Origin of the sequence: Streptomyces sp. NBC_00236, from assembly GCF_036195045.1 — a bacterium.
In the GTDB taxonomy this organism is placed as follows: domain Bacteria; phylum Actinomycetota; class Actinomycetes; order Streptomycetales; family Streptomycetaceae; genus Streptomyces.
In genome coordinates this window covers 5592629-5823314 of record NZ_CP108100.1, presented here as the reverse complement: position 1 = coordinate 5823314, position 230686 = coordinate 5592629, and the positions used below count along the sequence as shown (strand labels likewise).

203 protein-coding genes, 3 tRNA genes, 1 pseudogene and 1 riboswitch (2 of these 208 cut by a window edge) are annotated in these 230686 nt (G+C 71.4%); of the genes and pseudogenes, 93 read left to right on the top strand and 114 right to left on the bottom strand.

Annotation, left to right across the window (positions count from 1 at the left end):
* On the bottom strand, positions 1-1007 hold the 5' portion of the coding sequence (gene nrtL / locus OG446_RS26400; protein WP_328896361.1) for an ArgS-related anticodon-binding protein NrtL. It extends 52 nt beyond the left edge of the window; the window shows 1007 of its 1059 coding nt (coding positions 1-1007); it begins with the start codon at positions 1005-1007; its stop codon lies off the left edge, out of view.
* A 55-nt stretch (positions 1008-1062) separates the two neighbouring features.
* On the bottom strand, positions 1063-1476 hold the full coding sequence (locus tag OG446_RS26395) for a response regulator (protein WP_024490816.1): 414 nt from the start codon (positions 1474-1476) through the stop codon (positions 1063-1065).
* Positions 1477-1690: 214 nt separating this feature from the next.
* Between OG446_RS26395 and OG446_RS26390 the strand changes: the two genes are divergently transcribed.
* Positions 1691-1762, top strand: a tRNA-Arg gene (locus OG446_RS26390).
* A 402-nt stretch (positions 1763-2164) separates the two neighbouring features.
* The gene (locus OG446_RS26385) at positions 2165-4279 is read left to right on the top strand and encodes a LamG domain-containing protein (RefSeq protein ID WP_328896360.1); all 2115 of its coding nucleotides are present in this window, start codon (positions 2165-2167) and stop codon (positions 4277-4279) included.
* Between the two features lie 270 nt (positions 4280-4549).
* Here the strand turns inward: OG446_RS26385 and glyA are convergent, their stop codons facing one another.
* Both glyA and OG446_RS26375 read right to left on the bottom strand, forming a co-directional pair.
* The gene (glyA, locus tag OG446_RS26380) at positions 4550-5839 is read right to left on the bottom strand and encodes a serine hydroxymethyltransferase (RefSeq protein WP_328896359.1); all 1290 of its coding nucleotides are present in this window, start codon (positions 5837-5839) and stop codon (positions 4550-4552) included.
* Positions 5840-6096: 257 nt separating this feature from the next.
* On the bottom strand, positions 6097-6858 hold the full coding sequence (locus OG446_RS26375) for an SDR family oxidoreductase (RefSeq protein WP_328896358.1): 762 nt from the start codon (positions 6856-6858) through the stop codon (positions 6097-6099).
* 189 nt (positions 6859-7047) lie between these two features.
* On the opposite strand from OG446_RS26375, the gene OG446_RS26370 reads away from it, so the two are divergent.
* Together OG446_RS26370 and OG446_RS26365 are read left to right on the top strand one after the other, a co-directional pair.
* Positions 7048-7911: a helix-turn-helix transcriptional regulator gene (locus tag OG446_RS26370; RefSeq protein ID WP_328896357.1), complete on the top strand. Its 864-nt coding sequence runs from the start codon at positions 7048-7050 to the stop codon at positions 7909-7911.
* A gap of 409 nt (positions 7912-8320) precedes the next feature.
* A complete protein-coding gene (locus tag OG446_RS26365) occupies positions 8321-10231 on the top strand; it encodes a S53 family peptidase (protein ID WP_328898421.1) in 1911 nt (636 codons plus the stop codon).
* Positions 10232-10300: 69 nt separating this feature from the next.
* Here OG446_RS26365 and ku read toward each other — a convergent pair whose 3' ends face one another.
* Positions 10301-11455: a non-homologous end joining protein Ku gene (ku, locus tag OG446_RS26360; RefSeq protein WP_328896356.1), complete on the bottom strand. Its 1155-nt coding sequence runs from the start codon at positions 11453-11455 to the stop codon at positions 10301-10303.
* 60 nt (positions 11456-11515) lie between these two features.
* Here ku and ligD point away from each other — a divergent pair, with 60 nt between their 5' ends.
* The 8 genes from ligD (at position 11516) to OG446_RS26320 (ending at position 21407) form a co-directional block, all read left to right on the top strand.
* Positions 11516-12412: a non-homologous end-joining DNA ligase gene (gene ligD, locus OG446_RS26355; protein WP_328896355.1), complete on the top strand. Its 897-nt coding sequence runs from the start codon at positions 11516-11518 to the stop codon at positions 12410-12412.
* Positions 12413-12559: 147 nt separating this feature from the next.
* Positions 12560-14692 carry a PBS lyase gene (locus OG446_RS26350; protein WP_328896354.1) on the top strand — a complete coding sequence of 711 codons (2133 nt, stop codon included), beginning with the start codon at positions 12560-12562 and terminating at the stop codon, positions 14690-14692.
* Positions 14689-15024, top strand: coding sequence for a zinc-ribbon domain-containing protein (locus OG446_RS26345; protein ID WP_326657954.1), 336 nt, complete (start codon positions 14689-14691; stop codon positions 15022-15024). The genes OG446_RS26350 and OG446_RS26345 overlap by 4 nt, the downstream gene beginning before the upstream one ends.
* Positions 15025-15121: 97 nt before the next feature.
* Positions 15122-15925: a hypothetical protein gene (locus OG446_RS26340; protein ID WP_328896353.1), complete on the top strand. Its 804-nt coding sequence runs from the start codon at positions 15122-15124 to the stop codon at positions 15923-15925.
* Positions 15922-17301 carry a HAMP domain-containing sensor histidine kinase gene (locus OG446_RS26335; protein WP_328896352.1) on the top strand — a complete coding sequence of 460 codons (1380 nt, stop codon included), beginning with the start codon at positions 15922-15924 and terminating at the stop codon, positions 17299-17301. The genes OG446_RS26340 and OG446_RS26335 overlap by 4 nt, the downstream gene beginning before the upstream one ends.
* Before the next feature lie 82 nt (positions 17302-17383).
* On the top strand, positions 17384-18763 hold the full coding sequence (locus tag OG446_RS26330; RefSeq protein WP_328896351.1) for an FtsW/RodA/SpoVE family cell cycle protein: 1380 nt from the start codon (positions 17384-17386) through the stop codon (positions 18761-18763).
* 34 nt (positions 18764-18797) lie between these two features.
* Positions 18798-20255 carry a peptidoglycan D,D-transpeptidase FtsI family protein gene (locus OG446_RS26325; protein WP_328896350.1) on the top strand — a complete coding sequence of 486 codons (1458 nt, stop codon included), beginning with the start codon at positions 18798-18800 and terminating at the stop codon, positions 20253-20255.
* A gap of 84 nt (positions 20256-20339) precedes the next feature.
* Entirely contained in the window at positions 20340-21407 is a 1068-nt protein-coding gene (locus OG446_RS26320) for an amidase (protein ID WP_328896349.1), read from the top strand.
* 18 nt (positions 21408-21425) lie between these two features.
* On the opposite strand, the gene OG446_RS26315 is transcribed toward OG446_RS26320, so the two are convergent.
* Both OG446_RS26315 and OG446_RS26310 read right to left on the bottom strand, forming a co-directional pair.
* Entirely contained in the window at positions 21426-22319 is an 894-nt protein-coding gene (locus tag OG446_RS26315) for a hypothetical protein (protein WP_328896348.1), read from the bottom strand.
* Positions 22320-22380: 61 nt separating this feature from the next.
* A complete protein-coding gene (locus OG446_RS26310) occupies positions 22381-23271 on the bottom strand; it encodes an ADP-ribosylglycohydrolase family protein (protein WP_328896347.1) in 891 nt (296 codons plus the stop codon).
* An 88-nt stretch (positions 23272-23359) separates the two neighbouring features.
* Here OG446_RS26310 and OG446_RS26305 point away from each other — a divergent pair, with 88 nt between their 5' ends.
* Genes OG446_RS26305 through OG446_RS26295 form a run of 3 tightly spaced genes read left to right on the top strand, consistent with a single transcriptional unit; the run spans position 23360 to position 24846 of the window.
* Positions 23360-23896 (top strand): GNAT family N-acetyltransferase, encoded by a 537-nt coding sequence (locus OG446_RS26305; protein ID WP_328896346.1) that lies wholly within the window; start codon positions 23360-23362, stop codon positions 23894-23896.
* A gap of 12 nt (positions 23897-23908) precedes the next feature.
* Positions 23909-24310 carry a VOC family protein gene (locus tag OG446_RS26300; RefSeq protein ID WP_328896345.1) on the top strand — a complete coding sequence of 134 codons (402 nt, stop codon included), beginning with the start codon at positions 23909-23911 and terminating at the stop codon, positions 24308-24310.
* Positions 24307-24846, top strand: coding sequence for a DinB family protein (locus tag OG446_RS26295; protein WP_328896344.1), 540 nt, complete (start codon positions 24307-24309; stop codon positions 24844-24846). The genes OG446_RS26300 and OG446_RS26295 overlap by 4 nt, the downstream gene beginning before the upstream one ends.
* A 29-nt stretch (positions 24847-24875) precedes the next feature.
* Here OG446_RS26295 and OG446_RS26290 read toward each other — a convergent pair whose 3' ends face one another.
* The gene (locus OG446_RS26290) at positions 24876-25985 is read right to left on the bottom strand and encodes a ferritin-like domain-containing protein (RefSeq protein WP_328896343.1); all 1110 of its coding nucleotides are present in this window, start codon (positions 25983-25985) and stop codon (positions 24876-24878) included.
* 179 nt (positions 25986-26164) lie between these two features.
* Between OG446_RS26290 and OG446_RS26285 the strand changes: the two genes are divergently transcribed.
* From OG446_RS26285 to OG446_RS26265, 5 genes are all read left to right on the top strand, one after another.
* Entirely contained in the window at positions 26165-27100 is a 936-nt protein-coding gene (locus OG446_RS26285; protein ID WP_328896342.1) for an AurF N-oxygenase family protein, read from the top strand.
* Positions 27101-27126: 26 nt separating this feature from the next.
* Positions 27127-27879, top strand: a complete 753-nt coding sequence (locus OG446_RS26280) for a TetR/AcrR family transcriptional regulator (RefSeq protein ID WP_328896341.1) — start codon at positions 27127-27129, stop codon at positions 27877-27879.
* A 17-nt stretch (positions 27880-27896) separates the two neighbouring features.
* Positions 27897-28163, top strand: coding sequence for a hypothetical protein (locus tag OG446_RS26275; RefSeq protein ID WP_306083193.1), 267 nt, complete (start codon positions 27897-27899; stop codon positions 28161-28163).
* A 312-nt stretch (positions 28164-28475) separates the two neighbouring features.
* Positions 28476-31184: an outer membrane protein assembly factor BamB family protein gene (locus OG446_RS26270; RefSeq protein WP_328896340.1), complete on the top strand. Its 2709-nt coding sequence runs from the start codon at positions 28476-28478 to the stop codon at positions 31182-31184.
* 171 nt (positions 31185-31355) lie between these two features.
* The gene (locus OG446_RS26265; RefSeq protein ID WP_328896339.1) at positions 31356-32552 is read left to right on the top strand and encodes a C40 family peptidase; all 1197 of its coding nucleotides are present in this window, start codon (positions 31356-31358) and stop codon (positions 32550-32552) included.
* 240 nt (positions 32553-32792) lie between these two features.
* Here the strand turns inward: OG446_RS26265 and OG446_RS26260 are convergent, their stop codons facing one another.
* The 4 genes from OG446_RS26260 to OG446_RS26245 form a co-directional block, all read right to left on the bottom strand.
* Positions 32793-34031 carry a tyrosine-type recombinase/integrase gene (locus OG446_RS26260; protein WP_328896338.1) on the bottom strand — a complete coding sequence of 413 codons (1239 nt, stop codon included), beginning with the start codon at positions 34029-34031 and terminating at the stop codon, positions 32793-32795.
* Between the two features lie 616 nt (positions 34032-34647).
* A complete protein-coding gene (locus OG446_RS26255) occupies positions 34648-34878 on the bottom strand; it encodes a helix-turn-helix domain-containing protein (RefSeq protein WP_328896337.1) in 231 nt (76 codons plus the stop codon).
* A gap of 139 nt (positions 34879-35017) precedes the next feature.
* Positions 35018-35785: a hypothetical protein gene (locus tag OG446_RS26250; protein WP_328896336.1), complete on the bottom strand. Its 768-nt coding sequence runs from the start codon at positions 35783-35785 to the stop codon at positions 35018-35020.
* Complete coding sequence (locus OG446_RS26245) at positions 35782-36312, bottom strand: hypothetical protein (protein WP_328896335.1); 531 nt, start codon at positions 36310-36312, stop codon at positions 35782-35784. The genes OG446_RS26250 and OG446_RS26245 overlap by 4 nt, the downstream gene beginning before the upstream one ends.
* A gap of 237 nt (positions 36313-36549) precedes the next feature.
* Here OG446_RS26245 and OG446_RS26240 point away from each other — a divergent pair, with 237 nt between their 5' ends.
* Both OG446_RS26240 and OG446_RS26235 read left to right on the top strand, forming a co-directional pair.
* Positions 36550-37308, top strand: a complete 759-nt coding sequence (locus OG446_RS26240; protein ID WP_328896334.1) for a GntR family transcriptional regulator — start codon at positions 36550-36552, stop codon at positions 37306-37308.
* Positions 37278-37862 carry an AAA family ATPase gene (locus OG446_RS26235; RefSeq protein WP_328896333.1) on the top strand — a complete coding sequence of 195 codons (585 nt, stop codon included), beginning with the start codon at positions 37278-37280 and terminating at the stop codon, positions 37860-37862. The genes OG446_RS26240 and OG446_RS26235 overlap by 31 nt, the downstream gene beginning before the upstream one ends.
* Before the next feature lie 1406 nt (positions 37863-39268).
* On the opposite strand, the gene OG446_RS26230 is transcribed toward OG446_RS26235, so the two are convergent.
* The 6 genes from OG446_RS26230 to OG446_RS26205 all read right to left on the bottom strand — a co-directional run bounded on the left by OG446_RS26230 (position 39269) and on the right by OG446_RS26205 (position 45383).
* The gene (locus tag OG446_RS26230) at positions 39269-39487 is read right to left on the bottom strand and encodes a YozE family protein (RefSeq protein WP_328896332.1); all 219 of its coding nucleotides are present in this window, start codon (positions 39485-39487) and stop codon (positions 39269-39271) included.
* Between the two features lie 145 nt (positions 39488-39632).
* A complete protein-coding gene (locus OG446_RS26225; RefSeq protein WP_328896331.1) occupies positions 39633-40868 on the bottom strand; it encodes a styrene monooxygenase/indole monooxygenase family protein in 1236 nt (411 codons plus the stop codon).
* Between the two features lie 22 nt (positions 40869-40890).
* Positions 40891-41541 carry a GTP-binding protein gene (locus OG446_RS26220; protein ID WP_328896330.1) on the bottom strand — a complete coding sequence of 217 codons (651 nt, stop codon included), beginning with the start codon at positions 41539-41541 and terminating at the stop codon, positions 40891-40893.
* The gene (locus OG446_RS26215; protein ID WP_328896329.1) at positions 41522-41938 is read right to left on the bottom strand and encodes a DUF742 domain-containing protein; all 417 of its coding nucleotides are present in this window, start codon (positions 41936-41938) and stop codon (positions 41522-41524) included. The genes OG446_RS26220 and OG446_RS26215 overlap by 20 nt, the downstream gene beginning before the upstream one ends.
* Positions 41935-42414: a roadblock/LC7 domain-containing protein gene (locus OG446_RS26210; protein WP_328896328.1), complete on the bottom strand. Its 480-nt coding sequence runs from the start codon at positions 42412-42414 to the stop codon at positions 41935-41937. The genes OG446_RS26215 and OG446_RS26210 overlap by 4 nt, the downstream gene beginning before the upstream one ends.
* Entirely contained in the window at positions 42411-45383 is a 2973-nt protein-coding gene (locus OG446_RS26205; RefSeq protein ID WP_328896327.1) for a sensor histidine kinase, read from the bottom strand. The genes OG446_RS26210 and OG446_RS26205 overlap by 4 nt, the downstream gene beginning before the upstream one ends.
* 364 nt (positions 45384-45747) lie before the next feature.
* On the opposite strand from OG446_RS26205, the gene OG446_RS26200 reads away from it, so the two are divergent.
* Entirely contained in the window at positions 45748-46530 is a 783-nt protein-coding gene (locus OG446_RS26200) for a protein phosphatase 2C domain-containing protein (protein WP_328896326.1), read from the top strand.
* Positions 46531-46565: 35 nt separating this feature from the next.
* Here the strand turns inward: OG446_RS26200 and OG446_RS26195 are convergent, their stop codons facing one another.
* Complete coding sequence (locus OG446_RS26195; protein WP_389055172.1) at positions 46566-47063, bottom strand: MarR family winged helix-turn-helix transcriptional regulator; 498 nt, start codon at positions 47061-47063, stop codon at positions 46566-46568.
* Between the two features lie 224 nt (positions 47064-47287).
* On the opposite strand from OG446_RS26195, the gene OG446_RS26190 reads away from it, so the two are divergent.
* Both OG446_RS26190 and OG446_RS26185 read left to right on the top strand, forming a co-directional pair.
* Positions 47288-48142, top strand: coding sequence for a lysozyme (locus OG446_RS26190; RefSeq protein WP_328896325.1), 855 nt, complete (start codon positions 47288-47290; stop codon positions 48140-48142).
* Between the two features lie 296 nt (positions 48143-48438).
* A complete protein-coding gene (locus OG446_RS26185; protein WP_328898420.1) occupies positions 48439-49119 on the top strand; it encodes a polysaccharide deacetylase family protein in 681 nt (226 codons plus the stop codon).
* A gap of 101 nt (positions 49120-49220) precedes the next feature.
* On the opposite strand, the gene lon is transcribed toward OG446_RS26185, so the two are convergent.
* Positions 49221-51641 carry an endopeptidase La gene (gene lon / locus OG446_RS26180; protein WP_328896324.1) on the bottom strand — a complete coding sequence of 807 codons (2421 nt, stop codon included), beginning with the start codon at positions 51639-51641 and terminating at the stop codon, positions 49221-49223.
* Positions 51642-51927: 286 nt separating this feature from the next.
* On the opposite strand from lon, the gene OG446_RS26175 reads away from it, so the two are divergent.
* The 11 genes from OG446_RS26175 (at position 51928) to OG446_RS26125 (ending at position 64492) form a co-directional block, all read left to right on the top strand.
* Positions 51928-52521: a cysteine hydrolase family protein gene (locus OG446_RS26175; protein ID WP_328896323.1), complete on the top strand. Its 594-nt coding sequence runs from the start codon at positions 51928-51930 to the stop codon at positions 52519-52521.
* Complete coding sequence (locus OG446_RS26170) at positions 52518-53336, top strand: nucleotidyltransferase domain-containing protein (RefSeq protein WP_328896322.1); 819 nt, start codon at positions 52518-52520, stop codon at positions 53334-53336. Before OG446_RS26175 ends, OG446_RS26170 begins: the two co-directional genes overlap by 4 nt.
* Positions 53337-53394: 58 nt before the next feature.
* Positions 53395-53997 carry an RNA polymerase sigma factor gene (locus tag OG446_RS26165; protein WP_328896321.1) on the top strand — a complete coding sequence of 201 codons (603 nt, stop codon included), beginning with the start codon at positions 53395-53397 and terminating at the stop codon, positions 53995-53997.
* Complete coding sequence (locus OG446_RS26160) at positions 53994-54866, top strand: hypothetical protein (protein WP_328896320.1); 873 nt, start codon at positions 53994-53996, stop codon at positions 54864-54866. The genes OG446_RS26165 and OG446_RS26160 overlap by 4 nt, the downstream gene beginning before the upstream one ends.
* Positions 54867-54876: 10 nt before the next feature.
* Complete coding sequence (locus tag OG446_RS26155) at positions 54877-55653, top strand: ABC transporter ATP-binding protein (RefSeq protein WP_328896319.1); 777 nt, start codon at positions 54877-54879, stop codon at positions 55651-55653.
* On the top strand, positions 55650-56990 hold the full coding sequence (locus tag OG446_RS26150; RefSeq protein WP_328896318.1) for a hypothetical protein: 1341 nt from the start codon (positions 55650-55652) through the stop codon (positions 56988-56990). Before OG446_RS26155 ends, OG446_RS26150 begins: the two co-directional genes overlap by 4 nt.
* Entirely contained in the window at positions 56987-57604 is a 618-nt protein-coding gene (locus OG446_RS26145) for a hypothetical protein (RefSeq protein ID WP_328896317.1), read from the top strand. Before OG446_RS26150 ends, OG446_RS26145 begins: the two co-directional genes overlap by 4 nt.
* Positions 57605-57698: 94 nt before the next feature.
* Positions 57699-58391 carry a spermidine synthase gene (locus tag OG446_RS26140; RefSeq protein WP_328896316.1) on the top strand — a complete coding sequence of 231 codons (693 nt, stop codon included), beginning with the start codon at positions 57699-57701 and terminating at the stop codon, positions 58389-58391.
* A 235-nt stretch (positions 58392-58626) separates the two neighbouring features.
* Positions 58627-59364, top strand: coding sequence for a response regulator transcription factor (locus OG446_RS26135; RefSeq protein WP_148020697.1), 738 nt, complete (start codon positions 58627-58629; stop codon positions 59362-59364).
* Complete coding sequence (locus OG446_RS26130) at positions 59361-60437, top strand: HAMP domain-containing sensor histidine kinase (protein ID WP_328896315.1); 1077 nt, start codon at positions 59361-59363, stop codon at positions 60435-60437. Before OG446_RS26135 ends, OG446_RS26130 begins: the two co-directional genes overlap by 4 nt.
* A 257-nt stretch (positions 60438-60694) precedes the next feature.
* A complete protein-coding gene (locus OG446_RS26125) occupies positions 60695-64492 on the top strand; it encodes a multifunctional oxoglutarate decarboxylase/oxoglutarate dehydrogenase thiamine pyrophosphate-binding subunit/dihydrolipoyllysine-residue succinyltransferase subunit (protein WP_328896314.1) in 3798 nt (1265 codons plus the stop codon).
* Positions 64493-64578: 86 nt separating this feature from the next.
* On the opposite strand, the gene fxsT (OG446_RS26120) is transcribed toward OG446_RS26125, so the two are convergent.
* The 13 genes from fxsT (OG446_RS26120) to OG446_RS26060 form a co-directional block, all read right to left on the bottom strand.
* On the bottom strand, positions 64579-67935 hold the full coding sequence (fxsT, locus tag OG446_RS26120; RefSeq protein WP_328896313.1) for an FxSxx-COOH system tetratricopeptide repeat protein: 3357 nt from the start codon (positions 67933-67935) through the stop codon (positions 64579-64581).
* Positions 67932-69212, bottom strand: a complete 1281-nt coding sequence (locus OG446_RS26115) for a CHAT domain-containing protein (protein WP_328896312.1) — start codon at positions 69210-69212, stop codon at positions 67932-67934. The genes fxsT (OG446_RS26120) and OG446_RS26115 overlap by 4 nt, the downstream gene beginning before the upstream one ends.
* Positions 69205-71118, bottom strand: a complete 1914-nt coding sequence (locus tag OG446_RS26110) for a hypothetical protein (RefSeq protein ID WP_328896311.1) — start codon at positions 71116-71118, stop codon at positions 69205-69207. Before OG446_RS26110 ends, OG446_RS26115 begins: the two co-directional genes overlap by 8 nt.
* Before the next feature lie 7 nt (positions 71119-71125).
* Positions 71126-72061 carry an AAA family ATPase gene (locus OG446_RS26105; protein WP_328896310.1) on the bottom strand — a complete coding sequence of 312 codons (936 nt, stop codon included), beginning with the start codon at positions 72059-72061 and terminating at the stop codon, positions 71126-71128.
* Complete coding sequence (locus OG446_RS26100) at positions 72058-72471, bottom strand: CU044_2847 family protein (RefSeq protein ID WP_328896309.1); 414 nt, start codon at positions 72469-72471, stop codon at positions 72058-72060. The genes OG446_RS26105 and OG446_RS26100 overlap by 4 nt, the downstream gene beginning before the upstream one ends.
* A gap of 68 nt (positions 72472-72539) precedes the next feature.
* The gene (gene fxsT / locus OG446_RS26095) at positions 72540-75533 is read right to left on the bottom strand and encodes an FxSxx-COOH system tetratricopeptide repeat protein (RefSeq protein WP_328896308.1); all 2994 of its coding nucleotides are present in this window, start codon (positions 75531-75533) and stop codon (positions 72540-72542) included.
* 81 nt (positions 75534-75614) lie between these two features.
* The gene (locus OG446_RS26090) at positions 75615-77006 is read right to left on the bottom strand and encodes an aKG-HExxH-type peptide beta-hydroxylase (RefSeq protein ID WP_328896307.1); all 1392 of its coding nucleotides are present in this window, start codon (positions 77004-77006) and stop codon (positions 75615-75617) included.
* Positions 77003-78187, bottom strand: a complete 1185-nt coding sequence (locus OG446_RS26085; RefSeq protein ID WP_328898419.1) for an FxsB family cyclophane-forming radical SAM/SPASM peptide maturase — start codon at positions 78185-78187, stop codon at positions 77003-77005. Before OG446_RS26085 ends, OG446_RS26090 begins: the two co-directional genes overlap by 4 nt.
* Before the next feature lie 286 nt (positions 78188-78473).
* Positions 78474-78665 carry an FxSxx-COOH cyclophane-containing RiPP peptide gene (fxsA, locus tag OG446_RS26080; RefSeq protein WP_328896306.1) on the bottom strand — a complete coding sequence of 64 codons (192 nt, stop codon included), beginning with the start codon at positions 78663-78665 and terminating at the stop codon, positions 78474-78476.
* A 155-nt stretch (positions 78666-78820) separates the two neighbouring features.
* Positions 78821-82309, bottom strand: coding sequence for an SAV_2336 N-terminal domain-related protein (locus OG446_RS26075; protein WP_443050231.1), 3489 nt, complete (start codon positions 82307-82309; stop codon positions 78821-78823).
* A 178-nt stretch (positions 82310-82487) separates the two neighbouring features.
* On the bottom strand, positions 82488-83507 hold the full coding sequence (locus OG446_RS26070; protein WP_328896305.1) for an AAA family ATPase: 1020 nt from the start codon (positions 83505-83507) through the stop codon (positions 82488-82490).
* 127 nt (positions 83508-83634) lie between these two features.
* Positions 83635-85719, bottom strand: a complete 2085-nt coding sequence (locus OG446_RS26065; protein WP_328896304.1) for a VMAP-C domain-containing protein — start codon at positions 85717-85719, stop codon at positions 83635-83637.
* Positions 85716-86264, bottom strand: a complete 549-nt coding sequence (locus tag OG446_RS26060; protein ID WP_328896303.1) for a CU044_2847 family protein — start codon at positions 86262-86264, stop codon at positions 85716-85718. The genes OG446_RS26065 and OG446_RS26060 overlap by 4 nt, the downstream gene beginning before the upstream one ends.
* Positions 86265-86475: 211 nt before the next feature.
* Between OG446_RS26060 and OG446_RS26055 the strand changes: the two genes are divergently transcribed.
* On the top strand, positions 86476-86661 hold the full coding sequence (locus OG446_RS26055) for a DUF6104 family protein (protein WP_046907272.1): 186 nt from the start codon (positions 86476-86478) through the stop codon (positions 86659-86661).
* 14 nt (positions 86662-86675) lie between these two features.
* Here the strand turns inward: OG446_RS26055 and OG446_RS26050 are convergent, their stop codons facing one another.
* Positions 86676-87527, bottom strand: a complete 852-nt coding sequence (locus OG446_RS26050; protein WP_328896302.1) for a hypothetical protein — start codon at positions 87525-87527, stop codon at positions 86676-86678.
* A gap of 165 nt (positions 87528-87692) precedes the next feature.
* On the opposite strand from OG446_RS26050, the gene OG446_RS26045 reads away from it, so the two are divergent.
* Positions 87693-88550, top strand: coding sequence for a DUF4097 family beta strand repeat-containing protein (locus OG446_RS26045; RefSeq protein ID WP_328896301.1), 858 nt, complete (start codon positions 87693-87695; stop codon positions 88548-88550).
* Position 88551: 1 nt separating this feature from the next.
* Complete coding sequence (locus tag OG446_RS26040) at positions 88552-89550, top strand: PadR family transcriptional regulator (RefSeq protein ID WP_328896300.1); 999 nt, start codon at positions 88552-88554, stop codon at positions 89548-89550.
* Between the two features lie 52 nt (positions 89551-89602).
* Here the strand turns inward: OG446_RS26040 and OG446_RS26035 are convergent, their stop codons facing one another.
* From OG446_RS26035 to OG446_RS26020, 4 genes are all read right to left on the bottom strand, one after another.
* Entirely contained in the window at positions 89603-90178 is a 576-nt protein-coding gene (locus OG446_RS26035; RefSeq protein WP_328896299.1) for a Clp protease N-terminal domain-containing protein, read from the bottom strand.
* Positions 90178-90387, bottom strand: coding sequence for a helix-turn-helix domain-containing protein (locus OG446_RS26030; protein ID WP_328896298.1), 210 nt, complete (start codon positions 90385-90387; stop codon positions 90178-90180). The genes OG446_RS26035 and OG446_RS26030 overlap by 1 nt, the downstream gene beginning before the upstream one ends.
* A 32-nt stretch (positions 90388-90419) precedes the next feature.
* A complete protein-coding gene (locus OG446_RS26025; protein ID WP_328896297.1) occupies positions 90420-91391 on the bottom strand; it encodes a zinc-binding dehydrogenase in 972 nt (323 codons plus the stop codon).
* Positions 91392-91591: 200 nt separating this feature from the next.
* Positions 91592-92803, bottom strand: coding sequence for an NAD(P)-dependent malic enzyme (locus OG446_RS26020; protein ID WP_328896296.1), 1212 nt, complete (start codon positions 92801-92803; stop codon positions 91592-91594).
* 522 nt (positions 92804-93325) lie between these two features.
* Between OG446_RS26020 and OG446_RS26015 the strand changes: the two genes are divergently transcribed.
* The 3 genes from OG446_RS26015 to OG446_RS26005 are packed head-to-tail and all read left to right on the top strand — an operon-like array spanning position 93326 to position 96037.
* Positions 93326-94300, top strand: coding sequence for an ABC transporter substrate-binding protein (locus tag OG446_RS26015; RefSeq protein WP_328896295.1), 975 nt, complete (start codon positions 93326-93328; stop codon positions 94298-94300).
* A gap of 28 nt (positions 94301-94328) precedes the next feature.
* Entirely contained in the window at positions 94329-95279 is a 951-nt protein-coding gene (locus tag OG446_RS26010) for an amino acid ABC transporter permease (RefSeq protein ID WP_328896294.1), read from the top strand.
* Positions 95276-96037, top strand: a complete 762-nt coding sequence (locus OG446_RS26005) for an amino acid ABC transporter ATP-binding protein (protein WP_306071637.1) — start codon at positions 95276-95278, stop codon at positions 96035-96037. The genes OG446_RS26010 and OG446_RS26005 overlap by 4 nt, the downstream gene beginning before the upstream one ends.
* Positions 96038-96132: 95 nt before the next feature.
* On the opposite strand, the gene OG446_RS26000 is transcribed toward OG446_RS26005, so the two are convergent.
* The 3 genes from OG446_RS26000 to OG446_RS25990 all read right to left on the bottom strand — a co-directional run bounded on the left by OG446_RS26000 (position 96133) and on the right by OG446_RS25990 (position 98307).
* Positions 96133-96897, bottom strand: a complete 765-nt coding sequence (locus OG446_RS26000) for a hypothetical protein (RefSeq protein WP_328896293.1) — start codon at positions 96895-96897, stop codon at positions 96133-96135.
* A complete protein-coding gene (locus OG446_RS25995) occupies positions 96894-97382 on the bottom strand; it encodes a SigE family RNA polymerase sigma factor (RefSeq protein ID WP_328896292.1) in 489 nt (162 codons plus the stop codon). Before OG446_RS25995 ends, OG446_RS26000 begins: the two co-directional genes overlap by 4 nt.
* A gap of 148 nt (positions 97383-97530) precedes the next feature.
* Positions 97531-98307, bottom strand: a complete 777-nt coding sequence (locus OG446_RS25990) for a class I SAM-dependent methyltransferase (protein WP_328896291.1) — start codon at positions 98305-98307, stop codon at positions 97531-97533.
* Between the two features lie 75 nt (positions 98308-98382).
* Here OG446_RS25990 and OG446_RS25985 point away from each other — a divergent pair, with 75 nt between their 5' ends.
* Positions 98383-99012 (top strand): CGNR zinc finger domain-containing protein, encoded by a 630-nt coding sequence (locus OG446_RS25985; RefSeq protein WP_328896290.1) that lies wholly within the window; start codon positions 98383-98385, stop codon positions 99010-99012.
* Here the strand turns inward: OG446_RS25985 and sodX are convergent.
* Positions 98916-99374 (bottom strand): nickel-type superoxide dismutase maturation protease, encoded by a 459-nt coding sequence (gene sodX / locus OG446_RS25980; RefSeq protein ID WP_328896289.1) that lies wholly within the window; start codon positions 99372-99374, stop codon positions 98916-98918. The two genes, OG446_RS25985 and sodX, sit on opposite strands and share 97 nt — an antisense overlap.
* A gap of 180 nt (positions 99375-99554) precedes the next feature.
* Between sodX and sodN the strand changes: the two genes are divergently transcribed.
* Positions 99555-99950, top strand: coding sequence for a superoxide dismutase, Ni (gene sodN / locus OG446_RS25975; protein WP_219567071.1), 396 nt, complete (start codon positions 99555-99557; stop codon positions 99948-99950).
* Between the two features lie 268 nt (positions 99951-100218).
* Here sodN and OG446_RS25970 read toward each other — a convergent pair whose 3' ends face one another.
* From OG446_RS25970 to OG446_RS25960, 3 genes are all read right to left on the bottom strand, one after another.
* Positions 100219-100593 (bottom strand): hypothetical protein, encoded by a 375-nt coding sequence (locus OG446_RS25970; protein ID WP_328896288.1) that lies wholly within the window; start codon positions 100591-100593, stop codon positions 100219-100221.
* 481 nt (positions 100594-101074) lie between these two features.
* A complete protein-coding gene (locus OG446_RS25965; protein WP_328896287.1) occupies positions 101075-102181 on the bottom strand; it encodes a hypothetical protein in 1107 nt (368 codons plus the stop codon).
* 188 nt (positions 102182-102369) lie between these two features.
* Positions 102370-102879: a DinB family protein gene (locus OG446_RS25960; protein ID WP_328896286.1), complete on the bottom strand. Its 510-nt coding sequence runs from the start codon at positions 102877-102879 to the stop codon at positions 102370-102372.
* A gap of 129 nt (positions 102880-103008) precedes the next feature.
* Between OG446_RS25960 and OG446_RS25955 the strand changes: the two genes are divergently transcribed.
* Positions 103009-103359: a hypothetical protein gene (locus tag OG446_RS25955; protein ID WP_328896285.1), complete on the top strand. Its 351-nt coding sequence runs from the start codon at positions 103009-103011 to the stop codon at positions 103357-103359.
* Positions 103360-103482: 123 nt separating this feature from the next.
* On the opposite strand, the gene OG446_RS25950 is transcribed toward OG446_RS25955, so the two are convergent.
* Positions 103483-104940, bottom strand: coding sequence for an MFS transporter (locus OG446_RS25950; RefSeq protein ID WP_328896284.1), 1458 nt, complete (start codon positions 104938-104940; stop codon positions 103483-103485).
* Between the two features lie 101 nt (positions 104941-105041).
* On the opposite strand from OG446_RS25950, the gene OG446_RS25945 reads away from it, so the two are divergent.
* Positions 105042-105662 (top strand): TetR/AcrR family transcriptional regulator, encoded by a 621-nt coding sequence (locus OG446_RS25945; RefSeq protein ID WP_328896283.1) that lies wholly within the window; start codon positions 105042-105044, stop codon positions 105660-105662.
* 82 nt (positions 105663-105744) lie between these two features.
* Here OG446_RS25945 and OG446_RS25940 read toward each other — a convergent pair whose 3' ends face one another.
* The 6 genes from OG446_RS25940 to OG446_RS25915 all read right to left on the bottom strand — a co-directional run bounded on the left by OG446_RS25940 (position 105745) and on the right by OG446_RS25915 (position 111361).
* Positions 105745-106359: a nucleotidyltransferase domain-containing protein gene (locus OG446_RS25940; RefSeq protein WP_328896282.1), complete on the bottom strand. Its 615-nt coding sequence runs from the start codon at positions 106357-106359 to the stop codon at positions 105745-105747.
* 30 nt (positions 106360-106389) lie between these two features.
* Complete coding sequence (locus OG446_RS25935) at positions 106390-107325, bottom strand: SDR family oxidoreductase (protein ID WP_328896281.1); 936 nt, start codon at positions 107323-107325, stop codon at positions 106390-106392.
* Complete coding sequence (locus tag OG446_RS25930; RefSeq protein ID WP_328896280.1) at positions 107322-107666, bottom strand: DUF952 domain-containing protein; 345 nt, start codon at positions 107664-107666, stop codon at positions 107322-107324. Before OG446_RS25930 ends, OG446_RS25935 begins: the two co-directional genes overlap by 4 nt.
* Before the next feature lie 113 nt (positions 107667-107779).
* On the bottom strand, positions 107780-109147 hold the full coding sequence (locus OG446_RS25925) for a choice-of-anchor A family protein (protein WP_328896279.1): 1368 nt from the start codon (positions 109145-109147) through the stop codon (positions 107780-107782).
* Positions 109148-109299: 152 nt separating this feature from the next.
* A complete protein-coding gene (locus tag OG446_RS25920) occupies positions 109300-110313 on the bottom strand; it encodes an NAD-dependent epimerase/dehydratase family protein (RefSeq protein WP_328896278.1) in 1014 nt (337 codons plus the stop codon).
* 97 nt (positions 110314-110410) lie between these two features.
* Positions 110411-111361: a LysR family transcriptional regulator gene (locus tag OG446_RS25915; RefSeq protein WP_328896277.1), complete on the bottom strand. Its 951-nt coding sequence runs from the start codon at positions 111359-111361 to the stop codon at positions 110411-110413.
* A 256-nt stretch (positions 111362-111617) separates the two neighbouring features.
* Between OG446_RS25915 and snpA the strand changes: the two genes are divergently transcribed.
* Positions 111618-112298 (top strand): snapalysin, encoded by a 681-nt coding sequence (snpA, locus tag OG446_RS25910; RefSeq protein ID WP_328896276.1) that lies wholly within the window; start codon positions 111618-111620, stop codon positions 112296-112298.
* 145 nt (positions 112299-112443) lie between these two features.
* On the opposite strand, the gene OG446_RS25905 is transcribed toward snpA, so the two are convergent.
* The 5 genes from OG446_RS25905 to OG446_RS25885 all read right to left on the bottom strand — a co-directional run bounded on the left by OG446_RS25905 (position 112444) and on the right by OG446_RS25885 (position 117589).
* Complete coding sequence (locus OG446_RS25905) at positions 112444-112803, bottom strand: GntR family transcriptional regulator (protein WP_328896275.1); 360 nt, start codon at positions 112801-112803, stop codon at positions 112444-112446.
* A 2-nt stretch (positions 112804-112805) separates the two neighbouring features.
* Complete coding sequence (locus OG446_RS25900) at positions 112806-113801, bottom strand: DUF1648 domain-containing protein (protein ID WP_328896274.1); 996 nt, start codon at positions 113799-113801, stop codon at positions 112806-112808.
* 198 nt (positions 113802-113999) lie between these two features.
* The gene (locus tag OG446_RS25895; RefSeq protein WP_328896273.1) at positions 114000-114668 is read right to left on the bottom strand and encodes a DUF6304 family protein; all 669 of its coding nucleotides are present in this window, start codon (positions 114666-114668) and stop codon (positions 114000-114002) included.
* Positions 114669-114993: 325 nt separating this feature from the next.
* Positions 114994-116040, bottom strand: a complete 1047-nt coding sequence (locus tag OG446_RS25890; protein ID WP_328896272.1) for a family 2 encapsulin nanocompartment cargo protein polyprenyl transferase — start codon at positions 116038-116040, stop codon at positions 114994-114996.
* Positions 116041-116182: 142 nt separating this feature from the next.
* The gene (locus OG446_RS25885) at positions 116183-117589 is read right to left on the bottom strand and encodes a family 2B encapsulin nanocompartment shell protein (protein ID WP_328896271.1); all 1407 of its coding nucleotides are present in this window, start codon (positions 117587-117589) and stop codon (positions 116183-116185) included.
* A 179-nt stretch (positions 117590-117768) separates the two neighbouring features.
* On the opposite strand from OG446_RS25885, the gene OG446_RS25880 reads away from it, so the two are divergent.
* The 4 genes from OG446_RS25880 (at position 117769) to OG446_RS25865 (ending at position 121261) form a co-directional block, all read left to right on the top strand.
* Positions 117769-118218 (top strand): RrF2 family transcriptional regulator, encoded by a 450-nt coding sequence (locus tag OG446_RS25880; protein WP_328896270.1) that lies wholly within the window; start codon positions 117769-117771, stop codon positions 118216-118218.
* 93 nt (positions 118219-118311) lie between these two features.
* Complete coding sequence (locus tag OG446_RS25875) at positions 118312-119508, top strand: globin domain-containing protein (protein ID WP_328896269.1); 1197 nt, start codon at positions 118312-118314, stop codon at positions 119506-119508.
* A gap of 161 nt (positions 119509-119669) precedes the next feature.
* On the top strand, positions 119670-120248 hold the full coding sequence (locus tag OG446_RS25870) for an N-acetylmuramoyl-L-alanine amidase (RefSeq protein ID WP_328898417.1): 579 nt from the start codon (positions 119670-119672) through the stop codon (positions 120246-120248).
* Between the two features lie 41 nt (positions 120249-120289).
* Positions 120290-121261: a 1-aminocyclopropane-1-carboxylate deaminase/D-cysteine desulfhydrase gene (locus tag OG446_RS25865; RefSeq protein ID WP_328896268.1), complete on the top strand. Its 972-nt coding sequence runs from the start codon at positions 120290-120292 to the stop codon at positions 121259-121261.
* Here OG446_RS25865 and OG446_RS25860 read toward each other — a convergent pair.
* Positions 121237-122838, bottom strand: coding sequence for a Na+/H+ antiporter (locus tag OG446_RS25860; protein WP_328896267.1), 1602 nt, complete (start codon positions 122836-122838; stop codon positions 121237-121239). The two genes, OG446_RS25865 and OG446_RS25860, sit on opposite strands and share 25 nt — an antisense overlap.
* A 35-nt stretch (positions 122839-122873) precedes the next feature.
* On the opposite strand from OG446_RS25860, the gene OG446_RS25855 reads away from it, so the two are divergent.
* From OG446_RS25855 to OG446_RS25845, 3 genes are all read left to right on the top strand, one after another.
* A complete protein-coding gene (locus OG446_RS25855) occupies positions 122874-123134 on the top strand; it encodes a UBP-type zinc finger domain-containing protein (protein ID WP_326658031.1) in 261 nt (86 codons plus the stop codon).
* Positions 123135-123365: 231 nt separating this feature from the next.
* Entirely contained in the window at positions 123366-123779 is a 414-nt protein-coding gene (locus OG446_RS25850; RefSeq protein ID WP_067163834.1) for an anti-sigma regulatory factor, read from the top strand.
* 50 nt (positions 123780-123829) lie between these two features.
* Positions 123830-124756, top strand: coding sequence for an RNA polymerase sigma factor SigF (locus tag OG446_RS25845; protein ID WP_389262063.1), 927 nt, complete (start codon positions 123830-123832; stop codon positions 124754-124756).
* A gap of 61 nt (positions 124757-124817) precedes the next feature.
* Here OG446_RS25845 and OG446_RS25840 read toward each other — a convergent pair whose 3' ends face one another.
* Positions 124818-125210, bottom strand: coding sequence for a hypothetical protein (locus tag OG446_RS25840; RefSeq protein WP_328898415.1), 393 nt, complete (start codon positions 125208-125210; stop codon positions 124818-124820).
* Positions 125211-125453: 243 nt separating this feature from the next.
* Here OG446_RS25840 and OG446_RS25835 point away from each other — a divergent pair, with 243 nt between their 5' ends.
* The gene (locus OG446_RS25835) at positions 125454-126422 is read left to right on the top strand and encodes a diacylglycerol/lipid kinase family protein (RefSeq protein WP_328896266.1); all 969 of its coding nucleotides are present in this window, start codon (positions 125454-125456) and stop codon (positions 126420-126422) included.
* 318 nt (positions 126423-126740) lie between these two features.
* Positions 126741-126998 (top strand): WhiB family transcriptional regulator, encoded by a 258-nt coding sequence (locus tag OG446_RS25830; RefSeq protein WP_003953983.1) that lies wholly within the window; start codon positions 126741-126743, stop codon positions 126996-126998.
* Between the two features lie 210 nt (positions 126999-127208).
* On the opposite strand, the gene OG446_RS25825 is transcribed toward OG446_RS25830, so the two are convergent.
* Both OG446_RS25825 and OG446_RS25820 read right to left on the bottom strand, forming a co-directional pair.
* A complete protein-coding gene (locus OG446_RS25825; protein WP_328898414.1) occupies positions 127209-128675 on the bottom strand; it encodes a sensor histidine kinase in 1467 nt (488 codons plus the stop codon).
* 363 nt (positions 128676-129038) lie between these two features.
* Entirely contained in the window at positions 129039-130109 is a 1071-nt protein-coding gene (locus OG446_RS25820) for an SIS domain-containing protein (protein ID WP_328896265.1), read from the bottom strand.
* 219 nt (positions 130110-130328) lie between these two features.
* Between OG446_RS25820 and nagB the strand changes: the two genes are divergently transcribed.
* Entirely contained in the window at positions 130329-131114 is a 786-nt protein-coding gene (gene nagB / locus OG446_RS25815; RefSeq protein WP_328896264.1) for a glucosamine-6-phosphate deaminase, read from the top strand.
* Positions 131115-131352: 238 nt separating this feature from the next.
* On the opposite strand, the gene OG446_RS25810 is transcribed toward nagB, so the two are convergent.
* From OG446_RS25810 to OG446_RS25795, 4 genes are all read right to left on the bottom strand, one after another.
* Positions 131353-132897, bottom strand: a complete 1545-nt coding sequence (locus OG446_RS25810) for a glycoside hydrolase family 3 protein (RefSeq protein WP_328896263.1) — start codon at positions 132895-132897, stop codon at positions 131353-131355.
* 7 nt (positions 132898-132904) lie between these two features.
* Positions 132905-133762: a carbohydrate ABC transporter permease gene (locus tag OG446_RS25805; protein ID WP_328896262.1), complete on the bottom strand. Its 858-nt coding sequence runs from the start codon at positions 133760-133762 to the stop codon at positions 132905-132907.
* Positions 133759-134754: a carbohydrate ABC transporter permease gene (locus tag OG446_RS25800; protein WP_328896261.1), complete on the bottom strand. Its 996-nt coding sequence runs from the start codon at positions 134752-134754 to the stop codon at positions 133759-133761. Before OG446_RS25800 ends, OG446_RS25805 begins: the two co-directional genes overlap by 4 nt.
* A 132-nt stretch (positions 134755-134886) precedes the next feature.
* Positions 134887-136188 carry a sugar ABC transporter substrate-binding protein gene (locus OG446_RS25795; protein WP_328896260.1) on the bottom strand — a complete coding sequence of 434 codons (1302 nt, stop codon included), beginning with the start codon at positions 136186-136188 and terminating at the stop codon, positions 134887-134889.
* A gap of 281 nt (positions 136189-136469) precedes the next feature.
* Here OG446_RS25795 and OG446_RS25790 point away from each other — a divergent pair, with 281 nt between their 5' ends.
* The 6 genes from OG446_RS25790 to OG446_RS25765 all read left to right on the top strand — a co-directional run bounded on the left by OG446_RS25790 (position 136470) and on the right by OG446_RS25765 (position 143714).
* A complete protein-coding gene (locus OG446_RS25790; protein WP_328898413.1) occupies positions 136470-137240 on the top strand; it encodes a GntR family transcriptional regulator in 771 nt (256 codons plus the stop codon).
* Positions 137241-137487: 247 nt separating this feature from the next.
* Positions 137488-137742, top strand: a complete 255-nt coding sequence (locus OG446_RS25785; RefSeq protein WP_328896259.1) for a DUF3311 domain-containing protein — start codon at positions 137488-137490, stop codon at positions 137740-137742.
* A complete protein-coding gene (gene mctP, locus OG446_RS25780) occupies positions 137739-139373 on the top strand; it encodes a monocarboxylate uptake permease MctP (protein ID WP_328896258.1) in 1635 nt (544 codons plus the stop codon). Before OG446_RS25785 ends, mctP begins: the two co-directional genes overlap by 4 nt.
* 116 nt (positions 139374-139489) lie before the next feature.
* Positions 139490-140002, top strand: coding sequence for a GNAT family N-acetyltransferase (locus OG446_RS25775; RefSeq protein WP_328896257.1), 513 nt, complete (start codon positions 139490-139492; stop codon positions 140000-140002).
* A 67-nt stretch (positions 140003-140069) separates the two neighbouring features.
* Positions 140070-140168, top strand: a riboswitch (adenosylcobalamin-variant (AdoCbl-variant) riboswitch).
* Between the two features lie 151 nt (positions 140169-140319).
* Positions 140320-142698 carry a ribonucleoside-diphosphate reductase subunit alpha gene (locus tag OG446_RS25770; protein WP_328896256.1) on the top strand — a complete coding sequence of 793 codons (2379 nt, stop codon included), beginning with the start codon at positions 140320-140322 and terminating at the stop codon, positions 142696-142698.
* Positions 142698-143714, top strand: coding sequence for a ribonucleotide-diphosphate reductase subunit beta (locus OG446_RS25765; RefSeq protein WP_328896255.1), 1017 nt, complete (start codon positions 142698-142700; stop codon positions 143712-143714). Before OG446_RS25770 ends, OG446_RS25765 begins: the two co-directional genes overlap by 1 nt.
* Positions 143715-143718: 4 nt before the next feature.
* Here OG446_RS25765 and OG446_RS25760 read toward each other — a convergent pair whose 3' ends face one another.
* Positions 143719-143931, bottom strand: coding sequence for a hypothetical protein (locus OG446_RS25760; RefSeq protein WP_328896254.1), 213 nt, complete (start codon positions 143929-143931; stop codon positions 143719-143721).
* A gap of 82 nt (positions 143932-144013) precedes the next feature.
* Here OG446_RS25760 and OG446_RS25755 point away from each other — a divergent pair, with 82 nt between their 5' ends.
* Positions 144014-144988, top strand: coding sequence for a helix-turn-helix domain-containing protein (locus OG446_RS25755; protein WP_328896253.1), 975 nt, complete (start codon positions 144014-144016; stop codon positions 144986-144988).
* A gap of 104 nt (positions 144989-145092) precedes the next feature.
* The gene (locus OG446_RS25750) at positions 145093-146997 is read left to right on the top strand and encodes a family 20 glycosylhydrolase (RefSeq protein ID WP_328896252.1); all 1905 of its coding nucleotides are present in this window, start codon (positions 145093-145095) and stop codon (positions 146995-146997) included.
* Between the two features lie 45 nt (positions 146998-147042).
* Here the strand turns inward: OG446_RS25750 and OG446_RS25745 are convergent, their stop codons facing one another.
* From OG446_RS25745 to OG446_RS25705, 9 genes are all read right to left on the bottom strand, one after another.
* Entirely contained in the window at positions 147043-147774 is a 732-nt protein-coding gene (locus OG446_RS25745; RefSeq protein WP_328896251.1) for a D-Ala-D-Ala carboxypeptidase family metallohydrolase, read from the bottom strand.
* A 161-nt stretch (positions 147775-147935) separates the two neighbouring features.
* Positions 147936-148574: a peptide deformylase gene (def, locus tag OG446_RS25740; protein ID WP_328896250.1), complete on the bottom strand. Its 639-nt coding sequence runs from the start codon at positions 148572-148574 to the stop codon at positions 147936-147938.
* A gap of 127 nt (positions 148575-148701) precedes the next feature.
* Positions 148702-149694 carry a tetratricopeptide repeat protein gene (locus OG446_RS25735; protein ID WP_219567555.1) on the bottom strand — a complete coding sequence of 331 codons (993 nt, stop codon included), beginning with the start codon at positions 149692-149694 and terminating at the stop codon, positions 148702-148704.
* Between the two features lie 90 nt (positions 149695-149784).
* Complete coding sequence (locus OG446_RS25730) at positions 149785-151077, bottom strand: HD-GYP domain-containing protein (RefSeq protein ID WP_328896249.1); 1293 nt, start codon at positions 151075-151077, stop codon at positions 149785-149787.
* Complete coding sequence (locus OG446_RS25725) at positions 151074-152501, bottom strand: HD-GYP domain-containing protein (RefSeq protein WP_328896248.1); 1428 nt, start codon at positions 152499-152501, stop codon at positions 151074-151076. The genes OG446_RS25730 and OG446_RS25725 overlap by 4 nt, the downstream gene beginning before the upstream one ends.
* Before the next feature lie 104 nt (positions 152502-152605).
* Entirely contained in the window at positions 152606-152926 is a 321-nt protein-coding gene (rsrA, locus tag OG446_RS25720) for a mycothiol system anti-sigma-R factor (protein ID WP_328896247.1), read from the bottom strand.
* On the bottom strand, positions 152923-153579 hold the full coding sequence (locus OG446_RS25715) for a sigma-70 family RNA polymerase sigma factor (RefSeq protein ID WP_018105559.1): 657 nt from the start codon (positions 153577-153579) through the stop codon (positions 152923-152925). The genes rsrA and OG446_RS25715 overlap by 4 nt, the downstream gene beginning before the upstream one ends.
* Before the next feature lie 285 nt (positions 153580-153864).
* A complete protein-coding gene (locus OG446_RS25710; RefSeq protein ID WP_328896246.1) occupies positions 153865-154515 on the bottom strand; it encodes an alpha/beta hydrolase family protein in 651 nt (216 codons plus the stop codon).
* 81 nt (positions 154516-154596) lie between these two features.
* A complete protein-coding gene (locus OG446_RS25705; RefSeq protein ID WP_219567559.1) occupies positions 154597-155412 on the bottom strand; it encodes an SOS response-associated peptidase in 816 nt (271 codons plus the stop codon).
* Between the two features lie 81 nt (positions 155413-155493).
* Between OG446_RS25705 and OG446_RS25700 the strand changes: the two genes are divergently transcribed.
* The 4 genes from OG446_RS25700 to OG446_RS25685 all read left to right on the top strand — a co-directional run bounded on the left by OG446_RS25700 (position 155494) and on the right by OG446_RS25685 (position 159093).
* A complete protein-coding gene (locus OG446_RS25700) occupies positions 155494-156207 on the top strand; it encodes a M50 family metallopeptidase (RefSeq protein WP_328896245.1) in 714 nt (237 codons plus the stop codon).
* Between the two features lie 52 nt (positions 156208-156259).
* Complete coding sequence (gene aroA / locus OG446_RS25695; protein ID WP_328896244.1) at positions 156260-157600, top strand: 3-phosphoshikimate 1-carboxyvinyltransferase; 1341 nt, start codon at positions 156260-156262, stop codon at positions 157598-157600.
* Between the two features lie 3 nt (positions 157601-157603).
* Entirely contained in the window at positions 157604-158620 is a 1017-nt protein-coding gene (rsgA, locus tag OG446_RS25690; protein ID WP_328896243.1) for a ribosome small subunit-dependent GTPase A, read from the top strand.
* 149 nt (positions 158621-158769) lie between these two features.
* Positions 158770-159093 carry a DMT family transporter gene (locus OG446_RS25685; RefSeq protein ID WP_124716491.1) on the top strand — a complete coding sequence of 108 codons (324 nt, stop codon included), beginning with the start codon at positions 158770-158772 and terminating at the stop codon, positions 159091-159093.
* A 13-nt stretch (positions 159094-159106) separates the two neighbouring features.
* Here OG446_RS25685 and OG446_RS25680 read toward each other — a convergent pair whose 3' ends face one another.
* Positions 159107-159721, bottom strand: coding sequence for a TetR/AcrR family transcriptional regulator (locus OG446_RS25680; protein ID WP_328896242.1), 615 nt, complete (start codon positions 159719-159721; stop codon positions 159107-159109).
* Between the two features lie 153 nt (positions 159722-159874).
* On the opposite strand from OG446_RS25680, the gene hisN reads away from it, so the two are divergent.
* Complete coding sequence (hisN, locus tag OG446_RS25675) at positions 159875-160675, top strand: histidinol-phosphatase (RefSeq protein ID WP_148020630.1); 801 nt, start codon at positions 159875-159877, stop codon at positions 160673-160675.
* A 215-nt stretch (positions 160676-160890) separates the two neighbouring features.
* The gene (locus tag OG446_RS25670; protein ID WP_326658058.1) at positions 160891-161292 is read left to right on the top strand and encodes a CBS domain-containing protein; all 402 of its coding nucleotides are present in this window, start codon (positions 160891-160893) and stop codon (positions 161290-161292) included.
* Positions 161293-161353: 61 nt separating this feature from the next.
* On the opposite strand, the gene OG446_RS25665 is transcribed toward OG446_RS25670, so the two are convergent.
* Positions 161354-162805 (bottom strand): catalase, encoded by a 1452-nt coding sequence (locus tag OG446_RS25665; RefSeq protein WP_328896241.1) that lies wholly within the window; start codon positions 162803-162805, stop codon positions 161354-161356.
* Positions 162806-162980: 175 nt separating this feature from the next.
* Here OG446_RS25665 and OG446_RS25660 point away from each other — a divergent pair, with 175 nt between their 5' ends.
* The 4 genes from OG446_RS25660 to OG446_RS25645 all read left to right on the top strand — a co-directional run bounded on the left by OG446_RS25660 (position 162981) and on the right by OG446_RS25645 (position 166469).
* On the top strand, positions 162981-163400 hold the full coding sequence (locus tag OG446_RS25660) for a Fur family transcriptional regulator (protein ID WP_328896240.1): 420 nt from the start codon (positions 162981-162983) through the stop codon (positions 163398-163400).
* Between the two features lie 203 nt (positions 163401-163603).
* Positions 163604-164422, top strand: a complete 819-nt coding sequence (locus OG446_RS25655) for an ABC transporter ATP-binding protein (RefSeq protein WP_328896239.1) — start codon at positions 163604-163606, stop codon at positions 164420-164422.
* Complete coding sequence (locus OG446_RS25650) at positions 164419-165291, top strand: ABC transporter permease (protein WP_328896238.1); 873 nt, start codon at positions 164419-164421, stop codon at positions 165289-165291. The genes OG446_RS25655 and OG446_RS25650 overlap by 4 nt, the downstream gene beginning before the upstream one ends.
* Positions 165292-165362: 71 nt before the next feature.
* The gene (locus tag OG446_RS25645; RefSeq protein ID WP_328896237.1) at positions 165363-166469 is read left to right on the top strand and encodes an ABC transporter substrate-binding protein; all 1107 of its coding nucleotides are present in this window, start codon (positions 165363-165365) and stop codon (positions 166467-166469) included.
* Positions 166470-166531: 62 nt separating this feature from the next.
* Here the strand turns inward: OG446_RS25645 and OG446_RS25640 are convergent.
* From OG446_RS25640 to OG446_RS25625, 4 genes are all read right to left on the bottom strand, one after another.
* Positions 166532-166605: transfer RNA gene (locus OG446_RS25640), tRNA-Met, on the bottom strand.
* 96 nt (positions 166606-166701) lie between these two features.
* Positions 166702-168759 carry a tetratricopeptide repeat protein gene (locus OG446_RS25635; RefSeq protein ID WP_328896236.1) on the bottom strand — a complete coding sequence of 686 codons (2058 nt, stop codon included), beginning with the start codon at positions 168757-168759 and terminating at the stop codon, positions 166702-166704.
* A gap of 213 nt (positions 168760-168972) precedes the next feature.
* Positions 168973-169046 (bottom strand) — tRNA-Met (locus OG446_RS25630).
* 52 nt (positions 169047-169098) lie between these two features.
* Complete coding sequence (locus tag OG446_RS25625; RefSeq protein ID WP_328898412.1) at positions 169099-172032, bottom strand: UPF0182 family membrane protein; 2934 nt, start codon at positions 172030-172032, stop codon at positions 169099-169101.
* A gap of 127 nt (positions 172033-172159) precedes the next feature.
* Between OG446_RS25625 and OG446_RS25620 the strand changes: the two genes are divergently transcribed.
* On the top strand, positions 172160-172726 hold the full coding sequence (locus tag OG446_RS25620) for a PPA1309 family protein (protein ID WP_261991700.1): 567 nt from the start codon (positions 172160-172162) through the stop codon (positions 172724-172726).
* 30 nt (positions 172727-172756) lie between these two features.
* On the opposite strand, the gene OG446_RS25615 is transcribed toward OG446_RS25620, so the two are convergent.
* From OG446_RS25615 to OG446_RS25600, 4 genes are all read right to left on the bottom strand, one after another.
* Positions 172757-173845 (bottom strand): YlbL family protein, encoded by a 1089-nt coding sequence (locus tag OG446_RS25615; RefSeq protein ID WP_328896235.1) that lies wholly within the window; start codon positions 173843-173845, stop codon positions 172757-172759.
* Between the two features lie 145 nt (positions 173846-173990).
* Positions 173991-174179 (bottom strand): hypothetical protein, encoded by a 189-nt coding sequence (locus tag OG446_RS25610; protein WP_148020620.1) that lies wholly within the window; start codon positions 174177-174179, stop codon positions 173991-173993.
* 138 nt (positions 174180-174317) lie between these two features.
* Positions 174318-174779 (bottom strand): molybdenum cofactor biosynthesis protein MoaE, encoded by a 462-nt coding sequence (locus OG446_RS25605; protein WP_328896234.1) that lies wholly within the window; start codon positions 174777-174779, stop codon positions 174318-174320.
* A gap of 249 nt (positions 174780-175028) precedes the next feature.
* The gene (locus tag OG446_RS25600) at positions 175029-176231 is read right to left on the bottom strand and encodes an SDR family oxidoreductase (RefSeq protein ID WP_328896233.1); all 1203 of its coding nucleotides are present in this window, start codon (positions 176229-176231) and stop codon (positions 175029-175031) included.
* A 190-nt stretch (positions 176232-176421) separates the two neighbouring features.
* Between OG446_RS25600 and OG446_RS25595 the strand changes: the two genes are divergently transcribed.
* Entirely contained in the window at positions 176422-177879 is a 1458-nt protein-coding gene (locus OG446_RS25595; RefSeq protein WP_328896232.1) for a zinc-dependent metalloprotease, read from the top strand.
* Positions 177876-178424, top strand: a complete 549-nt coding sequence (locus OG446_RS25590; RefSeq protein WP_328896231.1) for an NUDIX hydrolase — start codon at positions 177876-177878, stop codon at positions 178422-178424. The genes OG446_RS25595 and OG446_RS25590 overlap by 4 nt, the downstream gene beginning before the upstream one ends.
* A gap of 110 nt (positions 178425-178534) precedes the next feature.
* Here the strand turns inward: OG446_RS25590 and OG446_RS25585 are convergent, their stop codons facing one another.
* The 4 genes from OG446_RS25585 to OG446_RS25570 form a co-directional block, all read right to left on the bottom strand.
* Positions 178535-179290, bottom strand: coding sequence for an AIM24 family protein (locus OG446_RS25585; protein ID WP_328896230.1), 756 nt, complete (start codon positions 179288-179290; stop codon positions 178535-178537).
* A 19-nt stretch (positions 179291-179309) separates the two neighbouring features.
* Positions 179310-179990 carry an AIM24 family protein gene (locus OG446_RS25580; RefSeq protein WP_148020615.1) on the bottom strand — a complete coding sequence of 227 codons (681 nt, stop codon included), beginning with the start codon at positions 179988-179990 and terminating at the stop codon, positions 179310-179312.
* A gap of 11 nt (positions 179991-180001) precedes the next feature.
* Positions 180002-181627 (bottom strand): TerD family protein, encoded by a 1626-nt coding sequence (locus OG446_RS25575; protein WP_328896229.1) that lies wholly within the window; start codon positions 181625-181627, stop codon positions 180002-180004.
* Between the two features lie 152 nt (positions 181628-181779).
* Positions 181780-182403 (bottom strand): M48 metallopeptidase family protein, encoded by a 624-nt coding sequence (locus tag OG446_RS25570; RefSeq protein ID WP_328896228.1) that lies wholly within the window; start codon positions 182401-182403, stop codon positions 181780-181782.
* A 187-nt stretch (positions 182404-182590) separates the two neighbouring features.
* On the opposite strand from OG446_RS25570, the gene OG446_RS25565 reads away from it, so the two are divergent.
* Positions 182591-183736: a ThiF family adenylyltransferase gene (locus tag OG446_RS25565; protein ID WP_328896227.1), complete on the top strand. Its 1146-nt coding sequence runs from the start codon at positions 182591-182593 to the stop codon at positions 183734-183736.
* Between the two features lie 41 nt (positions 183737-183777).
* Entirely contained in the window at positions 183778-185301 is a 1524-nt protein-coding gene (locus OG446_RS25560) for an ABC1 kinase family protein (RefSeq protein WP_328896226.1), read from the top strand.
* A 52-nt stretch (positions 185302-185353) separates the two neighbouring features.
* Here the strand turns inward: OG446_RS25560 and OG446_RS25555 are convergent, their stop codons facing one another.
* From OG446_RS25555 to OG446_RS25535, 5 genes are all read right to left on the bottom strand, one after another.
* Positions 185354-185557 carry a hypothetical protein gene (locus OG446_RS25555; RefSeq protein WP_328896225.1) on the bottom strand — a complete coding sequence of 68 codons (204 nt, stop codon included), beginning with the start codon at positions 185555-185557 and terminating at the stop codon, positions 185354-185356.
* Positions 185558-185768: 211 nt separating this feature from the next.
* Entirely contained in the window at positions 185769-186092 is a 324-nt protein-coding gene (locus OG446_RS25550) for a hypothetical protein (protein WP_328898411.1), read from the bottom strand.
* A 32-nt stretch (positions 186093-186124) separates the two neighbouring features.
* Positions 186125-186493 carry a WhiB family transcriptional regulator gene (locus tag OG446_RS25545; protein WP_093549938.1) on the bottom strand — a complete coding sequence of 123 codons (369 nt, stop codon included), beginning with the start codon at positions 186491-186493 and terminating at the stop codon, positions 186125-186127.
* Positions 186494-186666: 173 nt separating this feature from the next.
* Positions 186667-186999, bottom strand: a complete 333-nt coding sequence (locus tag OG446_RS25540) for a hypothetical protein (RefSeq protein ID WP_328896224.1) — start codon at positions 186997-186999, stop codon at positions 186667-186669.
* Positions 187000-187164: 165 nt separating this feature from the next.
* Positions 187165-189354: an ATP-dependent DNA helicase UvrD2 gene (locus OG446_RS25535; RefSeq protein ID WP_328896223.1), complete on the bottom strand. Its 2190-nt coding sequence runs from the start codon at positions 189352-189354 to the stop codon at positions 187165-187167.
* A gap of 230 nt (positions 189355-189584) precedes the next feature.
* Here OG446_RS25535 and OG446_RS25530 point away from each other — a divergent pair, with 230 nt between their 5' ends.
* The gene (locus OG446_RS25530) at positions 189585-189827 is read left to right on the top strand and encodes a mycoredoxin (RefSeq protein ID WP_148020608.1); all 243 of its coding nucleotides are present in this window, start codon (positions 189585-189587) and stop codon (positions 189825-189827) included.
* A 107-nt stretch (positions 189828-189934) separates the two neighbouring features.
* Positions 189935-190318, top strand: a pseudogene (locus tag OG446_RS25525) (aminoglycoside phosphotransferase family protein); the annotation flags it as partial.
* 18 nt (positions 190319-190336) lie between these two features.
* Here OG446_RS25525 and nudC read toward each other — a convergent pair.
* The 3 genes from nudC to OG446_RS25510 are packed head-to-tail and all read right to left on the bottom strand — an operon-like array spanning position 190337 to position 196201.
* On the bottom strand, positions 190337-191281 hold the full coding sequence (gene nudC, locus OG446_RS25520; RefSeq protein ID WP_148020607.1) for an NAD(+) diphosphatase: 945 nt from the start codon (positions 191279-191281) through the stop codon (positions 190337-190339).
* A 44-nt stretch (positions 191282-191325) separates the two neighbouring features.
* Positions 191326-192720 (bottom strand): dipeptidase, encoded by a 1395-nt coding sequence (locus OG446_RS25515; protein ID WP_328896222.1) that lies wholly within the window; start codon positions 192718-192720, stop codon positions 191326-191328.
* A 10-nt stretch (positions 192721-192730) separates the two neighbouring features.
* Positions 192731-196201: an ATP-dependent DNA helicase gene (locus OG446_RS25510; RefSeq protein ID WP_328896221.1), complete on the bottom strand. Its 3471-nt coding sequence runs from the start codon at positions 196199-196201 to the stop codon at positions 192731-192733.
* A 197-nt stretch (positions 196202-196398) separates the two neighbouring features.
* On the opposite strand from OG446_RS25510, the gene OG446_RS25505 reads away from it, so the two are divergent.
* Complete coding sequence (locus tag OG446_RS25505) at positions 196399-197304, top strand: SAM-dependent methyltransferase (protein ID WP_328896220.1); 906 nt, start codon at positions 196399-196401, stop codon at positions 197302-197304.
* A gap of 22 nt (positions 197305-197326) precedes the next feature.
* Here the strand turns inward: OG446_RS25505 and OG446_RS25500 are convergent, their stop codons facing one another.
* Complete coding sequence (locus OG446_RS25500; protein ID WP_443050230.1) at positions 197327-200929, bottom strand: ATP-dependent helicase; 3603 nt, start codon at positions 200927-200929, stop codon at positions 197327-197329.
* Positions 200930-201284: 355 nt separating this feature from the next.
* Entirely contained in the window at positions 201285-201692 is a 408-nt protein-coding gene (locus OG446_RS25495; protein ID WP_328896218.1) for an MGMT family protein, read from the bottom strand.
* Between the two features lie 221 nt (positions 201693-201913).
* Between OG446_RS25495 and OG446_RS25490 the strand changes: the two genes are divergently transcribed.
* The 3 genes from OG446_RS25490 (at position 201914) to OG446_RS25480 (ending at position 207951) form a co-directional block, all read left to right on the top strand.
* Complete coding sequence (locus OG446_RS25490; protein ID WP_328896217.1) at positions 201914-204643, top strand: lysylphosphatidylglycerol synthase domain-containing protein; 2730 nt, start codon at positions 201914-201916, stop codon at positions 204641-204643.
* A gap of 77 nt (positions 204644-204720) precedes the next feature.
* Positions 204721-206307: an alpha/beta hydrolase gene (locus OG446_RS25485; protein ID WP_328896216.1), complete on the top strand. Its 1587-nt coding sequence runs from the start codon at positions 204721-204723 to the stop codon at positions 206305-206307.
* A 69-nt stretch (positions 206308-206376) separates the two neighbouring features.
* Complete coding sequence (locus tag OG446_RS25480) at positions 206377-207951, top strand: alpha/beta hydrolase (RefSeq protein WP_328896215.1); 1575 nt, start codon at positions 206377-206379, stop codon at positions 207949-207951.
* 69 nt (positions 207952-208020) lie between these two features.
* On the opposite strand, the gene moeZ is transcribed toward OG446_RS25480, so the two are convergent.
* The 12 genes from moeZ to OG446_RS25420 form a co-directional block, all read right to left on the bottom strand.
* Positions 208021-209199 carry an adenylyltransferase/sulfurtransferase MoeZ gene (gene moeZ / locus OG446_RS25475; RefSeq protein ID WP_328896214.1) on the bottom strand — a complete coding sequence of 393 codons (1179 nt, stop codon included), beginning with the start codon at positions 209197-209199 and terminating at the stop codon, positions 208021-208023.
* 85 nt (positions 209200-209284) lie between these two features.
* Entirely contained in the window at positions 209285-210127 is an 843-nt protein-coding gene (locus OG446_RS25470) for a spherulation-specific family 4 protein (RefSeq protein WP_328896213.1), read from the bottom strand.
* Positions 210115-211080, bottom strand: a complete 966-nt coding sequence (locus OG446_RS25465; protein ID WP_328896212.1) for an NAD-dependent epimerase/dehydratase family protein — start codon at positions 211078-211080, stop codon at positions 210115-210117. The genes OG446_RS25470 and OG446_RS25465 overlap by 13 nt, the downstream gene beginning before the upstream one ends.
* Before the next feature lie 136 nt (positions 211081-211216).
* Entirely contained in the window at positions 211217-212476 is a 1260-nt protein-coding gene (locus tag OG446_RS25460) for a hypothetical protein (protein WP_443050285.1), read from the bottom strand.
* A gap of 499 nt (positions 212477-212975) precedes the next feature.
* On the bottom strand, positions 212976-214775 hold the full coding sequence (locus OG446_RS25455; protein WP_328898409.1) for a glycosyltransferase: 1800 nt from the start codon (positions 214773-214775) through the stop codon (positions 212976-212978).
* A gap of 190 nt (positions 214776-214965) precedes the next feature.
* Positions 214966-216549 carry an ABC transporter ATP-binding protein gene (locus tag OG446_RS25450; protein WP_328896211.1) on the bottom strand — a complete coding sequence of 528 codons (1584 nt, stop codon included), beginning with the start codon at positions 216547-216549 and terminating at the stop codon, positions 214966-214968.
* Positions 216546-217535 (bottom strand): ABC transporter permease, encoded by a 990-nt coding sequence (locus OG446_RS25445; protein ID WP_328896210.1) that lies wholly within the window; start codon positions 217533-217535, stop codon positions 216546-216548. Before OG446_RS25445 ends, OG446_RS25450 begins: the two co-directional genes overlap by 4 nt.
* Positions 217532-218515, bottom strand: coding sequence for an ABC transporter permease (locus OG446_RS25440; RefSeq protein ID WP_328896209.1), 984 nt, complete (start codon positions 218513-218515; stop codon positions 217532-217534). Before OG446_RS25440 ends, OG446_RS25445 begins: the two co-directional genes overlap by 4 nt.
* 2 nt (positions 218516-218517) lie before the next feature.
* Positions 218518-220245 (bottom strand): ABC transporter substrate-binding protein, encoded by a 1728-nt coding sequence (locus OG446_RS25435; protein WP_328896208.1) that lies wholly within the window; start codon positions 220243-220245, stop codon positions 218518-218520.
* A gap of 226 nt (positions 220246-220471) precedes the next feature.
* Complete coding sequence (locus OG446_RS25430) at positions 220472-220567, bottom strand: Ms4533A family Cys-rich leader peptide (RefSeq protein WP_315986320.1); 96 nt, start codon at positions 220565-220567, stop codon at positions 220472-220474.
* 146 nt (positions 220568-220713) lie between these two features.
* The gene (locus OG446_RS25425; RefSeq protein WP_328896207.1) at positions 220714-222132 is read right to left on the bottom strand and encodes a DUF3152 domain-containing protein; all 1419 of its coding nucleotides are present in this window, start codon (positions 222130-222132) and stop codon (positions 220714-220716) included.
* Entirely contained in the window at positions 222117-223082 is a 966-nt protein-coding gene (locus OG446_RS25420; RefSeq protein WP_326658090.1) for an alpha/beta fold hydrolase, read from the bottom strand. Before OG446_RS25420 ends, OG446_RS25425 begins: the two co-directional genes overlap by 16 nt.
* A 109-nt stretch (positions 223083-223191) precedes the next feature.
* On the opposite strand from OG446_RS25420, the gene OG446_RS25415 reads away from it, so the two are divergent.
* The 4 genes from OG446_RS25415 to OG446_RS25400 all read left to right on the top strand — a co-directional run bounded on the left by OG446_RS25415 (position 223192) and on the right by OG446_RS25400 (position 225084).
* Positions 223192-223407: a hypothetical protein gene (locus tag OG446_RS25415; protein WP_328896206.1), complete on the top strand. Its 216-nt coding sequence runs from the start codon at positions 223192-223194 to the stop codon at positions 223405-223407.
* Positions 223408-223575: 168 nt separating this feature from the next.
* Positions 223576-224217 (top strand): TetR/AcrR family transcriptional regulator, encoded by a 642-nt coding sequence (locus OG446_RS25410; RefSeq protein WP_328896205.1) that lies wholly within the window; start codon positions 223576-223578, stop codon positions 224215-224217.
* Between the two features lie 132 nt (positions 224218-224349).
* Positions 224350-224577: a DUF3107 domain-containing protein gene (locus OG446_RS25405; RefSeq protein ID WP_024490505.1), complete on the top strand. Its 228-nt coding sequence runs from the start codon at positions 224350-224352 to the stop codon at positions 224575-224577.
* Positions 224578-224814: 237 nt separating this feature from the next.
* The gene (locus tag OG446_RS25400; protein WP_328896204.1) at positions 224815-225084 is read left to right on the top strand and encodes a hypothetical protein; all 270 of its coding nucleotides are present in this window, start codon (positions 224815-224817) and stop codon (positions 225082-225084) included.
* Between the two features lie 15 nt (positions 225085-225099).
* On the opposite strand, the gene OG446_RS25395 is transcribed toward OG446_RS25400, so the two are convergent.
* Positions 225100-225834 (bottom strand): ferritin-like fold-containing protein, encoded by a 735-nt coding sequence (locus tag OG446_RS25395; RefSeq protein ID WP_219572781.1) that lies wholly within the window; start codon positions 225832-225834, stop codon positions 225100-225102.
* 451 nt (positions 225835-226285) lie between these two features.
* Here OG446_RS25395 and OG446_RS25390 point away from each other — a divergent pair, with 451 nt between their 5' ends.
* Both OG446_RS25390 and OG446_RS25385 read left to right on the top strand, forming a co-directional pair.
* On the top strand, positions 226286-228238 hold the full coding sequence (locus tag OG446_RS25390; protein ID WP_328896203.1) for a DEAD/DEAH box helicase: 1953 nt from the start codon (positions 226286-226288) through the stop codon (positions 228236-228238).
* Between the two features lie 102 nt (positions 228239-228340).
* Positions 228341-229186, top strand: coding sequence for an alpha/beta fold hydrolase (locus tag OG446_RS25385; RefSeq protein ID WP_328896202.1), 846 nt, complete (start codon positions 228341-228343; stop codon positions 229184-229186).
* Between the two features lie 42 nt (positions 229187-229228).
* On the opposite strand, the gene OG446_RS25380 is transcribed toward OG446_RS25385, so the two are convergent.
* Positions 229229-230116 carry an NYN domain-containing protein gene (locus OG446_RS25380; RefSeq protein ID WP_219572778.1) on the bottom strand — a complete coding sequence of 296 codons (888 nt, stop codon included), beginning with the start codon at positions 230114-230116 and terminating at the stop codon, positions 229229-229231.
* Between the two features lie 223 nt (positions 230117-230339).
* On the opposite strand from OG446_RS25380, the gene OG446_RS25375 reads away from it, so the two are divergent.
* Positions 230340-230492: a hypothetical protein gene (locus OG446_RS25375; protein WP_177328023.1), complete on the top strand. Its 153-nt coding sequence runs from the start codon at positions 230340-230342 to the stop codon at positions 230490-230492.
* 94 nt (positions 230493-230586) lie between these two features.
* On the opposite strand, the gene OG446_RS25370 is transcribed toward OG446_RS25375, so the two are convergent.
* On the bottom strand, positions 230587-230686 hold the end of the coding sequence (locus OG446_RS25370) for a MarC family protein (RefSeq protein ID WP_219572776.1). Its footprint extends 506 nt past the window's final position; 100 of the gene's 606 nt are visible here — the last part of the coding sequence; its start codon lies beyond the right edge, outside the window — the gene reads right to left on this strand; the stop codon is at positions 230587-230589.

Here is a 230686-nt window from a genome sequence, read left to right as displayed (position 1 = left end):
ACCGTCCCGGCGGCCTCGGCAAGGGCGAGCCGGGAACGGTGGGCGGCCGAGGGTTTCTCGTCCCCGACGGGAAGCGGTGAGACGGCGTCGTGGAAGTCGAGGAGGGCGCGCGCGACCGCTTCGAGGTGCCGGGCGATCCGGTCCGGAGCGCGGTGGCGTGCGGCGGCGAGCAGCGCGGCCGGGTGGTCGGCGAGGAGGGCGAGCAGTGCGTCCGCCCCCGTACCGGTGGGCGCCCGGCCGGGGGCGCTCGCGAAACCGAGGAGTGCGGCACCGTGGGTCAGCGCGTGGACGCGCGAGTGTGCGTAGCGGACCAGGAACAGCGCGTTGGCCTCGCCCTGGACGAGGAGGTCGTCGCCGAGGGGCGCCCGGTCGTGCCCGGCGGGCCGCAGCAGCCCCCAGCGGGTCGCGTCGGGCCCGAGCCGGCGAAGCAGCTCCCCCGCGGTGGCGCCTGCGGGGACCGGCCGTATCTCCGCGGGGAGGGGGTCCCCGGCCTCCACGGTGACGCCCAGCCGCGCCCAGTCCGGGTCGGGTGCCCCGTCGCAGCCGATGTGCACCCGCGCGCCCTGCGCCCGTGCGAGCCTGCCCACCGCGTCGGCGGTGACCGCGGCCCGGACCTCGTGCGCGTGGCTGAATCGCAGCGGGTCCCCGGCGAGTGCGTCGCCGTGCCCGTACCGCAGCCCCTGCTCGCGCACCCGGGACAGCAGCGCCCCGTACGCGTCGGCGGAGGCGTCGAGCGTGAAGTTCAGGAATCCGGGCCCGGTGATCTCGACCCGCCCGATACCGGGCGCCCCGGCGACCCGTTCCCGCAGGATCTCGGCCACTTCCCGCGCGGACAGGGCGGCGGGCCCGGCCAGCTGGAGCGCGACGGCGCTGGCGTAGTCACCGCGTCCCCCGGGCCGTGTCCTCTCCACTCGCACGCGCGCGGGCACGGGCGCGCGCAAAGCGTTCTCGTCGACCGCGCGGCGCACGGCGCGCAGCACGGTCATGGAGAGATCGGCGGGGGTCACGGGTCAAGCGTATGGGAGAAAGGGGGGCCTTTCGCCAACGCGTTTCGCCATCCGGTCACCCGGCGGCGCTCTCCGCCCGTCCGGCCCCCTGCCTGCCGTCGAGCACCGGCGGCCGCCCGCGCTCCATCAACTGCCGTACGACCCGCACCAGCTCGCTCGGCTCGAAGGGCTTCGCCAGGAAGGCGTCGACGCCCGCCGCGACCCCGTTGTCCACCTCGTACGGCGTGCACGCGCTGATGATCGCCACGGGCAGATGCCGGGTGCGCGGGTCGGAGCGCAGCCTGGTGGCCGTCTGCAGTCCGTCCAGCCGGGGCATCACGACGTCGAGCGTGATCACGTCGGGACTGACCCGATGCACCAGATCCAGACACTCGACACCATCGGCCGCGGTCACGACCTCGAAGCCCTCCAGCTCGAGATTGACCCTGATCAACTGCCGGATGACCTTGTTGTCGTCGACAACAAGCACGCGGCCGCATGCCCCTGACACCCTTCGAGAGTAGGCGGGGCGGAGTGGCTGCGTCCGGGTTTTGCCCACTTCCGCCCCCGGACGGGTGGCCGGATATGCGTGCGAGGGCCGGGGCGGGGTGTCGCCACCCCGGCGACGACGCGGAAATACCTGTTCACGGGCACCCGGCGGAAGCTGGTAGTGTTTCACTCGTCGCAGAGCAGCACAGCGACACGCCCCCGTAGCTCAGGGGATAGAGCATCGGCCTCCGGAGCCGGGTGCGCAGGTTCGAATCCTGCCGGGGGCACTTCCGCCGGACAGCGTGATCAAGTCGCTGAACAGGCGAAGTGCCAGACTTCAAGAGCCGGACCCAGTGTCACTGGGTCCGGCTCTTTGTCTTTGTCCGCCACTGATCGCGAGTGAGTGGCGAGTGGGCCGGTCCCTCATGACCTCCGAGCGCCCACTGGGCGGTCCCCGCACCCCATCCCCCGCGGCCTCCTCCATCATGGCGCAACGGCCTGACCTCCTGCCGTACCCGCCCGTGGCCGTCGAGCCGAGGGGTCTCCCCCACGCTCGCTCCAGGAGAAATCCTCGTCCGCGTTGTCGGACGTCTCTGTTAGCTTCATGCGGCTCGGTGCGGTCCACGAGCTCAAACGCTTACAGGGGAGGGACATTGACCAGGTTCGGAAGGACGGTCAGATACAGACGGATGGTGGTGGGGAGCTGCGCGGCGGCGCTGCTCGCCACGTCTGCCGGTACGGCGTACGCGGTGGACAACCTGCCGCCGAAGCAACCTCTGATCCAGGACCTCCAGTCGGAGGGCAAGGCCTGCGCCACCGGCGACGACACGCCGTACGTCCCGGAGCCACCCAGACTCAGTGCCACGCTGTACGACCCGGAAGAGGACAACCAGCCCTCCGAATCCAGCCCGGTCAAGGGCGAGTTCGAAGCCTGGTGGACGGACGCGGCAGGGGTTGAGCAGCGTCGCACCCACACCACCATCACCGTGTCGTCGGGGACGCAGTTCTACTGGACGATGCCGGACGACGTCCCGGCGAACACGGTCGTTTCCTGGCACGTCCGCGCGAACGACGGCGAGGCGGCCTCCGCGTGGAGCGACGAGGGCGACGGCTCGGTCTGTTCCTTCGTGTACGACGACGTCAGTCCCGAGAAGGCGGCGATCAGCTCCCCCGAATACCCGAATCCGGAGGACGTCTTCTGGGTGGACGGGGTGGGCGTCTACGGCCACTTCACCATGGACTCACCCTCGGACGACGTGGTGGCGTACACGTACAACTTCATGGGTGGCCCTTACGGAACCGTCTCCGCCGAGCGGCCGGGCGCGGCTGTGACCGTTCCGTACCTGCCGCTCACCGCAGGTCCCAAGAGGCTGACGGTCCGCGCGCTCGACCGGGCAGGCCGAAGCAGCGGTAGTTCGTCGTACGACTTCAACGTGCAGGACGGGCGTGCCCCTGTCGCCCGGTGGAAGCTGGACGACCCGGCGGGCTCCCGCACGGCCTCTGCCGAGACGGGCGCCGTCGCCCGTGCCGGCACAGGCGTGACCTTCGGCGGCCCGGCGCCCGCGGGCACCGGAACCACCGCCACAGCCGGACTCGACGGCAGTGGCCACGGCTTCCTCACCACGGACGCCCCGGCCACCGACATCCGCAGGTCCTTCGCCGTCAGCGCCTGGGCGCGGCCCGCCGAAACCGGCCGGTCCATGACCGTCGCCAGCCAGGACGCGGCCGGGAAGCCCGGCTTCGGCCTCGGACTGCGCAACCGGGGCCCCGGCCCTGAATGGTCGTTCGCGATCGGGGGCGCACGGGTGTCCGGGGGTACGCCCGAGACGGGCGAGTGGGCCCATCTGCTGGGGCTGTACGACGCGGAGACAGGTCGCGCGCAGCTGTACGTCAACGGCCACGAGGTCGGCACCGCGGCGGAGGCGACTCCCGCGGAGGCGGCCGGCGCGTTCCAGATCGGACGAGCCCGTGGCGCTACCGGCTACCGCGACCGATGGCACGGTGACATCGGCGACGTACGGGTCCACGACCGGGTCGTGGTACCGGGCGAGGCCTCCGAACTGGCACTGCGCAAGCCGGAGCTGCTCGGTCACTGGTCGATGGACGACGCGACGGACGGCACGAGCCCCGAGCAGTCGGACGGCGCGCCGCTGCGGCTCAGCACGGGAGCCTCGATCTACCGGGGCTCCGACAACTCCTGCATCCCGGAGATCGACCCCGACTGCACCTACGTGCCGCCGCCGCTCGTCGATGACGGGCATCTGCGCCTGGACGGCGAGGCCGGGTACGCCGCTACCGACGGGCCGGTCGTGGACACCGGCGACAGCTTCACCCTCGGCATCGTCGTGCGCCTCGCGGACTCCGCGCCGGCCCACCCCATGACCGTGCTCTCGCAGGCAGGTGAGCACACCGACGCGTTCAAGGTGCGCTACGAGCCGTCCACGTACACCTGGCAACTCGTGATGCCGGAGAAGGACGAGGCCGGATCTCCCGAAAGGGTGGTCTCCCACATCGTGGGCGCGGACGGCGGCGAGGGCCAGGGTCATCGTCTCGCCGTGGTCTACGACGACGGGACCGACACGATCAAGCTCTACCTCGACGGCTACACCAACGCCGGAGCGACCGCCACCCTCCCCAACGGCCGGCACAGTACCGGTGCCCTCCAGATCGGCCGGGCCGAAGCCGGCGAGGGGTGGGGCGAGTACCTCCACGGTGATGTGGACGAATTGCAGGCCTACTCCGGTGCGCTGCGGGACAAGGACGTATCCGGCCTGGGCCGGGGTACGAATCCATGCCTGTGCTGATCCGTCCGTTCTGATCCGTCCCTTCTGAATTCGAGGGATCGAGGCTCGACGGCCCGGCAGCTTGCGCGCCGAAACGACGATGGACCCGGACAACATGTCCGGGTCCATCGTCGTTGCAGCTCAGCCCCCGACGCCCGCCGGGGCGCCGCCGCATCTCTCACACCAGTCGGCGCACGGCCTCGGTGACGGCCCTGCGCCCCGCTCCGGATCCGGTCGACCCTGGCTCCGGCGATCCCGTGGCAGACGATCACCTCCGGCCCCGACGGCGGGTCAGCCGACCGGCAGCCCCGGTGCCGGATACCCGTCCATCAGCGCCTTCACCTCGGCGCGGACCGTCGTGACGGCGGACTCGTCCCCGGTGCGGGCGGCGTCGACCACGCGGTCGATCCAGGCCGCGACGGTGGCCATCTCCGATGCGGGGATGCCCCGTGAGGTCAGGGCCGGGGTGCCGATCCTGATGCCCGAGGGGTCGAAGGGCTTGCGGGGGTCGTAGGGGACGGTGTTGTAGTTCACGACGATGCCGGCGCGGTCCAGGGCCTTGGCCGCCGTCTTGCCGGGGACGTCCTTGTTCGTGAGGTCGATCAGGAGGAGGTGGTTGTCCGTGCCTCCCGAGACGAGGTCGAAGCCGCGGGCCGCCAGTTCCTCGCCCAGGGTGCGGGCGTTGGTCACCACGTCGTGGGCGTAGGTGCGGAAGTCCGGTGCGGCGGCTTCGCGCAGGGCTACGCCGATGGCGGCCGTGGTCTGGTTGTGCGGGCCGCCCTGGAGGCCGGGGAAGACGGCGCGGTCGAGGGCGCGGGCGTGTTCGGCCCGGCTCAGCAGCATCGCGCCGCGCGGGCCGCGCAGGGTCTTGTGGGTGGTGGTGGAGACCACGTCCACGTGCGGGGCCGGCGAGGGGTGGGCGCCACCGGCGATCAGGCCCGCGATGTGGGCGATGTCCGCGACCAGGACCGCGCCCACCTCGCGGGCGATCTCGGCGAAGCCGGCGAAGTCGATCTCGCGGGGGACGGCCGTGCCACCGCAGAAGATCAGCTTGGGGCGTTCGGCGAGGGCCAGGTCGCGGACCTCGTCCAGGTCGACCCGGCCGGTGTCGCGCCGCACCCCGTACTGGACGCCGTTGAACCAGGTGCCGGTGGCCGAGACGCCCCAGCCGTGGGTGAGGTGGCCGCCCATGGGGAGCGACATGCCGAGCACGGTGTCGCCGGGCTTGAGGAAGGCCAGGTAGACGGCGAGGTTGGCCGGGGAGCCGGAGTAGGGCTGGACGTTGGCGTGATCCATGTCGAAGAGCGCCTTGGCCCGTTCGACGGTGAGCGTCTCGACCTGGTCGATGATCTGCTGGCCCTCGTAGTACCGCTTGCCCGGGTAGCCCTCGGAGTACTTGTTCTGGAGCACGGTGCCGGACGCTTCGAGCACGGCCGCGGAGACGTAGTTCTCGCTGGGGATCAGGCGGAGGGTGTCGGCCTGGAGCTGCTCCTCGGCCGCCACCAGCGCGGCGAGGTCCGGATCGGCTGCCGCCAGGGCGGGGTGGCGGGGGTGCGAGGGCACGGATGCGGATACGGTCACGGGGTCCTCCCGGGTCGGCCGCGTTGCTGCGGCGTGGACCCGGATGCCCAGGCGGACGGCTCTCCGGAGTTGACGCCCCGGGCGGGCCCGGGGTGTGCCGCTCCCTCGTGGTCGATTCCACTGAGCACCCAGGGGGTGCGCGCCAGTCGCAGCGCTTCGTACCTTACCGGGCGGGCGGTTTCGGGGCCCGGCGTTCCTCCACGGGGCCGGCAGCGCAGGTACGGGCGAGGAGCCGGGCGGCCGGAGAAGGCCGGGAGTCAGCCTTCGCGGCCGGGCAGCATGCTCAGGGCCCGGGAGCGCTGCGCGACGAGGTCGTCGTAGGTGCCGTCGCGCTCGGCCCAGCGGTGCACGAGGGCTGCCTTCACGACGATCTCGCGGGGGGTGGGGTCCGTCGAGAGCAGTCGCATGACCTCGGTGGCGAAGCCGTCGAGCGGCAGCGCGTGCGGGTTCACCTTTTCCTGGCCCGCTGTGGCGACGGCCGGGGGGACGAGTTCGACCACGCCGACACCGGTGCCGTCGAGCTGAGCGCGCAGCGCCTCGGAGTAGGCGTGCACTGCGGCCTTCGAGGCGGCGTAGGTGGGCATGGGCGGGAAGGGCAGGAAGGCGATGCCGGAGGTGACGGTGATGAACGTGCCGGTGCCCCGCCGGACCAGGTGCGGGGTGAAGGCGTCGATGACCCGGATCGTGCCCACCAGGTTGGTGTCGATCGTCCTCTCCGCCGCCTCGAAGTGCGCGGGGTCGCGCAGGTCTTCCATGAGCATGACGCCCGGCATCGTCACCACGGTGTCCAGCTCGGGATACCGGTCGAGCACGGCGTCGCGGGCAGAGGTGACGGAGGCGCTGTCGGTGACGTCGATGCCGACGGTGCCGAAGCCCTCTCCGGCGAGTTCCGAGAGTGCCTCCGTGTTGCGGCCGCCGACGGCCACGGTGCTGCCCGCCGCGGCGAACCGGCGGGCCAGCTCTCGCCCGATGCCCGAGGTCCCGCCGACGACGAGAACGGTGCGGTTGGAGAGGTCCATGGGGTCTTCCCTTTGGTCCGGGGCGCCGGCGGCATTCGGGCTGCGGCGCCTTCGGTGATGTTCCGCGGTCCTCCGCAGAACGCTGTACCCGCAGTCTTGACGGAATCAGCCGGGCCTGGCAGAGTCCCCGTCTTCCCTGGTCCTGCCAGGGCCCCCTCTGCGACGCGCACACCGCATTACGGTGGGCCCATGAAGGATGAGGATTCCGGCAACCGGCTCGGCAGCTACCTGCGCGCCCGGCGTGAGCTGGTCTCCCCGGCGCAGGCAGGGATCCCGCCGGGCGGCAACCGCCGCGTTCCGGGGCTGCGCCGCGAGGAAGTGGCCCTGCTCGCCGGCATCAGCCCCGACTACTACCTGCGCCTGGAACGTGGCCGCGACAGGAATCCTTCGCCCCAGATCCTCGAATCACTCGCACGGGTCCTGCTTCTCGACGATGTCGAGCGGACGTATCTGCTCGGCCTCACGGCGGTACGTCCCAGGTCATCGCGGCGCAAGCGGCCCGAGCACGTCCCCGCACGGGTGCACCAGCTCCTCGCCCACCTTCAGGTGCCCGCGTTCGTCGAAGGGCGCGCTTTCGACGTCCTGGCTTCCAACCCCATGGCCGTCGCGCTCTCCCCGCGCCTGCGGCCCGGTCAGAACCGGCTTCGTTCGCTGTTCCTCGACCCCGAGGAGCAGGCCTTCCACCAGGACTGGGCGAAGGCCGCGGCCGACTTCGTCGCCGCGCTGCGCACCACCATCGGGGACGACACCGACAACCCCCGGTTCGTGGAACTCGTCGGGGAGCTCGCACTGTCCAGTCAGCGGTTCCGCGAGCTGTGGGCCCGCCACGACGTCCGCAACCTCGACGGAGGGTCCGCCACCGTCCACCATCCCGTCGTCGGTGCACTACGGCTCCACCGCGACAAGCTCCCCATCGACGACGTCATCCTCGTCGTCTACTACCCCGACAAGGGCAGCGACAGCGACGAGAAGCTGCACCTTCTCGCCGCACTCTCACCGACCGGACCCACCGACGCGGCACACAGCGGGTCGGCGGACGCCCCGCACCCGTAGACGTCGTGACGAACGCCGGCCGGGGGAAGGCGCAGGCACAAGCGGCGTGCTCACCACCGGCCCGGGTTCGCGCCCCGGTTGACGAGCGTGCGGCGCGCGGACGGGTTCATGCCGGACCCGCGGACACCCACGGGTACACGATCACGATCTGACACGGGTGCCCCGCAGCCCGCGACACCGGGTCATACCTGGGGAAAGAGCCAGATACTCGGCGGTCCGGTGCGAACTCCCCTCGCCGACTTACCCCTTGGCCGATTCTTGGTCATTGCATGCCCCCTACATGAGGTGTTCCTCGCCAGAGTGGCGCATTGCATGTGCACAACATTCGGCACATGCGCCGCACGCGAGACCCACATCGCAGGGGGTTGTTTTGAGAATCAGCCGCACCCGACGACGCGCCGCGCTGAGCATGGCGGCGACGCTGCCACTGCTCGCCGGTGCGCTCGCCCTCGGGATACCGAACGCCAGCGCGGACTCGACGCCGGGCGCCCGGGACGCACTGCAGGGGACCAAGCCGGCCTGGGCCACCGCCACGGCCGATCAGGGGGCCACGGCCGACAGCGGAAAGGTCGCCGTCCGGGTCCACCTCGCCGGACGAGACGCGAAGGGGCTCGCCGCGTACGCGGCCGCCGTCTCCGACCCGCAGTCGCCGTCGTACGGGAAGTACCTGAGCGCCGCACAGGCGCAGGCGCGGTTCGGGGCCACCCAGGACCAGATCGACCGGGTCAGCCAGTGGCTGCGGTCCAGCGGGCTGACCGTCACCGGTGCCAACCAGCACTACGTCTCCGCCACCGGTGAAGTCGCCTCGGCCGAGAAGGCGTTCGGGACGCAACTGCGTAACTACCGCAAGGGAAGCCGCACCTACCGCGCCCCCGCCTCCACCGCCTCCGTTCCCGCCGCGCTGAGCGACGCCGTGCTCGCCGTCTCGGGTCTGGACAACGCGCCGCACAAGTCGAGTCACGACGAGGTGCTGCCACCCCCGGACGCGGTGTTCCGCAACTCCGGTCCGTTCTCCTCGTACTTCGGCTCGAAGACGGCCTCCACCCTGCCGAGCGCCTACGGGACCAAGGTGCCGTACGCCGTCAAGGGCTACACCGGCAGGCAGCTGCGCGCCGCGTACGGGGCCGGCGGCTACACCGGCAAGGGGGTCACCGTCGCGATCACGGACGCGTACGCCTCCCCCACCATCGCGAAGGACGCCGCCGAGTACGCCAGGCGCAACGGCGACGCGCCCTACCGGCGCGGGCAGTTCAGCCAGGTGCTGCCGGACGACTACACGAAGACCGAGGAGTGCGGCGCCTCCGGCTGGTACGGCGAGGAGACCCTCGACGTGGAGGCCGTGCACGCCGTCGCGCCCGCTGCGGACATCGTGTACGTGGGCGGCGCGTCCTGCTACGACAACGACCTGCTGGACTCGCTGAACAAGGTCGTCGACCACCGGCTCGCGGACATCGTCTCCAACTCCTGGGGCGACATCGAGGCCAATCAGACGCCCGACCTGGCGCTCGCCTACGACCAGGTGTTCAAGATGGGCGCGGTCGAGGGCATCGGCTTCTACTTCTCCTCGGGCGACGACGGCGACAACGTCGCGTCGACGGGCACCAAGCAGATCGACGTCCCGTCCAACTCCGCCTGGGTGACCTCCGTCGGCGGTACGTCACTGGCGGTCGGCAAGCACGACACATACCAGTGGGAGACCGGCTGGGGCACGCTGAACGCTCCGCTTGCGGCGGACGGCAGGAGCTGGACCGGCTTCCCCGGGGCGTACACCTCGGGTGCGGGCGGCGGTACCAGTTCCACGGTGAAGCAGCCGTCCTACCAGCGCGGCATCGTGCCGGACTCGCTGGCGAAGGCCAACGGGACGACCCGGATGCGGACGGCCCCGGACATCGCGGCCGTCGCCGACCCGAACACCGGCTTCCTGGTGGGCCAGACGCAGACGCTGCCGGACGGATCGCTGGGCTACGACGAGTACCGCATCGGCGGTACGTCACTGGCGGCGCCGGTCATCGCCGGTGTCCAGGCCCTGGCACAGCAGGCGCGGCACGGGCGGCCGATCGGCTTCGCCAACCCGGCGATCTACGCCCGCTACCACTCGAAGGCGTACCACGACGTGACGGACCACCCGCTGGGTGCCGGCCGTGATCTCGCGGTCGCCCGGGTGGACTTCACCAACGGCTACGACGCCGCGGACGGCCTGCGGACCTCGGTGCGCAGCCTCGGCAAGGACGCCTCGCTCTCGGCGGTGCGGGGCTACGACGACGTGACGGGTGTCGGCACGCCGTCCTCCGGCTATGTGAGCTCGTACCGCAGGCGCTGAGTCTGCGGTACGGACGGGATGTGCGAGCCGGCCGTCGCGGGGGATGGAGCCCCGTGACGGCCGGCTTCGTCATGCGGAGGCCCGTTTGCGGGAGGCCGTCTTCGTGGCGCTCTGCTTCTTGGCCGCCGTCTTCTTGGACGTGGCGCTCTTGGACGTGGAGCTCTTGGACGCGCCGGTCTTGGAGGCGGCCTTCTTCGCACCGGAACGGCTGCCGGACGCGGTCTTCTTCGCCGCCGGTTCGTCCGTACTCGCCGTGGACTTCTTCGCTCCCGAGGACTTGGGCGAGGAGGCGGACTTCCGGGAGCCGCCACCGGAGGACGAGCTGCGCGACACCGACTTGCCCGTGGGCGTCCTGCGCGTGGTGGAGGCCGACGGCTTGCGGTCCGCGAGGGAGGTGACCGACGCCTTCTCCTCGTCCCCGCCCTCGGCCGACCCGCTCCCCTCGCCGCGGGCCTCCTTCGCCGCCCGGACACTGCTCTCCAGGGCCGCGAGGAGGTCGATGACCTTGCCGCCACCGGAGCCGCCGGACTCGGGCTGTTCCAGGACCTCGCCGGAGGCCTTGGCCGCGATGAGCTCCTCGACCGCCTCGCGGTAGTCGTCGTGCAGCGACTCCATGTCGACCTCGCCGAGCGTGTCCATCAGCGCGTCCGCCAGATCGAGCTCGGCGTCCCGGACCGACACGTCGCTCTCCGGAGCGACCCCTTCGGGGGCGCGGATCTCGTCCGGCCAGAGCAGTCCGTGCATCGCGATCACGTCGTCGACCACCCGCAGCATCCCCAGGCGCTCCCGCCCGCGCAGCGCGTACTTGGCGAGGGCCACCTTCTGGCTCCGTTTGAGCGCCTCGCGCAGCAGCGTGTAGGGCTTGGCGGCCGGTACCCCGTTGGCGGACAGGTAGTACGCCGCGTCCATCTGGAGCGGGTCGATGGAGTCGGCCGGCACGAAGGCGACGATCTCGATCGTCTTGGCGGTGGGCAGCGGGAGCGAGCCGAGGTCCTCGTCGGTGATCGGGATCATCGAGCCGTCCGCGTCCTCGTACGCCTTGCCGATGTCGGAGGCGGTCACCTCCTCGCCGTCCAGCTCGCACACCTTGCGGTAGCGGATGCGGCCGCCGTCGGCGACGTGGATCTGACGGAAGGAGATCGAGTGGTTCTCGGTGGCGTTGACCAGCTTGATCGGGATGCTGACCAGCCCGAAGGAGATGGCGCCGTTCCAGATGGACCTCACCGGTCACCCCTTACGTGCGTTACATCCGTATAGATCCTTGTTTCATGTGATTCTTATCGTATGACGCCGATCACCGTGGTGGAGGGGCGGCGGGTGCCGCTCAGCAACCTGGACAAGGTCCTGTACCCGGCCACCGGCACCACCAAGGGCGAGGTGCTGCACTACTACGCGGCCACGGCGGCCGAGGTCCTGCTGGCCCATCTGCGGGACCGGCCCCTGTCCTTCCTGCGCTATCCGGACGGGCCGGACGGGCAGCTGTTCTTCACCAAGAACCCGCCGCCCGGTACGCCGTCCTGGGTACACACCGCCCCGGTGCCGCACCACGAGAAGGAGCAGGCCCGGCAGGTCGTCGTCCAGGACCTCGCCTCGCTGATGTGGGCGGCCAATCTGGTGGTGGAGTTCCACACCCCGCAGTGGCGGGCCGAGGCGCCCGGGACGGCCGACCGGATGGTGTTCGATCTGGACCCGGGAGCGCCCGCGACGGTCGTGGAGTGCTGCACGGTCGCCCTCTGGCTGCGGGAGCGGCTGGCAGCGGACGGGCTGGAGGCGTACGGGAAGACGTCCGGGTCCAAGGGGCTGCATCTGCTCGTACCGCTGGAGCCCACCGCCTCCGAGCGGGTGTCGGCGTACGCGAAGACGCTCGCCGTCCAGGCGGAGAAGGAGCTTCCGGATCTGGTGGTGCACCGGATGAGGCGGGCGCTGAGGCCGGGCAAGGTGTTCGTCGACTTCAGCCAGAACGCGGCGGCGAAGACGACGGCCGCCCCGTACACACTGCGGGCTCGGGCCGAGCCGGCCGTCTCCGCGCCGGTCACCTGGGCGGAGATCGAGGCGTGCCGCAGCCCCGGGGCGCTGGTCTTCCTGGCCGGCGCCATGGCGGAGCGGCTGGACCGGTACGGCGATCTGCTCGCGCCGCTCACCGAGCCGGACCGGGGACGGCCGATTCCGGACACTCCGTAGGGTTCCGATGGCCGGGACATACCGCATCGGCGCAGGTGTTGTCATGTTCAAGGGCAAAAGGCGGCATGGGGCGGGTGGATTGTCCGAGCGGTGGTGCACACTCTGCGCAAGACACTGCTTCGTGGGAAACCGTGGGGAGGCGATGGCGTGTTCGCGGGGATCGACGAGGTCGACTGGGCCTCGATGGAGCATGCCTACGGGCCTGCCGACGACGTGCCGGCCCTGCTCCGTGGTCTGGCGTCCGCCGACCCGTCGGAGCGCGAGGCCGCACTGGACGGCATGTACGGGGCGGTCCACCACCAGGGTGACGTCTACGCCTGCACGCTCGCCTGCATCCCCTTCCTCTTCGAGCTCGTCGTCGATCCGCTGGTCCCGGACCGCGGGGGCATCGTCGAGCTGCTGACCAGCATCGGCGGCATCGACATCGACGAGGAGGACATCGACGAGGCCGAGGCCGAGGACGACGCGGAGGGTGCGGCCAACTACGCGATGGCGGCGGCGGCCGTCAGCGCGGGCGCCGGGGTCTTCTTCGCGCTGATGGCCGACGAGGATCCGGGGGTGCGGGTCTCCGCCCCGCTGGCGCTGGCCACGCTGCACGGCAGTCCGTCCCGGGTCCTGACCCTGCTGTGCGAGCGGCTGACGCTGGAACCGGACGACGAGGTGCGGCTCGCCCTGGTGGAGGCCGCGGGGCGCGTCGCGCTGCGCCACGGACCGCTGGCCGGCCGGATCGCCGACTGGCTGAGCCGGCTGGCCGCCGAGGCGAATCCGCCGGGGCTGCGGCTGGCGGCCCTGGCCCAGCTGGCGCGGTGCGCGCCCGAGGCGCTGCCGGGCGATGTGGTGCGGATGGTGGCGGGTCTGCTGCGGCAGCTGCGCTCGGCCCCCGGGGCGCCGGAGGTCTCCGACGCGGGGTCCCGGGCTCTCGGGGCAGCGGCGGACCCCGCCTGTGCCGAGGCCGCTCCGATGACCCTGGTGGGGCAGTTGCGGGCGCCGGCGGCCGAGGACGGGGCCGGGCGCGCGGCGCCCTGGACGGCCGCTCTGCTGCGCACGCTGCACGTCGGACTCGACGACCGGGTCGCCGACCGCACGGCGCTGCTGACCGATCAGCTGTGCAGCCCCGACCCGGGGCAGCGCATCGACGCCGTCCGGATGAGCAGCGGACTGATCAGGGCCTGGCGCGGTTCCTACGGGGAGCTCGTCCGGCTCGTGGGCGATCAGCTCGTCTCGGACGAGCCGAAACTGGCCGAGGCCGCCTCGCACGTCCTGGAGGAGCTCTTCGGCCTGGCCGCGCCCGCGGGCGACGCGCTGGCGGCCCGGGTCGCGGCCGATCCGGACGCCTGGGTGAAGGAGTGGGCGAGCGGGCCGCCGGGGCTCGGCAGTGCGGTGAAGGCACTGGCGCGGCTGGGCGACGTGCGCGCGGTGCCCGCGCTGGCGGCGGCGCTGGAGCGGCCCGAGGTGCCGCACGACGTGGGGTTCGCCATCGGGTATCTGGGGCCGGCCGCCGCGCCGCTGGCCGGTGTGCTGCGCCGCCGGCTGAGCGAGGTCGGGCTGGACGAGGAGGCGTACGACCGGGCGAGCCCGCTGCTGGCCGGGCTGACCGCGCTCCGGGCGGGCGAGGCGGCGCCCGAGGTGTTGCGGATCCTGCGCGGCGCGCCGGAGTACCGGGGCGAGTGGCTGCGTACGGCGGCGCTGCGGGCGCTCGCCTCGTTCGGGCCCGCGGCGCACTGCGCGGTCCCGGAGCTGCGGGCGCTGATACGGCGCGCCGGGACGGCGGGGGCCACGGAGGCGGCCGAGGCGCTCTGGGCCGTCGACGGGGACGCCGGGGCGGTGCTGCCGGTCCTGATCGAGGGGCTCCAGGCGGAGCACGCGCGCGAGCGGCGGGCGGCGGCGAGCGCGCTGGGCCGGCTCGGCGCGCACGCGGCGGTGGCCGCACCGCGGCTGCGGGCGCTGCTGCTGCACGAGGAGCTGTGGCTGCGGGTGGACGCGGCGATCGCGCTGTGGGAGGTTTCGGGACGGGCCGAGGAGTCCGTTCCGGTACTTCTCGCGGCCTGGGAGAGGAACCGTCACGTCAGGGTTCGGGTGGCCGAGTGCCTGGCGCGGGCGGGGGCTGTCGGTGCAGGGTCGGAGGCGGCGCACGTGCTCCGCGCCGAACTCGCCTCCGTGCGCCGTCACAACGCGATGGACGGCGGGTACGGCAGCCATGACACGTACGAGGACGAAAAGCTGCTGGCGCTCTGCCGCCGGGCGCTCCTGGGGAATTCGGGGAAGGGACCCACGACATGATCATTTTCGGTACGCGAGGCTATCTCTACCAGCTGGCGGTCCTGACGCTGGTCTGCGGCTGGTGCGGGAATCCGGCGGCACACACGCTGCGCAAGCGGGTGACGAAGTTCACGCTGTTCTTCGTGCCGCTGTTCCCCTTCTCGACGAAGTACGCGACGCAGTGCACGTTCTGCGGCGGCGAGCAGCAGATCCCCAAGGAGCAGGCCGATCAGCTGCTGGCGCAGCACGTGGCGGCTCAGGGCGGTAACCCCTTCGGCCAGTCCCCGCAGCAGCCGGGTTACGCTCCGGGCTCGCAGGGCCAGGCGCAGGGCCAGAACCCCTATCAGCAGTAAATACGCATAAGGGACTTCCTTCCGAATAAGGTCTACGGAACCGGGGCCGCGCGCGATCACGCGTGGTCCGGCCCGGCCGTCGGAACGGGAGGAAGACATGCGTCCGCAGCACCGGACGGGGCGAGGCGCGGCTGCCGCCGTCGCGGCGCTCACGGGCGCCGTCCTGCTGGCCGGATGCGGCACCGGCGGGGAGCTGAAGAGCGCCGGACGGCCTCCGGCCGCCATCGGCCCCGCCCGCCTCTGGCCGGAGCTGCCACCCGCCTCCGCCGCCCCGTACGACTACGGCGAGGGCGAGACCGCCCATATCCCCGGGATCACCGTCCCGGGCGGCGATGTGCGCCGGCTGGACCCGGTGGCGGTGGTGCAGGCGGGGCTGAACGCCCGGCCGGACCGGTCCAGCGGCACGGACGCGCTCCCGGCCGCGGCCGTACGGCGGATCAACGCCTGCCGGACCGCGCCCGACTCCTGCCCGGTGCTGAAGCCGTACTACCGCGATCTGACGGGCGACGGCCGGGACGAGATGATCCTCGGCATCCAGCTGGCCGCCCGCCAGCTCTCCGTACGCGTCTACATGCCGGAGCCGAGCGGACTCACCCGGATCATGTCGACCTCCGACGCCGTGATCAGCGTGGAGCTGGCGGGCCGGGCCCTGATCATGCGGGCGCCCTCGGCCATCACCGGGTACGAGTACCGCACCGCCTGGTCCTGGGACGACCGGCAGCGCGCCATGCTGCCGACCCAGGAGGAGATCCTGCGGATGGCCGGGCGGGCCGATCCGGACCGGCGCCGCACCCCGAGCGCCCGGCCCTCCCCCCTGCCGACCTCCGGTGCGACGCTGAGCCCCGGCACGGCGGCACCCACCTCGGCACCCTCGCCGGCCGTGACCGCGGAGCGCCGGTGAGTGGCCCGCGGACGGGCGCGAGCAGGGTCCGCCGTCCCGGGCGGCGGCCGCGGCTGCCCGCCTGGACCGCGACGCTCACCTGGAAGTCCGCCGTCTTCATCACCGTGATGTGCTGCGTCCTCGCCGCCCTGCTGGGCGTGCTGGTGCACACCGCGGTCACCCGGCAGACGGTCGGCCATGCCCGGGAGAAGGCGCTCGCCCGGCTGGAGACCGCCACCGCCGCCTACGAGACGGGCGGGGCGCTGCCGCCGCGCTCCGGGCTCGATCCGCCGGGGCTGCCCGCGTCGTTGCGCGCCCTGGCCGTGGAGGACGGGAAGCGGGGCACCACGGTCGCCGACCGTCTCGGCCGCCCCACGATGTGGGCGGCCGCCCCGGCGGACGGGCGCGCCCTCGCGACGCAGGTCGACTACAGCCAGAGCGCCCGCACGATCAACGGCCTGGACGGGGCGATCCTCGGCTCCTCGCTGCTGGCGATCGGTGCCACGCTGCTCGTCGGCGCCTTCGCCGTCACCCGGGTCACCCGGCGGCTGCACCAGACCGCGCAGGTGGCCCGGCGGATCGGCGCGGGCGATCTGGACGCCCGCGTCAACGACCCGCGCACGGCGGACCCCTCGCGCCGGCCGGACGAGGTCGCGATCGTCGCCGGAGCGCTGGACACCATGGCCTCGGCGCTCCAGCGCAAGCTGGTGGCCGAACAGCGCTTCACCGCCGATGTCGCGCACGAGCTGCGCACCCCGCTGACCGGTCTGTCGGCCGCCGCCGAGCTGCTGCCGCCGGGCCGCCCTTCGGAGCTGGTGCAGGACCGGGTCCGGGCGATGCGCGCACTGACGGAGGACCTGCTGGAGATCTCCCGGCTCGACGCCCGTACCGAACACGTCGACCTCGATGTGCACGAACTGGCGCCGCTCGCCGAGCGGGTGGTCCGCGCCTCGGGCGGCGGCACCGAGGTCATGGTCGTCCGGGACGGACCACCGGTGCGGGTCGAGACGGACCGGCGGCGCCTGGAGCGGGTGCTCGGCAATCTGATCGGCAACGCGCACCGGCACGGCCGCCCGCCGGTGGTACTGACGGTCGACGGGCCGGTGGTGACCGTGCGCGACCACGGCGGGGGCTTCCCGGACTACCTGATCGCGGACGGACCGCAGCGCTTCCGTACGGAGGGCGACACCAAGGGCCACGGCCTCGGTCTGACCATCGCCGTCGGGCAGGCGGAGGTGATGGGCGCCGAGCTGGTCCTGGAGAACGCGCCGGACGGCGGAGCACTGGCCCGTCTGACGCTGCCGGAGTACGTGCGCCTGGACGACGGCGACGAGGACCCGCCGCGCTCCCCCGCCGGCACCCGAGGCCCGGACAGCACGCCCGGACGCGGCGACTGACGGCCGGACAGCACCCGGACCCCACGCACCTTCCGTGAGGACATAAGGGAAATAACACCCACCTCTTGCTACGTTGCGTGGCATGACCGCAACGACGGCGGACGCACCCCCGCCCGAGCTGCGCCTGCCCAAGCGGCGCGGCGTAGAACTCTCGCTCCTCATCGGGGCCGTCCTCATCTCCGTCTACGGCTACGCCGCCGTCGGTCTGGCCCACGACGACGCGGTCCCGCCCGACGTCGCCGGATACGGCGGCGGACTCGGGCTGCTCGCCCTGCTCGCCCATCTCGCCGTCCGCCTCCGCGCCCCGTACGCCGATCCGCTGCTGCTGCCCATCGCCGTGCTGCTCAACGGCATGGGGCTGGTGCTGATCTACCGGCTCGACCTGGAGACACCGAAGGACCAGGCGGCACCCACCCAGCTGATCTGGTCCACGCTCGGCGTCGCTTTCTTCATCGCGGTGGTGGTGTTCCTGCGCGACCACCGGGTCCTCCAGCGCTACGCGTACCTCTCGGTCGCCGCCGCCCTCGTCCTGATGATCGTGCCGATCTTCTTCCCCGCGGTGAACGGCGCCAAGATCTGGATCAGGGTCGGCGGATTCTCCTTCCAGCCGGGCGAGTTCGCCAAGATCCTGCTCGCCGTGTTCTTCGCCGCCTACCTCGCGGCGAACCACAACGCCCTCGCGTACACCGGCCGCAGGATCTGGAAGCTCCAGCTCCCCACCGGCCGGGTGCTCGGTCCGATCGTGGCGATCTGGCTGATCAGCGTCGGCGTCCTGGTCCTGGAGCGCGATCTGGGCACCTCGCTGCTGTTCTTCGGCCTGTTCGTGATCCTGCTGTACGTGGCGACAGGCCGGACCGGGTGGATCGCGGTCGGGCTGCTGCTGGCCGCCGTCGGCGCGTTCGCCGTCGGCTCCTTCGAACCGCATGTGCACAGCCGGGTGCAGGACTGGCTCGACCCGTTCGCCTCCATCGACGCCGGCCGGGGCCCCGGGCAGCTCGCCCAGTCGCTGTTCGCCTTCGCCGCGGGCGGGATGCTCGGCACCGGTCTCGGGCTCGGCCACTCCATCCTCATCGGCTTCGCCGCCAAGTCCGACTTCATCCTGGCGACGGCGGGCGAGGAGCTCGGCCTGACCGGGCTGACCGCGCTCTTCATGCTGTACGCGCTGCTGGTGGCGCGCGGCTACCGGGCCGGGCTCGCCCTGCGCGACGCGTTCGGGCGGCTGCTGGCGATCGGCCTCGCCTCGATCCTGGCGCTCCAGGTGTTCGTGATCGCGGGCGGGGTGATGGGGCTGATCCCGCTGACCGGTATGGCGATGCCGTTCCTCGCGCAGGGCGGCTCGTCCGTGGTCACCAACTGGATCATCGTGGCACTGCTGATCCGGGTCAGCGACGTGGCCCGGACACCCCACCCCGACGAGGTGGAGACCGGAGTCGTCGCACCGGTCCCGGAGAACGAACGGTGATCCCGCACCCGCCGACCGCCCTGGGGGCCCGGACATGATCCGCTACATCCGCCGCGCCGCCGCGTTCTGTCTGCTGCTGCTCGTGGCACTCCTGGTGAACGCCGCCCGTGTCCAGGTCTTCGAGGCCGACGCGCTCGACGACAACCCCGCCAACCGCCGTACCACCATCGACCGTTACGACCGGCCCCGCGGCAACATCCTGGTCGGCGGCCGGTCCGTCACCGGCTCGAAGGACACCGGCGAGCAGCTCGCGTACGAACGCACCTACCGCGACGGCCCGCTGTACGCGCCGGTGACGGGGTACGCCTCGCAGACGTACGGCACCACCCTGATCGAGAACGCCGAGGACGCGATCCTCTCCGGCACCGACCCCATGCTCGCGCCGCTCCCCTTCTGGAACGAGATCACCCGCGACCGGCAGCCGGGCGGTGATGTCGTCACCACGATCAAGGACTCGATGCAGCGCGCCGCGTACGAGGGACTCGGCGGCCGGCGGGGCGCGGTCGCGGCCGTCGAGCCGACGACCGGCAAGATCCTGGCCCTGGTCTCGACACCGTCGTACGACCCCGGGCGGCTCTCCGGCACCGGTTCGTCCGTCACCGACGCCTGGCGCGAACTCAATGCCTCCAGAAGCCAGCCGATGCTCAACCGGGCGATCCGGCAGACGTATCCGCCCGGCTCCACGTTCAAGATCGTGACGGCCGCGGCGGCACTGGACGCGGAGGTCGTCACCGATCCGGACGCCGGGACCGACACCCCGTCCCCCTACGTCCTGCCGAACACCTCGACCACGCTGCCCAACGAGGCCCGGGGCTGCGAGAAGGCGTCGCTGGCCGAGGCGATCCGGGTCTCCTGCAACACCGTGATGGCGCACCTCGGGGTGGAGGTCGGGCTCGACGGCATGGTGGAGGCGGTCGGGAGGTTCGGCTTCAACGACTCCGGGCTGAAGATCCCCTCCGGAGTGGCGAAGAGCAACTTCGACACGGACATGAGCGACGACCAGCTGGCGCTGTCCTCCATCGGCCAGTTCGACACGACGGCCACCCCGCTCCAGATGGCGATGGTGGCCTCGGCCGTGGCCAACGGCGGCGACCTCATGTATCCGCACCTGGTGGACCGTACGACCACGCACAGCGGCTCCACCGTCCGCACCACCGGGTCGCGTTCGTACCACCGGGCGATGAACCCGATGACGGCGATGCGGTTGCGGCAGATGATGATCGACGTGGTGCGGGACGGCACGGGCACCAACGCGGCCATCGACGGGGTGACCGTCGGCGGCAAGACCGGCACGGCGCAGCACGGCATCGACAACTCGGGCACGCCGTACGCCTGGTTCATCTCCTGGGCCCAGGCGGAGGACTCCGGGCGGCCGGCGGTCGCCGTCGCCGTGGTCGTCGAGGACGCCTCCGCCGACCGGGCCGACATCAGCGGCGGCGGCAGTGCCGCGCCGATCGCCCGTTCCGTGATGGAGGCGGCCCTGGAGGACTGAGCCGCTGACGGGTATCGGGGAAGGCGTCCTGAGAGACTGCTCCGGTGTTGGTTCTCGGGGAAGCCGCCCTGGGAGACTGGTCCGATGACGGCTTTCCGGGAGGTCTCCGAGACGCTGGCCGCGATCGAGCGGGAGGACCCGCGGCTCTGCGCGTTCCTCGACGTGTGGCGCGACGAGGCGCTCGCCCGGCTGCCCGAGGCCGCCCGGCTCCCCCTGGCCGGGCTGCCGTTCGCGGTGAAGGGCCCGACCGGGATCCGGTCGTACGCCGCGCGGCGGCTGATCGCGGCCGGTGGCGTCCCGGTCGGCTCGACGTCCGTGCCGGGCCCCGGCACGTACTGGAAGACCTGGGGGCTCGGCACCCACGGGCGCACCGTCAACCCGTGGCGGCCGGACCGGACGCCGGGCGGCTCGTCGGCGGGCTCGGCGGTGGCGGTCGCGGCGGGTTTGGTGCCCCTGGCGACCGGCAGCGACGGGGCGGGGTCGGTGCGCATCCCGGCCGCGTGGTGCGGGGTCTTCGGGCTGAAGACGACCAACGGGCTGCTGCCTTCCCCCGACCGGTCCGGCCTCGCCTCCGCCGGGGTCCTGACCCGGACGGCCGCGGAGGCGCAGACGTACCTGGCCCACGTCCTGGACGGCTACGAACCGGCCGCGGCCGAACTGCCCCTGACCGCCGCCCACAGCCCCGACCTGGGGTTCGCGGACGTCGACCCGCAGGTGGCGGCGGTGGTGCGGGGCGCGGTGCGGCGGCTGGCCGCGGCGGGCGTGGTGCGGCTCACGGACGGCGGCTGCGCGCTGCTGGACCCGGGGACGACGTGGCAGGCGGTACGGCACGGTGAGGTGGCGCCGGACCTCGCGGAGCTCCGGCGCGAGAACGACCGCAGGCTGGGCGCCTTCTTCGCGGACGCGCCCCTGCTGCTCACGCCCGTCACCCCCAACCGCCCACACGGCCACGACGGTCCGGGCGCGCTCTTTTCCACCTCGCTGACCTGGGCGTTCAACCTGAGCGGGCATCCGGCGGCGAGCGTGCCCGCCGGATTCACCCCGGACGGCTGCCCGGTCGGGCTCCAACTGGTGGCGCGGCGCGGCGCGGACGCGCAACTGCTCGCCATGGCCCGCGCGGTGGAGGAGGCGCTGGGTCCCGTGCGTCGGTGAGGGGCCACCGGGGCCGGGTCAGCCGGCTTCGGCCGCGGCTATCGGCTTGCGCGACTCGGCCCTGACCTTGGCGGTGTCCAGGGCGGCCCTGTCGAGGTCGACCTCTTCCGGGTCCTGGAGCGCGGTCTCGGCGGTGATGACGGCGACGAAGGACGCGGTGTTGTCGTCACCCCAGGCGCACATCGGGAGGGTGCTGCTGACGCCGCCCTCCTTCGACCGGACGACCTGGCAGGACACCGTGATCCCGTATCCCGCGGGGGTGAACTCCCTGGCGGGCACGGCGATGGTCATGCCCTCGTTCTGCACCGCCCCCTCCAGGATCTTGTCCCGGGTGAACTCGGGTCCCTTGATCCGCCCCCACATCCCGGAGATGACCAGGGTGCCGCCGCTCCCGGAGGTGTACTGGGTGACGACGGCCTTCGCGTCACGGATGGTCGGGTCGTACGTTCCCTCGATGTCCTTCCCGTCGGTCGACGAGGAGTCCTTCTGCAACGTGTACTCGCCGTCCAGTAGTTTCTTCGGCACGGTCAGCCGGTACTCGGCCGCCGGGAAGTCCCCGGTCGACGGGATGCCGCCGGCCTTGTCCACCTCGTCCACCAGTCGCGAGACGCCGAAGGCGAGGCCACCGGCCACCACGACGGCGCCGAGGGTGATGCCCACGATCAGCCCGGTCCTGTTCCGCTTCGGCGGCGGCATCCCGGGCCAACCGGGTGCGCCGGGGGCCGGAGCGCCCCACGGCTGGGGCGCCTGCGGATACCCGTGGGGCTGCTGCGGATACCCGAATGGCTGCTGCTGCCCCGGCACCGGCTGCTGGGCGTACGGATGGTTCTGCTGGGGCTGCTGCGGGGGGCCGTACGGGCCCTGCGGCGCTCCGTACGGGCCCTGCGGGGGCGGGGGCGGCGGCGTGGTCATGGCGCCAAAGTTACGCCATATGGGAACACCCTTTCGTGCCCCGGAGCGGGCGGCCCCGGCGTCAGCTCAGTGGTTCGCGGCGGCGCAGCCACTCGTCCGGCACCCCGTCGACGCCGGTGACCGCGCCGACGACCCCGCCGGTGATGGCGCACGTGGTGTCGACGTCCCCGAGCCCCTCGGCGGTGGCCCAGAGTGCCGCCTCCAGGTCCTCGGGGTGCCGGGCCGCGGTCCACAGGGCGAACGGCACGGTGTCGTCGGAGCGGATGCGCTGCCCGTTGCCGAGGAGGTCGGCGGCCTTCCAGGGTTCGGTGGCGAACGGTACGTCCACGGCCCGGAGAAGACCGTCCCGCACCGTCCCCGCGGGGGTCCGCCCGGCGACCCGGGAGAGCGTGAACTCACCCCGTACCGTCAGCGCCGCGGCCACCGCGACGGCCACCGCACCCGCGATCCCCTCCGGGTGGGCGTGGGTGATCTCGGCCTGCAGCACGGCCTGTCCGGTCACGTGGTCGAGGTCCCGGTGGAACCGCGCGCCGAGCGGGGCGACCCGCATCGCGGCGCCGTTGCCGAGGCTTCCGCCCTCGAACAGCTCGGGGGCCAGCGTCCGCCAGTCGGCCGGGGAGGCCAGTAGCCGGGGCAGCAGCAGGTGCATGCCGTGGCCGTAGCCGCGCGCCTGGTCGGCGTCGAAGGCGAGCGCGAAGTACAGCGCGAGCCGGTCCTGCTCGACGTGCCCGTGGTCGTCGAGCACCCGATGGAGCGCGCGGGCCAGCGCGGTGTCGTCGGTCCAGTGCCAGACGGGCTCGTGCGGGGTGCGGCGCGCCCTGATCTCGTTGAACGCCTTCCGGGGTTCCCGGAAGAGCGGGAACCACCTTTCCCCGAACGCGTCGCCGAGCGCGAGACCTTCGAGACTGCGGCGGGCGGCGGCCAGGTCGGGGGAGACATCGGTGGCGGTCATGGAGGCATCGTCCCGCCGCCGGCCCGGGACCGTACACCGCTTTTCGGCCGTGTTCGGGTCCGCCGGGGCGCCGTGTGACCCTGGTGCCATGAACGATCGACGTGGCCTCGCCGTCGTACGGCCTCCGGCAGGATCCCTCGCCACCGTGCACGGGCTGCCGACGCTGCTGGCCGACTACCACCTGCGGACCGAGGCGGAGAAGGGCAGGCCCGTCACGGACGCGGCGGCGCTGCCCGCCGCGTACCGCGCGGAGGTGGAGGATCCGGACGGCGCGTTCGCCGGTGCCGCCGTGCTCGTCGCGCGCGACGGGGACACCGCGGTGGGCTGTGTCGTGGTCACCGCGCCCGCGGACGGCCGGGCGGAGATCAAGCGGCTCTGGACGGACCCCGCCTGCCGGGGCCGGGGCGTGGCTTCCGCTCTGCTCGATGCCGCGCTCGCGCACGCCGCGCGGAGCGGGGTCCGCACCGTGCGGCTTTCGGTGTGGCGGTGGCGGACGGGAGCGGTCTCCCTCTACGAGCGGCTCGGCTTCTCCGTCACCGCGTCGTGGGACGAACGCGAGGAACTGGTCTGCATGGAGCGGGCAGTGGGGGAACCGAACCCCTGTGCAGAGCAGGGCCGTTCGTAGATCGTTACTGCTGTGACAGAGACGAACGGTACGACGGACTGGCCCGGCAGCATCAGCGCCCTCACCCTCTTCACCGAGGACCTGGAGGAGACCAAGCGGTTCTACCGGGAGGTCTTCGGACTGCCGGTCACCTACGAGGACGACGACTCGGCCGTGTTCACCTTCGGCAACACGCTCATCAACCTGCTGCGGACCACCGCCGCCCACGGGCTGATCGAACCGGCGGACGTCGCCGGCCCGGCCGACGGTGCCCGGATGCAGCTCACGCTGACCGTGGACGACGTGGACGCCGTGTGCAAGGTGCTGGCCGACCGCGGTGTGACGCTGCTGAACGGGCCGATGGACCGGCCCTGGGGTATCCGGACCGCCAGCTTCCGCGACCCGGGCGGGCACATCTGGGAGATCGCACGGTGACCGCCGCCGCCGCAGCCGGCCAGGGAGCCGGGAACATCGCCCCCGACCCCGAGATCCGTGCGCTCCTGTCGTCCCTGAACGGCCAGCGCCGCCATGTCCTCGGCATCCTCGAAGGACTCGACGCCGAGGCGCTCCGGCTGCCCGTGCTGCCGTCCGGGTGGAGCTGCCTGGGGCTCGTCCAGCATCTGGCGCTCGATGTCGAACGGTTCTGGTTCCGTGCCGTGTTCACGGGCGACCCGGCCGTGATCGCCGCCCTGGACGACATCGACGACGCCTGGCAGGTGGACCCCGGGGCCGACGCCGCCGAGGTCATCGGCCGCTACCGCGAGGAGACGGCGCTCGCCGACGCCGTCATCACCTCGGCCGTGGCCAACGCACCCCTGGCCCGGTGGCCCCACGACCAGTTCGGCGCACCGCATCTGCACACGCTGCGGGACGTCCTGCTGCACGTCATCACCGAGACCGCGTGCCACGCCGGTCATCTCGACGCGGCACGCGAACTCCTCGACGGCCGGCGGTGGCTCGTGCTGACGTAGGACCTGGGCCCGGCCGGCCCGGCGCCGCCCTACTCGCTCTCCCCGCCCTCCGCGATCGCTTCCGCGACCTCCGCCACCCGCTCCTGCTCCTCCGCCTCGAAGCGCTCCCGGTCCAGTTGCTCGGCTATCTCCTCGTCCTGGGCCATCAGCAGGTCCAGGTTCGAGTCGCCAAGGTCGAAGACGCCCATGTCGACGTACGCCTTCTGCAGGCGCTCGCCCCACAGGCCGATGTCCTTGACGCACGGGACGATGCGGCTGAACAGCAGCTTGCGGAAGAGCTGGAGGAACTCCGAGTGCTCGGAGAGGTCCTTCGCCTCCTGCTTGGCGATGCCGAAGTTCTCCAGCACCTCCACCCCGCTGAGCCGGTCGCGCATCAGGTAGCAGCCCTCGATGACGAACTCCTCGCGTTCGCGCAGTTCGGCATCGCTCAGCTGCTTGTAGTAGTCGCGCAGCGCCATCCGGCCGAAGGCGACATGGCGGGCCTCGTCCTGCATGACGTACGCGAGGATCTGCTTGGGCAGGGGCTGGGTCGTGGTGTCGCGGATCATGCCGAACGCGGCCAGGGCCAGGCCCTCGATGAGGACCTGCATACCGAGGTAGGGCATGTCCCAGCGCGAGTCGCGCAGGGTGTCGCCGAGCAGCCCCTGGAGGTTGTCGTTGATCGGGTACAGCATCCCGACCTTCTCGTGCAGGAACCGGCCGTAGATCTCCGCGTGCCGGGCCTCGTCCATGGTCTGGGTCGCCGAGTAGAACTTCGCGTCCAGGTCGGGGACGGACTCCACGATCCGGGCCGCGCACACCATGGCACCCTGCTCGCCGTGGAGGAACTGGCTGAACTGCCAGGAGGTGTAGTGCCGGCGCAGATCGCCCCGGTCCTTCTCGGTCATCTTCGCCCAGTGCGGCGTGCCGTACAGGGTGAGGGCTTCGTCGGGGGTGCCGAGGGGGTCGGCGGGGTCGACCTCGATGCTCCAGTCGATGCGCTTGTTGCCGTCCCACTGCTTGTCCTTGCCCTTCTGGTACAGGGCGAGAAGGCGCTCACGGCCGTCGTCGTAGTCCCAGCTGAACCGGGCGGCACCCGAGGCGGGCACCGTCCACAGCGGCTGCTCGGGGGCGGTGGTGTAGAGGTCGTGTGTCGACACGGACGGCTCCTTCGCCTCTCAGGGCCTGGGTAAGTCACCCGACGTGCGGCTCAGTTGGCAGGTTCACACGTTGGTAGACGCCGGGTCAACAAGTCGTGCGCAAGGGATTGACGGCCTTGCTGACAAGCAGTCTCATAATGGGTGACCGTCGGTAACCCATGGGAGAGGCCCGTCCAGCCATGACGACCGTGACCGAACGCGATGTGCAGATGCTCCGCGATGCACTCGGCCCGCTCCGCGACCGCGAGCAGATCGCCGAACGGCTCCTGGAGGCCTCGGCCAAGCACTCCTTCGACCCGGACAAGGAGCTCGACTGGGACGCGCCGGCCGAGGACGGCAAGTGGTTCTGGCCGCCGGAGCTGATCTCCCTCTACGACACCCCGATGTGGAAGCGGATGTCGCAGGAGCAGCGGCAGGAACTCGCCCGGCACGAGGCCGCCTCGCTCGCCTCGCTCGGCATCTGGTTCGAGATCATCCTGATGCAGCTGCTGGTCCGGCACATCTACGACAAGCCGGTGGTCAGCAACCACGTCCGCTACGCGCTCACCGAGATCGCCGACGAGTGCCGGCACTCGATGATGTTCGGCCGGATGATCACCTGGGGCGGCGCGCCCTGCTACCCGGTGCCGCGCCGCTACCACAATCTGGCCCGCGTCCTGAAGACCGTCTCCACGACGCCCGGTTCGTTCGCGGCGACGCTGCTCGGCGAGGAGATCCTCGACTGGATGCAGCGCCTGACCTTCCCCGACGAGCGCGTCCAGACCCTGGTGCGCGGGGTGACCCGCATCCATGTGGTCGAGGAGGCCCGGCACGTCAGGTACGCCCGCGAGGAGCTGCGCCGCCAGATGGTGACCGCTCCGCGCTGGGAGCGCGAGCTCACCCGGGTGAGCTGCGGGGAGGCGGCCCGCGTCTTCTCCGTCTGCTTCGTCAACCCGCAGGTGTACGAGAACGCCGGCCTGGACCGGCAGGAGGCCGTGGCCCAGGTGAAGGCCAGCGGCCACCGGGCCGAGGTCATGCAGTCCGGCGCCAAGCGGCTGACGGACTTCTTCGACGACATCGGGGTTCTCAACGGGGTGGGACGCAGACTGTGGAAGAGCTCGGGCCTGCTGGCCTGACGGCATCAGCGCTTAGGCTGCCTCGTATGACCCCTGCCGCAGCCGCGCCGCCCAGCCGTGCGTACCGAAGGCTCAGCGTCGAGGAGCGCCGCACCCAGCTCCTCGGTGCGGCACTCACGCTCTTCGCGCACCGGGCCCCCGACGAGGTCTCGCTCGACGAGGTGGCGACGGTGGCCGGGGTGTCGCGCCCGCTGGTCTACCGCTACTTCCCCGGCGGGCGTCAGCAGCTGTACGAAGCGGCGCTCAGGTCCGCCTCGGAGCAGCTGATCCTGTGCTTCGCCGAACCGGCCGTGGGCCCGCCCACGGAACGGGTGACGCGCGTGCTCGACCGCTACCTCGCCTTCGTCGACGAGCACGACGCCGGCTTCAGCGCCCTGCTGCGTGGCGGCAGCGTCGCCGAGACGTCCCGTACGAGCACCATCGTCGACGAGGTACGGCGGGCGGCGGCCGACCAGATCCTCGTGCACCTGGGCCGGGGCACCGGCAGCGAACCCGCGCCGCGGCTGCGGATGATGGTGCGCACCTGGATCGCCGCCGTCGAGGCGGCGTCGCTGATCTGGCTGGACGAGGGCAAGCAGCCGGACGCGTCCGACCTGCGCGACTGGCTGGTCGACCAGTTCATCGGGCTCCTCGCCGTCACCGCGGCCACCGACCCGGAGACCGCGTCCGCGGTGGCCGAACTGCTGCCGCTGGAGACCGCCGCGGGCCCGGCCGGCCGGCTGGCGGACCGGCTGGCTCCACTGATCGGCGCGGCGGCGCATCTGCTGCCGCCGGACTGATCGGTCAGACTGGGGCGGTGAGAAGCGAGAACGTCCCCTTCACCGGCGGCCCGCTGGACGGGCGGGTGCTGCCCGTCCTGGTCGGCGCGACCGGCCACCCGCCCAAGTGGTACGAGGTCCCGGTCCCGGCCGCCGACGGCGGACCGGCCACCGTGCACGCGTACCTGCGGGTCCCGGCCGGATACACCAGGCGGCTGCGGATCCAGCGTGGCTGGGTGTACGAGTACGCCCCGGCCGGCCGCGAACGCCACCGTCCCAAGTGGCCCTGGTCGAAGTCGGGGTAGGACGTCCGGGCGGAATGGGGGGGGTGGCCGGGCGGTCTGAGACCGACCGGCACATGGGGGGCGGGTGAAGGAGCGGGGCTGGGTGCGTGCGGCTGCAAGGCGGAGGATTGAGGCAACACGAAGGGGGTCCCCCATGCCTTCAGGGCTATGGGGGAGTTATTGAGTGACGACAACGCCGGAGGGGCCCCTCCCGGCTCCAGCGAAGCCGGGAGTTGGGGGAGTGCGTGCCCGGCCCCGCGACGCCACCCCCCTTTTGCCGGTCGGTCTAAGATCGACGCTCTGGTCCGAGGGACGGTCACAAGGGGGTGCGCCATGGAGGCGCTGCGTCAGGACGATCCACGCCGATTCGGCCCGTACACGGCGCTGGCGCGGTTCCGTGAGACGGCCGCCGCGGTCCAGTACCTCGCACACGGCAAGGATCCGGACGGCCTCGTCGTCGTCACCGCGGCCCGGCCGGAGCTGGCCGCACTGCCCGCGTTCCGGCGACGGTTCCACGCGGAGGCCCGTACCGCCGACCGGCTGGCCGGCGGCTGGGTGGAGGCGCGGCCGGCCGCTTCTGCCGACGGGGACGAGGACGAGGACCTGCTGTGGACGGCCTCGGCATACGTGCCGGCGCTGACCCTCGCCGAGGCGGTCGACCTGGCCGGGCCGCTGCCCGAGCGTGCGGTGCGGATACTGGGCGCGGGCATCGCCGAAACGCTCTCCCGGGTCCATGCGACGGGGGCCGTACTCCAGGGCCTCGCCCCCAGGACCGTGCTGCTCGCCGAGGACGGGCCCCGGCTCACCGCGTTCGGGCCGCTGGGAGCGGCAGCCGACGCCGAGGCCCGGCCGGGCGGCCAGCTTTCCGTGCGGCTCGGCTACCTGACTCCGGAGCAGGTCGCCGGCCAGGAGGCGGGACCGGCCTCCGACCTCTTCGTGCTGGGCCTGCTGCTCGCGTACGCGGCAACGGGCAGCACCCCCCTGGCGGACGGCCCGGCCGCCGAGGCCGCGGAACGGATCGCGCACACCGACCCCCGGCTGGACGAGGTACCGGACGCGTTGCGGGAGCTGGTCGCCCGCTGTCTGGCGAAGGACCCGGCCGACCGTCCCACCGCGGGCACGGTGGCGGCGGAGCTGGCGCTGGAGGGTGCGGCCGGACTGGCGAAGGGCGGCTGGCTGCCGGGGCTGCTGGCGGCCGCCGTGGCCGAGCAGAAGGCCCGGGCGCGGAAGACGGCCGCCGCGGCAGCCGCCGACGAGGCCGGGACGGACGTGAACGGGCCGGCCAAGGCCGGGGCAGGCGTGCCGGACGTGGACGTGCCGGCCAAGGCCGCGGTGGCCCGGGCGGACGTGAACGTGCAGGCCAAGGGCGCGCCGGACGTCCCCGACGTCCTCGACGTGCAGGACGCCGTCCCCGTCACCTCCGAGGACACCCCGCGGGACCCCGCGTCCCCGCCCGCATCCCTCACGCCCCACCGCGACACCAGAACCGCGCAGTTGGGGGTCATCGACCACCGGGCCCCGCGGCCGGACCGGGCGACGGCCCAGCTCTCGATGCCGGCCGAACTGCCCGCGCCACCCGGGCAGTCCGCTCAGATTCCCGGGCAGGGTCAGCCGGCCGCCATCCCCGCCGCGCCTCTGGCTCCGCTCCCCCGGGCCCTGCTCGCCGCCGGGCCGGCGGAGCCCCTGACCGCCGCCGCTCCCCCGGCTCCCACCGGACGCGCGGCCGTCGACCGCCGGACCTTGCTGGTCGGAGCGGCCGCCGGAGCCGCCGGCCTCCTGGTCGGGGGCGGCGCCGTGCTCGCGTTCGGCTCCGGTGACGACGCCGAGCCGACGGTCGACGCCAAGCCCGCACCGAGCCCCAGCCGTCCCGTCGTCGCCGGGCTGCCTCCTCAGCCGCGCTGGATCTACACCCACCCGGCCTCCGAACCCGCCCCCCTCACCGCCGCGCTCTGGAACGAGCGGCTGCTGGTGCTGACCGGCGACACCCACGCGTCGGCCGTCGACCTGAACACGGGGCGCCGGATCTGGGAGAGCCCGGACGCCGCCAAGGGCCAGGCGGCCCTGGCCGCCGGCAAGGAACTCTGCTTCGTCGCGGGACCGTCCGAGTTCCTGTGGCTGTCCGCGAAGGACGGCCGGGTGGCCCATCGGGTGGCGTACGCCGACGGGTTCGAGGGCGCTCCGCACCTGTCCGTGCGCGGCCTCGTCGGATCGGCCGGCCCACAGCTCTGGTTCACCGGTTCGCACCAGGTCACCGTGAAGGCTCCGAAGCCGAAGAAGGGCAAGAAGCCCGGCAAGGACCGGCAGGTCGTCAAGTCGTACCTGTTCGGGTACGACATCGAGCAGCGCAAGGAGCTGTGGCGGACGCCCGTGCCCACCGGCCGCGGCCCGGCCGCTCCCGTGTACCGACTCGTGGCGATCCGGCCGGACGCCGTCGTCGTACGGCAGGACCGCCTGACGCTCACCCCCGCCGATGTGAAGGCGGCCAGGGGCAAGGCGCTCTTCCGCAGCTTCGACCGGAAGACGGGGAAGCAGCAGTGGGCCAAGGTCTTCGGCACGGCCCCGGACGCGGCGGTCACGGGAGACGCGGACGGGCTGCTGTACGTGGCGTTCGGCGACGACCTGCGGGCTCTGGAGACCCCCGGCGGCCGTCCGAAGTGGACACTGAACGGAACAGCGGGTTCCTCCTTCGGGACCTCCGTCGAGGCCGGTGCGCTCCTGTACACCACCGGCAGCAACCAGGAAGTGGGCGTGGCCGACCGGGAGACCGGACGGCTGCGCTGGCGGCGGTCCACGGAGGCGGTGGCAGGCGGATCGGCTCCCACCGTCACGGTCAGCGGCTCGGGCGGCACCCTGCTCGCGGCGGACCCCGGGCAGGTCACCGCGTTCGCGGCGGCCGACGGGCGGCGGCTCTGGAAGTTCCAGGACATCGGGGCCCAGGACCCGAAGGGGGCGACCGTCACCGCCCGGTACCAGGTGCTGGCCTACGGAAAGACCGCGCTCGTCCGGCGCGACCGCGTGGTCTACGCGTTCCCGGTCGCCTGACCACAAGGCGGCGGACCCTTCGACGGGCCCGGTCCGCCGCCTTCCGGGGGAATCGGGCCGCCGCCACGCCCGGAGGTTCTTGCATCACCTGACCATGAGTGAGCGTATGGGAGGAATTGCGCTCACTCATGGGGTAGTCGCACGATTCACCCCGTTTCCGGAGGTGGTGTCGTGTCAGGCAGACTTCTGCGCTCCCTCGGAACGGCGGCGCTGGCCGCCGCCGTCGTGACCTCACCGGCCGCAGCCGTCGCGGACCCGTCGCCGTCACCCTCGTCCGCCCCTTCGCCGGGCGCCGAGGACGCCGCCGCCCCGGCCGCCGGTCCGGAAGCGGCGGCCGGCAGCGTCACCGGACTGCTGAACCAACTCCAGCGGCTGTACCAGCAGACCGAGGAGGCCACCGAGACCTACAACGGGACGGCGGCCGAGCTGAAGAAGAAGGCCGCGGAGGCGAAGAAGCTGGACTCCGCGCTCGCCGCCTCCCGGCTCCAGCTGTCCCGCAGCCGTGACGCCGCCGGCCGGCTGGCCCGTGAGCAGTACCAGGGCCGCTCCGACCTCTCCGCCTATCTGCGGCTGCTCCTGATGCGCGATCCCGAGTACGCGCTGGACCAGGGCCAGGTCGTCCAGCGGCTGGCCGCCGGCCGGGTGGCGACCATGAAGCGCCTGGGTGGTGCCGAGAAGCGCGCCGCCGAGCTGGCGAAGCAGTCCCGCAAGGTCCTGGACCGGCAACGGGCCCTGGCGGCTCGGCAGAAGAAGGAACGCGACGCGGTCCAGGCGCGGCTGAAGCAGGTCGAGGGGCTGCTCGCCACCCTCTCCACCGACCAGCTCGCCGAGCTCGCCCGCCTCGAACAGGAGGGCACGGACAAGGCGCAGGACGCGCTGGTCGCCTCGGGCGCCCTGTCCTCGGCCCGGCCCGCGACCGCACAGGGCGGCGAGGCGGTCCGGTACGCGATCGAACAGATCGGCAAGCCGTACGTGTGGGGCGCGGAGGGGCCGGACTCGTTCGACTGCTCGGGACTCACCTCGCAGGCCTGGGCGAGCGCCGGCCGCACCCTTCCGCGTACCTCGCAGGAGCAGTGGCGGCAGCTGCGGAAGGTGCCGGTGAACGCCCTGCGGCCGGGCGACCTGGTGGTCTACTTCCCGAAGGCCACGCACGTGGCGCTGTACATCGGCAACGGCCTGGTGGTGCAGGCTCCTCGGCCCGGTTCCCGGGTCAAGGTCTCTCCCGTGGCGTCGAATCCGCTGCTGGGCGCTGTCCGGCCCGATCCGGAGAGCGCGCCGCTGACCACGTACACGGCGCCGGAGCTTCCCGAGGGGGCCACCGACGGCTCCGACGAGGGGTACGGCGAGGCGTCGGCACCCGACGCGTAGCGCTCGCGCCGAACGCATCGGCCGGGCCGGGCCCGCCGGAGGAATCTGCGGCGGTGCCCGGCCCGGCCGGTGCGTTCAGGACGTACGGGGCACTCAGGCGGCCGGACCCGCGACCGAGGCGAGGTACGCGTTCGTCTTCTCGGGCTCGGAGAAGCAGCTTATCAACGGCGAAGGTCCCCTGACCTGCCAACTCCCGGCAGATCAGGGGACCTAGACGACGCTGGGGCCGTCTGTGGGCCGTCAGGCCCGGCGCGGGGCCCGGTCGTAGGCCACGGCGATGGCCTTGCGGGTGCGCTCCTGACTGCTCGGCATCAGGTGCGCGTAGACCCGCAGTGTCAGCGCGGGGTCGCTGTGCCCCAGGTACTCGCTGACCGCCTTGATGTTCTCCCCGCCGTCCAGCAGCGCCGACGCGTAGAAGTGCCGCAGGGCGTGCATTCCGTGCTCGCGTGCGGCGGCGTAGGCGTCCTCCTCGGTCTCCGGCTTCGGGATGACCCCGGCGGCCACCAGAGCGGGCTTCCAGGCGCCGTCATTGAGTGACGTGCGCCAGACGTGGCCGCCCCGGGGAGCACTCAGGATCAGGCGCTTGGTCACCTTCGGTCCGTTGGCCCGGCGCCACGGCAACGTGATCTCAACCGGCGGCCAGCGCTTCATATGCGCCCGCAGAGCAGCGGCCACCGGGCCCGGCAACGGAACCCTTCGCACTTTCCCGCCCTTGGGCAGAGCGAAGACGGGCTTGCTGCTGCTCAACTTGAGCTGCTGCACCACGTGAAGGGTGTCCTCCTCGAAGTCGATGGCGTCGACTGCAATGCCCAGAATCTCGCCCTGCCGCATCCCGCATCCCGCCCCCAGGTCGACCATCGCCTGATAGCGCTCCGGCAAGGCGTCCTGCACGGCGAATACGCGCTCCGTGGACCACGGGACGACCTTCTTGGGCTCAACCGTCGGCTGCTTGACCGAGCGAACCGAGCACGGGTTCCGGCTGAGGTATCCGTCGTCCACGGCCGCGCTGAGAACCGCCCGGATGTTGGCGTAGATCGCGCGGCCGTACGATCCCGGAACGCCGCGCTCCTCCATCGTCGCCACCCACTCCCGGATGTGCTCGGGCTGGAAGGACCCGAGCGGCCGGGACCCGATGTACGGGAAGGCATGCAGGGTGAGCTGAGACCGCACGGAGTCCACCGTGCTCGGTTCGGAGCCCAACGACTTGAGCCACTTCTCGGCGTACTGCCGGAAGGTCAGTCGGCCGGCGCGCGGGTCAACGTACTGCCCGCGCGTCATGTCCGCCTCGATCTGAGACAGCCAGCCGTCGGCGAGTCGCTTCTGCCCGTCGGGGAAGCTCTTGGACTTCTCAGTCCCGTCGGGGCCGATGTAGCGGGCCCGGTAGCGGAGGCCCGAGCCGTGGCGGTCGGTCTTGACGCGGGTGGTCTTGCCATCGGTGGTCTTGGTCTTGTACCAGCGGTCTTGGATATGGCCAGCCATGGGGCTGACTCCTCTCAGTGGTTCAGGGAGGCGGCATGGGGGTGCCGTAGGAGGGCTCTGGAGGGGGTTTTGCGGGTGGCGGGAGGGTTGCCTCCCTGCCTCCCTGCGGGGTGTTCTGCCTGATCAGGCAGAGGGAGGCGGGTCAGGGAGGCGGTTAGGGAGTTCTCCCTGCCTCCCTCGGTCGGCGGGGCCTGCCTCCCTGTCCGCCGTGGGGGTGTGCTGAACGTTCGGGGGAGGCAGCCGCAGGGGCCCGGGGTGGCTTCTGCGGGGCGGTTCCGGTGGGGTAGGGGGGGGCTCCCCAGCCTCCCCACGCTCCCCAATTGGGGTGTAGCCGCTGATCAGGGTGGGTGGGGCGGGTTGGGGAGGCGGTTGGGGAGAACTCCCCAGGATGTGCGCGACTCCCCAACTCCCTCCCCCGGGTTGAGCGGTATTTCGAGGAGCGGGCCGCGACCCCCTTACCGCCCTTACCTCGCAGGTGGGAGGCCCTTACCTACCCCTCTACCGGGGTAAAGGGCCCCCTTTACCGGCGAGGGGCGGTGGAGCCCCGGCGGCGCCTCGGTGGGCGGGCCGCCGGGAGCTCCCGGGTAGAGGGGGTGGGCTTTACCCCCGGGGTGGGTCAGGCGGTGTCGCGGTCGGTCTGCTGGTCGATCCAGTCGCGGACTGCGGCGGGGTCGTAGCGGACGTGTCGGCCGACGCGGAAGCCGGGTGGGCCGATGCGGCGCTTGCGCCAGTGGTAGACGGTCTCGATCGGTACGGCGAGCATCACGGCGATGTCTTCGGGGGTCAGGTAGCGGTCCGGGAGTCCAGCTCTGAGCGTTGCGCGGGGGTCGATCGGGGGCTTGGTCACGCCGCCGTTCCTTCCGTCTGGTCCAGCTCGGGCGGGTCGATCGGTCGAGGGTGTGACGGGGGTGTGACGCGGGCCGTCACGCAGGTCAGGGCCCGACCGATGGGGGTCGGCTGTGCGTGGTCGGGCGCGGGTCGATTGGTCACCACTGCGCGCACAGCGGGCGGGCCCAGCGGTTGCCGGGGCCCGGCGGCGGGGCGGCGCCGATCCGGTACGTGCCGTCATCGGTCCGTACGACCAGGGGCAGGGGCACGGGGACGTTGCTGCGGATGAGGTCGAAGCAGCGCCGGGCGCGCTGCCGGTCGGGCAGGAGACGGCGGTACAGCCATGCCCCGCTGTCGCCGGGGTCGGGGACGCGGGCCAGGTCGGCGCTCACCGCGCAGCCGAGTTGCACCAGAGCAGCCGCGGGAAGGCGGGCCGCGCCTTCGCGGACCTGGCGCGCGAGGGTGCGCGGGTCGAGTCGGCCGGCGCCGGGGGTTCGGGCGTATCCGGACAGGGCAAGGGCGGCGGCGGCTTCACCGGCGGTCATCGGCCGCGACCGGGCACCCTCGTACCAGAACGACAGGGCCAGCCGGTAGGCGTACCAGCGGCAGTCCCCCACTTCGGGAAACTCCACCGAGTCCAGCCCGGAGAACGTGTCGGTGCTCTCCACCAGTCCGGCCGGTCCCAGCTCAGCTACGCCCGTGCCGAGCAGGGCGTACAGGGTGTCCGTGGTGATGCCGGGCAGAGCGTGTTCGTCGCTGTAGACCTCGAACAGCGCGGCGGCCGTCTCCTCGCGGCACAGCTCCATGCCCGCCACGGGCACCGACAGCCACCCCGCCCCGCCCGCACGGCGCACCAGGACACCATGCGGGCGGGCGGTGGACACGTGAGCGAACAGTGCGCGCACCTGCTCCGTTGCGGTACTCATGCGCGCGCCATCCGGCGGATCGCGTCCTGCGCGTGAACCGGGCACATCCTGGCCAGCGAGTCGCAGCCCTCTTCGAGGTTCATCCGGATGCGACGGGTGCCCCGGCACGGGCAGTCGCCATCGACCTCGGCGACGTGGTTGCGGAGCCGGGTCTCCTCGCTCATGCGGTCGCCGTAGACGCTGTTTGCCGCCTGCTGGTCAGCCGCGACCAAGCGCCCCGTCTTCGGGAACCGCTGCTCGTGCCGCTGCTGGATCTGAACGGTCACCAGCCCGCTCAGGTCCAGCAAGCGGTACCCCCGAAAGAAGGCGCCCCATCGGGCAGTCTCCTCACGGCCGAGCCGCTCAACGCCCTGCGCGATCCAGGCCCGGACCTGCTCGTCCGAGTGGCGACGACGTCCAGACGGCATGTCGGACACGTACAGGGCCACAGCCCGCTCGGCGCCAGTCAGGCCCATGACGATGTCCAGGGTCGTAACGTCCATCGGCTGCGGAGCGATACGCGTGGTGGTGGCGGTTTCAGGCATCATGGAATTGCCCCTTCGTGGGTCGGGGAGCGGCTATCTGCTTGGCGGTAGGGGCCGCCCCCGGGGAGAGAGTCCTGGCCTTTGGCCAGGACTTTCTTTCAATCAGCGCTAGGCACGGCGCTGTTGTCCTTCCGGCGATTGGACCGACCGGCGGGCACATCCCTAAGGTTCCCTAGGGCACCCTACGGTGTCAAGCGGTACGCTAGGGAACGCATCGATTGAGACGAAGGAGCTGACGTGGTGTCGGAGCAGGTCGGTAATCGGGCCCCGTACGCACGGATCGCCGCCCACTACACAGAATTGATCAGCTCGGGGCGGCTGCAGCCCGGGGAGCTGCTGCCCAGCATCAAGACGCTGGCGCAGGAGTGGGGGGTCAGTACGGCGACTGCCGAGAAGGCCTTGAGGCAGCTCCGCACTGAAGGGCTCGTACGGGGCATCCACGGCATCGGCACCGAGGTCGTTGACCGTCCCACCCCCATGTCCTCGGGAGCTCAGCGGCAGGATCGGGGACGTCGCAGCGGTTCGAGCTGGGGGGCAGGCGAGCGGTCCGACTCCCACGAAGCGTCCGTGGTCTCGGCGCCGGCCGACGTGGCGGAGGCGCTGGACATCGCTCCGGGGGCGGACGTGATCCGCCGCAGGCGCGTCTACCGCGATCGGCGCGGCATCGTCGCGCACTCCACATCCTGGATTCCGATTGAGCACGGAAGGCTCGTGCCTCAGTTGGCTGAGAGCCAGCGCCTGACCGGTGGCACGTCGTTGCAGCTCATCGCCCAGGCCACAGGGCGGCCGATCACTCGTCGCATTGACGCAGCGTCAGCGCGTCTACTGACTGCGGAAGATGCGGAGCTTCTGGAACTGAACTCCACGAACCCGCCCAGTGAACCCGTGGTCGTCATGACCGCAAAGTTCATCGACAGCACTGACCGCGTTGTTGAATACGGTGTGGACCTCGGCGGCCCAGGCAGGACATGGCTCACGGAGTCAGAGGTCACTCGCTGATGGCAGATCCGACCCGTGGGCCCTTCTGTGTCCTGATGGCGGGCCTCCCTGGCTCAGGCAAAACCACGCTCTCCCGTGCTCTCACGGCGCGCGGGTTCGTCCGGTTGTGCCCAGACGAGGAGATGTTCCGTCGGCATGGTGTGTACGGGGTCGACTTTCCCCGAGGTACCTTCCCGACGTTGGAGCGCCCGGTGCTCGAAGACATCGAATTGGAGCTCAGCGCGCAACTTCGGGCGGGACGCAACGTGGTGGTGGATCACGGCTTCTGGACCCCGCAGGACCGCGCGCACTGGCAGTCGGTGGCCGTAGACGCAGGCGCACTGTCGGTGCTCGTCTATCTAGAGGCGAATCACGAAGAACTCTGGACGCGGGTGTCCAGGCGGAATTCTCAGCACGAAGCGGATCCCAACTCGATCTACTTCTCAGAGAGCGACCTGGCCCGTTACCGAACCAGGTTTGTCCCGCCTCAGGCTGATGAGCCTCACGTCCTCTACACCGGTGACCCTGGCTCGGTGCTCAAGGCACTTGAAGGCACTGGATTGCAGGGGTGCTAGTCGCTCCCAGCCCTGCCCCCTCCCTGTCAGGTCCGCTACCTCCGCTACCGCCGCTACCGTGCAGGTCAGGGGCATGATCGAGGTAGCGGATGGGGTAGCGGTAGCGGATAGCTCCCGCTACCCGCCCCCTTCTCCCTGAGGGGCCGCTACATCCGCTACGCCGCTACATCGCAGGTCAGGGGCATGATTTCTGTAGCGGACCGGTGGCGTGTAGCGGACAGGTCCCGCTACACGAGTGAGCGCGCAGACCGCTGTCCCGTGCTGGCCGACGAGTGGCGCTGTGGGCCTCTTAATGGAGGGGCGGGAGCCGCGCCTGTCCGAGGTTCGGATTTCTGCGTCACAGCGTCACAGCGTCATTCGGGTCTCTGACCTGCGGCTTTGCGTGACGCAGCGGTTGGGACTGCGTCATCGGTGCGTCACCTGCGTCACGGCGTGACGCAGGTGACGCAGGATGACGCAGAGAATTCCGTCTGCGTCACGCCCGTAACCGCAGGTCAGAAGCCGTTTTTTCCGCCCGCGTGACGCTGTGACGCAGAGCTTCCCTACTTAGGAAAAAAATAGGGGCAGTTTCCTGTAGTACGCCGGTGCCCTTGCACCGTGAGAAGGAGCCGCTGCGCGGCGCGACCAGGGGCGGCGGCGAGCCGCCGAACAGCAAGAGGAGCACCCTGCCCGGTGCGGCGTGGTGCTCCTCTTGCTTGTCCGGGCAGCCACGGCGGAACGCCACGGCCGTAGGTTCGCTTCCGGGGCCGGCGGCAGGCGTCCTGTGCTTAAGAGCGTGGTTCAACGGCGACGGGCCAGCACGCGGCGACGGCCGGTCCACCTCCCCCTGAAAAGCCTCGGTGCGACAGCACGCAGAGGGCGGGGCCGGACGTCCTCAGCCTCCGATGCCCTCTGCCGATCATCCCAACCACTGATGGCTTTTCAGGGGGCGGCAGCTTCTCGGTGCCAAGGACCCCGTGCCCCTGCGCGTGGCGTCCCTGGCAGGGTCTACGGACCGCCTGTCCGTCCCTGCCCTATGCGGAGACTCCACGGGCCTTCCAAGGGGGAGAGGCGCGTCTCTTGGAAGGCTGCTGACAACTCCCCTTCCGCAGTCGCCCGACGCCGATGGGAGCTCCCACGCTGGGCGCCCGAGAGTCGTCCGCCCGGCAGGGCGGTCCTTTCAGCCCTTTGCGCTTCTCCCGCAGTCGTCGTGTAGCGGGACCTGTCCGCTACACGCCACCGGTCCGCTACAGAAATCATGCCTCTGACCTGCGATGTAGCGGCGTAGCGGATGTAGCGGCCCCTCAGGGAGAAGGGGCGGGTAGCGGGAGCTATCCGCTACCGCTACCCCATCCGCTACCTCGATCATGCCCCTGACCTGCACGGTAGCGGCGGTAGCGGAGGTAGCGGACCTGACAGGAAGGGGGTCAGCTAGCCCGGTCGCGGTACAGCGCCCAAGCTCGCTCCAGTGTGCTCACGGCTGCGGGCATCGCTCCCCGGGCTCGCAGGTACTCACACTGGCCCTTGAGCTGCTTGCCGCTCGGCCAGTCAGGATCTGCGGATACGTCGCGGGCCAGGTCGCCTACGGCGGTGTCTGCCTTGACGTGAGTCTTCAACCACGCAGTGAAGCTTTGGGATTGAGGCATGAAGGCATCTTTCCACGGCACCAATGGTTCACCGCAGGGGCCGGAAGGCTGCTTTCGGCTGGGCCGTCTGTGGGCCGTCCGAGGACGGCCCACAGCCACCAACGCTCACCAACGCCAACCAGCGCTTCGCAGGCCAGGCGGTAGATCAGGCCCCGGACACCGAGGCGAGGTACGCGTTCGTCTTCTCGGGCTCGTAGAAGAAGTTCTCGAAGTCCGCCGGGTTGTTGAACCCGTTGGCGAAGCGGTCCGCGACGGGCTGGAGCTGGCCGGCGGCGCCGATCAGGTTCAGCACGTGCTCCGGCGGAACCCCGAGCATGGCGTTCGTCCACTTCGTGACGTGCTGGGCGGTCTCCCAGTAGCGGTCGAACGTGGCCTGCATCCACTCCGCGTCGAACGCGCGGTCGCCGTGCTCGATGATCGAGTCCAGGTAGGCGTTCGCACACTTGGAGGCCGAGTTCGAGCCCTGACCGGTGATCGGGTCGTTGGCGACGACGACGTCCGCGACCCCGAGCACCAGGCCGCCGCCGGGGAGCCGGCCGATCGGCTTGCGGACGGTCGGGGCGTAACGGCCCGCCAGGGTGCCGTTGGCGTCGGTCAGTTCGACCTTGGTGGCGCGCGCGTACTCCCACGGGGTGAACTTCTCCATGAGCTCCAGCGTCTTGGCGAGGTGCTCCGAGGGGTCCTTGATGCCCTGGAAGGCGTCGAGCGGTCCGCCCGGCACGCCCTCCCAGAACAGGATGTCGGCGCGGCCGGACGTGGTCAGGGTCGGCATCACGAAGAGCTCGCCGACGCCCGGTACGAGGTTGCAGCGGACCGCGTCGAACTCGGGGTGCTCGGGGCGCGGGCCCATGCCGTGGACGTACGCGACGGCCAGGGCGCGCTGCGGGGCGTCGTACGGCGAACGGGAGGCGTCCCGGCCGAACATGGAGACGAGCTCGCCCTTGCCGGCCGAGACCATCACCAGGTCGTAGGTGCGGGAGAAGTAGTCCAGGTCCGAGACGGCCGCACCGTGGATGACGAGCTGTCCGCCGCGCTGGGCGAAGGTGTCCATCCAGCCGGCCATCTTCACGCGCTGGTCCACGGACTGGGCGAACCCGTCCAGCTTGCCGACCCAGTCGACGGCGCGCGAGGAGTCGGGCGCGGCCACCGAGACGCCGAGGCCCTCGATGCGCGGGGCCTGGGACTCCCAGAAGTTGAGCTGGTAGTCCCGCTCGTGCTGGAGCGCGGTGTGGAACATGCACTGCGTCGACATGACCCGGCCGGAGCGGATCTCGTCGGCCGTGCGGTTGGACATGAGGGTGACTTCGTAGCCTCTGGACTGCAGTCCGAGGGCGAGCTGGAGCCCGGACTGGCCGGCTCCGACTATGAGTATCTTCCGCATCGCGGTTCTCCGTTGTGTGTGGCTATGCCGGGGTGTTGTCGAGAGCGTGGCCCACCAGGGCCAGCAGCGACTCGACGACGGTGATCCTGTTACGCGCGTCCATGATCACAACAGGCACGTGCGGAGGGACGGTCAGGGCCTCCCGGACGTCTTCGGCCTCGAACCCGGGTGTTCCCTCGAAGTGGTTGACGGCCACGATGTACGGCAGCCCGCAGCTCTCGAAGTAGTCGAGGGCGGGGAAGCAGTCGGCGAGGCGGCGGGTGTCGGCCATCACGACCGCGCCGATCGCGCCGCGTACGAGGTCGTCCCACATGAACCAGAAGCGCTGCTGACCCGGTGAGCCGAAGACGTACAGCACGAGGTCGTCGTCGAGCGTGAGGCGGCCGAAGTCCATCGCGACGGTCGTGGTGACCTTGTCGGGCGTGGCGCTGAGGTCGTCGGTCTCCTCGCTGGCCTGGGTCATCATCGCTTCGGTCTTCAGCGGGGTGATCTCGGAGACCGAGCCCACGAAGGTGGTCTTGCCCACGCCGAAGCCGCCCGCGACCACTATCTTCGTGGCGGTCGGGGCCCTGGTGCGGTCGAGCTGCCAGGCCTGGAGCGATTCCTCGGCCTGGTCCTTCGGCCCCGGCTGGCGCGGGGCGAACAGCGGCGACTCAGAGACGACGGAGTCCATTGAGCACCCTTTCGAGCAGTGCGCGGTCGGGCTGGCCGGTGCCGTGACCGGTCCCGTACACGCGGATCTTTCCCTGGTCGGCCAAGTCGCTGAGCAGCACCCTGACCACACCGAGCGGCATCTTCAGCAGGGCGGAGATCTCCGCGACGGTACGCATCCGGCGGCAGATCTCGACGATGGCCTGGAGCTCCGGCATGACGCGCGAGGCCAGGTTGCCGTTCGTCAGTTCGCGGCGCTCGTCGGGGGCGTCGAGCGCCGCGACGAAGGTCTCGACGAGCAGCACGTGGCCGAAGCGGGTACGGCCGCCGGTGAGCGAGTACGGGCGCACCCGCGCGGGCCGTTTGTCGGCCCCGCGCACGGGGAGCCTGCGGGCGGGTTCAGCAGCAGCGTGGGTCACTGGGCGCTCTCCATCGATTTGCGCAGCTCACTGCGGAGTTCGGGGGTGAGTACGTGTCCGGCACGGCCGACGAAGAGCGCCATGTGATAGGCGATGACGCTCATGTCGCAGTCGGGGGTGGCGTGCACACCCAGCAGCGAGCCGTCGCTGATCGACATGACGAAGACGCTGCCCTCGTCCATGGCGACCATGGTCTGCTTGACGCCGCCGCCGTCCATCAGCTTCGCGGCGCCGACGGTGAGGCTGCCGATGCCGGAGACGATGGTCGCCAGATCGGCGCTGGAGCCCCGGGGGCCGTCCTGCCGTCCTGCCACCGGGGCGACCTGGTGGCCGGGGTCGGAGGAGAGCAGCATGAGTCCGTCGGACGAGACGACGGTGACCGAGTGGACCCCTGGCACCTCCTCCACCAGATTGCTCAGCAACCAGTGAAGGTTCCGGGCCTCGGTACTCAGCCCGAATGTGCTGGGCGCAGTCAACTGCGTGCCTCCTCGACTGTGTCCCCCGTCTCTCCGGATCGGCCATCGGTTCGGCCGGCCTGCTCAGTGTGCTCGGTACGTGTGGTGACTCCGGCCGGTCCGGTGGCCTCGGCGATCTCCGCCTCGACGTCCCGGCGGCCGTCCTTCGCGCCCTGGTGGAAGCCGCCGAGCCGACGGCGCAGGGCCTCCTTGTCGACGCTGCCGGTGCGCTCGGGCGTGGGGGCCGACGCGGGCCTGACGACCTTGGGGGTGCGCTTGGGCAGCCCCTTGTCGGTGATCCGTCCGGCCTGCGGCTCGGCCTGCGGCTCCGGCTCGGGGTGGCGCGGCCCCGGGAGCGCGTCGGCCACCGGTGCGGACCGGGGGGCCGGAGCGGACTCGGGGGCCGGCTGCGGCCTGACGCTCTCGTCGGCGGTGCGCTCGTGGCGGTCGGGGCCGATGGCGTACGGGCCGGCGGCCGCGGTCTCCGGGCCGTCCCCGAAGGCGGGGGCGTGCGTGAACTCGGGGACGTCCTCGAATTCGGGCACCCGAGGGAGCCGGACCTGCATCGTGGTCTCGGCCTCGGACTCCGACGGCAGCGGGGGCTCGGGCTCCGGTGCGGGCTGCGCCGCCTGCGGGCTCTCGGGCTCGGCGGCGACCGGGGGCTCGTGGTCGGGGGCGGCCAGGCTCCCGTCCTCCGGGCCGGGTACGGGAACGGCGGCCGGGCCGGCCTCGGCGATCGTCTGCTCGGCGGCCGCGATCAGCGGGTCACCGGGCAGGGCGAGGGTGCGGCGCGGCAGCGCGTTGGAGTTGGCCTCGGCGACCGATCCGGGGAGGTTCAGCGTGGGCGCGTCCCCGAGGGCCGTGACCGGCGGCGGGGTCGCGGCCGGGGGCGCCTTCGGGAGCAGGGCCTGGGGCAGCACGACGACCGCGGTCACCCCGCTGCCCTTCTGTTCGCGCAGCTGGACCCGTACACCGTGGCGCGCGGCCAGCAGCGAGGTCACCTGGAGACCGAGACCGGCACCGTCCGCGCTCTGCTCACCCGCCTCGAAGAGCGACGGGTCGCCGAGGCGGGTGTTGAGCTCACCCATCCGTACGGACGACATACCGATGCCCTCGTCCTGCACGGAGAGCATCACCTCGCCGGTCTCCAGCAGCCAGCCGGAGAGCTGGACATGGGAGTCCGGCGGGGAGAACGAGGTGGCGTTCTCCAGGAGTTCGGCGAGGAGGTGGCTGAGGTCGTCGGCGGCGAACCCGGCGATCTGGGCGTGCGGCGGCAGGGACTGGATGGTGACCCGCTCGTACCGCTCGATCTCGCTGACCGCGGCGCGCGCCACGTCGACCAGCGGGATCGGCCCGGGGTGCCCGTGTCCGTGCTCGGCGCCCGCGAGGACCAGCATGTTCTCGCTGTGGCGGCGCATGACGGTGGCCATGTGGTCGAGCTTGAACAGCGTGCCGAGCCGCTCCGGGTCCTGTTCGCGCTCCTCCAGGGACTCGATGACTCCGAGCTGGCGCTCGACGAGGCCGAGCGTGCGCAGCGACAGGTTGACGAAGGTGTGGTGGACGGTGTTCCTCAGCTTCTCCAGCTGCGCCGTCAGGTCCGCTGTGTGGACCTGGAGTTCGGCGCGCTGGAGGGTGAGGGCCTCGCGGCCGGCGATCAGTTCGCCGCGCTCGGCCTCCAGCTTCTCGAACCGTCCGTTGAACTCGTGGAGCAGTCCGTGCAGCCGGCCGTGCAGGGCGTTGATGGAGCGGACGACCTGGGCGAACTCGTCGTTGCGGCCGGTGTAGCGGACCGGTTCGGCCGTCTCGGGCTCCGCGGCCAGGCGGCCGGCGCCGATCCGCAGGACGGCGAGCGGCTGGGTGAGGGTGCGGGCCACGGCGGTGGAGACGCCGACGGCGATGAGCAGACAGCCGCCGAGGAGCGCGATCCGCAGTTCCAGCGCCGTGACGTCGTCGTCGCGCAGTTCCCCGAGCCGCTGCACCTGGGCGGTGCCGAGGGCGGACTCGACGCCGCGCATCCGGTCGATCCGGGCGGAGAGGGCGGCCTGGAGCTTCTTGGTGCTGACCTTCTGGTCGGACTCGGAGAGCTCGGGGCGGTCGGTGAGCCCGGCGAGGTACTTCTCCGCGTTGTTGACCTCGGGGCCGGTGACCGTGGTGGACAGCTTGTCGCGGGCGGTGGCGCCGGCGGCCTGGTCGAAGTCGGCGAGGGCGGAGAGTTCACCGACCCGGGACTGCTGGGCGGCGCCGCTCAGCTCGTCGCGGGTGCGGTCCTCCTTGGTCTCGCCCTCGTCCTGGGTCTGGACGGGCAGGCCGGTGAAGGGGTCGATCTGCGGCTCGGCCGGCTCCTTGCGGGGGACGGCGAGCGCGGCGAGCAGCAGCCCGCGGGTGGCGGAGGCCTGTTCGGTGGCCCGGCCGAGCGCGAGGGGGGCGCGGACCGCCTCGGCGGCGCGCGGGGAGGTGTTGTCCGCGAGTTCCTCGGCGAGGTCGTGGAGCTTCGAGATGACCTCGGTGTACGCCTGGTGGGCCTCAAGCGCCGTGCCCTTGCCGCTGATGGCGTCGCGGCGCAGGGAGGGGATGGTGGAGAGGTCGCGGCGCAGGACTGCGGAGGCCGCGTCCCGGATCTCGTCCACCTGCTGGTCGACGCGGGCGCTGCGGCTGCCCGCGGAACCGCTCGTCGCACCGGGCTTGCCCTCCCGGCCGGCGGCGATGAACGCGGTGACCTCGTCGCGCTCGTCGGCGAGGGAGTGCGCCAGCGCGATGGCCTGCTGGTTCAGCTCCGCGAGGGTGACCAGGCGCTGCGATTCCGTCAGGTCGGAGGAGGCGCTCAGGGCCGCGGGCGCTCCCGCGGCTATGACGGTGATCCCGACGACGGCGACGCCCGCGACGAGCCGGCTGCGCACGCGCACGGTGCGCCCGCTCTCAGCCGGCGCCGACGACGCCACCTCGGAACCGCTGTGCTTGCTGCCCTTGCTCCGAGGCCGCTTCTTCTGCACCGGTGCTCGCAATCTCGACTCGTCCGCCCTTGAAGCAGAGGTGACGCTCGGTCACGTGATCGAACGCCCCGACCCCTGGTACGGCTTCCGACCATTCCAGTGCTTTTGAGAGGGGGGCGCGCATCAACCGCTCCGCCACTCGAACGAGTGAACCGCACTCCGGAGTTGGCGAACAAGTCTCCCCCCGGGGCCCTCAGGGCACACCCGCACGTCCGGCTGGATCTTCGGGGCAGGCTTTGGCAGGATGCCCGCCCGCACACTTCCCGGAGTGATTCCTTCCGCCCCACTCGCCCTTCTGACCTGCTGGTACGGGCCAATCCCCGGTCGGTGCAGGCCCCGTGAAGGCATCGTGCAGACTGGCGGCATGCGCATCGAACTCGCCACCGCCGCCGGCGCCGCCGGGCGTCCGAACGAGGACTGGGCGGCCACGGTCCTGCCCGCCTCCGGCCAGGGTGGAGGGCTCGTCCTGCTCGACGGGGTGACTCCGCCGCGAGGTGACGACGGTTGTGCGCACTCGGTCCCGTGGTTCACCGCGCGACTCGGTGGCGCCCTGGTCGAACTGTCGGGTTCGCGGCGGGATCTGCCGCTGCAAGAGATCCTCGCGGAGTCCATCCGGCGCACCGCCGACACGCACCGTTCCCTGTGTGACCTTTCTCACGTACGGACGCCGCAGGCAACGGTCGTGATGGTGCGTTGGGACGAGGCGGTGATCGAACACCTGGTGCTGTCCGACTCGGTGCTGCTGTTCGAGTCGCCGGGCGGCGCCGTCCGCGCCGTGCTGGACGACCGGCTCGACCGGCTGCCGCCGGGGTCGCTCGCCTCCGAGGCGGCCGCCGACGCGCTGCGGAACAAGGAGGGCGGCTTCTTCACCGCCGCCGCCGACCCGGCCGTCGCGGACCGCGCGGTCACCGGCCGGACGCCGCGCGCCGAGGTGCGGGCGGTTGCCGCGATGACGGACGGGGCGAGCCGCTGGACGGAGATGTTCGGCGAGGGCGACTGGGCGGCCTGCCTGGGAGTGCTCCACAAGGAGGGTCCCCAGGGGCTGATCGACCGGGTCCGGGCCCTGGAGGAAGCGGACACGGACCGTACGCACCTGCGGCGGAGCAAGCGCCACGACGACGCGACGGCGGTCTACGCGCAGCTCTGAACCATCCCGCGCGACGCCGAGCGGGATGGCCCTCCTCAGCTCTCGGCGCGGGCGTTCAACTGGTGCAGCAGCCGGGCCAGCTCCGCCACCTCGGTGCGGTCCCAGTCGGCGAGCTTGCGCACATAGCGGTCGCGGCGCGCGTCCCGGACGCTGCGGAAACGGGCCAGGCCCTCGTCTGTGAGGTGGACGAGGAAGGCCCGCCCATCGGCCGGGTCGGGCTCGCGGGCCACCAGGCCGAGGTCCTCCAGGGCGCGCAGTTGACGGCTCATCGTGGCTTTGCCGACGCCGAAGTAGGAGGCGAGGTCGGTGGCCCGCTGACGGCCGGCCGATTCCAGGCGTACGAAGAGTCCGTAGGCCGCCGCCTCCAGTTCGGGGTGCACCTCGCGCGCCATTTCACCGGAGTTGGCCCGGGCACGGCGCAGGAAGACCGCCAACTCCAGCTCCAGGGCGAGGAACTCGTGGTCCACACCACTTCCCCCGGTTGCGCCGGGTTCACTCCCGCGTTCGCTCCCGTGCACGTCAACACCCCTCATGAGCTTTCCCGCCACTGAAAGTTTCTTTCGCCGCCGGTCATCGCCGCAGCTCCACCAGTATTTCGCAGGAGTAGACCAACGGCACCGCCCAGGCCCTCTTCCGCCACCCGGGTCTACGTGCGTAGCGTCATGCATGGCATGTTCACACCATGGCATGCCGCAAGGGGTGCGTCCGCCGTGCCCCGGATCAGTAGATCCCCCCACTGAGGCCTCGGAGGCACGCAATGCCCGTGCACAGATCCGGCTCCACGACCGCCCGTCGCTCGCGCTTCGCCGCGGCGGGAACTCTGCTCGCAGCTCTCTCCCTCCTCATCGCCCTGCCCGGCGCCGCCGGCGCGTCCCCCACCGCCGGCGGCGCCGCGAAGCCCGCCCGGGGCACGGCCACGATGGGCATGGGCGTCATCGCCCACGACGGCCAGGGCAACCTGGGCGGCTCGGCCACCACCCTCGCCGCCCAGACCGAAGGCGTGGACGTGAGCAGCCACCAGGGCAACGTCGCCTGGTCGACGCTCTGGAACAGTGGTGTGAAGTGGGCCTACACCAAGGCCACCGAGGGCACGTACTACACGAACCCGTACTTCGCGCAGCAGTACAACGGCTCGTACAACGTGGGGATGATCCGCGGCGCGTACCACTTCGCCACCCCGGACACCACGAGCGGCGCCACCCAGGCCAACTACTTCGTGGACCACGGCGGCGGCTGGTCCAGGGACGGCAAGACACTGCCCGGCGTGCTCGACATCGAGTGGAACCCGTACGGCGCGCAGTGCTACGGCAAGACCGCGGCCGGGATGGTCTCCTGGATCCGCGACTTCGTGAACACCTACAAGGCGCGCACCGGGCGTGACGCGGTCATCTACACCGCGACGAGCTGGTGGCAGTCCTGCACGGGCAACAGCGCCGCCTTCGGTGCCACCAACCCGCTCTGGGTGGCCCGTTACAACACCACGGTCGGAACGCTCCCGGCCGGCTGGGGTTTCTACACGATGTGGCAGTACACCTCGTCCGGCCCGACGGTCGGCGACCACAACCACTTCAACGGCGCCCTCGACCGCGTACAGGCGCTGGCCAACGGCTAGCCACCCCGCGCCTCTTCTCCACGGAGCCCGGTGACGCACCCCGTCACCGGGCTCCGCTCCGTTCGCACGCACGTCTCCGACCAGGCATGAAGGCCCTCCACCGGCCTCGTGCCCTCACACCCGACCCCCTATACACCGCATGTATACGCGCTATGTATAGTCGTTGCAGTCCGCACATAAGTGCGACGTAAGCAATGAGGGAGTGACCCGCCTTGCCCAGTAGGACGAAGTCGATCGGTACGGGGTTGGCCGTCGCTCTTGTGACGGCGCTCACGCTGACGCTGAGCGGCTGTTCGATGGAGACCACGGCCCCCGGATCCGCCCGCGGTGACGCCGGATCGGACGCGAAGGGCTCGTTCGGGCCGGTCGACTGCCGCAAGGCGAAGTGCATAGCCCTGACCTTCGACGCGGGGCCGGCCGAGGACACCCCCCACCTGCTGGACATCCTCAAGAAGGAGAAGGTCCACGCGACGTTCTTCCTGCTGGGCAAGAACCATGTGAAGAAGCACCCCGAGACCGTCCGCCGGATCGAGGCGGAGGGCCACGAGGTCGCCAACCACACCTGGTCGCACGAGATCCTGACGGACAAGAAGCCCGCGGAGATACGCGCCGAGCTGAAGAAGACGCAGGACGCGATCGAGGCCATCACCGGCAAGAAGCCCCGGCTGATGCGTCCGCCGCAGGGCCGCACCGACGACACGGTCTCCGGGATCAGCAAGGACCTCGGGCTCTCCCAGATCCTGTGGAACGCCACCGCCAAGGACTACTCGACGACGGACTCCGCGCTCATCAAGAAGCGGATCCTCGACCAGGCGACCAAGGACGGCATCATCCTGCTGCACGACATCTACAAGGGCACGGTGCCCGCGGTGCCCGGCATCATCGAGGAACTGAAGAAGCGCGGCTACACCTTCGTCACCGTCCCTGAACTGATGGCCCCGGCCGAGCCGGTCCCGGGCACCATCTACCGCCCCTGAGCCACCGCCGCTCACGCGGAACGGCCCGCCTCCCCGCGAGGGGGAGACGGGCCGCCCGTACCGGCCGTGTCCGTGGTGCCACGCCCGTCACGCCGTGACACCTACGCCGCGGCCGGGATCCTCCGCTCCGCCGGGGCCGAGGCCGGGGCGAGGGCGATCTCCAGGACCTGGCGGACGTCCGTGACCGGGTGGACCTCCAGCGTGTCCAGCACCTCGGCGGGGACGTCGTCCAGGTCGGCCTCGTTGCGCTGCGGGATCACCACGGTGGTGATGCCCGCGCGGTGGGCGGCGAGCAGCTTCTGCTTCAGGCCGCCGATCGGCAGGACGCGTCCGGTCAGCGACACCTCACCGGTCATCGCCACATCCGTACGGACCAGCCGTCCGGAGAGCAGCGAGGCCAGCGCGGTCGTCAGGGTGATGCCGGCGCTCGGGCCGTCCTTGGGGACCGCGCCCGCCGGGAAGTGGATGTGCACGCCCCGGTCCTTGAGGTCGGCGACCGGCAGTTCCAGCTCCGCGCCGTGCGAGCGCAGGAAGCTCAGCGCGATCTGCGCGGACTCCTTCATGACGTCGCCGAGCTGACCGGTGAGGGTCAGTCCGGACGCCCCGGTCTCCGGGTCGGCGAGCGACGCCTCCACGAAGAGCACGTCACCCCCGGCCCCGGTCACCGCGAGCCCGGTGGCCACGCCCGGCACCGCGGTACGGCGCTCCGCCGGGTCCTGGGCGGACTCGGGGACGTGGTGCGGCCGGCCGATGAGCCCGCGCAGCTCCTGGTCGGTCACCGTGAACGGCAGCTCCCGGTCGCCGAGCTCGTGCTGGGCCGCGACCTTGCGCAGCAGCCGGGCGACGGCCCGCTCCAGGTTCCGGACCCCGGCCTCCCTCGTGTACTCGCCGGCCAGCTTCCGCAGCGCCGACTCGTCGAGGGCGACCTCGTCCTTCTCCAGACCGGCCCGCTCCAGCTGGCGCGGGAGCAGGTGGTCGCGGGCGATGACGACCTTCTCGTCCTCGGTGTAGCCGTCGAGCCTGACCAGCTCCATCCGGTCGAGCAGCGCCTCCGGAATGGCTTCGAGCACATTCGCCGTGGCCAGGAAGACGACATCGCTGAGGTCGAGTTCGACCTCCAGGTAGTGGTCGCGGAAGGTGTGGTTCTGGGCCGGGTCGAGCACTTCGAGGAGCGCCGCCGCCGGGTCGCCCCGGAAGTCGGAGCCGACCTTGTCGATCTCGTCGAGCAGGACCACCGGGTTCATCGAGCCGGCCTCCTTGATGGCGCGGACGATGCGGCCGGGCAGCGCGCCGACGTACGTACGGCGGTGGCCCCGGATCTCCGCCTCGTCCCGGACACCACCGAGGGCGACGCGGACGAACTTGCGCCCCATGGCGTGCGCCACGGACTCGCCGAGCGAGGTCTTCCCGACCCCGGGCGGCCCGACCAGGGCCAGCACCGCACCGCCGCGCCGGCCGCCGACCACACCCAGACCACGGTCGGCACGGCGCTTGCGCACCGCGAGGTACTCGGTGATGCGCTCCTTCACGTCCTGCAGGCCCGCGTGTTCGGCGTCGAGGATCTCCCGGGCGCCCTTGATGTCGTAGGCGTCCTCGGTCCGCTCGCTCCACGGCAGTTCCAGGACGGTGTCGAGCCAGGTCCTGATCCAGGAGCCCTCGGGGCTCTGGTCCGAGGCACGCTCCAGCTTGTCGACCTCCTTGAGCGCGGCCTCGCGGACGTGCTCGGGAAGGTCGGCGGCCTCGACGCGTGCCCGGTAGTCGTCGGACTCGTCCTCCGGGTCCCCGTTGAGTTCGGAGAGCTCCTTGCGTACGGCGTCGAGCTGGCGCCGCAGCAGGAACTCGCGCTGCTGCTTGTCGACGCCCTCCTGGACGTCCTTGGCGATGGACTCGGCGACGTCCTGCTCGGCGAGGTGTTCGCCGAGCCACTGGATGGCGAGCTTCAGCCGGGCGACCGGGTCGGCGGTCTCCAGGAGCTGCACCTTCTGGGTGGTGGTCAGGAAGGGGGAGTATCCGGAGTTGTCGGCGAGGGCGGAGACGTCCTCGATCTGCTGGACCCGGTCCACGACCTGCCAGGCGCCGCGCGTCTTCAGCCAGCTGGTGGCGAGGGCCTTGTACTCCTTGACCAGTTCGGCGACGGCTCCGGGGAGGGGTTCGGGGACGGTGCCGTCGACCCGGGTCCCCTCCACCCAGAGCGCGGCACCGGGCCCGCTGGTCCCGGCCCCGATCCGTACGCGTCCGCGACCACGGATGAGGGCACCCGGGTCGCCGTCCGAGAGCCGTCCGACCTGCTCGACGGTCCCGATGACACCGATCCCGGTGTAGGTCCCGTCGATGCGCGGAACGAGCAGCACCTCGGGCTTGCCGCCGCCCTCACGGGCTGCGGCCTGCGCGGCCTCCACGGCGGCACGCACCTCGCTGTCGGACAGGTCCAGAGGCACCACCATCCCGGGCAGCACGACTTCGTCATCGAGCGGCAGCACGGGCAGGGTCAGCGGTGTGACGGCGTTGGACTCAGTAGCCATGATCTCCCCTTCGGCACTCAAGTTGAGCTATGTGGACTCAATGCTTGTGAGCCGCTCAATGTTCCCGGGGCGTGTTCGCTGTGAGCGATCACGTGCGACTGCCGCGTCCTGCCCTGGTCCAACGCCGGGCCCGGGCGCCTTAGTCCCTCCGCCCGCGGACCGGGGCGCTCGACGTCCCGGTGCCACTCGACATCCCGGGGCCGCGCAACGTCCCGGGGCCGCGCGAAATCCCGAGGCCGCGCGAAATCCCGTGGAACACGAAGTCGCCGCCGGACACGATGGCCCCATGACCGATACCGCTCCCCCGTGCCAGGCCCTGCTCGTCGTGGACGTCCAGAAGGCCGGGGTGACCGGGGGCAGGGCCGTGCCCGGTGCGGCCGGACTGCTGGAGCGGACGGCGGACCTGATCGCCCGCGCACGCCGGAGCGGCGCGCTCGTCGTGCATCTGCAGAACGACGGCGCCCCCGGCTCGGGCGACGAGCCGCACACCCCCGGCTGGGCGCTCCACCTGCCGGTCCGGACGGGCCCCACGGAGTCCGTGATCCGCAAGACGCGGGACGACGGCTTCGCGGGGACGTCGCTGGGCTCCGTCCTGAGCGCGGCGGGCGTCGGGGCGGTCGCGGTCTGCGGCGTGATGTCGGAGATGTGCGTCCAGGCCACGGCCCGCACGGCGCTGGCGCTGGGCTACCGGGTCGTCCTCCCCCACGACGCACACGCCACGCAGGACATCCCGGCCGCCCCCGGAATCAGCGAGGCGGTCCCGGCGGCCGTGGTCTCACGCGTCGCGGCCTGGGCGATCAGTGGGGACGCCCATGTCACGGCGCGGGCCGCGGAGGTGACGTTCGCGGCGCCGCGGCCGCTCGGCAGAATGTCGTCATGAACGAGGAGCGGGGACTGAACCGGGACGGCACGATCGCCCGGGAGGGCTCGCTCGGCCGGGTGCGGCCCGCGTTCGCGCCGGTCGTGGCCGCGGCCCGTTCCCGTGTCACCGAGGTCTTCGGTCCCGCCCGGCTGGACAGCGCCTACGTCTACGGCAGCATCCCGCGCGGCACGGCCACGCCCGGGGTCTCCGACCTGGACCTGCTGCTCGCCCTGCGCGAGGAGCCCACCGGGCCGGACCGCGCCGACGCCGATGCCGTCGAGACCGCCCTGGACGCGGCGTTCGACGGGATCGACGGCGTCGGCATCCTGCTCTTCGGCGCGGACACGCTGCTCAGCCCACTCGAACGCCACGACATGGGCTTCTTCGTCGCATGCCTGTGCACTCCGCTGCTCGGCGACGACCTCGCCGCCCGGCTGCCGCGCTACCGGCCGACCTCGCTGCTCGCCCGCGAGACCAACGGAGACCTGTGCCTGGCGCTCCCGCGCTGGCGCGAGCGGGCCGCCGAGGCCACCACGGACGCCGCGCGACGCACCCTGAGCCGGGGAGTCGCCCGCCGGATCGTCCGTACCGGCTTCACCCTGGTCATGCCGCAGTGGGGCGGCTGGACCAGCGACCTGGCCGAGTCGGCCGAGCTGTTCGCCCGCTACCACCCGCACCTTCCCGAACGGGCCGAACAGATGCGGCTGGCCGCGCGGACGGGCCGCACCCCGAGCGCCGACCCGGCCGTCCTGTCCCTGCTCGTCGACGACCTCGCGCCCTGGCTGGCGGCCGAGCACATCGCGGTGCACGGCGAGAAGGCGCCACGCCCCTGACCGCATCCGGACGCGCGGTACGTGAACCGCCCGGGCTCCCGGCTCCGATAGAGGAAGTGTGAGCCACGTGCACCCCGCAGGGGACGACCGGAACGACGAGGCGCTGCTGCGTGCCGTCGCGCAGGGGGACACGGCCGCCCTGGCCGCGCTCTACGACCGGCACTCCGGCTGGCTGCTGGCCCGGCTGAAGCGCCGGTGCGCGGACGCCGAGACCGTGCGGGAGGTACTGCAGGACACCTTCGTCACGGCCTGGCGCTCCGCCGGTTCGCACCGCGGTGCCGAGGCCGGCGGCTGGCTCTGGGTGATCGCCGCCCGCCGGCTGGTCGACGCGCAGCGGAGCCGGGCCAGGACGGAACGCGTGGCCAAGGCCGAGCACGCCGACGGTGCGCAGTGGGCGGCCGCCGTGCCGTCCGCCGAGGACCGGGTCCTGGCCGGTCTGGAGTACGGCGACGTGGGCGCCGCGCTCGACCGGATATCGCCGGAACTCCGGGAGGTCCTGCGGGCGACGGTCATCGACGGGCTGACGACCCGGGAGGCAGCCCGGCTGCTCGGCATACCGGAGGGGACGGTCAAGACCCGTGCGTCGCGGGCCCGGCGCGAACTGCGGGCCGCGCTGGAGCTGCTGGTCGTGGAGAACGGACCGCTGGGAGGCACGGCATGACTGCCTGGCACGTGGGAGACGAACTGGCCGGACGGTACGCGGAGGGGGCCGCGGCCGAGACCGACGCGTGGTCGCTGGAGAAGCACGTCGAGTCGTGCTCGCGCTGCGCGGACCGGGTGTCGGCGGCGGTACGCGGCCGGGGGGCCGCGGCACCGCTGCTGGCGGAGGTCCGCAGCGCGGTGCTCGCGGCCGCGGAGAGGGAACCGGCGCGGGAAGCCCTGCGGTTGCCGGGGCCCGCCTCCCGGCTCGGGCGGATCCTGTGGGCCGCCGGCCCCGCGCTCCGGGGGGCGTGGGCGGGAGCGCTGCTGCTCGTGGCGCTCGGGGCGCTCGCCCTGGCGTACGTCGGCGGACTCGGCGGCGCGGTCCGCCCGCTGCTCCTCGTCGTCGCGCCGGTACTGCCGCTGGCCGGGGTCGGCGTCTCGTACGGGCGTTCCGCCGACCCGATGCACGAGATCGTCACCACGACCCCGGGCGGCGGGCTCCGCCTGCTGCTGGTCAGGACCGCTGCGGTACTCGCGGTGGCCGTCCCGGTGCTCACGCTCGCCGGGGCGGCGCTGCCCTCGTCCGCGGGCGGACCGGGGGCGGTGGCCTGGCTGCTGCCCGGGCTCGCCATGACGCTCGGGGCGCTGACGCTCGGCTCGTACGTCGGCTGCCGCACGGGTGCCTCGTCCGTGGCCGCATGCTGGGCCGCCGCCGTCCTGCTGCCGGCCTTCGGTACGTCACCGTCGCGGATCCTCGACGCGGCCGAGCCGGCCACCCGGTACCTCGCGGGTGCCGCCGCGCAGAGCTGCTGGGCGGCGGCGGCCGTGCTCTGCGCCGGGCTGCTGGCCCTGCGCCGCCGATCATTCGACCATCTGGAGAAGTCATGAGCGTGATCGCATGAGCAGCACCGTCAAGGTCACCGGGCTGACGGTCCGGCACCGCCGGACGACTGCCCTGGACGGCGTGGACCTGGACTTCACCCCAGGTGTGCACGGACTCCTCGGGCCCAACGGGGCGGGCAAGACGTCGCTGATCAGAGTGGTCTCCACGGCCGCCGCGCCCACCTCCGGGCGGATCGAACTGCTGGGCAGCGAGGTGGGCGCGGAGGCGGATCACCGCAGCCGCGCGGCGGTCCGGCGCCGGCTGGGCTATCTGCCGCAGGAGTTCGGCTACTACCCGGGCTTCACGGTCCGCGAGTTCGTCGCCTATGTGGCATGGCTCAAGGAGATGGACGGCGCCCTGATCGCGGGCGCCGTGGAACGGGCCGTGGAACGGGTGGGCCTGACGGACCGGATCGACGCCCGGATGAAGACCCTGTCCGGCGGTATGGTGCGGCGCGTCGGCATCGCCCAGGCGATCGTCAACGAACCGGATCTGCTGCTGCTCGACGAGCCGACCGCGGGCCTGGACCCGGAGCAGCGGGTCGAGTTCCGCACCCTGATGCGGGAGCTCGGCGACCGGGCCACGGTGATCCTCTCCACGCACCTGGTCGAGGACGTGGCCACGGCCTGCTCCGATGTCACGCTGGTCGAGGCGGGCCGGATCGCGTACCGGGGAACGACGGCCGAACTGGCGGCCCTGGGCGGCGACGGGGACGCGCTCGACGGCAGCCCCATCGAGCGCGGCTACACCGCCGCCCTGCACACCCACCGTGCGAAGGCGGGTGTCCGATGACGACGACCGATGCCCCCGCCGACGAGCGACAGCACTCCCCCGGCCCCGCGTCCACCCGTTCACGCGCTGCTCACCGTTCGACGCTCCTCGCGCTGCGCACCGAACTGCGCCGTGGCATCGCCCCGTGGACCGGCGCCTGTACGGCGGTCATCCTCGCCGTCACCATGGCGGCCAAGGCCGATACGTGGCAGGGGAGCTGGGGTGAGACCCAGGCGCTGCTCCATTCCACCGCGACGCTGCTCGCCGGTCCGCTGGTGGCTGCCGCCTCCTGCTGGCAGGGCGCCCGCGACCACCGGCGTTCGACCGACGAGCTCTGGAGCTCCACCCCGCGCGCCCGGTCGGCGCGGGTGCTGGTGGCCGCCCTGCCGGTCACGTTGTGGGCGGTCATCGGATATCTCGCCGCGCTGGCCGCCGCGCTGCTCGCCACCTGGCCGTACGCCGCGGGCGGGAGTCCGTTCCCGTCGTTCGCCGTGGTGGACAGTGCCTTCCTGGTGGCCGTCGGCCTGGTGGGGTTCGTCGTCGGCCAGCGGTGCCGGTGGCGGCTGGCACCGCCCGCCCTTGCCATGGTGCTGTACCTCGTCCTCGGTGTGCCGCTCTACTCCGAAATGCCGTGGCGGTATCTCGACCCCGCCGAGCAGTACATGCTCGACGGAATGCTGCCCGTGTGGTGGTTCGCCCCGGTCATGGTGGCGTGGACCTGCGGTCTCGCCGTGGCCGCGCTGGTCGCCCATGCGGTTCGGCGCAGGCTCCTCGCCGTCGTACCGCTCGCCCTGGCCGCCGCCGTCGCACCACTCCTCCTGCACACCGGCGAGGACCTGGTGCGGCACGACCCGGCTGCCGCGCGACGCGTCTGCACGGACGGTGTCCCCCGAATCTGCCTGACCGAGTACGGCCGGGCCGTGCTGCCGCAGGTCTCGCAAGCGCTGGCCGGACTGTTCGGGCGGCTGGACGGAGTGCCGGGCGCACCGGCCCGCTATGTGGACCAGGAGCCCTCGCGCGCTTCCGGTGAGGCCCGCGTGCCCACGCCGAACATCGGCTGGTACGTCGTGCGCGGGCGGCTGCGGCACGCGGAGGATTTCGCCCTGCAGGTGTCCTACGGCGTGGTGCCGCCGCGGAATTGCCGATCCGCCGAGTCCGCGGACACGCTACGGGTGGTGTACACCGACGACGCCGTCAGGAGCTGGCTCGCCGGCCCCGGCGCCCTGGCTGTCCACGCGGAGAAGACCCCGCAGCAGCGCCGCCTCGAAGCCCTGCCGGCCGCCGAGCGCCGGGCCTGGCTCGGCCGCTTCCTCGCTACGCGCGAAAGCTGCGTCCCGTCCGAGGTGCCGACCCTGTGAACCGCGTACCCGGCACCGTTCCCGTCCTCTATCTGCGCTCCCGAACCGTCCCCCGTACCGTTGCCGCTCTGGCCTGCATCGTGCTCGTCGCCGCCTGGGCCGCCGACTGGCTGGTAAGCCGGACCTACTTCAACCACAGCGCCCGGGTCCCCGTCCTCGTACTCGCCCCACTGCTGGTGTCGGCAGCCATCGGCACCAGCCTGTACGCCCCCGCCGACGAGCTCGACCGCACGGCCGTGCGCCGCTGGTGGCCCCGGCGGCTGCTGCATCTGCTCGCGCTCACCGTCCCGGCCGCCGCCGCCCTCGCGCTGGCCGTCCCCGGGCATCCCGAGTCGTTCGGCGCCCCCGGCATGATCCGCAACGTGCTCGGTGCCACCGGGGTGGCGGCCGCCTCCGCCGCCCTGATCGGCGCCCGGCTGAGCTGGCTGCCGATGACCGTCTACGGCGGCGCGGTGTACCTGGCGGCCCCCCGCACTCCGGGCGGCGCGGCCTCCGTGTGGGCCTGGCTGATGCAGCCGGGGCCGCAGACCGGGGCGTGGGTGGTGGCCTCGGTGGCCTACGCGACGGGGGCGGTGCTGTTCGCCGTACGCGGGCCGCGCCGCGAACGCGGCTGAACCCGCCCCCGTTCGGGGAAACCGCTGGCCCGGCCGCTGCGGCAGGCGACAGGATGGCGGGAACAGCGACCACCATCCACCGGAGACCAGCGCCATGCCCCTCACCTTCGGCCCCGACGCCCTCGCCCCCGTCACTCTGGACCGCCGCGAGGGACCGTACGGGGAGGTCGTCCTGCGCAGGCGGGGCGACGACTTCGAGATCATCGCGAACGGGTGCTTCCTGATGGACACCTCGGACGGGCGCTCCGAGCGGCTGCTGGTCGACGCCGCGCTCGACGCGCTGCCCGCGGGCCGGACCGCCCCGGCGGTGCTCATCGGCGGGCTGGGCGTCGGGTTCTCGCTCGCCCGGGCCGCCGCCGAACCGAGGTGGGGGCGGATCGCGGTGGCCGAGCGGGAGCAGGCCATCGTCGACTGGCACCGGGAGGGGCCGCTGGCCGGGATCTCGGGGGCGGCGCTGGCCGATCCGCGGACCGTGGTCCTGACGACGGACCTCGTCGCCCACCTCCGTACGACTACGGACCGTTACGACGCACTGTGTCTGGACATCGACAACGGACCGGACTGGACCGTCACCGACGACAACGGAAATCTGTACTCGCCCGCCGGGCTCGCCGACTGCCACGCGCGGCTCACCCCGGGCGGGGTGCTCGCGGTGTGGTCCGCACAGCCGTCCAAGGAGTTCGAACAGGCCTTGCGGAATGCCGGATTCCGTGGAGTAAGGACGGAAGAAGTAGGCGTTGCCCGAGGTGTGCCCGACGTGGTCCATCTCGCAATTCGAGCAGCCTGACAACCCCCCGCCGGGTATGCGGGCCCCCGGGACGCCCAGGGGCCAAGCGCCACAAGCGCGACACTCCGCCTCCACTGTTCGCCCGGCCCGCCCCCGTCGGCTTGCACCCTGCGTAGCCGGGAGCCCTCCGCTGCCTTTACGCTGCTGACCGATAGCGGGATCACCCACGAAATTCACGAGCGAGAACCGTACGTCCGGGGGAATGGCCTCCGTGAGAACGGGCAGGGGCGGGGCGATGGAACAGACACACACCACCCACACAGGTGTCGCGGCCACCCCGGGCGCGCAGCGCCGCGTGCTGGTGGTCGAGGACGACGCCACGATCGTCGATGCCATTGCCGCCCGGCTGCGGGCCGAGGGCTTCCTGGTGCAGACCGCACTCGACGGCCCCGCGGCCGTGGACGCGGCCGAGGCCTGGCAGCCGGATCTGATGGTGCTCGACATCATGCTTCCCGGCTTCGACGGCCTGGAGGTCTGCCGGCGCGTGCAGGCCCAGCGCCCGGTGCCGGTACTGATGCTGACCGCGCGCGACGACGAGACCGACATGCTGGTCGGCCTCGGCGTCGGCGCGGACGACTACATGACCAAGCCGTTCTCCATGCGTGAGCTGGCTGCCCGGGTCCATGTCCTGCTGCGCCGGGTGGAGCGGGCCGCGCTGGCCGCCGTGACCCCCCGCAGCGGGATACTGCGCCTCGGAGAGCTGGAGATCGACCACGCGCAGCGCCGGGTGCGGGTCCGCGCCGATGACGTGCACCTGACGCCCACCGAGTTCGACCTGCTGGTCTGCCTGGCCAACACCCCGCGCGCGGTGCTCTCCCGGGAGCAGCTGCTGGCGGAGGTCTGGGACTGGGCGGACGCCTCGGGCACCCGTACCGTCGACAGCCACATCAAGGCGCTGCGCCGGAAGATCGGCGCGGAGCGGATCCGTACCGTGCACGGTGTCGGCTACGCGTTGGAGACCCCGGCGCCATGACCGCGCCGGGACCGGGGCTTCGGCCGTTCTCGATCAAGGCGAAGCTGGGCACGCTGGTCGTGGTCTCGGTGTTCATCACGACCGGGCTGATCATGGTGGCGATGCGCACGCGCACCGAGCTCCGTTTCATCACGGTGTTCTCGGTGATCGCGACGCTGCTGATCACCCAGTTCGTGGCGCACGGTCTGACCGCGCCGCTGGACGAGATGAGAGCCGTCGCCCGGTCGATCTCGCACGGCGACTACACCAGACGGGTGAGCGGCGCCGACCGGCGCGACGAGCTCGGCGACCTGGCGCAGACGATCAACCTGATGGCCGACGACCTGGCGGCCGTGGACCGGCACCGCAAGGAGCTGGTGGCGAATGTCTCACATGAGCTGCGCACGCCCATCGCGGCACTGAGAGCCGTGCTGGAGAACGTCGTGGACGGGGTGTCCGCGGCCGATCCGGAGACGATGCGCACGGCCCTGAAACAGACGGAACGGCTCGGCAGGCTGGTCGAGACGCTGCTGGACCTGTCCCGGCTGGACAACGGCGTGGTCACGCTGAAGGCCGGCCGCTTCGAGGTGTGGCCGTATCTGTCGGGGGTCCTCAAGGAGGCGAACCTCGCCGCCGCGCACCGCCGGCTGTCCTCGGGCTCCGGCAACCACTCCCGTACGGACGTGCATCTGCACCTGGACGTGTCGCCACCGGAGCTGACCGCGCACGCGGACGCCGAGCGGCTGCACCAGGTGGTGGCCAACCTGATCGACAACGCCGTGAAGCACAGCCCGCCGCACGGCCGGGTCACCGTGCGCGCCCGGCGCGGCGGGCAGCCCGAGTCGCTGCACCTGGAGGTCATGGACGAGGGCCCCGGCATCCCGGAGTCCGAGCGCCACCGGGTCTTCGAGCGGTTCAACCGGGGCGAGGTGCCCTCTCCGCACGGTCCGGGGAGCGACGGCGGTACGGGACTGGGCCTGGCGATCGCCCGCTGGGCGGTGGATCTGCACGGCGGCCGGATCGGTGTGGCCGAATCGGCTCGCGGCTGCCGCATACGCGTCACTCTTCCGGGGATCCGTCAGCCGCGAGGTTGACATAGGGTTCGAACCGGAAGGGCGCGTTCTACGTGTTCTGTTCAAGGGGTACGGTCGAAGGGGCCGTAACTGCGGTCTCGCGTACCCGGAGTGAAGCGGAACCAAGCTTGTTTCCCGCCATTTCCTGCCCCGAAACCCGACTTTCGATGTGACTTGCACGACGAAGACCGGCCCGGCCTGCATGGAACGGCCGGGGAGGCGTAGCCTTGATTTCCGCTGTCCATCACCTTGTGAAGCGGAAGAGGGCGGTTGCCGCCGTGTCGTCTCAGTCCCCCAGTAACTCGAGCATCTCCACCGACCAAGCCAGCCCGGGTACGAACCCGGCTGCGGCTTTTGGCCCCAATGAGTGGCTCGTCGACGAGATCTACCAGCAGTACCTCCAGGATCCCAATTCGGTCGATCGCGCCTGGTGGGACTTCTTCGCCGACTACAAGCCGGGTACGTCCGGCACGGCGGACAAGCCCGTTCCCGGCGCCGCAGCCGCGGGGGCTGCGGTGCCCGCGGCTCCGGCCGCCACCGCACCGGCTCCGGCCGCGCCTGCCGCACCCGCGGCCAAGGCTCCGGCCGCACCCGTCGCTCCGGCGCCCGCACCGGCCGCGCCCGCACCTGCCGCCCCGGCGGCTCCGGTGAAGGCCGCACCGGCTCCGGCCGCGAAGGCTCCCGCCGCCCCGGCCACCGAGGCCCCGGCAGGTCCGGAGTACGTGACGCTGCGCGGCCCGTCCGCCGCAGTCGCGAAGAACATGAACGCCTCGCTGGAACTGCCGACGGCCACGTCCGTCCGTGCCGTCCCGGTGAAGCTGCTCTTCGACAACCGCATCGTCATCAACAACCACCTCAAGCGCGCCCGCGGCGGGAAGATCTCCTTCACGCACCTCATCGGGTACGCGATGGTGCAGGCCCTCAAGGCCATGCCGGCGATGAACTACTCCTTCGCCCAGAAGGACGGCAAGCCGACCCTGGTGAAGCCGGAGCACGTCAACCTCGGCCTCGCCATCGACCTGGTGAAGCCGAACGGCGACCGCCAGCTGGTCGTCGCGGCCATCAAGAAGGCCGAGACACTCAACTTCTTCGAGTTCTGGCAGGCCTACGAGGACATCGTCCGCCGGGCCCGCAACGGCAAGCTCGGCATGGACGACTTCACCGGCGTCACCGCCTCGCTGACCAACCCCGGCGGCATCGGCACCGTTCACTCGGTGCCCCGCCTGATGCCCGGACAGGGCCTCATCATGGGCGTCGGCGCGATGGACTACCCCGCGGAGTTCCAGGGCACGTCGCAGGACACCCTGAACAAGCTGGGCATCTCCAAGGTCATGACGCTGACCTCGACGTACGACCACCGGGTCATCCAGGGCGCCGCCTCCGGCGAGTTCCTGCGGATCCTCTCCCAGCTGCTGCTCGGTGAGAACGAGTTCTACGACGAGATCTTCAAGGCGCTGCGCATCCCCTACGAGCCGGTCCGCTGGCTCAAGGACATCGACGCCTCGCACGACGACGACGTCACCAAGGCCGCACGGGTCTTCGAGCTGATCCACTCCTACCGGGTCCGCGGCCACGTCATGGCCGACACCGACCCGCTGGAGTACCACCAGCGCAAGCACCCCGACCTGGACATCACCGAGCACGGCCTCACCCTGTGGGACCTGGAGCGGGACTTCGCGGTCGGCGGTTTCGCCGGCAAGACGATGATGAAGCTCCGCGACATCCTCGGTGTGCTGCGTGAGTCGTACTGCCGCACCACCGGCATCGAGTTCATGCACATCCAGGACCCGAAGCAGCGCAAGTGGCTCCAGGACCGGGTGGAGCGTCCCCGCCCGAAGCCGGAGCGCGAGGAGCAGCTGCGGATCCTGCGCCGCCTCAACGCCGCCGAGGCGTTCGAGACGTTCCTGCAGACGAAGTACGTCGGCCAGAAGCGGTTCTCGCTGGAGGGCGGCGAGTCCGTCATCCCGCTGCTCGACGCGGTCATCGACTCCGCCGCCGAGGCCCGCCTCGACGAGGTCGTCATCGGCATGGCCCACCGCGGCCGGCTGAACGTGCTGGCGAACATCGTCGGCAAGTCGTACGCGCAGATCTTCCGGGAGTTCGAGGGCAACCTCGACCCGAAGTCGATGCACGGCTCCGGCGACGTCAAGTACCACCTGGGCGCCGAGGGCACCTTCACCGGTCTGGACGGCGAGCAGATCAAGGTCTCGCTGGCCGCCAACCCCTCGCACCTGGAGGCGGTCGACCCGGTCCTGGAGGGCATCGCCCGCGCCAAGCAGGACATCATCAACAAGGGCGGCACGGACTTCACCGTCCTGCCCGTCGCGCTCCACGGCGACGCGGCCTTCGCGGGCCAGGGCGTCGTCGCCGAGACGCTCAACATGTCGCAGCTGCGCGGCTACCGCACCGGCGGCACCGTCCACGTGGTGATCAACAACCAGGTCGGCTTCACCGCCGCCCCGGAGTCCTCGCGCTCCTCGATGTACGCCACCGACGTGGCGCGCATGATCGAGGCGCCGATCATCCACGTCAACGGTGACGACCCCGAGGCCGTCGTCCGGGTCGCACGGCTGGCCTTCGAGTTCCGTCAGGCGTTCAACAAGGACGTCGTGATCGACCTCATCTGCTACCGCCGCCGCGGTCACAACGAGGGCGACAACCCGCAGTTCACCAACCCGCAGATGTACACCCTGATCGACAAGAAGCGCTCGGTGCGCAAGCTGTACACCGAGTCCCTCATCGGTCGCGGCGACATCACGCTGGAAGAGGCGGAGCAGGCGCTCCAGGACTTCCAGGGTCAGCTGGAGAAGGTGTTCGCGGAGGTCCGCGAGGCCACGTCGCACCCGGCGCAGCCGCATGTGTCCGACCCCCAGGCCGAGTTCCCGGTGGCCGTGACCACCGCGGTCTCCCAGGAGGTCGTCAAGCGGATCGCCGAGTCGCAGGTCAACATCCCGGACCACATCACCGTCCACCCGCGCCTGATGCCGCAGATGCAGCGTCGTGCGGCCTCGGTGGAGGACGGCACGATCGACTGGGGCATGGGCGAGACCCTGGCCATCGGTTCGCTGCTGATGGAGGGCACCCCGGTCCGGCTCGCCGGCCAGGACACCCGCCGCGGCACGTTCGGCCAGCGTCACGCGGTGCTCGTCGACCAGGTGACCGGCGAGGACTACACCCCGCTGCTCTACCTCTCCGACGAGCAGGCCCGTTACAACGTCTACGACTCGCTGCTCAGCGAGTACGCGGCGATGGGCTTCGAGTACGGCTACTCGCTGGCCCGTCCGGAGTCGCTGGTCATCTGGGAGGCCCAGTTCGGTGACTTCGTCAACGGCGCGCAGACCGTCGTCGACGAGTTCATCTCCTCGGCCGAGCAGAAGTGGGGCCAGACCTCCGGCGTCACGCTGCTGCTGCCGCACGGCTACGAGGGCCAGGGCCCGGACCACTCGTCCGCCCGCCCGGAGCGCTTCCTCCAGATGTGCGCGCAGGACAACATGACGGTCGCGATGCCGACCCTGCCGTCGAACTACTTCCACCTTCTGCGGTGGCAGGTCCACAACCCGCACCACAAGCCGCTGATCGTCTTCACCCCGAAGTCGATGCTCCGCCTCAAGGCGGCGGCGTCGAAGGCGGAGGAGTTCACCACCGGCGGCTTCCGCCCGGTGATCGGCGACGACTCGGTCGACCCGAGCGCGGTCCGCAAGGTCGTCTTCTGCGCCGGCAAGGTCTACTACGACCTGGAGGCCGAGCGCCAGAAGCGCGGCGACACGGAGACCGCGATCATCCGTCTGGAGCGCCTGTACCCGCTGCCGGGTGCGGAGCTCCAGGCCGAGATCGCCAAGTACCCGAACGCGGCGAAGTACCTGTGGGCCCAGGAGGAGCCGGCCAACCAGGGTGCGTGGCCGTTCATCGCCCTGAACCTGATCGACCACCTGGACCTGGCCGTCGGCGCCGACGTCCCGCACGGTGAGCGCCTGCGCCGCATCTCGCGGCCGCGCGGCTCGTCCCCGGCGGTCGGCTCGGCCAAGCGCCACCAGGCCGAGCAGGCTCAGCTGGTCGCGGAGGTCTTCGAGGCCTGACCGGCGCATGTACGAACCGAGGGCCCGGCTCCGCGAGATGATCGCGGGGCCGGGCCTTCGGCGTGGACGGCCGGGTGCGGCGGCGCTCAGGTGATGAGCGGTTCGAACGGCCAGAAGAACTCCGCGTCGGTGTCCGTCGGAACGGTCGCGATCGCCCGGTAGCAGGCGGCGGACAGCGGGTGCCGGGAGCCGAGCGTCTCGTTGGCCCGCTCGCAGCTCGCCCGCCCGAGCTCGCGTGCGGCACCCGGCCGGCCCGTCCGGGTGCGCATCAGCACCGCGTTCAGTGCACACCCGATGGCCCAGGGGTGGTCCTCGCCGACCGCCCCCGCCATCAGGGTGCGGGCCCGCTCGGTCTCGTAGTGTGCCGCCTCCCGGTCGCCGAGGACCCACCGCATCACCGCCGCGTTGCCCTGGACGCCGATCGTGTACGGGTGCCGGTCGCCCAGCATCCGCCGGTAGCCGGCCACCACCTGTTCGTGCAGGTCCAGGGCCTGCTGGGGTTCACCGGCCTCCCTCTCCGCCGTGGCGGCGGCCATGGTGATCAGGAGGGTGAGGGGGTCGTGCTCGCCCAGGAGGCGCAGCGCGCTCCGCCTGGTCGCGGCGAGTGCCGGAAGCGCGGACACGGCTCCCTCCAGCGCGTACTGACAGAGCGTCAGGTGATACTGGGCGCGCAGTGTCTGCGGGTTGTTGCTGCCCATCCTGCGCAGATGACGGCCGACCGTCTCGCGCAGGGCGAGTTCGGCCTCCCGGTGCCGGCCGAGGAGCCGCAGGTCCATGGCGAGGTTGATCTCCGAATAGAGGGTCGGCGGTGCGTTCGGCGCCAGGACGGACCGGCGCAGGGCCAGGGTGCGCTCGTCCTGTTCCCGCGCCTCCTCGTACCGGCCGAGCAGCCGCAGCGATACGGCGAGGTTGTTCTCCGCGTTGAGCGTGCGGGGGTCCTCGGGGCCGAGCAGCCGCCGGTCACGTTCGAGGATCGAGGCGGAGAGATCCAGTGCCTCCTGGTAGCGGCCGAGACCCCGCAGATCGGCGGCGAGACCGCCGGCGGCGCGCAGGTGGTCGAGGTCCATCTCTCCGCGCTCGGCGGCCAGGAAGTCGGCGGTGGCGCGTTCGACGCTCTCGCTGCCCCTGTAGTCGCCGAGGGCCCGCAGGAGGTTGGCGTAGTGGTGGCGCAGGGCCCAGATCCGGGGGTCGGCGGGCCCGAGCAGCCGTTCCCAGGCCTCCGTCGCGGGCTGGGCGAACCGGATGCCGCTGCCGTACTCCCCCGAGAGGTACATGTACCGGAGGCAGTTGAGGATCAGCTGGTGCACCTGCGGGTCCGCACTGTCCAGGACCCCCGCCCATTCGAGGTGAGAGGTGAGTGCGGCGTAGGCGGGCCAGTGACGGATCTCCGACGGGTCACCCGGGTCGGCGGCGGCAAGAGCACGACTGGCGACGTCGGCGCAGTGCTGCCGTTCGTCTTCCGGCATGTCCTTGCGGACGATCTGGTGGACCATGCGGTGCAGATGGATCGACTCCCCGCCGGACGCGTCCGTCTCCACGCGCACCATCGAGTAGCGGCGCAGCTGGCCGATCGCCCGTTCCCAGGTCTGCGGATCATTCAGCGGGCCCGCTGCCTGCCCCGGCCGTTCCCCGCGCGGAACGGTTCTCAGCAGCCGTACGGGGATGGAGCCGGGTGCGAAGAAGCTGCACAGGCGCAGCAGGTCGAGGGACTCGGGAACGGTGTCGCGGAGTTTGTTGAGCAGTATCGACCAGGCGGTCTGGAAGGCCAGGGGGAAGTCCGCGGAGACCCTGATGACGTCCTGGTCGATGCCACCGCCGAGGAGGTCGATGTACTCCTCGACCGACATGTCCGCATCGTTGAGCCACCCCGCCGACTGGTCGAGCAGCACCGGCAGGTCCTCCAGTGCCTCGGCCAGGCGGCCTGCCTCGGAGGGCGTCAGCCGTGGGGCGCGGCGGCGGATGAAGGCGATCGACTCCCCGCGCTCATAGACAGGCACCTCGACCAGGTTGCTGTCGTGCTCGCCCCATTCGGGGTTGCGGGAAGTGATCAGGACGTGTCCGGGGCCGGTCGGCACCAGGTCCCGGATCTGGTCGGGTTCGTCCGCGCCGTCCAGGATCAGCAGCCACCGGGAGTACGGGTCGCCGCGGCGCAGGGAGTCCCGGACCGCGCGCAGCCGCTCGCCGTACTCCGCCCCGGTGGACAGGCCCAGCTCGGGTGCGAGTTCGGCGAGCTTCTGCCGGTAGAGCGCGCGCCGGTCGCCGGGCACCCACCACACCACGTCGTACTCGGAACCGAACCGGTACACGTATTCGGCGGCAAGCTGCGTCTTGCCGACGCCCGGCAGTCCGTGCAGGGTGACGACGGCGGCGTCGGCCCGAGCGTTCTCCAGCGTGTCGAACACGACGGAGAACAGTTCCTCGCGCCCGGTGAAGCGGACGTTGCGGCGTGGGACCCCGCCCCACACCTGCGGCATCTCGGCCGGGAAGCGGGAACCCATCCGCGCCTCGGCCTCATCGGGCAGGGGGGTCGTGGGCAGACCCAGCCGCTCCAGCAGCCGCCGCTCCCCCTCGTCCGCACCGACACCCGTGAGGTCCGCCGCATTCAGGAGCGAGGCAGCGCCGGGCAGTGGCGCGGTGGTGACCGACACCGCGGCGAACCGGTCCGGGTCGGGGGCGACGACCTCGCGCAGCGCCCGGTCCCACTCCCCGTGGCTGCGCGGGCCCAGCTGGAAGTACCGCTCGCTGAGCAGGAGCAGAACCCGGCCCGGGGAGAGCGTGAGGTCCCGGAGGGCATCCGCCAGCGGCAGCTCGGCCGGCGGGTTCCAGCGCTGGTGGCTCACGTTCACCCCGCGCCGCTCCAGCCGGTCCGCGATCCACGCCACCCAAGCCCGGTTGGACCCGGCGAAACTGACGGTGACGCAGGAGTCGAGCGCGTCGGCGGTGGCACCGGAGCCGAGCGGGCCGGGATGCGGACCGGACGGGCCGAAGTCCTCGGTCCGGCCGGGCGGGCCGGTTCTCCCCGGCAGGTCGGCGAAGCGATCGGCCGGAGCCGGGGGCGGTGCCGACTCCGTGATGGAGCACGGCAGTTCTGCCTTGCGTATCGCAGCGCCCCACTGGTTGAAGACGGTCAGCCTCAGCACACCGTCGCCGGGCGAGGAGCCCGCGGTGACGAGGAACATCGCCGGACCGTACGTCCCTCCGAAGCGGTGCATGATGACGTCCGGGTCGTCGAGCACCTCGCAGACGAAGTGGGGTGCTCCGTCCAGGGTGACGCTGAAGGCCAGTTCCTCCTCGTCGTACGGCCACGCGTCGCCGTCCGCCTCCCCCCGGTCGTCGAGCGGTCCGCGCAGGTCGATGCTGACGGCCTGGACGAGGCCGGGTTCGACCTCGGGCAGCCAGCCCGCGACGGGTTCGATCAGCAAGGGGCGTTCGTCCCGGGTCACGACGCGTTCGCCTCGGCCGGGTCCGTGCCGTCGAGGGAGCGCCCGGTGAGGCGCACGGTGCTGAACGGGTGCCCGTAGTACTGGAACATCAGGCTGTACAGCAGCCGCAGCACGTTCCGCTGCCCCACGACGTCGAACGTGCCGTCGTCCCCGACCATCATCGGCACACCACCTCCGGCGGTGAACCTCTCGTGGACCTCGGCCCGGAACGCCCGCAGCGCACGGGCCACCGGCCGTTCGGGGTCTTCGGTCACGGTGTCGACGATCTGGCGGATCATGACCCGGGCCTCGGCGTCACCCACCTCGCCGGCCGAGACGATGCAGCCGCCGGCGCCCTTGTCGAGGAAGATCTGGGTGAAGCCCCGCAGTCCCTGCATGCCGTCCCCGCTGTAGTCGAGGAAGCGCCCCGAGTGGCAGGCGTTGAGGCAGACCAGTGAGGCGTCCTGACGCAGGCGGCGCATACCGAGCCGCTGATAGTCCGCCCACGTCGCACCGGCCAGGGTGAGCTTGCTGAGCTGGTCGTCGAACGTCCCGTGACAGCCCATGTACACCAGGCCGGTCCGCTGTGCTTCGCCGTCGTCGAGGTTGCGGAGGAAGGCCCCGATACCGAAGTGCGGGCGGTGGTCGTAGCCCTGGAAGAACTCCTGGTCACCGGCCATGTCGGCGTGGAAGAAGCCCAGCACCGCGCCCCTCGGCGCAACCGCTCGGTCCGGGAATCCGCCCAGCCAGCGCGCCACGTCGACGAGCGCGCCCAGAGGCCCGTCACGGAGCCCGGCGTCCGGGTCCGCAGGCAGTACGAGCGCCTCCCACGGCAGATCGAAACCGGTCTGGTCGAGGACGACGATCTGCAGGGCGTCACCATGGGCACGCCGGCAGCGGTTGATCCACTCCGTCAGCAGGTTCTGGTATCCCGACCAGCGTTCGATGGATTTGAAGAGTTCGGACGGAGGGGCACCGCCCTGCCGGGCCCGGCCGAGGTTGACATCGACAGGGCGCAGGAAGCCGTTGCCCGTGGTGTACGGCAGCGTTTCCACGCCGTCGCACCATGCCCGGACCCCGAATGCCTCCGGATCGCCCGGGTCGTCCCTGCGGTGGCGCACCACGAGGATGCGCGCGTACGTGGTGTCCGGCGCCCGGCCGGCGTGAGCGGGGGCGGGGCCGAGCCGCTGTGGCTCCGCCGTGCGCGCCCTGCCCGGCAGCGGGGTCCGCTGCCCGGGCAGCGCCTGAGCGGCCGACGCGACCATGCTGCGGATCAACCGCAGGCGGTCTTCACCCATGGCCGGCCACCTGCGGATCCCGGTCCTCCCGGCCCGCGACGACGCCGCAGCCGAGGGCCTCCGCCAGCGTGGCCGGCAGCCGGGTGCGCGGATGCCCGCCCGGGTCGACGACCACGCAGTGCAGCCGGCTCCGGCCCAGGGCGCGGATGCGCGCGGCCACGGCCAGGGCGTCGTCGACGCCTGCCCGTTGGACCGGGCCCCGGCCACGCAGGCCGGAGCGGCTCACGGACAGCGGTACGTTGCCGCGGCCGTCGGTGACCACGACCAGTAACGCCTCGACGAGCCCGGCGCGGTGGTGACGGAAGGTGCGCCGCAGCGCGTGTGCGGCCCGGTCGAGGCCGTGCGCGAGCGGAGTGGCCCGGCCGGGCGGGCGGGCCAGCGCGGCCGCGATCCGGGGGTCCCGGGTGGAGCGGGCGGTGAACGCGCCGGCCCGCAGCTCGTTCGTCTCCCCCTCGCCGCCGACCTCGACGACCTGGACGGATGCCCGGGTGACGTAGGCCCATTGCAGGAACGGTTCGAGCGTGGTGTGCCAGTCCCAGCCCCCGCGGCAGGTGTGGTCGAGCACCAGGGTGAGCATCCGCGCCGGTTCGGGCGCCCGGACATAGCCGCGCAGGTCCTGCGGGACGATCACCAGCGGTCCCCCGCCGCCCCGGACCGCCCGGTATTTCGCGGCCTCCATCGCGGTACGTACCGGGGCCAGGTCCCACAGGTCGCGGGCGCGCCGTACCCCGACGACCGGGCCCCGCGAGGCGCGGGCGCCCGCCGAGCGCCGGGCGGGTGTCCGGAGCGTGCCGCCCTCCGGTCCCGGACCCGCGGTGTCCTCCGGGTACGGGGACGCGGAAGCCGGCCGCTCCCCGCCCATCGGGGCGGGGCCGAGCGGTACTTCCGCTTCCGGGTCGTGTACCGCAACGCCGGTGTCGGTGCCCGGTTCCGGGGTGCGACGCGACTCGGGCCGGGGCGGGTTCCGGCCGGACTCGGGGAACACTGGCGTCTCCTGGTCCAAAGGCGCTTCGGGTGGTGCGTCCGGACGGTGGACGGTACGCAGGCGGATCAGCCGGGCGGCCCGGCCGACATGGTCGGCGGTGGCCGTGAGCGGGCCGCCGGAGGGCACACCGTCGGCGGCCCCCGCCTGCCCGGCACCGTCCAGCAGGGCCAGCGCACGGGCGATGCGGGCCAGGGCGAGCGCCCGGCGGTGTCCGGCGTTCTCCCGGTCCTCCAGGTGTTCCAGCACCGTCGGGGCGAACTCTTCGGAGAGCGTGACGCGGGGGCGCTGCGTCGCCGGGTCGAGGGCCGTGGCCCAGGCGTCGGGGAGCGCTCCGAGCGGGTCGGCGCCCCCTTGCGGCCGCAGTCCCGGGGTGGCGAGGCGGACGGGGAAGCGGTCCAGCAGGTGCGGGGAGAGCAGTTCCACGTCCTCGGCCCGGCAGCAGGCCAGCCATCGGGCGCGGGGCCGCCAGTGGTGCCGGATGCCGGAGTGTTCCAGGGTGGCGGTGTCCGCGCCGAGCAGTTGAACGGCCGCCCGCATGCCCGGGACACTGAGCCGGGCCAGATCGGGCACGACGACGAGCCGGGGGTCGTTGCCCGTCTCGGCCAGCGGCCCGGGGCCGAAGGAGAACTCGACGCCTCTCGGTCCGCGGTGCACCCGGGGCCGTATCCACAGGTCCTCGTCGACCGTAGCCGCGTCGAGCACCGTCCGTGACACGGTGCGGCCCGCGCCATGCCCGGCGGCCCGGCCGAGTACCTGGGCGAACACCCCGGTGACGGCGGACAGATGCTCGGGAGGGAGGTCGAAGAGCAGGACGCCGCCGAGGGACGGTTCGAGGGCGGAGCAGACGAGAGCGGCCAGCAGCCGGCGGGAGACGTCGTCCGGCTCCCGGGGATCCTCGGCCTGCTCAGGACGGGCTGACATCCGCGGCTCAGCCGAACAGCTCGTCGAGAACGGCTTCCTCGTCCGGTCCCCAGCTCAGTTCCGAACCGTGAACGGAATCGGGCCTGCGGTGGCGCAGTGCGAACGGCAGGGCCCTGCGCACGTGCCGGGGCTCGACCCGCGGTGCCCCCTCCTTGGCAGCCAGTGCCCGGGCGGCCTTGGCGACCAGCAGGTCGCCGCGCTGTCCGACGGCCCCGGTCCGGGCAGCGGCCTCGGCACAGAGCCTGCTGACGTCCGTCCCGAGCCGGACGGTGGTCAGCCGGCCGCGGGCGGCCAGCAGGCCCTCACGCTGTTGCCGGTTCTCCTCCTCGGCGGTGCGCAGCCAATCGGAACCGGGGTCGGTCCGCTCCTCCTCGAAGGTGAGCACGGTGGTGATCATCCGGTGGCGTTCCTCCGTGTCCAGCTCGCTGGTCGTCACCATCAGGCCGAAGCGGTCCAGCAGTTGGGCCCGGAGGCTGCCCTCCTCCGGATTCATCGTGCCGACGAGCCCGAACGACACATGGGTCTCGGTGTCGATGCCTTCGCGCTGGACGGAGAGGACGCCGGTGGAGACGACATCGAGGATGATGTTGACGATGTGGTCATCGAGAAGGTTGACCTCGTCGATGTAGAGCATCCCCTTCTCGTGGGCCTCTTCGAGCAGTCCGGTCTGCCGCTTCGCCTCGCCTCGCATCAGCGCGTCCAGTTCCCAGCCGCCGAGCACCCGGTCGTCGGTCGCGTTGATCGGCAGGGTGACGGGCAGCCGGCCGCCGGTCATCAGCGCGAAGGCCCGCACCACGGTGGACTTGGCCGTGCCGCGCTGTCCCGCGATCAGGACGCCGCCGATGCCCGGAGCGATGAAGTTCAGCTCCAGGGCCAGCTTCAGATCGTCCTGCCCGACGACACGGCTGTACGGGAGGATCGCCTCCGCGGCCGCACCGCTCACGACGGGGCCACCACGGCGGTCGCCTGCTCCTCGCGCCCCGGCTGCCAGCGGAACGTGACCTGGATCTGCGCCTCCGCACCGGCCTTCACCACCGCGGCCATGCCCGCCTCGAAGGTGATGCCGACCTGGAGCTCGACCTCGTCGGGCCGCAGCCCGTCCCCGAGGTCACCCAGCCGGCGCATGGCCTGGGAGGCGCAGCGCCGGGCGAGGTCGAGGCCGTCGCCGTACAGATCGCCCGCCGCCCCCAGCACGCGCCGCGCGGCGCCGGCGCCGTCCCGGGTGTCCACGCTCCCGTACAACGAGTCGGCGTCACTGACGGGCGACTGGGTCGTGGTGTACGCCTCGGCGTCCACCACGACCGGTATCGGACCGTCCTCGCCGGGTGACACCGAACCCACCACGACCGTCATGCGCCCCCCTGGGTGCTCAACTCCCTTGTTCAATAAGGATACTGACGTTGCATCAATGAATCCATGGATCAGATCATCTGCGGTTCGAAGTCCCAATAGGGCCGGACCCGGGACCGCGCAGACACGGTGTGGACGTGTTGGTCCCCCAGTGTCTTCTTCAGGTCGTCCAGCGCCTCCGACTCGACCTTGTCCGCATGTCGCAGGTCACGAAGGCCGCGCAGGTCCGCGGCGTGCGCGATGCGCGCGGAGAGCGTCAGGGGGTGGGTGCGGCCGAGCACCTCGATGGCGCGGGTGCTGATCGCGTCCGTCAGCGCGGCGGCGGACTCCGGGTCACCCACGAGATTCCGCAAGGCAGAGGCGTTGATCGCACAGCCCAGGGTCCAGGGGTGGCTTTCGCCCACGGCCCGGCCCATCTCGGTGAGCGCTTCCTCCAGCAGGTGGTGCGCCTGGTCCCGCTCGCCGACGTTGCGCAGGATCAGAGCATGATTGGCACGCGTGCCCGCGACATACGGGTGCTCCTCACCGAGCATGTCGACATATCCACTCACGACCTTCTCGCTTATGGCCCTGGCCTGGTCGATGTCGGCATGCTCCCGGGCGAAGAAGCTCTGGCTGGCCGCGAACATCATGGTCAGCGGGTCGGTCTCGCCCAGGACCCGCTCGCCCCGTTCCAGCACCCGGGTGAAGAGCTCCGCTGCCTCGCTCCGCTTGCCCGAGCGGTACAGGCACAGGGCAAGGTTGTGCTCGGCGCGCAGGGTCTGCGGGTTGTCCTGGTTCATCACGGTGCGGTGCACTCGGGCGCTCTGGGCCTGGAGCGATTCGGCCTCGGTGTACCGGCCGAGCAGACGCAGGTCGGTGGCGTAGTTGATCTCCGAGTAGAGCGTCCAGCTGTGGCGCGGGCGGAGCAACTGCCGACGCGCGTCCAGGGTGCGCCGGTTGAGTTCCAGTGCCTCTTTGTACCGGCCGAGGAGACGCAGGGACGTGCCCAGATTGTTCTGCGCGTTCAGCGTCCGCGAATCCTGGTCCCCCAGCAGCTCCCGGTAGGCACCCAGGATCCACTCGGACATCTCATGGGCCTCTTCGTACCGCCCCAGCCCCCGCAGATCGGCCGCCAGACCGCCCGCCGCACGCAGGTGCTCCAGGTCCTGCGCGCCCCGCTCGGCCCGGAGATGGTCGACGGCGGCCCGCTCGATGGCCTCCGTTCCGGCGTAGTCACCGACGGCCCGCAGCAGGTTCGCGTAGTGGTAGCTGAGGTCCCACACGCGCGGGTGGTTCTCGCCGAGCAGCTCCCGCCAGGCGTCCATGGCGCGCGCGCCCAGCTTGATGCCCGCCCGGTACTCCCCGGAGAGGTACATGTAGCGCAGGCAGTTGAGCACCAGGTTCTGTACCGCGGGATCCGTGCTGCGCAGGACGTCGGCCCACTTCAGGTGCGGGGTGATCTCCGCGTACGTGGGCCACAGCCGGGTGTCCGTCGGGCGGCCGGGGTCGGCCGCAGCCAGGGCGCGGCGTACGACGTCGATGAACTCCCGGCGGTCCTGGTCGGGCATGTCCTTGCGGACGATCTGGTGGACCATGCGGTGCAGGTAGATCGACTCGCCGGAGGACGCGTCGTCGATGATCGAGTCGTGCGACTCCAGGCGGACCACGGAGTACTGGCGCAGCTGACCGATCGCCTTGTTCCACAGCAGCGGATCGTTCATCAGGCCCGAGAGCTGTTCGGGCAGTTCCCCGGACGGCATTTCCTTCAGCAGCCGTACGGGGATGGAGCCGGGCGCGAAGAAGCTGCACAGGCGCAGCAGGTCGACGGACTCGGGGACGGTGTCGCGGAGTTTGTTGAGCAGTATCGACCAGGCGGTCTGGAAGGCGAGAGGGAAGTCCGCGGAGACCTTGACGACGTCCTGGTCGATGCCGCCGCCGAGGAGGTCGATGTACTCCTCGACCGACATGTCGGAGTCGTTCAGCCATCCCGCCGTCTGGTCGAGCAGCAGCGGGAGGTCCTCCAGCGCCTCGGCCAGCCGGTCGGCCTCGGTGTGCGTGAGGCGCGGGGCCCTGCGGCGGATGAAGGCGATCGACTCCTCGCGCTCGTAGACCGGGACCTCGACGAGGTTGCTGTTGTGTTCGCTCCACTCCGGGTTGCGTGAGGTGATCAGGACGTGCCCGGGGCCGGTCGGGACCAGGTCCCAGATCTGGTCGGGTTCGTCCGCGCCGTCCAGGATCAGCAGCCAGTGGCCGTGCGGGTCGCCGCGGCGCAGTGAGTCCCGGACCGCGCGCAGGCGTTCGCCGTACTCGGCGCCGGTGGACAGGCCCAGTTCCGGGGCGAGTTCGGCGAGCTTCTGCCGGTACAGCGCGCGCCGGTCCGCCGGCACCCACCACACCACGTCGTACTCGGAACCGAACCGGTACACGTACTCGGCGGCCAACTGCGTCTTGCCGACGCCGGACATGCCGTGCAGCGTGACCACACCGGCGCCCGTCCCGGCGTCCTGGAGTGCCTGGTAGGCCTTGCTGAGCAGTTCCTCGCGGCCGGTGAAGCGGGTGTTGCGCCGCGGGACCCCGCCCCACACCTCGGGGGTGTCGAACGGGAAGCGGGGCCCGGTGCGGGTCTCGGTGCCCTCGGGCTGGGCGGTCGTCGGCAGGCCCAGGCGTACGAGAAGCCGTCGTTCGGCCTCTACCGAGCCGACGTTGGTGAGGTCGGCGGCGCCGAACACGGAGGTGGCGCCGGGCAGCGCCGAGGTCGTGATGGAGACGGCGGCGAACCGGTCGGGGTCGGGGGCGACAACCTCGCGCAGGGCCCGGTTCCACTCCTCGTGGCTGCGCGGGCCCAGCTGGAAGTACCAGTCGCTGAGCAGGACCAGGACCCGGCCGCGGGAGAGCGTCAGATCCTGCAGCGCGTCCTCCAGCGGGACCTCCACCTGGGGGTCCCAGCGCTGCTGGACGACCGTCACTCCGCGGCGCTCCAGGCGGTCCGCGATCCATGCCGCCCAGGCCCGGTTGAACCCGGCGAAACTGAGGGTGACGGTCTGCGCCCCGATTGCTCCAACTTGCTTACGCGTACCGGGCATTCAACCGTCTCCCTGACATCGTTGCGAGCCTTTTCAAGATACACCGGGGCGTGCTCGCTCCGGCCGGAATCACCTGGCTGCTCAGGTCCTGGGTGATCCGTTCCTCTGCTGCCATATCACCCTCGTGGTGTTCACGTACGCGTCCGCGCGCGCCAGGTGACCCGTGGGTGGCGGCGAATCCTCCAGACGGTGGTAGAGCGTGATCATCTCGTTGACGAGCACGCGTCCCTCGGTGGTCAGCCGGGCCGATCCGGCCAGGACGGGCAGGACGGCCCCGACCTGCTGGCGGCAGCGGGCGTGTTCGGCCCAGGCCAGGTCGCGATGGGTGACGCGGCCGGCGCCGAGTGCGAAGCGCTGCCAGTAGTCGGCGAGCGCGAGGTGCGAGTAGGCGCCCTGGAACAGCCCGTCGAAGGGCCTGGGGTCGGCGCGCCACGGGGCGAAGTGGCGGGGCGTGGCGTCCTCGTGGTGCAGCGGGACGAGTGCGCCGAGGGCGGCGAGCTTGGTGTGCTGGAGCTCGTGGACGAGCGTCGAGGCGAAGTAGGCAGGGGTGGCGGGTTTGCTGCTGAGGACCGCGCCGAAGGCCTCGCGCCGGGTGCCGCTGCAGTGGGCCGCGGCCTCCCCGGTGGGTCCCGAGCCGGGCGGCGGGCCGAGCGGGACGAGGCAGCGCAGCAGCACGGCCGCTTCGGTGAGCCGGTGTTCGCCGCCGAGCCGTAGCAGCGGTTCGACTCCGGCCCAGGACGCCGTCCAGGCCTTGCGTTCCTGGTCGTCGACGTGGGTGGCCGCGCTCAGTCCGTGCCGTTCGAGGCCCGTTCCGCGCGTGCGGTACGGGTCGACGTCGTCCAGGGGCACGGGGCCGGTGCCGGGCAGCACGGGGTGCAGCATGAGCACCGGGAGCCAGCGGGGATCGGCGGAGGTCAGGGTGCCGTCCGGCTGGGCTCGGACGGTCAGGGCCGGTCCGCCGGCCGGACGGACGGTCATCTCGCCTTCCTCGAAGGCGATGTCGGCCGGGCCGTCCTGGGCGCGTACCGCCCCGAGTGTGGGCAGGGAGAGCTGTCCGCCGCGGGCCGTGAGCCGGGTGGTGACGGGCATCCCGGCGCGGATCGCGGCCGCTGCGGCGAGGGCGGTCAGATGGGCCAGGGCGGCGAGGAGGTCGGGGCCCGCCGCGGTCTGCGTGGTGAGGCCGGCCAGGAGGCCTTCCGCCCAGGGGCCCGTCATGGGGTGGAACAGCACGGCGCGCACCGCGGCCCGGTCGGTGCGCTCGGCGGATTCGAGGAGCGCCCAGTCCGTGTGCAGCCGGTCGAGCAGTGGGGGCGGGCACACGGCCACCGGCGCTGCGGCTGCCGCGTCGAGCAGGGCCCGGAGGAGGACGAGACGGCGGGTGTCCTGGTCGCGTACGAGCAGGCCGAGGGTGTCGGCGGTGCCTTCGGTGCGGCCGAGTTCGCGCAGGGCGCGGTCGGGGACGACGGAGCTCATGGGGGGTCTCCTGCGGTTGCGTCGGCGAGCCGGTCCGCGACGTGGCGGACCAGCCGGTCGAGGTCGGCGCAGTAGACGGACGGATTGACGAAGCCGTTCTCTGCGCGGTAGCGGTGGGCGTAGTGGCCGCCGCCGCAGACGTTCAGCAGCGGGCAGGCGCGGCAGACCGCGGCGAGTGCGCCGGCCCCTGCCTGGCGTGCGGCGACGCCCGGGTGGCGCAGGGCGTCGTCGAAGGTGTGGCGGAAGACGTCGAGTCCGGTGGCGGCCGCGGTGTCGTAGGCGGACTTGAGGGAGTCGACCTGTTCGATCGATCCGTCCGTCTCGATCACGACCGCGTTGACGGGGTCGAGCCCGAGGGACTCGGTGGCGGCGGGCAGCCCGAGGAGCAGGGCGATGCACTCCTCGAAGAGCCTGATCCGGGTCTCCCGGCGGGCGGCCGGCCACCAGCGGTCGAAGACGGTGCACAGCCAGTCGCCGTACGGGGTGGCGCGGCCCGGTCGTGGTCCGGTGGGCGGACCGGCCCGGTCCGCCAGGCCGGGCGGCGGACTGGTCCAGTTGCCGTGCGGCAGCAGGAGGTCCAGGGCCGGCGGACGCAGGGCGAGCAGTGACTCGTACATCTCCAGGGGGTCGGTGCGCGGGTCGACGACGGTGAGGATGCCCGCGTACGCCTCCGGGTGGCGGTCGGCGAGCAGCCGGGCGCCGCGCGAGGCCGCGGGCCAGGAGGGTCGGCCCGCGTGGTCGGTGCGCAGGGTGTTGTGTGCGGCCAGGCCGCCGTCCAGGCTGATGCCGATGCGTATGCCGTGCCGGGCGAGGGTGGTGACGCCGGCGTCGGTGAGCAGGGTGGCGTTGGTCTGCACGGTGGCGTGGACGGTGCAGTGGCCGGGCACGCGCTCACGCAGCCGGTCGGCGAGGGCGGCCAGCCGGTCGGGGCCTGCGAGGAGGGGTTCGCCGCCGTGCAGGACGAGAGCGACATGGCGGAGCCGGTGGGTGGCCGCGTGTTCGGCGATCCGGTCCGCGGTGCGGTCGAGGACGGCGGGCGGGGCGGCGGCGGGGCGGGTCCGCCAGGTCGCGTCGGGGCCCTCGTAGAGGTAGCAGTAGCGGCACGCGAGGTTGCAGCGGCCGTGCACCTTCACGATGAACTGCCCGAAGGGCACGGGGGCCGCGTCCGAGGGGACCGGCACCGGTGCCGGGTCCGGGCGCGCCGCCCCCTTCGCGCGCCGCGGCGTCGTCGGTCGAGCCACTCGGGCACCCCCGTGCTGTACGTCTGCCGGGACGGAGCCCGGAACCGGAAGCGGCTGCCCGGGCCGGTCGGCCCCCGCGCCGTGAGGCGGGCACCGGTCGGCCCCCGCGTCGTACGACAAGGGCCGGACGATCCCCGCGCCGGACGGCGAGGGCCGGTCGGTCCCGGGCGGTGAAGTCGTGGTCGTCGGCGCCCCGGACCGCGTGACTGCGGGGCGGCGCCCCGCCTCAGAAGGCGTTGTTGAATCCCCAGAGCATCTCCCGCGGCTGTTCGACGCGGCCTCGCAGATCCGCGACCACCTCGGACAGCACGGGGTGGTCCATGGTCCGCAGGGACTCCAGATCGAGGCCCAGCAGATCCGGAAGCTCGCCGGCGGCACCGGTCGCCCCCGTCCCGTCCTTACGTGTCGACTCGCTCATCACGCCTCCCCGTAGTGCAGCACCGGGACCGCCGCGCCGCGCTCGCCGTTGAGCGCACACCGCCGGTCCCGCGTCCCTGACCCGCCTCGGGCCCTTCGTGTGGATCACACCGGGCGTCACCGGTCACGCAACGCCCCGCGCTCGTCGTTGAGCACTCAGCGCTCCAGTTCGGCCAGCCGCCCGGCGGTCGACTCCCCCGCCGCGCCGCCGCCGTCCGGCAGCTTCCGCCACTCCTGACGGGCCGCCCGGTACGCGTCCCGCGCGGCCCGGGGGCGTCCCGCACTCTCATAGGTCTTACCCCGCCAGTGGTTGGCTGTAGCACCCAACTCCACAGCCTCTTGAAGCTGTTGTGGACTCATCTGCTCCGCTTCCGCCTCCGCTGCGGACTCGGCGGCCGACCGGAAGGCCTCGGCGGCGTCGTCCCGCCGGGCCGGACGGTCCAGTACGTCGGCGGCCTCCAGGCAGGCCCGGCCCAGCTCCAGCCAGCAACGGGCCGCCGTCAGCGGAGCCGCCGCCTCCTGCGCCGCCAGCCTGAGCAGATGCTCGGCCTCCCGCAGGTCGACCCGGTCCGCGGCGGCCCGGTGCCGCAGCATCAGGGCCCGGCCGAGCATGAGCAGCCGCTCGGACTGGTGCGCGCCGCCCGCGGGCGTCTCGGACCGGCAGTCGCGCAGCACCCGCACGGCCGCGCCCACGTACGCACCGCCGTCCGGCAGCTCGGCGCGTCGCAGCAGCGTGGCCCCCCACTCGGCGAGCAGGTCGGTGTGGGCCCGCGAGTCGCGCGGGGTGCCGCGGGCGGCGCGGGCGAACCAGTCGGCGGCGGCGACGAGTTCGGCCGGGTCGCCGGTGTGCTCGTAGCGGGCCGCCCGGACCCTTCCCGCCCTGGTCTGCAACTGGGCGCGCTGCCGCCCTTCGCGTACGGTCTCCAGCGCCTGGCCGGTCAGGAGCGCGGCCTCGTCCGGCTCCTCGCCCGAGGCGAGCAGGGCGTCCACCAGATCCAGCACGATGCGGTTCTCGGTACCCGTGGTGTGTCCGCCGCCCTGGGCGAACGCCGTGCGGAGCGAGCGGGCGGACTGCCGTGCGTACTCCCGGGACTGCTCCGGGTCCTCGGTGGCACCGGCCAGTTTCAGCAGCGTCCTGCCGTGCTGCAGCGGCAGTGCGGACGGGCGGTTCTCCTGGTCGGGCCAGGAGTCGGCGAAGGCCTCCAGCATCCCGCAGGCGCTCTGGAGCAGGGCGCTGTCACCGTCGAGCCGCCACTGCGCCTCCAGGGCCCGCACCCGCTCCAGGGTGAGCCGGAGGGCTTCGGCGGGCTCCATTCCGGGGGCCGCACAGGCGAGGATGTACTCGCGCTCGGCGCGCCGCAGGAGGTCCAGGGCGCCGCGCCGGTCCCCGCGCCGCCGCGCGTCGTCCGCCGCCGCGTGCAGCACCTGGGCCAGCACCGCGCGTTCGCGTACGGCGCCGGGGTGGGCCACGGCCCGTTCGGCTGCCCTTCTGGCCTCGCCGAGGAGTTCCTCGCCGCCCCGCACCTCCCAGAGCCTCAGCACGCACCGCGCGTACTCGGCCCGGAGCTCCGGGCCCGCGGGTGACTGCGGGACATTCCCGGCGGCTCCTCTCAGCAGTTGCACGGCATCGATCAGGCGCTGCACCATCTTGTCCGCCTCGAACTGCCGTACCAGCTCGCGGGCCTGTTCCACGGCGGGGCTCGTGCCGGCTTCCGGGAGGTCAGTCCCGTCGGCGGGCTCCTGGATCACGAACCCGGGCGGTACGGGCATGAAGCGCTCCAGCACGCGGGCCGCGACCTCGGCGAACGCGTGCGGAACGCCCCGGCCGTCGCCCGGCTCGTCCTCCTCGCCCTCGACCCCGTCCGGCTCACCGCCACCGCTCTCGTCGCTCTCCACGGTGCCCCGTGCCCCGTCACCGGGCCGGGTCCGGGTGGGGGCGCCGGGCCGTGCACCGCGCAGCGTGCCGTCCCCGAGCTGGGCGAAGGCCAGGGCAGGGAAGTTCGGGCCGCCCTTGCCGAACCGCTGCTCGATGTACTGCGAACAGTGCTTCAGCACGAGCAGGGCCTCGTCACGGCCGAGCGGCCCGAGAAGTGCGTCCTGGACGCCGGGCTCGAACGCGTACCACTGCCCGCGGCCGCCACCGCCGTCGGCGCGGGTGAGCAGTCCGCTGAGCAGCACCTCCGCCAGCTCGGACGGTCCCGAGTGGGGCAGCATCGTGCGCTGCACGAGCTGCATCACCGGGAGGTAGAGGGGAGCAGCCGCCAGATGGACGGCCAGCTGGCCGGCGGCCGGTGAGGCCACCGAACGGAAGCGGCTGACGAGCTGGAGCGAGGAGAGCGATCCGCCGGGCCGCTGGGCCGCCGCCGCGGGCTGGTCGGCCCGCACCCAGCCGACCGCACCGGCGATCCGGGCCGCACCGGTCCCGGAGAGCAGCCGGGCCCAGGCCCCGAGCGCGTCCGCCGTCGGCGGGAGGACGGGGACGGCCAGGGCCCCGGGGTGCACGGCGGGGCCGGCCCCGGCGTCCTCGGCGACCTTCAGCTGCGCCGCTCCGGCCGGGCCGTCGCCCCGCGACAGGGAGCCGAAGGTGACGGGCAGCCTGGTCCGGCTCCACATGCGCTGCGGCAGCGGTTGCAGGACCGCGACCGGGGACTGGCAGGCCAGTTGGTGCAGCAGCCGGTGGGCGCGCCCGCTGTGCCAGAGCGGTCCGGCGCAGTCGCTGATCACGACGGTGACCCGGCGCCCGGTCGGATCGCTGAGCCGGTCCGCGGAGTGCAGGGGCCCCGCGCCCGGGTCGGAGCTGCGGCTGACCGCGCATCCGCCGTCGGGACCCTGGTGCAGATAACGCACCTGGACATCCCGGAAAGCGCCCAACTGGGCGAAGATGCGCTGGAGTTCATGGAACATCCGGTCCCACACCAGCATGGAGGAGGAAGCGTCCATGACGCACTGGAGGATGGCGTCGCCCCGGCGGATGCCACGGAACACCGGCATGATCATGCCGCCTGCCCGGGCGCTGCGTTCGGCGGTCGCCGTCTCGTCCAGGGCGCGCCGCAGCGGTGCGGAGGCCGGGTGGTAGCGCTGTAACGGGCGCAGGGCGCGGGTGAGTTCGAGGGGGGCGGGCAGCACGGGGGCGGCGGGCACGCCGAAGGTGAGCGCGGTGCCGGGGGCGCCCGCCGGAGGCCGCCGGCCGGATCCGTGGTCGTCGTCGCGGGGCGCGTGCGCCCGGCCCGGGAGGGGGTACAGGGAGATCTTCCCGTCGCCCCTCGGCCCGCGCGGCCCCTCGGGCGGGGCCTCCTCGTCCACGTCGGGGGCGTCGCTCTCCGGCGGAGGGCCCGTCGCGGTACGGGTGGGGGCCCCGCGCTCATCGGGGAACGGCGCCGACGGCACCCCGCCCTGCCCCTCGGACCTTTCCCGGTCCGTCGCGGGCTCATCGGTGCTGCGGGTCCACCGGGCCAGCCAGAGCGCGTCGCACAACTGCTCCACGTCGGGGTCGAGCCCGGCTCCACGCAGCCGCGCGACCAGCGTCGCCAACTGCCCCTCACCGGGCGCCGACCCGTCCGAGGTCGCTCCGTCCGGGGCTGCTCCGTCCGGGGCTGCTCCGGATGCCGCACCGTCCGGGCCCTCCCCGAGTGCCACGCCGCTCACGCCCGCCCCGGGCGCCGACCCGTCCGAACCCGCCCCGGAAGCCGACCCGTCCGGGCCCGCCCCGGGCGCCGACCCGCTCACGCCCACACCGGGCGCCGGGCCGTCCGGGTCGGGTGCCCCGTCCGGCTCCCGGCCCGCTGGGGCCCCGGGCGTCCCGTCCGCCGCACGCATCAGCGCGTCACCTCGGCCGGTCGAGTCGCTGGATGAGCAGGTCGGCGAGCCGGTCGCGACCGGTCGGGGCCGCCGCCTGGGTCAGGTAGATCGCGTTCAGCAACTGGTCGGTGGCCAGGAGTTCGCTGCGTGAGCGCTCCAGGAAGAGCGTGATGAGGTCCTCGCTGGACCGGGCGGCCTCCTCGCCCAGGTGCGCCTTGACGAACGCGGCCAGCCGCTTGTGATCGGGGCGCCCCAGCTCCAGGTGAATACAGCGGCGCATCAGCGGGGCGGGGAAGTCCCGCTCCCCGTTGCTGGTGAGCACCACGAACGGGAAGGCCCGGCACTGCACCCGGCCGCCCTTGATCCGCACCTTGTTGCCGTCGTGGTCGAGCACGTCCGCCTCGCCGTCGGGCAGCCGGTCCGCGATCCGTTCCAGCTCGGGGATGGCGAACTCGCCCTCCTCCAGCACGTTGAGCAGGTCGTTCGGCAGGTCGATGTCGCTCTTGTCGAGCTCGTCGATGAGCAGCACCCGCGGCCGGTCCGAGGGCAGCAGCGCGGTGCCCAGTGGGCCCAGACGGATGTAACTGCCCACGCTCTGGGCCGAGTCGGCGCCGGTCCCGCCGCCGGCGGAGGCGTGCGAGGCGATCTGCACATCCTGCAGCCGGGCGATGGCGTCGTAGTGGTAGAGGCCGTCCAGGAGTGTGGTGCGGCTGACGACCGGCCAGCGCAGCACCTTGCCGAACTCCAGCTCCCGCGCGACGGAGTGGGCCAGCGTGCTCTTCCCCGCGCCCGGGTCGCCGGTGACCAGCAGCGGACGCCGCAAGTACAGGGCGGCGTTGATCATTTCGAGTTCCTCGGCCCCGGGCCGGTGCTCATCGGCGATGCGTCCGGGAATGCCGAGGCGGCGGTCGGCCGACTCGGCCCCGTCCGCTCCGCCGGACGCACCGGCGAAATCGCGCCAGGGCGGAGGCGGCGGCAACTGCGCCACCTCGTCGTGCGGTTCGCCGATGCCTCGGTAGATGAGCCACTCGCTGGGTTCACTCATAGCGTGTTCCTCGTTGTCACTCGCCTGCTGGCGGCGGCCGTCGAACCAGCCTTACCGTATCGATCCGGAGTAACCCCCGTAAGGGGCAGACCTGTTGACCTCCGGGTGCGAGGCGGGAATCTTCGCGTCACGGCGCCTCCAGGAACGCGTCGGAATCCGGCAGTGCACGGTTCGGGTCCTCGCAGAGCAGGGCGACCCCGTCGGACCAGAACATGTCCGCACGTCCCGCCCCCACTCCTCTTCTCAGCTCATGGATCTTCCACGGCAGCCGGTCCCGGGCCCCGGCGTCCGACACGGCCTCGGCCACCCGACGGTGGAACTCCCTGCAGACCGTGTCGGCCTCCGCGGCCCTTCGCTGCAGCAGCACGGCCCCGAAGCCGGCGTCGATCAGCCGCACCACCCCGGCGGTCGTGTCGGAGTCCGGCCGGCTGCCGTAGCGGCAGAGGACCGGAACGGTGTCGTGCGCCAGGGTTCGCAGCCGCGTCACATCCGGTACACGTACCCTCAGATCGTCCTCGCAGTCGACCGCTTCGGCATGGATCCCCGGCACCGGCCCGGTGTCCCAGCGCGCCCGTCGCTCCTCGGCCGGCCCCTGGTACGAACTGCGCAGCACCACCGGACGTACGGCCCCGAGCGGCAGCCCGGCCGACGGAAGCACCCAGTCGTCGACCGGAAGCCCGAAGAGCGCGGGCGCCACGACGACCTGGAGCATCGCCGGACTGCCCGGCTCGTCGCACCGCCGGAAGGCCTCGGCGAGCGCGGCGGCGAGCCGGTCGGGAACGGTGCCGAGCGGGGCGCCGCGGCTGTCCTCGTCGATGGGCTCCGCCCCCGAGGCCTGCCGGTCGACGGCGACCCGCCAGTCGTACTGGTCTCGGGCCCAGCCCTGAAGGTCGACGTTCAGCACGACTCCGTCGCGGTCCCCGTACAGGACGGGTTCGCTCACGGACGGGCGCACGGCCTGCTGACGGTTCTGTTCCAGGCGCAGCCGGATGGACGCCCACTCCATGTCGAGCTGCCCGCGCAGATCCCGGGACAGTTCGACGTCGGCGATGCGCTTCACCCACCCCCACAGCGCCTTGGCGTTCGTGACGGAGAGCTGTCCGCAGGGCCGGTCCGTCGCGAGGACGCCCATGCAGTAGCGCACGATCAGTTCGAAGCGGGCCTGCCGGTCGCGGGCGCGGGTCTCGTACAGCACCCCCAGACCGTCCCGCCAGCCGCGCGGGGCCGGCCGGTGGTCACGGGAGTGGACGCCGGGCAGACGGTCGAGGAGGGTGAGCAGACTGCGGGTGCTGGCCGGTGGCGGGAGTTCGGCGAGCCGGCCGAGCAGATCCGCGCGCAGTCGGGGGCCGAGGACGCCGGCGGAAGGTCCCGGCAGCTCGCCCTGCACGTCGGTCCAGGTCCGCTCGGTGGCGACCGCGACGTTGTGCCGGTCCGCGTGGTAGCGGTCGTGGGCGTGGAACACGGACTGGTACGTGTCGTCGGTCTCGGTCTCGATGGGTGTGGACGGCACCTCCAGGGTGCGCAGCCGCTCGATCCCTACGGCCGTGCCGCCCTGCTGCCTGTCCAGCCGCGACTTGACCACCCCGACCACCTCGCCCCGGGCGAAGTCGATCACGGGCCCGCCGGACATGCCCGGCTCCAGCCAGCCCTCGTCGAGGAGGACGACCTGCTCCACGTCGTCGGCGGCACCGTAGGAACCGTTCACCCGGTAGGTGCCGTTGCGCAGCTTCAGGCCGCCGCCGGGCGAGTTGACCCATCCCACGCAGCGGATGTCCCTGCCGTGGAGCAGGGCCCCGGAGCGCTCGGCGACGTACACGCAGGCGTGGTCGACGGGCCGGCGGAGCTGGATGAGCGCCAGGTCGGGGGCGGGCCAGGCGGCGGTCCCCGGCGGCCGGGTGCCGGGCATCGCGACGACGACCTTGCCGGGGACCTCGGCGAGCTCGCCGCTGTACCGGTCCCCCTTGAACACCACGTTCACCATGCCCCCCTCCCCCCGCATGGCCACGTGGGCGCACGTCAGGATCCAGCTCGGAGCGATGAAGAACCCGCTCCCCAGGAACTCCCCTCCCGGGTCCTGGCCGCCCGGTCCGTCAGGGGCATACCCGGACGCCGGTCGATGGATGCGTACGGTCGCGTCCTCCACGAGGCCCAGAAGAGCAGCGTCCGACTGTCCCTGGCCGCCCTCTGCGCCCCCGTCGGGGTCCGAGGTCATGCCCCGCCGCCGTCGGTGTCGCCCGCGCCGTCGGGGTGTGCCGGTGCGCCGGGGGCTGCCCCGGCGTGCGGCGACGGGGGCACGGGCGCCGGTGGCGCCGGGGGCGCGAACGGAGCGGGCGGCATCGCGGGGGCCGGTGCCTGAGCGGGTACGGGCACGGGTGCCGGTGGGGGCGGATCGACCGGTGGCCCGCCGCCGTTCCAGGTGAGCGTGACCTTGATCGCGCCCTTGGCCTCGCCGTCCGCGAGCAGTCCGACGACCTTGCCGGACTTGGCGGTGAGTTCGATCCCGAACTCGACGCTGACCTCGTCCGGCCGCACCGCACGCAGCGGCACGGCGAGCGAGCGCGCGACGCTGGTCACCACGGAGTGCAGGCTCTCGACCCGGGCCTGCACCTGGTCGCCGAGGTTCCCGAATCCGGTGTCCTTGAACGTCAGCCCACCGGGCTCCGGACGGTCCAGCTCCTCGGCTCCGGAGATCCGCGCCCAGACCGGTGTGCCGTCCGGCATCTCGATGCGTGCAATACGGGTCCCGCTGTCGTCCATGAAGCCCCCCGTTCCCCAACTACCCGCAGGTTAACGGCCGTAGGCGGCCGATGCGAGGTACATGGACCATGACGCGGGCGCGTACCGGCCCGGTTCTCGGCCGGACCGCACGGCCTCGGCCGGACCGTCGTCCGCTCGGGACGGGGCCGCCACCAGGGCCGACGGCCTCACCCGTGGGAGGGGAGCGGGGCGGGTCGGTAAACTTTGCGCCATGTACTTCACCGACCGCGGTATCGAGGAGCTGGAGAAGCGGCGAGGCGAGGAAGAGGTCACTTTCGAGTGGCTCGCCGAGCAGCTGCGTACGTTCGTCGATCTCAATCCCGACTTCGAGGTGCCGGTCGAGCGCCTCGCCACCTGGCTGGCCCGGCTGGACGACGAGGACGACGACGAGGACTGACCGGCCCAGGACGTTCAGCGCCGGCCGGGTTCCTCGTCCCTGATCCGGTCGTACGCGAGGCCGAGCGCCCCGTGCGCCATCAGCAAAGCCCCCGCGAAGGCCCATCCGCCCCGGCGCCGGCCCGCTCCCCAGAGGGCCATCGGGAGTCCCGCCGCCAGCTGGGCGCCGGCCAGGGCGCGGGCCCGGGGACCACGCATCCAGGGCCCCAGGCGACTGCTCTCGACGGCTTCGAGTTCGACCCTGACCGCGTCCCTCCAGCCGGTCCACACGATCTTCTCGGTCTCCGGCCCAAGACCGGCCCCCACGGCCAGCCGGCCGGAGGGCTCACCGGGGTCCAGGCCCGCCGGGAGTTCCAGACCGATGCGGGTGAGCACGGCGAGCAGTCCCCGGATCCGGGCCCGGGCGTCCGTCTCCGGATCGGGGCGGGTCAGGGCTTCGAGGGCCTGGACGTCCAGCACGGGATCGAGGCCGAGCCGTTCGGCGAACGTGCGCATCGCCTCGTCCTCACCGGCGGGGGTCCCGTCGGCGAGCCAGACGTAGCCGACCGGTCGGCGGAATCCCGCGGCGAGCGTGTATCCGGCCCGGTCGCCGTCCCACCACAGCGCCAGGACCGGCCAGGTGGAGCCGACCGCGAGTGCGGTGGCCCAGCCCCCGAGCACCCGGTCGACGGGCTCGGTGGTCTCCCCCTCCGCCGGCTGCCCGGCGTTCCCGCCCCGCCAGGGCGTTCCCTCCGGCACGAGGACGCTCCAGCCCTCCCCGGAGGGCGCGAGCAGCATCCGCTCGCGCAGCAGATGGGCGACCGGCCGCACGATGTCCGGTTCGGCCCGGCACAGCAGCAGTGCCCCCACGGGTGATGTCGCGTCCATGCCCCACACCGTAGGACAGATTGCCCGGTTTTGATGCATTTCGTACCGTCAACCACCCCGCCCGCCCCCTCGACATCGGCCTTGACTTCCCTCATCCGCGATATATCGTGTTCTGCAAGAGACGCGATATGTTGCGTCATCCGCGCTCCCCAGGAGGTCAGATCCATGCCTGTGTCGACGTGGGCCATCGCCGAGCCTCGCAAGCTCACCTTCGACGAACCCGTGACCGCACTGAGCGTGCGCATCGTCAACGGGACGGTCAACGTCGTCGGGACCGACGAGCCGACCGCCAGGCTGGAGGTCTCCGACATCGAGGGACCACCGCTGATCGTCACGCAGCAGGACGGCGTCCTGACCGTCTCGTACGAGGACCTGACCTGGCAGAGCATGCTCAAGTGGCTCGACCGCAAGGGCTGGCACCGCCGCGCGGTGGTCTCCCTCGCGGTCCCGGCCGGGTCGGCGGTGGAGGTCGGCGTGGTCGGCGCGGGCGCGTTCGTCTCCGGAGTCCGCGGTCGCACCGACGTGCGCGGCGTCACCGGCGACACCACGCTCGTCGGGCTCGCCGGGCCGGTCGGCGCGGAGACCGTGTCCGGCAACGTGGAGGCCCAGGCGGTCACCGGCGATCTGCGCTTCCACTCGGTCTCCGGCGACCTGACGGTCGTCGAGGGCGCCGGAGCCTCCGTGAAGGCGGAGTCCGTCAGCGGCAGCATGGTGCTCGACCTCGACGCGACCGGGAGCCCCACCGACGTCCGGCTGGCCACCGTCTCCGGCGAGCTGGCCATCCGGCTGCCGCACCCGGCCGACGCCAGGGTCGAGGCGAACACCGCGAGCGGCTCCGTGTCCAACGGCTTCGAGGACCTCCGGGTCAGCGGCCAGTGGGGTGCGAAGAAGATCACCGGCACCCTGGGCTCCGGAACGGGGACACTGAGGGCGACGACGATCTCGGGATCGATCGCCCTGCTGCGCCGCCCACCGGCCGAGGACGAACCGCACGACGCCGAGCCGACCGGAAAGGTGCTCTGACATGCCCCCCGTTTTCGCCCACGGCCGCCTGCGCCTCTACCTGCTGAAGCTGCTCGACGAGGCCCCCCGCCACGGCTACGAGGTGATCAGGCTCCTGGAGGAACGCTTCCAGGGTCTGTACGCCCCCTCCGCGGGCACCGTCTACCCGCGCCTGGCCAAGCTGGAGGCGGAGGGACTGGTCACGCACGCCACCGAGGGCGGCCGCAAGGTCTACTCGATCACCGACGCCGGGCGCGCCGAACTGGCGGGCCGCACCGGCGAGCTCGCCGATCTGGAGCTGGAGATCAGGGAGTCGGTCTCCGAACTGGCCGCCGAGATCCGCGACGACGTCCGGGGCGCGGCGGGCAAGCTGCGCAGCGAGATGCGCGCCGCGGCCGACGAGTCGCGGCACACGGGCTCCTCCCGGCCGGGCGGAAGGACCGCCAAGGAGCAGCCCTTCGGCGGCTTCGGCGACCTCGGGGACTTCGGCGACAAGGAGGCCTGGCGCACCGCCAAGGAGGAGCTGCGCAAGGCGAAGCAGGAGTGGAAGGAGCAGGCCCGCCGGGCGAAGGACGAGTCCCGCCGGGCCCGCGAGGAGGCCCAGCAGGCCCGCCGTCAGGCCAAGGAGGCCCAGGACAGGGCGCGTGAGCAGATGCAGAACGCCGCCCGCCAGGTCCAGGACCACTTCGCCCGGGGCGACTGGCCGGCAGGCGTACGGGAAGGACTGGCCGAGATCACCGGCCAGTTGGGCGGCTTCGCCCGCACCGGCAACTGGCCGCCCTACGTGAAGCCGGACGCCGCCGGACCGGACCCCGAGTGGGGCAAGGACACGGGCGGCACCGGTGACCCGGCGCGCGACCTGGACCGCCTGCTCGACCGCTTCCGCGACGACATCCGGGATGCGGCCAGGGACCGGGGGGTGACGGAGGAGCAGCTCGCGGAGGCCCGCCGTCATCTGTCGACGGCGGCGGCCCACATCGGGGCGCTGCTGCGGAAGGACACCGACGGCCCCGCGAAGTAGGAGCAGAGGGAAGTGGGGCGGCCCGGGGAACACTCCCCGGGCCGCCCGTCGTTCAGCCCGCCGCGCGGTCCCGGCCCGCTTCGCCGTCCCCGTACAGCGCACGGCTGACCGTCTCGTACGTGGCGCCGTGCTCGGTGAGCACATCGGCGACGACTCCGGGGGACGCGGTGAGGGCCAGCAGGAGGTGCTCCTCACCGATGAAGCGGTCACCGCGGCCGAGTGCGATCCGCAGTGACTTCTCCAGGATCTTCTTGGCCCCCTTGGTGAACGGGCGATGGCCCGTCCACCAGCGGCGGTCCGTGCGGTCACCTCGCAGCGCTCCCTCGCCGTGCGCCTCCTCGATGCGGGAGACGATCGCGGTGAGATCGATGCCGATGTCCGCGAGGGCGTCGGCATCGGCCCTGGTCATGCCGCCGCGTCTGCGCGCATCGGCGAGGGCGGCCTCCACCGAGGCCCTGCGGTCCGTGAGGCCCAGCGCCGTGACGGCGAACGACGCCCGACCGCCCTGCTGGTCCAGCAGGGAGAGCAGCAGATGCTCCTCGGTGACGGACCCGGCATCGGCCCGTTCGGCGTGGGACACGGCGCCGGTGACGGTGGCGCGGGCGCCCTTGGTGAATCGCTCGAACATCAATGCCTCCCGTACTTCTTGTGCACGGCCTGCCGGCTGACGCCCAGTTCGGCCGCGATCTCCTGCCACGACGAGCCCTGCGCCCGGGCGCTTCCGACTTGTACGGCTTCCAGTTGCTCCAGCAGCCGCCGCAACGCGGCGACCGACCGCAGCCCCACGCGGGGGTCACGGTCGCCGGCACGCTCGGCGAGATCCGTTGCTTCGGTCATGGTGTCAACTTACGTTGACACCATGACGCATGTCAACCCTGGTTGACAGTCAGCACGATCTTCCCGAACTGGTCACCCGAGGCGAGCCGCTCGAACCCCTCGCGGGCGCGCTCCAACGGCAGCACCTCGTCGATGACGGGCCGCACCCCCGTGGTCGCACAGAAGGCGAGAAGGTCCTCCAGCTCGTCCTTGGACCCCATGGTCGAGCCGACGACCTTCAGTTCCAGGAAGAAGATCCGGGTCAGTTCGGCGTGCGAGGGCCGGTCGCCGCTGGTGGCCCCGGAGATGACCAGCGTGCCGCCGGGGCGCAGGGACTTGACGGAGTGCGACCAGGTGGCGGCGCCGACCGTCTCGATGACGGCGTCGACCCGGTGGGGCAGCCGCGCGCCGGGCTCGTACGCCTCGATCGCGCCGAGTTCGACGGCCCGCTCGCGTTTGGCCTCGTCACGGCTGGTGGCGTAGATCCGCAGGCCGGCGGCCCGGCCGAGCACGATCGCGGCGGTCGCGACACCGCCACCGGCACCCTGGACGAGGACCGAGTCACCGGGCCGCACCCCGGCGTTGGTGAAGAGCATGCGGTACGCGGTCAGCCAGGCGGTGGGCAGACAGGCGGCCTGCTCGAAGGTGAGCTCCTTCGGCTTCGGCAGCACGTTCCAGCTGGGGACGGTCACCTGCTCGGCGAACGTGCCCTGGTAGCGCTCGGTGAGGATGGAGCGGGGCTCGTCGGGGCCGACCCCGTGTCCGGTCTGGCCGATGACGGAGTGCAGGACGACCTCGTTGCCGTCCTGGTCGGTGCCCGCGGCGTCGCAGCCGAGGATCATCGGCAGCTTGTCCTCGGTGATCCCGACACCGCGCAGGGACCAGAGGTCGTGGTGGTTGAGGGAGGCGGCCCGGACGTTGACGGTGGTCCACCCGGGACGCGCCTCGGGAGCCGGGCGTTCGCCCAGCTCAAGGCCGTTGAGGGGGTGGTCGCGGTCGAGGCGGGATGCGTAGGCGGCGAACATGGGCCCGACGATAGGCGGGGCCGTGGCCGGGCGTAACCGGCTGCGGGTGTGACACGCGCCGCGCGTCTCAGTGACCGGCCTCGGCCCGGTTCATTCGAGCGCCGGGGGCAAAATCCAGCCCCTCCGGCGATTGAGAAGCGGGGGTCCGGGGGCAGCGCCCCCGAAGAGGCACCGCGCCCGGACCCCCGCACTCACTCACCTCAACGCCGGGCGACACCCTCCGCCCGCGCGGCCGCGGCCACCGCGGCCGTCACCGCCGGGGCGACGCGCTCGTCGAACGGCGACGGGATCACGTAGTCGGCGGCCAGCTCGTCGCCCACCACGTCGGCCAGCGCGTTCGCCGCGGCGATCTTCATGCCCTCGGTGATCCGCGACGCCCGCACCTGGAGCGCACCCGCGAAGATGCCGGGGAACGCCAGCACGTTGTTGATCTGATTCGGGTAGTCCGACCGGCCTGTCGCCACGACCGCCGCGTACTTGTGCGCGATGTCGGGGTGCACCTCGGGATTCGGGTTCGCCATGGCGAAGACGAAGGCTCCGGGTGCCATCGAGGCGACGGCCGGCTCCGGGACCGTACCGCCGGAGACACCGATGAAGATGTCCGCACCGGCCAGCGCGTCCGCCAGGGATCCCGAGATCCCGGCCTTGTTGGTGAGCTCGGCAAGCTCCCGCTTGACGTCGGTCAGGTCATCGCGGTCCCGGCTGACGATGCCCTTGCGGTCGGCGACGGCCACGTCGCCGAGCCCCGCCTCCAGCAGGAACTTGGCGATCGCGACCCCGGCCGCACCCGCGCCCGAGATGACGCCGCGCAGCTCGCCCAGGCTGCGCCCGGACAGCTTCGCCGCGTTGCGCAGGGCGGCGAGCGTGACCACGGCCGTGCCGTGCTGGTCGTCGTGGAAGACGGGAATGTCGAGCCGCTCCTGGAGCTTGCGCTCGATCTCGAAGCAGCGCGGCGCCGAGATGTCCTCCAGGTTCACACCGCCGAAGGACGGGGCGAGCCGGACGACGGTCTCCACGATCTCGTCCGCGTCGGTGGTCGCGAGCGCGATCGGCACCGCGTCCACGCCGCCGAACTGCTTGAACAGGATCGCCTTGCCCTCCATCACGGGGAGGGAGGCCTCGGGGCCGATGTCGCCGAGACCGAGCACCGCGGTGCCGTCCGTCACGACGGCGACGACCTGCGACTTCCAGGTGTAGTCGTGGACGAGCTCCGGATTCTCGGCGATCGCGCTGCACACCTTCGCCACGCCGGGCGTGTACGCGAGGGACAGGTCGTCCTTGTCCCGGATCGGGACGGTGGCCTGCACGGCCATCTTCCCGCCCCGGTGGAGCGCGAAGGCCGGATCGAACGGCTCGTCGGTGGTGCTGTCCGTATTGCTGTCGCTGCGAGGATTGACGATCTCCGCTGCCATGGTGTTGACCCCTTAAGTCTTCATCGTTCGAGGGTGGCCACTCCTGGTTGAGGAGGGGTGGGTGGGCACCGCGTACGTTCCCCGCACTGGCGATTGGTCCGCCTCGGCAGGGAGGGATTCATACGCGCGGGCGCGCCGCACACGCGCCCTGAGCCCCGGATGAGGGGTGTAAACGTCCTTCTTACCGGACAGGCCGCACCGCGGACGAGTCGGTATCCCCACGGTGACGCGTCTCATAGTGGGACATACACACAAGTCGGCCAGGCGACACGAAATCCGCCCAGAGCAGGTCCAGGGCGATGGATCTTCCGGCAGGAAGAAGCGATTCCAGGGAAAGGTCCGGCCTTGATGTGCCGGCCCACTGGGTTCGGGGGTGTCCCGTTACCCGATTTTGACATGCGGTGCCCCCTGATTGGGCTAGTCCGAATGGCAAGATGCCGTAATCACACAAGGCGGCGACACTCGACGCCGTGTGCCATACCGCCTGGCGACACCCCCTTCACCTGCCGGAGGAACCCCACCATGACCGCACGTACCACCCGTCGCATGACCGCGAAGTCCCGGATTGCCGCGGTCGGCGCCATCGCGGTCGCCGGCACCATGCTGCTGACCGCCTGTGGCGACCAGACGAAGAACAACGCCGACGACTCGGCCTCCGCCAAGACCAGCGACGGCGCGTCCGCCGCGGCCTCCTCCCCCGCCGACCTCCTCCCCGCGGACATCAAGTCCAAGGGCGTCATCAAGGTCGGTTCGGACATCGCGTACCCGCCGGTCGAGTTCAAGGACGGTTCCGGCAAGACGGTCGGCATCGACCCGGACCTGGCCGCCGCGCTGGGCAAGGAGCTGGGCGTGGAGTTCCAGTTCGAGAACGGCACCTTCGACACCCTGGTCACCGGTCTGCGCGCCAAGCGCTACGACGTGGCGATGTCGGCCATGACGGACACCAAGGACCGTCAGGAGGGCATCGACCCCGAGACGAAGAAGAAGGTGGGCGAGGGCGTCGACTTCATCGACTACTTCACCGCCGGTGTCTCGATCTACACCAAGAAGGGCGACGACCAGGGGATCAAGACCTGGGCCGACCTCTGCGGCAAGAAGATCGCCGTCCAGCGCAACACCGTCTCCAACGACCTGGCCAAGGCCGAGTCCAAGAAGTGCACCGGCGGCAAGAAGATCGCCATCGAGTCGTACGACAACGACCTCCAGGCCCAGACCCGGCTGCGCTCCGGCGGCGCCGACGCCGGCTCCTCCGACTTCCCGGTCGCCGCGTACGCGGTGAAGACCTCGGGCGGCGGCAAGGACTTCCAGATCGTCGGCGAGCAGGTCGAGGCGGCCCCGTACGGCATCGCCGTCGCCAAGGGCAACGACCAGCTCACCAAGGCCATCCAGGCGGCCCTGGAGGCGATCATCAAGAACGGCGAGTACGAGAAGATCATCGCCAAGTGGGGCGTGGAGGCCGGCGCGGTCACCGAGGCCAAGCTGAACGGCGGATCCTGACCGGATCCGGCGCTGAAAGGCATCAGCCGTGACTGACATCGAGAAGACGGGCCCGGCCGACCGGTCGCCCGCACCCCCCACACCGCCGGCCGGTCCGGAGGCGATCAAGGCCATCCCGGTCCGGCACTACGGCCGGTACGTCTCGGCGGTCATCGCCATCGCCGCGCTCTTCGCCATCATCTACGCCTTCAGCCAGGGCAAGATCAACTGGGGCGCGGTCCCGGACTACTTCTTCGACGACCGGATCATCAAGGGCGTCGGCCAGACGCTGCTGCTGACCGTCCTGTCGATGGTGATCGGCGTGGTCGGCGGCATCCTGCTGGCCGTGATGCGCCTGTCGAAGAACCCGGTGACCTCGTCGATCGCGTGGTCGTACATCTGGTTCTTCCGCGGTACGCCGGTCCTGGTCCAGCTCTTCGTCTGGTTCAACCTCGGTCTGGTCTTCGAGTACATCAACCTCGGGCCGATCTACAAGGACTACTGGTCGAGCTTCATGACGCCGCTGCTGACGGCGCTGCTCGGCCTCGGCCTCAACGAGGCCGCGTACATGGCGGAGATCTGCCGTGCCGGTCTGCTCTCGGTCGACGAGGGCCAGACGGAGGCCTCGCACGCGCTCGGCATGAGCCACAGCAAGACGCTGCGCCGGGTCGTGATCCCCCAGGCGATGCGGGTGATCGTGCCTCCCACGGGCAACGAGGTCATCAACATGCTGAAGACCACGTCGCTGGTGGCCGCCGTCCAGTTCTACGAACTCTTCAAGTACGCCCAGGACATCGGGCAGGCGTCCGGGGCCCCGGTGGAGATGTACTTCCTCGCCGCTGCCTGGTATCTGGTCATGACCTCGGTGCTGAGCATCGGGCAGTACTACCTGGAGCGTTACTACGCCCGTGGCTCCAGCCGCAGTCTGCCGCCCACACCGATGCAGAAGATCCGGGCCAATCTGCTGTCGCTGGGCCGCCCGAAGGGAGGCATGGCATGACCGCCATGGTGAAGGCCGAGGGCGTCCACAAGTCCTTCGGCGCCGCGCACATCCTCAAGGGCATCGACCTGGAGGTCGCCCCGCGCGAGGTCTTCTGTCTGATCGGCCCGTCCGGTTCCGGCAAGTCGACCTTCCTGCGGTGCATCAACCACCTGGAGCAGATCAGTGCCGGCCGGCTGTCCGTCGACGGCGAGCTGGTGGGCTACCGCCAGAAGGGCGACAAGCTCTACGAGCTCAAGGACAGCGAAGTCGCCCTGAAGCGCCGTGACATCGGCATGGTCTTCCAGCGCTTCAACCTGTTCCCCCACATGACGGCGATCGAGAACGTCATGGAGGCCCCCGTCCAGGTCAAGGGCGAGTCCCGGGCGGTCGCCCGGGCCCGCGCCGAACGCCTCCTGGACCGCGTCGGTCTGTCCGACAAGGCGAAGAACTACCCCTCGCAGCTCTCCGGCGGACAGCAGCAGCGGGTGGCCATCGCCCGGGCGCTGGCCATGGAGCCGAAGCTGATGCTCTTCGACGAGCCCACCTCGGCGCTCGACCCGGAGCTGGTGGGCGACGTGCTCGACGTCATGCGCGGTCTCGCCGAGGACGGCATGACGATGATCGTCGTGACCCACGAGATGGGCTTCGCCCGTGAGGTCGGCGACGCACTGGTCTTCATGGACGACGGCGTGGTCGTCGAGTCGGGCCACCCGCGCGACGTCCTGACCAACCCGCAGCACGACCGGACGAAGTCGTTCCTGTCGAAGGTGCTGTAACTGCCGCGTACGCGCGTGAGGGCGGTACGGACCATGCCGGTCCGTACCGCCCTCTTGCGCACGTACGCGGACCGCCCTGCCGTCCGCAGGTGCGGCTACTTCGGCAGCACTTCCGGCCTGAGCATCAGGTCCCGCAGCTGCGCCCGCGTGAGCGGCGGGGTCTTGAGCAGCGGCCCCAGCGCGGTGTCGGCCTCGAAGCCGGTGCTGTCCCGTACGGCGAGCTGCCCGCCGTCCTTGAGCGTGATCCGGGCAGCCAGTTCCGGCCCCCATTGCGGGGTGCCGTCGCCGTAGTCCATCGCGTCGCTCCAGATGGTCAGCACCCGCCCGTCCGGCAGTTCCTCGCGGACACAGTCCGTACGCTGCGGCTCTCCGGGACCGGCCTGGCACGGATTCGTGTCCGCGGGCCGGCCCCCGAGCTTCTTCTCCAGCATCTTCGCGTTCATGACGTTGACCGTGAGGTAGCCGACGCCGCCGTCCCTGCGGACCGCGTAATGCCCGTCCAACGGCCCGGCCGAGTGCTCCTCGGCCTGCTCCACCGTCGCGTGCTTGATGATGACGGCGAGCGAGACCTGCTCGACGGCCCCCACGTCCGCGGGCAGCAGCTTGACGAGCTGCTGGGCCCGTCCGCTGTTGCCGACCAGTTCGGTGGGGGCGGCCACCGAGGCCTTCTGCGGGGACTGCCCCGAGAGCCCGGGCACGACGAACGCGCCCGCGGCCACCGCGCACACCGCCGCGGCCGACACCGCCACCCGTCGGCGGGTGCGCACCCAGGCCGCCCTCGCGTAGACCCCCTCCGTACTGATGACCGGCTGTCCCGCGTCCTCGGCGGCCCGCCCCAGCAGCTCATGCACGTCGTTCATACCAATTCCTCCGCCATCTCGGCGCGCAGCGCCGCCAACCCCCGAGCCGTGTGGCTCTTGACCGTGTTCTCCCGCATCCCGAGCACCTGGGCCGTGGCCTCGACGCTCAGGTCCTCCCAGAAGCGCAGCACCAGAACGGCCCGCTGCCTGGGCGTGAGCCGGGCGAGTGCCGCCCGTACCGCGAGGCCGGTGTCCGTGTCGGGCGCGTGGACCGCCCGTTCGGGCAGTTCGCCGTACGAGTGCTCGCGCCGCCAGAACCGGCGGCGGGACGCGATGAAGGTATTGACCAGCGTCTTGCGCGCGTACGCCTCGATGTTGTCGAGCCGCCCGTGCCGCCGTCCGCCGAGCACCACCTTGACCAGCGTCGCCTGGACCAGGTCCTCGGCCTCGTGCCGGTCGCCGCAGAGCAGATACGCGCTGCGAAACAGCGCGGTGCGTCTGCTCTCGACGAAGGCGTGCAGCGCGTCGTCGTCATCGCTCCGCATCGTCAGGGTCCCTCCCCCGGTCCGCGGGCGCGGACCGTCTCACCCTTCCAGTGCGGTGGGACGCAGGGCGGGTTGCAGTGGCCGGTCACAAAAAGTTGGCGGGGCGGTCCGGACCGTCGTCCGTACCGCCCCGCCCCGCATGGTGCCGCTACTTCACCGCGAGCACCAGACTGTCCGAGGGCGAGGACCAGACGGACCGCGCCTCGGCGAACCCCGCGGCGCGCAGGGTGTCCGCATGCCATGCCGCAGAGGGGGTGTCGCCGTCGGCGTGCTCGCCGTAGATCGCGAACCGCTCGGCGGTGGGCCCGGCGAGCACCGGGTCCTTCGCGGCCAGCGCCCACCACTGCGCCCAGTCCAGGACCCCGGCTGCCTTGGCCCGGTCCATACCGGCGTGCCGGTGGGCGCGTTCGGCGGCGTTGATCCGGGGAGTACCCGTCTCGATCATGCGGTCGGCGTTCATGAACACACCGCCGTCCCGGACGAGGCCGCCGATCTGCCCGTACAGCGCCGTGAGCGGCTCACTGTGCAGCCAGTGCAGGGCCGTGGCGGTGAGGACGGCGTCGTACGAGTCGTGGGGCAGCCGCTCCGTCCACCGCGGGTCCTTGAGGTCGGCGGTCACGAAGCTGACGCGCTCGTCGCCGGCGAAGGTGCCGCGGGCGATGGCGAGCAGCGCCGGGTCGAGGTCGACGCCGGTGCTGGTGGCGTTCGGGAACCGCCGCAGCAGCCTGTCCGTAATACTTCCCGTACCGCACGCGAGGTCGAGCACCCGCGGTTCCGGGCCGGTGAAGGCCTCGACCATGTCGAGCATGACCCGGAAGCGCTCCTCGCGGTCGGGCAGGTACCACTCCTGCTGCCGGTCCCAGCTTTCCTGCCAGGCCTGCCAGTCGGTGCCCGTAGCTGTCTCCGTCACCCGAAACCCTCCCATGTAATACCCTGGACCCCTAGAAGCCCATTACTTCATCACCGCATCGACCCTAGACCGACGCCGTAAGGACTGCAAGTGGAACTGGCCTATTACTCGGACTACGCCGTGCGTCTGGTCAACACCGAGGAGCCGGCTCGCAACAAGGACGCCCTCACCTCGGTCGACGCGGTGCGCGAGCTCTTCGGCGCCAACGGACAGGCCGCACGGCGGGCGACTGACGCGGACGTGACCCGCTTCCGGTCCGTACGGGCCCGGATGCGCGCGGTCTTCGAAGCGGCCGACGGCGGCGACGAGACGCTCGCGGTCGACCTGCTCAACTCGCTCCTGCTGGAGTTCCCCGTCAGCCCGCAGATCTCCGGGCACGACATCCGGGACGCGGACGGCAAGCCGGACTGGCACATGCACCTGACCGACCACCCGTCCAACGCCACGGCGGGCTACGCCGCGATCGCGGCGATGGGCCTCGCCTTCCACCTCACGTCGTACGGCGTGGACCGGCTCGGCCTGTGCGAGGCGGCACCGTGCCGCAACGCCTACCTCGACACCTCGACCAACCGCTCCCGCCGCTACTGCTCGGACCGCTGCGCGACGCGCGCCAACGTGGCCGCCTACCGGGCCCGGAAGCGCCTGGAGACGGAACGGGCCGCGGAGACCGGCCGCAACGCGGACACGGCCCAGCCCGCCACCCCGCGCACCGAGCGCTGATCCTTCGTCAGCGGCCGGTACCGGGCCCGGACCCTGGCCAGGACGAGCTCCTCGGGCACGGTCCCGTAGTCCGTGCTGTCCCCGCCCGCGAACCGGTTGTCCCCCAGTACCCACCAGCCCCCGGCCCGCCGCTCCACGGCCCTCTTCACGACCAGCAGGTCCTGCTGGAACGGATGCCGCAGAATCACCACGTCACCGGGGCGCACCTGCGCCCCGTACTGCACGAGCAGCCAGTCCCCGTGGTGGAGCGTGGGCACCATCGAGGGCCCCGTCACCTCCACCACCTGGAACGGCACTCTCGCCGCCAGCCCCCTTCGTGGCTGGTCATCGGTCAGTTCCGGCACCTCCGGCACCTCCCGCATCTCTCCGGCACCTCCCCGGTCCGTCCAGTACACCGTCCCTCACAGGGTTCCGTAAATTCGGCCACTGGTCTCATCCTCACCCTGGACTTTTGGCCTAAGCCCATGGGGGCACCCGCAAAAACACGCTTCTCACGGAGTAATGTCCCACCTGAGAAGACGATCACGAGGAAGGACAGCCCCATGCTTTCCCGCCTGTTTGCCCCCAAGGTGAAGGTCAGCGCCCACTGCGACCTCCCCTGCGGCGTGTACGACCCGGCCCAGGCCCGCATCGAGGCGGAGTCCGTCAAGGCCGTCCAGGAGAAGTACCAGGCCAACGAGGACCCGCACTTCCGGGCCCGCGCGGTGGTCATCAAGGAGCAGCGCGCCGAGCTCGCCAAGCACCACGTCTCGGTGCTGTGGAGCGACTACTTCAAGCCCCCGCACTTCGAGAAGTACCCGGAGCTGCACCAGCTGGTCAACGACGCCCTCAAGGCGCTGTCGGCCGCGAAGGGCTCCACGGACCCGGCCACGGGCCAGAAGGCGCTCGACCTGATCGCCGAGATCGACAAGATCTTCTGGGAGACCAAGAAGGCCTGATCTCCGGTTGGGCCGCCTGATCTGCGATATCGCAGGTCGCGTCCCTCGTACCTGACCGCACCCGGTCCGCGGGGCGCCGATGACGGCGTCCGTCGCGGACCGGGTGCGGTCTTTTTCTCCCGGCCGCAGATGGGCGTGGATCCGCAGGGTGATGACGGCGGAAGCGCGGCCGGCGACCAGCTGAACTCGCTTGACGCTCGCTCCGTCGGCGACGAGGGCGGGGGCGTGGAAGCGCCCCGGGTGGTGCGTCCTGCTCAGCGGACCGGCTTCAGTCCTGGCAACTGGTCGCGGAACCGTCGGCCGTGGACGATACGGCTACGCGGTAGCCGGCTCCGGAGCTGAACTCGGGCCCAGTCCTGCGCTCTTCCGCATCGAGGATCTCCTCGGTCAGGAAGTAGACGTCCACCATCGTCGCGTCGTCCGCCTTGCCGAGGGTGAAGCACAGGTTCCCGGGCTGATCCTCCTTCGCGGACTGCTGGGTGGCCCGAGACGGCTTCCAGCCTTCGCGCTCCGCTGCGGCCCGGTAGTACCGGGTCACGTCGGCCTTGTCGCCGGGAAAGACGTAGGTCCGCTCGGCATACAACGACGCTTCGCCGCTGTCCTCCCAGCAGCCGGCCTCGAGATCCTCGAAGCCTTGGGGCACGATCGTCCCCGGAGGCCGGGAGTCGAGAATGCCGTACGCCTTCAACGCGCCAACCCGGCTCTCGGTACCCTCACAGCCCGCGGCGGAAGCCGCATCCGCAAGAGTCTGGCACCCGGTGAGAACGCCGGTCACCCATGCGGCGGCCAGCAGGAGAGCGGGGCACCGGCCGGTTCCCTTACGAGGTGCCACGCCGACTCCTACAGGTGACGTACCAAGACAGCAACTTCGCTACCTGGCACCAAATTTGCGCGGTTTGTGACATTACCATCTCTTCCGCCAACCGCTGCGGGGGCACAACTCCCGTTGCCCTTGGGGGTTGTTCAAAGGATCGGGGCACGTCGGGTCCTGACCGCCGTCAGTTCGGCCGTGCTCGGCGGCGGAGTGATGGACATGTCGAAGCAGAAGCAGAGGTCCCGGAAGACCCCGCGTCCTCCCGACATCGGATCCGAGACGTCGGGCCGTCGGGCCACAGACGCGCCCCCTAGAGGAGCAGGGTCGAGGTGCCGTGCGTGAGGTGATCGAGGATCGCGCCCATCCATGGGCTGCGCACGGCCGGCAGCCGGACCAGAGTGTTCTGGAACGTTGCCCGATCAGGCCGGAAGAGCTGGTTGGGGAGCAGTGGGAGCGGGTCGTCGCGGAGGACGTCCTGGGGCATGCGGCCCGACACGGGGACCGGCAAGTACGGCTGTGGTGAGACCAGCCACAGCCACACTCCCAACGGCAGGGGCACCAGGTACGCCGACGCCGCCGGATCCTCGGGGCCCCAGGCCCGGCCCGTCTGCGGATGGAGCGGTACGAGGAGGATGTCCGCATCCGCGTCGGGGGAAGGATGTCCCGGTCCGGCCAGGACGGCACGCCGCTTCGGGGTGTCTGAGGGCAGAAGCGTGTCGAGCGCGCGCTGGAACACGTCCGCGGCCGCGCCGTCGGGCACCTTCACCGACTGCCCCCGGGAGGCCACCAGCAGGTGGGCGAGCGCATGGCCGGCTGCGGCCTCCCACCGCGGACTCCACGACCAGTAGTGGCTGGGCCCCAACGGTCCTCCCCACGTGGAGATCGGCTCGAACAAGGGCGTTTCCTCCCCCTGTTCCGCCAGCTCCGCCCAGGAGAGGGGCACAGGGCGGGGGCCGTCGACGGGGATGCGGTGCACGGTGTCCGCACTGAGCCGTACCGCCTGCCAGAGCGAGCAGTCGTCGACCCTGGTCGCCGCGGGCAGATCGCAGGCCTCGCAGGCCAGGTTGGGCCCGTCGGCTCCATCGAGGCCACAGCAGGCACCACCGAGTTGCTCAGGAATCAGCCGGGTTCCACGGATGTCACCGGGCGCGATGACACTCGCACCCGGCGTGCCGTCGGACAGAGCGCGGACCGGCGCACAGATCCCACGTGCCTCTGCCCCGTCCGGATCGATCTCGTCCCACATCCGCCACGGCCCGCCCCAGGGGTCCGGGTCCACAGCGAACGTTCCTGCCTGCATGAGCACCGGGAGCTGGGCACCGTTGCCGTACTTCTGGCGGGCGTGAACCGGCAGCGCGACCTGGGACAGCGGGGTGGTCAACCGGGCACCGCATCCCGCACACGTGAATACGAACAAGTCCCCTCCACCTTGGGAAACAGGCGCATCTTCGCAGCTCGACGTCAGCCGGCCAACCCGTTTACCCGTAGGGCGGGATGCGGGCGGTAGCCGCTGCGCTGGGTGGCGGAGTCCACCCGGAACCTCGCGGTGCCGCGGGTGAATCTCCGGAACGGATCAGCATGCGGAGGTCAATCGCTCCCGTGGACTCAGGCGCCCACGGTCCCGTCGACACCTTCCCGCAGAAAGTCCGCGTGCCCGTTGTGGCGGCCGTACTCCAGAAGCACGTGCACCATCACCATCCGCAGCGACACCTCTTCGCCCCACCGGGGCTGATACCCGGCCCGGTCCAAGGACTCGGCCTCCCGCTCGATGCGGCGCGAGTTCTCCACCTCGGCATCCCAGGCCATGAACGCCTCGTCCCTGGTCGACGCACTCGCGTCGTAGGCTGCCTGGAAGTCGATCTCTTCGGACCAGACCATGGGCGCGCCGTTGTCCTCGAACACTCGACGGAACCAAGCACGCTCCACCTCCGCCATGTGGCGCACCAGACCGAGCAGCGAAAGCGTGGACGGCGGCATCGACTGCTGCCGCAGCTCCTCGTCGGTGAGCCCCTCGCACTTCATGGCGAGGGTTGCGCGGTGGTAGTCGAGGAAAGCCCGCAGCGTGTCGCGTTCGCTGCCGATACTGGGCGGTCCTATGCGGTTGTCGCTGGTCATCGGTCGTGCTCCTCGTCCGTGTCTGCGTTGAGCCGTCGGCGTCCGCGTTGGGCGCCACCGGGCTCCTGGGTGGCAGGCCGCCGCCCGAGGGTGTGGTGTTTCCGGAGTCCGCACAGTAGAACTGGGGCCATGTCCAACCAGCAGCCGGGCCCTCACCCGGCCCGGGTGCCCGGTGCGTACAGCAGGTACGCGCCACCGCAGGCCCGGCCGGTCAGCGCCGCCTACCGGCGGTGGGCGGGTCTTCTCGTCTCGCTCGCCGTCATCATCGCTGCCCTCATGTTGGTGGCGTTCGTGATGAGCCTTGTCCTCCTGGCGGAGGCGGACGCGAACTCGGCGAAGGGTGCCCACGGTTACGGCGCCATCTTCCTCTGGTTCGGGATCGCCGCCGTGACCCCGGTCCTGGCCGCGGTCGCCGTCCCCGGTGTGGTCATGATGCGGCGTGTGCGGCAGCAGCGGCAGACGGGGACCACGCCCTCGTAAGGCGTCGGCTCAAGGCTCCGACCACCCCGTGCCGGGTCGCGGACGACCGGAGACGCGGGGCCCCCGTGGCCCCGCGTCTCCGGTCGGTGGTCGTCTGCGTACAGTGCGCGCTCCGCACCGTTGCTAGCGCGCCTCGCGCCGCGGCGCGAGGAAGGCTCCGGCCAGCAGGGCTCCCGCCAGGACGAGGGCGGAGTTGATCAGGATCGCGAGCGAGACCCCGGACAGGACGGTCTGCGGGTCGCCGTCGCCGAGGCCGGACATCCGGGCCGTGGCGATGGCGCTCATGATCGGGATGCCCATGGTGATGCCGACCTGCTGGGTCATCGTGGCGAGGCCCGTGGCCAGGCCCTGTTCGTCGTCGGGGAGGCCGGAGGTCGCGGTGACCATGAAGCCGACGATCATCAGCATGTTGCCGATGCCACCGATGAACGTGGCGGCCAGCAGGAGCCAGATCCAGGACCCGGAGGTGCCGAGTGCCACCAGGGTGAGCGTGGCCACGGCCTGGATGATGCCCCCGGCGACGATGGTCGTCCGGTTGCCGAAGCGGCCGACGGCCCGGCCGCCGAGCGTGCCGCCGATCACCGTGCCGATGCCCAGGACACCGAAGGCGAGACCCGTCGCCAGCGGCGAGTAGCCGAGGACTTCCTGGAGGTAGAGGGTCAGCAGGAAGACCAGCGAGGTCTCGGTGACGAACGCGATCAGACCTGTGGCGTTGCCCCAGATGACGCTGCGGCGCTTCAGGATGCGTACGGGGACGAGCGGTGCGGCGGACCTCTTCTCGACGAACCAGAAGGCGATGAGCAGCGCGGCGCCGGCGAGCAGGGCGGTCAGGGTGGTGGGCGCGGTCCAGCCGGCCGCGCCGGCCTGGGTCAGTCCGTAGACCAGGAGCAGCAGTCCACCGGTGACGGTCGCGGCGCCCGGGATGTCGAGCCGGGGGCGGGCCGCCGGGCGTGAGTCGGTGAGGACGGACGGGGCGAGCGCGACGACGAGGGCGGCGACGGGGACGTTGACGAAGAAGGCCCAGCGCCAGGAGAGCAGGTCGGTGAGGAGTCCGCCGAGGATCGCGCCCGCGGTGAAGCCCGCGGACATCAGGGCGCCGTTGAGGCCGAGGGCGCGTTCGCGCAGCGGGCCCTCCTTGAACGCGGTGGTCAGCAGGGCGAGTCCGGCCGGGGTGACGGCCGCCGTGGCGAGGCCCTGGAGGACCCGGGCCGTGAGCAGGACCTCGGGGGAGGTCGCCAGTCCGCCGAGCGCCGAGGAGGCGCCGAGGACGACCATGCCGCCCACGAAGAGACGCTTGCGGCCCACGAGGTCGGCGATGCGGCCGAACAGGAGGGTGAATCCGGCGGCGGCCAGGGCGAAGGAGGTGGCGATCCACTGAAGGTTCGGGAGCGAGAAGCCGAGTCCTTCGCCGACGACGGGCAGTGCGACGTTCAGGATCGAGAAGTCCACGGCGATCATGAACTGGGCGCCGAGGAGGAGGGTGAGGACGAGCTTTTGCCGCCCGGTCATGCGGGGAGTCGCCGGCGGGGCCACGGCGGGAGCGGTCGCGCCGCGTTGCTGGATCTGGCTGGGTGCGGACATGGTCGTCCTTCCTCGGACGGGAGTTTTAACGGGTCTGGAGTTCCGTTAAGATGGGATGACCGTAGCAGAGGAACGGCCATTAATGGAACTGGAGACCCGTTATGACTTCCGAGAGTGCGGAGAACGTGGAGCCCGGCACGGTCCGGCCCGGCGGGCGTACCGCCCGGGTCCGTGAATCCGTCCTGCGCGCGGCAGGTGACGCCCTGGCGGAGCACGGCTTCGACCGGCTCGATCTCGCCGATGTCGCACGCCGCGCCGAGGTCGGCAAGACGACCGTCTACCGGCGCTGGTCCACCACGACCGGTCTGATCGCCGACCTGCTCGACGACATGGCCGAGCAGTCCTCGCCGCGGACCCGCACCGGCTCACTGGCCGAGGACCTCAGGGCCAATGCCCGCCTCGTACTGTCGACGCTCACCGACCCACGCCAGGGCGCCCTGTTCCGGTCCGTGATCGCCGCGGCGACCTGCGACGCCCGCACGGCCCAGGCCCTGCACCGGTTCTACGCGGTCCGCATCAAGGAGTGGGCCGGGTGCGTCACCGAGGCCGTCGAGCGCGGCGAGCTTCCCGCCGGCACCGATCCCGACGAGGTGATCCGCGCCGTGTCGGCCCCCCTCTACTACCGCCTGCTGGCCAGCGGCGACCCGCTCGACGAGGCGGCCGCCGACCGCGCAGCCGATGCCGCGGCCGTGGCGGCGAAGGCCGGTGCGTACGTGAAGTGAGTGCGGTACGTACGTAAGCTGAGGTGCGTGCGGGACGTACATGAGTTGAGGTGCGTGCAGGACGGTACGTGACTGAGTGCGGTCACTTCGTCCGCAGGCGGGCCGCCCAGGGATGGCCCGCGCCCTCGGCCAGGGTGATCGTCTCCGTCAGCCAGGCGCGCCCGTCCTCGCCGAGAACGGGCAGTACGGCCTCGAAGTCCTGGTCGTCCTTGGGCCGTCGGGACCTGGCCTTGTAGAGGAGCTGGACCTCCGGCGCGAGGTAGGGCACGCCGTCGTCGGAGACCCTGCCGAGCCGCTCCAACGGGAGGCGGATCCGCGGGTCGCGGCGGAACACCCAGTCACCGTCCTCCGCCTCGTCGAGCATGAACTGCACCCGCCACGGTTCGCCCGTGCCCGGCCGGCACCAGATGTCGTGGACCTGCGGCGGGAGGATCTCGCCGGGGAGCCAGGGCCGCAGCGTGCCGGGCGGATCGGCGGCCCACCACTGCCCGTCCGGCAGGAGCCGCTGGACGGCGAGCTGATCGCGGCGCAGCAGCAGTACGTCGATGTCACCGTGGTCCCGGAAGGCGCGGCCCACGGCCAGTTCGACCGCGTACCCGCCCGCGATCCACCACGGCGTGCGCAGCGGGGCGAGCAGGTGTACGGCGTCGGCCAGGGACATCGGCTCCCAGGGGCCCCAGGGTGTTTCCGTGCGCATCGGGTCCCCTCGGATCGTCCTCCCGGCCGCTCAGTTGCCGGTCAGGAGGTGGCGGTAGCTGTCCGGGTGCTCGCGGAGGTACGTGGCCAGGCTCATGGGCGGCCGGCCCGTCAGGGTGGCCACGGCATCGGAGACGGTGGCCATCTCCCCGGCCGCGATGGCTTCGTACGAGGTCACCCAGCCGGCCACCTCCCAGTCCGGCGCCCCGTAGCCGGACCGTGAGGCGTAGGCCTCCTCCCGGGTCTCCGGCACGTAGGTGATGGTCCGTCCGGTGACCCGGCCCAGTTCCTCGGCGGCCTCGGCGAGGGTGAACGCCTCGGGCCCGGTGAGGTCGTACGTCTCCCCGTCGTGCGTCGGGCCCGAGGGGTCGGTGCCGGACAGGAGGACGGCGGTCGCCGCGTCGGCGATGTCCTCGTGGGCCACCGCGGCGACTCTTCCGTCGCCGGCCGGTCCGCGCAGGACACCGTCGGCGCCGGTCATCGCCGGGAGACCGGCCAGATACCAGCTGTCGCGCAGGAAGGTGTGCCGGACACCGGAGACCCGGATATGGGCCTCGGTGTCCCAGTGGTCCCGGGCGAAGGTGAACGTCGCGTCCGGTGCGGCGCCGAGGAAGGAGACGTACACGATCCGTTCGACGCCCGCCGCGACCGCCGCGTCCACGGCCGTGGTGTGCTCGTGCACGCGGTCCGGGCTCTCGTGCGCCGAGACGAGGAACAGGGTGTGCGCCCCGGCCAGCGCGCGGCGCATGGCCTCGCCGTCCCCGTACGGGGCCGGCGGCGCGGTGTCGGCGCCGGGGAATTCGGGCAGCCGGGACGGGTCGCGGCCGAGGAGCCGTACGGGGACGCCCGCCCGGGCCAGCCGCTTCGCGACCCGGCCGCCGAGCGCGCCGCTCGCTCCGGTGACGGCGGTGAGGGGGCCGCCGAACGCGGCGTCTTCGGCATCCTGCGTGGGGCCTGTGGGACTCATGAGGGGTTGCCTTTCTTGTACGGCCAGGGGCGAACCTCCACGACCGCCTCGGCCGGGACCGGTCCGTAGATGTGCGGGAACTCCTCGCCACCGGGACTCAGCGACTCGTAGCGCACGGGCACGGGAAGCCGGTCGGTGTCGATGACGAGCACCACCAGGTCCTGGTCACCCGCTCCGGACCCGTACAGCAACTCGGCCACACCGGCGAGCTGGTGAGGCAGTGAGCAGTGGATGAAGCCCTCTTCGTGCAGGGTGCGGCCGCGGGTGGACATCTCGTACGTCCCGGTCCCGCGGGCCGCCTCCCACAACGGGCGTTCGGTCAGGTGCAGCAGTTCGGCCATGGGCCAAAGCTAGTGCCGTGACCGGCAGGGTTCGCCCCATGAGGAGCGTCGTCCGACGCGGCGAGCGTGCGTGCGGGAAGACGCGACGGGGGCGAAGCCTGCCGGGAGAGGCACTAGCCGCGCCGGCGCGTCCTGCGGGCGATGAGCGTGGCCGCCGAACCGGCGACGAGCAGGGCGGCCGCGATTCCGCCGATCACCCATTCACCGCCGCGCGCACCCGTGTCCGGGAGCTGTCCGCCGTCGTGGGGCGGTCCGGGCCACCCGCTGTCCGTGGGGGTGGGGTGAGGGGCGGGCGTCGACTCCGAGGGGGACGGCCCGGGGCTGTCGGAGGGGTTGGGCGTCGGCGTGGGCGAATCCGTCGGCGTCGGTGACGGGGAGTCCGTCGGGGTGGGTGACGGGGAGTCCGTCGGGGTCGGTGTCGGGGAGTCCGTCGGCGTCGGTGACGGTGACGGCTCCTCTCCGCAGTCCGGCAGATCACCGTCGAACGGGTAGGCGTGCAGCTCCTGGCCGCCCGACTCCCCCTCTGACGTGTGGGTCAGCGAACCCGCGCTGTAGAAGCGCCCGTTGGTTCCGCTCATCGCGAGAGTCGCCACGCTGGACTGCTGTCCGATCAGCACGCTGCCCTGGAACTGGCCGGTGCCCTTCAGCCCGATCTCGGTGGCGTCCGGGAAGTTCCACATGAGGTGTTCGCGGAGACCGGACTGCGGCAACGAGTCCATGTACGTACTGATGTTGCGCATGCCGCCATAGACGTTGACCAGCACGGTCGCACCGTCCGGAACGGCGTTGAAGACGATGCCCTGCTGGCCGCCCGCGGCCGTGGTCAGGTCCGCGTCCACCGCGAAGACCTGGAGGGCGGAAATGCCGTCGCCGGTGAAGACGGTCTCGGCGCCACTGTTCCGCACCGTCCCGGTCGTCGGACGGCGGTGCTCCTCGTTGTCGTCGTACGCGTAGCAGTGGCTGGCCGCCGTCAGCTGGTCGCGGAGCGCGGTGTACGGATCGGTGGCGTCGGCATCGTGGACCGGGTCGGGGATGACCGTCCCGGCCAGGGTCCGGGCGTAGCGCACGACCCCGTAGTTGGGCCCCTCCTCGGCGAGGAGCCGCTTACCGGTCTGGATGCTGAGGTCACCGCCCACCGTCAGGTAGTCGGAGCCGTTGGGCGGCGGCACCCGCGAACCCCCGCCGGCGACACCGACGTTGTAGATCTGGGACACGCCGTCCCGCTTCGTCATGTCGAACTTTCCGAGGGTGACGATCTTGCCCTCGGCCTCTGCCGCCGCCTCCCTGACCAGGTAGTCGCCGCCGACGAAGATGTTGATGTTGCTGTCGTGGTAGATGACGTCGTCGCTGTTCGGATCCGGCCACGTGACGGGACAGTCGCTCCCGAGGCACGGGCCGAGGCCACCGGGCAGCGAGTCGGCAGCGGCCGTGGGGGCGAAGGCGCCCACCACGGCGGCCGCTGCCGCCACTGTCACCGCCACGCGGCGCCTTTGACCGTTTCTGCGCTCTTTTGCTCCCATACAGCGCAATATGCAGCTTTTTAGACTACGCATCGGACATGCCACGCCGGACGAACGGCCCCGATCCGCCGACTGCCGTCGGCCGTGGGTCACCCGTACGGCGACAGCCGCCGTCAGTCGGCCAGTAGTTTCGCCTCGATCGCCGGGTCGACGCCCTTCAGCGGACGGTCGGCACGCTGCGGCGCCGTACCACCGATGGCGCACAGCCAGGCCCAGGTGTCGGCAACGGTCTCCTCGACCGGCCGGCAGCGCAGGCCCGTTGCGTACGCCCTGCTGACATCGCCCTGGTGGAGCGTGTCGTACAGCTCCCCCGGCGGCAGCCAGACCGGCAGGTCCGTCCAGGGCTCGACGCCCGCCGCGAGGATCCGCTCGGTGTCGGTCCAGCGCAGCTCGGCGTCGGAACCGGTGGTCCGCACACAGGCGTTCAGCAGCCCGCCCATCGTGGTGTGACCGGGACGGCTGACCAGGTTGTACGGACCGTGCAGGCGCTTCCCGGCGGCGTCCAGCAGCCATTCCGCGAGGTCGCGGACGTCGATGTACTGGAGGTCGAGGTCCGGTGTACCGGGCGCGAGCACAGGGCCGCCGCGGGCGATCCGCGTCAGCCACCACGGCAGCCTGCCGACGTTCTCCCAGGGGCCGATGATCAGCCCCGCGCGTGCCAGCAGTGCCCGGTCACCGAAGGCGTCCTGCACGGCCAGTTCACCGCCGAGCTTGGCCTGCGCATACGGGACGTCGCCACCGGCGTCCGGCGAGGCGCCCGCCACCAGCGGACCGCCCTCGGGCAGGCCCGCCGGTGCCGGGTAGTCGTACACCGACCGGCTGGAGACGTACGCGTAGTGCGCGGCGCGGCCGGACAGCAGCCGGGCCGCGTCCCGCACGGCCGAGGGAGCACCGCTCCACGTGTCGACGACCAGGTCCCAGGTGTACGTCCCGTCGCCCGGCTCGGCCACCGCGGCGAGCGCCGCGAGGCCGTCCTTCTCGGTGCGGTCGCCGAGCAGTTGGGCCACTCCGGGCGGTGGTGCGTGGCGTCCACGATGGAACACCGTGATCTCCCAGCCGCGTGCGAGCGCGGCCTCCGTGACGGCCCTGCCGACAAATTCCGTACCACCCAGGATCAGAAGCCTCATGCCCCGACTCTGCCCGCCCGCGCCCCGGTCCGGAACGGTCCTCGCTCTCGGCGGAATCGCTGTCGGCTGAATCGCGCAGCGTGTCGCCGCCCCGCGCTCAGGAGAGGGCGAGCGGGCTGCGGTGACGCAGCAGCCACTGGTGATAGCCGGCCGCCCGCTGTGCCGCCTCCCGGTACGCGGCCTCCAGTTCCCCGTACACCACCGTCATATCGGCGCCCGGCCGGGAGACCAGGAGCAGCCGGACGGCGAGCGGGTCGTCGCGCAGCGGGCGGATGGCCATGTCGTCCCGCGGGCCCGAAGTGGGCTGGCACGGCGCCACCGCCTCTCCGAGGACGACGAGCGACGCGGCGGTGAGGTAGTCGCCGTGCAGCACGGTCGGCGCGACTCCGGCGGCGCCGAACACCCGGCGCAGGCCGTCCCATTCGCCGTCCACCGTGGGGTCGACCATCCACCGGTCGGCGGCCAGGTCGGCCAGGTCGACGACGGGCAGGGCAGCCGCCGGGTGGTCGCGGGACATGGAGATGAACTGCGGTTCGCGGTCCAGCAGAACACGCTGCTCCAGTCCCTCGGGAACGGACAGCGGGCAGCCCTCCACCTCGTGCACGAAGGCGACGTCGAGCCGGCCCGCCCCGACCGCGCGCAGCAGTGCGCGGGCCGACACGTCGACCCGCAGCGAGATGTCCGTGCCGGGCAGCCGGATCCGCAGTCTGCGCAGCCAGCCGCCGATGACCCGGCTCGCGGTGCAGCCGATCCGCAGCCGCGGACCACCGGCCCCGGCGGCGTCCACCTCCGCCTTCGCGTCGGTGACCAGTGCGCTCATCCCGTCGAGGAGGGGGCGTGCCCGGCCGATGACCGCGCGGCCGAGCAGCGTGGGGCGGCAGCCGGTGCGTTCGCGGCTGAACAGCTCCGCGCCCAGCGTGTTCTCGATGCGGCGCAGCTGGGTGGTGAGCGAGGGCTGGCTGACGCCCAGTCTGCGGGCCGCCCGGTGCAGGCTGCCGGTGTCGGCGATGGCGCAGAGCGCCCTGAGGTGCCTCACCTCAAGCTCCATGCAGCCGAGAGTAAGGCGGCGGAGTCGTACCGCACCAGACGCCGTAACCCGATCAAACGACGGCAATTCAACAGCTGTTGGTGTGATCGGCATCGTGTGGTCTTCCGCGGGGCCCTGACGGGCGATAGGGCGGCGCTATCGCCGGTTGGCATCATCCGCACGGCGCCCCGTTTCCCCGACACTCGCTGCGTACCGCCCCCGTTCGCGTCCGATGACCGGACGGGCCCCCGGCAGGTAACCCGTAGGAGAACCCCCCATGAGACACCCCAGGACCCTCATGTCCGCCGTGATCGGCCTCGGCTTCGGCCTCGCCGCCGCGCTGGGCACCGCCCCCGCGATCGCCTCCACCGCCCCGGCGCCCGCCGCTCCGCCCACGTCCGCCTCCGCCGATCACGTCGCGTACACCTCCCACTCCGGATCGCACGAGAGCGCCGCCGCCAACAAGGCGTTCTTCGAGGCCGTGGCGAAGTCGGTGGCCGAGAAGCGCGCCGCGCAGCCGGGCGTCCAGGCCGTCACCATCGTCTACAGCGCCGCCAACGCACCGAGCTTCCGTTCGCAGATAGCCAGCAGCGCGCAGATCTGGAACAGCTCCGTCTCCAACGTCCGGCTTCAGGAGGGGTCCAACGCCGACTTCTCGTACTACGAGGGCAACGACCCGAGCGGCTCCTACGCGAGCACGGACGGTCACGGCAACGGGTACATCTTCCTCGACTACGCGCAGAACCGGCAGTACAACTCCACCCGGGTGACGGCCCACGAGACCGGGCACGTCCTCGGCCTGCCGGACCACTACTCGGGTCCGTGCAGCGAGCTGATGTCAGGCGGGGGCCCCGGCCCCTCGTGCACCAACCCGTATCCGAACTCCAATGAGCGCGGCCGGGTGAACTACCTCTGGCAGTACGGCTTCGCGGCCGCGCTCGCAGGCAGCGGTTCCTGACCCCGCTCCCCGCCGCGAAGGGCCACCTCGCAGGACGGGGTGGCCCTTCGCGGGCAGCCGGGCGGCACAGTCGCGTGGGCAGTCGGCGCGCCCGTTCGCGGGCAACCGGTGCGCCCGTTCGCGGACAGTCGGCGCGCGGAGGCTGTCATCCGGCGGCGAGTTCGCTCCGGACCAGGGACAACAGCTCGTCCTCCGTCATCCCGAGCCGTCGCGCGTCGCCGACCACCTCGCGCACGCGCTCCAGCAGCCTGGCACGGTGTGGGGAGGCGCCGTCCGCGACGACCGCGCCCCGGCCGCGCCGCAGTTCGATCAGCCCTTCCTCGCGCAGCCGCTGGTAGCCGCGCAGGGCCGTGTGCACATTCACTCCGAGCGATTCGGCGAGCGCCCGGGCGGCGGGCAGGCGTTCGCCCGGGGTCACGGCCCCGTCGGCGACGGCGCGGCGCACACAGGCCGCGATCTGGTCGCCGAGCGGCACGGTGGAGGTGGGGTCGACCCTGAAGAGCATGGTCAGTGTTCCGTTCGGCGCTGGTCGATCAGGGTGTTGAGGAGCGCGGCAGCCGTCGCCGAGTCGTCGACCGTGACCGCGAAGTCCCGGCCGTCGGCCAACCGTGCCACGATCCCCTCGCCGGAACGAATCATGACGCCGGTGCGCCCAGGCCGGATCCGGTAGCCCCAGCCCCCGTACTCGGTGAGCGGCTTGATGTCCCGGCTGGCCGCCGCCTCGATCCGGTCGAGCGGTACCCGGACGCGCGGCCACGGCAGCATCCCGGAGACGGTGATCCCCCGCCGGTCCACGGCCACGTTCGGGCGGGCGAAGGTCACGAGGAGCAGCCCGAGCACGAGGAGCGGAACCGCTGCGATCCAGCCCAGGGTGTACAGCAGCACGACTCCTCCCGCACAGGTCAGGGCAGCCGCCGGAAGCAGCCACCGGCTCCCGGCGCTGCGCGCCCAGCCCGCGACCTCCCCGGCGGCCAGCGTGATCCGTTCCCCGCCCGCCGTCGCCCCGTCCGCCTGTCCGTCCATCGACGGCTCCTCCGGTACGGCAACGACTGCGGCCAGCAGCAGCCCCAGCCCGAAGGCGAGCGCGGCCACCCCCAGCGCGGCGGCCAGCTGCCACATCGGGAACGAGACGTCCTGGGCTCGGCCCTGCCCGTCCTCGGCGGCGTCCACATTGACGAGCAGGACCACCGCCATCAGGTACCCCAGGAAGCCGGCGACCGCATAGCCGGAGGCGACCGCTCCCCGGTACGCCCGGCCGTGGAACCCTCCCCGGGCGGTCATCAGGGCCCACAGCGCACCGGTACCGACGAGCAGCACCGTGGTGATGACGACGTACGAGGTCCGGCCCGCGTAGTCGTCCGCCCTGCCGTTGCCCACGAAGTGGCTGGCCAGCTGGGCGGGCAGGCGGTCACGGCGTGTGGCGAAAAGGATCAGGTCGGCGGCGAGGGCCAGCAGGAACGGCAGCGTGGCGAGAGCCGCGCGGCCGGTGTTCTTCCGGTTCATCAATACCTCCATTGTTCGCATGCTAGTAGAACAATGAAGGTGCGGCAACCTTCCGCTGAGGGCGCGGCGACCCGGGTACGGCCGGAACGACGAACCGGCCCGACGGCGTCGAGCCGTCAGGCCGGTTGAGGGCAGGCCGGTTGAGGGGGTGTCATGTCGCGTGTCACGCGGGCCGCAGGTGGAAGCCCGCCGCTGCGGTCAGGCCGTTTCGAGCGGGAACGCGCCGCGGTGGCCGGTGCCCGCACCCGTCTCCGGGCGGGGCTCGAACTCGCGGCAGCTCCAGACCTCCTGGACGAATCCGCTGCGCCGGTCCCACAGGTCCAGCACGTCGTCCTCGCCCGCCGCCCCGCGGTAGGCCTCCTTGGCGCCCCGGAAGCAGGCGAGGCCGCCGGAGAGCCCTCGGCCGGGTGCCGGGAAGTAGTCCGAGAAGGCGCACGCGATGCACGTCCGGAGCCGGATCCCGGGCGGCAGGGAGCGCTGGATGGTGGCAAGCGCGGCCCCGAAGTCGCTCTCGGCACGGTGGGACCGGAAGGCCGCACCGCCGTAGCGCAGCTCCAGATAGAGATACGGGTCGGGCCTGCGCAGCGACAACAGGCAGCTCAGCGTGGCCTGATGGAGCTCGCCGTCCGCCGTGACGGGGAACGGCAGGTCCCATTCCAGGACGCAGTCGTTGAGCATCCCGTCGGCGAGGGCAAACATCCCGCTCTCCGGCGGCATGCCCGCCACCGGGCACAGGGCATCGAAGCTCTCGCCCTCGAAATCGACGCCCCTGATACGAAGCCGGAGTTGCTGCCCGTCGGTGGTGAGGATGACGGCATCGGAGCCCTGTCGGTCCCGGTACCACCCTGCCCACGACTCATCTGTCATGGGCAGGGACTGTAGCCCCTGGCTCGGACACTCCCCGTGCCGCCCTCCACTTCGCCGCCCGACCCCTGTGACCTCGGCCGATCTTCGGTCGGCCGCCGTTCCGTGCGTCGGCCTCCGTTCAGTGCGTCCGGCCCCGTTCCGTGTGCCCGGCTCCGTTCCCTTCGTCCGCCTCCGTTCCGCGCGTCGGCCTCCGTTCAGCGCGTCCGGCCCCTTCCGTGCGGTCGCCCCCGTTCAGTGCGTCCGGCCCCTTCCGTGCGCCCGGCTCCCTTCCGTGCGTCCGCCTCCGTTCCGTACCTCCGCCCCCGTTCCGTACCTCCGCCCCCGTTCAGTGCGTCCGGCGGGTGACGAACTCCGCCAGGGCCAGGAGATCGCCCGCCGCCGACAGATCGGGCACGGCCCGGGACAGGTGGTGCACCGCGCGTGCCATGCGGTCCGCGGCGCAGACCTGGGCCCAGTCGCGCCCGCCCGCCCGGTCGACGGCGTCGGACGCACGACTGATCTCACCGGCCGTGTTCATCGGGCCCCGGTAGAGCGCGGCGAGCTCCGCCGCCGCCGGAGTGCCCGAGGTCAGCGCGGCGACCACGGGCAGCGACTTCTTGTGGGCGGCGAGGTCGGCCCCGACCGGCTTCCCGGTCTGCGCGGGGTCACCCCAGATGCCGATCAGGTCGTCGATGAGCTGGAAGGCGAGCCCGGCCTCCCGGCCGAAGCCGTCCATCGCTCCGACCGCACGCTCGTCCACGCCCGCGTAGAGCGCGCCCAGTGCGCAGGCGCAGCCCAGCAGCGCTCCCGTCTTCGCCGTCGCCATGGTGAGGCACTCGTCCAACGTGACCTCGTCCGGACCGCGTTCCTCGAAGGCGCAGTCCGCCTGCTGGCCCGCGCACAGCTCGATGACGCAGGTGGAGAGCCGGGCCGATGCGCGGCCCGACACGGCGCGCGCGTCCTCGGCCAGGAGCCGCTGCGCGAGGGCGAGCATGGCGTCGCCCGCGATGACGGCGTCGGGGATTCCGAAGACGGTCCAGGCCGTGGCCCGGTGGCGGCGGGTGCGGTCCTCATCGATGACGTCGTCGTGCAGCAGGGTGAAGTTGTGGGCCAGTTCCACGGCGACGGCGGCCCGCACGGCATCTCTGGGATCACCGCCGAGCGCACGGGTGGCGGCCAGGACGAGTGCGGGTCTGATCGCCTTGCCGGCACCGCCCGCGGCGGGGCTGCCGTCGGCGTGCTCCCAGCCGAAGTGGTACATCGCCACGCGCCGGATCGATCCCGGCAGTGAGGCGACCGCTGCCCGCAGATGCGGGTCGACGAGGGTCCGGGTGTACTCCAGGAGCGCCGCGGCCTCGTTGCCCTCGGTGGCGGCGGCGTCGGTACGGGTCATGGTCAATCGGTCACCCCGGTCGTTGCCGTCGCCGGCCCCCGATGGCTTTCGCCCCGGGGACCGGCGACGTGGGTGGTTGCTGTGGGTGCGTCGGCTGCGGCCGACGGGGTCCCGGCCCCGGCGGGCCCGGGACCCCGCGGACTCACCGCCAGCGGCTGACCTCGACGTTCTCCAGGACACCGAGGGCGTCCGGGACCAGGACGGCCGCGGAGTAGTAGGCCGTCACGAGGTAGGAGATGATCGCCTGCTCGTCGATCCCCATGAAACGGACCGACAGGCTGGGCTCGATCTCGTCCGGGATGCCCGTCTGCTGGAGGCCGATGACGCCCTGTTCGGCCTCGCCGGTCCTCATGCAGATGATCGACGTGGTGCGGGCGTCCGTGACCGGGATCTTGTTGGACGGGAAGATCGGAACCCCGCGCCAGGCCGGCACGTGGTGTCCGCCGACGTCCACGCTCTCCGGCACCAGACCGCGCTTGTTGCACTCGCGGCCGAAGGCGGCGATGGCCCGGGGGTGCGCGAGGAAGAGCTTCGATCCGCGGCGTCGCGACAGCAGTTCGTCCATGTCGTCGGGTGTGGGCGCCCCGTCGTGCGGCTGGAGCCGCTGCCCGTAGTCGCAGTTGTTGAGCAGGCCGAACTCCCGGTTGTTGATCAGCTCGTGCTCCTGGCGCTCGCGGAGCGCCTCGACCGTGAGCCGCAACTGCTGCTCGGTCTGGTTCATCGGCTGGTTGTAGAGGTCGGCGACCCTGCTGTGGACCTTCAGGACGGTCTGGGCCACGCTCAGTTCGTACTCGCGGGGCGCGGACTCGTAGTCCACGTAGGTGTGCGGGACGACGGCCTCGCCGACATGCCCGGCGGAGAGGTCGATCTCCGCCTCGCCGTACTTGTTGGTGCGCTGGTGCGGGATGGCCAGCAACGCGGCGAGATGGGTGCTCAGCGATTCGGCCCGCTCGGCGAGATTGAGCACATCGGCCCGCGTCAGGGTCAGGACCGTGCACGCCGTGACGGCGCGGGCCGTGTACTCCCAGAGGGCGTCGCCCTCGATCAGGGAGTGGTCTCCGAAGTAGGCGCCGTCCGCATGGACTCCGAGGACCGTCTCGTCCCCGTAGGGCCCGGTACCGATCTTCTCGACCTTTCCGTGCGCCAGCAGGAAGACCCGGTCCGCCGCCTCGCCCGCCGTCGCCAGGAGCTGTCCGGCGGGAACGTCGCGCTGCTCGCACCGCCTGGCCAGTTCGGCGAGCACCTCCTCGTCCCCGAAGTCCCGCAGAGCCGGCAGTTCACCGAGCTCGGCGGGGATCACGGAGACCCTGTCCCCTGTCTGTACGAAGGTCACCCTGCCGTCTCCGACCGAGTAGCTCAGCCGGCGGTTCACCCGGTACGTGCCGCCCTGCACCTGAACCCACGGAAGCATCTTCAGCAGCCACCGTGAGGTGATCTCCTGCATCTGCGGAGCGGACTTGGTGGTCGTCGCGAGGTTCCGCGCGGCTGCCGTGCCCAGACTCTGCTGCGGCGGCACCTGCGCGTTCTGAACCTCTTCACCAACGGACATCTGTCGTCCTCTCGATTCATCAGCTGACCTGCGAGAAGAACCTTTCAGCATGCAGACTCGCCACGCCATTACACAAAAGAGTGTGACTAATCGGGCTTTGGGCTGGGCACAACGCTGCGCGATGCCCGCCGGCCCGGTTAATTTGCATACGGAATGCACATTCACCTACCGTGACCGCCATGCGACTGACGAGATTCACCGACGTGGCACTGCGCGTGCTGATGCGTCTGGCCGTCGTGGCGAACGAGGACCCGCCGACCACCCGGGAGGTGGCGGCGACCATGCAGGTGCCGTACTCCCACGCCGCGAAGGTCGTGGCCCGCCTCCAGCACCTCGGCCTGGTCGAGGCACGACGGGGCCGCGGGGGCGGACTCGCCCTCACCCCGGCCGGCCGCTCCGCCTCCATCGGCGGGCTCGTCCGCGAGCTCGAAGGCCCGGGCGACGTCGTCGAGTGCGAGGGCTCCACCCCGTGCCCCCTGCGGTCGGACTGCCGGCTGCGCCACGCCCTGCGTGCGGCCTCGGAGGCCTTCTACGCCTCGCTCGACCCGCTCACCGTCACCGAACTGGTCTCCTCGCCGACCGGCCCGCTGCTGATCGGCATCAGCAGCAGACCGCCCGCGGACGCCTGAACCACCCCCCGCCGGACCGGCCCCACGGCCCGGTTCCTACACTGATTTTAAATGCGCATCTGAGATGCCAATTCTGAATCCGAGGAGTTAACGATGCTCTCCGAGCCGTCGACCGCCACCGTCCGTGCCACGCTTCCCGCCGTGGGCGCGGCCATCGGGGACATCGCCGATCTCTTCTACCGCAAGCTGTTCGACGCCCACCCCGAGCTGCTGCGCGACCTGTTCAACCGCGGCAACCAGGCCTCCGGCGCCCAGCGTCAGGCGCTCGCCGGCTCCATTGCCGCGTTCGCGACCCAACTGGTCGAACACCCCGGAACCCGTCCCGACGTGATGCTCGACCGCATCGCGCACAAGCACGCCTCGCTCGGCGTCACGGCCGCCCAGTACGACGTCGTGCACACCCACCTGTTCGCGGCCATCGCCGAAGTGCTCGGTGACGCGGTGACCCCCGAGGTCGCCGCCGCCTGGGACGAGGTCTACTGGCTGATGGCCAACGCCCTGATCGCCATCGAGGAACGCCTGTACGCACAGCAGGGCGTCGTCGCCGGCGACGTCTGGCGCGACTCGGAGGTGGTCTCGCGCACCGAGGAGACCGCGGACGTCGCCACGTTCCAGCTCCGTCCGGCCGACGGCGCCCCCGCCCCCGCCTTCCGCCCCGGCCAGTACGTGTCCGTGCAGGTCGAACTCCCCGACGGGGCCCGCCAGATACGCCAGTACAGCCTCTCCTGCGCCCCCGGTTCGGCCCTCCGCTCGTTCACCGTCAAGCGGATGCACGGCGACGGCGCCCCCGACGGCGAGGTCTCGCAGCAGCTGCACGCCCACGTTCGCGCCGGTGACCGGCTCCGCGTCTCCGCCCCGTACGGCGACCTCGTACTGAAGTCCACCGACGCCCCGCTCCTGCTCGCCTCCGCGGGCATCGGCTGCACCCCGATGCTGTCGATGCTGGAGCACCTCGCGGACTCCGGCCACCGCGCCCCGGTGACCGTGGTGCACGGCGACCGCTCCCCCGCCGACCACGCGCTGCGCTCCGACCACGCCCTGTTCACCGCCAAACTCCCCGACGCCGCAGCCCACTTCTGGTACGAGAACCCCGAGCAGGGCCACCCGGCGGACCGCACCGGCCTCGTCGACCTGACCGGCGTGGCGATCGCGTCCGGCACCCACGCCTACCTCTGCGGCCCGCTGCCCTTCATGCGGGCGGTGCGCACCCAACTGCTCGCCAAGGGCGTCCCGGCGGCCGACATCCACTACGAGGTGTTCGGCCCCGACCTGTGGCTCGCCCAGGGCTGAGCGGCCGCCGGTGCTCGCGGAATTGACCGGATCGGCTCGCACACCGTCCGAACAGGGCCCCGAAATCTCCCCGTGACTGGTCCGGGACCCCGTCCGTCGGGTACAAGCGCTGTACGGACACACTCCCCCCACGCACGAAGGAGTCGGTCATGTCCTCACCCATGTCCGCGAGCACCTTTCTCGCCGCGCTGAAGAACGAAGGGCTCACCGTCGTCCAGGTCGGCGACTGGCGCACCCACAACCGCAACCACAAGGGCCCCTGGGGGCCGGTCAACGGCGTGATGATCCATCACACGGTCACCAAGGGCACCGCCGCCACCGTCCGGATCTGCCGCGACGGCTACACCGCGCTGCCGGGTCCGCTGTGCCACGGCGTCATCGCCAAGGACGGCCGGATCCACCTGGTCGGCTACGGACGGGCCAACCACGCCGGGCTCGGCGACGACGACGTCCTGCGCGCCGTCATCGCCGAGAAGGGCCTGCCGTCGGACAACGAGGCCAACACCGACGGGAACCGGCACTTCTACGGCTTCGAGTGCGAGAACCTCGGCGACGGCAAGGACCCCTGGCCCGCCGTCCAGCTCGAAGCCATCGAGAAGGCGGCGGCCGCGGTCTGCCGCCACCACGGCTGGAACTCCCGGTCGGTCATCGGACACCGGGAGTGGCAGCCCGGCAAGGTCGACCCGCGCGGCTTCTCGATGACCTCCATGCGGGCGCGGATCCACGACCGCCTGAAGTAGCCCGGGGCCCGCTCCGGCCGGGGCGCGGCGACAATGGGGCCATGCCCTCCACGCCCTCCGACGCGCCGGGTCCTGCCGGGTACTCCGGCCAGGACCCCGGCCTCTCCCGGCTGCGGCCGGTGCTCCCGTCACCGCTGCAGCCGGCCGTGGACGAGCGCTTCGCCCGCCACGGCGTGACGCTCCTCCTGAAGCGCGACGACCTGATCCACGCGGACCTGCCGGGCAACAAGTGGCGCAAACTCGCCCCGAACCTCCGCGCGGCCGCCGGCCGTCCCGTGCTGACCTTCGGCGGCGCCTACTCCAACCACCTGCGGGCCACGGCCGCCGCGGGCCGGCTGCTGGGCTTCCGGACCATCGGCGTCGTCCGGGGCGACGAACTCGCCCACCGTCCGCTCAACCCCTCGCTGGCCCGGTGCGCGGCCGACGGCATGCTGCTGCACTTCGTGGACCGCCGGACGTACCGCGCCAAGGGCGATCCGCAGGTCCTGGCGGGCCTGCTGAGCGCCTACGGGGAGTGCGAGGTCATCCCGGAGGGCGGCAGCAACGCCCTGGCCGCACAGGCCTGCACAGAGCTCGGCCGCGAGCTGCGCAGGACGGCCGGCGTGGCGGCGGTGGCCTGCGGCACCGGAGGCACCCTCGCCGGGCTGGCCGCGGGACTGGCACCCGGACAGCGCGCCCTCGGCGTCCCGGTCCTGCGGGGCGGCTTCCTGGGGGACGCGGTCCGGGACCTCCAGCGGGAGGCGTTCGGCGGACCGGCCGGCACATGGTCCCTGGACGAACGTTTCCACTTCGGCGGGTACGCCCGCACCACACCCGCCCTGCACGCGTTCGCCGACGACTTCGAGGACCGGCACGGGCTGCCGGTCGAGCGGCTCTATGTGGCCAAACTCCTGTACGCGCTCACCGTGCTGGCCGGTGAGGGCGCGTTCCCCGCCGGATGCGCGGTCGCGGCCGTCATCACGGGGCGTCCTGACGCGCCCCAGGAGGATCAGTCGTCCGACTCCTCCCGGTAGGCCGCGGCCTCCTCCAGGTCGAGGCGCCTGAGCAGCGTCCGCATCATCTCGTCGTCGATGCTGCGCTCGTCCCGCAGCCGTACGAAGACCTCGCGCTCGGCCTCGATCATCTCGCCGGCCAGCCGCCTGTAGGTGTCGTCCGCCGACTCCCCCGTCACCGGATTGGCCGCGCCCAGGCGCTCCCAGACGGCGTTGCGGCGGCGCTCCAGAACGGTGCGCAGCCGGTCGGTGAGCGGCTGCGGCAGGCAGTTGCGCTTGTCCGTGAGGAGTTCCTCCAGGCGGGCCTCCGCGGCCGTGGACGCCTCGCTCTGGGCCTGCGCCTCGGCGAGCGTCTCGGCCTGCCGGTCGCGCCCGGGCAGCTTCAGGACCCGTACCAGGAGCGGCAGCGTGAGCCCCTGGATGACCAGGGTGCCGATGACCGTGGTGAACGTCAGGAAGAGCACCAGGTTGCGGGCCGGGAATTCCTCGCCGTCCGACGTGAGCATCGGGATGGAGAAGGCGATGGCGAGCGAGACGACGCCGCGCATCCCGGCCCAGCCGACGATCAGCGGTGAGGTCCAGTTGGTCTCGGGTTCGCGTTCCCTGATGCGTTTCGACAGCAGGCGGGGCACATAGGTCGCCGGATAGACCCAGACGAACCGGACGACGACGACCGCCAGGAACACCGCCACCCCGTACCAGAGTGCCTCGGTGACGGCGTACGTACCGAGCCCCTTCAGTACGAAGGGCAGCTGAAGGCCGATCAGGGCGAAGACGGCGGACTCCAGGATGAACGCGACCATCTTCCAGACGGCGGCCTCCTGGAGCCTGGTGGCGAAGTCGACCTGCCAGGAGCGGTGCCCCAGGTAGAGCGCGACGACGACGACCGCGAGCACTCCGGAGGCGTGCACGCGTTCGGCGGCCGCGTACGCCACGAACGGGATCAGGAGCGACAGGGTGTTCTGGAGCAGGGGCTCCCTGAGGTGCGTGCGGAGCCAGTGCAGCGGGACCATGAGGACCAGTCCGACGCCGACCCCGCCGACCGAGGCCAGCAGGAATTCGCCGATCCCGCCGCCCCAGCTCATGCCCTCGCCCACGGCCGCCGCGAGCGCCACCTTGTAGGCGGTGATCGCGGTGGCGTCGTTCACCAGGGATTCGCCCTGGAGGATGGTCGTGACCCGGGCGGGCAGGCCGACCCGGCGCGCGATGGCCGCGGCGGTGACGGCGTCCGGCGGGGCGATGACGGCTCCCAGCACCAGCGCGGCCGTGAGCGGCAGGTCGGGCACCAGCCGGTACGCCAGCCAGCCCACCGCGACGGTGGCGAACAGCACGTAGCCGACGGAGAGCAGCGCGACCGGGCGGATGTTGGCCCGCAGGTCCAGGTACGAGCTGTCCACGGCCGCCGTGTAGAGCAACGGTGGCAGCAGGAGCGGCAGCACGATGTGCGCGTCCAGCGTGTACTCCGGCACCCCGGGAACGTACGAGCCGATCAGCCCGAGGGCCACCAGCAGCAGGGGGGCCGGCACCGGCGTCCGGCGGGCGAGACCGGCCGTCGCCGCACTCGCCGCGACCAGTGCCACCAGTGGCAATGCGTCCATCTCACGGTCCTCGCATCCGTCGTAACCTGGCCATCATGAGCGAGTGCCCGCATGTACCGGACCTGCCGCGCCCCGAGCCCGCAGCCCTCTCCGAGACCTGTCTCGAATGCCGGGCGGCGGGCACCCACCCCGTGCAACTGCGACTCTGCCTGATCTGCGGGCATGTCGGCTGCTGCGATTCGTCACCCCACCAGCACGCCACGGGGCACTTCAAGGAGACCGGTCACCCGGTGATGCGGAGCTTCGAGGCCGGCGAGAGCTGGCGCTGGTGCTTCGAGGACGGTTCGATCGTCTGACGTCTGGGTACGTCAAACCGGCGCCTGTTGTTCGTAATTGACCGCCGCAGACCCCTAGCCACTGTGTGTACTCATGGGCTTACCATGAGTGACAGTCATGGGATGGGGTCTCGGCGACACGGCATCATGGATCGCGATAGCGTCGCCGGACCAAGAACCGAAGACGTACCGCATGGCTCCGGGCGACCCTTCCCGGATCCTCGAAGAGTTTGTGCCACCTTGGAGGTGAGGGTGTCCCAGATCGCAGGCGAGCCCGGGAATCAGGACTTCGTAGAGGTCCGGCTGCCCGCTGCGGGTGCCTACCTGTCGGTGCTGCGTACGGCCACGGCCGGTCTCGCAGCGCGTTTGGACTTCACTCTCGACGAGATCGAGGATCTTCGCATCGCGGTCGACGAGGCCTGCGCGATTCTGCTCCAGCAGGCCGTGCCGGGTTCCGTCCTCAGCTGCGTGTTCCGGCTCGTCGACGATTCTCTCGAGGTGACGGTTTCGGCCCCGACGACGGACGGCCGGGCCCCGGAGCGCGACACGTTCGCCTGGACGGTGCTCTCCGCACTGGCCGGAAAGGTCGACTCCTCGGTCGCCGATGACCGTACGGTCAGCATCAGCCTGTACAAACAGCGCGGCGCGGGACCCGGGCCGGCGTGAGCAACGGGAACGGGGACGGTCCTGTGCGGGACGAGACGATCCGACCGGGGGTGGTGCGCCCAGCAGGCATCCCGGAGCAGCAGGCCCTGCCTCATCCGGTGGACGGGGCGGAGCTGCCCCGTGCGGTGGACGGGGCGCAGGGGCCCGCCGGCATTACGGTCGCGGTGGAGAAGTCGCAGGCGGAGCGGGCGGGCCAGATGAGCGAGCACGGGCACCACGATCCACACGACCGCAGCGGGGCGCGGGCGCTGTTCATCGAGCTGGGCAAGCTCCCGGACGGGTCACCCGAGAAGGCGGAGCTGCGCAACCGGCTGGTGCGTATGCACCTGCCGCTGGTGGAGCACCTGGCGCGGCGCTTCCGCAACCGCGGCGAACCGCTGGACGATCTGACCCAGGTCGCCACGATCGGTCTGATCAAGTCGGTGGACCGGTTCGACCCGGAGCGCGGCGTCGAGTTCTCGACGTACGCGACCCCCACGGTCGTCGGCGAGATCAAGCGGCACTTCCGCGACAAGGGCTGGGCGGTGCGGGTGCCGCGCCGGCTCCAGGAGCTTCGGCTGTCGCTGACCACGGCGACCGCGGAACTCTCCCAGCAGCACGGCCGCTCGCCCACGGTGCACGAGCTGGCGGAGCGGCTCGGCATCTCCGAGGAAGAGGTCCTGGAGGGCCTGGAATCGGCCAATGCGTACAGCACGCTCTCGCTGGACGTGCCGGACACGGACGACGAGTCCCCCGCGGTCGCGGACACGCTCGGCTCCGAGGACGAGGCACTGGAGGGTGTCGAGTACCGGGAGTCGCTCAAGCCGCTGCTGGAGGACCTGCCGCCGCGCGAGAAGCGGATTCTGCTGCTTCGTTTCTTCGGCAACATGACCCAGTCGCAGATCGCTCAGGAGGTCGGCATCTCGCAGATGCACGTCTCCCGGCTGCTGGCCCGCACCCTGGCCCAGTTGCGCGAGCGGCTGCTCGTCGAGGAGTAGGCGGGCGCGGGGGCGGCCGGACGGCACCCGTCCGGCCGGCCCGAGGCTGCCGTAGCGCGCCTCAGGCGTCGGCGCTGTCCGTGTCGGGCGCCGCGCCCGGCCTGCGGATGCCGAGCGCCTCGATGGTCGCCGGGCGGGCCAGTTGGTACAGCGCGGTCAGCGCCACCGCTGCGAGCACGATGCCGGCCGGGATCAGCGCCCCCTGGGACCGCAGCAGCGTCCAGGCCACCGGCAGCGCGATGATCTGCGTGATGAGTGCGGGGCCGCGGCTCCAGCTCCGCCGCTGAAGCAGTCCGCGGGCGGCGAAGAGCGGGATCAGCCCCAGGGCGATCAGCGTCAGGCCGCCCATTTCGGCCTGCTGCGGGCTGTCGGGGCGGCCGAGCAGCCCCATCACCAGCATGGCGACACCGCCGATGACGAGGGCCGCTCCTTCGAGGGCGCTGAGGCCGGCCACGAGCGTGAGCCTGGCCGGCTTCGGCGGTTCGGCCGAGGGCGTCGGCGAGGGCGCGTTCTGCTGAGTACTCACCCTTGCAGGTTGGCATCCCCGGCACACGAAAGTGAAGCCGGGGTCGTCACGCCTTCCGCCGGGAGGTGCACCCGGGCACGGACCGGCCCATCGCGCCCGCACGGTCACTCAGCGTGAAGGCATCCGGGCAGGACTTCAGGCCGATACCTCGCGGTAGGTAGTCTGGCGGTCATGCGCGCACTTCTTGTGGTCAATCCAGCTGCTACCACCACCAGTGCGCGGACCCGTGACGTGCTGATTCATGCACTGGCCAGCGAAATGAAGCTGGAGGCCGTGTCCACGGAGTACCGCGGGCACGCACGTGACCTGGGACGACGGGCCGCCGACAGCGACGACATCGATCTCGTGGTCGCGCTCGGCGGTGACGGCACGGTCAACGAGGTCGTGAACGGCCTGCTCCACAAGGGCCCCGACATCGACAACCTGCCGAAACTCGCCGTGGTCCCCGGCGGCTCGACCAATGTCTTCGCCCGCGCCCTCGGTCTCCCGAACGACGCGGTGGAGGCGACCGGCGCCATCCTGGACGCGCTGGCCAACCGCACCGAACGGACGGTCGGCCTCGGTCTGGCGGCCGGCACCCCGGGCACGGAGGACGAATCGGTCCCGGAGCGTTGGTTCACGTTCTGCGCCGGCCTCGGATTCGACGCCGGTGTGATCGGCCGCGTCGAACAGCAGCGCGAGCGTGGCAAGCGTTCGACCCATGCGCTGTACGTACGCCAGGTGATGCGCCAGTTCCTCGAGGAGCCGCACCGACGGCAGGGAATCATCACGCTGGAAGTGCCCGGCCAGGACCCGGTCACCGACCTCGCGCTCTCCATAATCTGCAACACGGCTCCCTGGACCTACCTGGGGAACCGGCCGATCTACGCCTCCCCGAAGGCGTCGTTCGACACCGGCCTGGACGTCCTCGGCCTGCAGCGACTGTCCACCCCTGCCGTCACGCGGTACGCCACGCAGCTGCTCACTTCGAGCCCGGAAAAGGGCCCGCGCGGCAAGCACGCGGTTTCACTCCATGACCTCACGGACTTCACCTTGCATTCAAAGGCCCCACTGCCCCTTCAGATGGACGGTGACCACCTGGGGCTGCGTACAAGTGTGACGTTCACAGGCGTACGCCGTGCACTGCGTGTGATTGTGTGAGTGGAAGGGACCAAAGTCCTTTAACTCGAACGTTTGGACTGGGCTCCACCCTCTAGAAGTACGGCTGTGACCTAGCCGACACCGAGGAATCAAAAAAAACTTTCCAGAAGGGGTTGTATCCGTCGCCGAGGTTTGCGAATCTCTACATGGCGATCGGGACGGCCCGCAACAACGGCCTCCACTGAGAGCCAGAACCCCTCCTCACTGCACAGGACCACAACCAGTTCATCTGGGCGTCGGCCCGACACTTGCGGGGGGATTCGTGAAAGCGTTCACATTCACAAGCCACAGTACGTATACCAAGGAGAGGTAGCAGCCATGGACTGGCGTCACAACGCCGTTTGTCGTGAGGAAGACCCGGAGCTGTTCTTCCCCATCGGCAACACCGGTCCTGCGCTGCTGCAGATCGAGGAAGCCAAGGCCGTCTGCCGTCGCTGCCCCGTCATGGAGCAGTGCCTGCAGTGGGCGCTCGAGTCCGGCCAGGACTCCGGCGTCTGGGGTGGCCTCAGCGAGGACGAGCGCCGCGCAATGAAGCGCCGCGCCGCTCGCAACCGGGCGCGTAACGCCAGCGCCTGACCGACGCCACCGCTACGAACCTCAGCCAGGCGGCGCGTACAGAGCGTGCGCATCACCCCGCCCCCCGAGTCGCAGCGCGCAGTACCCCACGAAGCGCATGCTTGACCAGAGAGCCCGGACCGTTCACCAACGGTCCGGGCTCTCTGCTGTGTGTGCGTACTTCTGTGCGTGGATACTGCTGGGCGTACGCGCTGCTTGCGTCCGTACGCGTTACTTGTCGGCGCTGACCGGGATGTCGAGGACGACCTGGGTGCCGCGTTCGGGGGCCGGCACCATGCCGAACGAGCCGCTCAGCTCGCCCTCCACCAGCGTCCGCACGATCTGGAGCCCCAGATTCCCGGCGCGCTGCGGGTCGAATCCCTCGGGCAGGCCGCAACCGTCGTCCTGAACGGTGATCAGCAGCCGCCCCTCCGTGGGCGAACCGCCGCGCACCGCGGAGACCTCGACCGTGCCGGACTCGGCCACGCCGAACGCGTGCTCCAGGGCGTTCTGCAGTACCTCGGTGAGGACCATCGCCAGCGGGGTGGCCACTTCGGCGTCGAGGACGCCGAACCGTCCGGTGCGCCGGCAGGTGACCTTGCCCGGGGAGATCTCGGCGACCATGGCGATGACCCGGTCGGCGATCTCGTCGAACTCCACCCGCTCGTCCAGATTCTGGGACAGCGTCTCATGGACGATGGCGATCGAACCGACGCGCCGCACCGCCTCGTTGAGCGCCTCACGGCCCTGCGGGGAGTCCATCCGGCGGGCCTGCAGGCGCAACAGGGCGGCCACCGTCTGGAGGTTGTTCTTCACCCGGTGGTGGATCTCCCGGATGGTGGCGTCCTTGGTGATCAACTCGCGCTCACGGCGGCGCAGTTCGGTGACGTCACGCAGCAGGACCAGCGAGCCGATGCGGACACCCTTGGGCTTGAGGGGGATCGCCCGGAGCTGGATCACGCCGCCCGCGCACTCGACCTCGAACTCCCGGGGCGCGTAGCCGCTGGCCAGTTTGACCAGCGCCTCGTCCACCGGGCCGCGGGAGGGCGCGAGTTCGGCGGTGATCCCGCCGAGGTGCTGTCCGACCAGGTCGGAGGCGAGGCCCAGACGGTGGTAGGCGGAGAGGCCGTTGGGGCTGGCGTACTGGACGACGCCGTCGGCGTCGAGCCGGACCAGCCCGTCGCCGACCCGCGGTGAGGCGTCCATGTCGACCTGCTGGCCGGGGAACGGGAAGGAGCCGGCGGCGATCATCTGCGCCAGGTCGGAGGCGGACTGGAGGTAGGTGAGCTCCAGCCGGGACGGAGTGCGGACCGTGAGCAGGTTGGTGTTGCGAGCGATGACACCCAGGACCCGTCCCTCCCTGCGCACGGGGATCGACTCGACCCGTACGGGGACCTCCTCCCGCCACTCCGGGTCGCCCTCGCGCACGATCCGGCCCTCGTCCAGCGCCGCGTCCAGCAGCGGACGGCGGCCGCGCGGGACGAGATGGCCGACCATGTCGTCCTGGTACGAGGTGGGGCCGGTGTTGGGCCGCATCTGGGCGACGGACACGTAGCGCGTACCGTCACGCGTGGGGACCCAGAGCACGAGGTCGGCGAAGGACAGGTCGGAGAGCAGTTGCCACTCCGAGACCAGCAGATGGAGCCACTCGAGGTCGGTGTCACTCAGGGCGGTGTGCTGGCGGACGAGGTCGTTCATGGAGGGCACGTGTGCGAGCGTACCTGTGGATACGGACAGGTTCCGAACCGGACGGCCCGGCCGTACGTGCAAGAGGAAGGGCCGGAATTCGCCGTGCCCCGTGGATGGACAGCACGAGTGGTCTAGTCCACAATGCTGAAGACAGAGCCTCCGCTCTCCCCGCACAGGAGAGCGGAACGAGGTACCCGCGCTCTCTGCCCTGACTGCGCCGGGTGCCTCCCCCCGGCCGGGGGCACCGCACACCGCCGGCCGAGCCGACCGCCCATAACGGGCGGTCCTACTCCGGGCTGCGGTGCTGGTCGGGCTGAGGGTCCCGGCCCGGCGCCGCGGCCCGCGGGTTTGTCCGGAGGCGGTTTCGGCGGGTCAGCGGGTTTCCGTGACCTTCGCGAGCGCGCGCGGCGCGTCCGGGTCCTGACCGCGGGCGATCGTCACCTCGTAGGCCAGCATCTGCAGCGGCAGGATCTCCAGGATCGGCTGGACCTCCTCGGCGACCCCGGCCGTGGGCAGCACGAAGCCCGCGGAGGCCGCTTCCACCTGGGCCTTCGGGCCGACCACGAAAAGGTCCGCACCACGGCCGCGCAGCCGGTCCAGCACCGGCTGGAGCGCCTCGCCGCCCCGGCCGTCGGTGACCACGGCGATCACCGGGGAGATGTTGTCGACCATGGCGAGCGGACCGTGCAGCAGATCGGCGCCGGAGTAGGACAGCGCGGGGATGTAGCTCGTCTCCATCAGCTTCAGCGCGGCCTCCTTGGCCGTGGGGTAGCCGTAACCGCGCGAGGTGATGACCATGCGCTCGGCGAAGCGGTAGCGGGACGCCAGGGCCTTCACCTCGTCCCTGCGGGCCAGGATCGCCTCGGCCAGCTCCGGCAGGATCGCCGCCGCCGCGCCGTCGCCGCCGCGCAGCCCTTCCACGAAGAGGTACAGGGACAGCAGTGAGGCGGTGTACGTCTTGGTGGCGGGCAGGGCCTTCTCCGGCCCCGCCAGGATGTCGATGTGGTACTCGGAGACCGCGGCGAGCGGCGAGTCCGGGCTGTTGGTCACCGCCAGCGTGACCGCGCCGGCCTCCCGGGCCGCCTTCGTCGACGCCACCAGGTCGGGCGATCCGCCTGACTGGCTCACGGTGATGACCAGGACGTCCCTGAGGTCCGGCTTGGCGCCGTACGCGGTGGTCGTGGACATCGAGGCCAGGCCGCAGGGCAGACCGAGCGTGATCTCCAGCAGGTACTTCGCGTAGAGCGCGGCGTTGTCCGACGTGCCGCGGGCGGTGAGCAGGACGAAGCGTGGCTTCCGGCCGGCGATCTCGGCGGCGACCGCCCGGATGGCGGGTGCCCCTCGGTCGAGGATGCGCCGCAGCATCTCGGGCTGCTCGGCCATCTCGCCGGACATGATCCGGCCGGGCTGCTCGCCCTCGTCGGCCGGGTACGTGGCGGACATGTCTGGTGCCTCCCGGAGTGTCGCGGTGCGTCGGTCAAGTCAACACGGGGCACGGTGGGTCCGCCAGCGGACGACCCCGGCAGGGACGCGCCCGCGCGCGCCCGGAAACGCAGGACCGGGGGACACCGGGGGGCCGTGTCCGGGAACGGGAGTTCTGCTAGATTAGGACTTAGATTGGTCTATACCACATATCTTCAACTCTAGATCGGCAGGCCCCGCGTGGAAGTTGTCATCGTCCCGGACGCCAAGGCAGGCGGCGAACTGATCGCGGGGGCCATCGGCGCCCTGCTCGGCCGTAAGCCCGACGCCCTTCTCGGCGTTGCCACCGGATCGACCCCGCTGCCCATCTACCGAGCGCTGGCCGAGAAGGTCCGCTCCGGCGCGGTGGACGCGTCGCGTGCCCGCATCTGCCAGCTCGACGAGTACGTGGGGCTGCCGACGGGCCACCCCGAGTCGTACCGCTCCGTGGTGCTGCGCGAGGTCGTCGAGCCGCTCGGGCTCTCCGAGGCGTCGTTCATGGGCCCCGACGGCTCCGCCGAGGACGTCCAGGCCGCCTGTGAGGCGTACGACCAGGCGCTCGCCGACGCCGGCGGGGTGGACCTCCAGTTGCTCGGCATCGGCACGGACGGGCACATCGGTTTCAACGAGCCGTGCTCCTCCCTCGCCTCGCGCACCCGGATCAAGACGCTGACCGAACAGACGCGGATCGACAACGCGCGCTTCTTCGACGACGACATCGAACAGGTGCCGCACCACGTCATCACCCAGGGCATCGGCACGATCCTGGAGTCCCGCCACCCGATCCTGCTCGCGACGGGCGAGGGCAAGGCGGACGCCGTGGCACAGACGGTCGAGGGGCCGGTCGCGGCGATCGTGCCGGCGTCGGCGCTGCAGCTGCACCCGCACGCGACGGTCGTGGTCGACGAGGCGGCGGCGTCCAAGCTGAAGCTGGCGGACTACTTCCGCGCCACGTATGCGGCGAAGCCGCTGTGGCAGGGCATTTAGTTCTGGCGGTACGCGGGAGGGCCGGGGCACCGTGTGGTGTCCCGGCCCTCTTGCGTGCGGGGCGTTTCGCGTGGGCGTTCTGCCCTCAAACGCCGGACGGGCTTGATACTGCCGTCCCCGCCCGTCCGGCTCGGGCTTTGTCCTCAATCGCCGGACGGGCTTGATTTTTGCCGGGCTGGGCTTGATCGTGCCCGGAGGGGCTTGATACTGCCGGGCTGGGCTTGATCAGGCTCTGGTTCTACGTCGGCGACACGATCGCTTCCGCCGCTGCCAGGCCGCAGACCCTGGCCGCGCCGTGGGTGGCCACGTGCAGGGCTCCCCTGGGGTCGGCCTGGGGAACGCCCATCTCGACAACGATCGTGTCCGGGCGCGCCGCGAGCACCGTGTCGAGGGCCTCGGTCATCCATGGGTGGCGGTGCGCGTCGCGGACGACCGCGACGATGCGCCGCTCCCCCGCGGCCCGCAGCACATCGGCCCCGGGTGCGGTGTCATGGGGACCGCCGCTGTAGGCGCCGGTCTCGGTGCCCGGCAGCAGCCTGGTCAGTTCGGCGGCGATGCCCCAGGGGGTCTCGGCGCCGACCGCGATGTTGGCGACCGGGGTGAACGCGGCGACGTACGGAGGCTCGGTGAGCGGTGCGGCCGTGCCGGTCACCTTCACCGCGCGGCGGGCGGCGACCAGGCCGATGTCCGTACCGATGCCCGTGCTGTGTCCGGTGCCGGGCGCGGTCCCCTCCTGCACTGCCGCGCCCGGCTCCGAGACAGCCCCCCTGGCCCGCCGCGTCCAGGACGCGAGGGCCCGTACCCGGGCGGCGGCGTCGGCCAGCCGCTCCTCGGGCAGTTCACCGGCACGGACCGCCGCGACCAGCGCGTCGCGCAGCCGCAGGACCGTGCTGTCGTCGTCGAGGCCGCCGCCGACGCAGAGCGCGTCGGCACCCGCCGCGACCGCGAGGACCGAGCCGCGCTCGATCCCGTACGTCGAGGCGATGGCCTGCATCTCCACGGCGTCGGTGACGATCAGGCCGTCGTAGCCCAGCTCCTCGCGCAGCAGACCGGTCAGGATCTGCGGGCTCAGGGTCGCCGGGCGGTGCGGGTCGAGCGCGGGAAGCAGGATGTGCGCACTCATCACCGACTTGGAACCCGCTGCGATGGCCGCCCGGAACGGCACCAGTTCACGGGCGTGCAGGGTCTCCAGGTCGACGTCGATGCGGGGCAGCGCGTGGTGCGAGTCGACCGCGGTGTCGCCGTGTCCCGGGAAGTGCTTGGTGCAGGCGGCGACGCCGGCGGCCTGGAGGCCCTCGACGTAGGCGGCGGTGTGCCGGGCGACCAGGTGGGGGTCGGCACCGAAGGACCGCACCCCGATGACCGGGTTGCCGGGGTTGGAGTTGACGTCCGCGGAGGGCGCCCAGTTGAGGTTGACGCCGCAGTCGGCGAGCCGCCGGCCCAGCTCCTGGGCGACGGCACGGGTCAGGGCGACGTCGTCGACGGAGCCGAGCGCCAGGTTGCCCGGGAAGGACGAGCCGTGCCGCACCTCCAGACGGGTGACGTCGCCGCCCTCCTCGTCGATCGCGACGAGCACGTCGTCACGCTCGGCGCGGAGCTGGGCGGTGAGCGCGGAGAGCTGCTCGGGCGACTCGATGTTGCGGCCGAACAGCCCGACGGAGGAGAGACCTTCGCCGACCCGGCGCAGCAGCCAGTCCGGCGCCGTGGTGCCGGTGAAACCCGGCTGCAGGACGGCGAGGGCGTCGCGGGTGACGGTGTCCGTGGTGGATGTGAGGGTGGTCATGGCGGCGTTATCCCTTCACGGCGCCGGAGGTGAGGCCGGTTGCCATGTACTTCTGCACCAGCAGGAAGAAGGCCACGACCGGGATGGCGATCAGTGTCGAGGCGGCCATCAGCGCGCCGTAGTCGATGCCTCGGGAGGTCGTGAAGTTCATCAGCCACACGTTGAGGGTGTACTTGTCGTTGTCCTGAAGGACGACGTAGGCGAGCAGGTATTCGTTCCACGCCGTGATGAGCGAGAAGATCGAGGCAGCTGCGAGGCCGGGGGCCAGCAGCGGGAAGGTGACCCGCCAGAAGGCGCCCATCCGGCTGCAGCCGTCGACCATGGCCGACTCCTCCAGCTCCGGCGGGATGTTGATCACGAAGCCGCGGATCATCCAGGTGGCGAACGGCAGGGTGGACACGAGGTAGATGACGATGACGCCCCAGTACTCGTTCAGCCCGCCGAGGTCGTTCAGCTGAATGTAGATGGGGATGAGCATCGCCGTCGGAGGCAGCAGCTGGACGACGAGCAGCACGATCATGAAGAACTTGCGGCCGCGGAACCGGAAGCGGCCGATGGCGAACGCGGCGATCGTCGCCAGCAGCATGCCGCCCAGGACGGCCACGCCGCAGACGATCAGGCTGGACTCGATGGCGGTGCCGAAGTTCGGCTGCTTCATGGCGCGGGAGAAGTTGTCGAAGGTGATCGACGACGGCCAGAGCGTCTGGTCATAGCTACGGATCTCGGCGTTGGGCCGCAGTGAGCTGATGACCAGCCAGTAGACCGGAAAGGCCATCAGTACGAAGGCGACCAGGCCGGCGATGTTGTAGCCGATGCGGTTCTTCTTGCGGTCCGGGCGGAGGACCTGGGGGGTGGAGGTGCTCACTCGACCTCTCCGATCTTGAGCAGCTGGCGCAGGTAGTACACGGCGACGCCGGACAGCAGCAGGACCGTGATGAGCGAGATGGCAGCGCCCTGGCTGAACGAGTTGGACTCGAATGCCTTCTCGAACGAGTAGATGCCCAGCACGGAGTACTCCGGCTCGGGCTTGTTGCCACGCATGAGGAAGATCTGGCCGAAGACGTTGAAGTCCCACAGCACGGAGAGGGTGGCGACCATCTGGAAGACGGGCTTGATGACCGGCCATGTGACGTAGCGGAAGATGCCGGCCGTTCCGGCGCCGTCCAGCGACGCAGCCTCCTCCAGCTCCTTGGGGACCTGGGTCAGCGCGGCGTAGAGCGTCACGGAGACGAAGGGGATGGCACCCCAGACGACGACCGCCCCGATGATGACGAAGCCCTGCTTGGGGTCGAGGAACCAGTTGTGGCCCTGGGCGTCGATCCCGAGGTACTTGGTGAGCACCATGTTGATGACGCCGTAGTCGGAGTCGGCGAACCACCGGAAGATGGAGGTGGCGACCAGCAGCGGCATCGACCAGGCGGCGACCAGCGCGGCGGTCAGCAAGAGCCGGACCCAGGTGGACATCCGCTGCATGAGCATGGACAGGGCAAGTCCGACCGCCATGGTCACGAAGACGCAGACCGCCATGAAGATGACGGTGCGCCAGACGACGTCCCAGAACTCGGCGTCCCCGAGGATGTTCGTGAACTGGTCGAAGCCGACCCAGGGGGCGGCCGATCCGGACCACAGCTCGCGTCGGCCCACGTCCTGGAAGGACATGATGACCGTCTTGATGAAGGGCCAGACGAAGACTGCGGCGATGGCGACGAACGCCGGTGCTATGAGGAGGTACGGCAGCAGAGCGCCGGCCTTCCGCGGTTTACGGTTCACGTTCTTCGCGAGCTGAGGATCCGCGCCCTCAGGGGCCCGCGGGACGGACACCGGCGGGTCGGCTGCTTTCATGTCGGCGGCACTCATTGTGCTTGCCTTCCGTTTCGGACCGGGTACCGGAGGGCGGGGGTGGCAGACCCTTCCGGGCCCGCCACCCCCGCAGATGATCAGATGAACCGGTTCACGAGCTCACCGGCTCGGGTTCCGTGAGCGCGGGGCTCAGGACTCCTTGTTGATCATCGAGTCGATCTCCGCGTCGGCCGCCTTGGTGGCCTCCTCGACCGACTTGCCCTTGATGATGTCGAGCAGCATGATCTCGAGCGTTTCCTTCTTCTCGATCGCCGTCCAGCCCGGGGCGATCGGAGTGAACCAGGCGTCCGGCACGGCGTTGGCGATGGCCGCGGTCTCGGGCTTGGCCTTCAGCGGCTCGAGCTGCTTGGTGTTGTTCGGAAGGATGTTCTTCGAGGCGAGGACCGCCTCCGACTTCTCGGAGGTGAACATCGAGATCCACTCTTCGCCGAGGTCCTGGACCTTCGACTTGGAGATGGTGGCCAGGTCGGAACCGCCGATGAAGGACGGGAGAGCCTTGCCGTTCGGTCCGGGCATGCCCGCGGTGGCGATCTTGTCCGTCAGCTTCGCGTTGCCGTTCGCCTTCGGGTCGACGACGCTTCCGGCCTCCCAGCCGTTGCCGTAGAGAAGAGCGGTCTTCTCGTTGGCCATGACGTTGGCGTGGTCCGCCTCGTCCTTCGTCTTGTCACCGTGGTTGTACTTCTTGACCAGCTCGACGAAGTCCGTGATGCCCTTCTGGGCCTCCGGGGTCGACAGAGTGGACTTCCACTCCTGCTTGCCCTCGTCGTACTTGGCGATCTGGCCACCCTCGGCTGCGACGTAGGACATCGCGGCGTACCAGTAACGGCCCGGCAGGTACAGGGGCGAGAACGCCTTGTCCTTGCCGTACTTCTCACCGATCTTGTCCAGCGCGGCGGTCAGCTCGTCCTGGGTGGCGGGGATGCTGTCCTTGCCGGTGCCGGCCTTGAACATGTCCTTGTTGTAGATCGCGACACGGGCGCCCGCGTAGTAAGGCACGCAGTACTGCTTGCCCTCGAAGGCGCAGGTGTCCTTGAGACCCTTGATCCAGGTGTCCGAGTTCTCGTACTTCTTCGGGTCGATCTCACCGAGAGCCCCGTTGAGGATGTACGTCATGGTCTCGGTGTTGCCGAGCTCCACCACGTCCGGGAACTTCTCGCCGGCCAGAGCGGCGTCGAGCTTCTTGGCCTTGTCGGCCCAGGTCTGGTACTGAACGTTGACCTTGACGTTGGGGTACTTCGCCTTGAACTGGCCGTTGACATCCTTGACCAGTTCAGGCCACGTGCTCTGCGCGTCCGACATGAGCCAGACGGTGAGCGTTTCCTTGCGGTCCTTCGGGGCCTTCGACGACGCACCGTCGTCGTCCGAACCACACGCCGCCATGCCGAACACCATGCCCGCGACGCCGATCGCCGCGATGAGCTTGCGCTTCACGCCACCCTCCTCAGGGATGCTGCAACCCCCCGCCCACCGCGCAAAATCGTCGACGAGTACTACTGGGGCTGGAACCTGGTCTTTAATGGTTTAGACCAGTACCGGGAGCTTGGCCTAGACCTTTAGGGGTGTCAAGGGTGTATAAGAAGTGCACTCGCGTCCGTTATAGGACCGACACCTGAGGGAGGGCGACGAGCCGTGACCGGACCGTGCCACCATGTGAGCCGCGACAGACGGAGGAGCCGGTGACGGCAGCAACGCAGCAGTCGGGAAGGCGGGCCATGGGTGCCGACGGGGGCAGTGCGGAGAACGAGACGGGCGCGGGCGCGGGCACGCGTACCGCGCGCGTCCCGAAGTACTACCGACTGAAGCGACATCTGCTCGACATGACGGACACGATGCCGCCGGGCACCCCCGTGCCCCCCGAGCGGACCCTGGCCGCCGAGTTCGACACCTCGCGCACCACCGTGCGCCAGGCACTCCAGGAACTGGTCGTCGAGGGGCGACTTGAGCGCATCCAGGGCAAGGGCACCTTCGTCGCCAAGCCGAAGGTCTCGCAGGCCCTGCAGCTCACCTCGTACACCGAGGACATGCGCGCCCAGGGGCTGGAACCGACGTCCCAGCTACTGGACATCGGCTATGTGACGGCCGATGACACGCTCGCCGGGCTGCTCGACATCACCGCGGGCGGCCGTGTGCTGCGGATCGAACGGCTGCGCCTGGCGAGCGGTGAGCCGATGGCCATCGAGACCACGCACCTCTCGGCCAAACGCTTTCCCGCGCTGCGGCGTTCACTGGTCAAGTACACGTCCCTGTACACGGCCCTGGCCGAGGTGTACGACGTGCGGCTGGCCGAGGCCGAGGAGACCATCGAGACCTCCCTCGCCACCCCGCGCGAGGCCGGCCTGCTCGGTACGGACGTGGGCCTGCCGATGCTCATGCTGTCCCGGCACTCACTGGACGGACAGGGCGAGCCGGTCGAATGGGTCCGCTCGGTCTACCGCGGCGACCGCTACAAGTTCGTGGCCCGCCTGAAGCGTCCGCTGGACTGACACCGCCCTCACCCCGAACAGCCCCCGTGGAAGCGTTCCCACGGGGGCTGTTCGCCGTCTCGCGAGCCCCCACCCCTGATTGGCCTGGACCAACACCCCGACGTTTGGTGGCATTTCGGCCAGACGTCCGAGGCCGGACGACCGTTGCCGGACCGCAATGCGGACAGGGGGTGACGCTGGCCGGAACCCTCGCCTAGATTTCCTGCCCATTACAACTGGTGATCAGCGAGGGGACGGAGTCGCCGCCATGGCGGAAGAACCAGAAGGAAAACCACCCACCGTCACACCCGTGCGGGTGGTCATCGCCCTGTGTCTCATCGCGCCGTTCGTGGCGATGCTCTGGGTGAGTTCGTACGCCAAGGTCGACCCGACCTTCATCGGGATCCCCTTCTTCTACTGGTACCAGATGCTCTGGGTGCTGGTCTCGACGGCGCTCACGATGGTCGCGTACAAGCTGTGGCAGCGTGACCAGCGCGCCCGCAAGGGGGGTGCGTCAGCATGAAGGACGGCGTGAACGGCGTCGCGCTCGGCGTCTTCATCTTCTTCTTCCTGGCCGTCACGGTCGTCGGCTTCATGGCCGCCCGTTGGCGCAAGGCCGAGAACGAGGCCAGTCTCGACGAATGGGGGCTGGGCGGCAGGTCGTTCGGCACCTGGGTCACCTGGTTCCTGCTCGGCGGCGACCTCTACACCGCGTACACCTTCGTCGCCGTTCCCGCGGCGATCTACGCGGCGGGCGCGGCCGGCTTCTTCGCGGTGCCCTACACCATCCTGGTGTACCCGCTGATCTTCACGTTCCTGCCGCGCCTGTGGTCGGTGTCGCACAAGCACGGCTACGTCACCACCTCGGACTTCGTCCGCGGCCGCTTCGGCTCGAAGGGGCTGTCGCTGGCGGTCGCCGTCACCGGCATCCTCGCCACGATGCCGTACATCGCCCTCCAACTCGTCGGCATCCAGGCGGTGCTGGACGTGATGGGCGTCGGCGGCGGCGAGAACACGCACTGGTTCATCAAGGACCTGCCGCTGCTGATCGCGTTCGCGGTGCTCGCCGCGTACACGTACTCCTCCGGGCTGCGCGCCCCCGCACTGATCGCGTTCGTCAAGGACGGGCTGATCTACCTCGTCATCGCGGTGGCGATCATCTACATCCCGATCAAGCTCGGCGGCTTCGACGACATCTTCGCCAAGGCGGGCGAGGCCTTCTCCGCGAAGAACGAGGCGGCCGGAAAACCCGTGGCCGGACTCGCTCCCGGTGAGGCGGGCCAGTGGGGTTACGCCACCCTGGCCCTCGGCTCGGCGCTGGCGCTCTTCATGTATCCGCACTCGATCACGGCGACGCTCTCCAGCCGCAGCCGTGACGTGATCCGCCGCAACACGACGATCCTGCCGCTGTACTCGCTGATGCTGGGTCTGCTCGCGCTGCTCGGCTTCATGGCGATCGCCGCCGGCGTCAAGGTGGACAACGGCCAGCTGGCGATCCCGCAGCTGTTCGAGAACATGTTCCCCGACTGGTTCGCGGGCGTGGCCTTCGCCGCCATCGGTATCGGCGCCCTGGTGCCCGCCGCGATCATGTCGATCGCCGCGGCGAACCTGTTCACCCGCAACATCTACAAGGACTTCCTGAAACCCGACGCCACACCCGCGCAGGAGACCAAGGTCTCCAAGCTGGTGTCGCTGCTGGTGAAGGTCGGCGCGCTCGCCTTCGTCCTCACCATGGACAAGACGGTCGCGATCAACTTCCAGCTGCTCGGCGGGATCTGGATCCTCCAGACGATGCCGGCCCTGGTCGGCGGGCTGTTCACCCGGTGGTTCCACCGCTGGGCGCTGCTCGCGGGCTGGGCGGTCGGCATGCTGTACGGCACGATTGCCGCGTACGGGGTCGCCAGCCCGACCCAGAAGCACTTCGGCGGGTCCTCCAAGGAGATCCCCGGTATCGGCGAGATCGGCTACATCGGCCTGACGGCCTTCATACTGAACGTCGTGGTCGTCGTCGTCCTCACCTTCGTCCTGAACGCCGTGAAGGCGCCCGCCGGGGTCGACGAGACCTCCCCGGGCGACTACACCGCGGACGCGGGCGACCCGGGTGTGAAGACGGAACTCCCGCCGGCCACCGCCGGTGCTCCGGGCGGTCACTGACCACCTGCTGCCTGCACGGGCCGCCGCATCCCTCCCCGGAGAGATGCGGCGGCCCGTTCGCACCTCCCGCACAAATCGCTTGCGGCCACGGGCCGCCCGTGCGGCAGACTTCCCCCATGGACATAACGATCCGGCCGATCGAGCCCGCCGAGCACGCACTTCTCGGCGAGATCACCGCCGAGGCCTACCTCGGCGACGGCCTCCTGGAGTTCGGCGACGGCGATCCGTACCTGGCGCAGCTGCGCGACGTCCCCCGCCGGGCGGCCGAGGCCGAGGTGCTGGTGGCCGCCGACGCGACGGGCCGCGTCCTGGGCGGGGTCACCTACGCGCCCCCGGGGAATCCGTGGGCCGATATCGCGACGGCGGACGAGGCGGAATTCCGGACGCTGGCGGTCTCCCGCGAGGCCCGGGGCGCAGGAGCCGGGGAGGCGCTCGTACGGGCCTGTATCGACCGCGCACGGGGTACCGCGGGGGTCACGGGGATCGTCCTGTCGACGCAGCCGGCAATGCACGGGGCCCACCGGATCTACCGGCGGCTCGGCTTCGTCCGCACCCCCGAGAGGGACTGGAGCCCCGTCGCCGATCTGACACTGCTGACGTTCCGTCTAGAGCTGCGCCCTCCGGCGTGAGAGCGAGCACGACACAACATGTGGGGGCTGCCGCATCCTGCAGCCCCCACATGTATGCTCATGCCTGCTGTCGCCGCAGGGAAATCCGGTGCGAATCCGGAACTGTCCCGCAACGGTGTGTTCGGTGTGCTTTTGCGCACCCCCTAGTCCGAGGTCCTGCCGACAGCGCATCCGGCTCGACCGATCCGGATGCCCAGACGTCCGGGCCTCGTGGATGGGCCGGTGGACGCCGTACGGAGCGCTGCCCTGCCGGGTCCCGCCCCGTCCGGCTGCCCCCGCTCCCCGAAGGCCCCGAGCCGAGCGAGGGAGAGCACCACGTGACCATCGCGCCAGCCGATCCGGTTTCAGCGGCCGAATCAACGGGATCCACGAGCGACGGACCGGGAACCGCACTGCTGCGGACCCTGACCGACCTCACCGCCGATCTGCCCGACACCGACCCCGGACGCGTCGCCGCAGCGGCGCTGCGCGGCCGCAACGCCCGGTCGGACGAGGCCGAGCTGCGCTCGCTGGCCACCGAGGCCGCCGCGGGCCTGATCTCCGAGGACCCCGCCTACTCCCGGCTCGCCGCCCGCCTCCTCACCCGCACCATCGCGGACGAGGCGGCAGGGCAGGGCGCGACGTCGTTCTCCGCATCGGTCGCCGTCGGGCACCGCGAGGGCCTGATCGCGGACCGCACCGCCGAGTTCGTGACGCTCCACGCGGCCGCCCTGGACGCACTGGTCGGGCAGTCCCTCGCCGACGGCGCCGACGACCGCTTCGGCTACTTCGGCCTGCGCACCCTGCACAGCCGCTACCTGCTGCGTCACCCGACCACCCGCCAGGTCATCGAGACCCCGCAGCACTTCATGCTGCGCGTCGCCGCCGGGCTCGCCGAGGACACCTCGGAGCGCGCCATGGACGAGGTCGCCGCGCTGTACGGGCTGATGAGCCGGCTGGACTACCTGCCCTCCTCCCCCACGCTCTTCAACTCCGGCACCCGCCACCCGCAGATGTCCTCCTGCTACCTGCTGGACTCGCCGCTGGACGAGCTGGACTCGATCTACGACCGCTACCACCAGGTGGCGCGCCTGTCCAAGCACGCGGGCGGCATCGGCCTCTCGTACTCCCGTATCCGTGCACGCGGTTCGCTGATCCGCGGCACCAACGGGCACTCCAACGGCATCGTGCCGTTCCTGAAGACGCTCGACGCCTCCGTCGCCGCCGTCAACCAGGGCGGCCGGCGCAAGGGTGCCGCCGCCGTCTACCTGGAGACGTGGCACGCGGACATCGAGGAGTTCCTGGAGCTGCGCGACAACACGGGCGAGGACCAGCGGCGTACGCACAACCTCAACCTGGCGCACTGGATCCCCGACGAGTTCATGCGCCGGGTCGACGCGGACGGGACCTGGTCGCTGTTCTCCCCGGCCGACGTGCCCGAGCTGGTCGACCTGTGGGGCGATGAGTTCGACGCCGCGTACCGGGCCGCGGAGGCCAAGGGGCTGGCCCGCAAGACCATGCCGGCCCGTGAGCTCTACGGCCGGATGATGCGGACCCTCGCGCAGACCGGCCAGGGCTGGATGACGTTCAAGGACGCCTCCAACCGGACCGCGAACCAGACCGCCGAGCCGGGCCGGGTCGTGCACTCCTCGAACCTGTGCACCGAGATCCTCGAAGTCACCGACGACGGCGAGACGGCCGTCTGCAACCTCGGCTCGGTCAACCTCGGCGCGTTCGTCGAGGGCGGCACGATCGACTGGGAGCGCCTCGACGCCACCGTGCGTACCGCCGTGACGTTCCTCGACCGGGTCGTGGACATCAACTTCTACCCGACCGAGCAGGCCGGCCGCTCCAACGCCCGCTGGCGTCCGGTGGGTCTGGGCGCGATGGGTCTCCAGGACGTCTTCTTCCAGCTGCGGCTGCCGTTCGACTCCCCCGAGGCCCGCGCCCTGTCGACGAAGATCTCCGAGCGCATCATGCTCGCGGCGTACGAGGCGTCCTGCGACCTCGCGGAGCGCTCGGGCCCGTTGCCCGCCTGGTCCGAGACGCGTGCCGCCCGCGGTGTGCTGCACCCGGACCACTACGACACCGAGCTGAACTGGCCGGAGCGCTGGGACGCGCTGCGCGCCCGTATCGCGAAGACCGGGATGCGCAACTCCCTGCTCCTGGCCATCGCGCCGACGGCGACGATCGCCTCGATCGCGGGCGTGTACGAGTGCATCGAGCCGCAGGTCTCCAACCTCTTCAAGCGCGAGACCCTCAGCGGTGAGTTCCTCCAGGTCAACGCCTATCTGGTGGCCGAGCTGAAGAAGCTCGGCGTGTGGGACGCGCGGACCCGTGAGGCGCTGCGCGAGGCGAGCGGCTCGGTCCAGGGCTTCGCGTGGATCCCCGAGGAGGTGCGGGCGCTGTACCGCACCGCGTGGGAGATCCCGCAGCGCGGACTGATCGACATGGCGGCGGCCCGTACGCCGTTCCTCGACCAGAGCCAGTCGCTGAACCTGTTCCTGGAGACGCCGACGATCGGCAAACTCTCCTCGATGTACGCGTACGCCTGGAAGCAGGGGTTGAAGACGACGTACTACCTGCGCTCCCGCCCGGCGACGCGGATCGCCCGCGCGGCGTCCGCCGCCACGGTCCCGGAGCAGGCACCCGCGCCCGACGCGGACGCGATCGCCTGTTCCCTCGAAAACCCCGAGTCCTGCGAGGCCTGCCAGTAATGAGCTCCAACGACGACAAGAACCTGCTGGACCCGGGCTTCGAACTGACCCTGCGGCCGATGCGCTACCCGGACTTCTACGAGCGCTACCGGGACGCGATCAAGAACACCTGGCACGTGGAGGAGGTCGATCTCCATTCCGACGTGGCGGACCTCGCCAAGATGTCGCCCGCCGAGCAGCATCTGATCGGCCGGCTGGTGGCGTTCTTCGCGACCGGGGACTCGATCGTCTCGAACAACCTCGTGCTGACGCTGTACAAGCACATCAACTCCCCCGAGGCGCGGCTGTACCTGTCGCGGCAGCTCTTCGAGGAGGCCGTGCACGTCCAGTTCTATCTGACGCTGCTGGACACGTATCTGCCCGATCCGGACGACCGGGCGGCCGCGTTCGACGCGGTCGAGGAGATCCCGTCGATCCGCGAGAAGGCGCAGTTCTGCTTCCGGTGGATGGACTCGGTCGAGAAGATCGACCGGCTGGAGACGAAGGCCGACCGCCGCCGTTTCCTGCTGAACCTGATCTGCTTCGCGGCGTGCATCGAGGGACTTTTCTTCTACGGCGCCTTCGCGTACGTGTACTGGTTCCGCTCCCGCGGGCTGCTGCACGGCCTCGCCACGGGCACCAACTGGGTGTTCCGTGACGAGACGATGCACATGAACTTCGCGTTCGAGGTCGTGGACACCGTCCGCAAGGAGGAGCCCGACCTCTTCGACGACGCCCTCCAGCAGCAGGTCACCGACATGCTGAAGGAGGCCGTCGAGGCGGAGCTGCAGTTCGGCCGCGACCTGTGCGGCGAGGGCCTGCCCGGGATGAACACCGAGTCGATGCGCCAGTACCTGGAGTGCGTCGCCGACCAGCGGCTCACCCGGCTGGGCTTCCCCGCGGTGTACGGCTCGGAGAACCCGTTCTCGTTCATGGAGCTCCAGGGCGTCCAGGAGCTGACGAACTTCTTCGAGCGCCGCCCGTCCGCGTACCAGGTGGCCGTCGAGGGCACCGTCGGCTTCGACGACGACTTCTGATTCCTCAGATCCTCGCCCAACTCCTCACGTACGGACGCCGTGCGGCCCTCACCGGCCGTGCGGCGTCCGCCGTTTGCGGGGGTTCGCCGCTCCGGGCCCGTTCCGCCTCCCGCAACTGGCGGTCGATGCGGCGTTCGCGGGCGATGCCGACCAGCGTCGGCGCCAGGAAGAGTACGAAAACGAACGATATGCCCAGGTAGTTCAGGAATGTGTTCATGTCTCTACTGTCGCCGGTTCCGGCCGAACCCGGCAGTGGCAGGACTGTCATGCAGCATCGAATTACTGCCACACTGGGGGGCATGCTGAAGAATGTCGCCGCCCTGCTCCTCGATGAGGTCCATCCCTTCGAACTCGGCGTCCTGTGCGAGGTCTTCGGACTCGACCGCAGCGACGAGGGCCTGGCCGTACAGGATTTCGCCGTGGTTTCCGCCGAGGGCCCGACGCTCAGGACCCATGCCGGCTTCACCCTCACCACCCCCCACGGCCTCGACCGCCTGGAGGAGGCCGACCTCATCGCCATCCCGGCCGGCAGCCGCTTCGGCGACCGGGAGTTCCCCGAGGAGGCCCTGGACGCACTGCGCCGGGCCGTGGACCGCGGGGCCAGGGTGCTGAGCGTCTGTTCGGGGGCGTACATGCTCGGCGCGGCCGGTCTGCTGGACGGCCGGCGATGCACCACCCACTGGCGGCACGCCGACGAGCTGGCCCGCCGTTACCCGCGGGCGATCGTCGAGCCGGACGTGCTGTACGTGGACGACGGCTCCGTCATCACCTCGGCGGGCACGGCCGCGGGGATCGACGCCTGTCTGCACCTGGTCCGCCAGGCCTACGGGCCCGCCGCCGCCAACACCATCGCCCGGCGCATGGTGGTACCTCCGCACCGCGACGGCGGGCAGGCGCAGTACATCCAGCGTCCGCTGCCGCGCACCCGCTGCGACACCGTCGGCTCCACGCTGGCCTGGATGGAGCAGCACCTCGACCAGGAGATGACCGTCGAACAGCTCGCCACCCAGGCACACATGTCACCGCGCACGTTCGCCCGCCGCTTCCAGCAGGAGACGGGCACGACGCCGTACCGCTGGCTGCTGCGCCAGCGGGTGCTCCTGGCGCAGCACCTCCTGGAGACATCCGATGAAACGATGGATACGATCGCCGGCCAGACCGGCTTCGGCAACGCCGCGGCACTCCGCCATCAGTTCGTACGATCCCTGGGAACCACACCGAATGCCTATCGCCGGACCTTCCGCGGCCCGACCGCATTGACCGAAGTCGCCTGATCTTTTACGGATATGACCTCCGACCATTCGTCCAATCGATTCCCTCACATGTCCATGGACCGAACCCCTGTCGGCGGTCCATGGTCGGGCGCATGGACATCCGGATGGCTAAACGAAGGACCATCGGGGCCGTGGTGACCGCGCTCGCCGCCACTCTGCTGCCCTTGCAGAGCGCCTCGGCCGAGGACGGAGCGGCCGACGCCGCGCCGCCCGAGGTGCTGCCCTCGCTGCGGCAGTGGCAGCCCGGTGAAGGGGAGTTCACGCTCACGGACCGGGCGAGGATCGTGCTGGACGGGGTGCGCGAGCAGCGCACGGCGGTCGATGCGGCGCGGTTCGCGGGCGAGTTGGCGGGGAAGGCCCCGGTCTCGCGCGGCACGGCCCGCGCCGGTGACATCGTGCTGCGCCAGGACGCCACCCTGAAGGACTCGCTGGGCGCGGAGGGCTACCGCCTCGACATCGGCGACCGGCTCACGGTCACCGCCGCGACGTCGGCGGGCGTGTTCTACGGTTCGCGTACGGTGCTCCAGCTGCTGAACGACGACGGGCGGGCCGCGCGAGGTTCGGCGACCGACCTGCCCGCGTACCGCGAGCGCGGAGTCGGCGTGTGCGCCTGTTACATCAACGTCTCGCTGCCCTGGTTCGAGCGGCTGATGAAGGACATGGCCTCGCAGAAGCTCAACCAGCTCTGGATCGAGGCGAAGGTCAGGAGCGACGTCGACCCCGCGTCGGCGTTCTGGGGCTACTACACGAAGCCGCAGGTCCGTGCCCTGGTCGCGATGGCGAAGAGGTACCACATCGACCTGGTCCCGGAGATCAACTCCCCCGGCCACATGGACACGTACCTGGAGAACCACCCGGAGCTCCAGCTCAGGGACAAGGACGGCGTCGCCTCCCCGCCCCGGCTGGACATCTCACGCCCCGAGGCACTGGCGTACTACACCTCGATGGTCGACGAGGCCCTGGAGGTGTGGGACACCCGCACCTGGCACATGGGCGCCGACGAGTACATGATCGGCTCGTCCTACCCGAACTATCCGCAGCTTCAGACGGCCGCGACCGCGAAGTTCGGCGCATCGGCCACCCCCGACGACCTCTTCGCCGACTTCATCAACCAGGTCAACGCCCATGTGAAGGCCGACGGCCGGTCGCTGCGGATCTGGAACGACGGCCTGATGGGCCGCAACGGCGTCGTCCCCCTCGACCGTGACATCACCGTCGAGCACTGGCTGGGCGGCGGCGCGATCCAGCAGCCGTCCGCACTGCTGGCCGAGGGCCGGCCGGTGATGAACTCCGCGTACGCGCTCTACCTGGTGCGCGGCGGGTACACGATGCAGACCCAGAAGCTGTACGAGAGCGACTGGACGCCCCTGCGCTTCGAGGGCCAGACGCTGCCGGCCACGGCGGCGAACCTGACCGGTGCGAAGATCAGCCTGTGGCCGGACAACGCGGCGGCCGAGACCGAGAACGAGGTCGAGGCGAAGGCCTTCATGCCGCTGCGCTTCATCGCGCAGGCGACCTGGGGCGGTCCGAAGCCCACTGCGACGTACGCCGGTTTCGAGGCGCTCGCCCGGCGGATCGGGCACGCCCCCGGCTGGGACAACACCGGCCGCACCCCGCTGGCCGACGGTACGTACCGGCTGACGGAGGGCGCGAAGGCACTGGCGCCCGGTGCTGACGCCGGGGTGTCACTGAGCCGGGACGCGAAGGCGGCCTGGACGCTGACGGCGACCGCCGACGGGTACTACACCGTGAAGTCCGCCGACAGCGGACTGTGCCTGGACGCGGCGCGCGGGAAGAAGTACCTGGGCGCCCCGCTGGAGGTGGGGGCCGAACTGTCGCTCGGGTCCTGCGCGGCGGGCGCGCGCACGCAGCGCTGGCAGCTGGACGCCGGAGCCGGGGCCCTGGTCCTGCGCAACGCGGTCTCGCAGCTCCGGCTGACGGAGCGGGCCACGGACGGTGCCGCGGTGCAGACGACGGGCGGGACGCGCCTGACCGCGAGGTCCGCCTGACCGCAGCTGTGGGGCCCGCCGGTACCGGCGGGCCCCACAGGCGTGTCAGATGCCGCAGCTGGGCGCCGACCAGTAGTGGCTGGGGCCCTGGTTCACGTGGACGTGGTCGTCGTGGCCCGGGTAGCCCGGGCCGAGGATTCCGTTGAACCCGTGGTTGCGGGCCTGCTGGGCCAGGGTGCAGAAGGAGATCCCGCCCAGGTCGGCCGCGTCGCCGTACAGGTGACGGCTGTTGGACGCGCCGCCGACCGCGCTGTTGCAGGAGTAGGAGCGGAAGCCGCTGTTGACCGTGATGGGCCGGTCACCGAGTGCGTGGCGCAGCGCCTCCAGCTTCCACATGGTGCTCAGCGCGTTGGCCTTGGCCGTGCCCGCCGCCACGGCGCCACCCGCCCAGGTGCTGTTGCAGTGGTTGAGCTCGCCGTACGTGAAGTGGGCGGGCGTGCAGTCGCCGTCCTGGAGGGCGTAGAGCTTGGACTGGGTGGCCGGGCCGGCGACGCCGTCGGCGGCCAGTCCGTAGGCGGCCTGGAAGCGTTTGACGGCCGCGGTGGTGGCGGGCCCGTAGGAGCCGTCGATGGCGAGTACGGAGTTGTATCCGGGGTATCCGGCCACCCTGATCTGGAGCTGGACGACATCGTTGCCGGTGGCGCCCGAGGAGAGGGTGCGGGTCCAGGTGTAGCAGTCGTCGGCCTGTGCGGTACCGGCGGTCACCACCGCCCCGCCCAAGGCGAATGCCATGGTCATGACAAGGCCGAGCAGGAGTCGTGCGGAACGTCTGAGCATGGGGGCTCCCTACCACGAGAAGGTGTGGAGTGTGAGCCTGGCGGACGAGTCGACGCGCGTCAACTATGCGTGGAAGAACGCAAGTTGACTGTGCGAAAACGCGTGAGGGCCCCGTCCCGGCGTACCGGTACGGGGCCCCTCACGCCTGTGCGCCGGGCGGATCAGTCGTTCGGGACGACCTCGTAGCGCGGGGTGTTCTCCGCCATCTGACGCAGCGCGTCCTTGCGGTCGCGCTTGGAGAGGCGGTCGATGTACAGGTAGCCGTACAGGTGGTCCGTCTCGTGCTGGAGGCAGCGGGCGAAGTAGCCGTCGCCCCGCACCTTGACCGGGTTGCCCTTGGCGTCCTGGCCGCGCACCACCGCGTAGTCCGGGCGGGCCAGCGAGGCGTACGCCGTCGGGACGGAGAGGCAGCCCTCGTTGGAGTCGTCCAGGACACGCTCCTCGGGCGCCAGCTCCTCGAGCACGGGGTTGCAGATGGCGCCCGTGTGCCGGACCCCGTCGTCGTCCGGGCAGTCGTAGACGAAGACCTTGAGGTCGACCCCGATCTGGTTGGCGGCCAGGCCCACGCCCTCCGCCGTCCGCTGGCTGGCGAACATGTCGTCGATCAGCTGGGCCAGCTCGTCGTCGAACGCGGTGACGTCCTTGCACTCCTTGTGCAGGACCGGGTTGCCCACGACCGTGATCGGGCGCGAGGTGCCGCGCTCGCGGTGTGCCGCCTCACGCGCCTCGCAGTCCTCGGTGTCGATGAGGAAACCTTCCTCGTCGACGCTGATCTGCTCGTCCGTCTCCTGCTGCGCCATGTCCGCCGTACGCCTTCCTCACAACCTGAAACCCGGGATCCGCGGCTCGCGAGAACCCGGGTGCCCGAGCACCGGAATCGGTGCGCGTACAGCCTACGGGCACCCGTGGGCCGACTTCTTCGAGACGTCAGCAGACTTCTTCGAGATCCCGCCACTCGCGGCTGTCCGGACTGTCAGCCACCCAGCCGTCGAGCAGCCCGCGCACCAGCCCCGCGGGCGCCGCGAGACCGCACTCGCGCTCGGGCACCCACAGCTCTCCGGCGGTGCGGTGGCCCAGCGGACCGGGATGGCCCGGCTCGCTGTGGTCGTGCGGGTCGAGATGCTCGCCGTCGCCCTCGTCGCTCTCCATCCGGCTCTCCGAACAGGCCCGGCACAGCAGCCGCACGGACGAGGACCAGTCCTCGGCGGCGAACCCGGCGTCGGACGCCAGCTGCTCCAGCGCGTCCCGGTCCGCCTCGGTGGCCGCTTCGAGGAGCACCACCCAGGTGGGGACGGGGGACGGGGCCCAGAGCTCGATCTCGTCGAACACCGGGTACGAGGGCCCGGCCGCGGTGATCCGCTCACCGTGCGGCACCCCGTCGTGCAGGACGACCTCGCCCCAGCGCCGCCCGGACGACGGCAGCGGGATCGACAGCACCTCGATCCGTGCCGGATCCAGCCTGCGGCCCCAGACGACCTCGGCCTCGCCCTCCGGCGACAGCCGCACGGCCGCACTGCCCAGCTCCATGCCGACCGGCTCACTGCCCGCCGCCGGAGTCTGCTGCCCGCCGCCGGGCACCTTCAGCCCGTACGCCTGCCAGGCCCGGCGGGCCAGCGGCCAGTCCTGGAGTGCGGTGGCGGCGATCCCGACGTTCCACCAGTCGGGGGCGCCGGACTCCTTGTCGAGCAGCGCGACGGCCCGCAGGCCCGCGGCTCTCGCCTGTTCCCAGTCGTGCCGGAACTTGTGCAGCAGCGCCAGGTTGAACCATGACTCGGAGAGCCAGGGTTCCAGGTCCGCCGCCCGCGTCAGCAGCGCGCCCGCGTCCTCGTACCGGCCGTCGCCGATCAGCGTGAACGCGCGGTCCGTGGCCTGCCGCCAAGAGGCGGAGGGCCGATGCCGTACCTTCCCGAAGATCCTCACGATTCCCGCCTGTCCCGACTGGACACCCTCGTTTTCCGCTCTCTTCGCATCCAACCATGCCCGGCCGGACGCCCGCTCATTACCCATGGGTTACCCAGGTGGGACGGGGGTCAGACCGTCCCTGGCCAGAACCCTGGCGAGCGATTCCACCACCTGGGGCTGGTAATCACGGCCGGTCCCGAGCCTGAGCTGTTCCAGGGCGCCGAGCGGCCCGCCGATCCCTTCCCCGCACAGGTCGTCGTATGCGTTGACCGCACGGACGATCCTGGCGGACAGCGGCTGCTCGCGGTAGGGGTCCGCCTGCCGTTCCACCACGACGGCGACCTCGGTGTCCACCCCGGTCTGGCGGACCACGGCCCCGCCCAGCAGGGCGATCCGGCGCTGCTCGGCGGCCGGCAAGGAGGCGGTCGCCCCGTCCGGTACCGGGTCGACGAGCGAGAGCTGGCCGATGTCGTGCATCAGCGCCGCGTACTCCAGGACGGTGAGGTCGGGCCCGGAGAGGCCCATCTCGCGTCCGACGGCCGTGCAGAGCACCGACACCCTGCGGGCGTGACCGTGCGGGGTGTACCCGGCGATCTCGGTGGACCGGGCGAGCGAGGCGATGGTCTGCCGGTAGGTGGTGCGCACCGCCGCGAACCGGCGGAAGGACACGTGGGTGAGGAGCAGCGGTACGCACAGGACGGGCAGCGCCCACAGCCCGGCGACGGCGACCCCGAGCGCCATCACCGCGCCGGTCGCGCAGACCGCCGACCCGATGCCGCCCAGCGCCCGCAGCTCGTCGCGGAGCAGCGGCCCGTACGGGACGGGGGTCAGCCCGGCCGCCCGGAGGCTGCGGGGCAGGGTGCGGGCGCGCAGCAGCAGGGCGCTGAGCACGGCGTCGCACAGGGCGGTGAGGCCGAGCAGCACGAGGAGGAAGGCCGCGTAGTACGGGCCGTCGCCGAACCAGTCCGCGGACCGGCCGGAGTTGTACAGCGGCTGGAAGCAGACGGCCGCGAAGGTGACGGTCAGGACGCGGCGGGCCACCTGGTCGGGGCCGGGTCCGCTGCCGCGCGCGACATGGGGCACGGAGGCGACGAGCTGCGCGGCGACGAGCACGGCGATCACCTGGAGCACCCCGTGGCTGGTCGGCTGCCCGCCGCTGCTCCCGAGCAGGGCGTACGCGAGCGCCCCGGCCGCGCCGAGCGGTGCGGGCTCCCGTTCGCCCGGCTGGGCACCCCAGCGGGCCAGCTCACCGATGGTGATGAGCAGCCCGAAGGCGAGGGCGTGGCCGGGGTCGTGGACGCCGCGCCAGAGCGTGTGGACCAGCCCGGCGGCGGCGAGCGCGAGGACGGCACCCCGGACGGCCAGGACGACGGGCGGCAGCCGTACCCACCGGGGGCTCACCGGGGGAGGCCCGAATCGAGCCCGTCCGGCGATTGAGGACGAACCGGCCCCCGGACGGCCCCGGCGCCGACGTCCCCGCCCTCGTCCCCGGCCGCGCCCCGCGGTACCGGAACCCGCACCTCGTCCGCCGTCCCTGCCGTCACGGCTCCCGACCACCCGTGCCGTTCCAGGCCCCGCGCAAGCGCCCGGACCATCTGCGGGTCGAACTGGGTGCCCGCACACCGCTTGAGCTCCTCCACGGCGACCGGAACCGGGCGCCCCGGCCGGTAGGAGCGGGTCGAGGTCATCGCGTCGAAGGCATCGGCGACGGCGACGACGCGGGCGAACTCGGGGATCCGGCGGCCGCTCAGCCCGTACGGGTACCCGCTGCCGTCGAGCCGTTCGTGGTGGTGCAGGATCGCGGCCCGGGCCTCGCCGAGGAAGCCGATGCCGCGGACGATCTCGTGGCCGTACTCCGGGTGCAGCTCGATCACCCGGCGTTCCTCCGGCGTCAGGGGCCCGTCCTTGCGCAGCACCCTCGTCGGCACCCCGAGCTTCCCCACGTCGTGCAGGATCCCCGCGAACCGGAGCACCTCGATGCGCTCCCGCGCCATGCCCAGCTCCTGCGCGATGAGCACGGACGCGCGCCCCACCCGTTCGCTGTGCCCCCGGGTGTAGGCGTCCTTGATGTCGACGGCCTGCACGAGGGCCCTGATCGTGGCGCGGTGCGCGGCGTGCTCACGGTGGTACTGGGCGAAGACCCAGCAGGAGATGTACATCGGCAGCAGGACGAAGAGCGCGGCCAGCGGCCCGTACGAGCTGTACCACAGGATCGCCATCATCAGCCCGGCGAGACCGTGCACCAGGTGCGGCCCCAGCGAGCGGGGCAGCAGGCCGCTCCAGGCGCGCCGCAGGGGCAGTTGTTCCGCCGCGGCGAGGATGGAGCCGTCCAGGGCGGTCAGGACGAGGCTGAAGACCAGCGCGGCGGCGCAGGCGGGCAGCAGGGCGTACGGGAGGTCGGGGAGCCGGTCAGGCCCCGGGCCGCCGAGCGCTGCGGGGCCACCGAGCAGGGTGTGAACCGACGAGGCCGCCCAGACGGTGACGGCCAGCTGGCCGGCCCGCCAGATGCGGCGGGCCGCGGCGGGCGGCTTCTCCACCCGCCCGACGAGCGAGCCCGGGATCGCGACCAGCGCGGCCGCCGGAGGCGGCAGCAGGAACGCCGCGGCGAGCAGCAGGGGAAAGAACGATCCGGCACTGATGGGCACGGAACTGCCGAAGAAGGGACAGCGGCCGGGCAGTTCACAGACGAGATAGAGCCCGGCGAGCAGAACGAGGGTGGTCCACGGGGTACCCACGCCGGGACGCAGCGCGGGCAGGACGCACAGGACGGCGCCGAGTGCGACGGTCAGGATGTACGCCCGCGCCGCGCCGCGTGTGGCTCTCACCCGTTTCGCCCGCCCCCCAGCATCGCCAATGGAGGCGCCAGGCTAGCGAGTTGGGCGTCCCGGCTGAGTGCCGACGACTGCGATTAGCACGTTCGGGTGATGCGTCATTCGTTGGCGGCGGCCGGCAGCTCGGTGTCGGAGACCGTGAGGTCCTGTTCCGGTACCGCCTGCCCGGACCGGATCAGGTCGATCCGGCCCATCACCTTCGAGCGCAGGTCGGCCGGGACGTCGTCCTGACCGCAGCAGCGCTTGACCAGCTTCTTCACGGCCTGCTCCAGGCCGTACTTCTCCAGGCACGGGGAGCACTCGCCGAAGTGCACCTCGAACTTGTTGCAGTCGCTGTCGGGCATCTCCCGGTCGAGGAACTCGTAGAGGTGATCGAGGACCTCAGCGCACTCCGTCTCGTGCGGCTCTCCGCAGCTCATGAGCCCGAGCCTTTCCGATCGTCCGACTCACCGGCGCCCGCCGGGACGAGCCCGCGGTCACGGGCGTAGTCCTCCAGCATGCCGCGCAGTTGACGGCGGCCCCGGTGCAGTCGGGACATCACCGTACCGATGGGAGTCCCCATGATGTCCGCGATCTCCTTGTAGGCAAAGCCCTCTACATCGGCGAGATAGACGGCGATGCGGAACTCTTCGGGGATGGCCTGCAGCGCAGACTTCACATCGGAGTCGGGCAGGTGGTCAAGAGCCTGGGACTCGGCGGAGCGCAGACCGGTCGACATGTGCGACTCGGCACGGGCCAGCTGCCAGTCCTCGATCTCCTCGGCCGCACTGCGCTGGGGTTCGCGCTGCTTCTTGCGGTACGAGTTGATGAAGGTGTTGGTGAGGATGCGGTACATCCACGCCTTGAGGTTGGTGCCCTCACGGAACTGATGGAAGGAGCCGTACGCCTTGGCGTACGTCTCCTGGACCAGGTCCTCGGCGTCCGCGGGGTTGCGCGTCATGCGCAGCGCGGCCGAGTACATCTGGTCGAGGAAACCGAGGGCATCGCGCTCGAAGCGCGCGTTGCGCTCGGCGGTCGTCTCCTGCGGGCGGCCGTCGTCGGTCCCTGTGTCGGTCCCAGTGACCGGACCCACCTCCTCCAACGCTGTGGCGGAGCCGAAACCGGACCCGCTCGAATCGGAGAATAGTCGACCTTGGTCCGACGCGGGCTGTCGATCCGATCCGCTCAGTGCCCGCTCGGGAGTGGTCTTGGCCGCATGCAGCACCGTCCACTCCAGGTCAGCGGCGTTCGAGCGACGCGGGCAGATGGTCGAACCCATGCGACGGACTCCCTCTCCACATACGACGTTGGTGTACCGACGTCCCGAACAACAGCGGCCCCCCGTTCAACATTCCCGGGGTCCGGGACCGGCCCCGGATCACACGATTCCGGCCAGCCAGCCGGTCACGGACGTGGTGAGGATCTCCATCGCCTGATCCTCGGTCAGCCCCGAACGCTTGGGGACGGCGAAGCCGTGGTCCCCGTGCGGCACCTCGGCCATCCGGTACTCCCCCGGGGGGAATTCGGCGGGCTTGCCGAACGGGTCGTTGCCGCCCTGGACGACGAGCGTGGGCAGGCCGGAGCCCAGGAGCTCGTCCGCGCGGGACTTCTCCGGGCGGCCCGGAGGGTGCAGCGGGAAGCTGAGCGCCAGGACCGCCCGGGCACCGAGCTCCGCCGCGGTCCGGCAGGCGACCCTGGCCCCGGCGCTGCGCCCTCCGGCGACGACCGGGAGCCCCGGGGCCGCCAGGACCGGCCACAGGCCGCGCCAGCCGGTGTCCAGGGTCTTCGGGGCGGGCGCGAGCTTCTTCCCGGCGACCCGCCAGGGCTGCTCCACCAGAGCGACGCTCACCCCGTGGGCGGGCAGCGCGGCGGCAAGGGCCTTGAGGTCCCGGGCCTCGATGCCGCCGCCCGCGCCGTGTCCGAGCGCGAGCAGGAGGCGGGGCTTCTTCGCGGGCAGCCAGGTGATCCGGGCCGTACCGGCCTCGGTGTCGGCCGTCTCGGTGCGGGGTTCCTTCGCGGTGGCGTTCACGCCCCCATCCAACCAACCCGTGGCGGGCCGCCCGGGTACGGCGCGTCCCTCAGAAGCAGGTGCTCACCTCGGGCGCGTCCCTCAGAAGAGGGTGCTCACCTCGGGCGCGGCCAGCTCGTCCAGCAGCTCGGGGCCGTTGTTGCGCACGTTGCTCACGGCGGTGGCCACGGGGTAGGCCCGCATGAGCCCGCCGGGCGGGGGCGCGAGCAGCCCGCGCAGCTCCTCGACGTCGGTACGGGAGGGGTCGAGCCAGTCGTCCCAGCGGTCCGGGGTCAGCATCAGCGGCATCCGGGGGTGGATGTCGGCCAGCGCGGACGGGCCTTCGGCGGGTGCGACGGCCAGCGGGGCCGTCTCCGCCTCCGTCGTGATCACCGAGCAGGTCACCCACCAGGCCTGGGGGTGGTCGTCCGGCAGGGTCCGGTCCCGCCAGAACTCGTAGAGACCGGCCATGGCGAAGACGGATCCGTCGGCGGGAGTCACGAAGTACGGCTGTTTGCGGGGCCGCTTCTTCCGGCCCTTCTCCTCCAGCTGCCGCTCCTCGCTGCCGGTCACCCATTCGTAATAGCCGTCGGCAGGCAGGATGCAGCGCCGGGAGACGAAGGGGCGGCGGAAGGACGGCTTCTCGTGGACGGTCTCGGCGCGGGCGTTGATCATCCGGGCGCCGCCCTCCGGGGATTTGGCCCAGGAGGGTACGAGTCCCCACTTCAGGGCACGCAGCTGGCGAACCGGACGCTGGTCGTCGGCGTCCTTCACAGGACGCTCCAGTACGGCGTAGACCTCCTTGGTCGGCGCCACGTTGTAATCGGGTTCCAGCGTCTCGGCCGGTTCCCACTTCTCCACCTGAAAGAGTCCGGTCAGATCCTCGGGCCGCCGACTCGCTGCATACCGTCCGCACATAGGTGCCAGACTGCCACGACCGTCATCCCGACCGGACGCGAGACGGCAATCACGCCAATACAGCAAGGAGCCGCCCACCCCATGGACACCACCGATCTCGGCAATCTGTGGGACCGCGTCTTCGGCACCCAGCCCGCCCCCGAGCAGTGGCTGGTGGTCGTGACCGCCACGGCCGCGCTCATCGCCGTCGTACCGAACTTCATATGGCGGCTGTCGCGCAACGCGATCACCATCGCCCACGAGGGCGGCCACGGGCTGATCGCCCTGTGCACCGGACGGCAGCTCTCGGGCATCCGGCTGCACTCGGACACCAGCGGGCTGACGGTGAGCCGGGGCAAGCCGACCGGGATCGGCATGGTCCTGACCGCGGCGGCCGGCTACACCGCTCCGCCACTGCTGGGCCTGGGCGGTGCCTGGCTGCTGGTGAACGGCCGGATCACGCTGCTGCTGTGGCTGGCCACGGCGCTGCTCGCGGTGATGCTGGTGATGATCCGCAACGTGTACGGGGCGCTGACGGTGATCCTCACCGGTTCGCTCTTCCTGCTGGTGTCATGGCTGGCCTCGCCCGCCTGGCAGTCCCTGTTCGCCTACAGCGCGGTGTGGTTCCTGCTGCTGGGCGGCGTGCGTCCGGCGTTCGAGCTGCAGTCCAAGCGGCGGCACGGCGGAGCACCTGACTCGGACGCGGACCAGTTGTCCCGGCTGACGGACGTTCCGGCCGCGCTGTGGCTGTTCCTGTTCCACGCGGTGTCGCTCTGCTCGCTCATCGGCGGCGGCCGCTGGCTGCTGGGGCTGTGAGCCCGGCCCCGCGCCGCGACGCCCCATTTGCCGGACGCTCTAAAGTGACCTCATGACCGAAAGTGCCGTGCACCCCGCCCTCTGGCCCGCCCCTCACGCGAGCGGAGCCGTCGACGCCACCGTCACGGTGCCCGGATCGAAGTCGGTCACCAACCGCGCGCTGGTGCTCGCCGCGCTCTCCTCGGAGCCCGGGTGGCTGCGCCGCCCGCTGCGCTCCCGCGACACCCTGCTCATGGCCGAGGCGTTGCGCGCGATGGGCGTCGGCATCGAGGAGACGGTGTCCTCCAGCTCTTCCGTCGCCGGCGGCCCGGACGGTTCGGGCGAGGCCTGGCGGGTCATCCCGGCCGGTCTGCACGGCCCGGTCACCGTCGACGTCGGCAACGCCGGTACGGTCATGCGCTTCCTGCCCCCCGTGGCGACCCTGGCCAACGGGCCGGTCCGCTTCGACGGCGACCCCCGTTCCTACGAGCGCCCGCTGACGGGCGTGATCGACGCCCTGCGCGTACTCGGCGCCCGGATCGACGACGACGGCCGCGGCTCCCTGCCGATGACCGTGCACGGCAGCGGCGCGCTGGACGGCGGACCGGTGGCGATCGACGCCTCCTCGTCCTCCCAGTTCGTCTCGGCGCTGCTGCTGTCGGCGCCGCGTTTCAACCAGGGCGTGGAGGTACGTCACACCGGCGCCCGGCTGCCCTCGATGCCGCACATCCGGATGACCGTCGACATGCTGCGGGCCGTCGGCGCCCAGGTGGACGAGCCGGAGACGGGCGGCGAGCCGAACGTCTGGCGGGTCTCCCCCTCGGCGCTCCTGGGCCGCGACCTGACCGTGGAGCCGGACCTGTCCAACGCCCAGCCCTTCCTGGCCGCCGCCCTGGTCACCGGTGGCCGGGTCACCATTCCGGACTGGCCGCTGCGCACCACGCAGCCCGGTGACGCGCTGCGCGAGATCTTCACCGCGATGGGCGGCAGCTGCGAGCTGACCGAGCACGGGCTGACCTTCACCGGCTCGGGCCGGATCCACGGCATCGACGTCGACCTCGGCGAGGTCGGCGAGCTGACCCCGGGCATCGCGGCCGTCGCGGCCCTGGCCGACTCCCCCTCCACCCTGAGCGGCGTCGCCCACCTGCGGCTGCACGAGACGGACCGGCTGGCCGCGCTCACCAAGGAGATCAACGAGCTGGGCGGCGACGTCACCGAGACCGCCGACGGCCTCCACATCCGGCCCCGGCCGCTGCACGGCGGTACCTTCCATACGTACGACGACCACCGCATGGCCACCGCGGGGTCGATCATCGGCCTTGCCGTCCCCGGAGTGGAGATCGAGAACGTGGCGACGACCGCCAAGACCCTGCCCGACTTCCCGCAGATGTGGACCGGAATGCTCGGGGCCTGAGACATGCGCCGCTATGGCAAGAACCCCGACGAGGACGACATCCGGGTCCGCCCCAACCGCAAGGGCAACCGGCCTCGTACGCACATCCGGCCCAAGCACGAGGACGCCGAGGAGGGCATGGTCCTCACCGTGGACCGCGGCCGCCTCACCTGTCTCGTCGAGGGCCGTACGGTCGTCGCGATGAAGGCCCGTGAGCTGGGCCGCAAGGCCGCGGTGGTGGGCGACACCGTCTCCATCGTCGGCGATCTGTCCGGCGAGAAGGACACCCTCGCCCGGATCGTCCGGATCGGTGAGCGCCGGACGGTGCTGCGCCGGACGGCGGACGACGACGACCCGTTCGAGCGGGTGGTGGTGGCCAACGCGGACCAGCTGGCGATCGTCACCGCGCTGGCCGATCCGGAACCCCGCCCACGCATGATCGACCGCTGTCTGGTCGCCGCGTACGACGGCGGGCTCTCCCCCCTCCTGGTGCTGACCAAGTCGGACCTGGCCTCCCCGGACAAGCTGCTGGAGGCGTACACCCCGCTGGGGGTCCCGTTCATCGTCACCAGCCGCGAGGAACTGGAGAACGGCGACGCGGCCGACCGGGTCCGCGAGCAGCTGCACGACCGGGTCACCGCCTTCGTCGGCCACTCCGGTGTCGGCAAGACCACCCTGGTCAACGCCCTCGTCCCCAAGGACAGGCGGCGCACCACCGGGGTCGTCAACGCGGTCACCGGCCGCGGCCGGCACACCACCACGTCGGCGCTGGCGCTCCCGCTGCCGGACTACCGGGGCTGGGTGGTCGACACCCCCGGCGTCCGCTCCTTCGGGCTGCACCACATCGACCCGTCCCGGGTCATCAACGCCTTCCCCGACCTCCAGCCCGGCACCGAGGAGTGCCCGCGTGGCTGCACCCACGACAGCCAGCAACCGGAATGCGCGCTGGACGCCTGGGTGGCGGCGGGGCACGCCGATCCGGCACGGCTGGACTCGCTGCGCCGGCTGCTGTCGACCCGGGAGCGGCGCGAGGGCGACTGACGCCGTCCGCCGGAGAGGCACGGGGGTGCCGGGCAGGGGGCAACGCGAAGGCGACCGGTCCCGCCACGTTTGCGATCACCTGCCATTGGTAAGTGCATAATCACACCCAGCGGTACAAGGCGGTCACCTACGCGGGAGGGGCACTGACGATGGCGTGGCTGCTGGTCGTGGTCGCGGGACTTCTGGAGACCGGCTTCGCGGTCTGCCTCAAGCTGTCGCACGGCTTCACCCGGCTCTGGCCGACCATCGCCTTCTGCATCTTCGCCCTCGGCAGTTTCGGCCTGTTGACCATGTCGCTGAAGAAGCTCGACGTGGGCCCCGCCTACGCGGTGTGGACCGGCATCGGGGCCGCGGGCACCGCGATCTACGGCATGGTCTTCCTGGACGACGTGGTGTCCACGCTCAAGCTGGTCTCGATCTCGCTGGTGATCCTCGGCGTGATCGGCCTTCAGCTGTCCGGCTCCTCGCACTGACGGACCGCCCCGGTCAGGCGGCCGCGTCCGGCAGCCGTTCCACGACGTCCCGTACCAGCGGGACCCCATCTCCCGCACCGCCCCCGGGCACCAGCGCGTAGGACAGGGCGAGCCGCAGCGCGAGCTCGCAGGTCATGGCCAGGGCAGCCGGATCGTGCGGCGGGCGCCCCTCGTCCAGCGCGGCCACCGCCCGGTCCCTGACCTGTCCGAGGAGTTCGGCGGGGGTCGGTGGTCCGGCATCGGCCCTGCGCTGGGCGGGCACGGCGGAGGCAGGACGGCGCGGGGCGGCGACGGGGCGGGGTAACCACTCGCCCCAGCAGCCCGTGAGCAGCCCCCTGACCAGGGCGTTCGCCCGTGTGGCGCGGACCGTCCAGGCGGCGGTGGCGGCGAGCCTGTCGCCCGTGCCGCCGGCGGATCCCAGGGCGCGTTCGACCCCGGCGAGATAGCTGTCGGCGGCGCGCCGGACCAGGGCGCGGGCCAGTCCGTCCTTGCTGCCGAACTCGTTGTAGAGCGTCTGCCGGGACACCCCGGCGGCCGCCGCGACGTCGACCATCCGCACGGTGGCCCAGGGCCGTGCGGCGAGCGCCGCGTGGGCGGCGTCCAGCAGTGCTTCCCGCGCTGTCGGCATCGTCGCCTCCCACGCCAGGGCCGTGTCCGGTACTCCGGGCAGGGACCAGGGGCTCTGCGTTTCAGAGTTGAGGCGCTCCCCCGCACTGTCAAGGCTTCACGCAGCCTCCGGGGCCCTGTGGCTCCGTTCACCCGCGGTGGATACTGTGACGGCATGCCCGACTACCACGATGATCTGCGCCTTGCCCACGTGCTGGCGGACGCCGCCGACGCGACGACGATGGACCGGTTCAAGGCTCTGGACCTGAAGGTCGAGACCAAGCCGGACATGACGCCGGTGAGCGAGGCCGACAAGGCCGCCGAAGAGCTGATCCGCGGCCACCTCCATCGGGCACGGCCGCGCGACGCGATCCTGGGCGAGGAGTACGGGATCGAGGGGACCGGTCCGCGCCGCTGGGTGATCGACCCGATCGACGGCACCAAGAACTATGTGCGCGGCGTGCCGGTCTGGGCGACGCTGATCTCCCTGATGGAGGCCGGCGAGGACGGCTTCCAGCCGGTCGTCGGCGTGGTGTCGGCACCGGCGCTGCAGCGGCGGTGGTGGGCGGCGAAGGGTGCGGGTGCGTTCTCCGGCCGCAGCCTGACCTCAGCGACCAGGCTCAACGTCTCGAAGGTGGAGCGCATCGCGGACGCCTCGTTCGCGTACTCCTCGCTGACCGGGTGGGAGGAGCAGGGCCGGCTCGACGGTTTCATGGACCTGACCAGGGCCTGCTGGCGTACCCGTGGGTACGGTGACTTCTGGCCGTACATGATGGTCGCCGAGGGTTCGGTCGACATCTGCGCGGAGCCGGAGCTCTCGCTCTGGGACATGGCCGCGAACGCGATCATCGTCCAGGAGGCGGGGGGCCGGTTCACCAGCCTGGACGGAGTCAGCGGACCGGGCGGCGGTAATGCGGCGGCCTCGAACGGGACGCTCCACCACGAACTCCTGGGTTACCTGAACCAGCGTTACTGACCGCGCCTGCCGGGCCGCACGGCCCTGAGCAGCGCAGGAAACCGACGAGGGGCGTGCCGCACCACCGCACGCCCCTCGAACGATCTTCGCTCCCCCTCGTTGCCGCTCGCTCCCCCTTGTTGCCGCCCCCTATCGGTGCAACTCTGAGAGTCCCCCCACTTGTGAACTTGTGAATCGGCTCACAGAGTCGCTACACGAAGGAGGTGGCTCCCTTCATGCTCGTCCGTGACGCCATGAGCACGATGGTCCTCACCATCGGCCCGACCCACACCCTCCGCCAGGCCGCCCGGCTGATGTCGGCGCGCCGGATCGGAGCAGCCGTCGTCCACGACCCGGACACCTGCGGGCTCGGCATCATCACCGAGCGCGACATCCTCAACGCGGTGGGATCGGGGCAGGACCCCGATACGGAGACCGCCTCCACCCACACGACGACCGACGTGGTCTTCGCCGCCCCCACCTGGACCCTGGAGGAGGCAGCCGAGGCCATGACGCACGGGGGCTTCCGCCATCTGATCGTGCTGGACGACGACGGGCCGGTCGGCATCGTCTCGGTGCGCGACATCATCCGCTGCTGGACACCGGCCAGACGTCATCCGGTGGAGCTGGTGGGCTGAGGCGCCGGACGCACGACCGGCCGGTCCCCACGCGGGGCGCCGGCCGGTCTCGCGAGAGGCGCTAGGCGCGCAGTGCCTGGACGGCCGCTTCCAGCCGCTTGCCGAAGTCCCCGTCGGCCTGGCGGAAGTTGTTGATCGCACGCTCGGCGATGTCATCGCGCGAGACCTTCGCGATGAACCCGGCGAGGTTGTCGATCAGCCGGCTCTTCTCGTCCTCGGAGTAGAGCCGGTAGAGGTTCCCGGCCTGCACGAAGTCGTTGTCCTCGGCGTGGCTCGGCGCCTCGTGGGTTCCGGTGCCGCCCGCGACCTGGGTGGGCTCCCACAGGGGGCGGTCGGTCTGGGCCGGTCCGCCGAAGCTGTTCGGCTCGTAGTTCTTCGCACCCTTGTGGCGGCCGTCGTACAGGTACCCGTCGCGGCTGTTGGTACGCGCCTCCGTGGCGTGCGGGCGGTTGACCGGCAGGTGGTCGGCGTTGATGCCGACGCGGTAGCGGTGCGCGTCGCCGTACGCGAAGAGGCGGCCCTGAAGCATCTTGTCCGGGGAGGGGCCGATGCCGGGCACGAAGTGTGCGGGGCTGAAGATCGACTGCTCGGTCTCGGCGAAGATGTTCTCGGGGTTCCGGTTGAGCTCCAGCTTGCCGATCTCGACCGCCGGGTAGTCCGCGTGCGGCCACACCTTGGTGAGGTCGAACGGGTTGAAGCGGTACGCCGCGGCCTCGGCCGCCGGCATGATCTGGACCTGCACGGTCCAGGACGGGAAGTCACCGCGCTCGATGGACTCGCGCAGATCACGCTGGTGACTGTCCGGGTCCTCGCCGGCGAGCTTGTTGGCCTCGTCCTGGGTGAGGTTCTTGATGCCCTGGTCGGTCTTGAAGTGGTACTTGACCCAGAAGACCTCGCCGGCCTCGTTGTTCCACTGGTAGGTGTGCGAGCCGTACCCGTTCATGTGGCGCAGCGTGGCGGGTATGCCCCGGTCGCCGAAGAGCCAGGTCACCTGGTGGGTGGACTCGGGCGACAGACCCCAGAAGTCCCAGACGTTGTCCGCCTCCTGCGAGCCGGTGTAGGGGTCGCGCTTCTGGGTGTGGATGAAGTCGGGGAACTTGATGGCGTCCTTGATGAAGAACACCGGGGTGTTGTTGCCGACGAGGTCGTAGTTGCCGTCCTCGGTGTAGAACTTGAGCGCGAAACCGCGCGGGTCCCGCACCGCGTCGGCGGAGCCGAGGTTGCCCGCGACCGTGGAGAAGCGCAGGAAGGTCTCGGTCCGCTTTCCGACCTCGGAGAGGAACTTCGCCCGCGTCCACTGCGAGACGTCACGGGTCAGCGTGAACGTGCCGTACGCACCGGCGCCACGGGCGTGCACGATGCGCTCCGGAATGCGCTCACGGTTGAAGTGCGCGAGCTTCTCCAGCAGCGACTGGTCCTGCACCAGCACCGGACCACCGACGCCCGCGGTCTGGCTGTTCTGGTTGTCGGCGACCGGTGCGCCGGCCTCCGTGGTGAGCGGTCCCTGTGTCACGTGCGCCTCCTGCGTCGTTCCTGCGTATACGCCACGTCGTCGTGCCGTCATGGCGAGCACAGCCTGTCCCTGGCCTATCTCGATTTGATCCTACAATGGACTAAGTCCAAGTCAATGCAGCATCCATATTCACACCGATTCAGGACCTGGCCTCCGCCACTGCTAGGCTTGCGCCATGAGTGACCTGCTGGAACGACTCCGTGAACGCGGCTGGCGCATGACCGCACAGCGACGCGTCGTGGCCGAGGTCCTCGACGGGGACCACGTGCACCTGACGGCCGACGAGGTCCACGCGCGGGCCGTCGACAGGCTGCCCGAGATCTCCCGCGCCACCGTCTACAACACCCTCGGCGAGATGGTGACCCTCGGCGAGGTCATCGAGGTCTCCACCGACCGCCGGGCGAAGCGTTACGACCCGAACGCACACCGCCCCCACCACCACCTGGTCTGCGCGAAGTGCGGCGCCATCCGCGACGTGCACCCGGCGGGCGACCCGCTCGCGGACCTGCCGGCCGGCGAGCGCTTCGGTTTCGTGATCTCCGGCGTCGAGATGACGTACCGCGGCATCTGCCCGAACTGCGCCGCGACCGCCTGACCTGGACGACCCCCCTTCCGCCCTCACCGAACGTTCCGGTGGGGGCGCTTTCGTCACGCCCGGACCACCACTCCCCGGCCGGCCTGCCAGCCCGCTGTCATCGCGCACCCCCTTCCCCAATCTGACGGGTCGTCATATCGTCATCGGCGATCACAGCCGCCCCCGCGACGGCTGTGCACCTCGATGTGCACGAGGAGACACCCGTGGGAGACCCGCACCCGAACCCACCCCAGGCAACCGCGCCGTCCACCACCACTCCCAAACTCCGGGCCCACGCCCTGTCCCGTTCCTTCGGGCGCGGCACCCGGGCCCTGGCCGCCCTCGGCCCCGTAGATCTCGACATCGCGCCGGGCGAGTTCACCTGCATCGTCGGACCGTCCGGCTGCGGCAAGTCCACCCTGCTGAGGATCGCGGCCGGACTCCTGCGGCCCACCGCCGGTGAGCTGTCCATCCGGACGGCATCGCCCCGCCCGGCAGCGATGATCTTCCAGGACTACGGGATCCATGACTGGAAGACCGTCCTGGCCAACGTCCGCTTCGGCCTCGACATCCAGCGCGTGCCTCGCCGCGAGGCCGATGCCAGAGCGCGCGACTGGCTGGCCCGCCTCGGGCTTGCCGATTTCGCCGGCGCCTATCCCGCCGAGCTCTCCGGCGGGATGCGCCAGCGCGTGGCCATCGCCCGCGCGCTGGCCGTCGAGCCCGAGATCCTGCTGATGGACGAGCCGTTCGCCGCGCTCGACGCCCAGTTGCGCACGATCATGCAGGACGAACTGCTGGACCTCACCCAGACCACACGCACCACCACCCTGTTCATCACCCACAGCCTGGAGGAGGCGATCGTGCTCGGCGACCGGGTCCTCGTGATGTCCGCCAGACCGGGCCGGATCATCGCCGAACACCGCCCGCCGTTCGCCCGGCCGCGCACCGGCGACATCCGCTCGACCCCCGAGTTCACCGCGCTGAAGAGCGAGTTGTGGGAACTGCTGCGCGGCGAAGTACGCGGAGAGGCGGCGCAGGCATGAGCACGGTCCTGAAGTCCACGACCACCCCCGGGGACCAGGTCCTGGTCCGCAGGCCGGGGCCGCACGAACTCCATCCCGTACGCACCCACCGCCGGCGCCGCACCCTGGAGATCGCACTCGCCGCCGCCGTACCGCTGCTCCTGGTCCTGCTCTGGCAGCTGGCCGCGGCCAGGTCCTGGATCGACGACCGCGTCTACCCCGCGCCGTCCACCATCTTCGCGGACGGCTGGGACCGCGCGGCCGACGGCGATCTGTGGCCGGACGTGTGGGCCACACTCAAGCGGGTCCTGGGCGGCTACGCGATCGGCACGGCCGCGGGCTACGCCCTCGGCCTGCTGATGGGTTCGCTCGCGCTCGTCCGGGCAGCGCTGGAACCGCTGCTCGACGCCCTCTACGTCGTACCGAAACTGGCGCTGCTGCCGGTCTTCCTCAATATGTTCGGCCTCGGCGAAGGACCGCAGATCGCGCTGGTCGCCGCCACCGTCTTCTTCTTCGTCTGGATCTCCACGATGGCGGCCGTGCTCGCCGTCCCGTCCGGTCACCGGGACGCGGGGCAGGTGTTCGGCGCCTCGCCCTGGCAGATGTTCCGGCACATCCTGCTGCCCGCCTCGCTCCCCGCCGTCCTGGTCGGTGCGCGGATCGCGGCGGGGGTCGCCGTGCTGGTCATCGTCGCCTCGGAGCAGATCGCGGCGGCCGACGGGCTCGGGCACCTGATCTTCGACTCCCGCGCCCTGTTCCAGAACGACGTGATGTTCGTCGGCATCGTCTGCGTGGCGGTGCTCGGCGTCGTCTTCTCCGAAGTGGTGCGGATCGCGGGCCGACTGCTCACCCCGTGGGCCCCGCGCGACCGCGGCCGCAGTCAGTCGTGAACGGTTCCACCCGCTCCCCGTACGGAGGCACTGTGCGTACACGTACCCCTTTCACCTGCACCGTTGTACTCGTGGCTGCGTCCCTGCTCGGCGCGGCAGGCTGCGCCGGGAACGACCCGTCCGACGACGCCGCCGCGGACGCCGCACCGCGCACCGTCAAGCCGGTCGCCGGCTGCGGCGACGGCGGCTGGACCGACCCCTCGGATCTCGCGAGCGACCGCAAGCCCGCCCGCTGCGACAAGGGCGCACCGGCGCCGCAGCCGCTCGCGAAGAAGCGGAAGATCACCGTCGCCACCGGGACCCTGAGCGCGGAGTACGTCGCACCGCTCCAGGTCGCCGTCGCCAAGGGTGAGTTCGCGAAGGAGGGGCTCGATGTCTCCCTGAAGGTGCTGCCCACCCCGGACGCCCTGCCGCTGCTCGCCAAGGGCGACGTCGACGCACAGTGGGCCGCACCCGAGGCCGCGGTGATGAACGGCATCAACGGCGGCTTCGCCATCAAGTGGGTGGCGGGCAACTTCTCCCCCGACCCGGCCTCCAAGAGCGGGCTGTGGGTGCGCCTCAAGGACGGCGAGAGCGCCGATCACGTGGACATGGCAGGGCGGAAGCTCGGCACGATGATCGGCAAGGGGTCGGTGATCGCGTACCCGATGGGCACGTCGCTGAAGAAGCACGGCGGCGGGCTCGACAGGATCAGCTTCCAGCAGCTCGGCTCCGCGGACGTGCTCACCGCCCTGCAGAACGGCGGAGTGGACTCCGCCTGGCTGCTCGACCCGATCTGGCGGAAGGTGGACGGCGACAAGAAGTACGCCTTCCTCGGCGGCCAGCCCGTGGGCGAGCCACTCGGCGGGCTGTTGTTCGGTCCGAACCTGCTGAACAAGGACCCGGACGCGGGGGTCGCCTTCCTCCGGGCCTACATCCGCACGGTGAACACCTACTTCGCCGGCGACTACAAGGCCGACCCCGCCTTCGTCGCCGAACTGGCCGGGCTCATGAAGACCGACGAGGCCACCCTGCGCTCGACACCGTCGATGCGGATGGACTGGGAGATCAGGAAGGGCACGACGGACCGGCTGCAGAAGGCGTACGCCGACTCGGGGGTCTCGACCGGCGATCCGGTGCCGGAGGACAAGGCCGTGGACCGGGCGATGTACGGCGAGGCGGTGGGCCACAAGCCCTGAGCCCGGCGCGGTGCATGCACAGAGGGCCGGATCCTCGAAAGGATCCGGCCCTCTGTCTTCAGTAGCGGGGACAGGATTTGAACCTGCGACCTCTGGGTTATGAGCCCAGCGAGCTACCGAGCTGCTCCACCCCGCGTCGTTGTGATTGCAACTCTACGTCACGCCCTGGACCAGCGCAAATCCCTTTCCCGGGCCCTCCCAGGAGGACATCGAGCGGGCCCGGGCCGCGCCTCTATGCGGTCAGTTCCTGGTGCAGCGCCTCGCGCAGCCGTCCCGCGCGCTCCGCGACCTCCGCGGGCCCCAGCTCGACGGCGCGGGCGCACCACCGCTGCCCTTCGGTGAGCTCACCTCGGCGCGCGGCCAGCAGGGCGAGGCGCAGCGCGGCCCGCCCGTGCCCGTCGCCCGCGGCACGGCTCCACCACAGCGCGGCCTCACGCTCGCTGCCCTCACGGGCGAGCAGCAGTCCGAGGTTGAACGCCCCGTTGCGGCTGCCCGCCTCGGCCGCCTCCCGGTACCAGAGGGCGGCGCTCTCCACGTCTCCCCGGGCCGCGGCCAGCATGCCGACGCGGACCTGGGCGCGGCGGTGTCCCTGCTCGGCGGCGCGCTCGTACCACTCCTCGCACTCGGTCTTGTCCGGCATGGGCTCGCCGAGCGCGGGAGGCCCGGGCGGTGGCTGGCGCGCGTCCAGCAGCCCGGCCAGCCGGAAGGCCGCCTCCGCGCTGCCGCCGCCCGCCGCGCAGCGCAGATGGCGTTCGGCCTCGCGCTCCTGGCCGTGGTGCAGCAGCGCCATGCCGACCTGGAGGGCGGCCTCGGTGTGGCCGGCCGCGGCGGCGCGCTCGTACCAGAGCAGGGCAGTACGGTCCTCGTCGCGCCCGGCGTGCAGGATGCCGAGGTTGAAGGCGGCGTCGACGCTGCCGGCCTCGGCCGCCTTGGAGAACCAGGGCTCCGCGCCGGTCGCGTCGCCCGCCTGGAGCAGGAGCACGGCCAGGGCGTTGGCTGCCTCGCGGTGGCCCGCGTAGGCGGCACGCCGGTACCACTGCTCGGCCTGCGGCGTACGGTCCTGGGCGGCGCAGAGCAGCCCGAGGTTGTACGCGCCGTTGACGTCGCCCGCGTCCATCGCCGCGCGGTACCAGCGCTCGGCGGTCTGCTGCTCGCCCCGGGCAGCGTGCAGGGCGCCGAGCGCGTTGGCGGCGTTGCCGTCGCCGTCCTGGGCGGCCCGCAGCCACCACACGGCGGCGCTCTCCTGGTCGCCCGCGTCGCGCAGCAGGAAGCCGAGCGCGCAGGCGGCCCGGGCCTCGCCGGCCTTGGCGGAGATGAGGTACCAGCGGCCGGCCTCCTTGAGATCGCCGCGCTGCTCGAGGATGGCGCCGAGGTGAAGGGCCGCCCGGCGGTGTCCGCGTGCGGCGGACTGCCGGTACCACTGCTCGGCCTCGCCCATGCGTCCGGCGTCGGGGCCGGCGACCGGGCTGTCGTCCTTGCGCACGACGGACCGGCGCACGTCGGCACCCGCCTCGGACTCGGGTCCGGTACGGGGGCCCAGGCCGGGGCGGCCGAACGCGTCGTGCGCGGCCTCTGTCGCGTTGCGCTCCAGCATGCGCGCCAGCCGGTACGCCGCCTCGCGGTGCCCCTGCTCGGCCGCGGCGCGCAGCCAGCGCTCCGCGCCCACGTCGCTGCGGTGTTCCAGCAGGTCAGCCAGGGCGTACGCCCCCAGCGCGTGGCCCTGCTCGGCGGACTGGCGCAGCCAGTACTCGGCGCCGGGCTCGTCACCGCGCTCGCGGTAGTGGCGCCCGAGGGCGTGCGCCGCCGCGGCGGAACCGGCGACGGCGGCGATGCGCCACCAGCCGGCCGCCTCGTCCGCATAGCCACGCTGATGCAGGAGGACACCCAGGTTGTTGGCCGCCGCACGGTCGCCGTCCGCGGTGGCCCCACGCAGGTACCCCTCGGCTCCGCTCAGGTCGCCCCGGCGCAGCAGCAGCGCGCCGAGAACGCTCATCGACACGGTGTCCCCGGCATCGGCGGCACGGCGGTGGCGCGCCTCGCTCTCGGCGTTGTCCGCGCTCGCCGCGGTCTCCGCACTCTCGGCGTTCTCCACGCCGTCGGCGGTCTCTGCGGTCTCTGCACTGTCGACGGTCGCGGCACACTCCGCAGTCTCGGCGGTCTCGATGTGGTCGTTGTACTGCGCGGCGGCAGCGGCGAATGCCACATCCGCCACTTTTTCCGCCGGATGGACGCGCTGCTGCACAAACCGCCCTGTCTCCAACAGAGTTGCCCTGTCCCCCATAAATACCATCGTCGCACCACCCGCAACCCGCGTACACCTGGTAATTCGCGGCCCGTTGGGTCACTACAGCGTTTTGTCGACATGCCCACAGGGAGACAAGTCAAACACGCTCGTGCCCAACCAGCGCCCCACGAACCGCACTTCACGCAGCCTGCACAATAAAGTCACCGCGACATGACGAAGGCCCGGATCCCCTGGAGGATCCGGGCCTTCGTCTTTCAGTAGCGGGGACAGGATTTGAACCTGCGACCTCTGGGTTATGAGCCCAGCGAGCTACCGAGCTGCTCCACCCCGCGTCGTTGTGTTCAAACCGTACCACGACGCGGGGGTGAAGCTTTACCGAGTTACTCAGCCTCCGCTGTCGGCGCTCGCCGACGCCGCAGGCTTCTTCGGTTCATCCGTCGAGCTCGCGCCGCCGGACTTGGGCTGGGCGGCAGCTGCCCGCTCCAGTGCGTCCTGCAGCTCCTCCTGGGCCTTGCCGTAGGCGGTCCAGTCCTGCTCCTTCAGGGCCGTCTCGCCTGCGGTGTAGGCCTTCTGCGCATCGGCGATCGCCTTCTTCAGCGCCGCGTCACCGGTGGCCGGCGGCTCCGTGGTGTCACCCGGTGGCTCGGTCGTATCGGCCGGTGGCTCGGTCGTATCGGAGCCGTCCACCCCGAAGACCGCGTTGAGCGCCTCACCGAGGCTGTTCTCGAAGACGATCTTCGATCCGTACGAGGCGGCGACCTTGCGTAGCAGCGGGTAGTTCTGCGTGCCACCGCGCGTGTACACCGGCTCGATGTAGAGGAAGCCCCCTTCGAGCGGGACCGTGAGCAGGTTGCCGTACTCGATGTCGGAGTCGGTGCCCTTGAGGTTCCTCACGAACTCGGCGACGTCGTCGTTGCCGTTGAGCTCACTCTGTACCTGGCCCGGGCCCTTCACCGTGGTGGTGACTCTCAGCAGCCTTATCGTGCCGTAGTCCTTGCTGGCCGCATCGGCGTCCACCGCCATGAACGCCCCGAGGTCGGGTCGTCCCTTGGGGGTGAACGTCGTCGTCAGCGAGAACTTCTGAGCCGTCTGATCCGGCATCTTTATGCTCAGGTAGTACGGCGGAACGGCACCGGACTCCTTGTTGGTCGGATCATCCGGGACCTGCCAGGCGTCACTGCCGCTGTAGAACTGCGCGGGACTCGTGACGTGGTAGCGGGTGAGCAGTTCGCGCTGCACCTTGAACAGGTCCTGCGGGTAGCGCAGGTGGTCCATGAGGTCCTGCGGAATGTCCGCCTTGGACTTCACGGTCCCGGGGAACGCCTTGCGCCAGGTCTTGAGGACCGGGTCCTCGGTGTCCCACTCGTACAGCGTGACCTTGCCGTCGTACGCGTCGACGGTGGCCTTCACCGAGTTGCGGATGTAGTTGACCTGGTTCTGCTGGGCGACGACCGCGCGCTGGTTGGTGGTCAGCGAGTCGGCCGTGGTGTCACCGAGCGTCGTGCGCGAGGCGTACGGGTAGCCGTTGGTCGTGGTGTAGGCGTCGACGACCCACTGGATCTTTCCGCCGACCACGGCCGGGTAGGCGTCGCCGTCGATGGTCAGCCACGGGGCGACCGCCTCGACGCGCTCCTTCGGCGTGCGGTTGTAGAGGATCCGCGAACCGTCGCCGATGGCTCCCGAGTACAGGATCTGCGGCTCGCTGAAGGCCACCGCGTACGCGGCGCGGTTGAAGGCGTTGGAGAGACTGACGCCGCTCTTGCCCTTGTAGCTGGTGGTCTTCTCCCCGTCGTCCTCGTAGTCGAGCTCCTTCTGGGGCCCGCCGACGATGGAGTACTGCTCGGTCTTCTCGCCGTAGTAGATCTCCTGCTGGTACTTGCCCAGCTCTCCGGTGGTCGGCAGACCGGACTCCGTGAAGTCGGGAGATCCCTTCGGGTTGGTACCGGTGGTGGTGCCGCGGGCGGCGATCGCGCCGTAGCCGTGGGTGTAGGTGAAGTGGTCGTTGATCCAGTTGCGCTTGGGGATGCCCTGGAGGTTGAGCTCGCGCAGACCGATGACCGTGTCCTGCTCCTTGCCGGCCGCGTCCTTGTAGCGGTCGACGTCCAGCGTCTTGGGGAACTGGTAGTAGTTCCTCTTCTGCTGGAGCTGCTGGAAGGCCGGGGAGACGACGTTGGGGTCCATCACCCGGTAACTGGCCGCGGCGTCCGCGCTCGCGCGGAGCTTCGCGTCGTCGTCCGTGGTGGACTTGCCCGCGTAGTCGGTGACCTTCGCGTCATCGATGTCGTAGGCGTCGCGCGTGGCCTTGATGTTCTTCTGGATGAACGGGGCTTCCTTGGCCTGCTCGTTCGGCTGGACCTGGAACTTCTGCACGATCGCCGGGTAAAGCCCGCCGATCAGGATCGCGGAGAGGACCATCAGCCCGAACCCGATCACCGGGAGCTGCCAGGTGCGGCGCCAGAGCGTCGCGAAGAAGAGCACGGCACAGATCGCGGCGATGCAGAACAGGATGGTCTTCGCCGGAAGGTAGGCGTTCGCGTCGACGTACCGCAGGCCCGTCCAGTTGTCCGTTGCCTTGAAGTCGCTCGACTTCACGGCCAGCCCGTAGCGGTCGAGCCAGTACGCCACGGCCTTCAGCGCGACGAAGATGCCGAGCAGCACCGAGAGATGGCCGGTGGCCGCCCCGGTCGCCCGCGCGCCGGGGCTGGTGATGCGCAGCCCGCCGTACAGGTAGTGGGTCAGCGCGGCAGCGATCAGCGAGAGCACCGTGGCCGCGAAGCCGAAGCCCAGCAGGAAGCGGTACCACGGCAGGTCGAAGGCGTAGAAGGACACGTCCAGGTGGAACTGGGGGTCCTTCTGACCGAACGACACCCCGTTCACATACATCAGCCAGGTACGCCACTGGCCGGAGGCGGATGCTCCGGCGATCAGACCGACGAGCGCGGTGATCGCGAGCAGCACCCACTTCTTGTACGGGGCGAGACTCATCCGGTAGCGGTCCAGGCTCTGCTGTTCCAGCGACATCGCGCTCAGCGGCGGCCGGAGCCGGTGCGCGAGCCAGATGTTCACACCGATGGCGATGGCCATCAGCAGTCCGAAGACGAGGAACAGCCCGATCTTGGTCCACAGGGTGGTGGTGAAGACGGATGAATACGCGACCGACCTGTACCAGAGCCAATCCGTCCAGAACCCCGCGAACATGACGAACGCCATGGCGAGGACCGCCAGGACGCCCAGTGTCATGAGCAGGGTTCGGGCGCGCCGGGACGGGCGGCCGACTCTGATCCGTGGCCCGGTCGGGCCTCCGCCGCGGTCCGGCATCTGGAAAGCCAACGTGCGCACCTCGAAGTTCGCGGTCGTGTGGAGCGGGCCCAGCGATCGTAGAGCCCACCTATGCAACTTACTGAGGCTTTACCTAGTTCCCGTTCCGGGGGCGGAAGGAGGCAGGATGTTGTCCATGCCCAACGTTTCCCCCTCAGGCCCTCCGATGGCCGCGAGCCCGCTCACCGTCGCCGTGCTCGAAATCGACGAATACGTCTCCGGTCTCGGCTGGGACCAGCCCGCCCGGCTCTTCGCCCTCGTCGACACCGCACGGCTGCGGGTCCAGGAGCCCGGACTCGCCGCTCAGCTCGGCCTCGACGACGGCTCGAAGGCCGCCGCACTCACCCCTATCGAGCAGGAGGAGCTTCCCGCAGGTACCGCACTGGACGAGTTCCTCGCCACGATCGCCTGGCCCGACGCGGTCGTCGGGTGCGCGATGACGGTCGAGCGGCTGATGCTGCCGCCGTCCGCCGAGACCTCCGTACCGGAAGGCCTCAACGATGCCCAGCTGACCAAGTGGGTCGCCAAGCACCCCGACCGGCAGGAGGTGCGGATGACCGTGGCGGTCCTGCGGGACGGCGCCCGCGAGTCGGCCGTACGCCTGCGCGAGAAGGACTCGCCGAACGACGTGCTGACCGGCGCCGGCCTGGTGCCGGGGCTGGCCGAGGCGCTGGCCGCGACCTTCGAGTCCTGACCCGGCCGTCCCGCACCGACGGGGAGGCGGTCAGCCTGTCGAGCAGCTCGGCAGTCCGGCCGCGTCCCCGGTGCGGATCTTCTCCAGCGACTTCTTGGCGTCGCCGATGGTCTTGACCCTGACCAGCGTGAGTCCGTCCGGGGTGTCGGAGGCGGCCGCCTCGCAGTTGTCGTCGGGCGTCAGGAAGTAGCGTGCGCCCGCGTCGCGTGCGCCGACGAGCTTCATGTTGATCCCGCCGATCGGTCCGACCTTGCCCTTGTCGTCGATCGTCCCGGTGCCGGCAATGAACTTGCCGCCGGTCAGCTGCCCCGGGGTCAGCTTGTCGACGATGCCGAGGGAGAACATCAGACCGGCGCTCGGACCGCCCACGTCCGCGAGCTTGATGTCGATCTCGAACGGGAAGGTGTGGTCCGTCCCCGCCTGGATGCCGACGATCGCCCGGTTCTCCTTGGGCGCCTTCTCCGTGGTGATGGTGATCTTCTCGGTGCCCTCGGGCTCCTTGCCGGCCTTCTCGGCCGCCGCCGCGGTCTTGGCCGGGATGACCGTGAAAGTGACGTCCTGGCCGGGCTTGTGCTTGGTGACAAGCTTCGCCACGTCCTCGGGCTGCTCGACCGCCGTGCCGTCGACCGCCTTGATCACGTCGCCCGCGTGCAGCTCGCCCTGTGAGGGACTGTCCTTGAGGACCGTGGAGACGACGACCCGCGAGGACACCGGGATGCCCAGCTCGGTGAGGGCCGCGACCTTGGCGCTCTCCTGGGACTGGCTGAACTCCTCGGCGTTCTCCTGCGTCGACTGCTCCTCGGTCTTTCCGTCCGGGTAGAGCGTGTCGTGCGGGACGACCACACTGTCGTGCCCCAGCCATCCGGAGAGGGCCTCGACGAGGTTCATGTTGTAGTCGGCGCCGGTGACCCTGACCGTCGTCATGTTGAGATTGCCGGACGTCTCGTACGTCTTGTGCCCGGTGATCTGCAGAACGGGCTCCCCGTCGACCTTGCCGAGTGTGTTCACGGTCGGCCCGGGGGACATCTCCGAGTACGGCACTTTGATCAGCAGGCCTGCGCAGATCAGCGCGATCAGGATCAGGGTGGAGGCGAGCATCGTCGCGGTGCGGCGTGGCATGGAACGACAGTACGGGAAGGGCCTGTCAGTGCACCGTCGGGGCCGGTCCGTACGGGGGCCGCGGCCGGGCGTGGCGAGGGCGCCGGGCGGCGGAGCCGGAGGCTACCGGTCAGCGGATTGGCGACTGCGTACGACCGGCGTGGCGTCAGACGTTCGATATCTGCTCGACCGGCTCCGAAGCGGAGTGCGAGCGCTCCATCGCCTCACGGAACCGGGCATAGCCGGCGAGTTCGGTGACATCGCCGGTCGTGCGATTACGGGCAGCCCAGCTTCCCCATATCGCAGCACCGAGCGCAGCAAAAAGCGGAATCAACAACCAGGCGAGTGCTGCCATGACGACCTCCCTGCCCCATGCGACCGCAACGGAACGATCAGCAGATTAACCATCTGCAGGACCAACGCTCATGGCAGGGGTGGGGTTACGCAAATCGGGGTGGAAGCCCGCCCGGGCGGTTTGAGCCCGGCAGACGTCTCAGCAGGCGCCGACCCACTCCTCCGTACCGTCGGAGAACTGCTGGTGCTTCCAGATCGGAACCTCGTGCTTGAGGTCGTCGATGAGCTTGCGGCAGGCCTCGAAGGCCTCCGCGCGGTGCGGGCAGGAGACGGCCACCACCACCGCGAGATCGCCCACCGCCAGTTCACCCACCCGGTGGACGGCGGCCAGGGCCCGGACCGGGAACCCGGCGACTACCTTCTCCGCCACCCGGCGCATCTCGTCCTGCGCCGAGGGGTGGCACGAATAGCCCAGCGCCCCGACGTCCTGGCCGCTGTCGTGATTGCGCACGGTGCCGACGAAGAGCGCGGTGCCGCCCGCCGCGTCGTCGCCGACTGCGCGGAAGACCTCGTCCACGGACAGCGGTGTGTCGCGGATCTCCAGCAGCCGGATGGGGTCCTGTGCCGCCTGCTCGCCGGGGTGGTCGTACGTGGGTGCCATGACAGCCATCGTGCCGTACCGCCACGCCATCGCGGAATGCGGCTTTCACCCGGCGGGGCGTCGGCGGCCTTGGAGCCTCCTACAGGCGCCGGGTGCCCGCCACCGTCGTGTGACGCCGTGCACGGCCCGGTGTCTTCCTGGCTCGGCCCTTCCGCTTCTCTTCCGACGCCCCCTCGCTGCTCTCCGGCGCCCCCTCGCTTCTCTTCCGGCGCCCTTCCCGGCGAGCGGTGCCGGTCACGGTCAGGAGGACTAGAAGCGGCGGCGGGCCTTGCGGGCACGGCGTACCAGGGCTGCGGTGCCGAGCAGCGCCACGGTCGCACCGGCGGCTCCGGCCGCGGTCGCGTCCTTGCGGCCGAGCCGGCGGCCGGCCACGGTGTGGCGTCCCTCGACCTCTTCGAGGAGTGCGGCGAGCACCTCCTCGTTCGTCCAGCTCGGGCGCCAGCCCGCATCGTGGAGCCTGCTCACACTCACCACCCAGGGGTGCATCGTGTACGCCAGGTCGCCCGCCGGTGACGGGGTCAGACCGATCCGGTGCAGCCGGGCGGCGGCCCCGAGCGCGACGGCCGAGGGAAGCTCCATTCGGCGGACTCCGCTGAGCTCCTCGACCTCCGCCTGCTCGAGCCAGCCGTCGCAGCCGACCGCGAACTCTCCGTCGATCTTCTCCAGCGCGGCGTACTCCAGCGCCGTGACCAGGTCGTCGACATGGCAGAACTGCCAGGTGGGGCGCGACCCGGCGACGACCAGGAGGCGCGGCGACTCGAAGTAGCGGGTCAGGGCCGTGTCCGTACCGCCCACGAGCACGGTGGGACGGACCACGGTGACCTGGAGTCCGGGGTGGGCGCGGGGCGCGCGGCGGCCGAGCCGTTCGATCTCCAGCAGGTCGCCGACGCCGGTCGCCTCGGCCGTGGCACGCAGCTCGGCGTCCTCGGCGAGCGGGACGTCGTTGTCGGGCAGCGCGCCGTAGACCATCGCCGAGGTGCACAGCACCACCCGGTGGACGCCGACGGCCGCGGCCGCGGTCAGCACGGTCTGGGTGCCGCGCACGTTGTACGCGGTACGGGCGGCGGAATCGGTCTCCAGGTCGAGATCGAGCGCCAGGTGAACCACCACGTCGGCGCCGCGCAGCTTCTCCGCGATCGCCGGGTCGCGCACGTCGAGGACGTGCCACGTCGCTTCGGACACCTCGCCGCGGCGCTCGTCGATGGCGATGACCTGCTTGATCTCCTCGGAGGCCGCCAGGCGTGCGGTGAGCAGCTCACCGACACCCGTCGCGGCTCCGGTGACGGCCACGACGGGGCCGCGGCTTCTGGAGCGGCTGCGGACGGCCTTGTCCTCGGGCTTGTCCTCGGGCTTGTCCTCGGGCTTGTTCTCAGGCTTGTTCTCAGGCTTGTTCTCAGGCGAAGGGTCGGCCAGGTTTCGCGCTGCGCGAACCTGCGGATCTGGGGAACTCACCGGGCGTCTCCAGCGGTTGTCTTCAGTACGTACCCGAATGACGCGTACGTACCAGGTGGCGTCCATCCTGCCGCAGGCCGGGAGCAGGCGGAGCACTGAGGCCCTGAGCGGACTTGGTGTCTACGCTGGATGGTGATGTCGGGCAGTCGCCGTCGGTTCGAGCCGGCGGCCCTACGAGCCGAGGAAACCCGTGAGTGACACCCCATTCGGATTCGGCGTTCCGCCGGAGGAGCCGGACGACGGCGACAAGGGCAAGAAGAACGACCCCACCGGAGGTGGGCAGGGCTCGGGCGGTCCGGCGAACCCGTTCGGCTTCGGCCCCGGCGCGGGCGGTGACAATCCCTTCGCAGCCATGTTCGGCTCCATGAACCCGAACGACCTGGGCGCCGCCTTCCAGCAGCTCGGCCAGATGCTGAGCTACGAGGGCGGTCCCGTGAACTGGGACATGGCCAAGCAGATCGCCCGCCAGACGGTCTCGCAGGGCACGTCCGACGGCACCAAGGACGCAAGCGTCGGCCCGTCCGAGCGTGCCGCGGTCGACGAGGCGCTGCGCCTGGCGGACCTCTGGCTGGACGGCGTGACGTCGCTGCCCTCCGGTTCCGTCTCCACCGTGGCGTGGAGCCGCGCCGAATGGGTGGAGGCCTCCCTCCCCGCCTGGCAGAAGCTGGTCGACCCGGTGGCCGAGCGTGTCGGCCTCGCCATGGGCGACGTGCTGCCCGAGGAGATGCAGGCGATGGCGGGCCCGCTGATCGGCATGATGCGGTCGATGGGCGGTGCGATGTTCGGGCAGCAGATCGGACAGGCCGTCGGGGTGCTCGCCGGCGAGGTGGTGGGTTCCACCGACATCGGGCTGCCGCTCGGTCCGGCCGGCAAGGCTGCGCTGCTTCCGCTGAACGTGGAGCGGTTCGGTAAGGACCTGAGCGTGCCGCAGGACGAGGTGCGGCTGTACCTGGCCCTGCGCGAGTCCGCGCACCAGCGGCTCTTCGCCCATGTGCCGTGGCTGCGCTCGCATCTGTTCGGTGCGGTCGAGGCCTATGCGCGCGGTATCAAGGTCGACACCAGCAAGCTGGAGGACGTGGTCGGCCAGTTCGACCCGTCGAACCCGGAGCAGCTGCAGGACGCCCTTCAGCAGGGCATGTTCCAGCCGGAGGACACCCCGGAGCAGAAGGCCTCCCTGGCCCGCCTGGAGACGGCGCTCGCGCTCGTCGAGGGCTGGGTGGACGCCGTGGTCCACGAGGCCGCGAAGTCCCGGCTGACCTCCGCCGACGCGCTGCGCGAGACGATGCGCAGGCGCCGTGCCTCCGGCGGTCCCGCCGAGCAGACCTTCGCGACGCTCATCGGGCTCCAGCTGCGTCCGCGCCGGCTGCGTGACGCCTCGCGGCTGTGGGCCTCGCTCACGGACGCGCGGGGGCTCGACGGCCGCGACGCGCTGTGGGAGCACCCCGACATGCTGCCCACCGCCCACGACCTGGACGATCCGGACGGATTCGTTCACCACGAGCAGCTGGACTTTTCCGAGCTGGACAAGATGCTCGGCGAGGCGGCGAACGGGCAGCAGAAGCCCGGCACCGACATCACCGACGGCGACAGCCGGTCCGAGGGCGACGGGTCCGCGGGCGACGACAGCAAGGACGACACCGACAAGTGAGCCTGCACGACGACGCCCTCCGCGTACTCAAGGACTACGGTCCCGGGGCGGACGCCGCCCAGGAGGAACTGCGCCAGGCGTATCTGGACCACTTGGCCCTGCATCCCGACGGCATGTGGAAGGCCTGCGGCGCCGGGCATCTGACGGCCAGCGCCCTGGTCGTCGACCCGGAACGCGGCAGGGTGCTGCTCACGCTGCACCGGAAGCTGCGTATGTGGTTGCAGATGGGTGGCCACTGCGAGCCCGGCGACGCCTCCGTCGCCGCCGCCGCGCTGCGTGAGGCGACGGAGGAGTCCGGCATCGCCGGGCTGACCCTGCTGGCGGGCGGCCCGGTGGTCCTGGACCGTCATCCGATCCCCGCACCGTGTCACTGGCACCTGGACGTCCAGTACGCGGCGCTGGCACCGTCGGGCGCGGCGGAGCGGATCAGCGAGGAGTCACTCGATCTGCGCTGGTTCCGCTTCGACGAGGTCGCCGAGGTCGCCGACTCCTCGGTCGTCCGCCTGATGGAACGTACGCGCGCCGCACTGGACGCCGGGCGGTAAACGGAAGCGGGACGGTACGGGTAAGGGGCGGCCTCATGGGAGGCCGCCCCTTACCCGTCGATCGCACCGCACCCGTCTCACCCCTCGCACACAGGGGCGGGCGCTACGGCTCAGTTCCAGGCGTTGTTCTGGTTCTGGGCGTGGGACCCGTGCTGCCCCATGCCGTACTGGGCACCCAGCCCCTGGCCGATCTGCGCACTCTGCGGCGGCAGCACCTCGCTGGGCTGCACCAGGGCGAAGCCCTGGCCGAGGAAGCTGAGCTCCCAGCCCTCGCCGGTGTTGCCACGCCGGCGGAAGACACCCGAGGAGTGCGTCTGGGCCTGCATCTGCACCCGCAGGGAGCTGGACCAGGCGACGATCGCGTCGGCGTCGGCGTTGACGTACTTGTCAGGCGTGACCTGCATCATCAGCGGCTGACCGGAGGTCATCAGCGCGACCTTGCCGGTGCCGGAGATGTTGAGCTGGTACTTGCCGGTGCCGGAGATGCCGTACTGGCTGTCCACCGCGATGACCTCGGTGTGGAGGGACGAGTCGAGCGCCAGGACATAGGAGCTGTCCACCGTCAGACCGTCGCGGTCGACGTCCACCACGTGGACGTACTGCGCGAGGTTGGCGAGGTAGACCGTGCCCTGCCCGGAGCAGCGCATCAGGTCGAGGCCCTCCCCCGTGGTGGCGCGGGCGCGACGCTGTCCCTGCGACTGGTACTCGCCGTCGAACTCCATCAGACCCTGGTACGCGACCATGGCGCCCTTGCGGGCGAGGACGTCGTCGTGGCCGGTCAGCGAGACGCGCAGGAGCTGCGGGTTCTGGACCGTGTACCGCTCCTGGGACTGCTGTTCCGTATAGCTGAAAAGCGGACTCTGCATGGTGTGTTCTCCCTCCCCGTCAGTTCCGGACCCGCAGGCGGTCGGTACTGTCCTCGCTCGGCTGGACGACGACGATCCCCTGGCCGGAGAAGGCCATCTGGAACGCCTCGCCGCTGCCCCGCCCGATGAGCGACGAGGCTTTGAAGCTGCGCTTGCCCTTCACCTTGAGGTTCGGGGACCACGCCACGAGGGCGTCCGGGTCGACGTACGTCTCGTCCTCGCCGCGTCCGCAGTCGACGACGATCGGCGTGCCGCGCGAGGTGATCGCGACCCAGCCGGTGCCGGAGATGCAGACGTTCCACAGGCCCTGGCCGGCGAACTTGGCCAGACCCTTGACCCTTTCGACGCCCCAGGTGAGGTGGCCGTCGAAGGCGAGGACGTTGGTGCCGTTGACCGAGAGGGAGTCGTTGTTGAGATTGATGACGACCACATCGGCGCCGTAGTCGGCGAGGTAGAGCAGTCCGTCGCCGGCGCACTTCATCAGCGGCGCACCCTCACCGGTGATCCACTGCGAGGCGATCTGGCGGACGGCCGGCGGGTTGGGCTCGTACTGGATGAAGCCCTCGTACGCCACCATCGAGCCGGTGCGCGCGTACAGGTCCTGGCCGGTCGCCATGGCGACCTTCAGCATCGAATGGCCGTGGTTCTCCATCCGGGCCGTGACGGGGGTCGGGGCGTAGCCCGCGAGTTGCTGATTCATGACGGGCTCCCTCAGACCTCGTAGGGCTGGACGACGATGAAGTTGCCGGGAGCGCCCCGGAACTGGAGGTTCACGGTCTCTCCGCTGTGTCCGGGATAGGCGTTGCGGCGCAGCCGGACCTGGCTGGAGATGATCACCTGGGACGCGGCCGACCACGCCACGACGGCGTTGCAGTCGGCGAAGGTGGTCGGGGTGACCGGCAGGACGACGGGGACACCGTGGGTCTTGACGACGATGGTGCCGGTGCCCTGGAACTGCATGGTGAACAGGGCGCCGCCGGGAATGCCGTGGCCCTCGATCCTGCGGACCTCGTACTGCAGCGACTCGTCGAAGGCGAGGACACTCTCCGCCGAGACGCAGATCCCATCACCCTGGAGCTCGATGGCGTGCAGATGGGAGCCTTCTTCGGCGAGGAAGACCTGTCCCCGGCCGGTACAGCGCATCAGCTGCATTTCCTGACCGGTGGCATTGCCGACCATCCGGCCCGCGAAACCCGCGCCCTTGTAGCCGAAGTCGACCTTGCCCTGGTACATCACCATGCTGCCCTGCCGGGCCAGCACTCCGGTTCCGCCCATGGTCAGGTCGACGCGCATGAGCTGCTGGTTCTGCGGGGTCCAGCGCTGACCGGTGGCGGTCTCCTTGTACGGCTGGAGCGCGGCCAGCAGGCCGGCCCCGGCCTGCGGCACTCCTTGGGGCACACCCTGCGGGACGCCCGGCGGCATGCCGGGCGGCTGCTGTCCGTACGGGGCCGGAGCGGGCTGCCCGTAGGGCGCGGGGGCCGGCTGCCCGAACGGCGCGGGGGCCTGCGGCGGGACCTGCCCGAACTGCGGCTGCTGGGGAGGCTGCCCCGGCTGGCCGTAAGGTGCGGGGGCGGGCGGCGGCACACTGCCGCCCTGCCGAGCCAGCGGCGCCGCTATGGTCGGCGCGGCGTGCATCTGCTGCTGCGGCGTCGGAGCAGGCGCCTGCGCCGCCGGTGCGCCGAAGGACGGCGCAGGCTGCGGGGCCTGCGGTGCGGCCGGGGCACCGAAGGACGGTGCGGGGGCCGACGCCTGTGCGGGCGGGGCGAACGACGGGGCTGCGGACTGCGGCTGGGGGGCGGCGGGGGCCTCCTCGGCGACCTCGCCGCCGAAGTTCTTCAGCAGCGCGTCGAGCCCGCCGTCGAAGCCCTGGCCGACGGCGGCGAATCGCCAGACGTCCTTGAGGTAGAAGTCACCCAGCATCACCGCGCGCTCGGTGGTGAACTCCGAGCCCGTGAATGCGTACCTGACGACTTCCTCGCCACCCGCGACGATCCGGATGTACCCCGGACCGACCTGCGACATCTGTCCGGCACCATCCAGCGTGGCGGTGAAGGACAGCTTGTGGATGTTCGCCGGAATGCGGTCCAGAGTGACGCGGAACGACTCCGTGTCACCGGCCTGCGCGCCGAGGAGCTGAATGGACTCCTCGGGCGATTTCGGCTGATTGAAGAAGATGAAATAACGGTCGTCGGAGAGCTGCTCATTGGCATCGAGGCCGAAGCAGCTGATGTCAAAGGTCAGTCCCGGGCCGGCGATCTGCACACCTACGTACAGGTCCGTCCCCGGCGTGAGATCGCTGATCTTGGCCTTGTGGCCGCGTTGGAATTCCCTGGCCATGCGTAACGACCGTCCCCCATCCGGAAGGTGAATGCGTCGCGTCAGGCTAACCGCAAACTCAGGCATTGGGCCAAGCCGGTACAGACCCGGTACAAAATCGCGAACGTCACTCACCGCATGCGGCCGACGTCGCCGACCACATACGGCAGGCGTCACTCACCGCGTGCGGCAGGCAGGTGCGGCAGCCGGTCGGCAGCCACCACGCCCTCGAGATAACCCCGGGCCCGCTCGGTACGGGGGTAGGCGTCGAGGAGCCGCCAGAACCGCGGTCCGTGCCCGGGCACGAGGAGATGGGCCAGCTCGTGGACGAGCACGTAGTCGACGACGTACTCCGGCATGCCCTGCAGACGGTGCGAGAGCCGGATACTGCCCTCGGCCGGGGTGCACGACCCCCAACGGGTGTTCTGGTTGGTCACCCACCGGACCGAGAGGGGCCGGGCCCTGCCCTCGAAATACTGGGCGGACAGCCGCTCCGCCCGCTCCGCGAGCTCGCTGTCGCCGAGGATCCGTTTGTTCTCCTGGGCGGCGAGCTTGTCGAGCATGACGCTCACCCAGCGCTGCTCCTCGGCCTCGGACATCCGGGCGGGAATCAGCACGATGGTCCGGTCGCCCTCCCGGTACGCGGAGACCGTTCTGCTACGACGGTTGCTCCTGCGGACCTCGACCGCGCTCGTCGCCGAGGCACGGGGCGGATGGTCGGCCGCACTGCGCCGGTGGGTTCCGGCGCCGCGCGCGGAAGTCTCCCCGGCGAAGCCGGGTGACGGGTCGGCGGGCACGCCACGACGTTACCCGCTGTCAGTGGGGGAAGTCCCGCCTCCGGGACGGTTCACACATGATCCGCCCCATGGCTTGCACCATTTGAACGACTAATACCCCCCGCCTGTGGATAACTTTTCGCACGGTTCCGCGGCGCGCCTCATTCTGGCAATGGATCTCACGCAGCCACACAGACCGGGGGAAGCCGTGCATCCGATGTTGAAGCCCGCACTGCGCCGCGCATGGCGCGGCAGCGGCACTGTGCAATTCGGTGTGACGCCCGCACATGCGGTCAAGGTCGGCCCGATGGATATTGCGACGGGCTGTTTCCTGGAACTGCTCGACGGGACGCGCGGGATGTCCCTGCTACGCGCAGAGGCCAGGGCGCTGGACCTGAAGGACCATCAAGTGGACACACTCGTGGCGCGGTTGATGGACGCGGGGCTTGTCGACGACATCCGGGCGGGCGGCCCGGAAGCCGACGCGCTACGGAGCCGGGCGGACGTACTGGAACGTCACCGGCCCGACCTGGCGTCACTCTCCGTCGTCCATTCCGAACCGGGCGGAGGGCTGCGGCGGCTGGCGGCCCGCCGCTCCATGCGTGTCCAGGTGAGAGGAGCCGGCCGGGTCGGAGCGGCGATCGCGGCGGTGCTTTCCGGATCGGGGGTGGGCCGGGTCGAGGTCCTGGACGGCGGATGCGCCGAACCGTGCGACGTGGCGCCCGGGGGCCTGCCGGCCTCGGCGGTCGGGGAGCGCCGGGACTCGGCGGCGCGGCAGTTGGTCCGCCGCTCCTCCCCCGGCCCCTCGCCCCGGAGCGTGCAGCCGGCGGCCGGACGTGCCGGCGGAGAGCCCGGCCTGTCCTTGATCGTCGTCGCCCCTCGCGACGGGCTGACCGGCTACGTGCCCGATCCGCGCACCGCCGAGCCGTGGATCACCTCGGGCACACCCCATCTCTATGCCGGGGTCATCGAGGCCACCGGGTTCGTCGGTCCGCTGGTGCTGCCGGGAGGCACGGCCTGTGCGGGTTGCCTCGATCTGAACCGGCGCGACCGGGATCAGCAGTGGCCGCGCATGCTGGCTCAGTGGCAGTCCGGGCGGCGCACCGCCGTGCAGGCCTGCGATCTGGGCCTGGCGACAGCGGTGGCGGGACTTGCGGCGTCCCACGCGCTGGCGTTCCTCGACGGCGAACTGCCGGCCAGTACCGGGGCTCGCTGGGAGGCGGCACTGCCGCTGTTGGACTGGCGGTCGGAGCAGATCGGGGCACACGTCGGCTGTTCCTGCGGAGCGGGTGGGCACACTGAGGGGGTGCGCACCTCCGGGGCCGGCACGGCGCACGACACAATGGCCGGGTAACCGCCGCACGCAGCGCGGCAGTCTGGGATTTGGAGGGGCATATGTCTGATCTTCCCCGGAAGGCGGTCACCCGAACCGCCAAGCTGGCCGCGCTGCCTTTGGGGTTCGCCGGCCGTGCCACGTGGGGGCTGGGAAAGCGCATCGGCGGAAAGTCCGCGGAACTGGTGGCCCGCGAAGTGCAGCAGCGCACCGCCGACCAGCTCTTCAAGGTGCTGGGCGAGCTGAAGGGCGGGGCCATGAAGCTCGGGCAGGCCCTGTCCGTCTTCGAGTCCGCTCTCCCGGAAGAGGTCGCAGGTCCCTACCGTGCGGCCCTGACGAAACTCCAGGAGGCCGCCCCTCCCCTGCCGATCGCCACGGTCCACGCGGTGCTGGCGGAGCGGCTCGGCGAGGACTGGCGTGAGCTGTTCCTGGAGTTCGAGGACAAGCCGTCGGCGGCCGCCTCGATCGGGCAGGTACACCGCGCGGTGTGGCACGACGGCCGGGATGTCGCCGTGAAGGTGCAGTACCCGGGCGCGGGCGAGGCACTGCTCTCGGACCTCACCCAACTCAGCCGGTTCGCCCGGCTGCTCGGCCCGCTGGTTCCCGGCATGGACATCAAGCCGCTCATCACGGAGCTGCGGGACCGGGTGTCGGAGGAACTGGACTACGAACAGGAGGCGCAGTCGCAGCGGGAACACGCCGAGGAATTCGCGGGCGACCCCGACGTCGTGGTCCCCGGGGTGGTCCACCAGGCCGATCAGGTGCTGGTCACCGAATGGATCGGCGGTGTGCCGCTGGCCGACGTGATCGCCGACGGAACCCCGGAGCAACGGGACCGGGCCGGACAGCTGCTGGCCAGGTTCCTGTTCTCCGGGCCCGCGCGCACTGGGCTGCTGCACGCTGACCCGCACCCCGGAAACTTCCGGCTGCTGCCTGCGGAGCCCGCGTTCGCGGCGGACGGCGAGGCCGGTCAGGACGACGGTGCCGCGGCGGCCGGCACGGATCGGTGGCGCTTGGGGGTGCTGGACTTCGGCACGGTGGACCGGCTGCCGGGAGGGCTGCCGCAGACCATCGGGGACTCCTTGCGGCTGACGCTCCAGGGCGATGCGGACTCCGTGTACGAACTGCTCCGTGAGGAAGGGTTCGTCAAGGACTCGATCGACCTCGCGCCGGACGCCGTCCTCGACTACCTCCTTCCGATCATCGAACCCGCCGAGGTGGACGAGTTCACCTTCAGCAGGTCCTGGATGCGTAACCAGGCCGCCCGCATAGCGGACCCGCGTTCTCCCGCGCATCAGCTGGGCAAGCAGCTGAACCTGCCGCCCGCCTACCTGCTGATACACCGGGTGACGCTGAGCACGATCGGGGTGCTGTGCCAGCTCGGTGCCACGGTCCGGCTGCGGGAGGAACTGGAGTCCTGGCTCCCAGGGTTCCTGCCGGTGGAGGGAGAGGAGCAGGAGTCACCGACCGAGGAGGCATCCCCCGAGGATGGTCCGACGGTGTGTGAAGTGACGGCGGAGGACGAGGCGCTGGATGGCGCCGTGGCACCTGCGGACATGACCAAGGCCCCCGCGAGCCCGGCATGATCCGGACGAAGGGCCCTGGCGCCCGGCCGGGCGGTGGCGGCGCCGACCGGCGTCACCACCAGGCGGAGTCGAGGCGACCCTCGACGGCCCGGATGTGGGTGCGGGCGCAGTCGTCGCAGAAGTAGTGGCGACTGCCGTTCTCCACGGAACAGAGCCAGGTCGGCGGTGCGTTCTCGCTCCCGGCGCGGGCGCCGCACAGGGCGCACACGACGTCCGCGGTGCCGCCCGGTCCGGAGCGATGCGTCTCCTCGTCCACCTCGTGACGATAACTCCCCAGTGAGGATCCGGCACGGCGCCGGAGGCATCAGCGGCACCGGCGTGGCCGACGCGGCACCTGCCAGAACACGGCCGCGGGGCCGGTCCGAGTGGACCGGCCCCGCGGCGGGGTACGGATATGGGTCCTGCTTGCCGGGGAGCAGAGAGCGGCTGCCCCCGGCGGATACTGCCGGCGTGCGGTGCTGCTGAGTTCAGTGCATGACCGCCATGGCCAGCGCACGGCGGGCGCGCATCGAGGCGCGCTCGGCCCGGCGCTGCATCCGCCGCGCGGTGACCAGGCGCACGGCCTGACGCTCCGCGGCGGATTCCCGCAGGCGGTCGTGCATATGCGCACGAGCCAGGGCTTCTGGGATGAGTTGCATCTCGCGGGTCCTGTTCTGACGCGAGTCGTTCGCGCCGATGATGGTGACGTCCGGTGTCGCGGAGCCGACGGGCTCCCTCGTGGGGATGGTCATTGGTGCCTGGTTTCGGGGGTCGTGGGTCAGGGGACGGTCGATGGTTCCGATGCGTTTCATGGGCTTGGGGGCCATGACCCCCAGGTCGGCGGTCACGCCGCGACCGGGTTCTTGCGAGGACGGCCACGCGGCCGCTTGCGAGCGACGACGACGCCCTGGATGAAGAGCTCGCCACCCCAGACGCCCCACGGCTCGCGGCGCTCCTTGGCGCCGGCGAGGCAGGCCTCGACGAGCGGGCAGGTGCGGCAGAGGGACTTGGCGTACTCGACGTCCGCCGGCGACTCGGCGAAGAAGACCTCGGGGTCGTAGGAACGGCAGGGGACGGGCACGCCGAGGTTCTCGATGGCGTCGTCGAGCGCGGTGAGCGCGGTGAGGGGGATCAAGGTGGAGTCCTCCGTGAGGCCGGGCGGGGGGATCGTGTCGGAAGGCGGTACGGACGGGGCGTGCGCTTCGAGTTGCACGGTGGTGGTGTCCTCGTCTGGTCGTTTCCGGCCTGTTGGCCGGGGGGCGGCTGGTACCAGGTCTTGCTTGTCCCGAGGCTCCTTCGCGCTGTCTCGTCCGTTCGGACAAAACAAAAGGGCCGCGGATCCCGAGTGGGGTTCCGCGGCCCTGAAGGCGCCGGTCCGATCGTCGATCAGACTGGATCACTCCAGGGTTCAGGCCCACGGAAGGCCCACATCGTGTGGTGGTGCGTCGTCTTCTTGGCTCCGGCTTCCGCTCCCGCACCGACGGCCGCAAAGGCATAGGCCTGGGCCTGTCCCTTCGCTACTGCTGCTGCCGGTGCCTGAGCCGGTCGCTCATTGCGCTCCCGCACAGGGAGGCCGGCCAGAGGCAGCGGGCTGACGGCGGAAATGCCGGACATACCGGTGCCACGAAGCGAGGAATCCGAAGAGCAGGCGAGGCCGAGCGAGCAGGCGGAGACGACCGAGAGATCGGTCATTTTGTTGGTCTCGATGATGCTGATCACTTCAATCGCCTCCTCTCGGCGTCTCTGGGGACCGGTCGAGCCGGTCCTACGTATTCGGATAAGTACAGCACAGGGTCAGGGCTTCAGAGAAGTCGCTGTTCCCGTGGTTAAGAACCTATGGTGATGACTGGGGCGGGCGCAAACTATTTTTTCGACGAGTTTTTCTCACATCTCCTCGTCGGCCGCCCCGGGCCCCTCAACCCCGTCCCCACCTGCGCAGATGTCCAGGACGGCGGCGCCGAACCGGCCCAGCTTCCGCGCGCCGACCCCGGAGATCCCGGCCAGTTCGCCCTCGGTGCCGGGCACCGCCTCGGCGATGGCCATCAGCGTCTTGTCGGTGAACACGCAGTACGCGGGCTGGCCGATGTCCTGCGCCCGCGCCGCGCGCCAGTCACGCAGCCGCTCGTAGAGCGCCTCGTCCATGTCGGACGGGCAGTCGTCGCAGCGCATCAGCTTCATCTCGCCGGCATCCGTCAGCGTCTTGCCGCAGACCCTGCACAGTGCGGGCCCGCGCCGCTTGCGCCGGGCCGCGGCCGGGCGCTCGATCCCGCCGCTGCCGCCTGCCGTCGCCCGGCCGCCGAGCGCCGCCGAGCCGGGGCGCAGCCCGTTCAGGAACCGGCTCGGCCTGCGACCGGCCCGGCCACCGGGCGAGCGCGCCAGCGACCACGACAGCGAGAGATGGAAACGGGCCCGGGTGACACCGACATAGAGCAGCCGGCGCTCCTCCTCGATCTGCTCGTCCGTCTTCGCGTAGGTGATCGGCATCATGCCCTCGGTCAGCCCGACCAGGAACACGGCGTCCCACTCAAGTCCCTTCGCCGAGTGCAGGGAGGCCAGCGTGACCCCCTGGACCGTGGGGGCGTGCTGGGCGGCCGCCCGCTCGTCCAGTTCGGCGACCAGGTCGGACAGTGTCGCGCCCGGCCTGGCCTGTTCGAAGTCCTCGGCCAGCCTGACGAGGGCGGCCAACGACTCCCAGCGGTCGCGCACCGCTCCCGAGCCGGTGGGCGGTTCGCTGCTCCACCCCTTGGTGGAGAGCACCGCCCGCACCTCGGAGGGCAGCCCCTCCGCATCATCCAGCAGGGAGTCGTTGCCCCCCGCCCGGGCCGCCCCGCGCAGGGCGACGCCCGCCTCCCGCACCTCCGGGCGGTCGAAGAACCGCTCCGCACCCCTGAGCTGGTAGGGCACGCCGGCGTCCGCGAGGGCCTGCTCGTAGACCTCGGACTGGGAGTTGACCCGGTAGAGCACGGCGATCTCACCGGCCGGGACGCCGGCGGCGATCAGATCCCGGATACGGCGGGCGGTGCCCTCGGCCTCGGCGGGCTCGTCCGCGTACTCCAGGTAGGCGGGTTCGGGGCCGGACTCGCGCTGCGAGACCAGTTCGAGCCGGTGCTCGGCGGCCCGGCCCCGGGCCTGCGAGAGCAGCCCGTTGGCGAGATGGACGACCTGGGGTGTGGAGCGGTAGTCGCGGACGAGTTTGACCACGGTGGCCCGCGGGTGGCGGGTGCGGAAGTTGAGCAGGTGATCGGGGGTGGCTCCGGTGAAGGAGTAGATCGTCTGGCTGGCGTCGCCGACGACGCAGAGGTTGTCCCGGTCGCCGAGCCAGAGGTCGAGGAGCCGTTGCTGGAGCGGGCTCACGTCCTGGTACTCGTCGACGACGAAGTGCTGGTACTGGCGCCGTACGTGGTCGGCGATGTCGTGCCGGTCCTGGAGGATGCCGACGGTGAGGAGCAGCACGTCCTCGAAGTCGATCACCGTGCGGTCGCGCTTCAGCTGTTCGTACATCGCGTAGATCTGCGAGATCTCGGCGGGATCTCGGGGGGCGTCCCGCTGGGACTTGGCGACCACGGCCGGATAGTCGGCGGGCACGGTCTGGGTGACTTTGGCCCACTCGATCTCGCTCGTGACATCGCGCAGCTCATTGCGGTCGAGCCGGATGCGGCAGCGGGCCGCCGCCTCGGCGACCAGCTGGACCTTGCGCTCCACCAGCCGGGGCAGATCACCACCGACTGCTTTCGGCCAGAAGTACTGAAGCTGACGCAGCGCCGCGGAGTGGAAGGTCCGCGCCTGCACCCCGCCCGCGCCGAGCTGGCGCAGGCGGCCGCGCATCTCACCGGCGGCGCGATTGGTGAACGTGACGGCAAGCACACTCGTCGGCTGGAGTATCCCCGCGCGCACCCCGTACGCGATGCGGTGCGTGATGGCCCGCGTCTTGCCCGTACCGGCTCCGGCCAGCACGCACACCGGGCCCTGCAGGGCCTCGGCGACCTCGCGCTGCTCGGGGTCGAGCCCGTCGAGGACGGCGTCGGCGGTGTCGGGGACCTGGGGGAAGAGGGTGGAATGCGTTGCTGATGTCACCCCGCCATGCTGCCAGGTCGGAAGGGGCGGCCGCGGAAGTTGTCCACAGGGCTGCCGCATCCGTCGTACTAATCGAGGGCGGGTCCGGGAATGGTGGCCAGGTCACGTGCGTTCTCCCTCCGTGCGGCAACGCATGTCCCCCGATTCACGTGTGACGGACGAGACGCGCACGCGATGGGGCGGGATGTGGCGGGATCGCCGCGACCGATGAGACAGAGGAGCGCGAAGACATGCCGGGCACTGTGACGATGTACAGCACCACGTGGTGCGGCTACTGCCGTCGGCTCAAGGGCCAGATGGACCGCGAGGGCATCGCGTACACCGAGATCAACATCGAGCAGGACCCGGAGTCGGCGGCCTTCGTCGAGAAGGCGAATGGCGGAAACCAGACGGTTCCGACCGTGCTCTTCCCCGACGGCTCGACCCTGACGAACCCGAGCCTCGCCCAGGTGAAGCAGGCGCTGGGCGCCTGACCCACTGACGCACACGACCCCCGAACCGGCCCCGGCGCCGGTTCGGGGGTCTTCGTATGTCCGACCGCGCGGGGCCGGGCCGGCGGTCTACGCATGTCCGACCGCGCGGCCGTGCCGCCGCCCTGATCGATTTCGACCTGGCCGCCCCCGGCCGTCCGGTCCGGGACATCGCCATGGCTGCCCGCTACTGGGTACCGATGCTTGATCCGGAGTCCGCGTCCGCCCTGTACCCGGCCGGGCTGGACGCGTCCGTGAGGCTGCGGATCCTCGCCGACGGCTACGGCCTGGCGCCCGAGGACCGTGCCGCACTGCCCGGCATGATCGAACGGGCCACGGCGGTCTGCCGGGCGTTCGTCGCCCGCCGCGTGGCCGACGGCGATCCCGTCTACCTCCGCGTGCTGGCGGAGCGCGACGGATGGCGGCGCTGGGACCGTGTACAGACCTGGCTGGCCGCCCACCGCGGGACGTTCGCTGCCGCGCTGCTCGACTGATCCGGCGGCCCCATCGGGTCAGCTCGCGCGGACCGGCTTCGGGAGCGGCTTGCCGTACCAGATCTCGATCAGGCGGGCGGCGATCGAGATGCCGAACGGCGGCAGGATCTCGCCCGACTCGAAGGCGGCCGTCAGCTCCTCGCGGGAGAACCAGCGGGCCTCCTCGATCTCCTCGCCGTCGACGTTGATGTCGAACGTCGTGGCCCGTGCCATGAAGCCGAGCATCAGGCTGGAGGGGAAGGGCCAGGGCTGACTGGCGATGTACTCGACCTCGCCGACCGTGATGCCCGCTTCCTCGAACACCTCGCGGGCCACGGACTGCTCGATGGACTCGCCCGGCTCGACGAATCCGGCCAGGGTGGAGAACCGGCCCTCGGGCCAGTGGACCTGGCGGCCCAGCAGTGCGCGGTCCTGGTCGTCCGTGACGAGCATGATGACCGCGGGGTCGGTGCGCGGGTAGTGCTCGGCGCCGCAGGCCTGGCAGCGGCGGATGTGGCCGGCCGCCGCGATGACCGTGCGTTCGCCGCAGCGGGAGCAGAAACGGTGCAGCCGCTGCCAGTTCTCCAGCGCCACCGCGTGCACCATCAGCCCGGCGTCGCGGGCGCCGAGGAGCAGGCCCGCCTCGCGCAGTCCTGCCGGGCGGGCCGACTGGTCCATGCGGCCGGGCAGCGTGTCCTTCTGGAGGGCGAAGTAGCTGACGCCGTCGTCGTCGGTGCCGAGGAAGTAGCGGTGCGTCTCGGTGACCGGTGCCTCGAAGGCGGGGGTCATCACGAGTTCGGTGCCGTCGGCGGTGTCGTCGATCAGCACCTGCCCGCCGGAGACGACGAAGACCCGGGTCGTCGGGTGGCTCCACGCGGCGGCCAGCCAGGCCTCGTCGAGGCGGTGGTGCGCCGCGCGGTCGATGCCGCTCGGTGCGGTCAGACCGATGGGACGGTCCGTGGTGGCGTTGTCGAAGGTGCTCACAGGTGCTTCCTACTCCCCCGGGATGGATCGGGTGTTCAGAGGATTCAGCGGAGTGCGGCTGCCAGTTCGCCCCAGAGGTGGGCGGTGGTCTCGACACCCTTGAACAGCAGGTCGAGTTCGACCTTCTCGTTGGGGGCGTGCCAGCCGTCGGACGGTACGGAGATGCCCAGGAAGAGGACGGGGGCGCCGAGCACGTCCCTGAGGTCGGCGGCGGGTCCCGAGCCTCCTTCGCGGGTGAAGAGGATCTTCTGGCCGAAGGCCCGGCCCATCGCGCGGGCCACTGCCTGCAGCGCGGGGTGGTCCAGCGGTGTGAGGCAGGGGCGGGTGGCCGGGAGGAAGGTGATCCGGTGGCGGATGCCGGCCGGAATACGGTCCTCGGCCCAGGCCCGGACCGCCTTCTGGATGTGGTCCGGGTCCTGGCCGTCGACCAGCCGGAAGCTGATCTTGACCAGGGCGGAGGACGGGATGACCGTCTTGCTGCCGGCGCCCTGGTAGCCGCCGCCGATGCCGTTGACCTCGGCGGTGGGGCGGGCCCAGATCCGCTCCAGCGTGGAGTAGCCGGCCTCGCCCGACGCCGCGCCGGACTTGGCGGTGCGCAGCCAGGTGGCCTCGTCGAAGGGCAGTGCGGCGAAGAGTGCGCGTTCGGTGTCGGTGAGTTCGGCCACGCCGTCGTAGAAGCCGGGTACGGCGACCCGGCCGTCGGCGTCGTGGAGCGCCGCGACGAGGCGGGCGATCTCCGTGGCGGGGTTGGGGACGGCACCGCCGAACGATCCGGAGTGGATGTCCTGCTCCGGCCCGTGCAGCTCGATCTCGCACTCGGCGAGGCCGCGCATGCCGGTGCAGACGGTCGGGGTGCTCTCGTCCCACATACCGGTGTCGGAGACGATCACGGCATCCGCGCCGAGGCGGTCGGCCCGCTGCTCCACGAGGGCGCGGAAGTGCGGCGAGCCGGACTCCTCCTCGCCCTCGACGAGGAGCTTGAGGTGGACGGCGGGGGTGGTGCGGCCGGTGGTGGCGAGGTGGGCCCGGACGCCGAGGGTGTGGAAGAACACCTGCCCCTTGTCGTCGGCCGCGCCGCGCCCGTACATCCGGCCGTCGCGGATCACCGGTTCGAACGGGTCGGTGTCCCAGCCGTCCTCGCGGGCGGCGGGCTGCACGTCGTGATGTCCGTAGACGAGGACCGTGGGCGCGTCCGGGTCGTCGGAGGGCCACTCGGCGAAGACGGCGGGCGCGCCGTCGGTCTCCCAGATCTCGGTGACCGGGAAGCCGGTCTCCTTCAGCTTGGCGGACAGCCAGGCGGCGCTGCGTCGTACGTCCCCGTCGTGTTCCGGCTGTGCGGATACGGACGGGATGCGCAACCACTCGGCGAGATCGTCGAGGAAGGCTGCGCGGTGCTGCTCGGTGTACGTACGGACGGCGCTGTCCGGGGTGTCGCTCATGACCTTCAGCTTATCCGTCCGTAGGAGCTGGCTCGTCCAGGAGGATCCGCTCCAGTTCCGGGCGGCCCGGGAGGCGGGTGGGGCGCACGCTCTCGCCGCTGCGTACGAAGAGGAAGGTGGCCGTCACGTCGGTGAGCGGCAGTCCGTGCAGTTCGGCCCAGGCGAGGCGGTAGACGGCGAGCTGGAGCGGGTCGGCGGTGTTGGTGCGGCTGGTCTTCCAGTCGACGATCTCGTACGTGTCCCCCGTGCGGTACACCGCGTCGATGCGGCCCCGGATCACCCGGCCGGCCAGGGTGATCTGGAACGGCGTCTCGACGCGGTAGGGGGTGCGGCGGGCGTACGGGGTGCGCTCGAAGGCCTCCTTGAGCTCGGCGAGATCGCGCTCGTCGGCGATGTCGGCGTCGCTCTCGTCACCGCCGGGCAGCTCGTCGGGGCCGAGCATGGGCAGCGGCAGCTCCTCGAAGCGGGACTCGACCCAGGCGTGGAAGCGGGTGCCCCGGCGGGCGGCGGGCTGCGGGGGGCGGGGCATGGGGCGGGCCAGCTCCTGGGCGAAGCCGTCGGGGTCGTCGGCGAGGCGCAGCAGCTGGGTGGCCGAGAGCGAGGCGGGTACGAGGACGTCGCGCACGGTGGCGCGGGCGCGGCGCAGCTCCCCGGCGAGGGCGTCGAGGTCGCGGTCCCAGGAGGCGAGGGTGCGGGACTCCTCGGGGGTGAGGCGTGCGGGAACGTGCTCGGGAGTGCGGGCCGCCGGGACGTGCGGGGCGGCGGGGGCCCCGGGCACGTCGCCGTCATCGCGGAAGGGTGCGTCGTGCGGGGCGGCGGGGGCCCCGGGCACGTCGTCATCGGGGAAGGGTGCGTCGTCCAGGAAGGGGTCGTCCTCGGGGAACGGCTCGTCGTCTGGGAACGGCGCCTCTTCCGGGAAGACCTCGTCGACGCGGGCGTCGTCCGAAAGGGGCGGCGGTGCCGTGGCCAGCGCCTCCAGGTGGGCCATCACCGTGTCCGCGGCGGCGCGGCGGCGGGCCAGCGCGGCCGTGTCCAGCGGCAGCGGCCAGGCGTGGTCGGCCGTGGCCTCACCGAGGGCCGGGTTCTCCTCGTCCTCGGCCGGTTCGTCCGCCCACGCCTCGATCTCGCCGTAGCCGGCCGCGCAGTGCTCGTACAACGCGTCCAGGAACGCCGAGGGGCCGCGCGGCTTCTTCTGGCTCGGGCCCCACCAGTGGCCGGAGCCGAGCAGCAGGGTGCGGGGCCGGGTGAAGGTGACGTAGCCGAGGCGGAGCTCCTCGGTGTGCTGGTGCTCCTTCATCTCCGCCTTGAAGTCCTTGAGCCCCTTGGCGTCGAAGGAGTGGAGGACGGGCAGTGTGGGCGTGTCGCCGCGCAGCGCGTGCGGGAGGACCTGGGACTGGGAGGTCCAGGCGTCCCGGGACTGGCCGCTGGGGAACTGCCCGGTGACCAGGCCGGGCACGGCGACGACGTCCCATTCGAGGCCCTTGGACTTGTGGGCGGTGAGGACCTTGACGGTGTTCTCGCCGCCGGGCAGCGCGTTGTCGAGGCCCTTCTCGTACTGCGCGGCGGTACGCAGGAAGCCGAGGAAGGCGAGCAGCGTGGCCTCCCCGTCGACGGCGGCGAACCGGGCGGCGACGTCGAGGAAGTTGGCGAGGGTCTCGCGGCGGCGGGCCGCCAGGGCCTGGGGCGAGGCGGAGAGCTCGACCTCCAGTCCGGTGGTGGCGAGGACCCGGTGCAGGACGTCCATCAGCGGGTCGGAAAGGGAGCGGCGCAGGTCGCGCAGTTCGGTGGCGAGGCGGGCGAAGCGGATCCGGGCCTCGGCGGAGAACGGCAGCCGGTCGTCCTGTTCGCCGCCGGAGTCGAGGAAGGTGTCCAGGGCGTCCGCGAGGGAGATCACCTCGGCCGGGTCGATGCCCTCGACGGCCTCGGCGAGCCGGCGGTCGGGGTCGAAGTCCTCGTCGTCGCCGTGGGAGGCGCGGTGGACGAGGAGGCGGGCGCGGCGGCCGAGCAGGGCCAGGTCGCGGGGGCCGATCCGCCAGCGGGGGCCGGTGAGCAGCCGGACCAGGGAGGCGTTGGCCCCCGGGTCCTGGAGGACCTCGCAGACGGCCACGAGGTCGGCGACCTCGGGGAGGTGGAGCAGCCCGGAGAGGCCGACGACCTCGACCGGGATGTCCCGGGCGACGAGCGCGGCCTGGATCTCGGGGAAGTCGCCCGCGGTGCGGCACAGGACGGCGATCTCGCCGGGGGCCTTGCCGGTGCGTACGAGGTGGGCGATCGAGTCGGCGAGCCAGTCGAGCTCCTCGGCGTGGGTGCGCAGCAGGGCGCAGCGGACCAGGCCGTCGCGCTCGGCGCCCGGGGCGGGGCGCAGTGCCTCGACGCCCTCGTGCATGGCGCGCAGGGGCGCGGCGAGCCCGTTGGCGAGGTGGAGGAGACGGCCACCGCTGCGGCGGTTCTCGCTGAGGGAGTAGCGGGCGGCGGGGGTGCCGTCGGCGTGCGGGAAGTGGTTCGGGAAGTCGTCGAGGTTCGCGACGGAGGCGCCGCGCCAGCCGTAGATGGCCTGGCAGGGGTCGCCGACCGCGGTGACGGCGTGCCCGGAGGCGATGCCGTCGGGACCGCTGCCGAAGAGGGCGGAGAGCAGGAGGCGCTGGGCGACGGAGGTGTCCTGGTACTCGTCGAGCAGGACGACCCGGTACTCCTCGCGCAGGATGGCGCCGACCTCGGGGCGGGTGAGGGCGAGCCGGGCGGAGAGGGCGATCTGGTCACCGAAGTCGAGGAGGTCGCGGCTGCGCTTGGCCTCCCGGTAGCGCCGGGTCAGCGAGAGCAGCTCGCGGCGGGCCTCGGAGGTCTCGGGGAGCCTGCGCAGTTCCGCGTTGCTGAGCTTGGCGGTCTCCAGGGTGCGGAGCAGCTCGGTGTCGTACGCCGCGAGCTGTTCTGGACGTACGAGATGTTCGGCCAGCTCGGCGTCCAGCGCCAGCAGATCGCTGACCAGGGTGGGAAACGACCTGGTCAGGGCCGGGTAGGGGCCGGGGGCCTCGCGCAGCACGCGGGCGGCGAGCTGGTAGCGGGTGGCGTCGGCGAGGAGGCGGGTGGTGGGTTCGAGTCCTATCCGCAGCCCGTGCTCGGTGAGGAGCCGGCCGGCGAAGGCGTGGTACGTGGAGATGCCGGGTTCGCCCGGGGGGTTGTCCGGGTCGATCACGTCCGGATCGGTGACCCCGGCGGCGATCAGGGCCTTGCGGACGCGCTCGGCGAGCTCACCGGCCGCCTTGTTGGTGAAGGTGAGCCCGAGGACCTGCTCGGGGGCGACCTGGCCGGTGCCGACCAGCCACACCACGCGGGCCGCCATCACCGTGGTCTTCCCCGACCCGGCTCCGGCGACGATCACCTGTGGGGCGGGCGGCGCGATGATGCACGCCGTCTGCTCCGGGGTGAAAGGGATCCCGAGAAGCTCCTTGAGCTGCTCGGGATCGGTGATACGTGAGGACACTCCACAGAGGCTAACCGGCCGGACCGACAACCCACGAAGTCCGGAAGAGTCCGAGAAGTGCCGCTCCGGCCACCGCGGCGACCGGCGAGGACGCCAATGCCTGTATCCCGCATTTCTGCGCCGCGGCGGCGCACAAGCCGCGAAAGACCGTCTAAATTGACTGCTTGTCGCATCAACAGCCTTACGAGGACGGTCATATGAGCGCCGACGCACCCGCCCCTGACGCCGCAGAGCTCCGGGCACGCATCGACACGACGAAGGCGCACCCGGCACGGGTCTATGACGTGTTCCTCGGCGGCAAGGACAACTACCCGGCCGACCGCGAGGCCGCGGCCATGGCCCTGGCCGCCAATCCCCGCGGGTACCTCACCGTGCGGCACAACCGGGACTTCATGCGGCGAGCCGTCACGCTCGCCGCGCAGGACGGCATCCGGCAGTTCCTGGACGTCGGGACCGGGCTGCCGACCCAGCAGAACGTGCACCAGATCGCCCAGGCGATCGCCCCCGACGCGCGCGTGGTGTACGCCGACAACGACCCCGTCGTTCTCGTCCACGCCCAGGCCCTGCTCACCAGCGGGCCCGAGGGCCACACCGACTACGTCGAGGCGGATCTGCGCGACCCCGACAGGATCCTCGAAGCGGCCCGCCGCACCCTCGACCTCGACCGGCCCGTCGCCCTCGTCCTCGCCGCCGTCCTCCACTTCATCGAGGACGAGGCGGCCTACCCGATCGTCAGACAGCTCCTCGACGCCCTGGCTCCCGGCAGCTATCTCGTCCTGAGCAATGTCAGCTCGGACCTCAACCCCGAGCAGGTCGGGCAGATCACGAAGTCGTTCAAGGAGCGCGGGTTCGCGATGGTCCGCCGCTCGCACGCGCAGGTCGAGCGGTTCGTGACGGACAACGGACTGGAGATGCTCGAACCCGGTGTTGTCCCGGTGCACCGCTGGCGGCCCGAGAAGGTCGTCGACCTGCCCGAGTCCCGGGACCCGGATCCTGAGTTCGTGGCGGGTCTGGACCCGCTGGACCGGACGCGCTACCAGGGCATCAACGACGTCACCGACGCCGACGTCAGTGTGTACGGGGTGATGGCCCGCAAGCGCTGACGTCCGCGACAGCGGATCCCGCTCACTCCAGGACGTGCCGGCCCTCCGGCTGCGCACTGCACGAGGCCTTGAAGGCACAGTGGGAGCAGTGCTGTCCGGTCGACGGGGTGAACCGTTCGTCCAGGACCCGGCCGGCGGCGGTCGCCAGGAGATCGGAGACCCACTCGGTCTCGGGCGGCTCCTGGGCCTGCACCTTGGGGACGGCGTCGCCGCCCTCCTTCTTGGGGGCGGGCTGGCGCAGCTGTACGAGTTCGGCGCCGCCGGATTCGGGGCGCGTGCCGTCGAAGACCTCGTCGACCGCGCCCGCCCGGACCGCCAGCTGGTACACGGCGAGCTGCGGGTGGCGGGCCACCTCGTCCTTCGTCGGGGACTGCTTGCCGGTCTTGAAGTCGACGACGTAGGCCCGTCCGTCGGCGTCGCGTTCGACGCGGTCCATGGAGCCCCGGATGCGCACCTCGTACTCCCCCGCCTCCAGCGTCACGTCGAAGTCGTGCTCGCTGGCGGCCGGCGTGCGGCCGGTGCGGTCCATGACGTGCCAGCGCAGGAAGCGTTCGAGGGCGACGCGGGCCTGCTGCTTCTCCTGCTGCGACTTCCAGGGCGCGTCGAAGACCAGCCCGTCCCAGACCGAGTCGAGCCGCTCCATGAGGACGGCCAGATCGGCGGGCGTCCGCCCGGAGGCCACCTCGTCGGCCAGGACGTGGACGACGTTGCCGAAGCCCTGCGCCGCGGTCGCCGGGGCGTCGGCCTTCACCTCACGGCCCAGGAACCACTGGAGCGCGCAGGTGTTGGCGAGCTGGTCGAGCGCGCTGCCGGACAGGGCGACGGGCTGGTCCCGGTCGCGCAGCGGGACGGCCGAGCGGGTCGGCTCGTCAAGGCCCCACCACCGGTAGGGGTGGGCCGACGGTACGAGCGGCTGCCCCTCGTCGTCGCTCAGGGCCGCGAGACGGGCGAGGCGGTGAGCGGCCTCCTCGCGCAGCGCGTCGGAGGCACCGGGGTCGACGGTGGTGGCGCGCAGCTCGGCGACGAGGGCGGCGACGGCGAGGGGCCGGCGTGGACGGCCGGTGACGTCGCGGGGTTCGACGCCGAGTTCGGTGAGGAAACGGGACGGCTGGTCGCCGTCGTCGGCGGGCGCCTTGACCGCCGTGACGATCAGGCGTTCGCGGGCGCGGGTCGCCGCCACGTAGAAGAGCCGGCGCTCCTCGGCGAGCAGAGCGCCGGGGGTAAGGGGTTCGGCGAGGCCGTCACGGCCGATCCGGTCCGCTTCGAGCAGCGAGCCTCGGCGCCGCAGGTCGGGCCAGAGGCCCTCCTGCACTCCGGCGACGACGACCAGGCGCCACTCCAGGCCCTTGGACCGGTGCGCGGTCATCAGCCGTACGGCGTCGGGCCGCACGGAGCGCCGGGAGAGGGTGTCGGCGGCGATGTCCTGGGCGTCGACCTCCTCCAGGAAGTTGAGCGCGCCCCGGCCCCCGGTGCGCTCCTCCGCGCGGGCCGCGGTGTCGAAGAGGGCGCAGACGGCGTCCAGGTCGCGGTCGGCGTTACGGCCGCCCGCGCCGCCGCGCAGCGCGGCGCGCTCCAGCCTGGACGGCCAGGGGGTGCCGGACCACAGCGCCCACAGGGCCTCCTCGGCGGTGCCGCCGGCTTCGAGGAGCTCGCGCGCCGTGCGCAGCAGCGCCCCGAGGCGCTGGGCACCGCGGGCGTACGCCGGGTCGTGCGTCACGAGCCGTTCCGGTTCGGCGAGCGCGCGGGCGAGGAGTTCGCCGGAGGGCGCGGGCACGCGGTTGCCCGCGGCGCGCTCCTCGTCGCGCAGGGCCCGGCCGAGCCGGCGCAGGTCGGCCGCGTCCATGGAGCCGAGGGGCGAGGCGAGGAGGGTGAGCGCCGTCTCGGTGTCGAGCCAGGGGGCTGGGGCGGAGGCGGGGGCGGGGGCGGAGGCCAGGGCCTGGGGTTCCGCCACCGCGTCCGCCGGGGCCGGGGCCTCCGGTTCCGCCGCGCCCTCGGCCGAAGCGCCCGCGTCCGCCGGGGCCGGGGTCACGGATTCCGCCACCGCGTCCGCCGGAGCCCGGGTCTCCGGTTCCGCCACCGCGTCCGCCGGGGCCGGGGCCACGGACTCCGCCACCGCGTCCGCCGGGTCCGGGGTCTCCGGTTCCGCCGTGCCCGCATCCGCGCCCCGGCGCAGCGCCGCCATGGCCACCGTGCGCAGGGCCGTCAGCAGCGGGGCCACCGCCGGTTCGTGGCGCAGGGGCAGGTCGTCGCCGTCGACCTCCAGCGGGACGCCCGCCGAGGTCAGGGCCCGGCGCACGGCGGGAATGGTGCGCCCGCCCGCCCTGACCAGGACCGCCATCTCGTGCCACGGCACCCCGTCCTCCAGATGCGCCCGGCGCAGCAGGTCCGCGATGTTGTCGAGCTCGGTGGATGCGGTCGGGTAGGTGTACGTCTCGACGCCGCCGCCCTCGCGGACCGCGCCGAGCTCCCGGTGGGCCCGCACCTTCGCCGACGGCAGCCGGGTGAGCGGCATCCGGCGGGTGAGCAGACGGGTCGCGGCGAGGAGCCGTTCGCCGGAGCGGCGCGACGTGGTGAGGACGCCGACCGGGGCCGGGTCGCCGTCCGCGCGCCGGAACACGTCCGGGAAGTCGAGGATGCCGTTCACGTCGGCGCCGCGGAAGGCGTAGATCGACTGGTCCGGGTCGCCGAACGCGATCAGGTTCCGCCCCCCGCCGCCGCCCGGAGCGCTCCCCCGGTTCCCGGCCAGCGCATGCAGCAGCCGCACCTGCGCCGGATCCGTGTCCTGGTACTCGTCGACGAACACGGTGTCGTAACTGCCGGCCAGCGGCCCCGCCACCTCGGGGCGCTCCGCGAGCAGCACGGCACGGTGGACGAGCTCCGCGTAGTCGAGCACCCCCTGGGCGTCCAGCACGTCCAGGTACTCGGCGAGGAACGCCGCGGCCGCACCCCAGTCGGGCCGACCGGTGCGCCGGGCGAAGTCGGCGAGGGCGTCCGGGCCGAGACCCAGCTCACGGCTGCGGGCGAGCACGGCACGCACCTCGTCGGCGAAGCCGCGCGTGGTCAGACAGGCCCGCAGTTCGTCGGGCCAGCGGATGTGGTCGTGGCCCTCCTTCTCCAGGTCGAGCTGGCCCGCCAGCAGATCGCGGACGGTGACGTCCTGTTCCGGTCCGGAGAGCAGCCGCAGCGGGTCCGCGAACAGATCGGCGTCCTGATGGGCGCGCACCAAGGCGTAACAGAAGGAGTGGAAGGTGGTGGCCTGCGGCCCGCGGACGGCGCCGAGCCTGGCGGCCATCCGGTCGCGCAGCTCGACGGCGGCCTTGCGGCTGAAGGTGAGGATCAGCATCCGGGCCGGGTCCGCGCCCCGGGCGACACGGGCGGCGACGGCTTCGACGAGCGTGGTGGTCTTGCCGGTCCCGGGCCCTGCGAGAACGAGCAGCGGGCCGCCGGCGTGGTCAACCACCGCCCGCTGCGCCGCGTCAAGGAGAGGGGGATCCACGGAGCCCGGCAGGGTACGCACCAGCCGGTACGCGCCCGTGGCTCTTCCCCTGCGCCCCGCAGGGCGTGGGGGGACCCCCTGCCCGCCCTGACGGTGCGGACTGTTCCGGGTGGTGGAGGAGGAGCTCACGTTGGGATCGCCGGTCCTGGTGGGTGTGCTGGGTGCGCTGGAGATGCTGGCTGTGCTGGCTGTGCTGGAGGTGAGGGCGCGGCGCGGACCGCGAACTGACGACGCTACTCCGGCGGGACCGCCGATTGGGGCCGGACGACTGCGTGGATCGTCACGTTCCGCCGGACTGAAGGACCGGTCATCGTCACCTTCCGCCCGGCGCAAGGACCCGGCATCGTCACCTTCCACCGCATGGAAGGACCCCTCATCGTCACCTTCCGCCCGGCGCAAGGACCCGGCACGGCCTCCGCTGCACGCTTCCTGTACGTCGTACGGGCCCGGCTCCACCCGATGTGCCACCGGATGGCCGAAGCTGTCAGGTGTGAGCTCCCCCGCCGCCGCCGTCGCCCCGCGTTTCCCCGCCGCCGTCGCCCTCCGCCCCCGCACCGCCGTCCCACCGTGCGCGCCGCATGTCCAGGCGCGGGACATGCCCCTCCGCGGACCGCGCGGCCTCGCGCAGCGGGGTGTTCTCCTCGCGGTAGTGATCCAGCGCACGCAGCTCGTGGCCGGGCAGCAGCGCCCCGTCGGCGCGCACCACACGCCACCACGGCACCGCGGACCCGTACAGCGCCATGACCCGGCCGACCTGGCGAGGTCCGCCGTCCCCCAGCCACTCCGCGACGTCGCCGTAGGTCATGACACGGCCGGGCGGGATCAGTTCGGCGACGTCGAGCACGCGCTCCGCGTACTCCGGCAACGCGTCGCTCGTCGGGTGTTCGCTCATCCGGCCCATCCTGCCGTACGCCACCGACAGCCCGGCCCGTTCCGTGTCCGGTCGCACACGGCGTGTGCGCGGGCGGAGGACGGAGCGTATCTTGCGCTTCGCGCGGCCCCGCATCGCACCCTGATGCCCCCCGCCGGCCGCGGGCCGTGCCACCATCATGCGGGCGGTGACCGGTGATACGAGAAGACGAAGACCAATCAGAGGCGACGAAGGAGCAGGGCGTGCAGCCACCGAAGGCGGCCGACGCCTCTGATGCCGAGCCGCGCCCCGAGGAGAGCGGACAGGAGCCCGAGACCGGCCCGCGGACACCCTCGGAGCACCTGGCCGGCTCGACCCTCTCGACCTCCGATGCGGCTCTGTCCGACCGTGTCTCGGGTGACGAACCCCTGCTCCCCGCCCGGGTGCACCGCCCCTCCGATCTGCTGCGGCTCCTCATCGGAGTCCTCGCGATCGTCGTGCTGTTCGCCGTCGCCGCGTTCGCCCACGGCACGACGGCCGGCCTTGAGGAGGACATCAACAAGGGCACCGGGCAGGCACCCGATCTGCTCATCAAGATCGCCGGTCTCGTCTCCAGCATCGCCGTGCTGCTCGTCCCCGTGGCCTTCGCCATCGAGCGGCTGATCAAGCGCGACGGGCTGCGGATCGCGGACGGCGTGCTGGCCGCCGTGCTCGCGCACGGGGTGACGCTCGCCACGGATCTGTGGGTGTCCAACTCCGCACCCGGCACCATTCAGGACGCCCTGACCCAGCCGCAGCCCGGTCAGGCGCTCACCGACCCCGTACACGGCTACCTCGCTCCCGTGATCGCCTATATGACGGCGGTCGGCATGGCGAGACGGCCGCGGTGGCGGGTCGTGCTGTGGGTGGTGCTGCTGCTCGACGCCTTCACCATGCTGGTGGGCGGGTACACGACCCCGCTCTCGATCATCCTCACGGTACTGATCGGCTGGACGGTCGCGTACGGCACGCTGTACGCGGTCGGCTCTCCGAACGTCCGGCCGACCGGCCAGCACCTGATGGCCGGCCTGCGCCACGTCGGCTTCCGGCCGGTCACCGCGATGCGGGCCGAGGACGCGCCCGACTCGGGCGACCAGAGCGACCGCGGGCGCCGCTACGTGGTCTCCCTGGAGGACGGGGCGCCGCTCGATGTGACGGTCGTGGACCGCGAACAGCAGGCGCAGGGCTTCTTCTACCGGGTGTGGCGCAGGCTCACCCTGCGCGGCATCACCCAGCGGCGTTCCATCCAGTCGCTGCGCCAGGCCCTGGAGCAGGAGGCGCTGCTCGCGTACGCGGCGATCGCCGCCGGTGCCAACGCCCCGAAACTGATCGCCACGTCCGAGCTCGGTCCGGACGCCGTGATGCTCGTGTACGAGCACATCGGCGGGCGCTCCCTGGACGCGCTGGAGGACTCCGAGATCACCGATGACCTGGTGCGCGGCGCCTGGCGTCAGGTGCAGGCGCTCCAGTCGCGGCGGATCGCGCACCGCAGGCTCACCGGTGACGCCATCCTGGTGGATCGTTCCGGCAAGGTGTTCGTCACGGATCTGCGCGGCGGCGAGATCGCGGCCGGTGATCTGGTGCTGCGGATGGACGTCGCCCAGCTGCTCACCACCACGGGCCTGCGCGTGGGTCCCGAGCGGGCGGTCGCGGCCGCACTGGCGGTGCTGGGGCCGGACGCCGTCGCGGACTGTCTGCCGCTGCTCCAGCCGATCGCGCTCAGCCGCTCCACCCGCGCCCATCTGCGCCGGCTGGCCCGGGAGCGTTCGCAGCGCGAGCGCGAGGCCGTGCTGGAGGCGTCGGACGCGGCGAAGCGGGCCCGGTCGCAGGATGCGGAGCCTGCCGAGGACGCCGGGCGCAAGAGCGACCGCAAGTCGCAGCGCACCGAGAAGCAGGCCGAGAAGCGGGCCAGGGACGACGCCATGGACGTGGCCCGCGAGGAGGACCTGCTCTCCCGGATCCGCCAGGAGGTGCTGCTGATCCGGCCGCAGGCGCCGGTCGAGCCGGTCCGTCTGGAGCGCATCAAGCCGCGCACCCTGTTCAGCTTCATCGCCGGTGCCATCGCCGCGTACTTCCTGATCTCGCAGGTCACCGAGGCCGACTTCGGTGCGGTGGTCGAGCAGGCGGAATGGGGCTGGGTGGCGGCGGCGCTCGGCTTCTCGGCGCTCAGTTACATCGCGGCGGCGATGAGCCTGCTGGGCTTCGTGCCGGAGCGGGTGCCGTTCGGCAGGACGGTGCTGGCGCAGGTCGCCGGCTCGTTCGTGAAGATCGTGGCCCCGGCCGCGGTGGGCGGGGTCGCGCTGAACACCCGGTTCCTCCAGCGGGCCGGTGTGCGTCCGGGGCTGGCGGTCGCGAGCGTCGGCGCCTCCCAGCTGTTCGGGCTGGGATGCCACATCCTGCTGCTGGCCGCGTTCGGCTATCTGACGGGTACGGAGAAGACGCCGTCCTCGCTCACCCCGTCCAGGACCGTGATCGCGGGGCTGCTGACGGTCGCCGTGCTGGTTCTGGTGGTGACGGCCATCCCGTTCATGCGCAAGTTCGTCGTGACACGGGTGCGGTCGCTGTTCGCCGGGGTCGTACCGCGCATGCTCGACGTCGTGCAGCGGCCGCAGAAGCTGCTCACCGGCATCGGCGGGATGCTGCTGCTGACCGGCGTGTTCGTGATGTGTCTGGACGCGTCGGTCCGGGCGTTCAGCGGTCCGGACACACCGCACCTGAGCTACGCGAGCATCGCGGTGGTCTTCCTCGCCGGCAACGCACTGGGCTCGGCGGCGCCGACCCCGGGCGGCATGGGCGCGGTCGAGGGCGCGCTGACCCTCGGCCTGATCGCGGTCGGCCTGCCGAAGGAGGTCGCGGCGCCGGCCGTGCTCCTGTACCGGCTGCTGACGCTGTGGCTGCCGGTGCTTCCCGGCTGGCTCGCCTTCAACCATCTGACGCGCAAGGGCGAGCTCTAGGGCGTGTGCCCGCAGCCGTCCACCCGCTTGGACCGGCGCCCCGTGCACCCCCCGCGGAGCCGCCGCACGATGGAGCGATGAGGACCTCCCCTGCCCTGCGCGCCGCGGCCCTCGCCGCCACCGTGACCGTGCTGCTTCCGCTCACCGGCTGTTCGGACGGGGGCGACAAGGAGAGCTCGCCCCACGCCGCCGCGGCCGCCGCGACGACCACGCCCGCCGACCTCGCCTCCCAGCAGCTGAAGTGGACACCGTGCCCGGCCCCGTCCCCGGCCCAGGGCGGCGGTTCCTCACCCTCCCCGCTGCCCGGCGGGGCCGTCTGGGAGTGCTCGTTCATGGAGGCCCCGCTCGACTACGCGGAGCCGGAGGGCGACACCATCGAGCTCGCGCTCATCCGCGCCGAGGCGATCGACGAGAAGAGGCGGATCGGTTCGCTCGTCTTCAACTTCGGCGGTCCCGGCGCCTCCGGTGTCGCCACCCTGCCCGCGTTCGGCACGGAGTACGACAAGCTCCGCACCCGGTACGACCTGGTGAGCTTCGACCCGCGCGGCGTGGGCCGCAGCGCGGGCGTGGAGTGCGAGGACGACGCGCAGCTGGACGCGCGGTACGAGGGCGACGGCACTCCGGACGACGCGGCGGAGGAGAAGGCGTTCACCGAGGACACGAAGACGTACGTGGCCGCCTGCGAGAAGAACTCCGGCAAGGAGCTCCCCTTCGTGGGGACGACGAACGCGGCCCGCGACATGGATCTGATGCGTCAGGTGCTCGGTGACGACAAGCTGTACTACTTCGGCATCTCGTACGGCACCGAACTGGGCGGCGTCTACGCTCACTTGTTCCCCGAGAACGTGGGCCGGTCGGTCCTGGACGCGGTGGTCGACCCGACCGAGGACGCGGAGCAGTCCTCCCTCGGACAGGCCGAGGGCTTCCAGCTCGCGCTGGACAACTTCGCCGAGGACTGCGCGGACCGGGGCGATGCCTGCAAGCTGCCCGGTTCCACCGCCGAGGAGGTCGAGCAGGGGGTGTCCGGACTTCTCGACCGGCTGGAGAAGAAGCCCGTACCGGGCATCGGTTCCCGGAAGCTGACGCAGACGCAGGCCACCACCGGCATCGCGGCGGCGCTCTACTCCAAGGAGACCTGGCCCCTGCTGGAGCAGGGCGTGGACGAGGCCGACGGCGGCAACGGCGCGCTGCTCCTCGCCCTCGCCGACTCCCTCAACGGGCGCTCCGAGGACGGCCACTACGACAACTCCGCCGCGGCCAACACCGCCATCAACTGCGCCGACTCCAAGGAGCGGTTCACCCTCGACGAGACCAAGGAGAAGCTCCCCGCGTTCCGCGACGCCTCACCGGTCTTCGGCGACTACCTCGGCTGGGGTCTGATGGCGTGCACCGGCTGGCCGGTGGCGGGCGCCTGGGACACCCCGGACGTCAGCGCCGAGGGCGCGGCCCCCGTCCTGGTCATCGGCAACACGGGCGACCCGGCGACCCCTTACGCGGGCGCGAAGGCGATGGCCGAGGAGCTCGGCGAGGGCGTCGGCGTGGAGATGACGTACAAGGGCGAGGGCCACGGCGCGTACAACAGCGGCAGCGCCTGTGTGCAGAAGGCGGTGGGCGGCTATCTGCTGGACGGCAAGGTGCCGGACGCCGGGACGGTCTGCGGATAGGCGGTCCCGGTGCGCACCTACCATGGGCGAACTGCCGGACGGGCAGGCACGACGGGGAGGGAACTGCACGTGGTCGCATACGTACGGGCCGGGGCGCTGGCCGCCGCCGCACTGCTGCTGACGGGGGTGCTCGCAGGATGCGAGGACGCCGCGGACGACAAGCCGGGCACACCGGCGGACGGCACCACGGCTTCGGCCGCCTCATCCTCCGCCGCCCCCTCGGCCGCCGTGAGCGGAGCGCCCCTGCCCGCCGCCCTCACCTCGCAGCGCCTGGACTGGAAGAGGTGCGAGGCACCCGAGGGCGGCAGCGCTCCGGGCTCGTCCTGGCGGTGTACGAAGGTCACGGTTCCGCTGGACTACGCGAAGCCGGACGGCGACACGATCGGGATCGCGCTCATCCGCAAGGAGGCCCGGGACAAGGACCGGCGGCTCGGCTCGATGCTGTTCAACTTCGGCGGGCCGGGCGGCTCGGGGGTCTCCACCCTGCCGCGCGCCGCCGGTTCGTACGGGTCGCTCAACACCCGCTACGACCTGGTGGGTTTCGATCCGCGCGGGGTGGCCGGGAGCGCCGGGGTGCGGTGCCGCACGGACCAGGAGCAGGAGACCTCGTACCGCAAGGTCGACATGACACCGGACACGGCGGCGGAGGAGGCGGCGTTCATGAAGGACGGCGCCGGGTTCGGCGCCGGCTGCGAGAGCCGCTCGGGCAAGGTCCTGCCGTTCGTCGGCACGACGAACGCCGCCCGGGACATGGACCTGATCCGCGAGGTCCTCGGCGACCGGAAGCTGACGTACTTCGGCTTCTCGTACGGCACCGAACTGGGCGGCACCTACGCGCACCTCTTCCCGAAGCACGTCGGGCGGACCGTCTTCGACGCCGTCGTCGACCCGACCGCGGACACCACGGGCCACGCCCGTAACCAGACGACCGGCTTCCAGCGGGCGCTGGAGAACTACCTCAAGGACCGCGGCCAGGACCCGGCGGCGGGCACCCGGCGCATCGCCGCCCTGCTGAAGCGGATCGACGCCAAGCCGCTGCCGACCGGCACGGGACGCGAGCTCAACGAGTCGCTGGCGATCACCGGCATCGTGCTGCCGCTCTACTCCAAGGACAACTGGCCGGTGCTCACCCAGGCCCTGGACGAGGCGGAGAGCGGCACCGGGTCCATGCTGCTGCAGCTCGCCGACTCGTACAACGGCCGGGACGAGAACGGCCACTACGACACCCAGAACCACTCGCAGCGGGCCATTTCCTGCGCGGACAGCAAGGCCAGGCCGACGGCGGCCGAGGCGAAGGCGCTGCTGCCCGAGTTCGGGAAGCTGTCGCCGGTCTTCGGCCCGTTCCTGGCCTGGGACACCGCGGGCTGGTGCGCCGACTGGCCGGTGGCGGGCGAGCACGACACCCCGGAGGCGAGCGCCCCGGGCGCCGGTCCGATCCTGGTCGTGGGCACGACGGGCGACCCCGCCACGCCGTACGAGGGTGCGCGGAAGATGGCGGACGAGCTGGGCGAGGGCGTCGGCGTCCTGCTCACCAACAAGGGTGAGGGGCACGGCGCCTACGGCGGGAACAGCTGTGTGACGTCGACGGTGGACGCGTACTTCCTGGACGGGAAGGTGCCGGCCGACGGCAAGACCTGTTCGTAGCGCCGCCGTGTGCGCGACGAAGGGGCCGGTCCGCGTGGCGCGGACCGGCCCCTTCGTCGCGTTCAGCCTTTAGTACACCGGCTTCTCGGGCTCGATCTGGTTGACCCAGCCGATCACGCCGCCGCCGACGTGCACCGAGTCGGCGAAGCCCGCCGACTTGAGGACCGCGAGGACCTCGGCACTGCGGACACCGGTCTTGCAGTGCAGCACGATGCGCTTGTCCTGCGGGAGGTCCTGGAGGGCGTTGCCCATCAGGAACTCGTTCTTCGGGATCAGCTTCGCGCCGGGGATCGAGACGATCTCGTACTCGTTCGGCTCGCGGACGTCGATGATCTCGATCTTCTCGTCCGCGTCGATCCACTCCTTGAGCTGCTTGGGAGTGATCGTGGAGCCGAGCGCCGCCTCCTGGGCCTCCTCGGACACGACGCCGCAGAAGGCCTCGTAGTCGATGAGCTCGGTGACGGTCGGGTTCTCGCCGCAGACCGCGCAGTCGGGGTCCTTGCGGACCTTTACCTGGCGGTACTGCATCTCCAGCGCGTCGTAGATCATCAGCCGGCCGACCAGCGGGTCGCCGATGCCGGCGAGCAGCTTGATGGCCTCGGTGACCTGGATGGAGCCGACGGACGCGCAGAGCACGCCCAGGACACCGCCCTCGGCGCAGGACGGAACCATGCCGGGGGGCGGCGGCTCCGGGTAGAGGCAGCGGTAGCAGGGACCGTGCTCGGACCAGAAGACGGACGCCTGTCCGTCGAACCGGTAGATCGAGCCCCAGACGTACGGCTTGTTCAGCAGGACCGCGGCGTCGTTGACGAGATAGCGGGTGGCGAAGTTGTCCGTGCCGTCCACGATCAGGTCGTACTGGGCGAAGATCTCCATCACGTTCTCGGCTTCGAGCCGTTCCTCGTGAAGGATCACGTTCACCAGGGGGTTGATCCCCTGCACGCTTTCCTTGGCCGACACGGCCTTGGACTTGCCGATGTCGGCCTGGCTGTGGATGATCTGGCGTTGCAGGTTCGACTCGTCGACCTCGTCGAACTCCACGATGCCGAGCGTTCCGACACCGGCGGCGGCCAGGTACATCAGGGCCGGCGAGCCGAGACCGCCGGCGCCCACACAGAGCACCTTCGCGTTCTTCAGCCGCTTCTGTCCGTCCATCCCGACATCCGGGATGATCAGGTGGCGGGAGTACCTGCGGACCTCGTCGACGGTGAGCTCAGCAGCTGGCTCGACCAGGGGTGGCAGCGACACAGGAACCTCAACAATGCAGGTGGTCGGTTTCTACGTACTTCGGCTACGTACGGTTGTTCTTGCCGTAACACTGCCACGCCCCCTCTCATTCCGAGATAGCCGGTCCGATCCGCGAGACGATTTCGTCCCAGTACCTGGGCAGTGTCGCAAATGGATCGCTTTGCCCACGCCCGTTTCCGGGATCGGCCTCCTTGGTGCGGTCCGTGAAGAAGATCGTCCCCGCGCCCTGCCAGCGGGCGATGCGCATCGCCTCCTCCAGATGGGTGCGCGGAACACCGTGGACGAAGTGGGCGAACCGGCCGGGCGGGTAGGAGGCGGTCCACTCCGCCACCTGCGACCAGCGGTAGTCGGTCCACGCGCCGCGGAAGGTGACGAGCTGGTCGGCGGCCTCCGCGTAGCCCGGGTGCGGATGGGTGTCGTGGCCGAGCACGAGGTGTCCGCCGTGCTGCGCGCCGTCGCTGTCCGCCAGGAGGGCGGAGAGCGTGGCGGTGAGACGGCGGACGGTGGGGAGGGCGGGGCGCCCGGCCGGGCAGCGGTCGAGGTAGAACCCGTCGACGCGGTACCAGTCCAGGTAGGACCGCGCGTCGGTGACCAGGTCGCCGAAGGGCCGGCTGCCGTGCACCAGATCGAGCCGGCCGAGCAGCCGTCCGGCCGAGGCCCGCACGGAGTCGAGCGGATCCTCGCCGCTCACGGCCCGCTCGCGGGCGTTGCGGAGCCGGCCCGCGGCTTCCAGGCAGTGCGGGTCGGGCCGGATGCCGGGGCCGTCGTCGATGTCGAGGACGGCCCAGTGCAGCGGAGTGCCGGGGCGGGCCAGTTCGGCCCATTCGGCCGGGGCGAGCAGCGGGTGCGCACAGCCGGGCACGCCGAAGCCGAGCTGCTCGGCGCCACTGGTCCGGCGGGCGGTGCCGGTACTGGTCAGATACGGCATGCCGCCTCCATCCAGATGTCGGCGAGGGACTCCTCCAGATTGATCCGGGGGCGCCAGCCGAGCCGGTCCCTGGCGGTACGGACGTCCGCCTGCTGCCAGGCGCCGCAGCCGTCCGGGTAGGGCGAGGGCGTGACCGAGAGGTGCTCCATGACCGATTCGGTGGAGGTGCGGGGGGCGCCGATGGGCAGGCGTGCGGGGGGTGTGTCCAGCTCGTGGAGCGCGCCCCCGTACCCGGCGACCTTGGCGAGGACGGCCGCGGCGTCACGCAGCCGCACGGCCCGGCCGGTGCCGATGTTGACGACGCCCTGCGCGGCGGAGAGCGAGGCGGCGTGCACGGCGCGCGCGACGTCGCGCACGTCGACGAAGTCGCGCTGCACTCCGAGGCCGCTGAGCTTCAGCTCGCCGTCGCCGGACTGCATGGCACGGCGCATCGCCTCGGCGAGCCGGCCGAGCGGCGAGCCGGCCGGGGTGCCGGGGCCGACCGGCGAGAAGACCCGCAGCACGACCGCGTCGAGGCCGGAGCCGAGGACGAGTTCGGTGGCGGCGAGCTTGCTGACACCGTACGGACCGCCGGGGCGCGGGATGGCGTCCTCCGCCGTGGACGAACCGGGCTGCGAGGGTCCGTACTCCGAGGAGCAGCCGACCTGGACCAGGCGGGCGGTGCAGCCGCTGCGCCGCATCGCCTCGCAGACGGTGGCGACGGCGACGGTGTTGTGACGGGTCAGGTCGCGGGCCCCGCCCCGGGTGGCGCCGGCGCAGTTGACGACGACTCCGGGGTGGACGGCGTCCAGGAAGCGGGTGAGCGCTCCAGGGCTGCCGCCGGCGAGGTCGAACCGTACGTCGGCGTCGTCGCCGCGGCCGAGCGCCGTGAGGTGGACGGCCGGGTCGGCCAGCAGCCGGTCGGCCACGAAACGACCGAGGAATCCGTTGGCTCCGAGCAGCAGCACCCTCATCGCGCGCCCCCTGAGTGCCGACGGCGGGCTGCCGGTGCGGGGGATCGGTGGGTCATGTCCGGTGTCTCCTTGGGGCAGTTGCGTACGGTGTGGAACGGGACCCGCGGCGTCGGCTCCGCGGGGGCTGTGGGGTGCGTCAGACGGCGGTGTGGGCGGATGCCCGGGAAAGAGCGACGGTGGCGGTGGTCAGCAGGCCGAGCGCCGCCGCGCCGCAGGCGACGGCGGGGACGGCTCCGGTGCCGGCCGCTCCGATGAGCGCTTCGACGGGGCGGGCGAGGGCGTCGAGGCCGGGCAGCCGGCCCGCCAGGACGAGTGCGGGGGCGGCGACCTCGACGGCACAGGCGGCGGCGAGGCCGGTGGCGGCCGGTTCGGGGAAGCCGTGGACGGTCAGGAGCCGGGCCAGCAGGAGCAGCACTCCGAGTGCCGAGGCCCCGGCCTGCGAGCCGCCCCCGCCGATCCCCAGTCCGGCCAGGTACAGCAGCCCGCCGAGGACGCAGAGGAAGAAGGCGACGGCGGCGAACAGCAGGGGGCGCACGCCTGCGGCGAACTCCTCCAGTGCGCGGCTGCCGTTGAGTTTGCGGTGCGCGTGTACGGAGAAGAGGTGGGCGCACCAGGCCGCCGGGGCGACCGCCACGGCGAGGCCGAGCAGCGGTGCCGGAGTGATGTCCCAGGGGCCTTCGGGCCCGCCGCTGAGGAGCTGGTGGAGCAGTGCGTCGCCGTACAGGACGTAGCCGAGCAGCCAGCAGCCGAACAGACCGGCGGCGCCCGACGACCGCCCGTCGGCGCAGAGGGGTCCGGTACGCAGGGCGAGCGCGAGCGCGGTGAGCGCGAGGAGGCCGCCGCCGGAACCGATGGCGAGCCGCGCCCCGCCGTCGAGCACTCCTTCGGTGAACCGCAGCGCGACGAAGGTCGCGAGACAGGCGGCGCCCGGCAGCAGGGCCCGCAGTGACCAAGCGGCGCGCGTCTCGATGTCGCGCGCCGGTGCGAAGGACACGCCGACGGGCTCCCCGGCGACACCCGGTACCCGGGCGAACAGTTCCTCGGCGAGCGAGAACACGTCGCGGTGCCGATAGCGGGCGGCGGTGCGGTCGGTGACGCCGTGGGCCTCGAGCCCGGCGGCGATCTCCAGGGGGTCGACGGCGCGTTCGCAGAGTTCGCGGTGCCGGTGCATCAGGGACTTCACGGGATCGGCGGGCCCGCGCCGCCCGGTGGAGAGCTTGCGCGCCGGAGCGGTGTGCGCGAGCTCGGGGGCGCGCGGGGCAGGGTGCGGTGCGGGGTCGTCGGGAGGCGTCGGGTCCTCGTGGGGCACCGGGTCCTCGGCGGCCGGTGGGGTGTCGTCGGCCTCGGCGGGTACGGGGGTTCCAGCGGGGGCGGTGGCCGAAGCGGCGTCGGGCACGGGCTCCGGGCGGGCGGCCGAAGCGGTGGCGGGCACGGGCGCGGGGTCGAGGGCCGAAGCGGTGGCGGGCGCGGACTCCGGGCGGGTGGCCGAAGCGGTGGCGGGCACGGGCGCGGGGTCGAGGGCCGAAGCAGTGGCGGGCACGGACTCCGGGCGGGTGGCCGAAGCAGTGGCGGGCACGGGCGCGGGGCCGAGGACCGAAGCGGGGTCGGGCTCCGGGCACGGCGCGGCGCCGGGTCCCTCCCCCGGCCCGCTCACTGCCCCGTCCCGCGGTGCGGTGGACGGCCCCCAGGCCGGTTCGGAGACGTCCGCGAGCAGGGTCCCGGAGGCCGCCGCTCCTGTGCGGTGGTCCCCGTTGCTGCTGGTCGTCGGTGTGCCGAGTGCCTCGGGCACTTCGGTCGGGCGGCCCATCGTCGTTCCTCCGTGCTTGTCGCCGAGTGCGGCGGATGCACCGGCCGGTTCCGGTCGGTCGGTACGGCCCGGCGCGGCCGCCTCCTGGTCACACATCGCCGTCCCCCGCGCCGCACGCTCCCGCGCCGACCCCCTGCACGGCCCAGCTGGGCGTCCGCCCGGCCGGTCCCGGAACCGGGTCGTCGCCCGGCTCCGGCCACAGGCCGAGTACGTGGGCCTCCGGCGGGGTGTCGAAGGGGCGGGGACCACCGGCGGCCGGTGCCGGCGCCCTGCGGACCGGCGCCTGCGAGATCAGCTCCAGGTAAATGCCGCGAAATGCCGCGAGGTTCTGTTCGACGGTGAAGAGTTCGAGTGCGCGGGCACGCGCTGCGGCTCCCAGGCGCGCACGGCGCTCGGGGTCGCGCAGCAGCGCCAGGCAGGCGTCGGCGAGTGCCCGCGGGTTGCGCGGCGGCACCACGAGCCCCGTTCCGCCGATGACCTCGACGACCGCGCCGACGTCCGTGGACACCGTCGCCCGACCGCAGAACATCGCCTCGACCAGGCTGATCGGGAAGCCCTCGACCACGCTGGAGAGCACCACGACGCCGCCCGCCGCGTACGCCTGGGCGAGGTCCGGGACCTCGGCCCCGCCGATGTCCTCGAAGGAGACGGGGCTGTCACCGACGGCGTGCGCGTCGGCGGCCTCGTCGGGAAAGAGCTGGTCGGCGAGCGCCCGGCAGTGGGCGAGGTAGGAGGCGCCCTCCGGCCCCTGGGCCGCCGCGCCGATGATCCGCAGCCGGGCGTCGGGCTCGGCCCTGCGCACCTCGGCGAAGGCGTGCAGCAGGGCGATCAGGTCCTTGGCCGGCTCGATCCGGCCGACCCAGACCAGTGTGTCGGGGCCGCCGTCGTCCTCGCTCTCCCCGAGCACCGCGAACCGGCCGGACTCCATGCCGGGGTAGACGGTGCGCACCTTGGCGGGTTCGGCGCCGCAGCGCTCCTGCCAGCGGCGGGCATGGGTGTTGCCGGGGGTGATGAGCGCTGCCTGCCGGTACACCTCGGTGGCGAGCTGCCCATGGAAGTTCGCGAGCAGCGCGCGGACCGGCGCACTCACCGGCGTACCGGAGTCCGCGAGGTAGTGCGCGCGCAGCTGTACGGCGTGCTCGGTGACGAGCAGCGGCACCCCGAAGAAGCGCTTGGCGAGCAGTCCCGGCAGCGCTGCGGCGCCGCCTGACGCGGCGTGGCAGAGGTCGACGGCGCCGAGGCTCTCCTCGTCGTACCAGTCGAGGGAGAGCGGGCGCAGCACCCGGTCGAGCTCCGCGGCGAAGGCGAGGAGATCGGGGACGGTGGCGGTCTGGACGGTGCGTCCGGTGCCGGGTGCGCGGCAGGCGGCCTCCAGGATCCGTACCGCCGTCTCGGAGCGCAGGGCGGCGGGGAGCCCGCCGTGCTCGCAGGCCAGTTCGGCGAGTCCGTAGAGGCCTTCGGTGAACTGCGCGCCTCTGAGCTGCGGGTCGGCGGACCGCGCGCCCGCGCCCCCGTCCTCCCGCGCACGACCGGAGGCGTCCCCCACGCACACCGCGTGGGCGAGCGCCGTGAAGTGGGCGATGAAGCGGCGCCGTTCGCGCCGCCCGTACGTCCGCGCGCCCCCTCCGGTCAGCAGGCGCGGGATCAGCCCGCGGGGGGCGTGGAGGCCGAGAACGTCCTCGTCGGCGGTCCACAGCGGCGCGGTCCGCACCCGGCTGACCTGGGGCGGGAGCTGGACCCAGCCCTGCGCCTCCTGCTCGGCGCTGCGGCTGAGCGCGAAGAGATCGAACTCGTGCTGCGCGAGCCCGCGCACCAGGCGGTCGCACCAGAGTCTGGACTCACCGGACGCATACGGATAGCCACCGTCGGTGAGCAGTCCGATCCGCACGAGCACACCCCCGATCTCCCTTGTGAGCGGCCGCCGTTGGATCGGCGACTCGCAGCGGGACGACCGTAAGCGGATACGCCGGTGGTGCGACGGACGGTTGTCCGTCGCACCACCGAAAGGGGTGAACCGCCGTAACTTTCCCGCCCCGGTAGCGTTCTGTCGCGCTATAGAGGCAGTCGGTCACACAGGGTCAGGCTGCGGCCAGCTCCCTGCGGGCCGCACGGCGTACCGCCGCGAGCCCCGGATCGAGCACGGGGACGGCCGCCAGCAACTGCTTGGTGTACGGATCGACAGGGTCGCCGTACACCCGCTCCACCGGTCCCTCCTCGACGATCCGGCCCCGCCGCATGACGGCGACCCGGTCGCTGACCTGCCGTACCACGGCGAGGTCGTGGGCGATGAAGACGAGGGCGAGTCCCAGTTCCCGCTGGAGCTCCGCCAGCAGGGCGGTCACCTGGGCCTGGGTCGTCACGTCGAGCGCGGAGACCGCCTCGTCGCAGACGATGAGCTCCGGCTCGGCGGCCAGGGCCCGTGCGATCCCGACCCGTTGGCGCTGGCCGCCGCTGAACTCGTGGGGATAGCGGTCGTACTGCTCCGGGTCGAGCCCGACGCGCAGCAGCAGATCCCGTACGCGCGCCCTGATCGCGCTTTCGTCGCGCTCCCCGCGCGCCCGCAGCGGGTCGGCGACGGACTCGCCGACGGAACGGCGCGGGTTGAGTGAGGAGACCGGGTCCTGGAAGACCATCTGCACCCGGGCCGCCCGGCCGATCCGGCCGGAGGTGGGTTCCAGCAGACCGACGAGCATCCGCCCGAGGGTCGTCTTGCCGCTGCCGCTCTCGCCGACGATGCCGAGCGTCTCGCCGCGGCGGACCGTGAGCGAGACCCCGTCGACCGCGGCCAGGGCGGACCTTCCCCGGCCGAAGACCTGGCTGACGTCCGCGGCCTCGATCAGCACCTCGGCCTCGGCGCCGGCCCCTTCCGGCTCCGCCGTCCGCGCCGCGGGAGCGATCCTCGGCACCGCCGCCAACAGCGCCTTCGTGTAGGGCTCGCGGGGCGCGCCGAGCACCTCGGCCACCGGCCCGCGTTCCACGGCGAGGCCCGATCGCATGACGAGCACGTCGTCCACCGATTCGGCCGCCACACCCACGTCATGGGTGACCAGGAGCAGTCCCATGCCCGTCTCGCGGCGCAGATCGTGCAGCAGGTCCAGGATCTGGGCCTGGACGGTGACGTCGAGCGCGGTCGTCGGCTCGTCGGCGATCAGCAGTTCCGGTTCGCAGGCGAGCGCCATCGCGATCAGCGCCCGCTGGCGCATCCCGCCGGAGAACTCGTGCGGCCGGGACCGGGAACGGCGTACCGCGTCCGGTATCCCGACCCGGTCCAGCACCTCCACGGCCCGGGCGCGCGCGGCCCGCCGGGAGACGCGGTGGTGGACCCGGTACACCTGGGCGATCTGGTCGCCGACCGCGTAGTACGGGTCCAGCGAGGACAGCGGGTCCTGGAAGACCATCGCGGCCTTCGCCCCGCGCAGCCCCCGCAGTTCGGCGTCCCCGGCGGCCTGGACGTCCACGCCGGCGACCCGTACCGAGCCGCCGACCCGCGCCCCGGTCCCCCGGTGCAGTCCGAGCAGGGCGTACGCGGAGGCGCTCTTGCCCGAGCCGGACTCGCCGACGACACCGAGCGCGCCGCCCGCCTCCAGCGAGAAGGACAGTCCGCGCACCGCGTGCACGTCGCCGAACGAGATCGAGAGATCGGTGACCTCGACCAGACTCATGACAGCACCACCCGTCGGTCGGCCATCGCCTGGAGGATGTCCGCGACGGCATTGGCGAGGACGACGAAGAACCCGGTGACGAGCACCAGACCGACGACGACCGGGAGGTCCACCTGCTTGACGGCCTCCACGAGTTCGCGGCCGACGCCGGGGATCCCGAAGAGGGACTCGGTGAGCACCGCGCCGCCGAACATCGAGCCGACGTCGAGGGCGCCCAGTGCGATCACCGGGGCCAGCGCGCCGCGCAGGGCGTGCCGTCCGACGATCGTCCGCTCACTGACCCCGTACGCCCTGAAGGTGCGCACATGGTCCTCGGCGAGCGTCTCCAGCATCGAGGCCCTGGTCATCCGGGCGTACGGGGCGGCGGAGATAAGGGCGAGCGAGATCCAGGGCAGCAGCAGGTTCCAGGCCCACTGCTCCGGGTTCTCGGTGAAGGGGACGTAGTCGGGGAACGGCAGGATCTGGAGCGCCGTGACGCAGATGATGATCAGCAGCAGCCCGATCACGAACACGGGTGTCGCCATGCCCGCCAGGGTGATCCCGGTGAGGACGCGCTCGGTGACGCGGCCGCGCCGCCACACGGAGAGCACCCCGGTGCCGACCCCGAGCACCATCCACAGCACGAAGGCGCCGACGGCGAGCGAGGCGGTGGCGGGCAGCTTGGCGACGATCAGCTGGGTGACCTGCTGACCGCTCTGGTACGAGAGTCCCAGGCACGGGGCCTGGCAGTGCACCACACCGGTTCCGGTGGAGTAGTCGTGGCCTGCGACCAGGGCCTGGAGAAAGTGCGCGTACTGCACGTACACCGGGTCGCCGAGGTGCAGTTGCTCACTGACCTGGGCGACCTGCGCGGGCGAGCAGCGCGGGCCGCAGGCGATCTGTGCGACGTTGCCGGGGGCGACGTAGAAGGCGGCGTAGACGACGACGCTGAGGGCGAGGAGGACGAAGAGCGCCCCGCCGAGGCGGCGCAGCAGGAACCCGCTCATGCTCCGGCCTCCTTCCTGCGCCCGGTGCCGATCCGCAGCCGGGAGGCGGCGCGGGGGTCGAGCGCGGTGCGCACTCCCTCACCGAGGACGGTGAGCGCCAGCACGGTGACGAAGAGCAGCAGGGCCGGGATGAGCAGATAGGTGGGCGCGGCCTGGTACCAGGTGTCGGCGTCGCTGAGCATCTGTCCCCAGGACGGTGTGGGCGGCTTGATGCCGACGCCGAGGAAGGACAGGGCCGCCTCGACGACGATGTTGCCGGGGAAGAGCAGGACGGCGTACGTGATGACGGGCGCGGCGAGCGACGGCAGGAGTTCGCGGCGGGCGATCTGCCAGGAGCCCCAGCCGCTGAGCCGGGCGGCCGCGACATGGTCGCGCGACTTGAGGGACAGTGTCTGGGCGCGCACGATCTTCGAGATGCCGGACCAGCCGACCAGTCCGACGATCACGGCGATCAGCACCGGACGGGGGAAACCGGCCGGGACGACGGCGAGTGCGCCGAGCGCGGTCACCATGACCGGCAGGGCGACCACGACGTCGGTGACCCGGCTGAGTGCCTGGTCGACGAAGCGGTTGCCGAGACCGGCCGAGAGGCCGATGACGACACCGATCGCCACCTGGAGCAGGGTCGCCCCGAGCGCGACACCGAGCGAGACACGGGCGCCGTACGCGACGCGGGCGAACAGGTCGCGTCCGGTGAGCGGTTCGACGCCGAGCCAGTGCTCGGCGCTGATCCCGCCGAAGGAGCCGAGCGGAACCCCGCCGGTGGCGGAGTCGACGAGATCGGGGTGGTACGCGGTGGGGTTCTGGCCCTCGATGCCGGTGAGCAGCGGCGCGGCGAGCGCGAGGAGGACCAGCAGGGCGACGACGCCCGCCGCCACGAGGGCGGAGCGGCGGGCGCGCAGCCGCCGCCAGAACGGATGGGCCCCGGAGGCGGGGGCCCGGACGGCCCCCGCCTCCTTGACCAGCAGTGCTTCGGCCATGGCTACTTGACCGCGACCTGCGAGATGTCGAGCACGCCGGTCCAGTCGCTGATGACGACGTTCTTGACGGACTCGCCGTACAGGCGCTTGTAGACGGGGTGGAACAGCGGCACCGTCAGCGCCTGCGCACCGACCTTCTTGTCGAGCGCGCCCCAGCGGTCGGCGGCGGCGCTCAGGTCGGTCAGCTTGTTGATCTCGTCGATCTCCTTGTTGACCGCGGGATCGTCCAGCTGGGCGGAGTTGAAGTTGTACCCGGCCTTGACGATCTGGCGTCCGTCGAAGATCGGGGCGAAGAACGGGCCGCCGGAGGGCCAGTCGGCACCCCAGCCGCCGAGGAAGAATCCGGGCTCGGTCTTCACGTTGTAGACCGTGTCCGAGTAGGCGTTGTCCTCCAGGCCGCGGAGCTTGACCGTGATGCCGGCCTTCTTCAGGCCTTCCTGGAGCGCGGTGGCGATCTCCGGGCTGGTCGCGTAGTTCTTGTCGTTGTTGTGCGTGAGGGTGACCGTCAGCCCGTCGGGGTATCCGGCCTCCTTCAGCAGTTCCCTGGCCTTGGCGGCGTTGCCGTTCTTCCCGGCCGGGAAGGCGTCGTAGGGCGTGTGGCCGAAGGAGTCCTGGTCGGGCAGGAAGGTGGTGGCGGGCTCGGCGAGCGAGGAGCCGCCGGCGGCGTTGACCACGGAGGCGCGGTCGACGGCGTACGAGATGGCCTGGCGCACCTTCGGGTTGTCGAAGGGCTTCACCTTCGGGTTGAAGGCGATGTAGTTGGTGTAGCCGAAGTGGCCGGTGCCGACGCGGGCGGCGAGCTTCTTGTCGCCGGTGACCTTGGCGAGTTCGGCCGGGCCGAGGTTGGTGTCGGTGGTGACGGCCGCCGCGTCGGCGCCCTGGGAGGCGGACAGGCGCTGGTTGATGACGGCGGAGTCGAGCCCGGAGCGGACGTCGATCCGGTCGGGGTAGGCCTTGCGCTCCTCGTCGGTGGCGGCCGACCAGTGCGTGTTGCGCTCCAGGACCAGGCGTTCGCCGTCGCCCTCGTTCCTGACGACCTTGTACGGGCCCGAGGAGAGCGGGTGCTCCTCGTACTTGGTACCGGTGTCCTTGGCCTTCGGTACCGGGGTGGTCTGCGTCTGGGTGGCCAGGAAGGGGAACTCCCCCTCGGGCTTGTTGAGGTGGAAGACGATGGTCTTCGCGTCGGGCGTCTCGATCGAGGCGAGGCCCTTCTTGTCCTTGTACGGGCCCTGGTAGCCGGCCCCGCCGATGAGCCAGTCACGCAAGTAGGGCGCGCCGCCGGAGAGTTCGGCCGCGAAGGAACGCTCGATGCCGTACTTGATGTCGGCGCTCGTGATCGCGCTGCCGTCCTCGTACTTCAGGTTGTCCTTGAGCGTGTACGTCCAGACGGTGGCGTTCTTGCTGGGCGTGCCCAGGTCGGTCGCCAGGTCGGGCACGACCTTCGAGCCCGCCGCGCCGTCCTCCCGGTTGCGGGTGGTGAGCGTACGGAAGACGAGGGAGGGGACGTTGCCGCCGCCGGAGGTGTAGAGCCGGGCGGGGTCGAAGTCGTCCTGCGGGCTGCTGTTCAGGACGGTGAGCGTGCCGCCCTTCTTGGGGGCGCCCGCCGCGCCGGAGGTGTCGTCGCTGCCCTTGCTGCTGCCCTCGGGGCCGCAGGCCGCGGCGCCCGCGGCCACGGCGAGGACTGCGGCGGCCGCTGCTACGCGGCGCGATATGACGGACGGATGACGCATCGGAAGATGACCTCTCGGAGTACTGCCTGGATGAGGAAACAGAAGGTGATTCCGTGCAGGCGGCGACGGGAGAGGTGTGCACACGACCGGTCAGGACAGGTGAAGGTGACCGGAACACTGGAACTGCCGCGCCTGCGGACGGAGTACGCCCGGGCGCGGCGGTCGGGGAAGAGCGGTCCGGGCCATCAGGACTCGGACGGGGGGCCGACGTGCGCGCGGGCAGGCGTCAGCAACAGTCGATGTCGGCGACGCTGTGCCCGGTCACGCCGATGAGCGCGAGCTCGATGGCTGCGCGATCGGTGGTGACGGGGGTGCGTGACATGCCGAGAAATATGGGCGACGGCCTGACCGATGTCAACGCGATATGAGACGGTCGTCTCACGATTCGGACGGACACCCCGGAGAGTGCCGCCCGGACCCGGCCCGGCGGGGGCGCCGGGCCGGACGCCGCAGCAGCCCCTACCGGACTCAACCCTTCGGGTACACCCAGGCGTTGGGGAGGCATTTGATGCCGTTGAGGTCGAGCGACTTGGTCTGCTGCTGCATCACCGGAGCGAGGGCACCCTTCGTGCCGCAGCTCACATGGTTGTGCCCCAGCCGGTGGCCGACCTCGTGGTTGATCAGCATCTGCCGGTAGGCGAAGAGCTTGTCCGGCCCGAAGGTGGACGAACCCTGGGCCCAGCGGTATGCGTTGATCATCACGCGCTCGGTGGCGGCGGAGTCACAGGAGACGTTGTCCTCCATCGTGTCCAGCCCCGACTTCTCGCACCATTCACCCGTGGTCCCCGGACTCGCCAGCGTGATCACGAAATCCGGCTTCCCGGTGGAAATCCGTTCGAAGGTCATGTCGCCGTCGTGGGCCCAACTCCGGTCATCATTCAGAGTTTTCTGGACCGCCTGGGCGAAGAGCGCGGAGTCCAGTCCGAGCCCGTACTCGACATCGATCCGATAGCGGTACTTCTGCCCCTTGCCCGGAGCCTTCGCCGTCCCCGCGACGGTCTGGAACTTCCCCGATGCGGTGAGCTTCGGGGCCAGCGGATACGCCTTGGCCATCTTCTGCTCGTACGAAAGGGGCTTGGCCGCCACCTCGGGGCTGGGCGTCGTCCGGACGTCCGAGCGCGAGGCGTCGCCCTCGCCGTCCCGGTCCACGCCCGCGGGCTGCGCCGCGGCGGACCGGCGGCTGTCGTCATGGGCGACCTGGCCGGCCACGACCACCGCGAGCACGGTCGTCACGGCGGCCGCGGCGATACCGGTGAAGGTGCGGCCCTTGCCGCCCTTGGTGCCCTTGGCGTCGTCGCCGGGAGCCCGCGCGCGGTCGTCCGCGTCCGGCGGGTGCTCGTCCCAGTCGGTGACGGAGCGGTACGGATCGTCCGGACCGGAAGGCGTCGCGGCCGAGCGGCGGGGTGCGGGCGGGGCCGGCGGGCTGTCGAAGGCCTCGACGAACTCACGCCGCGGTCCCGGTATCAGCGGCCCGGCTGCGGTCTCCTGCGCATTCCGAGGTGTCTGAGGACTGCGCGGGCCCTGCGGGTTCTGCGGCCGCCCGGTCGCCTGGGTCCGCGCCTGGCTGCCGATGCGGCCCGTTCCCGTGCCGTGGGGCGGGGCCGGGCGGTCGCCGTACCGCCCGAGGGGCCCGGTTCCCCAGCCGCCGCCGGGTTCACGCTGTTCGGGATGGCCGCCGCGCACCTGGGGGACGCCCTGGAACGGCGTGTGACCGTCGGCGCCGGGAGCCGCTTCGCCCGGCCGTCTGCGCCGGCCGCTGCCGGCTGCGGGCCGGGCGCCCTCGCGCCCCGCTTCCGCGTTCGCCTCGGAGGGCCCTGTCTCGGGCGCCCTGGGCGCAGGGCCCTTTCGGCTGTGTCGTCCCACGCCCCGGATCAGCTCCCGCCGCATTCGTCGAGCAGTTCCCGGAACGCCTGGGCGACCGCCTCCGGGTACTCCATCATCGCCACGTGCCCGGCGTCGGGCAGTGTCAGCAGTCGCGCATCGCGGAAGGCCGCGGACGCCCTGCGTGCCATCCGGTACGAGACGAGCCGGTCCCGTCCGCCGTACACGAGCTGGACGGGTGCGAGCACCCGCTCGGCCTGGCGCCACAGCCCGTGCTGCCCGCCCAGTGTGTACGCGTCGACGATGCCGCGTGCCGAACGCGCCATCGCGTCCCAGAAGTACGGCAGCGCCAGCCGCCGCTCCATTTCGGCCACCGCGTGACGGAAGGCGTCGGCGGAGACACGTGCCGGATCGCCGTAACAGAGTGCCATGACTCCGCGGGTGCGTTGTTCCGCGCTCCAGTCCCGGGTCATCCGGGCGAACAGGGACACGACTCCCGGAACGGCGAGCAGTGCCGTCGGTGCGGCCGACAGCTGCACCCGGAGCTCGGGGAGCGCGGGCGAGATCAGGGTGAGGGTGCGCACCAGGTCGGGGCGGACCGCCGCGACCCGGGTCGCCACCGCGCCGCCCAGCGAGTTGCCGAACAGGTGCACGGGGCCGCGCTCCCCGGCGTCGAGGAAGCGGATCACCGCGCGGGCGTGGCCGGTGACCGAGTAGTTGCCGTCGTCCGGCGGCGGGGAGTCCCCGAAACCCGGCAGGTCGACCGCCTCGCTGTCCAGCACGTCCTGGAGCAGCGGCATCAGCGCCGACCAGTTCTGCGAGGAGCCGCCGAGTCCGTGCACGAAGAGCGCGGGCGGCAGACCGGTCCGCTCCGGCGGCCGCGAACGGACGGTCAGCGTCAGCCCGGGCAGCGTGACGGAGCGTAGCCTCTCCCCCTCCGCGACTCTGACGGCGCTCACCGTGGGGGCCACCGCTGCGGCGGCGGCACGGACTCCCGGCAGCTCGGTCGAAGACATGCGGCAATGTTACGAGACGATCACACCGTGGTTCATGTGTTCGCCGTCACAGATCACATGGCGGCTTCGGGGGGTAGCTCCTAGGCTCGGAGCAAGGAAGGGAGTCACCATGACGGTCGACCCCAGTGACCCGGAGAGCTTCGAGGACGTCCAGCCGGACGATCCCGGCCATGAGGCACCCGACGCGGACGCCGCCGAGCAGCACGCGGATCTGCGTCCCGAGGACGACGAACCGCTGACGGACGTCGACCGGGACCGCGCGAACGAGGCGGATGCGGCGGAGCAGGCCCGCGTTGTCCCACAGGATGAGGACGATTACCGCTGATACGCCCCGCTATGCGGCAGGGGGTGCGGAAACTGTGGCTACCGCAGTCGTCCGGTACGTGAAATTCTGCGTCCGCGCCGCGCATACCGGGGTTACCCAAAAGTACGATGTCGGTATGGCGCAGCGTGCACGGAACTGCTGGGTCCGATCACAATTTTGGGAGGCGGCGTGACAGCCATCGAGCAGACCGAGGCGGCGCGCCCGCGGGGCACTCGTTTGCCCCGCCGCGCCCGACGCAATCAGCTCCTGGGTGCTGCGCAGGAGGTCTTCGTCGCGCAGGGGTACCACTCCGCCGCGATGGACGACATCGCGGAGCGGGCCGGAGTCAGCAAGCCGGTGCTCTACCAGCACTTCCCGGGCAAGCTTGAGCTCTATCTGGCCCTGCTCGACCAGCACTGCGAGTCGCTGCTCCTCGCGGTGCGCACGGCGCTGGCGTCGACGACCGACAACAAGCTGCGCGTGGCCGCGACGATGGACGCCTACTTCGCGTACGTCGAGGACGAGGGCGGCGCGTTCCGGCTGGTCTTCGAGTCGGACCTGACCAACGAGCCCGCCGTGCGCGAGCGGGTCGACCGGGTCTCGCTGCAGTGCGCCGAGGCGATCTCGGACGTGATCGCGGGTGACACGGGGCTCTCCAAGGAGGAGTCCATGCTGCTCGCGGTCGGGCTGGGCGGGGTGTCCCAGGTGGTCGCCCGCTACTGGCTCTCCAGCCGCTCCGCCATCCCGCGCGACACGGCGGTGCAGCTCCTCACCTCGCTGGCCTGGCGGGGTATCGCGGGCTTCCCGCTGCACGGCCTCGATCAGCACTGAGCGGGGCGGCGGGCTCCGGTGTTCGCTGCGGGCGTTTCCCGCAGCGCCCTGCCCGGTCCCCTCAGCGGGCTAATGTGTGCTGGGTACGGCGCGGTTCACCGCGCAGGGACTGACCGTCGGAGGGACATAGCCGTGGAGGTCAAGATCGGGGTGCAGCACACGCCCCGGGAGATCGTTCTGGAGAGCGGGCTTTCCGCCGAAGAGGTCGAGAGCGCGGTTTCCGAGGCTCTCGCCGGCAAGGCGCAGCTGCTCAGCCTCACGGACGAGAAGGGCCGCAAGGTCCTGGTGCCGGCCGACCGGATCGCCTACGTGGAGATCGGCGAGCCCAGCACACGACGGGTGGGGTTCGGCGCGCTGTAGCAGCACGCCCGGACGCACAGACCGCGGAAGCGGCCCGATGGGGATTTCCCCGCCGGGCCGCTTTTCGTTGTGCCCGGGGCGGACCGCCGCACCGGGCCCTGCTCCTCTCGCCGTCGCGCCGTCGTTCCTGTGCGTCGGCTGAGCGAAGCCTGCTCCCGGGAGGGTTGCCCCGCGGCGCCCGGGGGTAGTACCGCCTACGACCGATTTGCCCGCCCTCCACCTGCGAGGTGATCGTCTGTGATCTTGGAAACCCTGGGCTCCGTCGTGCTGGGACTCGCCCTCGCCTGGGCGGCCCTGCGCGCCCTTTCGCCCCGGCTCCCGTCCCGCCGCGCCGTGCTCGGCACCGGTGCGCTGGGGGCGCTGTTCGGTGCGGGGCTCACCCACTCGGTGCTGGGGCCGGGCCACGCGGCGGCCACGCTGGTGGGCTCGGTGCTGATCTCCGCGGTGACGCTGTCCCTGCTGCTGAGGCCGCGCAGCCGCCGGCTGAGCCGGTCGGCGGCGGCCTGACCTCGGCGGAAGACGCTACGCGGCCAGCCCCAGGGCGGCCATCCGCTTGGTGTGCGCCTCGGTGATCCGGGAGAACATCCGGCCGACCTCGGCCAGGTCGAATCCGTCGGCCACCCCGCCCACCAGCATGGTCGACAGCGCGTCGCGGTCGGCCACCACCCGCTGCGCCTGCGAGAGCGCCTCGCCCATCAGCCGGCGCGCCCACAGCGCGAGCCGGCCGCCGAGCCTCGGGTCCGCCTCGATCGCGGCGCGCACCTTCTCGACGGCGAAGTTGCCGTGTCCCGTGTCATCGAGCACGGCGAGGACGAGGGAGCGGGTGTCCGAGTCGAGCCGGGCCGCGACCTCGCGGTAGAAGTCGCTGGCGATCGAGTCGCCGACATAGGCCTTGACCAGACCCTCCAGCCAGTCCGACGGCGCGGTCTGTCGGTGGAAGTCGTCGAGGGCCTTGGCGAACGGCTCCATGGCACCCGTCGGCTCCACCTCGATCGCGGTCAGCCGGTCCGTGAGCCGCTCGAAGTGGTGGAATTCCGCGGACGCCATCTTCGCCAGCTCCGCCTTGTCGGCCAGGGTCGGTGCGAGTTTCGCGTCCTCGGCGAGCCGCTCGAAGGCCGCCAGTTCCCCGTAGGCGAGCGCTCCCAGCAGGTCGACGACGGCGGCCCGGTACTGCGGCTCGGCGGACGCGGTGGCCCAGTCCTGGTCGGCGATTCTGGTGGATGCGGGGGCTTCAGTGGCGTTGTCAGGCGTCTCCATGAACCGCAGAATAGCCCGCCCGCCGAGGGGCGGAAGGGTCCGGCCGCCGACCGACGTCACACCGTTCCGATGAATTCGCCCAACACAGATGCGCGAATCCGGGGTACAGTGGTAATGCGCTTACTGAGCATTTTGCAACTGCTCGTCGCGCGAAATTGAATGAGGATGCCCGGTCGGTGGCCCGATCGGCTCCGACCCGACAGCCCTCCACGCGGTGCGTACGACACGTACGACCGCAGATGAGGGGCCCCCTCAGCGGCACGAGCGCTCGAGCGACGGCAGTGGTCCCGCGCCACCCGGCCCATCCACGGCCGGATGACCAACCCCGGCACGGTACGACCCCCTTCGTTCGCCTCGGACCGCGTTTCACAGAAGAGGCAGCACCCTGACTACGTTCCGAGACCTCGGGATCCTTTCCGAGACGGCCGAAGCCCTTGAGGCTGTCGGCATCATGTCCCCCTTCCCCATCCAGGAGATGACGCTCCCCGTAGCGCTCTCCGGCTCCGATGTCATCGGACAGGCCAAGACCGGCACCGGCAAGACGCTCGGTTTCGGCCTGCCGCTGCTGGAGCGCGTCACCGTCCTCGCGGACGTCGAGGCGGGCCGGGCACAGCCCGAGAAGCTGACCGACGCCCCCCAGGCGCTGATCGTCGTCCCGACCCGCGAGCTCTGCCAGCAGGTCACCAACGACCTGCAGACCGCCGGCAAGGTGCGTAACGTCCGCGTGCTCGCCATCTACGGCGGCCGGGCGTACGAGCCCCAGGTCGAGGCCCTCAAGAAGGGCGTCGACATCATCGTCGGCACCCCGGGCCGACTGCTCGACCTGGCCGGACAGCGCAAGCTGGACCTGTCGCACGTCCGCGCCCTCGTCCTCGACGAGGCCGACGAGATGCTCGACCTGGGCTTCCTGCCGGACGTCGAGCGCATCATCACGATGCTGCCGGCGAAGCGCCAGACGATGCTGTTCTCGGCGACCATGCCGGGCGCGGTCATCAGCCTCGCGCGCCGCTACATGTCGCAGCCGACCCACATCAACGCCACGTCGCCCGACGACGAGGGCACGACGGTCAAGAACACCGCGCAGTACGTCTACCGCGCGCACAACATGGACAAGCCGGAGATGGTCTCGCGCATCCTGCAGGCCAACGGCCGCGGACTCGCGATGATCTTCTGCCGCACCAAGCGCACCGCGGCCGACATCGCCGAGCAGCTGGAGAAGCGCGGCTTCGCCTCCGGCGCCGTCCACGGCGACCTCGGCCAGGGCGCCCGCGAGCAGGCGCTGCGCGCCTTCCGCAACGGCAAGGTCGACGTGCTGGTCTGTACCGACGTCGCGGCCCGCGGTATCGATGTCGAGGGTGTCACCCACGTCATCAACTACCAGTCGCCCGAGGACGAGAAGACCTATCTGCACCGGATCGGCCGGACCGGCCGCGCGGGTGCCAAGGGCATCGCGATCACGCTGGTCGACTGGGACGACATCCCGCGCTGGCAGCTGATCAACAAGGCCCTGGACCTGAAGTTCCCGGACCCGCCGGAGACGTACTCCACCTCGCCGCACCTGTACGAGCAGCTGGACATCCCGGCCGGCACCAAGGGTGTCCTGCCGCGTACCGAGCGGACCCGTGCGGGTCTGCGGGCCGAGGAGATCGAGGACCTCGGCGAGACGGGCGGCCGCGGCCGCAAGTCCGCCGCCGCGTCGGCCCCCGCGGTCCGCGAGGAGCGCCCCGCGCGTACGCCGCGTCAGCGTCGTCGCACCCGGGGCGGTTCGAGTGCGGAGGAGGGCGCCGTGACGGTGCCCGCACCCGCCACGGAGATCGCCGAGGCCCCCGAGGCCACGGACGGCCCGTCCGAGCCGCGCACCCCGCGCCGTCGCCGGCGCAGCCGTGTCGGTGCCGCGGAGATCGCAGCCGCCGACGTCGCAGCCGAGGCAGCCGTGGCGGTGGCGGAGGCTCCGGCCGTGGTCATCGACACCGAGCCCGAGGTCGCTCCCGAGCCGAAGAAGCGGACGAGGACCAGGGCCGCCAAGGCCGAGGTCGTGGTCGACGCCGAGCCGGAGGCCGAGGTGGTGGCCGAGGCCAAGCCGCGTCGCCGCCGTGCCCGGGTCGCCAAGCCCGCGGAGGAGGCCGACTTCCAGACCGCCCCCGTGGCCGAGCCGGCGCCCGTCGCCGCGACGGTGACCAAGCCGCGCCGCCGCGCCCGGGTGATCAAGCCCGCCGAGGACGAGGTCGACTTCCAGATCGCGCCGATCGCCGAGCCGGAGCCGGACGCCAGGTCGCGCCGTCGCCCCCGTGCGGCCGCGAAGCCGAAGACGGAGACCGTGGCTCAGGCACCGGCCGCCGAGGGCGAGGCCAAGCCGCGCCGTCGCCGGGCACCCCGGACGGCTGCCGCCAAGTCCGAGGGCTGAGCACGGCATCGAACGACCGCCCGGACGGGCCCGAGGGTTTCCTCGGGCCCGTCCGGCGTTCCACCGCATGACGGACCCCGCCCGCCGCCGTAACCTCGTCCCATGAGCAGGCCACCCACCTTCGTCCCGCCGCCCTGCGCCCGCCCCCGCACCCTGCACACGGGGCGCGGGGACTTCGCCGTCCTGGACGCGGTGCCGCGTACGCGACCGCGGGGCACCGTCCTCCTCCTGCCCGGGTTCACCGGCAGCAAGGAGGACTTCATCGCGCTGCTGCAACCGCTCGCCGACGCCGGCTACCGCGCCGTCACGGTCGACGGGCGCGGCCAGTACGAGACGGACGGGACGGACCGTCAGGAGGCCTATGACCAGGGTGAGTTGGCACAGGACGTAGGCGCGCAGACGGCCGCGCTCGGCCTCGGCGACGGAGCGGTCGACCTGCTCGGCCACTCACTCGGCGGGCAGATCGCGCGCGCTGCCGCACTGCTGGACCCCGCGCCGTTCCGCTCGCTCACCCTGATGTCCTCCGGGCCCGCCGAGGTCATCGAGGCCCAGCAGGTCAAGCTGAAGATCCTCGGTGACGCGCTCGCCACGATGAGCATGGACGACGTCTGGGCCGCCATGCGCGCCCTCGACCCGCCGGCCGAGGCGGAGACGGACGGCGAGGACATGCGGCAGCGCTGGCTGCGCCACCGCCCCGCGCAGCTGATCGCCACCGGCCGGCAGCTGGCCACCGAGCCGGACCGGGTGGCCGAGCTCGCCGCCACGGGACTGCCGGTCCATGTGATCTCGGGCGAGCGCGACGACGTCTGGCCGGTGCCGCTGCTCGACGCGATGGCGGTACGCCTCGGCGCGCGCCGCACCCGGATCGAGGGCGCCGAGCACTCACCCAACACGGACCGGCCGGAGCCGACGGCGGCCGCGCTCGTCTCCTTCTGGGACAGCCTGTGAGCGATGGCGAGGACGCGCGGGTACCCGCGCGGGCGGCCGGCGTCAGTACTGCGCCTGAAGGTGCTGCCAGAAGCCGTCACGCAGCGCCCGGCGCAGATGGGCGTGGCCACGCAGCGAGTGCTGGAGCAGCCGCTCGGCCTCGACCAGCAGATCCTGGTCGACGGAGCCCGGCAGATACGGGTGTCCGGGCAGCAGGTCGGCCAGGGACTCGCGGCCGCGGGCGGAGAGCCAGGTGGCGGCGATCTGCGCTCCGACGAAGCGGACGTCCTCACGCGAGGGCGCCGGGCTGTCGTCCTCGTAGGTGGTGACGGGGCGTCTGGTCACGTACGGGCGACAGAAGTCGAGGTCGAAGGTGCGCTGGCTGTCGACCTCCCAGAGCAGCGGTTCGGCCTGGTTGCGCCCTTCGCCTGCCTCGATGCCCCACAGGTGGACCCGGGCCCCGTACCCCTGCGCCGCCTCGACGGCCGACACGAGGTCCTCGTCGCCGCCGACCAGGGCGGCATCGCTGATGGCGCGGTGCCGGGCGAGGGATTCGAGGTCGGTGCGGATGAGTGAGTCGACGCCCTTCTGCTGGTTGTTGGCGTTGAGGTTGCCCAGCCTGACCTTGACGTCGGGGAGTTCGGCGATGGACTGCTGCTCGACGGTGTGGATCCGGCGTCTGGCCCCGTCGTACCAGTACACGCGCAGCAGCCTGCTGTCCGCGAAGATGGTGCGGGCCTTGTCGATGAACGCCTCGATCAGCCCTTCGGCGTCGAGGTCGAAGGAGCGCCGGTCCTCGGTGCCGGTGACGAGCAGCCCGGCCGCGGCGTACACGTAGCCCGCGTCCACGAAGATCGCGTGGGTCGACGGGGTCTTCGACACCTCCGCGAGCACCCGCAGGAGCAGTTCGTTGGTGCGGTCCAGACGGTCGGCGGTCTCTGCCTCGTTCATGCGGACCTCGTCGCGGAATCCGTCGTCCGCGCATGCTCGGTTACCTGCTGGTACTTAGACATCCAAAAAATTTCCTTAGCGTAGGGAATGATTGCAGAGGGCAAGCCGTTGTACACACCGTGGGGCGCGGGACAGAGATGCCTGTGCGCTCCACATCCTTGCGGACGGGCCACCCGTCCTCCCAGTAGTTCTCCAGCAGGAGGATCAGACGAAGGGAAGCCTTATGCGCTTCGAGATCATGCGACTCGACGATGTCGACGGTACCGCCGTGGACAGCACCGTCGTGGACGCCGCCTCCGTCAACCGGATCGTGCAGCAGGCCGCAGCAATCGGCCAGCGCATCTATATCCGCCCGGCCGAGACCTCGGCTTCGTAATGCCTTGCCGACGTAAGTAAAGACGCCGACGTACAAAGACGAAGCGCCCCCGCACGGAAGATCCGTGCGGGGGCGCTGTGGCGTCCGGGCCCGGTCAGGCGTTCTGGATGACCTGGGTGACGCCGTTGATGATCTGCTGGACGGCGATGGCGGACAGCATCATCCCGGCGAGCCTGGTGACCAGCACGACGCCG

Excerpts from the sequence above, each read along its gene's own strand:
- OG446_RS25650 (WP_328896238.1), top strand. The coding sequence starts at position 164,419 with ATGAGCACGGTCCTGAAGTCCACGACCACCCCCGGGGACCAGGTCCTG.
- OG446_RS26270 (WP_328896340.1), top strand. The coding sequence starts at position 28,476 with ATGGAGGCGCTGCGTCAGGACGATCCACGCCGATTCGGCCCGTACACG.
- OG446_RS26345 (WP_326657954.1), top strand. The coding sequence starts at position 14,689 with ATGATCATTTTCGGTACGCGAGGCTATCTCTACCAGCTGGCGGTCCTG.
- OG446_RS25495 (WP_328896218.1), bottom strand. The coding sequence starts at position 201,692 with ATGAGCGAACACCCGACGAGCGACGCGTTGCCGGAGTACGCGGAGCGC.
- OG446_RS25810 (WP_328896263.1), bottom strand. The coding sequence starts at position 132,897 with ATGACCACCCTCACATCCACCACGGACACCGTCACCCGCGACGCCCTC.
- rsrA (WP_328896247.1), bottom strand. The coding sequence starts at position 152,926 with ATGAGCTGCGGAGAGCCGCACGAGACGGAGTGCGCTGAGGTCCTCGAT.
- OG446_RS25820 (WP_328896265.1), bottom strand. The coding sequence starts at position 130,109 with ATGTCCGCCACGTACCCGGCCGACGAGGGCGAGCAGCCCGGCCGGATC.
- OG446_RS26230 (WP_328896332.1), bottom strand. The coding sequence starts at position 39,487 with ATGCCTCAATCCCAAAGCTTCACTGCGTGGTTGAAGACTCACGTCAAG.
- OG446_RS25425 (WP_328896207.1), bottom strand. The coding sequence starts at position 222,132 with ATGCGGCGGGAGCTGATCCGGGGCGTGGGACGACACAGCCGAAAGGGC.
- sodX (WP_328896289.1), bottom strand. The coding sequence starts at position 99,374 with ATGCGGGAGGTGCCGGAGGTGCCGGAACTGACCGATGACCAGCCACGA.
- OG446_RS25855 (WP_326658031.1), top strand. The coding sequence starts at position 122,874 with ATGAGCGAGTGCCCGCATGTACCGGACCTGCCGCGCCCCGAGCCCGCA.
- OG446_RS26005 (WP_306071637.1), top strand. The coding sequence starts at position 95,276 with ATGACCGCCATGGTGAAGGCCGAGGGCGTCCACAAGTCCTTCGGCGCC.
- OG446_RS26090 (WP_328896307.1), bottom strand. The coding sequence starts at position 77,006 with ATGAGCTCCGTCGTCCCCGACCGCGCCCTGCGCGAACTCGGCCGCACC.
- OG446_RS26115 (WP_328896312.1), bottom strand. The coding sequence starts at position 69,212 with ATGGGTGAAGACCGCCTGCGGTTGATCCGCAGCATGGTCGCGTCGGCC.
- OG446_RS25830 (WP_003953983.1), top strand. The coding sequence starts at position 126,741 with ATGGACTGGCGTCACAACGCCGTTTGTCGTGAGGAAGACCCGGAGCTG.
- OG446_RS25990 (WP_328896291.1), bottom strand. The coding sequence starts at position 98,307 with ATGGGAGGGTTTCGGGTGACGGAGACAGCTACGGGCACCGACTGGCAG.
- OG446_RS25680 (WP_328896242.1), bottom strand. The coding sequence starts at position 159,721 with ATGCCGACAGCGCGGGAAGCACTGCTGGACGCCGCCCACGCGGCGCTC.
- OG446_RS25900 (WP_328896274.1), bottom strand. The coding sequence starts at position 113,801 with ATGAACCGGAAGAACACCGGCCGCGCGGCTCTCGCCACGCTGCCGTTC.
- OG446_RS25635 (WP_328896236.1), bottom strand. The coding sequence starts at position 168,759 with ATGGTATTTATGGGGGACAGGGCAACTCTGTTGGAGACAGGGCGGTTT.
- OG446_RS26110 (WP_328896311.1), bottom strand. The coding sequence starts at position 71,118 with ATGTCAGCCCGTCCTGAGCAGGCCGAGGATCCCCGGGAGCCGGACGAC.
- OG446_RS26225 (WP_328896331.1), bottom strand. The coding sequence starts at position 40,868 with ATGCGGAAGATACTCATAGTCGGAGCCGGCCAGTCCGGGCTCCAGCTC.
- OG446_RS26185 (WP_328898420.1), top strand. The coding sequence starts at position 48,439 with ATGGAGACCACGGCCCCCGGATCCGCCCGCGGTGACGCCGGATCGGAC.
- OG446_RS26150 (WP_328896318.1), top strand. The coding sequence starts at position 55,650 with ATGACGACGACCGATGCCCCCGCCGACGAGCGACAGCACTCCCCCGGC.
- OG446_RS25420 (WP_326658090.1), bottom strand. The coding sequence starts at position 223,082 with ATGTCTTCGACCGAGCTGCCGGGAGTCCGTGCCGCCGCCGCAGCGGTG.
- sodN (WP_219567071.1), top strand. The coding sequence starts at position 99,555 with ATGCTTTCCCGCCTGTTTGCCCCCAAGGTGAAGGTCAGCGCCCACTGC.
- OG446_RS25575 (WP_328896229.1), bottom strand. The coding sequence starts at position 181,627 with ATGGCCAGGGAATTCCAACGCGGCCACAAGGCCAAGATCAGCGATCTC.
- OG446_RS25485 (WP_328896216.1), top strand. The coding sequence starts at position 204,721 with ATGAGGACCTCCCCTGCCCTGCGCGCCGCGGCCCTCGCCGCCACCGTG.
- OG446_RS25765 (WP_328896255.1), top strand. The coding sequence starts at position 142,698 with ATGAGCTCCAACGACGACAAGAACCTGCTGGACCCGGGCTTCGAACTG.
- OG446_RS25885 (WP_328896271.1), bottom strand. The coding sequence starts at position 117,589 with ATGTCCGTTGGTGAAGAGGTTCAGAACGCGCAGGTGCCGCCGCAGCAG.
- OG446_RS26375 (WP_328896358.1), bottom strand. The coding sequence starts at position 6,858 with ATGGACCTCTCCAACCGCACCGTTCTCGTCGTCGGCGGGACCTCGGGC.
- def (WP_328896250.1), bottom strand. The coding sequence starts at position 148,574 with ATGGCGCAGCAGGAGACGGACGAGCAGATCAGCGTCGACGAGGAAGGT.
- OG446_RS25395 (WP_219572781.1), bottom strand. The coding sequence starts at position 225,834 with ATGGAGACGCCTGACAACGCCACTGAAGCCCCCGCATCCACCAGAATC.
- OG446_RS26370 (WP_328896357.1), top strand. The coding sequence starts at position 7,048 with ATGAAGGATGAGGATTCCGGCAACCGGCTCGGCAGCTACCTGCGCGCC.
- OG446_RS25375 (WP_177328023.1), top strand. The coding sequence starts at position 230,340 with ATGCGCTTCGAGATCATGCGACTCGACGATGTCGACGGTACCGCCGTG.
- OG446_RS26365 (WP_328898421.1), top strand. The coding sequence starts at position 8,321 with ATGGCGGCGACGCTGCCACTGCTCGCCGGTGCGCTCGCCCTCGGGATA.
- OG446_RS25380 (WP_219572778.1), bottom strand. The coding sequence starts at position 230,116 with ATGAACGAGGCAGAGACCGCCGACCGTCTGGACCGCACCAACGAACTG.
- OG446_RS26160 (WP_328896320.1), top strand. The coding sequence starts at position 53,994 with ATGACTGCCTGGCACGTGGGAGACGAACTGGCCGGACGGTACGCGGAG.
- OG446_RS26065 (WP_328896304.1), bottom strand. The coding sequence starts at position 85,719 with ATGACCTCGGACCCCGACGGGGGCGCAGAGGGCGGCCAGGGACAGTCG.
- OG446_RS26305 (WP_328896346.1), top strand. The coding sequence starts at position 23,360 with ATGAACGATCGACGTGGCCTCGCCGTCGTACGGCCTCCGGCAGGATCC.
- OG446_RS25940 (WP_328896282.1), bottom strand. The coding sequence starts at position 106,359 with ATGCGCACGGAAACACCCTGGGGCCCCTGGGAGCCGATGTCCCTGGCC.
- OG446_RS26070 (WP_328896305.1), bottom strand. The coding sequence starts at position 83,507 with ATGAGTGAACCCAGCGAGTGGCTCATCTACCGAGGCATCGGCGAACCG.
- OG446_RS25450 (WP_328896211.1), bottom strand. The coding sequence starts at position 216,549 with ATGAGTCTGGTCGAGGTCACCGATCTCTCGATCTCGTTCGGCGACGTG.
- fxsT (WP_328896308.1), bottom strand. The coding sequence starts at position 75,533 with ATGCCCGGTACGCGTAAGCAAGTTGGAGCAATCGGGGCGCAGACCGTC.
- OG446_RS26285 (WP_328896342.1), top strand. The coding sequence starts at position 26,165 with ATGACGACCGTGACCGAACGCGATGTGCAGATGCTCCGCGATGCACTC.
- OG446_RS25745 (WP_328896251.1), bottom strand. The coding sequence starts at position 147,774 with ATGCTCAGACGTTCCGCACGACTCCTGCTCGGCCTTGTCATGACCATG.
- aroA (WP_328896244.1), top strand. The coding sequence starts at position 156,260 with ATGACCGAAAGTGCCGTGCACCCCGCCCTCTGGCCCGCCCCTCACGCG.
- OG446_RS26055 (WP_046907272.1), top strand. The coding sequence starts at position 86,476 with ATGTACTTCACCGACCGCGGTATCGAGGAGCTGGAGAAGCGGCGAGGC.
- OG446_RS25860 (WP_328896267.1), bottom strand. The coding sequence starts at position 122,838 with ATGGACGCATTGCCACTGGTGGCACTGGTCGCGGCGAGTGCGGCGACG.
- OG446_RS26220 (WP_328896330.1), bottom strand. The coding sequence starts at position 41,541 with ATGGACTCCGTCGTCTCTGAGTCGCCGCTGTTCGCCCCGCGCCAGCCG.
- OG446_RS25550 (WP_328898411.1), bottom strand. The coding sequence starts at position 186,092 with ATGAAACGCATCGGAACCATCGACCGTCCCCTGACCCACGACCCCCGA.
- OG446_RS25385 (WP_328896202.1), top strand. The coding sequence starts at position 228,341 with ATGAGCAGGCCACCCACCTTCGTCCCGCCGCCCTGCGCCCGCCCCCGC.
- OG446_RS25995 (WP_328896292.1), bottom strand. The coding sequence starts at position 97,382 with ATGCGGAGCGATGACGACGACGCGCTGCACGCCTTCGTCGAGAGCAGA.
- OG446_RS25560 (WP_328896226.1), top strand. The coding sequence starts at position 183,778 with ATGTCTGATCTTCCCCGGAAGGCGGTCACCCGAACCGCCAAGCTGGCC.
- OG446_RS25415 (WP_328896206.1), top strand. The coding sequence starts at position 223,192 with ATGACGGTCGACCCCAGTGACCCGGAGAGCTTCGAGGACGTCCAGCCG.
- OG446_RS25960 (WP_328896286.1), bottom strand. The coding sequence starts at position 102,879 with ATGACCAGCGACAACCGCATAGGACCGCCCAGTATCGGCAGCGAACGC.
- OG446_RS25890 (WP_328896272.1), bottom strand. The coding sequence starts at position 116,040 with ATGACCCGTACCGACGCCGCCGCCACCGAGGGCAACGAGGCCGCGGCG.
- OG446_RS26030 (WP_328896298.1), bottom strand. The coding sequence starts at position 90,387 with ATGACCGAAGCAACGGATCTCGCCGAGCGTGCCGGCGACCGTGACCCC.
- OG446_RS26250 (WP_328896336.1), bottom strand. The coding sequence starts at position 35,785 with ATGAGTACCGCAACGGAGCAGGTGCGCGCACTGTTCGCTCACGTGTCC.
- hisN (WP_148020630.1), top strand. The coding sequence starts at position 159,875 with ATGCCCGACTACCACGATGATCTGCGCCTTGCCCACGTGCTGGCGGAC.
- OG446_RS25685 (WP_124716491.1), top strand. The coding sequence starts at position 158,770 with ATGGCGTGGCTGCTGGTCGTGGTCGCGGGACTTCTGGAGACCGGCTTC.
- OG446_RS26280 (WP_328896341.1), top strand. The coding sequence starts at position 27,127 with ATGACCCCTGCCGCAGCCGCGCCGCCCAGCCGTGCGTACCGAAGGCTC.
- OG446_RS25865 (WP_328896268.1), top strand. The coding sequence starts at position 120,290 with ATGCCCTCCACGCCCTCCGACGCGCCGGGTCCTGCCGGGTACTCCGGC.
- OG446_RS26155 (WP_328896319.1), top strand. The coding sequence starts at position 54,877 with ATGAGCAGCACCGTCAAGGTCACCGGGCTGACGGTCCGGCACCGCCGG.
- OG446_RS25440 (WP_328896209.1), bottom strand. The coding sequence starts at position 218,515 with ATGGCCGAAGCACTGCTGGTCAAGGAGGCGGGGGCCGTCCGGGCCCCC.
- OG446_RS25615 (WP_328896235.1), bottom strand. The coding sequence starts at position 173,845 with ATGCCACGCCGCACCGCGACGATGCTCGCCTCCACCCTGATCCTGATC.
- OG446_RS25955 (WP_328896285.1), top strand. The coding sequence starts at position 103,009 with ATGTCCAACCAGCAGCCGGGCCCTCACCCGGCCCGGGTGCCCGGTGCG.
- OG446_RS26315 (WP_328896348.1), bottom strand. The coding sequence starts at position 22,319 with ATGACCACGCCGCCGCCCCCGCCCCCGCAGGGCCCGTACGGAGCGCCG.
- OG446_RS26050 (WP_328896302.1), bottom strand. The coding sequence starts at position 87,527 with ATGGACGCGACATCACCCGTGGGGGCACTGCTGCTGTGCCGGGCCGAA.
- OG446_RS25935 (WP_328896281.1), bottom strand. The coding sequence starts at position 107,325 with ATGAGTCCCACAGGCCCCACGCAGGATGCCGAAGACGCCGCGTTCGGC.
- OG446_RS25670 (WP_326658058.1), top strand. The coding sequence starts at position 160,891 with ATGCTCGTCCGTGACGCCATGAGCACGATGGTCCTCACCATCGGCCCG.
- OG446_RS26025 (WP_328896297.1), bottom strand. The coding sequence starts at position 91,391 with ATGTTCGCCGCCTACGCATCCCGCCTCGACCGCGACCACCCCCTCAAC.
- OG446_RS25585 (WP_328896230.1), bottom strand. The coding sequence starts at position 179,290 with ATGCAGAGTCCGCTTTTCAGCTATACGGAACAGCAGTCCCAGGAGCGG.
- OG446_RS25750 (WP_328896252.1), top strand. The coding sequence starts at position 145,093 with ATGGCTAAACGAAGGACCATCGGGGCCGTGGTGACCGCGCTCGCCGCC.
- OG446_RS26310 (WP_328896347.1), bottom strand. The coding sequence starts at position 23,271 with ATGACCGCCACCGATGTCTCCCCCGACCTGGCCGCCGCCCGCCGCAGT.
- OG446_RS25390 (WP_328896203.1), top strand. The coding sequence starts at position 226,286 with ATGTCCCCCTTCCCCATCCAGGAGATGACGCTCCCCGTAGCGCTCTCC.
- OG446_RS25915 (WP_328896277.1), bottom strand. The coding sequence starts at position 111,361 with ATGGAGCTTGAGGTGAGGCACCTCAGGGCGCTCTGCGCCATCGCCGAC.
- OG446_RS26130 (WP_328896315.1), top strand. The coding sequence starts at position 59,361 with ATGACCGCGCCGGGACCGGGGCTTCGGCCGTTCTCGATCAAGGCGAAG.
- OG446_RS25950 (WP_328896284.1), bottom strand. The coding sequence starts at position 104,940 with ATGTCCGCACCCAGCCAGATCCAGCAACGCGGCGCGACCGCTCCCGCC.
- OG446_RS25435 (WP_328896208.1), bottom strand. The coding sequence starts at position 220,245 with ATGCGTCATCCGTCCGTCATATCGCGCCGCGTAGCAGCGGCCGCCGCA.
- OG446_RS25580 (WP_148020615.1), bottom strand. The coding sequence starts at position 179,990 with ATGAATCAGCAACTCGCGGGCTACGCCCCGACCCCCGTCACGGCCCGG.
- OG446_RS26190 (WP_328896325.1), top strand. The coding sequence starts at position 47,288 with ATGCCCGTGCACAGATCCGGCTCCACGACCGCCCGTCGCTCGCGCTTC.
- OG446_RS25760 (WP_328896254.1), bottom strand. The coding sequence starts at position 143,931 with ATGAACACATTCCTGAACTACCTGGGCATATCGTTCGTTTTCGTACTC.
- OG446_RS25905 (WP_328896275.1), bottom strand. The coding sequence starts at position 112,803 with ATGCTCTTCAGGGTCGACCCCACCTCCACCGTGCCGCTCGGCGACCAG.
- OG446_RS26060 (WP_328896303.1), bottom strand. The coding sequence starts at position 86,264 with ATGGACGACAGCGGGACCCGTATTGCACGCATCGAGATGCCGGACGGC.
- OG446_RS25835 (WP_328896266.1), top strand. The coding sequence starts at position 125,454 with ATGCGCGCACTTCTTGTGGTCAATCCAGCTGCTACCACCACCAGTGCG.
- OG446_RS25620 (WP_261991700.1), top strand. The coding sequence starts at position 172,160 with ATGTTGTCCATGCCCAACGTTTCCCCCTCAGGCCCTCCGATGGCCGCG.
- OG446_RS26260 (WP_328896338.1), bottom strand. The coding sequence starts at position 34,031 with ATGGCTGGCCATATCCAAGACCGCTGGTACAAGACCAAGACCACCGAT.
- OG446_RS26200 (WP_328896326.1), top strand. The coding sequence starts at position 45,748 with ATGCGCATCGAACTCGCCACCGCCGCCGGCGCCGCCGGGCGTCCGAAC.
- snpA (WP_328896276.1), top strand. The coding sequence starts at position 111,618 with ATGAGACACCCCAGGACCCTCATGTCCGCCGTGATCGGCCTCGGCTTC.
- OG446_RS26175 (WP_328896323.1), top strand. The coding sequence starts at position 51,928 with ATGACCGATACCGCTCCCCCGTGCCAGGCCCTGCTCGTCGTGGACGTC.
- OG446_RS25465 (WP_328896212.1), bottom strand. The coding sequence starts at position 211,080 with ATGAGGGTGCTGCTGCTCGGAGCCAACGGATTCCTCGGTCGTTTCGTG.
- OG446_RS26140 (WP_328896316.1), top strand. The coding sequence starts at position 57,699 with ATGCCCCTCACCTTCGGCCCCGACGCCCTCGCCCCCGTCACTCTGGAC.
- OG446_RS25610 (WP_148020620.1), bottom strand. The coding sequence starts at position 174,179 with ATGGCAGCACTCGCCTGGTTGTTGATTCCGCTTTTTGCTGCGCTCGGT.
- OG446_RS26245 (WP_328896335.1), bottom strand. The coding sequence starts at position 36,312 with ATGATGCCTGAAACCGCCACCACCACGCGTATCGCTCCGCAGCCGATG.
- OG446_RS26000 (WP_328896293.1), bottom strand. The coding sequence starts at position 96,897 with ATGAACGACGTGCATGAGCTGCTGGGGCGGGCCGCCGAGGACGCGGGA.
- OG446_RS25875 (WP_328896269.1), top strand. The coding sequence starts at position 118,312 with ATGCTCTCCGAGCCGTCGACCGCCACCGTCCGTGCCACGCTTCCCGCC.
- OG446_RS25825 (WP_328898414.1), bottom strand. The coding sequence starts at position 128,675 with ATGAACGACCTCGTCCGCCAGCACACCGCCCTGAGTGACACCGACCTC.
- OG446_RS25880 (WP_328896270.1), top strand. The coding sequence starts at position 117,769 with ATGCGACTGACGAGATTCACCGACGTGGCACTGCGCGTGCTGATGCGT.
- rsgA (WP_328896243.1), top strand. The coding sequence starts at position 157,604 with ATGCGCCGCTATGGCAAGAACCCCGACGAGGACGACATCCGGGTCCGC.
- OG446_RS25470 (WP_328896213.1), bottom strand. The coding sequence starts at position 210,127 with ATGCCGTATCTGACCAGTACCGGCACCGCCCGCCGGACCAGTGGCGCC.
- OG446_RS25945 (WP_328896283.1), top strand. The coding sequence starts at position 105,042 with ATGACTTCCGAGAGTGCGGAGAACGTGGAGCCCGGCACGGTCCGGCCC.
- OG446_RS26045 (WP_328896301.1), top strand. The coding sequence starts at position 87,693 with ATGCCTGTGTCGACGTGGGCCATCGCCGAGCCTCGCAAGCTCACCTTC.
- OG446_RS26195 (WP_389055172.1), bottom strand. The coding sequence starts at position 47,063 with ATGAGGGGTGTTGACGTGCACGGGAGCGAACGCGGGAGTGAACCCGGC.
- OG446_RS25785 (WP_328896259.1), top strand. The coding sequence starts at position 137,488 with ATGGCGGAAGAACCAGAAGGAAAACCACCCACCGTCACACCCGTGCGG.
- OG446_RS25505 (WP_328896220.1), top strand. The coding sequence starts at position 196,399 with ATGAGCGCCGACGCACCCGCCCCTGACGCCGCAGAGCTCCGGGCACGC.
- OG446_RS26015 (WP_328896295.1), top strand. The coding sequence starts at position 93,326 with ATGACCGCACGTACCACCCGTCGCATGACCGCGAAGTCCCGGATTGCC.
- OG446_RS25705 (WP_219567559.1), bottom strand. The coding sequence starts at position 155,412 with ATGTGCGGACGGTATGCAGCGAGTCGGCGGCCCGAGGATCTGACCGGA.
- OG446_RS25895 (WP_328896273.1), bottom strand. The coding sequence starts at position 114,668 with ATGACAGATGAGTCGTGGGCAGGGTGGTACCGGGACCGACAGGGCTCC.
- OG446_RS25790 (WP_328898413.1), top strand. The coding sequence starts at position 136,470 with ATGGGTGCCGACGGGGGCAGTGCGGAGAACGAGACGGGCGCGGGCGCG.
- OG446_RS26235 (WP_328896333.1), top strand. The coding sequence starts at position 37,278 with ATGGCTCACGGAGTCAGAGGTCACTCGCTGATGGCAGATCCGACCCGT.
- OG446_RS26040 (WP_328896300.1), top strand. The coding sequence starts at position 88,552 with ATGCCCCCCGTTTTCGCCCACGGCCGCCTGCGCCTCTACCTGCTGAAG.
- OG446_RS25530 (WP_148020608.1), top strand. The coding sequence starts at position 189,585 with ATGCCGGGCACTGTGACGATGTACAGCACCACGTGGTGCGGCTACTGC.
- OG446_RS25755 (WP_328896253.1), top strand. The coding sequence starts at position 144,014 with ATGCTGAAGAATGTCGCCGCCCTGCTCCTCGATGAGGTCCATCCCTTC.
- fxsA (WP_328896306.1), bottom strand. The coding sequence starts at position 78,665 with ATGAGCGAGTCGACACGTAAGGACGGGACGGGGGCGACCGGTGCCGCC.
- OG446_RS26020 (WP_328896296.1), bottom strand. The coding sequence starts at position 92,803 with ATGGCAGCGGAGATCGTCAATCCTCGCAGCGACAGCAATACGGACAGC.
- OG446_RS25930 (WP_328896280.1), bottom strand. The coding sequence starts at position 107,666 with ATGGCCGAACTGCTGCACCTGACCGAACGCCCGTTGTGGGAGGCGGCC.
- OG446_RS26330 (WP_328896351.1), top strand. The coding sequence starts at position 17,384 with ATGACCGCAACGACGGCGGACGCACCCCCGCCCGAGCTGCGCCTGCCC.
- OG446_RS25920 (WP_328896278.1), bottom strand. The coding sequence starts at position 110,313 with ATGAGGCTTCTGATCCTGGGTGGTACGGAATTTGTCGGCAGGGCCGTC.
- OG446_RS26325 (WP_328896350.1), top strand. The coding sequence starts at position 18,798 with ATGATCCGCTACATCCGCCGCGCCGCCGCGTTCTGTCTGCTGCTGCTC.
- mctP (WP_328896258.1), top strand. The coding sequence starts at position 137,739 with ATGAAGGACGGCGTGAACGGCGTCGCGCTCGGCGTCTTCATCTTCTTC.
- OG446_RS25605 (WP_328896234.1), bottom strand. The coding sequence starts at position 174,779 with ATGGCACCCACGTACGACCACCCCGGCGAGCAGGCGGCACAGGACCCC.
- OG446_RS26135 (WP_148020697.1), top strand. The coding sequence starts at position 58,627 with ATGGAACAGACACACACCACCCACACAGGTGTCGCGGCCACCCCGGGC.
- OG446_RS25515 (WP_328896222.1), bottom strand. The coding sequence starts at position 192,720 with ATGAGCGACACCCCGGACAGCGCCGTCCGTACGTACACCGAGCAGCAC.
- ligD (WP_328896355.1), top strand. The coding sequence starts at position 11,516 with ATGACGCCGATCACCGTGGTGGAGGGGCGGCGGGTGCCGCTCAGCAAC.
- OG446_RS25870 (WP_328898417.1), top strand. The coding sequence starts at position 119,670 with ATGTCCGCGAGCACCTTTCTCGCCGCGCTGAAGAACGAAGGGCTCACC.
- OG446_RS26100 (WP_328896309.1), bottom strand. The coding sequence starts at position 72,471 with ATGACGGTCGTGGTGGGTTCGGTGTCACCCGGCGAGGACGGTCCGATA.
- OG446_RS25660 (WP_328896240.1), top strand. The coding sequence starts at position 162,981 with ATGAGTGACCTGCTGGAACGACTCCGTGAACGCGGCTGGCGCATGACC.
- OG446_RS25625 (WP_328898412.1), bottom strand. The coding sequence starts at position 172,032 with ATGCCGGACCGCGGCGGAGGCCCGACCGGGCCACGGATCAGAGTCGGC.
- OG446_RS25430 (WP_315986320.1), bottom strand. The coding sequence starts at position 220,567 with ATGTCACGCACCCCCGTCACCACCGATCGCGCAGCCATCGAGCTCGCG.
- OG446_RS26320 (WP_328896349.1), top strand. The coding sequence starts at position 20,340 with ATGACGGCTTTCCGGGAGGTCTCCGAGACGCTGGCCGCGATCGAGCGG.
- OG446_RS25775 (WP_328896257.1), top strand. The coding sequence starts at position 139,490 with ATGGACATAACGATCCGGCCGATCGAGCCCGCCGAGCACGCACTTCTC.
- OG446_RS26385 (WP_328896360.1), top strand. The coding sequence starts at position 2,165 with ATGGTGGTGGGGAGCTGCGCGGCGGCGCTGCTCGCCACGTCTGCCGGT.
- OG446_RS25445 (WP_328896210.1), bottom strand. The coding sequence starts at position 217,535 with ATGAGCGGGTTCCTGCTGCGCCGCCTCGGCGGGGCGCTCTTCGTCCTC.
- lon (WP_328896324.1), bottom strand. The coding sequence starts at position 51,641 with ATGGCTACTGAGTCCAACGCCGTCACACCGCTGACCCTGCCCGTGCTG.
- OG446_RS25700 (WP_328896245.1), top strand. The coding sequence starts at position 155,494 with ATGGACACCACCGATCTCGGCAATCTGTGGGACCGCGTCTTCGGCACC.
- OG446_RS26170 (WP_328896322.1), top strand. The coding sequence starts at position 52,518 with ATGAACGAGGAGCGGGGACTGAACCGGGACGGCACGATCGCCCGGGAG.
- OG446_RS25800 (WP_328896261.1), bottom strand. The coding sequence starts at position 134,754 with ATGAGTGCCGCCGACATGAAAGCAGCCGACCCGCCGGTGTCCGTCCCG.
- OG446_RS26340 (WP_328896353.1), top strand. The coding sequence starts at position 15,122 with ATGCGTCCGCAGCACCGGACGGGGCGAGGCGCGGCTGCCGCCGTCGCG.
- OG446_RS26035 (WP_328896299.1), bottom strand. The coding sequence starts at position 90,178 with ATGTTCGAGCGATTCACCAAGGGCGCCCGCGCCACCGTCACCGGCGCC.